General features: G+C 44.8%; 191 protein-coding genes and 2 tRNA genes (1 of these 193 cut by a window edge). 100 read left to right on the top strand and 93 right to left on the bottom strand.

What is annotated here, in order from left to right; translation table 11 throughout:
- Positions 1-133 precede the first annotated feature (133 nt).
- From rplM to KUA50_RS10975, 10 genes are all read left to right on the top strand, one after another.
- The gene (gene rplM / locus KUA50_RS11020) at positions 134-595 is read left to right on the top strand and encodes a 50S ribosomal protein L13 (protein ID WP_118117010.1); all 462 of its coding nucleotides are present in this window, start codon (positions 134-136) and stop codon (positions 593-595) included.
- Between the two features lie 10 nt (positions 596-605).
- Positions 606-992 (top strand): 30S ribosomal protein S9, encoded by a 387-nt coding sequence (gene rpsI, locus KUA50_RS11015; RefSeq protein WP_118117011.1) that lies wholly within the window; start codon positions 606-608, stop codon positions 990-992.
- Between the two features lie 155 nt (positions 993-1,147).
- The gene (gene rpsB, locus KUA50_RS11010; protein WP_218456114.1) at positions 1,148-1,924 is read left to right on the top strand and encodes a 30S ribosomal protein S2; all 777 of its coding nucleotides are present in this window, start codon (positions 1,148-1,150) and stop codon (positions 1,922-1,924) included.
- Between the two features lie 107 nt (positions 1,925-2,031).
- Positions 2,032-3,027, top strand: a complete 996-nt coding sequence (gene tsf / locus KUA50_RS11005; RefSeq protein WP_218456115.1) for a translation elongation factor Ts — start codon at positions 2,032-2,034, stop codon at positions 3,025-3,027.
- A 276-nt stretch (positions 3,028-3,303) separates the two neighbouring features.
- The gene (locus KUA50_RS11000) at positions 3,304-3,921 is read left to right on the top strand and encodes a fumarylacetoacetate hydrolase family protein (protein WP_022109932.1); all 618 of its coding nucleotides are present in this window, start codon (positions 3,304-3,306) and stop codon (positions 3,919-3,921) included.
- Between the two features lie 25 nt (positions 3,922-3,946).
- Positions 3,947-7,525: a type IX secretion system sortase PorU gene (gene porU, locus KUA50_RS10995; protein WP_218456116.1), complete on the top strand. Its 3,579-nt coding sequence runs from the start codon at positions 3,947-3,949 to the stop codon at positions 7,523-7,525.
- A gap of 40 nt (positions 7,526-7,565) precedes the next feature.
- Positions 7,566-8,747 (top strand): type IX secretion system outer membrane channel protein PorV, encoded by a 1,182-nt coding sequence (gene porV, locus KUA50_RS10990; protein ID WP_218456117.1) that lies wholly within the window; start codon positions 7,566-7,568, stop codon positions 8,745-8,747.
- Positions 8,748-8,767: 20 nt separating this feature from the next.
- On the top strand, positions 8,768-9,247 hold the full coding sequence (gene ispF, locus KUA50_RS10985) for a 2-C-methyl-D-erythritol 2,4-cyclodiphosphate synthase (protein ID WP_022109929.1): 480 nt from the start codon (positions 8,768-8,770) through the stop codon (positions 9,245-9,247).
- 642 nt (positions 9,248-9,889) lie between these two features.
- The gene (locus tag KUA50_RS10980) at positions 9,890-11,164 is read left to right on the top strand and encodes a glycosyltransferase family 4 protein (protein WP_218456118.1); all 1,275 of its coding nucleotides are present in this window, start codon (positions 9,890-9,892) and stop codon (positions 11,162-11,164) included.
- 30 nt (positions 11,165-11,194) lie between these two features.
- Entirely contained in the window at positions 11,195-11,971 is a 777-nt protein-coding gene (locus KUA50_RS10975; RefSeq protein ID WP_118117018.1) for a glycosyltransferase family 2 protein, read from the top strand.
- Here the strand turns inward: KUA50_RS10975 and KUA50_RS10970 are convergent.
- From KUA50_RS10970 to KUA50_RS10920, 11 genes are all read right to left on the bottom strand, one after another.
- A complete protein-coding gene (locus KUA50_RS10970; RefSeq protein WP_218456119.1) occupies positions 11,961-14,408 on the bottom strand; it encodes a hybrid sensor histidine kinase/response regulator in 2,448 nt (815 codons plus the stop codon). The genes KUA50_RS10975 and KUA50_RS10970 overlap by 11 nt on opposite strands.
- 208 nt (positions 14,409-14,616) lie before the next feature.
- A complete protein-coding gene (locus KUA50_RS10965; RefSeq protein WP_218456120.1) occupies positions 14,617-14,853 on the bottom strand; it encodes a hypothetical protein in 237 nt (78 codons plus the stop codon).
- A gap of 589 nt (positions 14,854-15,442) precedes the next feature.
- Positions 15,443-17,872 (bottom strand): energy-coupling factor transporter transmembrane protein EcfT, encoded by a 2,430-nt coding sequence (locus tag KUA50_RS10960; RefSeq protein WP_218456121.1) that lies wholly within the window; start codon positions 17,870-17,872, stop codon positions 15,443-15,445.
- A gap of 33 nt (positions 17,873-17,905) precedes the next feature.
- Positions 17,906-19,111 carry a hypothetical protein gene (locus tag KUA50_RS10955; RefSeq protein ID WP_218456122.1) on the bottom strand — a complete coding sequence of 402 codons (1,206 nt, stop codon included), beginning with the start codon at positions 19,109-19,111 and terminating at the stop codon, positions 17,906-17,908.
- Position 19,112: 1 nt separating this feature from the next.
- Positions 19,113-20,300, bottom strand: a complete 1,188-nt coding sequence (locus KUA50_RS10950; RefSeq protein WP_218456123.1) for a TRAFAC clade GTPase domain-containing protein — start codon at positions 20,298-20,300, stop codon at positions 19,113-19,115.
- Positions 20,301-20,352: 52 nt separating this feature from the next.
- Entirely contained in the window at positions 20,353-22,377 is a 2,025-nt protein-coding gene (locus KUA50_RS10945) for a hypothetical protein (RefSeq protein ID WP_218456124.1), read from the bottom strand.
- Between the two features lie 54 nt (positions 22,378-22,431).
- Entirely contained in the window at positions 22,432-26,304 is a 3,873-nt protein-coding gene (locus KUA50_RS10940; protein ID WP_218456125.1) for a hypothetical protein, read from the bottom strand.
- A 6-nt stretch (positions 26,305-26,310) separates the two neighbouring features.
- Entirely contained in the window at positions 26,311-27,966 is a 1,656-nt protein-coding gene (locus KUA50_RS10935) for a hypothetical protein (RefSeq protein WP_218456126.1), read from the bottom strand.
- 58 nt (positions 27,967-28,024) lie between these two features.
- Positions 28,025-28,372 carry a hypothetical protein gene (locus KUA50_RS10930; RefSeq protein WP_022109918.1) on the bottom strand — a complete coding sequence of 116 codons (348 nt, stop codon included), beginning with the start codon at positions 28,370-28,372 and terminating at the stop codon, positions 28,025-28,027.
- A 131-nt stretch (positions 28,373-28,503) separates the two neighbouring features.
- A complete protein-coding gene (locus tag KUA50_RS10925; protein ID WP_218456127.1) occupies positions 28,504-29,946 on the bottom strand; it encodes a hypothetical protein in 1,443 nt (480 codons plus the stop codon).
- A 120-nt stretch (positions 29,947-30,066) separates the two neighbouring features.
- Positions 30,067-31,509 carry a sigma-54-dependent transcriptional regulator gene (locus KUA50_RS10920; RefSeq protein WP_218456128.1) on the bottom strand — a complete coding sequence of 481 codons (1,443 nt, stop codon included), beginning with the start codon at positions 31,507-31,509 and terminating at the stop codon, positions 30,067-30,069.
- Between the two features lie 213 nt (positions 31,510-31,722).
- Here KUA50_RS10920 and KUA50_RS10915 point away from each other — a divergent pair, with 213 nt between their 5' ends.
- Positions 31,723-32,439 (top strand): NigD-like protein, encoded by a 717-nt coding sequence (locus tag KUA50_RS10915; RefSeq protein ID WP_218456129.1) that lies wholly within the window; start codon positions 31,723-31,725, stop codon positions 32,437-32,439.
- A 90-nt stretch (positions 32,440-32,529) separates the two neighbouring features.
- Here KUA50_RS10915 and KUA50_RS10910 read toward each other — a convergent pair whose 3' ends face one another.
- A complete protein-coding gene (locus tag KUA50_RS10910; RefSeq protein WP_218456130.1) occupies positions 32,530-33,471 on the bottom strand; it encodes an RsiV family protein in 942 nt (313 codons plus the stop codon).
- A gap of 226 nt (positions 33,472-33,697) precedes the next feature.
- Here KUA50_RS10910 and KUA50_RS10905 point away from each other — a divergent pair, with 226 nt between their 5' ends.
- The 3 genes from KUA50_RS10905 (at position 33,698) to KUA50_RS10895 (ending at position 36,196) form a co-directional block, all read left to right on the top strand.
- Entirely contained in the window at positions 33,698-34,246 is a 549-nt protein-coding gene (locus tag KUA50_RS10905) for a serine O-acetyltransferase (protein WP_218456131.1), read from the top strand.
- An 18-nt stretch (positions 34,247-34,264) separates the two neighbouring features.
- Entirely contained in the window at positions 34,265-34,981 is a 717-nt protein-coding gene (locus KUA50_RS10900; protein WP_218456132.1) for an IspD/TarI family cytidylyltransferase, read from the top strand.
- Positions 34,982-35,068: 87 nt separating this feature from the next.
- A complete protein-coding gene (locus KUA50_RS10895; protein ID WP_218456133.1) occupies positions 35,069-36,196 on the top strand; it encodes an NAD-dependent epimerase/dehydratase family protein in 1,128 nt (375 codons plus the stop codon).
- 29 nt (positions 36,197-36,225) lie between these two features.
- Here the strand turns inward: KUA50_RS10895 and KUA50_RS10890 are convergent, their stop codons facing one another.
- Positions 36,226-37,107: a LicD family protein gene (locus tag KUA50_RS10890; protein ID WP_218456134.1), complete on the bottom strand. Its 882-nt coding sequence runs from the start codon at positions 37,105-37,107 to the stop codon at positions 36,226-36,228.
- 85 nt (positions 37,108-37,192) lie between these two features.
- Between KUA50_RS10890 and KUA50_RS10885 the strand changes: the two genes are divergently transcribed.
- On the top strand, positions 37,193-38,641 hold the full coding sequence (locus KUA50_RS10885) for a lipopolysaccharide biosynthesis protein (RefSeq protein ID WP_218456135.1): 1,449 nt from the start codon (positions 37,193-37,195) through the stop codon (positions 38,639-38,641).
- 52 nt (positions 38,642-38,693) lie between these two features.
- On the opposite strand, the gene KUA50_RS10880 is transcribed toward KUA50_RS10885, so the two are convergent.
- On the bottom strand, positions 38,694-39,758 hold the full coding sequence (locus KUA50_RS10880; RefSeq protein ID WP_218456136.1) for a glycosyltransferase family 2 protein: 1,065 nt from the start codon (positions 39,756-39,758) through the stop codon (positions 38,694-38,696).
- Between the two features lie 62 nt (positions 39,759-39,820).
- Complete coding sequence (locus tag KUA50_RS10875) at positions 39,821-41,161, bottom strand: DUF6080 domain-containing protein (RefSeq protein ID WP_218456137.1); 1,341 nt, start codon at positions 41,159-41,161, stop codon at positions 39,821-39,823.
- 359 nt (positions 41,162-41,520) lie between these two features.
- On the opposite strand from KUA50_RS10875, the gene KUA50_RS10870 reads away from it, so the two are divergent.
- On the top strand, positions 41,521-42,369 hold the full coding sequence (locus tag KUA50_RS10870) for a beta-1,6-N-acetylglucosaminyltransferase (protein ID WP_218456138.1): 849 nt from the start codon (positions 41,521-41,523) through the stop codon (positions 42,367-42,369).
- 138 nt (positions 42,370-42,507) lie between these two features.
- Here KUA50_RS10870 and KUA50_RS10865 read toward each other — a convergent pair whose 3' ends face one another.
- From KUA50_RS10865 to KUA50_RS10855, 3 genes are read right to left on the bottom strand one after another with little or no spacing between them, the layout of a single operon-like run.
- Positions 42,508-44,004, bottom strand: coding sequence for a DUF6080 domain-containing protein (locus KUA50_RS10865; protein WP_218456139.1), 1,497 nt, complete (start codon positions 44,002-44,004; stop codon positions 42,508-42,510).
- A 9-nt stretch (positions 44,005-44,013) separates the two neighbouring features.
- The gene (locus tag KUA50_RS10860; protein WP_022110344.1) at positions 44,014-44,457 is read right to left on the bottom strand and encodes a GtrA family protein; all 444 of its coding nucleotides are present in this window, start codon (positions 44,455-44,457) and stop codon (positions 44,014-44,016) included.
- 49 nt (positions 44,458-44,506) lie between these two features.
- Positions 44,507-45,364, bottom strand: a complete 858-nt coding sequence (locus KUA50_RS10855; RefSeq protein WP_118117032.1) for an enoyl-ACP reductase — start codon at positions 45,362-45,364, stop codon at positions 44,507-44,509.
- Positions 45,365-45,647: 283 nt separating this feature from the next.
- Between KUA50_RS10855 and KUA50_RS10850 the strand changes: the two genes are divergently transcribed.
- The 3 genes from KUA50_RS10850 to KUA50_RS10840 all read left to right on the top strand — a co-directional run bounded on the left by KUA50_RS10850 (position 45,648) and on the right by KUA50_RS10840 (position 51,904).
- Positions 45,648-47,069 carry an AAA family ATPase gene (locus KUA50_RS10850; RefSeq protein WP_218456140.1) on the top strand — a complete coding sequence of 474 codons (1,422 nt, stop codon included), beginning with the start codon at positions 45,648-45,650 and terminating at the stop codon, positions 47,067-47,069.
- A 209-nt stretch (positions 47,070-47,278) separates the two neighbouring features.
- Positions 47,279-50,347 (top strand): SusC/RagA family TonB-linked outer membrane protein, encoded by a 3,069-nt coding sequence (locus tag KUA50_RS10845; protein WP_218456141.1) that lies wholly within the window; start codon positions 47,279-47,281, stop codon positions 50,345-50,347.
- 21 nt (positions 50,348-50,368) lie between these two features.
- Positions 50,369-51,904: a RagB/SusD family nutrient uptake outer membrane protein gene (locus KUA50_RS10840; RefSeq protein ID WP_218456142.1), complete on the top strand. Its 1,536-nt coding sequence runs from the start codon at positions 50,369-50,371 to the stop codon at positions 51,902-51,904.
- Positions 51,905-52,027: 123 nt separating this feature from the next.
- Here the strand turns inward: KUA50_RS10840 and KUA50_RS10835 are convergent, their stop codons facing one another.
- Entirely contained in the window at positions 52,028-53,281 is a 1,254-nt protein-coding gene (locus KUA50_RS10835) for an ATP-binding protein (RefSeq protein WP_218456143.1), read from the bottom strand.
- 364 nt (positions 53,282-53,645) lie between these two features.
- Between KUA50_RS10835 and KUA50_RS10830 the strand changes: the two genes are divergently transcribed.
- Complete coding sequence (locus tag KUA50_RS10830; RefSeq protein WP_218456144.1) at positions 53,646-54,425, top strand: hypothetical protein; 780 nt, start codon at positions 53,646-53,648, stop codon at positions 54,423-54,425.
- Positions 54,426-54,529: 104 nt separating this feature from the next.
- Here KUA50_RS10830 and metG read toward each other — a convergent pair whose 3' ends face one another.
- Complete coding sequence (metG, locus tag KUA50_RS10825; RefSeq protein ID WP_218456145.1) at positions 54,530-56,596, bottom strand: methionine--tRNA ligase; 2,067 nt, start codon at positions 56,594-56,596, stop codon at positions 54,530-54,532.
- 382 nt (positions 56,597-56,978) lie between these two features.
- Positions 56,979-59,081, bottom strand: a complete 2,103-nt coding sequence (locus KUA50_RS10820) for a DUF6377 domain-containing protein (RefSeq protein ID WP_218456146.1) — start codon at positions 59,079-59,081, stop codon at positions 56,979-56,981.
- Between the two features lie 304 nt (positions 59,082-59,385).
- On the opposite strand from KUA50_RS10820, the gene KUA50_RS10815 reads away from it, so the two are divergent.
- Positions 59,386-62,724, top strand: a complete 3,339-nt coding sequence (locus KUA50_RS10815; protein ID WP_218456147.1) for a hypothetical protein — start codon at positions 59,386-59,388, stop codon at positions 62,722-62,724.
- 5 nt (positions 62,725-62,729) lie between these two features.
- Positions 62,730-62,936 (top strand): hypothetical protein, encoded by a 207-nt coding sequence (locus tag KUA50_RS10810; RefSeq protein WP_218456148.1) that lies wholly within the window; start codon positions 62,730-62,732, stop codon positions 62,934-62,936.
- A gap of 456 nt (positions 62,937-63,392) precedes the next feature.
- Here KUA50_RS10810 and KUA50_RS10805 read toward each other — a convergent pair whose 3' ends face one another.
- The 11 genes from KUA50_RS10805 to prmC form a co-directional block, all read right to left on the bottom strand.
- Entirely contained in the window at positions 63,393-64,943 is a 1,551-nt protein-coding gene (locus tag KUA50_RS10805) for a YifB family Mg chelatase-like AAA ATPase (protein WP_218456149.1), read from the bottom strand.
- Between the two features lie 65 nt (positions 64,944-65,008).
- The gene (locus tag KUA50_RS10800; RefSeq protein WP_218456150.1) at positions 65,009-65,914 is read right to left on the bottom strand and encodes a DUF4369 domain-containing protein; all 906 of its coding nucleotides are present in this window, start codon (positions 65,912-65,914) and stop codon (positions 65,009-65,011) included.
- Positions 65,915-66,040: 126 nt separating this feature from the next.
- A tRNA-Leu gene (locus KUA50_RS10795) sits at positions 66,041-66,126 on the bottom strand.
- Positions 66,127-66,145: 19 nt separating this feature from the next.
- Positions 66,146-66,218, bottom strand: a tRNA-Gly gene (locus KUA50_RS10790).
- Positions 66,219-66,339: 121 nt separating this feature from the next.
- Complete coding sequence (locus KUA50_RS10785) at positions 66,340-66,984, bottom strand: hypothetical protein (protein WP_218456151.1); 645 nt, start codon at positions 66,982-66,984, stop codon at positions 66,340-66,342.
- Between the two features lie 99 nt (positions 66,985-67,083).
- On the bottom strand, positions 67,084-68,421 hold the full coding sequence (gene argH / locus KUA50_RS10780; RefSeq protein WP_218456152.1) for an argininosuccinate lyase: 1,338 nt from the start codon (positions 68,419-68,421) through the stop codon (positions 67,084-67,086).
- Positions 68,422-68,461: 40 nt separating this feature from the next.
- Positions 68,462-68,923 carry a hypothetical protein gene (locus tag KUA50_RS10775; RefSeq protein WP_022110689.1) on the bottom strand — a complete coding sequence of 154 codons (462 nt, stop codon included), beginning with the start codon at positions 68,921-68,923 and terminating at the stop codon, positions 68,462-68,464.
- 32 nt (positions 68,924-68,955) lie between these two features.
- A complete protein-coding gene (gene pyrE / locus KUA50_RS10770) occupies positions 68,956-69,588 on the bottom strand; it encodes an orotate phosphoribosyltransferase (protein WP_022110688.1) in 633 nt (210 codons plus the stop codon).
- Positions 69,589-69,764: 176 nt separating this feature from the next.
- On the bottom strand, positions 69,765-70,340 hold the full coding sequence (locus KUA50_RS10765) for a ComF family protein (RefSeq protein ID WP_318346032.1): 576 nt from the start codon (positions 70,338-70,340) through the stop codon (positions 69,765-69,767).
- 172 nt (positions 70,341-70,512) lie between these two features.
- Positions 70,513-71,025: a regulatory protein RecX gene (locus KUA50_RS10760; protein WP_218456154.1), complete on the bottom strand. Its 513-nt coding sequence runs from the start codon at positions 71,023-71,025 to the stop codon at positions 70,513-70,515.
- Between the two features lie 8 nt (positions 71,026-71,033).
- Complete coding sequence (gene prmC / locus KUA50_RS10755) at positions 71,034-71,888, bottom strand: peptide chain release factor N(5)-glutamine methyltransferase (protein ID WP_218456155.1); 855 nt, start codon at positions 71,886-71,888, stop codon at positions 71,034-71,036.
- Positions 71,889-72,088: 200 nt separating this feature from the next.
- Here prmC and ribD point away from each other — a divergent pair, with 200 nt between their 5' ends.
- From ribD to mobV, 28 genes are all read left to right on the top strand, one after another.
- On the top strand, positions 72,089-73,048 hold the full coding sequence (ribD, locus tag KUA50_RS10750; RefSeq protein WP_256624149.1) for a bifunctional diaminohydroxyphosphoribosylaminopyrimidine deaminase/5-amino-6-(5-phosphoribosylamino)uracil reductase RibD: 960 nt from the start codon (positions 72,089-72,091) through the stop codon (positions 73,046-73,048).
- 27 nt (positions 73,049-73,075) lie between these two features.
- On the top strand, positions 73,076-73,234 hold the full coding sequence (locus KUA50_RS10745; RefSeq protein ID WP_022110683.1) for a hypothetical protein: 159 nt from the start codon (positions 73,076-73,078) through the stop codon (positions 73,232-73,234).
- A gap of 344 nt (positions 73,235-73,578) precedes the next feature.
- Positions 73,579-74,634 carry a tetratricopeptide repeat protein gene (locus KUA50_RS10740; RefSeq protein ID WP_218456157.1) on the top strand — a complete coding sequence of 352 codons (1,056 nt, stop codon included), beginning with the start codon at positions 73,579-73,581 and terminating at the stop codon, positions 74,632-74,634.
- Positions 74,635-74,641: 7 nt separating this feature from the next.
- A complete protein-coding gene (locus KUA50_RS10735) occupies positions 74,642-75,922 on the top strand; it encodes a tetratricopeptide repeat protein (protein ID WP_218456158.1) in 1,281 nt (426 codons plus the stop codon).
- 9 nt (positions 75,923-75,931) lie between these two features.
- Positions 75,932-76,336 carry a LytTR family transcriptional regulator DNA-binding domain-containing protein gene (locus KUA50_RS10730; RefSeq protein ID WP_218456159.1) on the top strand — a complete coding sequence of 135 codons (405 nt, stop codon included), beginning with the start codon at positions 75,932-75,934 and terminating at the stop codon, positions 76,334-76,336.
- A complete protein-coding gene (locus KUA50_RS10725) occupies positions 76,293-76,913 on the top strand; it encodes an FHA domain-containing protein (RefSeq protein ID WP_218456160.1) in 621 nt (206 codons plus the stop codon). The genes KUA50_RS10730 and KUA50_RS10725 overlap by 44 nt, the downstream gene beginning before the upstream one ends.
- Before the next feature lie 40 nt (positions 76,914-76,953).
- Complete coding sequence (locus KUA50_RS10720; protein WP_218456161.1) at positions 76,954-77,688, top strand: caspase family protein; 735 nt, start codon at positions 76,954-76,956, stop codon at positions 77,686-77,688.
- A 165-nt stretch (positions 77,689-77,853) separates the two neighbouring features.
- Positions 77,854-78,948 carry a hypothetical protein gene (locus KUA50_RS10715; RefSeq protein WP_218456162.1) on the top strand — a complete coding sequence of 365 codons (1,095 nt, stop codon included), beginning with the start codon at positions 77,854-77,856 and terminating at the stop codon, positions 78,946-78,948.
- 16 nt (positions 78,949-78,964) lie between these two features.
- Positions 78,965-79,708 carry an FHA domain-containing protein gene (locus KUA50_RS10710; protein WP_218456163.1) on the top strand — a complete coding sequence of 248 codons (744 nt, stop codon included), beginning with the start codon at positions 78,965-78,967 and terminating at the stop codon, positions 79,706-79,708.
- The gene (locus KUA50_RS10705) at positions 79,705-80,607 is read left to right on the top strand and encodes a PP2C family protein-serine/threonine phosphatase (RefSeq protein ID WP_218456164.1); all 903 of its coding nucleotides are present in this window, start codon (positions 79,705-79,707) and stop codon (positions 80,605-80,607) included. The genes KUA50_RS10710 and KUA50_RS10705 overlap by 4 nt, the downstream gene beginning before the upstream one ends.
- Positions 80,608-80,625: 18 nt before the next feature.
- Positions 80,626-82,188, top strand: a complete 1,563-nt coding sequence (locus KUA50_RS10700) for a tetratricopeptide repeat protein (RefSeq protein WP_218456165.1) — start codon at positions 80,626-80,628, stop codon at positions 82,186-82,188.
- Between the two features lie 43 nt (positions 82,189-82,231).
- Positions 82,232-83,821: a serine/threonine protein kinase gene (locus KUA50_RS10695; RefSeq protein ID WP_218456166.1), complete on the top strand. Its 1,590-nt coding sequence runs from the start codon at positions 82,232-82,234 to the stop codon at positions 83,819-83,821.
- A 1-nt stretch (position 83,822) separates the two neighbouring features.
- Entirely contained in the window at positions 83,823-84,992 is a 1,170-nt protein-coding gene (locus KUA50_RS10690) for a hypothetical protein (RefSeq protein ID WP_218456167.1), read from the top strand.
- A 38-nt stretch (positions 84,993-85,030) separates the two neighbouring features.
- Positions 85,031-86,005 (top strand): nuclear transport factor 2 family protein, encoded by a 975-nt coding sequence (locus KUA50_RS10685; protein ID WP_218456168.1) that lies wholly within the window; start codon positions 85,031-85,033, stop codon positions 86,003-86,005.
- Between the two features lie 150 nt (positions 86,006-86,155).
- Positions 86,156-87,847, top strand: coding sequence for an SUMF1/EgtB/PvdO family nonheme iron enzyme (locus KUA50_RS10680; RefSeq protein WP_318346031.1), 1,692 nt, complete (start codon positions 86,156-86,158; stop codon positions 87,845-87,847).
- 81 nt (positions 87,848-87,928) lie between these two features.
- The gene (locus KUA50_RS10675; protein WP_256624139.1) at positions 87,929-89,362 is read left to right on the top strand and encodes an SUMF1/EgtB/PvdO family nonheme iron enzyme; all 1,434 of its coding nucleotides are present in this window, start codon (positions 87,929-87,931) and stop codon (positions 89,360-89,362) included.
- A 400-nt stretch (positions 89,363-89,762) separates the two neighbouring features.
- Entirely contained in the window at positions 89,763-90,401 is a 639-nt protein-coding gene (locus KUA50_RS10670) for a hypothetical protein (protein WP_218456170.1), read from the top strand.
- Positions 90,394-91,080 carry a tetratricopeptide repeat protein gene (locus KUA50_RS10665; protein ID WP_218456171.1) on the top strand — a complete coding sequence of 229 codons (687 nt, stop codon included), beginning with the start codon at positions 90,394-90,396 and terminating at the stop codon, positions 91,078-91,080. The genes KUA50_RS10670 and KUA50_RS10665 overlap by 8 nt, the downstream gene beginning before the upstream one ends.
- Positions 91,081-91,211: 131 nt before the next feature.
- A complete protein-coding gene (locus KUA50_RS10660) occupies positions 91,212-92,285 on the top strand; it encodes a formylglycine-generating enzyme family protein (RefSeq protein WP_318346030.1) in 1,074 nt (357 codons plus the stop codon).
- Positions 92,286-92,335: 50 nt separating this feature from the next.
- Positions 92,336-92,908, top strand: coding sequence for a hypothetical protein (locus tag KUA50_RS10655; protein WP_218456172.1), 573 nt, complete (start codon positions 92,336-92,338; stop codon positions 92,906-92,908).
- Between the two features lie 21 nt (positions 92,909-92,929).
- Positions 92,930-94,468 (top strand): SUMF1/EgtB/PvdO family nonheme iron enzyme, encoded by a 1,539-nt coding sequence (locus tag KUA50_RS10650; protein ID WP_256624140.1) that lies wholly within the window; start codon positions 92,930-92,932, stop codon positions 94,466-94,468.
- Positions 94,469-94,573: 105 nt separating this feature from the next.
- Positions 94,574-96,070 (top strand): RNA-binding domain-containing protein, encoded by a 1,497-nt coding sequence (locus tag KUA50_RS10645; RefSeq protein ID WP_218456173.1) that lies wholly within the window; start codon positions 94,574-94,576, stop codon positions 96,068-96,070.
- Positions 96,071-96,112: 42 nt separating this feature from the next.
- Entirely contained in the window at positions 96,113-97,546 is a 1,434-nt protein-coding gene (locus KUA50_RS10640; protein WP_256624142.1) for an SUMF1/EgtB/PvdO family nonheme iron enzyme, read from the top strand.
- 422 nt (positions 97,547-97,968) lie between these two features.
- On the top strand, positions 97,969-99,195 hold the full coding sequence (locus KUA50_RS10635; RefSeq protein WP_186292253.1) for a site-specific integrase: 1,227 nt from the start codon (positions 97,969-97,971) through the stop codon (positions 99,193-99,195).
- Positions 99,192-99,563 (top strand): hypothetical protein, encoded by a 372-nt coding sequence (locus KUA50_RS10630; RefSeq protein WP_117922883.1) that lies wholly within the window; start codon positions 99,192-99,194, stop codon positions 99,561-99,563. Before KUA50_RS10635 ends, KUA50_RS10630 begins: the two co-directional genes overlap by 4 nt.
- 415 nt (positions 99,564-99,978) lie before the next feature.
- Positions 99,979-101,190 (top strand): primase-helicase family protein, encoded by a 1,212-nt coding sequence (locus tag KUA50_RS10625; protein WP_144152861.1) that lies wholly within the window; start codon positions 99,979-99,981, stop codon positions 101,188-101,190.
- A gap of 274 nt (positions 101,191-101,464) precedes the next feature.
- Complete coding sequence (locus KUA50_RS10620; protein ID WP_217318497.1) at positions 101,465-102,415, top strand: toprim domain-containing protein; 951 nt, start codon at positions 101,465-101,467, stop codon at positions 102,413-102,415.
- Positions 102,416-102,605: 190 nt separating this feature from the next.
- Positions 102,606-103,952 (top strand): MobV family relaxase, encoded by a 1,347-nt coding sequence (gene mobV / locus KUA50_RS10615; protein ID WP_217318498.1) that lies wholly within the window; start codon positions 102,606-102,608, stop codon positions 103,950-103,952.
- A gap of 51 nt (positions 103,953-104,003) precedes the next feature.
- On the opposite strand, the gene KUA50_RS10610 is transcribed toward mobV, so the two are convergent.
- The 3 genes from KUA50_RS10610 to KUA50_RS10600 all read right to left on the bottom strand — a co-directional run bounded on the left by KUA50_RS10610 (position 104,004) and on the right by KUA50_RS10600 (position 108,492).
- A complete protein-coding gene (locus KUA50_RS10610) occupies positions 104,004-106,073 on the bottom strand; it encodes a restriction endonuclease subunit S (protein ID WP_218456174.1) in 2,070 nt (689 codons plus the stop codon).
- 77 nt (positions 106,074-106,150) lie between these two features.
- A complete protein-coding gene (locus tag KUA50_RS10605; RefSeq protein ID WP_217318501.1) occupies positions 106,151-108,292 on the bottom strand; it encodes an N-6 DNA methylase in 2,142 nt (713 codons plus the stop codon).
- Entirely contained in the window at positions 108,289-108,492 is a 204-nt protein-coding gene (locus tag KUA50_RS10600; protein WP_118141762.1) for a helix-turn-helix domain-containing protein, read from the bottom strand. The genes KUA50_RS10605 and KUA50_RS10600 overlap by 4 nt, the downstream gene beginning before the upstream one ends.
- Positions 108,493-108,737: 245 nt before the next feature.
- Between KUA50_RS10600 and KUA50_RS10595 the strand changes: the two genes are divergently transcribed.
- From KUA50_RS10595 to KUA50_RS10570, 6 genes are all read left to right on the top strand, one after another.
- Complete coding sequence (locus KUA50_RS10595; RefSeq protein WP_218456175.1) at positions 108,738-109,202, top strand: HRDC domain-containing protein; 465 nt, start codon at positions 108,738-108,740, stop codon at positions 109,200-109,202.
- A 61-nt stretch (positions 109,203-109,263) separates the two neighbouring features.
- Entirely contained in the window at positions 109,264-109,605 is a 342-nt protein-coding gene (locus KUA50_RS10590) for a hypothetical protein (RefSeq protein ID WP_318346029.1), read from the top strand.
- Entirely contained in the window at positions 109,602-109,757 is a 156-nt protein-coding gene (locus KUA50_RS10585) for an SUMF1/EgtB/PvdO family nonheme iron enzyme (RefSeq protein ID WP_318346028.1), read from the top strand. Before KUA50_RS10590 ends, KUA50_RS10585 begins: the two co-directional genes overlap by 4 nt.
- Before the next feature lie 195 nt (positions 109,758-109,952).
- Positions 109,953-111,761 (top strand): formylglycine-generating enzyme family protein, encoded by a 1,809-nt coding sequence (locus tag KUA50_RS10580; RefSeq protein WP_318346027.1) that lies wholly within the window; start codon positions 109,953-109,955, stop codon positions 111,759-111,761.
- A gap of 104 nt (positions 111,762-111,865) precedes the next feature.
- Complete coding sequence (locus KUA50_RS10575; RefSeq protein ID WP_218456178.1) at positions 111,866-112,201, top strand: helix-turn-helix domain-containing protein; 336 nt, start codon at positions 111,866-111,868, stop codon at positions 112,199-112,201.
- A 169-nt stretch (positions 112,202-112,370) separates the two neighbouring features.
- Positions 112,371-112,505, top strand: a complete 135-nt coding sequence (locus KUA50_RS10570; protein ID WP_318346026.1) for a Fic family protein — start codon at positions 112,371-112,373, stop codon at positions 112,503-112,505.
- A 125-nt stretch (positions 112,506-112,630) separates the two neighbouring features.
- Here KUA50_RS10570 and KUA50_RS10565 read toward each other — a convergent pair whose 3' ends face one another.
- Complete coding sequence (locus tag KUA50_RS10565; RefSeq protein WP_218456179.1) at positions 112,631-113,152, bottom strand: outer membrane beta-barrel protein; 522 nt, start codon at positions 113,150-113,152, stop codon at positions 112,631-112,633.
- Positions 113,153-113,529: 377 nt separating this feature from the next.
- Between KUA50_RS10565 and KUA50_RS10560 the strand changes: the two genes are divergently transcribed.
- From KUA50_RS10560 to KUA50_RS10545, 4 genes are all read left to right on the top strand, one after another.
- Positions 113,530-114,087 carry a sigma-70 family RNA polymerase sigma factor gene (locus tag KUA50_RS10560; RefSeq protein WP_118119672.1) on the top strand — a complete coding sequence of 186 codons (558 nt, stop codon included), beginning with the start codon at positions 113,530-113,532 and terminating at the stop codon, positions 114,085-114,087.
- A gap of 42 nt (positions 114,088-114,129) precedes the next feature.
- The gene (locus tag KUA50_RS10555; protein WP_218456180.1) at positions 114,130-115,128 is read left to right on the top strand and encodes a FecR family protein; all 999 of its coding nucleotides are present in this window, start codon (positions 114,130-114,132) and stop codon (positions 115,126-115,128) included.
- A gap of 80 nt (positions 115,129-115,208) precedes the next feature.
- Positions 115,209-115,814 (top strand): HAD family hydrolase, encoded by a 606-nt coding sequence (locus tag KUA50_RS10550; protein ID WP_218456181.1) that lies wholly within the window; start codon positions 115,209-115,211, stop codon positions 115,812-115,814.
- 45 nt (positions 115,815-115,859) lie between these two features.
- Entirely contained in the window at positions 115,860-116,033 is a 174-nt protein-coding gene (locus KUA50_RS10545) for a hypothetical protein (protein WP_218456182.1), read from the top strand.
- Between the two features lie 181 nt (positions 116,034-116,214).
- Here the strand turns inward: KUA50_RS10545 and KUA50_RS10540 are convergent, their stop codons facing one another.
- A complete protein-coding gene (locus KUA50_RS10540; RefSeq protein WP_218456183.1) occupies positions 116,215-117,981 on the bottom strand; it encodes an ATP-binding protein in 1,767 nt (588 codons plus the stop codon).
- 177 nt (positions 117,982-118,158) lie between these two features.
- Here KUA50_RS10540 and KUA50_RS16915 point away from each other — a divergent pair, with 177 nt between their 5' ends.
- From KUA50_RS16915 to tnpC (KUA50_RS10520), 5 genes are all read left to right on the top strand, one after another.
- On the top strand, positions 118,159-118,386 hold the full coding sequence (locus KUA50_RS16915) for an HAD-IA family hydrolase (RefSeq protein WP_218456184.1): 228 nt from the start codon (positions 118,159-118,161) through the stop codon (positions 118,384-118,386).
- A 46-nt stretch (positions 118,387-118,432) separates the two neighbouring features.
- A complete protein-coding gene (locus tag KUA50_RS10535) occupies positions 118,433-118,609 on the top strand; it encodes a hypothetical protein (RefSeq protein WP_218456185.1) in 177 nt (58 codons plus the stop codon).
- Between the two features lie 348 nt (positions 118,610-118,957).
- Positions 118,958-119,368: a hypothetical protein gene (locus KUA50_RS10530; protein ID WP_134842472.1), complete on the top strand. Its 411-nt coding sequence runs from the start codon at positions 118,958-118,960 to the stop codon at positions 119,366-119,368.
- Positions 119,356-119,703 (top strand): IS66 family insertion sequence element accessory protein TnpB, encoded by a 348-nt coding sequence (tnpB, locus tag KUA50_RS10525; protein WP_022110333.1) that lies wholly within the window; start codon positions 119,356-119,358, stop codon positions 119,701-119,703. Before KUA50_RS10530 ends, tnpB (KUA50_RS10525) begins: the two co-directional genes overlap by 13 nt.
- Positions 119,704-119,804: 101 nt before the next feature.
- Positions 119,805-121,364, top strand: coding sequence for an IS66 family transposase (gene tnpC, locus KUA50_RS10520; RefSeq protein ID WP_318346025.1), 1,560 nt, complete (start codon positions 119,805-119,807; stop codon positions 121,362-121,364).
- Between the two features lie 1,008 nt (positions 121,365-122,372).
- Here the strand turns inward: tnpC (KUA50_RS10520) and KUA50_RS10515 are convergent.
- Positions 122,373-123,596: a transposase gene (locus tag KUA50_RS10515; protein ID WP_217752555.1), complete on the bottom strand. Its 1,224-nt coding sequence runs from the start codon at positions 123,594-123,596 to the stop codon at positions 122,373-122,375.
- Positions 123,597-123,974: 378 nt separating this feature from the next.
- Between KUA50_RS10515 and KUA50_RS10510 the strand changes: the two genes are divergently transcribed.
- The 6 genes from KUA50_RS10510 (at position 123,975) to KUA50_RS10485 (ending at position 133,164) form a co-directional block, all read left to right on the top strand.
- Positions 123,975-127,310: a TonB-dependent receptor gene (locus KUA50_RS10510; RefSeq protein ID WP_218457258.1), complete on the top strand. Its 3,336-nt coding sequence runs from the start codon at positions 123,975-123,977 to the stop codon at positions 127,308-127,310.
- Between the two features lie 13 nt (positions 127,311-127,323).
- Positions 127,324-128,718 carry a RagB/SusD family nutrient uptake outer membrane protein gene (locus KUA50_RS10505; protein WP_218457257.1) on the top strand — a complete coding sequence of 465 codons (1,395 nt, stop codon included), beginning with the start codon at positions 127,324-127,326 and terminating at the stop codon, positions 128,716-128,718.
- A gap of 56 nt (positions 128,719-128,774) precedes the next feature.
- Positions 128,775-129,818, top strand: a complete 1,044-nt coding sequence (locus KUA50_RS10500; RefSeq protein ID WP_218457256.1) for an MBL fold metallo-hydrolase — start codon at positions 128,775-128,777, stop codon at positions 129,816-129,818.
- Positions 129,819-129,834: 16 nt separating this feature from the next.
- Positions 129,835-130,734, top strand: a complete 900-nt coding sequence (locus KUA50_RS10495; RefSeq protein WP_218457255.1) for a glycerophosphodiester phosphodiesterase family protein — start codon at positions 129,835-129,837, stop codon at positions 130,732-130,734.
- A 22-nt stretch (positions 130,735-130,756) separates the two neighbouring features.
- Positions 130,757-131,656 (top strand): glycerophosphodiester phosphodiesterase family protein, encoded by a 900-nt coding sequence (locus KUA50_RS10490; RefSeq protein ID WP_218457254.1) that lies wholly within the window; start codon positions 130,757-130,759, stop codon positions 131,654-131,656.
- A gap of 158 nt (positions 131,657-131,814) precedes the next feature.
- On the top strand, positions 131,815-133,164 hold the full coding sequence (locus KUA50_RS10485; RefSeq protein WP_218457253.1) for an MFS transporter: 1,350 nt from the start codon (positions 131,815-131,817) through the stop codon (positions 133,162-133,164).
- A gap of 94 nt (positions 133,165-133,258) precedes the next feature.
- On the opposite strand, the gene KUA50_RS10480 is transcribed toward KUA50_RS10485, so the two are convergent.
- The 25 genes from KUA50_RS10480 to fabG form a co-directional block, all read right to left on the bottom strand.
- Positions 133,259-133,720 carry an RNase H family protein gene (locus KUA50_RS10480; protein WP_287845481.1) on the bottom strand — a complete coding sequence of 154 codons (462 nt, stop codon included), beginning with the start codon at positions 133,718-133,720 and terminating at the stop codon, positions 133,259-133,261.
- A 190-nt stretch (positions 133,721-133,910) separates the two neighbouring features.
- Complete coding sequence (argS, locus tag KUA50_RS10475) at positions 133,911-135,731, bottom strand: arginine--tRNA ligase (protein ID WP_218457252.1); 1,821 nt, start codon at positions 135,729-135,731, stop codon at positions 133,911-133,913.
- A 314-nt stretch (positions 135,732-136,045) separates the two neighbouring features.
- Positions 136,046-136,237, bottom strand: coding sequence for a hypothetical protein (locus tag KUA50_RS10470; protein ID WP_218457251.1), 192 nt, complete (start codon positions 136,235-136,237; stop codon positions 136,046-136,048).
- Between the two features lie 128 nt (positions 136,238-136,365).
- The gene (locus tag KUA50_RS10465; protein ID WP_256624295.1) at positions 136,366-137,697 is read right to left on the bottom strand and encodes a class I adenylate-forming enzyme family protein; all 1,332 of its coding nucleotides are present in this window, start codon (positions 137,695-137,697) and stop codon (positions 136,366-136,368) included.
- Positions 137,694-137,921 (bottom strand): acyl carrier protein, encoded by a 228-nt coding sequence (locus tag KUA50_RS10460; RefSeq protein WP_022110674.1) that lies wholly within the window; start codon positions 137,919-137,921, stop codon positions 137,694-137,696. Before KUA50_RS10460 ends, KUA50_RS10465 begins: the two co-directional genes overlap by 4 nt.
- A 99-nt stretch (positions 137,922-138,020) precedes the next feature.
- Positions 138,021-140,831: an MMPL family transporter gene (locus KUA50_RS10455; RefSeq protein WP_218457250.1), complete on the bottom strand. Its 2,811-nt coding sequence runs from the start codon at positions 140,829-140,831 to the stop codon at positions 138,021-138,023.
- Positions 140,832-140,883: 52 nt separating this feature from the next.
- A complete protein-coding gene (locus KUA50_RS10450; RefSeq protein ID WP_218457249.1) occupies positions 140,884-142,008 on the bottom strand; it encodes a 1-acyl-sn-glycerol-3-phosphate acyltransferase in 1,125 nt (374 codons plus the stop codon).
- A gap of 89 nt (positions 142,009-142,097) precedes the next feature.
- A complete protein-coding gene (locus tag KUA50_RS10445; RefSeq protein ID WP_218457248.1) occupies positions 142,098-142,949 on the bottom strand; it encodes an alpha/beta hydrolase in 852 nt (283 codons plus the stop codon).
- Between the two features lie 4 nt (positions 142,950-142,953).
- Entirely contained in the window at positions 142,954-144,462 is a 1,509-nt protein-coding gene (locus KUA50_RS10440; protein WP_218457247.1) for a phytoene desaturase family protein, read from the bottom strand.
- Complete coding sequence (locus KUA50_RS10435; RefSeq protein WP_218457246.1) at positions 144,459-145,970, bottom strand: phytoene desaturase family protein; 1,512 nt, start codon at positions 145,968-145,970, stop codon at positions 144,459-144,461. The genes KUA50_RS10440 and KUA50_RS10435 overlap by 4 nt, the downstream gene beginning before the upstream one ends.
- A 1-nt stretch (position 145,971) precedes the next feature.
- The gene (locus KUA50_RS10430; protein ID WP_218457245.1) at positions 145,972-147,501 is read right to left on the bottom strand and encodes a glycosyltransferase; all 1,530 of its coding nucleotides are present in this window, start codon (positions 147,499-147,501) and stop codon (positions 145,972-145,974) included.
- Positions 147,502-147,539: 38 nt separating this feature from the next.
- Positions 147,540-148,004 carry a hydroxymyristoyl-ACP dehydratase gene (locus tag KUA50_RS10425; RefSeq protein ID WP_218457244.1) on the bottom strand — a complete coding sequence of 155 codons (465 nt, stop codon included), beginning with the start codon at positions 148,002-148,004 and terminating at the stop codon, positions 147,540-147,542.
- Positions 148,005-148,012: 8 nt separating this feature from the next.
- Complete coding sequence (locus KUA50_RS10420; RefSeq protein WP_256624293.1) at positions 148,013-148,447, bottom strand: hypothetical protein; 435 nt, start codon at positions 148,445-148,447, stop codon at positions 148,013-148,015.
- A 118-nt stretch (positions 148,448-148,565) separates the two neighbouring features.
- Positions 148,566-149,192, bottom strand: coding sequence for a LolA family protein (locus KUA50_RS10415; RefSeq protein ID WP_134843906.1), 627 nt, complete (start codon positions 149,190-149,192; stop codon positions 148,566-148,568).
- Positions 149,193-149,249: 57 nt separating this feature from the next.
- Positions 149,250-149,603 (bottom strand): EamA family transporter, encoded by a 354-nt coding sequence (locus KUA50_RS10410; RefSeq protein ID WP_218457243.1) that lies wholly within the window; start codon positions 149,601-149,603, stop codon positions 149,250-149,252.
- Entirely contained in the window at positions 149,591-151,423 is a 1,833-nt protein-coding gene (locus KUA50_RS10405) for a beta-ketoacyl-[acyl-carrier-protein] synthase family protein (protein WP_218457242.1), read from the bottom strand. The genes KUA50_RS10410 and KUA50_RS10405 overlap by 13 nt, the downstream gene beginning before the upstream one ends.
- The gene (locus tag KUA50_RS10400; RefSeq protein WP_022110663.1) at positions 151,420-151,677 is read right to left on the bottom strand and encodes a phosphopantetheine-binding protein; all 258 of its coding nucleotides are present in this window, start codon (positions 151,675-151,677) and stop codon (positions 151,420-151,422) included. Before KUA50_RS10400 ends, KUA50_RS10405 begins: the two co-directional genes overlap by 4 nt.
- Positions 151,678-151,712: 35 nt before the next feature.
- Positions 151,713-153,431 carry a beta-ketoacyl synthase N-terminal-like domain-containing protein gene (locus KUA50_RS10395; RefSeq protein WP_218457241.1) on the bottom strand — a complete coding sequence of 573 codons (1,719 nt, stop codon included), beginning with the start codon at positions 153,429-153,431 and terminating at the stop codon, positions 151,713-151,715.
- 30 nt (positions 153,432-153,461) lie between these two features.
- Positions 153,462-153,887, bottom strand: a complete 426-nt coding sequence (locus KUA50_RS10390; protein WP_218457240.1) for an acyl-CoA thioesterase — start codon at positions 153,885-153,887, stop codon at positions 153,462-153,464.
- Between the two features lie 12 nt (positions 153,888-153,899).
- A complete protein-coding gene (locus tag KUA50_RS10385; RefSeq protein WP_218457239.1) occupies positions 153,900-154,349 on the bottom strand; it encodes a pseudouridylate synthase in 450 nt (149 codons plus the stop codon).
- 18 nt (positions 154,350-154,367) lie between these two features.
- A complete protein-coding gene (locus KUA50_RS10380; RefSeq protein ID WP_318346024.1) occupies positions 154,368-155,267 on the bottom strand; it encodes a lysophospholipid acyltransferase family protein in 900 nt (299 codons plus the stop codon).
- A gap of 8 nt (positions 155,268-155,275) precedes the next feature.
- On the bottom strand, positions 155,276-155,518 hold the full coding sequence (locus tag KUA50_RS10375; RefSeq protein ID WP_218457238.1) for an acyl carrier protein: 243 nt from the start codon (positions 155,516-155,518) through the stop codon (positions 155,276-155,278).
- 27 nt (positions 155,519-155,545) lie between these two features.
- Positions 155,546-156,673, bottom strand: a complete 1,128-nt coding sequence (locus KUA50_RS10370; RefSeq protein ID WP_218457237.1) for a methyltransferase — start codon at positions 156,671-156,673, stop codon at positions 155,546-155,548.
- Between the two features lie 31 nt (positions 156,674-156,704).
- Entirely contained in the window at positions 156,705-157,934 is a 1,230-nt protein-coding gene (locus tag KUA50_RS10365) for a beta-ketoacyl-[acyl-carrier-protein] synthase family protein (RefSeq protein WP_022110656.1), read from the bottom strand.
- Between the two features lie 20 nt (positions 157,935-157,954).
- The gene (gene fabG / locus KUA50_RS10360; RefSeq protein ID WP_218457236.1) at positions 157,955-158,686 is read right to left on the bottom strand and encodes a 3-oxoacyl-ACP reductase FabG; all 732 of its coding nucleotides are present in this window, start codon (positions 158,684-158,686) and stop codon (positions 157,955-157,957) included.
- Positions 158,687-159,067: 381 nt separating this feature from the next.
- Here fabG and KUA50_RS10355 point away from each other — a divergent pair, with 381 nt between their 5' ends.
- The 3 genes from KUA50_RS10355 (at position 159,068) to KUA50_RS10345 (ending at position 162,352) form a co-directional block, all read left to right on the top strand.
- Complete coding sequence (locus KUA50_RS10355) at positions 159,068-159,322, top strand: hypothetical protein (protein ID WP_022110654.1); 255 nt, start codon at positions 159,068-159,070, stop codon at positions 159,320-159,322.
- The gene (locus KUA50_RS10350; protein WP_218457235.1) at positions 159,312-159,662 is read left to right on the top strand and encodes an addiction module toxin RelE; all 351 of its coding nucleotides are present in this window, start codon (positions 159,312-159,314) and stop codon (positions 159,660-159,662) included. The genes KUA50_RS10355 and KUA50_RS10350 overlap by 11 nt, the downstream gene beginning before the upstream one ends.
- A 1,316-nt stretch (positions 159,663-160,978) precedes the next feature.
- Complete coding sequence (locus KUA50_RS10345; RefSeq protein ID WP_218457234.1) at positions 160,979-162,352, top strand: ATP-binding protein; 1,374 nt, start codon at positions 160,979-160,981, stop codon at positions 162,350-162,352.
- Positions 162,353-162,462: 110 nt separating this feature from the next.
- On the opposite strand, the gene KUA50_RS10340 is transcribed toward KUA50_RS10345, so the two are convergent.
- The 6 genes from KUA50_RS10340 to KUA50_RS10315 all read right to left on the bottom strand — a co-directional run bounded on the left by KUA50_RS10340 (position 162,463) and on the right by KUA50_RS10315 (position 171,819).
- The gene (locus KUA50_RS10340; RefSeq protein WP_218457233.1) at positions 162,463-164,406 is read right to left on the bottom strand and encodes an alpha-L-arabinofuranosidase C-terminal domain-containing protein; all 1,944 of its coding nucleotides are present in this window, start codon (positions 164,404-164,406) and stop codon (positions 162,463-162,465) included.
- 198 nt (positions 164,407-164,604) lie between these two features.
- Entirely contained in the window at positions 164,605-167,874 is a 3,270-nt protein-coding gene (locus tag KUA50_RS10335; RefSeq protein WP_218457232.1) for a glycoside hydrolase family 2 TIM barrel-domain containing protein, read from the bottom strand.
- Between the two features lie 34 nt (positions 167,875-167,908).
- Entirely contained in the window at positions 167,909-169,114 is a 1,206-nt protein-coding gene (locus KUA50_RS10330; RefSeq protein ID WP_256624292.1) for a glycoside hydrolase family 88 protein, read from the bottom strand.
- Positions 169,115-169,233: 119 nt separating this feature from the next.
- The gene (locus tag KUA50_RS10325) at positions 169,234-170,481 is read right to left on the bottom strand and encodes a DUF2264 domain-containing protein (protein WP_413777462.1); all 1,248 of its coding nucleotides are present in this window, start codon (positions 170,479-170,481) and stop codon (positions 169,234-169,236) included.
- 148 nt (positions 170,482-170,629) lie between these two features.
- Positions 170,630-170,788: a hypothetical protein gene (locus KUA50_RS10320; protein WP_218457230.1), complete on the bottom strand. Its 159-nt coding sequence runs from the start codon at positions 170,786-170,788 to the stop codon at positions 170,630-170,632.
- 155 nt (positions 170,789-170,943) lie between these two features.
- Positions 170,944-171,819 carry an ABC transporter ATP-binding protein gene (locus KUA50_RS10315; protein WP_218457229.1) on the bottom strand — a complete coding sequence of 292 codons (876 nt, stop codon included), beginning with the start codon at positions 171,817-171,819 and terminating at the stop codon, positions 170,944-170,946.
- Between the two features lie 307 nt (positions 171,820-172,126).
- Here KUA50_RS10315 and KUA50_RS10310 point away from each other — a divergent pair, with 307 nt between their 5' ends.
- The 6 genes from KUA50_RS10310 (at position 172,127) to KUA50_RS10285 (ending at position 179,991) form a co-directional block, all read left to right on the top strand.
- Entirely contained in the window at positions 172,127-174,226 is a 2,100-nt protein-coding gene (locus KUA50_RS10310; protein ID WP_218457228.1) for an AAA domain-containing protein, read from the top strand.
- A gap of 53 nt (positions 174,227-174,279) precedes the next feature.
- On the top strand, positions 174,280-174,681 hold the full coding sequence (locus KUA50_RS10305) for a hypothetical protein (protein ID WP_218457227.1): 402 nt from the start codon (positions 174,280-174,282) through the stop codon (positions 174,679-174,681).
- Entirely contained in the window at positions 174,668-176,014 is a 1,347-nt protein-coding gene (locus KUA50_RS10300; RefSeq protein ID WP_217764257.1) for an MATE family efflux transporter, read from the top strand. Before KUA50_RS10305 ends, KUA50_RS10300 begins: the two co-directional genes overlap by 14 nt.
- 103 nt (positions 176,015-176,117) lie before the next feature.
- The gene (locus tag KUA50_RS10295) at positions 176,118-176,669 is read left to right on the top strand and encodes a sigma-70 family RNA polymerase sigma factor (protein WP_218457226.1); all 552 of its coding nucleotides are present in this window, start codon (positions 176,118-176,120) and stop codon (positions 176,667-176,669) included.
- A gap of 10 nt (positions 176,670-176,679) precedes the next feature.
- A complete protein-coding gene (locus KUA50_RS10290) occupies positions 176,680-177,399 on the top strand; it encodes a DUF4974 domain-containing protein (RefSeq protein WP_218457225.1) in 720 nt (239 codons plus the stop codon).
- Positions 177,400-177,420: 21 nt separating this feature from the next.
- The gene (locus KUA50_RS10285; RefSeq protein ID WP_218457224.1) at positions 177,421-179,991 is read left to right on the top strand and encodes a TonB-dependent receptor; all 2,571 of its coding nucleotides are present in this window, start codon (positions 177,421-177,423) and stop codon (positions 179,989-179,991) included.
- A gap of 82 nt (positions 179,992-180,073) precedes the next feature.
- Here the strand turns inward: KUA50_RS10285 and KUA50_RS10280 are convergent, their stop codons facing one another.
- Entirely contained in the window at positions 180,074-180,946 is an 873-nt protein-coding gene (locus tag KUA50_RS10280; RefSeq protein WP_218457223.1) for a tetratricopeptide repeat protein, read from the bottom strand.
- Positions 180,947-181,863: 917 nt separating this feature from the next.
- Between KUA50_RS10280 and KUA50_RS10275 the strand changes: the two genes are divergently transcribed.
- Entirely contained in the window at positions 181,864-183,147 is a 1,284-nt protein-coding gene (locus tag KUA50_RS10275; RefSeq protein ID WP_218457222.1) for an ATP-binding protein, read from the top strand.
- 153 nt (positions 183,148-183,300) lie between these two features.
- Here the strand turns inward: KUA50_RS10275 and KUA50_RS10270 are convergent, their stop codons facing one another.
- From KUA50_RS10270 to KUA50_RS10260, 3 genes are read right to left on the bottom strand one after another with little or no spacing between them, the layout of a single operon-like run.
- Positions 183,301-184,383 (bottom strand): FecR family protein, encoded by a 1,083-nt coding sequence (locus KUA50_RS10270; RefSeq protein ID WP_218416163.1) that lies wholly within the window; start codon positions 184,381-184,383, stop codon positions 183,301-183,303.
- Positions 184,384-184,394: 11 nt separating this feature from the next.
- Entirely contained in the window at positions 184,395-184,859 is a 465-nt protein-coding gene (locus tag KUA50_RS10265) for a sigma-70 family RNA polymerase sigma factor (protein WP_413777461.1), read from the bottom strand.
- 16 nt (positions 184,860-184,875) lie between these two features.
- Positions 184,876-187,431, bottom strand: a complete 2,556-nt coding sequence (locus tag KUA50_RS10260; protein ID WP_218457221.1) for an outer membrane beta-barrel family protein — start codon at positions 187,429-187,431, stop codon at positions 184,876-184,878.
- Between the two features lie 317 nt (positions 187,432-187,748).
- On the opposite strand from KUA50_RS10260, the gene KUA50_RS10255 reads away from it, so the two are divergent.
- From KUA50_RS10255 to KUA50_RS10225, 7 genes are all read left to right on the top strand, one after another.
- A complete protein-coding gene (locus tag KUA50_RS10255) occupies positions 187,749-189,074 on the top strand; it encodes an ATP-binding protein (RefSeq protein WP_218457220.1) in 1,326 nt (441 codons plus the stop codon).
- Positions 189,075-189,156: 82 nt separating this feature from the next.
- Positions 189,157-189,522, top strand: coding sequence for a hypothetical protein (locus KUA50_RS10250; RefSeq protein ID WP_218457219.1), 366 nt, complete (start codon positions 189,157-189,159; stop codon positions 189,520-189,522).
- Positions 189,523-189,741: 219 nt separating this feature from the next.
- The gene (locus KUA50_RS10245) at positions 189,742-191,961 is read left to right on the top strand and encodes a TonB-dependent receptor (protein ID WP_218457218.1); all 2,220 of its coding nucleotides are present in this window, start codon (positions 189,742-189,744) and stop codon (positions 191,959-191,961) included.
- A gap of 196 nt (positions 191,962-192,157) precedes the next feature.
- Entirely contained in the window at positions 192,158-193,522 is a 1,365-nt protein-coding gene (locus KUA50_RS10240) for a sigma-54-dependent transcriptional regulator (protein ID WP_218457217.1), read from the top strand.
- Positions 193,512-194,738 (top strand): sensor histidine kinase, encoded by a 1,227-nt coding sequence (locus KUA50_RS10235; RefSeq protein WP_218457216.1) that lies wholly within the window; start codon positions 193,512-193,514, stop codon positions 194,736-194,738. Before KUA50_RS10240 ends, KUA50_RS10235 begins: the two co-directional genes overlap by 11 nt.
- A 78-nt stretch (positions 194,739-194,816) precedes the next feature.
- A complete protein-coding gene (locus tag KUA50_RS10230) occupies positions 194,817-195,563 on the top strand; it encodes a DUF4468 domain-containing protein (protein WP_256624291.1) in 747 nt (248 codons plus the stop codon).
- Between the two features lie 6 nt (positions 195,564-195,569).
- On the top strand, positions 195,570-196,361 hold the full coding sequence (locus tag KUA50_RS10225) for a Fic family protein (protein ID WP_218457215.1): 792 nt from the start codon (positions 195,570-195,572) through the stop codon (positions 196,359-196,361).
- Between the two features lie 38 nt (positions 196,362-196,399).
- Here KUA50_RS10225 and KUA50_RS10220 read toward each other — a convergent pair whose 3' ends face one another.
- The 6 genes from KUA50_RS10220 to KUA50_RS10195 form a co-directional block, all read right to left on the bottom strand.
- Positions 196,400-197,080, bottom strand: coding sequence for an ABC transporter ATP-binding protein (locus KUA50_RS10220; RefSeq protein WP_218457214.1), 681 nt, complete (start codon positions 197,078-197,080; stop codon positions 196,400-196,402).
- A gap of 78 nt (positions 197,081-197,158) precedes the next feature.
- Positions 197,159-199,543: an ABC transporter permease gene (locus tag KUA50_RS10215; protein WP_218457213.1), complete on the bottom strand. Its 2,385-nt coding sequence runs from the start codon at positions 199,541-199,543 to the stop codon at positions 197,159-197,161.
- A 78-nt stretch (positions 199,544-199,621) separates the two neighbouring features.
- The gene (locus tag KUA50_RS10210; RefSeq protein WP_218416176.1) at positions 199,622-200,875 is read right to left on the bottom strand and encodes an efflux RND transporter periplasmic adaptor subunit; all 1,254 of its coding nucleotides are present in this window, start codon (positions 200,873-200,875) and stop codon (positions 199,622-199,624) included.
- Positions 200,876-200,931: 56 nt separating this feature from the next.
- A complete protein-coding gene (locus KUA50_RS10205) occupies positions 200,932-202,275 on the bottom strand; it encodes a TolC family protein (RefSeq protein ID WP_256620917.1) in 1,344 nt (447 codons plus the stop codon).
- A 147-nt stretch (positions 202,276-202,422) separates the two neighbouring features.
- Positions 202,423-203,103, bottom strand: coding sequence for an ABC transporter ATP-binding protein (locus KUA50_RS10200; RefSeq protein ID WP_218416183.1), 681 nt, complete (start codon positions 203,101-203,103; stop codon positions 202,423-202,425).
- 50 nt (positions 203,104-203,153) lie between these two features.
- On the bottom strand, positions 203,154-205,496 hold the full coding sequence (locus KUA50_RS10195) for an ABC transporter permease (protein ID WP_218416184.1): 2,343 nt from the start codon (positions 205,494-205,496) through the stop codon (positions 203,154-203,156).
- A 241-nt stretch (positions 205,497-205,737) separates the two neighbouring features.
- On the opposite strand from KUA50_RS10195, the gene KUA50_RS10190 reads away from it, so the two are divergent.
- Both KUA50_RS10190 and KUA50_RS10185 read left to right on the top strand, forming a co-directional pair.
- Positions 205,738-206,256 carry a response regulator gene (locus KUA50_RS10190; RefSeq protein ID WP_119248442.1) on the top strand — a complete coding sequence of 173 codons (519 nt, stop codon included), beginning with the start codon at positions 205,738-205,740 and terminating at the stop codon, positions 206,254-206,256.
- Positions 206,257-206,294: 38 nt separating this feature from the next.
- Complete coding sequence (locus KUA50_RS10185; protein ID WP_218457212.1) at positions 206,295-207,182, top strand: sensor histidine kinase; 888 nt, start codon at positions 206,295-206,297, stop codon at positions 207,180-207,182.
- 231 nt (positions 207,183-207,413) lie between these two features.
- Here the strand turns inward: KUA50_RS10185 and KUA50_RS10180 are convergent, their stop codons facing one another.
- The 10 genes from KUA50_RS10180 to KUA50_RS10135 all read right to left on the bottom strand — a co-directional run bounded on the left by KUA50_RS10180 (position 207,414) and on the right by KUA50_RS10135 (position 216,645).
- Complete coding sequence (locus KUA50_RS10180) at positions 207,414-208,067, bottom strand: HAD family hydrolase (protein ID WP_218457260.1); 654 nt, start codon at positions 208,065-208,067, stop codon at positions 207,414-207,416.
- 30 nt (positions 208,068-208,097) lie between these two features.
- Positions 208,098-209,231, bottom strand: a complete 1,134-nt coding sequence (locus tag KUA50_RS10175; protein ID WP_218457211.1) for an acyltransferase family protein — start codon at positions 209,229-209,231, stop codon at positions 208,098-208,100.
- A 3-nt stretch (positions 209,232-209,234) separates the two neighbouring features.
- Positions 209,235-210,152, bottom strand: coding sequence for a decaprenyl-phosphate phosphoribosyltransferase (locus tag KUA50_RS10170; protein WP_218457210.1), 918 nt, complete (start codon positions 210,150-210,152; stop codon positions 209,235-209,237).
- A complete protein-coding gene (locus KUA50_RS10165) occupies positions 210,130-210,264 on the bottom strand; it encodes a hypothetical protein (RefSeq protein ID WP_255415326.1) in 135 nt (44 codons plus the stop codon). The genes KUA50_RS10170 and KUA50_RS10165 overlap by 23 nt, the downstream gene beginning before the upstream one ends.
- Positions 210,261-211,283, bottom strand: coding sequence for an acyltransferase family protein (locus KUA50_RS10160; RefSeq protein WP_218457209.1), 1,023 nt, complete (start codon positions 211,281-211,283; stop codon positions 210,261-210,263). Before KUA50_RS10160 ends, KUA50_RS10165 begins: the two co-directional genes overlap by 4 nt.
- Positions 211,284-211,381: 98 nt before the next feature.
- Complete coding sequence (locus KUA50_RS10155) at positions 211,382-212,512, bottom strand: acyltransferase family protein (RefSeq protein WP_218457208.1); 1,131 nt, start codon at positions 212,510-212,512, stop codon at positions 211,382-211,384.
- A 92-nt stretch (positions 212,513-212,604) separates the two neighbouring features.
- Complete coding sequence (locus KUA50_RS10150; protein WP_218457259.1) at positions 212,605-214,527, bottom strand: phosphoethanolamine transferase; 1,923 nt, start codon at positions 214,525-214,527, stop codon at positions 212,605-212,607.
- Positions 214,528-214,537: 10 nt separating this feature from the next.
- Positions 214,538-215,125 (bottom strand): nicotinate (nicotinamide) nucleotide adenylyltransferase, encoded by a 588-nt coding sequence (nadD, locus tag KUA50_RS10145; RefSeq protein ID WP_218457207.1) that lies wholly within the window; start codon positions 215,123-215,125, stop codon positions 214,538-214,540.
- 37 nt (positions 215,126-215,162) lie between these two features.
- Entirely contained in the window at positions 215,163-215,738 is a 576-nt protein-coding gene (gene gmk / locus KUA50_RS10140) for a guanylate kinase (protein WP_022110530.1), read from the bottom strand.
- A gap of 28 nt (positions 215,739-215,766) precedes the next feature.
- Positions 215,767-216,645 carry a YicC/YloC family endoribonuclease gene (locus KUA50_RS10135; RefSeq protein WP_218457206.1) on the bottom strand — a complete coding sequence of 293 codons (879 nt, stop codon included), beginning with the start codon at positions 216,643-216,645 and terminating at the stop codon, positions 215,767-215,769.
- 91 nt (positions 216,646-216,736) lie between these two features.
- Here KUA50_RS10135 and tsaB point away from each other — a divergent pair, with 91 nt between their 5' ends.
- From tsaB to rseP, 6 genes are all read left to right on the top strand, one after another.
- A complete protein-coding gene (tsaB, locus tag KUA50_RS10130; RefSeq protein WP_022110532.1) occupies positions 216,737-217,429 on the top strand; it encodes a tRNA (adenosine(37)-N6)-threonylcarbamoyltransferase complex dimerization subunit type 1 TsaB in 693 nt (230 codons plus the stop codon).
- Between the two features lie 96 nt (positions 217,430-217,525).
- Positions 217,526-218,200, top strand: a complete 675-nt coding sequence (locus KUA50_RS10125; RefSeq protein WP_218457205.1) for a DUF4290 domain-containing protein — start codon at positions 217,526-217,528, stop codon at positions 218,198-218,200.
- A gap of 3 nt (positions 218,201-218,203) precedes the next feature.
- The gene (gene murA / locus KUA50_RS10120) at positions 218,204-219,514 is read left to right on the top strand and encodes a UDP-N-acetylglucosamine 1-carboxyvinyltransferase (RefSeq protein WP_218457204.1); all 1,311 of its coding nucleotides are present in this window, start codon (positions 218,204-218,206) and stop codon (positions 219,512-219,514) included.
- 78 nt (positions 219,515-219,592) lie between these two features.
- Positions 219,593-220,114 (top strand): ribosome maturation factor RimM, encoded by a 522-nt coding sequence (gene rimM, locus KUA50_RS10115; protein ID WP_118117644.1) that lies wholly within the window; start codon positions 219,593-219,595, stop codon positions 220,112-220,114.
- 15 nt (positions 220,115-220,129) lie between these two features.
- Entirely contained in the window at positions 220,130-221,293 is a 1,164-nt protein-coding gene (locus tag KUA50_RS10110) for a 1-deoxy-D-xylulose-5-phosphate reductoisomerase (protein WP_218457203.1), read from the top strand.
- Positions 221,294-221,329: 36 nt separating this feature from the next.
- Positions 221,330-222,733: an RIP metalloprotease RseP gene (rseP, locus tag KUA50_RS10105; RefSeq protein WP_218457202.1), complete on the top strand. Its 1,404-nt coding sequence runs from the start codon at positions 221,330-221,332 to the stop codon at positions 222,731-222,733.
- A 146-nt stretch (positions 222,734-222,879) separates the two neighbouring features.
- Here rseP and KUA50_RS10100 read toward each other — a convergent pair whose 3' ends face one another.
- Together KUA50_RS10100 and KUA50_RS10095 are read right to left on the bottom strand one after the other, a co-directional pair.
- The gene (locus KUA50_RS10100) at positions 222,880-224,340 is read right to left on the bottom strand and encodes an AAA family ATPase (protein WP_218457201.1); all 1,461 of its coding nucleotides are present in this window, start codon (positions 224,338-224,340) and stop codon (positions 222,880-222,882) included.
- A 182-nt stretch (positions 224,341-224,522) separates the two neighbouring features.
- Positions 224,523-224,708 carry a helix-turn-helix domain-containing protein gene (locus KUA50_RS10095; protein ID WP_256624290.1) on the bottom strand — a complete coding sequence of 62 codons (186 nt, stop codon included), beginning with the start codon at positions 224,706-224,708 and terminating at the stop codon, positions 224,523-224,525.
- A gap of 781 nt (positions 224,709-225,489) precedes the next feature.
- On the opposite strand from KUA50_RS10095, the gene KUA50_RS10090 reads away from it, so the two are divergent.
- From KUA50_RS10090 to KUA50_RS10075, 4 genes are all read left to right on the top strand, one after another.
- Complete coding sequence (locus KUA50_RS10090; RefSeq protein ID WP_134842472.1) at positions 225,490-225,900, top strand: hypothetical protein; 411 nt, start codon at positions 225,490-225,492, stop codon at positions 225,898-225,900.
- On the top strand, positions 225,888-226,235 hold the full coding sequence (gene tnpB / locus KUA50_RS10085; protein WP_022110333.1) for an IS66 family insertion sequence element accessory protein TnpB: 348 nt from the start codon (positions 225,888-225,890) through the stop codon (positions 226,233-226,235). Before KUA50_RS10090 ends, tnpB (KUA50_RS10085) begins: the two co-directional genes overlap by 13 nt.
- A gap of 101 nt (positions 226,236-226,336) precedes the next feature.
- On the top strand, positions 226,337-227,896 hold the full coding sequence (tnpC, locus tag KUA50_RS10080) for an IS66 family transposase (RefSeq protein WP_218458237.1): 1,560 nt from the start codon (positions 226,337-226,339) through the stop codon (positions 227,894-227,896).
- Positions 227,897-228,489: 593 nt separating this feature from the next.
- Positions 228,490-229,830, top strand: coding sequence for an ATP-binding protein (locus KUA50_RS10075; protein ID WP_218458174.1), 1,341 nt, complete (start codon positions 228,490-228,492; stop codon positions 229,828-229,830).
- Positions 229,831-229,946: 116 nt separating this feature from the next.
- Here the strand turns inward: KUA50_RS10075 and KUA50_RS10070 are convergent, their stop codons facing one another.
- Together KUA50_RS10070 and KUA50_RS10065 are read right to left on the bottom strand one after the other, a co-directional pair.
- A complete protein-coding gene (locus KUA50_RS10070; RefSeq protein WP_218458175.1) occupies positions 229,947-230,159 on the bottom strand; it encodes a hypothetical protein in 213 nt (70 codons plus the stop codon).
- 54 nt (positions 230,160-230,213) lie between these two features.
- Positions 230,214-230,686, bottom strand: partial view of a hypothetical protein gene (locus KUA50_RS10065; protein WP_218458176.1) — the 3' portion only. Its footprint extends 2,926 nt past the window's final position; 473 of the gene's 3,399 nt are visible here — the last part of the coding sequence; its start codon lies beyond the right edge, outside the window — the gene reads right to left on this strand; the stop codon is at positions 230,214-230,216.

Genomic DNA, 230,686 nt, shown 5'->3' with positions numbered 1-230,686 from the left:
ACACTTAGAGTCCCCTGGATTGGTGTGTTAATAGCAATGTCCTGTGGCCGGGATTTGCGGTTAGAGAATCACCTGTCCGAAATAGTGAGTAAAAAGATTAAAAACGTTTTTTAGTAGTAATTTAAATTTTAAAATGGACACATTAAGTTTCAAGACTATCTCCGTAAACAAGGAGACAGCTAAGAAAGAGTGGGTTGTAATCGACGCAACAGACCAGGTAGTTGGTCGTCTTTGCTCAAAGGTAGCAAAGTTGCTCCGCGGTAAGTACAAGCCAACTTTCACTCCACACGTAGATTGTGGTGACAACGTAATCATTATCAATGCAGCAAAGGCTGTATTCTCTGGTAAGAAAGAGACTGATAAGATTTACACACGTTACACTGGTTATCCTGGTGGTCAGCGCTTCAACACTCCAGCTGAGTTGCGCAAGCGTCCAGACGGTATGGATAAGATCCTTCGTCACGCTATCAAGGGTATGTTGCCAAAGGGTCCTCTCGGCCGTTCTTTGATGGACAACCTCTTCATTTACGATGGCACAGAGCACAAGCATGAGGCTCAGCAGCCAAAGGCAATTGATATTAACCAGTATAAATAATTAAGGTAGAATGGAAGTAATTAATGCAATTGGTCGCCGCAAGAGCGCTGTAGCTCGTGTTTACCTCACAGAGGGTACCGGTAAGATCACAATCAACAAGAAAGATATTGAGACATATTTCCCATCAGCAATCCTTCGCTATGTAGTAAAGCAGCCATTGCAGTTGCTCGAGGCTGAGGGTAAGTATGATATTAAGGCAAACCTCGACGGTGGTGGTTTCACCGGTCAGAGTCAGGCACTCCGCCTCGCTATCGCTCGCGCTCTCGTTAAGATCGACGCAGAGGATAAGAAGGCTTTGAAGGATGCAGGCTTCATGACACGTGATTCACGTGCTGTAGAGCGTAAGAAGCCAGGTCAGCCAAAGGCTCGTCGTCGCTTCCAGTTCAGCAAGCGTTAATCAATACTATACATTATTATATATATTGGTTATATATAGCTGAACTAAGTTTAGTATCTAAATCGGTGAGATTCCATTAATCGGGGACTACTCATCGACTGATTCTAGATTAGAATTCAAAAAGAAAGTAAACAACAATTAAACAAGAAAAGACAATGTCAAGAACAAATTTTGACCAGTTACTTCAGGCAGGTTGCCACTTCGGACACCTCCGTCGCAAGTGGAATCCAGCAATGGCTCCTTACATCTTCATGGAGCGTAACGGTATTCATATTATCGACCTCAACAAGACTGTAGCTAAGATCGACGATGCTGCAGAGGCTCTCAAGGCTATTGCCAAGTCAGGCAAGAAGATTTTGTTTGTCGCTACTAAAAAACAAGCTAAGGATGTAGTAGCCGAGAAGGCTGCTTCAGTTAACATGCCTTACGTTATTGAGCGTTGGCCAGGTGGTATGCTCACTAACTTCCCTACAATTCGTAAGGCTGTGAAGAAAATGGCAAACATCGACAAGTTGATGAACGATGGTACATTCTCTAACCTCTCAAAGCGTGAGTTGCTTCAGGTAAGCCGCCAGCGTGCTAAGTTGGAGAAGAACCTCGGTTCTATCGCTGACTTGACTCGCCTTCCAAGCGCACTCTTCGTTATCGACGTAATGAAGGAGCACATCGCAGTGAAGGAGGCTAACCGTCTCGGTATTCCTGTATTCGGTATCGTAGATACAAACTCTGATCCTAAGAATATCGATTACATTATCCCAGCTAACGACGATGCTAAGGATTCTGTAGAGGTAATCCTCTCTGCAGTTTGCGGTGCTATCGCTGAGGGTCTTGAGGAGCGTAAGGCTGAGAAGGCTGACGATAAGGCTGCTGCTGAGCAGAAAGATCAGCCTAAGAAGAAGGCTGCACGCAAGGAAGAGGCTGCTGCTGAGTAATTAGGTAGAAGAATATATACTGGAGCCATTGATTCTGTTTATGATTCGATGGCTTTAGTAGCTTTTAAAGCAAGATTTTTATTAACTTTTTAATATAAAAAAATATTATGGCTGTTTCAATTGAAGATATCAAGAAACTTCGCGCTATGACTGGTGCTGGTCTTGCAGACGTTAAGAAGGCACTTACAGAGGCTGAAGGTGATTTCGATAAGGCAAAGGAGTTGCTCCGTGAGCGTGGTCTCGCTATCGCTGCTAAGCGTTCTGACCGTGAGACTTCTAATGGTTGTGTTCTCGTTAAGAAGGTTAACGATTTCGCTGCTATCATCGCTCTCAAGTGTGAGACTGACTTCGTTGCTAATGGTGCTGACTTCATCAAGTTGACATCTGATATCCTCGACGCTGCTATCGCTGCTAAGTGCCACACTCTCGATGAGGTAAAGGCTTTGGCTCTCGGCGAGTCTGATGTTCAGGCTGCTGTTACTCATCGCTCTGGTATCACTGGCGAGAAGATGGAGCTCGATGGCTACAATGTACTCGAAGGTGATAACATCGAGGTTTACGACCACATGAACAAGCACACTTTGTGTACTATGGTTCAGCTCAACGAGAACAACGAGGAGGCTGGTCACAAGGTAGCTATGCAGGTAGCTGCTATGCGCCCTGTAGCTCTCGACGAGTCTTCTGTTTCTGAGGAGACTAAGAAGACTGAGCTTGAGGTAGCTGTAGCTAAGACTAAGGAAGAGCTCGTAGAGAAGGCTGTTAACGCAGCTTTGAAGAAGGCTGGCATCAACCCAGCTCACGTTGACTCTGAGGATCACATCGAGAGCAACACTAAGAAGGGTTGGTTGACACCTGAGCAGGCTGAAGAGGCTCGCAACATCAAGAAGACTGTAGGTGAGGAGAAGGCTGCTTCTTTGAACCCAACTATGATCCAGAACATCGCTAATGGTCGTTTGGCTAAGTTCTTCAAGGAGAACTGCCTCGTTGACCAGGAGTTCCAGTTCGGTGATGGCGACAAGCAGACTGTTGCTCAGTACCTCGCTTCTCAGAGCAAGGATCTCAAGATCACTGCTTACAAGCGTTTCACACTCGTTGCTGAGTAATCCACGCTTTTAGCTGGATGGGATCATCACAAGATGACTCAACAACAACAACTATAATTTGACTTATAGTTAAATTAGAATATCCGGGAGTTATGGAGATAAAGCTCAGCTTTACTTCTAACTCCCTTTCTTTTTATCGGAATTTTTGAGAGAATCTCATAGCTGAATTTCTCGGAATCTTATAGCAGGTTTTCTCAGAATTTCATTCAAGGAATTTCTCGGAATTTCCTCAAAATTTTACTTTTTGGGGTTATTCTTTCTTAAAATATTGATATTATGAAGATATTTGCCATAGGCATGAACTATGCCGAACACAATAAATCGCTCCATGGTACGTTATCTAAACCAGAGCGTCCTGTCATTTTCACGAAGGCTGACTCTGCCTTACTCAATAATGGCAAGCCTTTCTTCATCCCAGACCATCTGGGACGCATCGAGTATGAAACTGAATTGGTGGTGCGCATCTGCAAGTTGGGAAAGACGATTCCGCAGCGTTTCGCTCACCGCTATTATGATGCTGTGACTGTGGGTATTGACTTCACAGCCAGAGAAATGCAGAAGAAACTGAGAGAGGCAGGACAGCCTTGGGAGTTAGCGAAAGGATTTGATGGTTCTGCCGTTATCGGTGAATGGGTAGATGTACAGAAATTTAGAGATATACAGGCTATTCATTTCCATCTCGACTTGAACGGAAAAAATGTGCAGGAAGGTTGTTCCAGTGACATGCTCTACAAGGTGGACGAAATTATCTCGTATATCAGTCAGTATTTCACGCTGAAGACTGGTGACTTGCTCTATACGGGTTGCCCTACGGGTTGTGGACCTGTACAGATAGACGACCATCTGGAGGGATATTTAGAGGACAGGAAGGTGCTCGACTTTATGTGTAAGTAATTGTGTAAGAAGTGATTTGAAAAATATGGTTACAAAGGTTTGGAGATATTTGATAGCAATTCTATTGCTGATGCTTGTCTTGCCTATGCAGGCGCAGCAGTTCTTTAACCTGACCGCAGATGAGGTCAGGGTAGATTCCGTGTTGCCGAGATTTGTGTATTCCAAACCTTTATCCAATCATTATCAGGATTCTATTTATACAGCAACGATCAAATATGCAGAATATGTGGATATGACCGTTGCTGATATTGCCAACTACAATCGTCTCTCGGGGGCGGCACTTCCATCGCAGGTTTCTGTAGAGACTCAGGTTTCGCTTTGTCGCAACGAGGCAACGCTCCTCGTCAATTTTTGTCCGTTGGTATTCCGCAACAACAAATATCAGATATTGGTTAGTTTCATGCTCGACATCAAGGCCAAGCCTATCAGTCGTTCAATGGCGAAGGCAAGAACTTTGACCCGTGCTTCTGAAACAGAAAAGGATTATGCGGCTCATTCTCTTTTGGCTACGGGCAGATGGGCGAAAATCAGAGTAGGCGAGAGTGGTGTTTATCGGCTTACTGACCAAGTTATCCGACAAGCTGGTTTTTCTAATATTGATAAGGTAAAAGTGTTTGGTTATGGAGGGAATCTTCAGAACGAGGCACTCTATGCGTCAGAAATCTTAGCCAATGACGATCTGAAGGAAGTGCCACAGTATGTGAGAGATGGCAAGCATTACTTCTATGCCAAAGGTCCGGTGAGCTGGAGTAGCAATACTGCCACCCGTCGTACTCGTAATCCTTATTCTGACTACGGATATTATTTTATCACACAGAGCGACGAGGCTCCGCAGACCGTGGATTCAGCTACTTTTGTGAACTCATTTTATCCTTCCAGCGATTTCTATCATTCTCTCTATGAGGTAGATGGTTATGCTTGGTTTTCTGGTGGAAGAAATCTCTATGATTCCAAAGCGCTCAATCAGGGAGCCAGCGAGCAGATTGTCTTTACCAATACTACTGGAAATGCAGGCGGAAAATTGGCCGTCAACATCTCTACGGGTACTTCTGCTACGGCTGATGTGGCTTTGAACGGCAGGACCTTAGGCAAGGTTTATGCCCAAGTTTCCAGTTCGGAATACGATTTTGGAGCGGAAGGTTCGACTATTTTCACCCTCAAGAATCTGACCATCGGCGGCAATGATACGATTACGATTACGAATGTTTCGGGCGGAACCATGCGCCTCGACTATGTGGCTATGGTGTGGAATGCGCCGAAGGCATTGCCGGAATTCTCTGGAAAGATTCCAGCAGCGCAGTTTGTTTATAATATTACCAATCAGGATCATCATGCTGATGCACAGGCCGACATGGTGATCATCATCCCTACTTCCCAGAAACTGCTCAAGCAGGCAAAGAGGCTCAAGACTTATCATGAAACCCATAATGGCTTGAGAGTCAACTTGGTGCCTGCTGACGAACTGTATAATGAATTTTCCAGTGGAACACCTGATGCAGGAGCTTACCGACGTTATCTGCGCATGCTCCAAGACAGAGCCGAAGGAAATGAGGCAGATATGCCGAAATATCTCCTGCTTTTCGGAGATTGTGTATGGGACAACCGTATGCTGACTTCCGACTGTAAGCGACTAAATCCAGATGATTATCTTCTCTGTTTTGAGAGCGAGAACTCTCTCAATAAAATTTATTGTTATGTGAGTGACAGCTGGATGGGCATTCTCTCTGAGGGAGCCGGCGGTTCTCCTACCACCCAACAGCAGGACGTAGCGGTAGGAAGATTTCCGGTTTCAACACCAGAAGAAGCCAAGATTATGGTGGATAAAACCATCAACTATATGGAAAATGCCAATGCGGGATCATGGCAGAACACATTGGTGTTTATGGCTGATGACGGTAATGACAACCTCCACATGAAGGATGCCGACGAAGTGGCCAACTATATTGCCGACAAATATCCTGATTTTCAAATCAAGAAGGTGATGTGGGATGCTTACCAGCGCACCACTTCTTCTGTGGGCAATTCCTATCCTGAAGTTACACGTATCATCAAGGAGCAGCAGGCCAATGGTGCCCTGATTATGGACTATGCCGGTCACGCCAGTGCTGGTCAGTTGTCGCACGAGCAGGTGGTGAAACTGATGGATTTCAACAATTTCAAGAATACCAACCTCCCTCTCTGGGTGACTGCAGCCTGTGATGTCATGCCTTATGATGGAGTGGAAGACAATATCGGTGAAGCAGCTGTGCTCAATCCGAATGGAGGAGCTGTTGCTTTCTATGGAACAACCCGAACGGTTTATGCCAATCGTAATAAATATATGAACCGTGCCTTTCTCTACCGCGTGCTGAGTACGAAGGACGGAAAACCGCTGACTATCGGTGAGGCGCATCGCCAGGCACAGAACGACCTGGTTAAGGGAAATGTAATCGGTTATGATGTGGAAGGTAAGCCAATCAAGGAGAGCGACCTGACTTCTAACCGCTTGCAGTATGCGCTCTTAGGCGACCCGGCTATGCCGTTGAATGTGCCAACACTGAAAGTAGTGGTAGATTCTGTGAATGGCATTTCTACTTCGGATGCTTCTGCCAAGGCTATGCTGAAAGCAGGAATGGTGGCAAGAATCGACGGACATATTGAGGGAAATGAAGCTTTCAACGGTGTGGTGACGGCTACGGTAAGAGATTCCAAGGAGCTGATTACCTGCCGACAGAACGATGGCACAAGTGATGCTTTCACTTTCTACGACCGTACCAAGACTCTCTATAATGGTTCTGACAGCGTAGTGGGAGGCAAGTTCTCTTTCCAGTTTGCCGTACCTAAGGACATCAACTATACGGATGAGTCTGGACTGGTCAATCTCTATGCCATCAACAATGACAGGACCATCCGTGCTCATGGTTCGAGCGACGCATTCAATGTGGGTGGAAGTGCACTGGCAAAGAATGACTCCATCGGTCCGTCTATCTACTGTTATCTCAATTCGCCTTCCTTCGTGGATGGTGGAAACGTGAACCCTACGCCTTTCTTTGTGGCTGAGGTGAAAGATAAGGACGGAATCAATGCTGCAGGAAGTGGTATCGGGCATGATTTGCAGCTCATCATCGACGGTGATGCGAACAAGACGTATAATCTGAATAACAATTTCACCTACGATTTCGGAACTTATACGAGCGGCTCTACCTATTACAGTATTCCTGAGTTGGCAGCCGGTCCGCATAAACTCCAATTCCGTGCCTGGGACATACTGAACAATAGTTCTACCGCTACGTTGACTTTCAATGTGGTGAGGAGTCTGAAACCATCGTTTGATACAGGTGTAACCGAGAATCCAGCCCGGAATTCTACCACATTCATCATCACGCATGATAGGATAGCGAGCAGTTTGGATATCGTCATCGAAGTGTTTGATACTTCCGGAAGAAAACTCTGGCAGCATACAGAGACGGGCGTTTCCAATTCGGGTCCTTATACTGTGAAGTGGGATTTATCCACAGGTAGTGGAACCTTGCGTACAGGCATCTATCTCTATCGTATCAAAGTGGCTTCAGATGGCAGTGGGTATGAGTCAAAAACCAAGAAACTGATTGTACTCAACCATTGATCAAAATAGAAATAACATATTAACATATATATAATAAGGTATGAATATCAAGAACAGAACAGTTAAGATATGGGCAACTTGCCTCTTGGCAGTCTTTTCTGTGCAGGCGAATGCACAGGAGAACGAGAAAGATCTCTTCAATCCAGTCAACTTCGCTGTGATCTCGCAGACCATCGCTCCGGATGCACGAGGTGGCGGTTTGGGTGATGTGGGTGCAGCTACAGACCCAGATGTCAATTCCCAGTACTGGAACCCTGCCAAGTATCCTTTCAATATTTCAAGAGCAGGCGTGGCACTCAACTTCACACCATGGTTGCGCTCCTTAGTCAACGATATGAACTTAGCCTATCTGGCAGGTTATTACCGTATAGGTGACTACAGTGCCGTTTCTGGTTCCTTGCGCTATTTTAATTTGGGTGAGGTTTATACGAGTTTAGATGAAAATGCCACTACTATCAACCCTTATGAAATGTCGCTCGATGTGGCTTACTCCCTGATGCTCAGTGAGAAGTTCTCTCTGGCAGCGGCAGTGAGATGGATTTATTCAGATATGCGCTTCACTGAGACTGAGGAGAATTCCCCAGCTTCCGCTTTTGCCGCAGATATTGCTGCCTATTATCAGAATTACGTCAATATCGGTCAACGCGAATGTCAGTTGGGTATTGGTTTGAATATTTCCAACATCGGTAGTAAAATCACATTCAGCGGAGAGGAATACAGTCAGTTCCTGCCAGCCAACCTGCGTTTGGGTGCTTCCCTGATGATTCCGCTTGACGAGTACAACCGACTGACGATTGCTGCAGATGCCAATAAATATCTTGTGCCAACCATTCCGCAGCAGGAAGAAGGTGAGGACAATGCCGACTATGAGGACCGCGTACATAGAGAGTACAGCGACGTATCTTCCATCAGCGGTATTTTCAAGAGTTTCAGCGACGCTCCAGGCGGATTCAAGGAGGAGTTGAAGGAAATCAACTATGGTGTAGGTGCGGAATATGTATATAATGACAAGTTCTCTATCCGTGCCGGTTATCATCATGAGAGTGCCAGCAAGGGTAACCGTAAGTATTTCACTGTAGGTGGCGGTTTCAAGATGAATGTTTTCTCTCTGGATGCCGCCTACGTAGTGGCAACGGCAAAGAGCAATCCGCTCGACCAGACCTTGCGCTTCACCTTGGGATTTGATATGGACGGAATCAAGGATTTGTTCAGAAGAAGATAAATTAGCAATATAAATAGACTATGAATATACGTGTAGGATTCGGATATGATGTGCACAAGTTGGTAGAAAATCGTGACTTGTGGTTGGGTGGCATTAAGATAGATTACGAACTCGGATTATTGGGCCACAGTGATGCAGATGTGTTGATTCATGCTATTTGTGATGCCTTGTTGGGAGCAGCCAATATGCGTGACATCGGCTATCATTTCCCTGATACGGCAGCAGAGACGCTGAATGTGGATTCCAAGATTCTGCTGAAGAAGACCATCGACCTGATAGCCACCAAGGGGTATGTGTTGGGCAATATCGATGCAACCATCTGTGCTGAGCGTCCTAAGCTCAATCCGCATGTGCCTGCGATGAAGGCCTGCCTTGCCCAGGTGATGAATACGGATGAGGAAAATATTTCCATCAAGGCAACGACCACAGAGAAATTGGGCTTTACCGGAAGAATGGAAGGCATTTCCGCCTATGCTACGGTTTTGATCGAGAAAGTTTAGTCCTTTCTCCTAATAGATACATTCCGTTTCTTCTCTTGATAGAAAGCAGTCTTTCTGTTTTTCTCTCCTTGAAATCAGACCATCAAAATAGAAAAAAGAAAGCAAAACGCTCATTAGGCTTTACAAGTTGAAAGTTTAATGAGCGTTAATGGTTTCTTAAAATCTGTTGTGTTCGGTCACATTTTGTTGATGTAAATCAAAAAAACGCAAAGGTACTGCATTTTCTTTCAAAAATATTTGGAGGAATCAGAAAATCGTCGTACCTTTGCACTCGTCAAAAGGTTAATAGATTGTTTAGGTTAGTAGTAATAGATTTAGGTTTTTAGTTATTAGGTTTTAAGGTAGATTGTTTAACAGATAGCTAAGGAGATCGTGAGATTACCTTTGGTTAAGAATTTTTTTTAAGTTAAACATATTGTATGCCGCAGCTCGAGGTGAGTTGCGGCATATTTTATTTTCCCATTCTCATTCTTTCCCTCTCACCCTTTTCATCTCTTTCTTTCCCGACAATCTTTCTTTTATTTTTGAAAAAGTAGCTTTTTCTTTTTGTCCTTCAAGTAATTTGCATTATCTTTGCATTATCTTAATCTGCATTTGCAGCAAAACCCTTTGCAATAGGCGTAATAATAAAAGATAATAGGCATGAGAGTACTCATAGTAAATACAAGCGAGAAAACGGGAGGTGCTGCAGTTGCAGCCAACCGTTTGATGGAAGCCCTTAACAATAATGGTGTTAAGGCTAAGATGTTGGTGCGTGATAAGGCAACAGAGAATATCACGATAGCCAGTTTGCCGCATTCTCCTTTGCTGCAATGGCATTTTCTGTGGGAACGCTGGCGTGCTTTCTGGCATCTTCACTTCTCTTCCGTCCATCTTTGGGAAATAGATTTGGCTTGTGCCGGCTCTGATATTACCAAGTTGCGTGAGTTTAAGGAGGCTGATGTCATTCATCTGTCCTGGATCAATCAGGGAATGCTTTCACTGAAAAGTATTCGCAAAATTATTAAAAGCGGCAAACCTATTGTCTGGACTATGCACGATATCTGGCCTGCTACGGGCATCTGTCATTATGCAAGAGGCTGCAATCGCTATGCTTCTGCGTGTGGCAACTGTCCACTCCTGCCTCATAAGGGCAGCAAGCATGACATTTCCAACAAGGTGTTCAGGCGCAAGAAGGAACTTTATCAGCATAGTAATATCTACTTCGTCACTTGCAGCAAGTGGCTGGAGCGGCAGGCTAAGAAGAGTGCCCTCTTTACAGGACTTCATCTCACCAATATTCCCAATCCGATAGATACGCGGGTCTTTTATCCTCATGACAAGGCTGAGGCTCGTCTGCGTGCCGGACTCCCGGATGATAAGAAGATCATCCTCTTCGTTTCACAGAAAGTAACTGACGAGCGTAAAGGCATGAGTTTCTTCGTAGAAGCCATAGACAAGTTGGTAGCCCAGCATCCTGAAATGAAGGAAAATACGGTAGTGGCTATCTTGGGCGGTCATTCGGAAGATGTGGCAGAGAAACTGTCCTTGCCAGCATTCCCTTTAGGCTATGTGAGTGACGAGAAGGCCATCGTTCAGATTTACAGTTCGGCTGATGCATTTGTGCTCCCTTCCTTGGAGGATAATCTTCCGAATACGATTATGGAGGCGATGGCTTGTGGAGTGCCAAGTGTTGGATTCAAGGTGGGCGGCATTCCTGAGATGATTGACCATCAGAAAAATGGTTATGTGGCCAACTATCGGGATGCAGACGACCTGGCACAGGGCATGTTCTGGGTGCTGGAAGAGGCTGATGCGGAGGTGCTCAAGAGTAACTGTCTGCAGAAAGTGGCCCACAACTATTCGCAGCATGCCGTGGCAATGAATTATATTGAGGTGTATAATCAGGCAATGGCTTACAAGAATTACAGTTTGTAGGCAATGGCCGTTGATAAAAGTAGAAACGTTATGATCAAATTTTCGATAATTACCTGTACTTACAATGCAGAGTCTGTCTTGCAGCGCACGTTGGATTCGGTGATGAAGCAGACCTGCTGCAATGTAGAACACCTGATCATAGATGGTAAGTCGAAGGATAAAACCTTGGCAATGGTCAAGGCTTACAAACATAAGAATGATGTGGGTGAAAGTGCCCATGAAATCCGGGTTTTCTCAGAACCGGACAAGGGACTTTACGATGCCATGAACAAGGGCATTGACCGTGCTACTGGCGACTATCTCGTGTTTCTGAATGCAGGAGATGTTTTCCCTTCCGCCGATACGTTGGAATACGTGGAAGGTTGTGTAGGCGAGGGGGAAGTCCTGCCGGGCGTCCTTTATGGAGATACGGACATCGTGAATATGGATGGTCGCTTTCTGCGCCATCGCCGTCTTTCTCCACCCAAGAAGTTGACTTGGCGTTCTTTCATTTGGGGAATGTTAGTCTGCCATCAGTCTTTTTATGCCCGCACGGATATTGCCAAGAGTGAGCACTATGATTTGGATTACCGCTTTTCTGCCGATGTTGATTGGTGCATCCGCATGATGAAAGCATCCAAAGCCCATAAGTTGCCTTTGCGCAATGTAGGGGCAGTCATCACCAATTATCTGGATGGTGGAATGTCGGTGCAGAACCATAAGGATTCCCTGAAAGAACGCTTTCAGGTGATGAAACACCATTATGGTCTGCTGCCCACCTTGTTGGCTCATGCCTGGTTTCTCATCAGAGGCGTATTCAAGAAATAGCCCCTGATGATAGTTCTCCGAGGATATTTCGCAGTTCATCGACGATGGTAGCGAGATATTCTCGGATTTTTTCTGTCTCTACCTCGTTGATATGTTCAGGAGCCAAAGCTTGCACCAGTTCCAGGCTCTCCATCTGTATCATGGAAGCGATAGGCAGCAACTTATGAGCCGCCTTTCCGATGTCTTCGCAAGGTAGAGTTTCTTGAGAAAGTGCATCCTGCATTTTTCTAAAATGTCCTTCCAGTTCCTGCTTTACGCTGCTGATGATTTCAGCAGCAGCGTCTTCGTCATCTTCAGCGAAAGCCAACAGTGGCTTGAAACGGTCAGGGAAAGTCGATTTTTCTTTTTCTACTATTTGCTCCTTTTGAGAATCAATTCTTTCTACTCCCAAGATTTCTTCCAGTTTCTCCATAGAGAAAGGCTTGAAGAGACAATCGTCAAAACCTGCTTCATGCAATTTCGATTTGATACTTGTATCATGCGCAGTCATGGCAATCACCAGCATCTGACTGTGATTGATGTGCTTAATCATCTCCATACCATTCATTTCAGGCATTTCGATGTCCATCATCATCACCGCCGGTTGCTCGTTGTGAAGTGCCGTAAGGGCTTCCGTCACATGATGGCAAGTGATTACCTTCCACGTATCACCTATCAGACGGCGCAACATCTCTTGCAGCAGTTGTAGCTGCAGAGCATCGTCGTCCAGAATGAGAATCTTGTGGTTGGCGAAATTCCGCTTCGTTTTCTGCTTGTCTTTTCCTTTAGATAATCTTGTTTCTCCTTCAATTTCTCCTATTTCTTCTGTTCCACCTATTCCATTATTTTCTGTTCCTCTTTCAGTTTCTTCTTCTTCTTCTGCGTCAGTCTGTTGCTGCAATAGAATAGGGAAGGAAACGGTGAAGGTAGAACCTTTGCCCACTGCAGATTCGAGCTGAATCTTTCCGCCGAGTAAGGCTACCAGTTCGCGGGTGATAGACAGACCCAGTCCTGTGCCCTCAATGCCCTGTGCACCTTTGAGTCTGGTGAATGCCTGGAAAACCTTCTGTTTTTCCTCTGAGGTCATTCCCTTTCCCGTATCTTTCACCTGTAGAGTGAGTTCATAAGTATGCTCGTCGATGATGATGTTGTATTCATTTCTCGCCTGTCGGATAGAAGCCATGATATGTACGCTTCCCTGGTCTGTATATTTGATGGCATTGCTCACCAGGTTGTCCAGCACCTGTCGGATACGGAAGTCATCAGCCCTGAATATTTTTCCCCAGATATTGTCCTTATCTGCATTCTGGAACTCGCAGGAGATTGCTAACCCCTTCTTTTCTGCCTGTAGTCTGAGCCCTTCCACACTTAGTTTCACCAACTGTTCTGGTGAGAAATTGACAGGGTTCAGTTGCATGAGCCCGTTTTCCAACTGATGATAATCGAGAAGGGAAGCCACCAGTTGGGAAAGATGACTGGCTGAGTTTTTGATATTGCTAAGACATGAAGTTCCCTTAGGATCGCTCACATACTCCTTCATCAGATCGATAAACCCGGAGATGGAGGCAGCAGGTGCCTTGATGTCGTGGGTGATGGTAAGGAGGAGTCTTTCCCTCTGTCGCATGATGCGCTGGATTTCCTCGTTGGCATTCTCCAGGTTTTCCCTATAGACACGCTCCTTCTTGGTGTCCTGGTAGATGTACCAGAGCAGGATGATGGCAGCAATGATGGCGATGATGGCAAGGAAGGCAATCTGCCATATCAACTGCTGGCGTGCTTCCATCGCCTTGTTGATGGCATGTTGCATGGAAGTGCGCTCTCTCTGGTGCGCCTCATTCAACTTCTTGGCAGAACGCAGGGCAAGTTGCGCATTGACAAGCTGCAGATCCTCCATCTCCTTGTTCACGGCTTCGCTATGATGAGTAGAGACTTTCTTCTCTTTTTTCTCAATATCTTCCAGAATGTTGGCCACATTCTCTGCCACATTGATAGGCGTGGCGACAGAATCCACCACCGCCAGATTCGTATCTCTCTTTACGCTGATGGTTTCAGCATGTTCTTTTTTGAAAGCGTCGGCAAGGCGTCGGAAGAATCCTCTTCGGGTTTTCAGCACTTCTACCGTAGTGTGTTTAGCCTCGTGAGTCTGCGGGGCTTTCTTCTCTACCACAATGGAGTCTTTTCCCTTGCTGAGACTGTCCACCTTGGCGCGCAGATAGCCTTTGCTTGACTTACCTGCCAAAGCCTCCGAGAGTTGCTTGAGATTATTCTGTTCTTCCTTGAGCAGTCGAGTCATCGTACTATCTGACACATCCTGCTTCTGGATATATTCGCGGGAAGCCTGGTTGATGTCGTAGATAGACTTGGTATTGCTATATACGAGCACCATTGCCATGATGAGGACAATGGCAGTAGCTGTATAGCCGATAGCAACTTTTAAAGGGACATTATTTTTTTGCATGATAAAAAATCTTTTCTTAGATGCAAAGTTAGCTTAAAAAATCTGATTTACCATCTAAAAGTGAAGGAAAAACAAGGAAATACGAGAAAAAGGAGCCACATAGATACCCCCAAATACAAAAAAACAGGAGAACAAAGCCATGATAGCCTTTTATCTCCTGCCCAATTGAAAGCGACGTGTAATTATTTACTGTTTTTTGAAGGTGATGTTATTCTGCAGTAGCTGCTGAGTCTGTAGATTCAGCTGGTGTAGCTGCTGTAGAATCCTGAGCAGTATTCTCTGCTGGAGTAACTTCATTCTCAGCTGGAGTTGCAGTTGTGTCGGCTGGAGCGACTGTGTCAACTGGAGCTGCGCATGATACACTTGCCATCTTGTTAGAGGCGAACACGTTGCTAACTGATACCATTACCAATGCTGCGATAGCTGCAAATACTAATTTCTTCATAATTGTTATGTTTTTAATTTGTGAATATATTATTTTATTTATTTCTCTTTTGTGAAGCGCCTTATGTACTTTTCGTCCCCTTTTTTGTGGAATTTTCCTTTCTCTTTGTGGAATTTCCTGTCTTTTTGAGGAACATTCAGTTCGTTTGCGTCTTCGCTTAAATATATCACAATAGACGTGCCAAAAATATGAAGAAAATTGTAAGTGGTTGATAGATAACGTGTTATCTGTTCTTGCGCCAAAAATAAGATGTGTGGAAGTGTGTGGAAAGTGTGGAAAAAGTGTGGAATATTTCCCCAAAAAGGTGTGGAATAGCTAAAACCCGAAATGATTTTGACCCAAAATGACCATGACCAAATGACCGGGGACCCTTATTTGGGTCGTTATTGATGACCGGCGCCTATCGTCTATTAAGACTAAGATGAGTCGTCTATTAAGACCAACTTTTTTCCTTTAGGGGAACAAGCTTTTTTCGAAGAGATGAAAAAGCGGTCATTTGGTCATGGTCATTTTAGGTCAAAAACATTTCCAGAAGTCACTATCCACGTTTACAACAGATTTTCTGCCAAAGACTGTCCTGATTCTTCCTCTATAATTGTATGCCTCCCCTCTGCTTCAGCACTTTCAGGAAGAGATGCTCCAATGAAGTCTTGTCTGCATTCTGGGTGCTGACGGCTGCGTATCCTACGGATTTAAACCCATTGTTGATGGCATTGTCGAGATTATAGAGTCCTAATTCTTCCTTGATGAATCTCCTGAGCTTCTGTTCGTCACATTCATAAGGATAGTGGCAAGCTTCAAGATAACCTAAATCCTTCTTGGTGCATGTCACGATGAGATCTATGTCCTGGGTCTTACGACCTACTTGCAGGATAATGTCCTTCAGCGTGGAGAGCGTCGCCTCCATATCGTAGTTCTCTGATGGGTTGCTGTGCTTCTTATGCCAATCTTCGAATGCAGGAGAAGGGGAGCACTTCTGAATGTCTATCATGCTTGGGTCGATGACAAACAGGATGGTGCCCACATTGGTGTAGAATTCCAATGCAGAGGTTGTCTTGGCCATGTTCACATTAAATTTCTCACCAGCCACATCATAGAAGAACAACTGGTAAGGCATAGGACGGAACTTGAGTTTCAGACGAATCTGTATCGCTTTGTAACGGTTTTTCACTGCCGTCTGGATGCCTTCACCCTGATGGATGCGTTGCGCCATCATCTCCCATTTCTGGTTGCCATCCACATCAACCTGCTGGAAGGCTTTGCCGAATCTCTGGCTCAACAGTTCCAAACCGCGATAGAGCAGGTAGGACTTGCCTGATGAGCGTTCGCCCACAATGCCGATGTGGAGATCGGTGCCGCAGGACTTGTCGTGAGAGAGATTGGTGAACTGCTGACAATGCTGGCATTTTCTTGTCAGTTTTGCCTTTCCGTTTACCAGCATGGTGGGTACTCTCACATGAGTATGGTGGTTTGTCTGATGGAATATGCCATAGACGCCCGGTTTCAATTCTATCGGATAAACCTTTCCTTCTACGATATACGAGAAGTCTTTCTTATTGCCGCAGACCGGACATGGGCGGTGGACATTATAGGCCTTGATGGCTGCAAACTCGATGAGGCGCAGGACATAACTGAACAGGATGAGTGCGAGTGCGAGAAGCAGAAAGCAGGCTATCGGGGCAGCAATGACGAGCAGGATAAGGCGTCCGTATGTATGGAAGATGGATAGAGTCCAGTCCAGTGCATTCACATTATCCATGAAGTCGCTGCCAGTCTGGATGAACTGTTCGCCCCAGTCTTTCAACGTGTCGCTGAACAGGACGAGAATGCCGCCGACGAGGATGCCGGCTATTCCATAGAATCTGCGGAACAGCAGGAGGATGACACCTATCACCAAGACTATCCAGCCGATGATGATCAAGCCCCAAAGCATGAGGTTGAGTATCCAAAAGACAAACCAGGTAATGCCGCCAAAGAGCAGGAGAACGAGGATAGAGGACAGGAAGGCGCCGATGATGGAGGTGAAGATGGTAGCCATCTTCACGTAAGGCTCGCTATTATACATCCACATCTTTCTCATGCCATTGTATTCTACTTTTCCTCCGAAATTCCGGAACAGTCCCCAGTGCTTCTGGGCATAGGATATATAGAGCGTCAGGAAGAAGGCGGTGCAGAGGATGATGGCTGCCATCAGACCTGTGCTGGGCGGCGTAGGCTCTGAGGAATAGGCATGGCGGATGATGCTGCTATTGGTAATGGCAGATTCTGCCTGCAGCTTGGACTGCTGGAGTTCTTCCTCGCTATAGTATTTGTAGCGTATCCTTGCTTCCTCCGTGATTTTCCCATCTCGGCGGGAGACATACTGGATGCAGTTGTCGTAGGAGTCATACTTTGTGGAGATATGAACCTGATAGTCTGGTTTTCCCTTGGGTGTGAAATATTCGATGAGGACAGGATGATTCTTTTCATCATAACTATACAGGCAGTAAGAACCGTCATTTACCATGGTTTCCACTGCCTTGACCAGTCCCCGGCTATTATAAGAATAGGTGTAGGTGGTGCCGGCACCCGTCCGGATGTCATTCACCTTCTTGATCAGGGTTTCTCCCTTGATCTTGTATCGGTTGGTAATGCCGTTTTTCTTCTTTTTGTCACTATATAGCCATTCCTTGACCAAGGTACCCTTCTTGTATTCTGCCCGATAGTCGGTAATCCCGGTGCCATTCATATCCTGGATGTTGTTGTAAGGATCATAGGTATAATGAATGACGATGGAATCTCCCCTCACAAGGGTCTTGCTCTTCAGGAGAACTCCTTCCGTGGAATAGTCGTTCTGGATGGAGGAGTCTAACTTTCCGTTTTTATAATAGGAATATACAGCAGATTTTACAGGACCGTTGAGTCTTGCAAATTCTTTGGCATAAGGATTTCCCTTGATGAAGGAGGGTGCTTTCTCCGACTCGCATGCGGCAAGGAGGAGTGCCATGAGGGTGATCAGATATATTTTGATATATTTCAAGTTCTCTATCTTTAGGGGTTGAACAGTTTCCTGTTATTGTTTGAACAGTTTCTTTTTGAGCGCTTTCCAAAAACCACCATGCTTTCTGAGGTCTTTCTTGCTCTCGGAATTCTCGTTCTCAGATTCCTTGTTTTCGGATTCTTCGTTCTCGTCTTCCTCGTCTCTGATATCTATGATTACTGGCAATCCAGTTTCTGGGTCAATCGTCAATTCCCAATCTTTATCCTCAAAATTCTGAGGGTTTGCGATGAGGCTGCAGATGATTTCGAGATGTTTTTGGAATTGTTGATAATCATCGTTTTCTGCTGCTTTCCTGATTTGCAGGAAGCATTTGTTCTCTGTATCTACATTTCTGAAGCTCTCATCGTCCAGATTGGCATAGACGTAGTTGTCAATATAAACTTCTTCCTGATTATGCTCGTTGAGGAAAATCATCTGGTAACCATGGGGCATTCCATATCCCTGCAGATAATTGGTCTGGAAATATTTTCCATGTGTCAACTCGTCTGGAAGTATGGAGAAATCTCTGAGGATGGACGGAATCTTGGCTTCTCTTGCCTGGAAGACGATTTTCTGCAGACTGGCATCTTGCAGTGTCCTTTCGTTGAGTTTAGCCTGGAGAAGGGCGATAGCAACCAGTGCAGTTTGTTCGTTGATATGGATGTTTTCTTTTGCATGAAAGCCTTCCTCATCCCCATGCTGCTTTTCTCCAACGGTGATTTCCCTCGGTTTCAGATAAGCGGGTTCACCAGTGAGCAATGCCTGGAGTTCCGGATTGTCGGGTGTGCAGGTGTTGTCAACGGGTAAGAATTTTTCCTGTTCGAGGAGTTGGGAAATAAGCTGCATATCTGGTTCCTCATCAAAAACGAGAATGTCTGCGATGTAATTGGTTCCAGCTCTTTGGGCTGAGTTGTGCTGGCAGAAATAACCATAGTCTATACCAATATAAGTGGTACAGGCAACGATGTATTTGGTTTCTCCGTTGTCTGTTGGGTAAACAAGATATTTCAGAGTGCGTGGATATTGACGGGTGATGGAGGCGTCTTGGGTGATGTCTTCCAGGGTCAACTGGTTGGCAACTCCCACTTCGTAGGCGAAATTCTCCTGTTCGCAAATGCTGCGGGCAAGTTCGTAATTCATCCCCTCTGTCAGGGTTCTGATGCCAAAGCCTGCCTGCCCAGTCAGCAGAGACTGCTGGCTGGAGCATTCTATGATTTCTTGAAACTGGATTGTCTTCATCTTATTTCTTCTTTAGAAGCGGATATTTAAATTGGTCTAAAATCCATACCAGCGGATCCAGCACCCGGTAAGGCTGGATGTCTGAGATGTGATTGTCTGTCTCTGGGGATTTGCCCAAGGCAGAGAAACCGAAGAATTTCAGGTTCTTATAATGGTTCTCGGCATTATTGACGAATCCGTCCTCGTGCCAGGAACAGAGCGCACTCTTCAGTCCGTCGCTTACGGTTTCGATGTCGCTCATCTGAATACCTCCGCCTTCCAGATAAGGACTGTTCTGGTCTATCGACATGCCTGGAATGGAAGTGTCTGCCAATTCTTCACTATGTTGCAGAATGGTGTCTATCTTGCTGAATGCGAAAGCCATCGGTTTCTTGAAATGAGCTTCTTTCTTCTTCTTGTCTCCATTGGCGAAATGGTCTATGATGTTGTTGAGAATGACATCATATTTCAGTTCGATTTCTCCCTTCATGTTCAGCTTCTCGTGAATATAAGGAATGGAGAAGGTATCGAGGAGGAAGATGACAGCATCACTCTCGTCGAGGAACTTCACATTCTTGCTGATGTTCTTCGGGTCGTTGAAATTCTCGCCTGCCGTATCGTAGAACACGAGGTAGAGGGGATTCTTGACACCTTTTTGGGTGATGGTGTAGATGAGCGGAATCTTGGACTTCTGGTCGGCTATCTTGGTTTGTGCCGGGAGAATGCCTCTCTTGAAGAGGATGTCGTAGAAATCAGTCTGGTATCTTACCTGTGTGCAGTCTTTGCGCTCATCAGCTACGGTGGAGGCCAATACTCCCAAGTTGCCGAGCTTGCTGCCATACTTACGCAGTTGGTCGATGAGCACGGTGATATAGTTGGTCTTGCCGCTGCTTCGTGCTCCGATGATGGAAATAATATAACCTTTATTCTTTACCATTTCCTTGGGAATCACATTGTGGCAATGCGGACAGATTACCGTATAAGTGGTATGGCCGCAGCGAGGACAGTCGGCAGAGTCGGGCATGGAATCCAACTTCTTGGCAATCCAACCGAGCTGATTTTCTACGAATGGCAGCATCTTGCGGTCTTGTCCCCAGAAATGGGAAAGCTTGAGGTCCATCAGTTTCTCGCAGTCATCGTTGGTGCAACGGAACATGACTTCGCTTCTGTTGAATTCTTCAAAGCAATATGGACAAACTATTTTTGGCATAATGATTTTATTTGTTCTGATGATTCAGATGATTCTATGAATTCAAATGATTTTATTTGAGTTTTTGAGTTTCTGGTACTACCTTGAGTGGAATACTCCGGTCGGCAGCGATGATTCTGAAAAAGAGCGGCTGGCCTTTCTGCAAGCGTCGGTAAGTGAGCGGAAACTTCTTTTCTGCTCCTGCCTCCAAGTCCTCATGATGGATGGTGAGATGTGACTTGAAATTGGTGAGGTCGAGCGGAATGGTTCCTTCTCCTATCAGCACATACAGGTCGCAAGGCGGTTCGCTTTCAGCCTGGAGCGTCAGGGTGTATTCGTCCTTGTGCATGAAAAATCTTGCCTCGCTCTTGGCACTGATGAAGTTTACCTTGATGGCAGAGAGATTAGCCTTGAGTTGGGTTTCTTCACTTTCCACCCATGTGCCGTCGCGCTTCTGATACAAAGCTGTGACGCAGGCAGAGAGACTGCGTGATTTTCCAGGTACGGGAATTTCGAATTCCGGTTCCTGTCCGTCATTCACGATATCCTTCCACTTTTCGTTTCCGTCTTCCACTTTCCATTTGATTCTGACAGTATGAACATCATTCCAAATCCAAACGACTTTGATATGGTTGACGTCTGTAGAGTCTATTCTGATGCCTTTGGGTGCCTCCATGGAAAGGATGCTTTTCTGTTCGCCAGCTACGCCGATATTGTCAACAATCGTTACTGGGATGAAAAAGCGCTCACCACAGTAGTCTTTCTTTACCTGATACTTGTTGCCTAATGCCGTCAACATGGTGTAATCAAGCGAACTGATGTCTTGGATGATGTCGTTCTTCTGCAGTGGGAAAGGACGGTTGGACTGATAAATCTTTACTACCCCTTCTGCTGGATTGTCCCAGGTGATGATGGCATTTTCCTCTGTCTCCTGAATGCAGAGATGAGTGGGTACAGGCATTTGCTTGCAGAGTGTGGCAATCTCCATCCTGCTTTCCTCTGCCCTCTGCTCGTATCCATTCTCGTCCTTGAAGACCAAGGTGAAACTATACTGGTAGTTGTGGCTTGGAACCAATTCTGTATCGCGGAACTGGGAGTCGGTGATGCTGCTTATCAGCTTTCCGTTTCTTCTGATTTCTATCGCACTGACTCCTTTAGGGAAGGTAATGTCGAAGAAGATGGAAGTGTCGCGGGGTGTTACTTTGATGTTCTGGAGTGGCAGCCCGTCTATGCCCACACTGTCTGCATGAGAGAAGTTGATGCCTTGCAAATCATTCATCACGGAGGAAAGAATGGTTGTGAGCCACTCTTCGTTAATATCCTTGATGTCTGAGGTGAATCCATTGAGGATGTCGTGGAAGTAGCTGTTATTGACCAACTTACCTGTCATCAGCATGATGGTGTTTGCCCTGTCGAGATGGATCTGCTGGGCAAAAAGACTGAGTTGTGACAATAGAGTATTGCTTCCGTAGTCCAGCAAATTGTCTATATTTGCATCCCGTCTTCTTACGAAGAAATCATGTCTTTCTCCCTCTAAGGTGATGCAATCTTCCAACTCTGATTTCCCGGAATCTAAAAAACGTTTTGCTGTGTCTCTGATGATTTCTGCGGCATCTTCTTTGTTCAGATAGCTGGATTCAGAGACGAGTTTTTTCCAGATGACTTCTGACAAGACATCTATTCTCGGGTCTTTTCCTGCACCGGCAATCGTAGTGGAAGCGAGTATTTTCCCATGGACTGTTTCTACATATTCTAGGACTAAATCGTCTGTATCTGCAGAGAGAATCAGTGCGTATGAATGTCCCTTGATGTGGTGGCAGATATAGGTTTCCAAAGAATAATCCTGCAGTTGGGTAAATCCCCGTTGTCTGATTTCTTCTTTGGTTTTTTCTTTGTCTTCCGAAGGGAACGAAGGGGTGAAAATGAGACCGAGATGAATGTCTGTTCTGTTTTCTTTGAGTTCATCTACGGCAAAAAGTTCCTCCACCGTATTCAAAGTTCCTACTTTCAATACGGTGTAAGAGCCATTGTCTTCTAATCTTCCCCCATAAAGTCTGATGCTTTCCTGGGAAATGGATATGATATATGATTTATTCATTTCTACTCATTCTTCATTGTTCTGTTTTTCGAGCTCTGTCATGAACAGTGTCTGTTAGTCTTGCCCCATATTTCCCAACAGGAAGTCCTCATAGAATTTGAGTCCTTCTAATATTAATATAGGTGACACGAAGTCGAACTCCTCAGCCCGTTTGGCATGCAGAAACTCTGGACGCTCCTTGATGAAACTGAGCAGTCCCATGTTCTGGAGTGCATCCTGTACTTGGTTCGGGTTCATGCGCAGACCGAAATATTGCTGGGTAATCTGCAAGAACAGTCCGAGGAAATCCTGGAATCGAGGACCGGCGGATGAACTGCCATAGAACTTGTCTCCTAAGCACGACATCATGTCTGCCGTAATACTGTTGTCGGCATCCAATGAAAGCACTTGCCCGAGTTTGTTCTCGATGGTGAATCCTTCTTCTCCGATGACTTCTATTGGTTGGCAATCCTTAGGGCGCATGAGCGTGGTTGACTCCATCGCCAATCCCTTGGAAACTTCAAACTTAACATCGTTGGAAATGCTCTTAGGGAAGGCAATCTCCAGGGCAGAGATGAACGAGGCTGCATCTTGCTGACCCAAGCCTTTGACAAACATGGCCTGATAGAATTGCGTAGCCAGGTCGTTATTGGTGGCAACGCCCAACCATTCCATGATTCTTGCGCCTTTTCCGGCAAAAGTGATGAGTACCTTCGGTTTCTTATCGCCTGTCCATCTGCACTCGGTAGAGTTTCTCACCTGCTTGATGAGCTTGCGGGTCAGGAGTCCAGCATAGTAGGTAATCAGGCCCGTGACATAAATATCTGCGCAGAGCAGTTCGCTACAGTCTGAGCTGATCTTCTTGTAGAAGAACGGGAGCTGAGCGGCATTCAGTCTGTCCACCATCTGTTCGAAATAGTAGCTTGCCGTATCAGGACTGTACCTGTTGGCTCCCAAGTTGAGACCTTGTATTCTCAATCCGAATTCCTCGCAGGTGCTGAGCAGAACCCGCTTGAAGTTTGGGCAATAGCGAGTTGCTTCACCCACCAGCTGAGCAGCGAAGTGGATGGAGTTCTGCTTGATCATGGTCAGGCGCGAGCCTTCTGGTGTATTCAGTTGGCACAGGGCAGAAATGTCACTTGTACTTCCGCCAATGTCGAAACAGACGGTGAGCGCATCTCTGTCATCTGCCTTTACATTGAGATAATTGGCAACGGCACAGGCCTCTGTCATACTCTGAAAATCATTCTCATCTACCATCTTGATCGGGTTGAAGGAGAATGTTTTTGTATCATCGTCTTTTTCCAGAACGATTTCGTGCTTCTTGCTGGTTTCTGACAGAATGTTCTGATTGTTTTCCAGGAAAGCATTGTTGGAGAAGTCTTGCTGTGGAACTGAAGCTTCTCCCAGGAAGCTGTTTCCTCCGAGTCCTTCGATATTTCCCAAACCGTTTCCTGCAATTCCTCCAATATTTCCCAAACCGTTCAAGCCTCCTAATGGGTTTCCGACATTTCCCAAGGTCTGGTTTGTGCCATCTGTCGCCTGATAGGCAGAATTGTTTGTCTGCAGATTATATCCGAAGGTGGAAACCTTCAGCTGGTATTGCGGATCCGTGATGACTGGCTTATGCTGGCATACATCATTCAGAGGATTGACGGTTGGCAATGAGCTCCAGATGGTGTTGTAGTTGCGCAACAGGCTTTCGCTCATGGATGATGGGTACGACCATTTCAGTTTCTTCGGGAACAGGTCTTTTACGAACAGTTCGGCATAGACCTGAAGCAGCAGGGAGCGCAGGAATGCTTTCTTGTAAGCAATGTTGCGTTCGTCATCATCCCATTTCATATTATAGCTCTGCTCTATCAATCCGCATTCTGCCGTCTGTAATTTGATGATTCGAGGCGTAGGGGCTATTGGAGCCAATGGCAGGTTGAGACTGAAACAAGGGAATCCGCCCTTCACTTCTTTCTCAAACTTGGAAATATCCTGGCTCTCATTCGTATCTTTTGCTACGCGTCTGGAATCGTGGAGCGTTAATGTACTCTTGATGGCATTGGACAACAATGGGTTAGACTGGAAGAAGAACAGATGGTTCTCATTGGCAGCCTTGTCGTCATTGTCTTCGCCAGCCCGCAACAGAGAGATTCTTCTGTTGGTGAACTGGATTCCCTTGGCCTGTTGGTCAAGCGGGTCGAGATAGGCGATGGATGTATTGGTGCTTCCAAAGTCAATGCCCAATGTAGTGCCGCGGAGGGAATTGTCCTGAATGCCCATTTTGTCTTGTGCAATATACGGAATTTCCGTAGTGGTCGTATATCTGATGAGCAGATAGCCCGATTCTTCGCCACCTGGCACTTGCAGTCTGATGCCCTTGAAAGGACGGTTGAATTCATAGATTTCGTATTTGTAGGGATTGTCGGCAGTGGCACTGTCGGCTACAATATGCAGGGATGATTCCGTCTGTTCCCATTCTTCGCCCACAAAAGGTGTAGCCTGGAAAGGATAATCTTTCAGGTTGATGTTGTGTGGCAATTCTGAATAGAGGAAGTATCGGTGCCATTTCGGGGAGATGAAATTTGGCCAGATGATGAGGTCTTTGCCGTCGATTTCTCCTCCGCATGTGTAGGTGGCTTTCATTTCCTTGGTCTTACCGTCGTTGAGTTCCAGGTGCAGGGTTACTTCCAGATTGTTCTTCTCTGCATCCGGATCAAAGACTGCAGTCAACCTGGATGGTATATTGGCTCTGGAGGTGGTGGATTCTACCAGTGCTCCGATGTTTTTTCCGAATGCCTTGATGCCTAATTCGCTGAGTGGAAGTGCAAAATATGCTTTTTCTTTCGGCTCATTCTTCTTGTTGGCTACCAATACGTGAATAGGGAATTTACTTGGCTCGTGCTTGAAAGGACCTTTGAAAATCAGTCTGGCTACTTTGGCTGTATCCGACAACAGTAATTCCTTCGGATTACAAAGTACGCTATTCTCCTGGGATGATGCATATAATACACCATCCAAGGCATAGAGTTCGTCCTTGTAGTTGAAGGCACGATCGAATGGGCGGTGGAAGATATTGATAGGTGGAACACTGGCGGTTTCCAACTTGAAGTTTTTCTTCTCGGCGTAGTCCTGTATTTCCTTTCTCCATGCGATGAGATTGCTGAGCAGGTTGTCATATTTGGGTGCTAAACTGCTATCAAGATGAGCATAGTATGCTGCCAAACCATTAATGCCTGTCTTCCCATCGTTGTTGATTCCTTCTATCAGATAATCTACATAGGCATAGAGTTGTAATGTCTGGGTGTTTTCCAAATCACAAGTTTCCAGCGGGTCCTTGAACTTTCCGGTCTTGAAATCCACCCATGGGCGGTTTTCTGTTTCCTTGATTTTATATGAACAGGCCGTGAAGAGCAGGCTTTCTGGTGAAGTAGCGCCAACCACCTGTCCATCATACTTGATGATTTCGATGAAAGGAATGCCTCGATGCAGTTCGTCAGTATCCTCCTCTCTCAAGCACCATAGCGGTTTGCGATGGAAGAGCATGTTGCCGAAGGTTCCTTTAGGCTCATAGAGATTGGCCGTGGAAAGAATGTCCTTGCCGTCGGAATAGGATAATTCCACAACCTCGGTCTTGATTCTGCTATAGTCGAGGGCTATGCAGGCAAGAAAACCGCGCCATTCAGAGGAAAGCATCTTGTAGAAAGCATTCATGTTGAGGTCAATGTTTTCTTTCGTTCTTCCGTATGATTGTAATGCCGACTTGAAGAGGTTGGCGCGTGCGTATGCGGTAGGAATGCCTGATACTTGGGCACTGATATCTGAGTCCTGATCTATGGCAGGGGTGATGATGTCGGCAGTGAACTGTTCGATCATTCCCGAGAGATCTTGCCAGCAGCCTACGGTACTGGTAGGTATGGAGGCTGTCTTAACCTTGATGACTAATGGTGTACTCATAAACGATTATTTTATCTCGTTGAAGTTCTGGTTGATGGTGATGGCATTGTGGATGTGGGCAAGGAATTTCTCCTTGGTGGTCTGTACGTTCTGCTCAGTCGTAGGCTTCGTCTTTTCTTCGCCTATGTTCTTGATGAGCACATCCACACTGTTGTCTTTCTTGCTGAAGATGCCTGACAGTTTGCTCCAGTTGTGCTTCTCGTCCTCAAACAGATGTCCACAACTGATATTCTTCATCTCTTTCTGCTGTTCTCTGAAGGCTTCATCTACGAAAATGAATCTGCCCGGAACGGACTCCTTAATCTGATAAATCCAACCCTTCTGCATATTGCCTTCTATGCCAAAATGATAGCCGAAGTAGTCTCTGAAATACTCGTCCAGATTCTTGGCCTGGTTGTTGGTGATGCTGTCGTAGTCGTGAATGTTCTGCTGGGCAAATCGGTTGAGAAGCCCCTTCGTTCCTGAGCCTTCTGCATCTGTCCAGGCTGCATCATATTGGGAGAGAATGATATGGGCAAGTGAGAAGAGCGAACCGAGTTTGCTCTCGAAGAGATTTCCATTGTTGATGAAATCTGTACCATGCAGATAGACTTGTCCATCTTTCTCCTCAAAAGAGCGGTAGAGGTATTTGGCCGACTCATTGTTGAGTTCTTCTGCTGGCAAGTGGAAGAAATCGTATGCGGCACAGGCGCACATCAGTTCTACTACATGACATGCGTTCTTTTGTGCTCTTCCTCCCGTAATGGTCTTGCCTTGATTGCCCACGTAGAGCGGTGGAAAAGGCCAACCGATATGATAGAAGCGCTTGTAGGTGCTTCTGACGGTAGGGTCTGCCTGATAGAACTGCAGGGCAGCCTGACAGTTGAGGGCAAAATTATTGGAGTCGGCGATTACCTTGTCTTCATCCTTCTGCAGACTGTCTGGAGCCGTGAAGGTGAAGTAGTCGGTCAGGAGGGTAGAACCGAATTTTACCATGTTAGCGTCCAAAGTCTTGGTGCCATCAGAAAGTATATTGATAGCATCTCTCAGCGCTACGGGAATGACAGGTATAGATGAGGCTCCTGTGCCTCCGAAGATAGAACCGAAAACGAAAACACGGGCTGAACTTTGTTCTGACAGGAGTGAATCGAGAAAATTCCTGAGATCTTTTTCTGCATTGGATGCACTCTCGCCATTTCTGGAAATGTTGCGTGCGGCTTCGATGATGCCATGATACATGAGCAGAGAACCGAGGTGGGTCTGGGCACGATAACCGTGAGACAACTCGAAACTCTGTACGGAATCATCATCAAAGAAGAGGTCTGTCAAATCGGTGTTTTCTTCTTTGTGAAGTCCGCTGTTTACACCAGAAAGAATCTTATAGGTCTTTCTGTTGCCTTCTCCATATACGGTATAAAAGCGATATAGATTTATCTTTGCCGAGAAGAAGGTTTTGGCATTCGGATTACCTCCGTTGACTTGGTTGGCATCATCCGACTTGATCTTGTTGTACAGATCGATGAGTGCTTCTACCCGGTCTTTATTTCCATTGCTCTGGTCTGTATCCAAGGTGAGGATATCTATGGTCTTGTTGTCAAACATACCCATGGCACAGAGATGTACGAAAGATTCCAAGCATCTCATGCCAGTTCCGCCAATGGCTATTATAAATATTTTATTCATAGGGCTTCATTGTTTTGTTGATAGGGGCTTCATTTCTTTGTTTCCTTCAGCGTTTCTCTTAGAACCAACTGGATAGTTTTCCGTGTGGAAAACTTTTGCTGAGGATAAAGCCGCATACGATGTAAGCTATGCAAAAGAGTCCTGAAGATATGGCCATGGCAGCAAGATAAGCATCTCTTCTGGAAGGAATTCTAATGTCTGTATAGGCTCCGAAATAACAGATAGTCATGATGGCTATCGGACAGAGAATGGCTAAAATCCAGAACCAGATTCTTCTCTTTCTTTTATCTTGGGGATTAATTCCGGCCTCATATCGGATTCCGTTGGCAATGGCGATGGCCAATATGATGCTGACCACGAAGGTAATTGCGCCTATCATGTAGGCAGAAGCAACTGTTGCGTTCATTATTCTTGAGTTTTTTAATTTTCTAATCTTTATTTTTTATGATGATTTTAAATCTAAAATATGATGAAGACACTAAATCTTTTATTATAGTCAATCATGTCTTTGATAAAATCTATCATATCTTGGTAAAACTATAATGCTTTGGCAAAATAGGTGTAGATAACCGTTCCCACAGGGTTCAACTCTTGCAGGGTATTCCGGATGGCATCTCGGAGATTATTATTGGCTCCCCATGAGAAAAGCTGATCCAAACGGGCAGAAAGGTTGGGCTGACTTTCTGCTATGGTTACGTCAATGCGGAGAAGGTCTCCTTGCTCGCCCCCAATGATGTTTCCTTTAAATTGAGGTGAGAAGATGATGCCTATCTCTGCCTTCTTGCCATTACTTTGAGCCATGCTTTGGGCAAATAAGTCTTGATCCAGTATCAGCAAGTCTTTGATTTCCGTAGGTTTTGACTGATTCTCTTTGTAGTCAAATTCTGCGAGAATCTTTCCATTCTCATCATAATAGGAGGCTGATTTCTCTTTGTCGGCAAGAACCTTCTGATATAAGGCGTATTGTTGGAAATCTTCTTCTACATCGGTCACTTTTACTGCAAGTTTCTTGATGATGTAAGAATCCTGATTGCTGAAGTCGAAGAAAAGGTTTCGGAATAATGCCGTATATCTTGGATTAAATCCAGCCTGCTTGGCTTCTTCTGAGTTCTTCAGCGCATCTTCCCAACTTACGCCTAACGGATAATATTCCAAGCGGGCTCCCTGACCGTAATTGGTGTAGGCTGTCTCACTTCCGTCCTCCATGACGCCTGTTACGAGGTCTTCGCCTGTTTCTGCATCATGATAGTTGCCGCCCTGTGAAGCGGAAGGGTAGGATGTGGAGACGGAATAAGCATCTGTGGAGAGATGAAATTCCTGATAACCGGTAATGCCCACTGCGGATTCCTTGATCTTGTTGAGGAACTGGTGGCTCTTGTTGTCAAACACGATGAAATACAAGTGATAAGGAATATTTCTTTCGCCGATGAAATCGAAGACAAAGAAGGTGATGTCGTTACCTTGTTTCAGCCAATTGGTGAAATAACGGGTAGCGAAACTCTGATGCTGGACTTGTCTGTCTGGGGTAAATTCCTCGAAATCTGTAACTAATAGACTGCTTTTTCCGTCTCTTACTATCTTGTCGAGTGTCTTTTCGATAGGAGCCATTTGCTGGACATACGAACCGGTGTCCATGATTTTGTTGTATAGCTTGGTCTGTTTCAGCTTCAAGGGAGTAATCTTGTCGTCTGCAAGCGAGAATACCTGGCAAGAATCATTACTGGTAAGTTTCTGAACAGTAGCATTCAGAAAACTGGCAGCGTCTTTGTTCTTATATGCGAGTACTACACCATCAGAGAGGTCAAAGTAAGCAGAAGTATGATTGCCGGCATTCTTTAAAGTGATGTCCTTGTCAAAATACTGCTTTATCTGTTGTGGCATGCTGGTTTCATCGGAGCTTCCACAAGATGTGAAACTTGAACTTGTCAAGAGCATCATGGCTGCAAATAACAAGTTTTTTATGTTGAATATATTCATCATAATAAGGTATGTTTATGTCTTTTGTGCAAAAATAACCAAAAAAAATAGACATGCCAAATTATTCCTCGCAAACTTGGTTTGCGAGGCTTTGTTTTTTATTTCTTTAACGCATAAGATAGGTTACAACCCGTATTTCTTGAGTTTGTTATAGAGAGTTTTCCTGTCTATAGCAAGCAGTTGCGCAGCTTTGCTTTTGTTGCCGCCTGCTGTTTTTATGGCTGCTTCTATGCGTTGCAGTTCTGTCTGTTCATCATGCAAGGTGATAGGGGCTTGTGGCTGAATCTGACTCATGCATTGTTCGAGTTCATTCACGCTGATATAGTCACCCTTGGCAAGCAGGGTGGCACGTTTCATCACGTTGTTGAGTTCTCGCAGGTTACCAGGCCAGTTGTAGGATGCAATTCTTTCCTTGGCTTTCCCGTCCAGTCCCAATATCTGGCGTCCCAACTCTTTGTTGGCCTTTTTTATAAAGAGGTCTGCAAAGAGGAAGAGGTCTGTTCCGCGGTCTTTCAACTCAGGCATATAGATCGTAAACTCATTGACGCGATGGTAAAGGTCTTCACGGAAATTGCCTTCAGCCACTCGTTGGGCAAGATTTTCATTGGTTGCACATACGAGTCGGATGTCGATGTCTATTTCCTTGGTGCTTCCCAAAGGACGGATCTTCCGTTCCTGAAGAGCACGGAGCAACTGTACCTGCACCTCGTAGTTCAGGTTTCCCATTTCATCCAGGAAGAGTGTGCCGCCATTAGCCATTTCAAAAGCGCCCTTCTTGTCTTGATCAGCACCGGTAAAGGCTCCCTTTGTGTATCCGAAAAATTCTGATGCAGCTACGTCTTTCGGAATGGCTCCACAGTCGAGCGCAAAGAATGGTTTTCCTGCCCGTTGGCTCAGATCGTGGATGCGGTGAGCCACATATTCCTTACCAGTTCCGCTGGCTCCGAGGATGAGGACAGACATAGGAGTAGGGGCAACAAGCGAAACAAAATCGTACAGTTTTCTGGAAGCCTCGCTTTCTCCCTCCAGATATTTCGGAACATCCTGATTATTAGAGGTCTCTGAGGAAACCCCAGCCGAAGAACGGTTAGTCTGGCTCTTTGTTCTTTGTGAAACAGAAGAAGCGCTTTCATCTTCAGCAGATGAAGAATCTTGGCGTCTGACTCCTCGTTCTTCGCTCTTACCATCATTTTGTGCTTGTTTACCTGCTTTCAATGCCTCCTGAATCTTCTCTAATAAGATGTCTGGATGGAAAGGTTTGGCAACATAATCAGTAGCGCCCGATTTCATGGCGAGAACAGCATTCTGAACTTCTGCATAGCTGGTCATGACGATGAAAGGAATGGAGTAATCGTTTTTTTTGAGCCATTGCAGAAGAGTGAGCCCATCATGATCCGGGAGTCTGAGGTCGGACAAGACCAAGTCCCAGTGACTGTTGTCTTCAAAAAAATGCAATGCCGCTTTCACCGAAGTCGCTCTTTCAACCTCGAATCCCTTTTTTCTGAGCCATGTCTGTATCATGGTTCCGAAAGCTAAATCGTCTTCTACTATCAATATTTTAGCCATGCTGTTACAATCTTTTTCTCTTCCGGAGTGCAGCTCCTTATGATGTTGGAGTGCTATTCCTTATTATATTGGTACTGTTTTGAATTGCAAATATACAGAAATAAAATGTATCTGACTACCCTTTTAACTTTCTTTTGCGTATTATGACGCAAGATTTACCAAACATTTGGTTTATAAGACAGATACGAGAAAAATTAATGAAATAAAAGTAATATGAAAAAGTTTAAGAAATGGGCTCTTGTAGCAATAGGAATGATGACGCTTGCCGTCTCTTTGGGTTCCTGCTCGGACGATGATAATGATTACTATTTGAGAACCGTTCCGAATGCTCTTGTTACGGTGAAGGTGACTGGAGATAGATGTTATTTTCAATTGGATGATCAGACAACATTGGCTCCTGGCAATATCAGTAAGAAACCTTTTGGGGATAAAGAGGTTCGTGCACTGGTCAACTATACGATGACCGACCGTAAAGATGATAAGTATGGAGCGGTGGTCAACGTCAACTGGATAGACAGTATTCTGACGAAGAAACCCGTGCCTTGTCTTGCTACTCCTGAGGAGAATGATGCCAAGTATGGGCATGATGCAGTAGATATTGTGCGTGATTGGGTGACGGTTGTAGAGGATGGTTATCTTACGCTGCGTTTCCGCGCCCTTTGGGGGAATGTAAAACCGCACTCTATCAATCTGATAGCTCATGTAAATCCTCAGAATCCATACGAGGTAGAGCTTCGTCATCATACGAATGGTGACCCTCAGTTGCGCTGGGGAGATGCTTTGGTGGCTTTCGATTTAAATGATGTTTTGCCGGATACTCAAGGTAAAAAGGTGAAACTTACTGTTAAGTGGAAATCTACTGTGGGCGATAAGACTGTAGATTTTGATTATTGTTCCCGCAAGTCGATGACGGCGGAAAACAATAACTGATGATATTTTATATATTGTGTATGAGGAAAGGAAGAGGGGCACGACCGTCATCATGATGGTTGCGCCCCTCGATTTTTTCTTTGCCTAATTTTATTTGAGTAATTTCAGGGCTTCTGCTGTCAGATACGGCTTGATTTTATCTAAAGGAACTGTAAAGGAGACTAATCCCATAGCATAAGGTCCTATTTCATATTGCTGATAGATAAAGTGTACTCCGTCTTTTGCCAGATATGGGGAGGAAGAAGGCAAAGGAATGATTCCGTTTTCTATAAACAGATAGTCGTTGAGCTGAGCATCTGTTATTTGTTCTTCATTTTCATTCTGTCCTTCGTTTCCTGTCTTTTCTTCATTTGCTGTTTGACTTTCATCCCCACTCTGTTGGTTCAAGTAACTTAATACTCCCTTGCGCAAAATCGGCTGTAAGTCCTTTACCCTGGCCGTATCTACCACCTGACTCAGTTTCTTACCCGTAGCCTTTACGATATTGAATGAGCGTTCGAAGGTAGAGCCATGAGCACCGGCAAGATAGGCATACGAAAGGCAATGATAAGTAACATAACTGTCCGTTTCTGCTTCCTTATTCAGCCTGATGTCGTAGCTCATATTTGCATTGGCACGTGGGTCGGCTTCCTTGAGGTCTTTCATCTGACTTTTCAGATAGGCAAAATTATCCTTGCAGTATTTTTCAATCACCAAATTCCCGTTGGCAAGATCGCCCTTGTAGCTTTCCTGCTTTTCTATCTCATCTCCATTCATGCTGCCAAGATACAGATTGGCTAATTCTTCGTTGAGGATAGCTCTGATACTCTTTGAAAGCTCATTGGGCTCAGTTGGGTAATCAACGCTGATGGCGCATTGTACTATTTTGCCTTCTTGCAGGATGCAACTGTCTGTATTGACCACGAGCGTATCAGCAGCCCGTGCTTCCTTGATATCGTTAGCAGCCTGTGCCTTTGTCGAACTGGCTTTGCATCCCATCATGATGCTGGCTACTAAGGCAAGTGTTATGAGTGATAAATGTTGCTTTTTCATCTGAATTCTGTTTTTAGTTGAAATATCGAGGGTAAAGGTAAGCTATTTCTTTGATAATTGTATCTTCTGTTCACATTTTTTAGAAAATAAAGTCTGAACTTGCCCATGTTTTTGTATTTCTACCAAGAACTTGCTCCATTTTGTGCTTGTAAATGCATATTTTGCAGTTAATAATTTTGCATTTTACAAGAATTATGTTACCTTTGCGCTTAAGTTTAGATTAGAAATGAATCCAATAACGCAAACCATCATCCTGTCGGCATCTGCGGTGAGAATGCTTCCGCACATTGCCTTGTATCTGCTTCATAAGAAGGAGATAGATGCCGATTTGTGCCAAGTGCAGGACAAGAAGCCTTCTGTCTTGAATTTTATCAAGGCGTGTACACGTGAACGCTCTTTTCGCAATCTTTTTTACTACCGCTTGGGCGAATACCGCTCGGTATTTATCTCTTGGCTCTTGCCTCCAGAGCGAACATTGAATATCTGGTGTCCTCGCATCGGAGAGGGTGCTCATCTGGAACATGCTTATGCTACGTATCTCAATGCAGAGGCTATCGGCAAAAATTTCTATTGTCTGCAGATGGTGACGTTGGGCAATGGGAAGGGCGGAAGACCTATCATTGGAGATGATGTGAAAATCTATACGGGAGCTACGGTTTTTGGAGGTATTCATATTGGTAATCAGGTGACTATTGGAGCTGGAGCCGTAGTTTTCCAGGATGTGCCTGATGGTTGTACGGTTGTGGGAAATCCAGCAAGAATAGTTGAAAAATAATATAAAAATATAGAAGTTATGAATTATGCACTTATCATAGCAGGAGGTTCTGGTAACAGAATGGGTCAGGACATTCCTAAGCAGTTTATGCATGTGGATAATTGTCCGATTATTATCCATACGCTGATGGCTTTCCAAAAACATCCTGATATTCAGGGTATTGCCGTGGTATGTCTGGCTGGTTGGGAAACGGTTTTGCAGTCTTATGCCAACCAGTTTAATATTACCAAGCTGAAATGGATTTTCCCTGGTGGTAATAATGGTCAGGAATCCATTCATAATGGTATTTATGGCCTGAAAGAGGCTGGATGCTGTGATGATGACCTGGTATTGGTACATGATGCGGTTCGTCCGCTACTTTCGCAGGATATTATCTCTTCCAATATCGCTATCTGTCAGAAATATGGATATGCAATAACCGGCATCAAGTGTCGTGAGGCTATCTTAGAGAGTGAGGATGGATTTACATCGACTACAAGTATTCCACGTGACAAGTTGATCCGTACTCAGACTCCTCAAACCTTCCGCTTGGGCAATCTGATTGCTGCACATGAGGAGGCAATGGCGAAAGGCATTACCAATTCTGTGGCTTCCTGTACCTTGATGGCAGAACTTGGTGGCAGACAAATGCATGTTGTTCCTGGTTCTGAGAAGAATATCAAGATTACAACCATAGAAGACCTCGAAATCTTGAAGGCTTTGATGAAGGTTCAGCCTGAATCTTGGTTGAAGTAGATTTTATGGGATGTTGTAGATTCAATGGGTTGATACGGATTTAATGTCAGTAGATTTAATAGATTAAAAAATGTAAACAAATAGTTTATGGTAGAACATTCATCTTTTTCTGGCCATTCTCCTAATTCAGATTATTCTCCTTATAATCATGATATAAGGAGACTCTTTTCTGACGGATTGAATCTGGAGCGCCTTCGTGGTTCCCGTATTTTGGTTATTGGAGCTACGGGGTTGATAGGAAGTTGCATTGTGGATGTTCTGATGCAAAATCCGGATAAATGCTATCAGGTTATTGCTTCAGGACGTAATCGCAATCGGGCAAAACAGAAGTTTGCTGCCTATTGGGAGGATGATTGTTTCTCCTTCATTGAGATGGATGTGACGCAGACGGTGCAGGAAAACCTGGAAGGAAAGACCAATGAAAAAGCTTGCAGTTACTTATTGGAAAGGGTGGATTATATCATTGATGCTGCCAGTAATGCCAGCCCTAATTTCTTCAAACTGAAACCTGTGGAGGTTATGAAGGCCAATATCAATGGAGTCTCTCATCTGATGGAATATGGACTGGAACATGGTATGCGTAGGATGGTGTATGTTTCTTCTGGCGAAATTTACGGTGAGGGTGATGGCTCTGAATTTACTGAGATGAGCAGCGGATATGTGGATTGTGCCTCTGTTCGTGCCTGTTATCCTTCATCTAAACGTGCTGCTGAAACTCTGTGCATGTCTTATGTCGAAGAATATCATGCAGATGTGGTTATTGCCCGTTTGAGCCATACTTACGGTCCTGGATTTACCGAAAGTGACAACCGTGTATTTGCTCAATTCATCAGAAATGTATTGAGAGGAGAGGATATTGTTCTGAAAAGTAAGGGTGAGGCATTTCGCTCCTGGCTCTATGTTGTGGATGCTGCTCATGCTATTTTGCGTCTTCTGATGGATGGAGAGAAAGGAAATGCCTACAATGTGGCACACTCGGAGTCCAATATCTCCATTCGTCAATTGGCAGAGTTGATTGCAGGAAAGGCGCATCGTAAGGTCGTATTTGATATTCCCGAGGATGCTTTGCAGGGCAATACGACTCCTATTACCAAGGCTACGTTTAATACAGATAAACTGAAAGCTTTGGGCTGGAAACCCTTGTTTGATGTAGAACAGGGTTTTGAGCATACTTTGGCGGAGTGTTCTGCTGGCAGTCATCCTTCTTCTAATTAGTGAGATGGTGTCATAAGTCCAAGTCCCCCTTACTCTTTTGCTGAAAGTTTCTTTTTGATTTCGTCCCAGCTTTCTCTCTTTTCCATATTGAGATAATAGCGCAGGTGTTTTTCCACCCGTTGTTCTACAGGAGGGAACTGCATGTAGTCTCCAAAGAAATGGCGCAGGTATCTATCGGCTTCCTCTGGTAACAGTACTGTGGTGTCCTCGAAAGGAAACTCCTTACCCTTGCCAAGCCAGGCTTTCGGGAAGATTTCCTTATAATGATACGAACCGGTGTTGACCAGTACATTTTTTGCCGTATCGAAATCATAGCGATGACTCATCTCGTCCATTTGGCTGATTAGACGGTGGCGCAATCGGCTTCTGAAGAAAAACGCTAAGGTCTTGATGGCAAAACGTCCCCAGGTTTCCTTGTGAAGGAGCAGGGAAAGGTATTCTCCGAAAGTGTTGTGGGTAGTGACTGCGTTCAGGCGGTTGATGGTTTTGGAGTACTTGCGATACAAGGCTTTTGCTGTCTCCAGATCATCATCCGTAGCATCCAATGGGAAAATATCCACATAGAGTCCGATGATGCAAGGACGTTCTTTCTCCTCGATGAGAGTGGTTTCCCGATTGACAAGTTTGGAGAAGTAGAGCGGGTAGGATTCATTATTATAAGGAGTCACAACCTCATATTTGCCAAAATCTTCTTTCTTGGCAATCTCTAATAATCGGTCGTAATCCGGGCGCGGCATCAGTACATCAATGTCATCGTCCCACGGAATCATTCCATGATGGCGTGCAGCTCCGATGGCAGTACCAGCGCAGCAATAATATCTGAGGTTGTGAGTCTTGCAGATTTCCATGAATGCCTTCAATATGTCGAGAATCGTGGCATTCCATTCCTTTTTGATGCTTTTTATCTCCATGTTTTTTGTATTTATGGTTGCAAAAGTAAGCAAAAAGTTTTGAACTTCAAACTATTTGTGCTACTTTTGCAATAAAAAAGAAAAAATGGCAGAAACATTGAAGGAAAAGACAGCCAAGGGATTGTTTTGGGGAGCTATGAACAGTGGTTCCACGCAGATACTGAATATTCTTTTCGGAATATTCCTGGCCCGATTGCTTACTCCAGCCGATTATGGAATCATCGGCATTCTTACCATCTTTACTCTCATTGCTGGTAATTTGCAGAGCAGTGGCTTTACGCAAGCCCTTGTCAACATCAAGCAACCTACCCACAATGACTACAATTCCGTATTCTGGTTTAATGTGCTCGTAAGTCTCACCATGTATGTGGTGTTGTTTTTCTGTGCGCCATTGATTGCTGATTTCTTTCATCAGCCTTGTCTTACCTCCCTATCCCGTTTTGTCTTTTTAAGTTTCTTCATCTCCTCCTTCGGTATTGCCCAGAATGGCTATATGATGAAAAACATGATGAACAAGGAAATTACCATTGTGAATTTCATGGCACTGATCTGTTCTAATATTGTAGGTCTGGTGCTGGCTTTCAATCAAATGGCTTATTGGAGTCTTGCCTGGCAACAGGTGATTTTTATCCTTGTGCTGAATATCGGAAGATATTATTATACGGGCTGGCGACCTAATTTCCAGATAGATTTCGGACCTGTCAGGAAGATGTTCGGATTCAGTGTCAAACTTCTGGTTACCAATATCATCAATACGGTGAGTACCAATGTGCTTACTTTTGTCTTCGGCCGTTTTTATCCTATCAATGATGTAGGCAACTATTCTCAGGCCTATAATTGGGATACGAAGGCCAACTCGTTTGTGGCCAATACGGTGGGACAGATTGCACAACCTGTACTTTCTTCTATTCGTGATGATCAGAACAGAGAAATGATGGTGTTTCGCAAGATGCTACGTTTTACTGCATTCCTTTCTTTCCCGTTGATGTTTGGTCTTACTTTGGTTTCTCGGGAATTCATCCTCATCACGATTCATGAGAAATGGATAGCTAGTGTGCCTCTGCTGCAGATTCTCTGCATAAGCGGAGCTTTTATGCCAGTTTATACGCTTTACCAGAATCTTGCCATCAGCCGTGGCAGGTCGGATGTCTATATGTGGTGCAATCTGGGGCAGGTCATCGGTTTGTTAGCTTTGGTGCTTTTCTGCCATCAGTATGGCATTCAGATGATGGTTGTTGCCTATACCTTATTTATTATAGGTTGGCTGGTAGTGTGGCAGGCAATGATTAAGCGCATTACGGGTTTGAGATTTCTGGATGTTGCCAAGGATATTTTGCCTTTTATGCTTTGTGCGGCATTCACTATGGGAGTAACCTACCTGCTTACCCGTTGGCTGGAGAACATCTATCTCCTGCTCCTGGTTCGTCTGGTAATTTCTGCTGCCATCTATTTCTGCATCATGAAGTTGCTGAAAGTGCAGATTTTAGAAGAATGTCTGGCATTTGCGAAAGGTAAATTCCGCAAGAAATCATAATTTGAATTTCCTGCGGAATCTATTTCCTGATTGTCTGGTATTTCTGTAAATCCTATTTCGTTCCCAACAATCTTCTGTATGAGAGATAGAGGAGATTGACGCAGTTTGCCGGAATACCCCATTTGATGAGTTGGATGACGAGCCGGATAATGTGACTGTGGGGGATATAGTTCAAGCTTTTATCTACTTGAGCCAGACTGACCTTGGCATTTCTTGCCCAGCGGTAAGCATTTACTACACCGATGTCAATGGCTCTCCGGTAAGTGTTTGCCGTGTCATATTTCTCAAAGAAATCTATCAGATGTCTGGTGGATTTGAAATACGAAAGAAGATTCTTCTCGGATATGTTGTGATTGTAGGAATTGATATTATCTGTACGATAATAATAGACTACATCATTGATGCAGACCTTATGGTTTCCATTTTTTTTGCTTCCAACTTTATTCTTTCCAACTTCTCTTGTCTGTGGGCTTGCGTAGTTTGCAGTCCTCTTGTCCTGAATGGAATGATAGAGAAATTGGGCATTCCAGAAGAGATCTTCCGCATAGTTGATTCCTTCTTCAAAGAAGATTTCATGTTCCATGATCATCTGTCGTCTGTAGAGTCTTCCCCATAACCGGTTTGTGATGATGTTCTGGCAGATGAGCATTTTGAGGAACACCTCTCCATTTTCAGTAAAAGGTCTTTGAGGTTCTGAGGCCTTTCCGCTGTTCCATTCACAGTAGCTTCCGTCTATCAGGTCAGCCTGTCCTTGCGTATTTTCCGTCAGACCTGTCTGTCCCTTTGTTTTTTCTATCAGTTTTTCCACTGCATTTTCAGGCAGGAAGTCGTCACTATCTACAAACATGATGTAGTCGCCGTGTGCAGCCATGAGTGCGTTTTGTCTTGCCGCTCCCACGCCCCTATTTTTCTCATGATGGATGATGCGTATCTGCGAAGCCCTTTCTGGATATTCTTGGATGAGAGATTCCAGAATGGAGATACTGCGGTCGGGCGTACAGTCGTCCACAAATATGTATTCGATTTGTGCATACGACTGCCCGAACAATGAGCGGGCACATTGTTCGATATATTTTTCTACTCCATAGACAGGAGTCAGGATACTGACCGTTAGCATACGCTTTTCTTCTTTTTGAATATTGATATTATCTTCTTTTTTTCCTGATTCACTTCTACTTTCTATCTTGTAAGATAGTCGAAAATCAGTGTACTGTTGTAGAAGAATAGGAAGATGGCTAAGATTGCCAATGCCGGGCGCAAGAACTTGGTATATTTTTCCTTGCCTTGCTTGAGAATATATCCGATGGCAATAGGGATGATGAAAGCCCAGTGGGCTGCCATGATGTAAACTTCATTCAGTCCGAATCCCATTACCAGATGGATGAAAGCATCGCAGAGCACCCAAGAACCAGTGAGCCACAGGAATGGGGAACGTCTGCCCAACCATAGACCCGTAATCAGTAGGGCTACGATTGCCAGTTCTATTATATAAGGTATAGGAGTCTGGTATTTAACGAATATCGGTCTATGACTATGAATATCCTCCAGCAGATGTTCCTTGTGCAGCATCAGCGATTCGCCGAATACATTTTCTATCAGTGATTCAGAGCGGGAAACCGACATGTCTGCCCATTTCAGCATGCCTTTCTGCTGAATGTTCTTGCCGGCAATTTCCTTATCATGAGCCTCTTTCTGTGCCATTTTTGCTCTGAAAGTACTGTCCTTGGCAGCCTTTTTCTGTACCAGGCGCAAACCTTCCTGACGGTTGGGAATAATGAAGGCGCGGTTCTGATAAATTCCTGCAGCTCCTATCAGCAGTGTAGGCAGGATAATTCCTAACGCCAGATATTTCGGACGGAAGAGTTTCTTGCCGTTGGTGAAAAGGGCGGCAAGGAAGGTTTTGGCTCCATTGCTGAGTGTGATTCCTGCCGTAAAGAAGAAAAGAAGGGCGCATTGCCACCAGGGCATTCCTTGGTGCTGCTGTTGCTGGCGACCTGCCAGATAAAGCGTCATCGACAGGAAAAAGAGTGACATTCCGAAGTGATCATCTACGAAAGTAACCAGCAGAACGTAGGCGAAGGAAAAGAGCAGGAATGTGAGCAGATTACTGTCGGCAGCCTTCAGTTGCATGATCTCCCTGAAAATCCTTCGTATGAAAATCGTGGAATAGGTGCCCAGGAAAGTCATCATCACAGCCACGATGGTAGTGGCGCAATTCCTGGAAGTCAGTTCCATCAGCCATTCATTAAGCATCGTCAAAGGATAGAGAAAGAAGGGAAGCATCGGATGCCTGTATTCCGTATAATACACTTTCCATTTGGAGAGTGTGAGATAAGTATATGGGTCGAACCCCGATACCTGGAAATTTTTGGTAAAGATGGTCCAGTAACCTACATTTCCATTCTTGCTGAAATCTGCATAGTGGTAGGTTACCATCAGCACGTTGAAGGCAACAATGAGCAGGAAGGCTACGAGCGCAAAGAGCCTTTCTTCTTTCTTAATCTTGAATATATTGTTCATCCTTGAATATTATTGTTTATTCTTGAATATGTTTTTTGTTGAAACGATTTCTTTATCTTGCAAAAGTAATTGTTTTTTTTGAATATTCAAAATGATAGGTTTTATTTTGTGTGATTTTATGTAAAAAACATGTTTTTGTTTTGTGTTCTCTCTGATTTAATGTATCTTTGCGATTGTATTGGTATCAGGCGCACTGTCAAGACTGGTTGTTATGTCATCGCGGATAGTAGTACTTACTTTGCTGATGCAGTAGCATATGGGAACATTTTTCAACCGTACAGTTAGAATTTATTTCTGGTTGATACCGTGTGTTTTTCTGAATAATAATATAGAATATGATGAAACATGCTTTTTTGATAATGGCTCACAATAACCTGGAAATTCTGCAGACGTTAGTTTCCATGTTGGATGATGAGCGCAACGATATTTTCCTGCATATTGATCTCAAGTCTAATATGCTCGCAAACCATCCTATGTCCACCTCCAAGGCTCGCCTTTTTGTTTTGGAACATCGGGTGGATGTGCGTTGGGGTAATCTCAGTCAAATTCGAACTGAATATGCTTTGCTTGAAGAGGCTTTGAAGCATGGATCATACGAGTATTATCATATTCTTAGCGGACAGGATTTGCCTATCAAAACGCAGGATGAAATCCACCAGTTCTTCCATGAGCACAGAGGCAAGGAGTTTGTGGGCATCAATCGTGGTGAAGAATTTGAATGGGATTGCCGCCGCAAGATGATGAGATGCTGGCTTCTTACTCGCTATACACGCACCAGATGGGGCTGGTTCAATGGAATTACCAGGCGCATCAATAAGTATCTTTCGCTCTGCCTGATGCCTTTTGTTCACCGCTCGAAAATGGATTTTGCCAAGGGAGCCAACTGGGTAAGTATCACACAGAAGTGTGCTGAGTATGTGGTCAGCCAGAAGGCGTTTGTACTCAGCCGATTCAATTTCACTTTCTGTCCCGATGAGTTCTTCCTGCAGACCTTAGTATGGAATCATCCGGAATTCAGACAGGCATTGTATTCTGAAACAGATGAATATGAGGGGTGTATGCGACTGATAGACTGGAAACGGGGCAATCCTTATGTCTGGACATCGGCAGATAAAGAAGAACTTCTGCATTCCAATCGTCTTTTCGCCCGCAAGTTTGACTTGAAAGATCGGGAAATCATAAAATGGGTAAAGGAAACTTTCAGTTGAGAGTTTCCTTTACCCATCTTTATTTTCTTTTTGGGGGATTCCTCGTCCCTTTTTCCTTTTTCTTCTTATTCTTTCCTTTTTTCTTAGGGCATTCTTGGAGCGATTCTTATTTGCCCCTTCATTTTTCGTTTCCCAGCCTTAACCTATCATATAATTAACCAGCAGATAGCCGTTGCTTATCCATAGATAGAGTGTGAGGGCGAGGAGCAATCCTCGGAGTCCCCATGTTTGCCAATTCCCGGAACGCCTTTTTCCAGACAGGTATCCATCTTTTTCCACATCTGCCTGATATCGGGTTCCTGCTTTTTCCACCAGAAAGCCGATAGCGATAGGGAGAGCATACATATAATGGGCTGTCATGATGTAAACCTCATTGATGCCGAATCCCAAACCGATGTGTAGAGCAAAATCGAAGAGGAAGAACATCATTGTGAGCCACAGAAAACGTGACTTCCTGCCAGCAATGAGTCCGAGGATAAACAGAATAACGATGATTCCTTCCACGACGTAGTTGACTGGCGATTTGTATTTTACGATGACTGGTCGGTCACGGAGAACATCGCCCAGCAGATGATCCTGATGCAGCATGATGGCTTCTCCGAAGAAGTTTTCCACCATGGTCTCACTCCTTGAAGTCGAGATGTCTGTCCAACTGCTGAATTCTCCCTTGGCAATCGGTTTTCCCTTGTTCTTGTTCCATATCTGCTTATGGTCTCTTACATATTTGTCGCGTGCTTTCTGTTTCACGATTTTCTTCACGGCAATAGCCACGTCAGCTGAATCTTTTACCTGGGCAGTATCCTTGTATTGCTGCATGAGCTTTTCTCGGGCTTCCTTGTCTTTCTTCATCTTGATTTCCTTGCGTGCCATTTCCTTAGGCCATACGAAGGTGCGGTATTCCCAACGTGCAAATCCCCAGATGACAGCCGAAGGCAGAATGACTCCTAAGAGGAAGTATTTGATGCGGAAGAAGTGCTTGCCATTGGTAAAGAGAGCGGCGAGGTATGTCTTCAGTCCGTTGTTGAGCGAAACTCCTGCCGTAAAGAGGAAGAGGAGAATCGTTTGCCAAATGGTGAGCTTTCTTCCCTTTTGGATGCAGACACCCGTGATGTAGAGCGTGGTGAGCAATATCATCATCGACATGATGAAATGGTCGGGCACTATCGCCGACACCATGACGTATGCAAACGAGAAGTAGAATGCTGAAAGCAGATTGGCATCCCAGCGCTCTGTACCAATCACTTCCCTGAATATTCTGTAGAGGAAGATGAAGGAGTAGAAAGCGCAGAATACGAGAATAGCTCCCACGATGTATTGCACGCAGTTATAGCCCGTCAGCATCATCAGTCCCTGGTTGATCTGGTTGGGAATGTACATGAAAAATGCCAGCAGTGGATGGCGATAGACATTATATTCCGTGTTCCACTGCGAAACTGCCGCATAGGTAAGTGGGTCAAAACCAGCTACATGGAAGGCCTTGACAAAGAGCTTGTGGTAGTTTTCCGAGAGTTGGGAAAACTGGTTGTTGTACCTGATGATGGTCAGCGCATTGAGGACGATGGAAACGAACAGCGCTATAATGGCCGACCATTTTTCCTCTCCCTTGATGCGGAAAATATCGAATACTTTTTTCATGAATAGCTATTATTTCTTGAGAAAGAATCTTACCAGTAGGAAGTTTACTGGTATGCAGATGCAGAGCGTAGGAATCATGGCCATCTGTTTAGCTAATCCCAAACCAACAAAGAGGTTGAGGAAGAGTGTCTGCATACTGTAGTTCACGATATGTGAGAAAGTGAAACCAGCCCCTCGCTTGGCATTGGCTTTCACTTTGAAGGTGTAGCGGGTGCTTGCAATGAAGTTGAAGATGAAACTGAGAATATAAGCCAGTGTGTTGGCAACAGTAGCCAGTGTGTGGTCGCTGTTTCCCAATGCTGGGATAAGGTTTGCCAGCAGCGGCATGGCTGCAAGATAAATGACGTATTGCAGGACGGTAGCAATACCACCCACGATTGCAAAACGGACGACCTCGCCAAGTTTTTGACGCTTGGCGAGGTCTATCTGGTTATATTTTTCCTTGATATTCATATACTAATGTCTATCGTACAGGATGAGTCTTGGGTCTGAAAGGTCTGGATTATCCGTAGATAACCTTACCGTTCTCGTCCTCATAAGGAGCCAGATCCTTGGCATACTGGTTCATGGCACGGAGGCTCATACCCATTGATGAGAAACCACCATCGTGGAAGAGGTTCTGCATGGTTACCTTGCGGGTGAAGTCAGAGAACATCATCACGCAGTAGTTAGCGCAATCCTCAGCTACGGCGTTTCCGAGAGGAGACATCTTATCAGCGAAGTCCATCATGTTCTCGATGTCCTTGATTCCCTTACCAGCTGTAGTAGCAGTAGGGCTCTGAGAGATGGTATTGATACGTACGTGCTTCTCGCGACCATAGATGTAACCGAAACTGCGGGCGATGCTTTCGAGCATGCTCTTAGCGTCAGCCATATCGTTGTAACCGAAGAAGGTACGCTGAGAAGCCACGTAGGTAAGGGCTACTACAGAACCCCACTCGTTGATGGCGTCGAGCTTCTTGGCTACCTGCAACATCTTGTGGAAAGAGATAGCAGAAATATCCAGAGTCTTATTCAGGAAATTGTAATCGAGATCATCGTAAGTACGGTGCTTGCGTACGTTAGGGCTCATAGCAACAGAGTGGAGCACGAAGTCGATTTTGCCACCGAGTTTCTCCTGAGCCTCAATGAATACTTTTTCCAAATCTTCAACGCTGGTCGCATCAGCTGCGATGATAGGGGCGTTGATTTGTTCAGCGAGCTTGTCGAGAGTACCCATGCGAAGGGCCATAGCTGTGTTACTGAGTGCGATAGTTGCACCTTCCTCAGCAGCCTTTTCGGCTACTTTCCAAGCGATAGATTCCTCATTGAGTGCACCGAAGATGATGCCACGCTTGCCTTTTAACAAATTGTGAGTCATTGTTATCTTAATACTTTTGTTTAATAATAACGGCTTTCCTTCTTATATATAATAAGGTATAAGACCGTCTGTCTTACCTTGCCGTTGAAATCGTGCGCAAAATTACGAAAAATGTGCAATATAAGCAAGCTTTTTCGATAAAAAGTGATGTAAACGTTTTCTTTTTCTTCGATAACTTGCCAAAACCTTTAAAAAAACTCAATTTTGGCAAGTTATTAGATTGGATAACTTGCCAAAATCGATTATTTTTTGTAATTTTGGCAAGTTATTAGATTTTTAGCTTATGGATAAACTGATAGGAAGAAAGCTTGAACAGGCTAAACTTCAGGCTTGTATGGAGTCTGAACGCTCTGAATTTGTAGTCGTCTATGGTCGTAGGCGTATAGGAAAAACGTTTTTGGTAAGACGTTTTTTCAAGGACAACTATGCTTTCTCATTTGTAGGAAAACATGAAATGAGACGTGAACAACAATTGGCCGAGTTTGCTAAAGAACTGATGTGCTATTCTCATTCAACTTTTGTTCCACAGCTGAAAAACTGGACAGAAGCGTTTGATGCTTTGCAAAGATTATTAGAAACTTACAACATTCCAGGAAAAAAAGTTGTTTTTTTTGACGAAATGCCTTGGATGGATACACCTAAATCAGATTTCGTATCGGCATTGGAAAACTTCTGGAATGGATGGGCCAACATGCGTGATGATATTGTATTGGTGGCTTGCGGATCTGCCACATCATGGATGGTGGACAAACTCCTGCATAATCAGGGTGGACTTTTCAACCGCATTACCCAAAAAATTTATCTTCGTCCTTTTAAACTGAGTGAGATGGAGCAATATCTGGATGAAAAGCATTTTGGATGGAACCGTTATCAGATAGCCCAATGCTACATGATATTGGGCGGTATTCCCTTTTATCTGACATTGCTCAATCCCGAACTCTCCCTATTGGGCAATATTGACGAACTTTTCTTTGCAGATGCTCATGCCATGCTGCGGACCGAATATAATGAATTGTATTCCACCTTGTTCAAACGTCCAGACAACTATCTTGCAGTCATCAGGATGCTGACTGAACGGAAAGAGGGATTTACCAGAAAGGAAATCAACGAGAAAACTAAATTGGGTGGAGCTGCACTTTCTAAGATTCTGTCTGATTTGGAACAGTGTGATTTCATCTTTTCTTATGCCCGTTACGGCAATGCCAAGAACAATGCAATCTATCGCATCAAGGATTTTTATACCTTATTTTATTATAAATATGTGAATGGAATAGATACGAAAGACAGTCTTCGTTGGACTCATCTTTCATCTACGCCTCAGGTGTCAAGTTGGCAAGGCTTCAGTTTTGAACTTCTCTGCCTACTGCATTTGGATGAAATCAAGAAGGCTTTAGGGATAGATAGAATTCTCAATGATGCAAGTGCTTGGCGTAGCAGGCAACCCGAACAGAATACGCAAATCGACTTGGTGATAGAGCGTGCCGACCATAATATCAACCTTTGTGAAATGAAGTTTTCTTCAGGCATGTATGCTATTGATAAAGGTTATGAGCAGAAATTGAGAGAACGCATGTCTATTTTCCAGGCAGAAACCATGACCCGATGCAGCACCCGCATCACCCTGGTTACTACCTACGGAGTATTGCAGAACAAACATTCAGGCATTGTGAATGATGAAGTTTTGCTGGATGATTTGTTTGAATGAGATTCATTTTCGCCTTATACAACTTTGGTGTGTATAAGGCGAAAATCGTAACAAATAGTAAGCAGAAATGTGCTATTCCTTACTAAAACCATATATTTTTGCCAAGTAATTGCATTTTTATAACAAAATATTTGCAAATATCCGAAATAAATTATAATTTTGCAGCCGATTATAGTTAATTTATAAATTTTATCAAAACGAGAGAGATTATGATGAAAAGAATCGCAATGTTGATGGGGGGGGCAATTCTCAGTTGTGGAGTAGCCTTTGCTCAAACATCCGTTACTGGTAAAGTTACCTCTTCAGATGATGGTGAGCCTGTAGTTGGCGCATCAGTCAGGATAATAGGTTCTAAGACTGGTACAGTAACCGACATCGATGGAAACTTCTCTTTGAATGTTCCTGCTGATGCTAAGTTGGAGATTTCATACATCGGTATGAATCCACAAACTGTCAAAGCAAGTTCTAATATGAAGATTGTTTTGACTTCTGATAACAAATCCTTGGATGAGGTGATTGTTACAGGTTATGGTAACTTCAAAAAATCCTCATTTACAGGTGCTGCTGCTTCCATGTCAACAGCTAAGTTGAGTGATGTTCCTTCACTTTCTGTTGAAGATAAGCTTTCTGGTAATATCCCAGGAGTTTCTATTTCTTCTTTCTCTGGCCAGCCAGGTGCAATGAACTATATCCGTATTCGTGGTATGGGTTCTATCAATGCAGGTAACGATCCATTGATTGTGATTGATGGTACTCCTGTGAACTCTGGTAACTTGAGTGGTTTCAATGATGGAAGTACTGGAAGTGGTTATAATGGTTCTGGTACCAATGCACTTTCTACATTGAACAGCAACGATATCGAATCTATCACTGTTATCAAGGATGCTGCCGCAGCCTCTTTGTATGGTTCTCGTGCAGCCAATGGTGTGCTTGTCATTACAACTAAGAGTGGTAGTGCAGGTAAGACCCAGGTTGATTTCCGTAGCGACTGGGGATTCTCTAACATGGCTATCAACTATCGTCCAACGTTGGATGGTGATTCTCGTCGTGCCTTGATTTATCAAGGTTTGAAAAACTATGCTTTTGATAATGTTGATGGTACAACCGATGCTTCGGCTGCAGCATTTGCTGATGCTAATATTGATGATTATGCAGCAAAACCAGAGAATGGCTGGGCTAATTGGCGTGACGCTCTCTTCAAAAATGGTTCTAGCCAGAACTATCAGGCAAGTGTAACTGGTGGTAATGATAAGACCAAGTTCTATGCATCTTTGTCATATGCAAATCAGAATGGTATTGTTGACCGTTCAGGCTTGGAACGTATGACAGGTAATGTAAACGTTTCCCATCGTTTTGGTAAGTTCAAGTTGGATGCTAGCACAATGATTTCATCTATGCATCAGAACTCTGCCATGGATGGTGGCGCTTCTTTTGCTGGTGCCGTCTCAAGTGCAGTATGGTTCCTCGGCCCTTCTAATGCTATCTATGACAAGAATGGTAATTTGCTGACAAAGACAGATGGTGCTTATAACAATAGTTATAACCCTATTTATGAGAACCAGCACATGTCTGATAGAACCAACACGACACGTTCTTACAGCACCTTGGCTCTCGAATGGAACATTTGGGACAACTTGAAGTTGCGTGAGAAGGTAGCTTACGACTACATCAACTCTACCGAGGATGTGCTTTGGGACAAATTCTGTGGTAATGGTTCTGGCTCAAATGGTGTGATGCAGCGTACTTACAATGAGTGGACAACCATGAACACTCAGACACAGTTGACATACAATAAGTCTTTTGGAGCCCACAATGTGGATGCTTTGCTTGGTTTCGAGACAGAGGCATGGCATAACAACAACTCATACGCTTCCGGTACAGACTTCCCTGGCAACTTGTATGAGTTCGCTAACTCTGGCGATACCTCTATGCAGAGTTACAAGTATGACTCAAAGATGACTTCTTTCTTGGGTCGTGTCAACTACAACTATAACGATTTGTATTATGCTGGTGTAAGCTATCGTCGTGATGGTAGTTCTCGTATGGCACGTGAGAATCGTTGGGGTTCGTTCTGGTCTGTATCTGGTGCTTGGCGCTTTGGTGCAGAAAAGTTCATGGATTCTATCAAGGATATATTGAGCGATGGTAAGATTCGTGTATCTTATGGTGTGAACGGAACTCTTCCATCTGGCTTGTATAGTTACATGAACCTTTATAAGTATGGTGAGTACTACAATGGTAGCAATGGTATGGGTATCATTGGTGTAGCTAACAAGGACTTGAAGTGGGAGCAGAACAAGGCTTGGAACTTTGGTCTTGACTTGACATTCCTCAACCGTATTTCTGTAACATTGGATTACTACGTACGTAATACATCCAATTTGATTATGAACCGTCCTATCTCTATGATTCCAGGTTACTATGATGAATCTTCTCTGTTGGCTACCATGGCTCAGAATGTAGGTTCTATGCGTAACCAAGGTATTGAGGTGACCATTTCTTCTACCAACATTCAGAAGAAGGACTTCCTTTGGACTACTTCTCTGAACTTTGGTCATAACTCCAACAAGGTAACAGAGTTGACAGGTGATGATGACAAGATTATCAGCGGTGCCATGATTCATCAGGTAGGTAAGCCTTACTATTCTTACTATATGTATGAGTATGCAGGTGTTGACCCTGAGACAGGTTTGGAGAGCTATTACATCAATGATGGAACTGAGAATGCTCGCAAGACCACTACTAATGTAGCTGAGGCAAACAAGACTATTGTTGGTCATCATGAGCCAGCACTTGAGGGCGGTTTGTCTAACTTCATCAAGTGGAAGTTTATCGACTTCAACTTTACTTTGACCTATAAGTTGGGCGGTGACTCTTACGATGCTGCTACTTGGTTGCACGATAATGGTGGTACATACGCCCTCTATGGAGCAATCCCTTCTTACTATAAGTTGGAGGATATGTGGCAGAAGCCAGGCGATAATGCTAAGTTGCCTAAGTTCCAGGCTGGTTATGGTAAGGGTGTGTTGTCTTCTCGTTGGTTGATGCCTAACGATTATCTTCGCTTGAAGAACCTTACCTTAGGTTTCTCAGCACCAAAGGAGTGGATCAGCAACCTTGGCTTGAGCAAGGCTCGTGTATATTTCTCTGCCAACAACTTGTTGACCTGGAAGTCTAAGGATCTTTATGTTGATCCAGAGACACCAGCGGATGGCTTGTGTACATTCGAAATGCCAGCTTTGAGAACTTATACATTTGGTATCGAACTTAGTTTCTAATTTATAAAAGAACGAAATACAATGAAAGTATTAAAATCAATATATAAGGTAATGGGCTGCGCTATTTTGGCAGCCAGCCTGTCATCTTGCGTCAATGATTGGTTGGACGTAGCTCCTTCTGATGGTACAGATGCCGATGCAGCCTTGACCAGCAGTTCAGACTTGGCTGCTGCGAGAACGGGTATGTACGCGGCTTTGAAGGGAAACAGCAACTTGGTAGATTACTATGGTCAGCAATTCTTCGTTTATGGTGATGTTCATGCAGGTGATGATTATCAGTATAATAATCTTGGTGGTTCTAACCGTGCAAGTTTCTACTATGACATGAATTATCAGACTGCATCTGAGTTTTCATCAAGTATTTCTTCCAGTAACGTAGCTTGGAAATCACCATATATTGTTATTGGCCGTGCTAATCGTATCATCGCTGCTGCAGAAGGTGGTGCTTTGAGCGATGCAGCAGAGGCTAAGGCTACTATTGACCAGTATGCGGCAGAGGCAAAGGTACTCCGTGCCCTTGCTCATTTTGACCTTGTTCGTATCTATGGTAAGCCATATACAGAGGATCAGGGTGCATCTCTTGGTGTACCATTGGTAACAGGAGTGCTGGAGTCTAATGCAAAACCTGCTCGTAGCACTGTTGCTGAGGTTTACACCCAAGTAGTGAAGGATTTGACTGAGGCTATCAGCTCTAATGCTCTTGCTACAGAGACAGAACCAGGTTATGTAAGCGTTTGGGGAGCAAAGGCAATCCTTTCTCGTGTTTATTTGAATATGGGTGATTATGCTAACGCCTTGTCTGTTGCTGAGGATATTATCAAGAATTCTGGCGCAGCGTTGTGGACTCGTGACCAATACTTCAAAGCATGGGATGCTTCAACTCCTAATGAGAGTGAGTTCTTGTTCCGTCTCAATGTGGCAGGTTCTACAGACAACAATGACTTGAATGGTATCGGTAACCTTCAGCAGCGTGATGGCTACAAGGAAATGGTTGCTACTAAGAAGTTTGTTGACATGCTTACTTCAGACCCAGAAGATGTTCGTAACGATATGTTCTTGCCTGCAACTGCAGCCAAAGAGGTGGCAACTTATGGTACCAACAAGGTATTTCTGAACAAGTTGCGTGGTCAAGGTGGTAATCTTCGTAATGTTACTATCGTTCCAATTATCCGTCTTTCTGAGGTTTACTTGACAGCTGCAGAGTGTGCATTTAGAAATAATGACAAGACTAAGGCTGTAGAGTATCTGAATGATTTGGTAAAGAACCGTACCACAACAGTGGCTTCTTTGGCTACAGTGGATAACATCACACTTGAGCGTATCTTGATTGAGCGTCGTAAGGAGTTGATTGGCGAGGGACAGCGTTACTTTGATGCTTTGCGTAATAACGAGACTATCACCCGTTATACAAGTGAAGCTGATAAGGGTTGGCACAAGACATTGAGCAAGGAAGCTCAGTCTTTCAACCGTGATTACTTCAAGGCTATTGCTGCCATTCCGCAGGCAGAGATCAACGCCAACCCTAACATCAAGCAGAATACGGGTTACGGTGAGTAATCGCTGTAATGGAATTTTAATAAGATAATATTTTTAATCAACGATATAGGAATGCCATGAGTGGCATTTTCTATAAATCTCTCGGGAGAGGCTGGCTGTGAAGCTCGCCTCTCTTTTTCGATTTTAGATGTTCAAACTTTCTGGATTCATCAAGAAATCATAAATGTTTATGGTAAGGATACCTTCCTCGTTCTGGTAAGTCGGAGTGGGCGTTCCTACGATGACTATTTTCTTGAAACTGTCTTTTATGCGCAAAAGAGAGTTGAACTCTTGTTTCATTTTGTCTTCTGTTGGCAAGGCATAGGCAGACTGTATGTAGCATCTCTTATAGCCCAGATTGCAAACGAAATCGACTTCTAATGTACTGCGTTGCCGCTTACCATCCTCTCTAATCGTAAAAATTGGTATTTGTCCCACATCAACAGAATAGCCTCTAAGACGCAATTCATTGTATATTGCGTTTTCCAAGAGATGTGTAAATTCTGTCTGGCGAAAATTAAGTCTGGCGTTACGTAACCCTAAGTCTGTGAAGTAATATTTTGATGGTGTGTCAATGTATTTCTTGCCTTTGATGTCAAATCTGATGGATTTCTCGATGATAAAAGCATCTTGCATCAAGTCTATATAGTTCTTGATGGTATCTTTTGAAAGACAGCTTTGTTTGACAGATTTGAAGCAATTTTCCAACTTTGTTGGATTGGTTAGGCTGCCAATATTTGAGGCGACCAAGTTGATTAGCTCTTCCAAATCGTCATCTTTCTTTATTTCATATCGTTCCTTGATGTCACGGATATAGGTATGAGTAAAAAGGTTCTTGAGGTACTCTACTTTTCGCTCAATTTCATCCATTGTGACCACTTGTGGAAGTCCACCATAGGTGAGATATTCATTCAATAAATCTTCACGATTACCTTCTTTCGCAGACATAAACTCTTGAAAGCTTAAAGGCGTGATACGTATTTCGTCGCCTCGTCCTCTGAACTCTGTAATTACATCTTTAGAAAGGAATTTTGCATTGCTACCTGTTACATAAACGTCTGCATTTGTGATTTTGAGATAGCTATTGAGTACATCCTCAAACTCTGCTACCAACTGTACTTCATCAAGGAGGATGTAATATTGTTGAGAGTCTGTCATCCTTGAATCTATATAGTTCAACAAAGCATCAGGATTTCTTAGAGCGGCATTACGGCGGTCTTCCATATCAACCTTGATAATATGCTGTTCATCTACTCCTTGTTCTAAGAGATAGTTATGAAATAAGGTGAAGAGAAGGTATGATTTGCCACATCGACGCATTCCTGTTATTACCTTTATCATGCCATTACCCTTGCGGGCAATGATTCTGTTTAAGTGAATATTACGTTTTATCTCCATGTTATTCGATTTTTTTGTGATAAATCACACTTTTGACGAATACAGGGGCAAGAATGCTGGCTGTGAAGCTCGCCTCTCCTTTTCATATATAGTTAAAGGTAAACACTATTAGTCTTTTAAGCAAGCCAATGGAATAACTTTGACTCCATCAGGGCGTGTGTATGCCACACTGCCCCCAGTAAGTAAATCTTCTTCGGGCATGAAAGCTTAGTTTAGTGTCGCTGAATGTATGTTCAACGTCGTTGAACATAGACTTCATGCGGGTTTAGTGACTTTTTTAATGGGGCTTTATATACTTTTTCTTGCGAATTATTAGACTTATTCAAGCAATTCTTTGTAATTTTGCATGTAAAAACATAAAGAGATGGAAATAGTAGAAAGAAATATGGTAGGCAAGAAGAGCCAAGAGGCTTGTGAGGATGGTATCATCGTGACTGATGATTTTATCGCAGTGATTGATGGAAGTACGAGCAAGACTCCTACGCATCTTTCGCCCGATATGAAGAACGGACGCTTTGCAATGGTGCTAATCTCGGAATTTATCAAAAAGGAATTAAAGGCTGAGGCTTCGGTTGATGACTTCTGCCAGGGTGTTTCTTCCTATATATATAATAAGGTGTATAAGACTTTAGGAATGGAAGAGCGGATGAAACTGCATCCTGAAGAACGTCTCACTGCTTCTGCCATCGTCTATTCCTGTGCCAGGAGAGAAGTGTGGATGGTGGGTGACTGCCAGGCACTCATCAGTGGCAAACTTTACGAAAACAACAAGCCTTTTGAGGAAGAGATTGCCGCCAGACGTGCAAGCCTCATTCGTCAGGGAATGCCTCCGGCAGATGCACGCAAGGCTATTGAACCGCTGCTTATTCAGGCGATGCTCAACGGACAGAACATTCATTATGCGGTAATCGATGGATTTCCTATCTACCATGAGGGTGTAAAGGTCATTTCTCCAGCCATAGGAGAAATCGTTCTGGCAAGCGATGGATATCCGTTTCTGAAACCAACTCTTGCTGAAAGCGAGGCTGCCCTACAGGCTCAACTCGCAGCCGATTCTCAAAACATTTCCTCTTTCCTTGCCACTAAGGGACTGCTGGAGGGCAATCACAGTTTTGACGACCGGTCCTATATCCGGTTCAAATAAACATAAAAAAGTCCTATACCAGTAATATCCCGGTATAGGGCTTTTATTATAATCTCAGATCTTATCGATGATCTTATTTTATCCTATTTGATGATCTTGTCTTTTTATCCTACCTGGCTTCCTGGCTTTACTTTGCCAAGGAGAGAGGTAACGTTCAATGAGCCGTCGAAGTTGACAGCACTCAGAATCATACCCTGGCTCTCGATACCCATCATCTTGCGAGGAGCAAAGTTTGCTATGAAGAGCACGTCCTTACCGATCAACTGCTCTGGCTCATAGTAGGCGGCGATACCTGAACAGATAGTACGCTCAGTACCAGTACCATCATCGATGGTGAACTTCAGGAGTTTCTTAGACTTCTTTACCTTCTCGCAGTTCAGAATATGGCCCACGCGAATGTCGAGCTTCTCGAAATCATCAAAGCTAACCTCTGGCTTGATAGGTGCAGCCTTGTATTCAGCCTCCTCGTTAGCCTTCTTGGTGTCAGCGAGTTTCTGCAACTGTTTCTCGATGACCTCATCCTCAATCTTCTCGAAGAGCAACTCTGGCTCACCGAGCTGAGTACCCGCCTTGAGCAAGTCTGTGCTGCCCAACTGGGTCCATTCGAAAGTTGGCATGTTGATCATCTTGCGCAGTTTCTCAGAAGAGAAAGGCAAGAATGGTTCGAAAGCGATGGCGAGGTTGGCAACCAACTGGAGGGAGATATTCAGGATAGTCTCCACACGCTTAGGATCGGTCTTCCAAACCTTCCAAGGCTCACATTCTGTGATGTATTTATTACCGATGCGGGCGAGGTTCATAGCCTCTTTCTGAGCCTCACGGAATTTGAATACGTTGAGATACTGCTCTACCTTCTCCTTCACGTCTTTGAACTCAGCGATAGCCTTCTCATCTACCTCCTGCAGTTCGCCGCAAGCAGGAACTACACCGCCCCAATATTTCTTAGTGAGTTGGAGAGCACGGTTTACGAAGTTACCATAAACAGCAACCAATTCAGAGTTGTTGCGCTCCTGGAAATCCTTCCATGTGAAGTTGTTGTCCTTGGTCTCAGGAGCATTGGCTGTCAATACATAGCGCAAAACATCCTGCTTGCCAGGGAGATCTACGAGATACTCGTGCAACCAGACTGCCCAGTTACGAGAGGTAGAAATCTTATCATCCTCAAGATTCAGGAACTCGTTGGCAGGCACGTTGTCTGGCAGGATATAGTCGCCGTGTGCCTTCAGCATAGTAGGGAAGATGATGCAGTGGAACACGATGTTGTCCTTACCGATGAAGTGAACGAGACGAGTCTCAGGATCCTGCCACCATTTCTGCCATGTGCCCCATTTCTCAGGCTGTGCATCGCAGAGTTCCTTGGTATTTGAGATGTAACCGATAGGTGCATCAAACCATACGTAGAGCACCTTGCCCTCAGCACCCTCCACAGGAACAGGAATACCCCAATCCAGGTCGCGGGTCATCGCACGAGGCTGCAAATCCATGTCAAGCCAGCTTTTGCACTGACCATAAACATTAGTTCTCCACTCCTTGTGACCTTCCAGAATCCATTGCTTCAGCCAGTCCTGATACTTTCCTAAAGGCAGATACCAGTTCTTGGTAGGCTTCTTCACGAGACCATGTCCAGGATTGTTCTTGTTGGTTGGGTTAATCAACTCCTCAGGCGAAAGTGTAGCACCACATTTCTCGCACTGGTCACCATAGGCACCTTCAGCACCACAGCGAGGACAAGTACCCACGATGTTACGGTCTGTGAGGAATTCTCCTGTTACCTCATCGCAGAACTGCTCCTCTACCTTCTCTTCGAGCACGCCCTTATCATAGAGAGTGCGGAAGAAATCAGAAGCAAACTTATTGTGAACTTTTGAGGTCGTACGGCTATAGATATCAAAGGAAATGCCGAAGTCCTCAAAACTTTTCTTGATCAGATTGTGATAGCGGTCCACCACCTCCTGCACGGTGATGCCCTCTTTCTTGGCACGGATGGTTACAGGCACACCGTGCTCATCACTACCACCGATGAAAACAACGTCTTGTTTTTTGAGTCGGAGATAGCGCACGTAGATATCGGCTGGCACATATACACCTGCCAGGTGTCCGATATGTACACCACCATTGGCGTATGGCAAAGCTGCCGTCACAGTGGTACGTTTGAAATTTTTCTGTTCCATATTAGCTAATATACATTTTTTTGTTATTTTGGGTGCAAAATTACAAAAAATAGTTGGAAACTGGGAAGTTTTTCGATGCTTTTCTTAATATAGTAAGGTGTGACTACGGAAAATAATGCGGAAAACCCTTCAGATGACTATTTTAGAAACAATAAGAAGAGAGTTTTGTATGCAAAAGAAGTGAAAAATAGAGGAAAATGATTGAAAATAGAGGAAATTAGGGGAAATTAGAGGAAAATTTCCCCTAATTTCCTATTCTGATTTGAAGTTGGTCTTTATATCCCCCCTTTCTGCCCAGTCGCCTCGGTGACTGCCCCAGAGGCTTACGAGAGCGAGGCTCTCAGTTGTAATGTTAGCACTGCAAATTACACCACACAACACCTTAATAGGTAGAACACAGCTTTTGCAGATTCTCCTCGAAGTGTTCTTTGTCGATAGCACTGTTCTTTAGTGTAGAGCGATAGTTGTATATCGTTTGTGGCGAGTAGGAGAGAATGCCGGCAATCTTGGCGCTCTCCGTTACGCCTAGCCTAATCAAGGCAGCTACACGCAGGGTTGGGGTCAGCTCGTTGTCTTCCTTAAGCTGTATTTGCGCCTCGGGCAACAGCAGTGTGTTCAGCTCCTTTACAAACGATGGATAGAGCGAGAGGAAGATTTTGTCGAACTGCGAGAAGAAGTTCTGACTCTCCTCGGCGCTTTGCCTTGAAGATGAGAGGGTGCTCAGCAATTCGTTCTGCTGATTGGTCTTAATCTTACGTATCACCAGTTTGCGCTGATTTTTCAACCGCTCGATATACTGATAGCAGAGCATGATAAAGGCATTAGCCATCGACTCTCGCTTCGCATTGGTATATTCAAACTCGTCGTTGGAGTCCTGAAGTGCTTTGTTGGAGTCCTTTAGTGCGTTGTTGGAGCCCTTAAGCTCGTCGTTGGAGTCCTGAAGTGCTTTGTTAGAGTCCTTTAGCGCTTTATTGGAGTCCTTTAGCGCGTCGTTGGAGTCCTTTAGTGCTTTGTTGGAGTTCTTAAGCTCGTCGTTGGAGCCCTTAAGCTCGTCGTTGGAGTCCTTTAGTGCTTTGTTAGAGTCCTTAAGCGCATCGTTAGAGCCCTTAAGCTCGTCGTTAGAGTTCTGAAGTGCTTTGTTGGAGTCCTTTAGTGCGTTGTTGGAGCCCTTAAGCTCATCGTTAGAATCCTGAAGTGCTTTGTTGGAGTCCTTTAGTACTTTGTTGGAGCCCTTAAGCTCGTTGTTGAAGCCCTTAAGCTCATCGTTAGAATCCTGAAGTGCTTTGTTGGAGTCCTTTAGTGCTTCGTTGGAGCCTTTAAGCTCATCGTTGGAATCCTGAAGTGCTTTGTTGTCTTTTTTATGTTGTTTGTTGTCAGCGCTAAGTTGTTCTGTCAGCGTTTTCAGATCATTCTCCTTTAGTTTCAACAAGTGGTTTTTCCGGACGACAAACACAATAGCAGCGACAATGACCGCCATTAGCCCGAGTATGCTTATTATAGCCACATCTTGCCAAGTGCTATGTTTCTGTAGCTTCTCGTAGTAAGCCGACAGTATGACATGCAGGTTGGTGTACAACTCCATACGTCGCTGTCGATTACTGTACGCATCGGCATCCATCAATGATATGTTGATGTATTCATTGGCTTTGCGCAGATTGTCCTGATTCTTATATAACAACAAAGCCACTTCCTGCAAAGCCAGACTCTCATTGGTCGATGCCATTACATCGCTTATGGCTGCAAGTAGAAGATAGCGTTCTTGCTGTTCACTCTGGTGGTTCTGGTCGTAAGTTTTAGACAGAGCGTAAGCAGACATGGCATACAGTTTGCTGTCGGGCTTCGATAGCGACATTGCCTTATTGAAGCAAGTGCTGATGTCATGTATGGTGCCTTTCGAATAGAGTTGTACACCTTTCATATAATAGTACTGCGCATCCTTCTTCGGACAATACTCTATAGCCTTGTCGATATAATCTTGGAAGAGTGTGGAATATCGTTGGCAGTACTCCGTATTCTTAGTGGACATATTCAGATTGAAATACAGCGCACTTAAACTACAGTTGTAAAGGTAGTTTATATGGCGGTTGGTTGGCGGAATCTCGAGTTTTTCGAGAATTTCCTTAGCCTCAATATAGAAGCCACGGTAAACCAGCAGTCTTGCCTTTAAGATCTGATATTGTGTGTAATATTCCGAACTGTTAGTCTGTTTGGCTAAGTTTATCGCTTTTTGAACATACACCATTGCCGAATCATATTTGTATGGTGTATACTCGTTGATCAATCGCTCATATATGCGCAACTTGTCTGTTGCATTGTTCACGTAATTAATGGCATTCTTTATGTCATGAAGCCTTTTTTCTTTTTTGGCTTCATACTCAGCTCTATTGGCTATGACAGAGTCTAAGCGTTCGTAAAGTTTGGTGTTGTCTGCGCGAGCACTAATTGTCGACAGACATATAGTAATGGTCAATATCAATATTTGCATAGTTTAAAAAAACATTGTTAATCGGTACAAAGTTATATATTTTTTCTCTAATTTCGTTCAAATTTCCTGCTTTTTTTGAAACAGATTTTAATCGGTTCTACTTTCCCCCCCTTGGATTTTATAAGTATCTGATTTTGTGATAGATATGACTTGGTATATATACTATAGCCATACTCTAAGCCTACTCATTTTTATTTATCATTCCAAATTATAATACCTTTGCACAGCAAAATCCGGTAGGCTCTAATGCTATACTTAGACGTGCTCGATTTTAATTAAGTGAAACGATAATAATAAATTAGTGATGTTAAAGAAACTTAACAAGAAAATTTGTTTAATTGCGACTCTATTGCTTTTAGCTCTTCCATCTATGGTTGCTGCAACCATAGATAGCGGAGGCAAAATAGAGAAGAAGGTTTGGCAGGATTCAGACGCTAACAAGGAGAATTATTTTAATAACCGTCGTGCTCTCGTAGGACCGGGATGTACAATCAATAGCATTGGTGATGGTGTTCAGGTGGTTTCAGGAACAGCTAATCTTCAGAACCTTTGCAATGATGATTTGGATGATTATGCTACGATTCCGGCGCTTGTTGATGCTACCGTTGGAGCAAGTCCTATTATCAGCATTAAGGACAATCAGCATTATTATGCTGGTGACACAGAGGCTGGTTTTGTTATTTGTGCAAAATCAAATGCAAGCATCCTTACTCTCGATTTAGCAAAGTTCTACAAAATACAGTTTCTTAAGGACGGTGAAAAGGTTGGCGACCTCCAGTCGATCTCTACCGGTAAGTCTGTTACCGGACTTGGCTTGTCGTTGCTGACATTCCCTGGTTCAGATCAGGTAAACAAATTGTACATGGCTACAGCTCCCGGTAATTTCGATGAAATCAAGCTCGTTCAGTGTGGAGTTGATGCCAATGTGCTCTCTGCTATAAATATCAAGTATGCATTTGTAGGCAAGGCTCGTGAGTATACTATTACCAATAATAAGGAGAATGGTATTTCTAAATACGCTGAAGAGCAGGGTAGAAAGACGTTTACTCTGGATGCGCAAGGCAAAAAGCCAACTCACACATTAGGTGAGGTGTCACGTGGTGATGTGATTGATGAGAAACTTGACAATGGCTATGCTGCTGTTGTAGGAGCAGTAGTTCCAGTATCAACTCCTGTTACTGTTGTTGCCAAACCCAGTGATGGCAAGGAAGCATTCCCTAAGGGAACAGAAGTGGGATTCAAGTTTAATGGATTTAATCTCGCCAATCTTTCGGTAGGCTCTGGCGTTGAACTCACACTTTTCAACAAAGAGAATAAAGAAATAGGCAACTATGACATCTCTAATAAACTCCTGGGTCTTGGACTGATTGAGGATACCAAGGACGGTGAAGTCGTTATGAGAGCTCCTGCAGCTTTCTCAGCAGCAAAGATTTTCTTCAAAGGCATAGGAATACGAGTTGGTGGTACCTCTGTCAACTACGCCTTTGTGCGCATGGCTCCCGATGCAGCTTCTCATCATTGTCCAATCAATGCCACATCGAGCCGCGATGTGTCTGGAAGTGTCAATCAATTCCAGTTGCAGCACAATAAGGATGTTGATGTGACATGGACCGTCCAGAGCTATCCGGAGGGTGCCGCTGATGTTGAAGTGGTTGCCACAACAGGCTTGGTAAGCAATTTGTCTCTTCCAGGCAAGTATGTTTTCCGTGCAACAGCTGCGGATGGTTGCTATGAAGAGACAACCCTCAACTATGCTCCCAAATATGTTGCGGAGGAACACGGAGTGGATATCCTTGTCAATAAGGAGGGTGAGAAGCCTAAATACGTGTTGAGCGATAAGTTTGGCGGTAGTTTGATACAGATATTCGATAGAATGATGAATCGCTCAGCCATACTTACTACTTCTCTCAACGATTTCGCCTATCGTGAGCCAGGCGTTGAAGTGGCAGCCAACAAGGGTCTCGTTGGCATCAAGACTGCTGATGGATCTAACTTTGCTGATGGTTTGAATGGCAATGCAAGAGCTTTCAATGGCAAGATGAAGGTAGGTTTTGTGGTATCTGCTAAGGCTACCGGACTCGATGCTAATGTGCTTAAGCTCTACAACATCAAGCTCTACAATAAAGGCAAGGAAGTGACTGGAGATGTAACGACCCATTGGGATGCCATCTCAGCTGGACTTATCGGTAAAGAGGAAACACATAAAATGTGTCTGAACGTTGAAGTGCCTGCGGGCTGTGTGTTTGATGAGATTGTACTTTATAGCACAGGCGTTCTTTCTGCCGACCTCTCACAGCTCAATATCTACTATGCGTATGTAGCCGATGCTGAGGCAGACAACGCTACTACCAATCCAATATATGGTGCTCAAGTGGTATCTACAAATAATACCAATGCATCCATCGACTTTGCTAACACTCAGATGGTCCAAGTTGCCAACATTGGCAATGGCTACAACGAGTTGAGCAATTTGATTGACGACTCAATGGATACGTACTTGACTCTCCCGTTGGGAGCAAACTTAGGTGGTGCGACTATCTCTGTCAATATGGGTAAAGTAGTTGATAAGGGACAGCAGCTCGTTATGGTTACCCGAAAACTGGCTTTAGGATTGGGTGTAAGTCTTGGCGAAGGTCTTAAATTGACTACCTATCTCGATGGTAAAGAGCAGGAAGAACTGACAAACTGGAAGATTCTTGGCGCTGATGTAATAGGCAGTGAAGGCGACGGCTATGCCGTGCTCAATCCAACCAAGTCGTTCGATCAGGTTCGTATCACACCTGTTAAGGTGCTCTCGGCTCTTGGGAATCTTCAGATTAAGGGCTTCGCTCTGCGTACTGACATGAATGACGACGGAACACTCAACGGAAACGACGACCTTCTGGTTCTTGACGAGGACTCTACTCTCAACGTAACCAAGACATACAAAAATGCCAGGATGCTGTTGCATCGTACATTCACCAAGAGTGCTGACAACAACAAGAAGGGATGGAACTCTATCATTCTTCCCGTCGATATGACAGCAGCTCAGGTGAAGGAAGCCTTTGGTGATAGTGTACAGATGGCAAAGTTCGACCGTTTGGAAGACAACTGGATCAAGTTCTCTACCGTGAACGTAGCTGGTGACAACGTAGTGCTTGAGAAGAACACTCCTTATATAATATATCCTACAAAGGAGCCGCTCGGCAACTATTCATACACTATCAATGGTGTTACGAAGATTCTCGACGGTCATGTATATGTAGCCAATGGCATCAACTACGATGACCAGACATCCGAACTGGAACACACAGTAACTGGAATAGGCATGACCTACACTGGCTCGTACAGCAAACCGACTGCAGTGTCAAAGGATTCTTATATGTTCAGCAAGGGTGACTTGGTTCACACAAGTAAAGACCATACTGTAAAGGCTTATCGCTGCTGGCTTAAAGAAGATGCACATTCTGGCAAAATGTTGATGTTCTCGCTGAATGGCAATGGTATGGGCGGTACAGCTGGCATCCAGGTAATTGAGGAGAACAAGCAGAATGCAAACACTGGCATCTACAACCTTGGTGGTGTGCGTATGAACAACAACGACGTCAACAAGTTGCCGAAGGGTGTGTATATCGTTAACAACAAAGTAGTAGTAAATAAATAAAAAATATGAATAAGAAATATGTAGCACCGGAGATTACCGTTATAGAGATGGAGTCCTCAAATATAATGGCAGGCAGTGGCAATCTAAGCAGTCCAAGCGGTCCAAGTAGCCCTAGCCTTCCTGACACTGGTTGGACTCCCGACGGTGACATAAACCATGGATTCGGAATAGTAGAAGAAGGGAATAATGATTACAGTGATGACGATTTCTAAACTATAGACAACTAAAGAACTCACTATTTTATTAAAGTCGAGCGCCTTGCAATAGTGAAAGCATTAACCAATTTAGTGCTTTGAAATCCATCCTTCCCTGATTAAAGTACAAGAACTTGCTTTGTCAAATTTCAAACAAAGTAAGTTCTTATACTCATTATCTAAATTTATAGCGATAAGTCTCTTGTCTTTTTTTCTTTGAACGCCCCCAATCCAGCTATCTGTGTTCCGTCCCAATTTGTAAGTTGGTCAGCGCACCCATTAGAACCGCCAAGTGAAACGTATGTGTCTGCACTGCATATTTCTCCACTTCGTCAAGAGCGACTTTCGCCTAACGTTCCGCTTCAAGAACCACCTTGTTCTTATGTTTGCGTCCTCGTTTCTCTTCCTCTGAAAGTTCATCATAGGAGAAGCCTCTTGCCAAGCCATACTTATGCCCTACCTTGTTGTAATCCCTTATATATGTCCTCTTTCCGCCCAATCTCCACGGTCGAGTGCACGATAGCCGATGGCTTCTGCCAGATGATGCAGTTCCACATGCTCGCAACCTTCCAGGTCGGCGATGGTGCGGGCTACTTTCAGAATGCGACTGTAGGCTCTTGCTGATAGAGAGAGTTTCTCCATTGCCATGCGGAGCATATCTATGCCTGCTTCATCGGGTTCTGCGAACTGGTGAATCATCCTTTCTGTCATCTGGGCATTGCAGTGGATACCTTTGTAGTCCTTGTATCTTGCTGCTTGTATCTCCCTTGCCTTGATGACTCGTTCCCGGATGTTGGCACTTGGCTCTCCCGGAGCTGCTTTTGAAATATCCTTGAAAGGTACGGGAGTGATTTCACACTGGATGTCGATGCGGTCGAGAAGCGGACCAGATATTTTGTTCATGTATCGTTGGATCTGACCGGGGGTGCAGACGCAATGATGGGTGGGATCTCCGTAATAACCGCACGGACACGGATTCATGCTTGCTATAAACATGAATGAGCAGGGATAATCTGTAGAATATTTGGAGCGGCTGATAGTGATATGTCGGTCTTCCAATGGTTGGCGGAGTACCTCCAGCGTGGTTTTGTTAAATTCCGGTAATTCGTCACAGAAAAGCACACCGTTATGAGCCAGAGAGATTTCTCCTGGTTGCGGATTGGTTCCTCCTCCTACCAGCGCTACCTGTGAGATCGTATGGTGGGGAGCACGGAAAGGACGTTGGGAGATCAGAGATACGTTCTTACCTAATTTTCCTGCGATGGAATGTATCTGAGTGGTTTCCAGACTTTCAGATAGGGTGAGGGGTGGAAGGATGGAAGGCAAACGTTTGGCCATCATAGATTTTCCGGATCCCGGAGGACCTACCATGATGAGATTATGTCCACCTGCTGCTGCAATCTCCAGCGCACGCTTCACATTTTCCTGTCCTCTAACGTCTGCATAGTCGAGGTCGCAATGGGTTTGGTTTTCATAAAATTCCTTGCGTGTATCTACGATGGTAGGAGCGAAATTCTGCTTGTCGCTGATAAAACTGACCACTTCTGCCAGCGTACTCATGCCATAGACTTCGAGCTTATTGACCACAGCCGCCTCCCTCGCATTCTGTTTCGGTACAATCAATCCCTTGAAATGTTCAGCTCTGGCTCTGATGGCTATAGGGAGCGCACCCTTGATGGGCTGAAGAGACCCGTCAAGGCTCAATTCGCCTACAAACATAAATTCCTTGAAATGCGTTTCGGGTACATCGCCGTTTGCCCCCAAGATGCCTACAGCAAGGGGCAGGTCGAAACTGCTGCCTTCTTTTCTGAGATCGGCAGGAGCCAGATTGATGGTGATGTCGGCTACAGGAAACTTGAAACCGCTATACTGCAAGGCTGCTGATATGCGGCTTCTACTCTCTCTTACGGCCTCGTCTCCAAGTCCCGTAAGATGATATTGGACTCCTCGTGTGAGGCTGACCTCCACGGTTACCGTAGTCACGTCCAATCCATTGACTGCGGCGCAATAAGTTTTGACTAACATATATTTGAATCCATTATTTTGTTTTCTTGCAGTTATCTGCTTTATGTAGAAATTCTGCAAGCTGATTATTTCAGCAGCTGGTCTAACTTTCGTTTCAGTTCTTCACGCTTCAGTCCCCGGGCTACAATCTTGCCGTTCTGCAAGACGATGACGTCTGGAACTGCGGTCATGCCCAACTTCTGCAGCGTTTTGTCCTCCAGCATATCGCCAGTACAGATGTTTGGCCAGGAGATAGAGTCTCTTGTAAGATTTCGCTTGCAGTCTGTGGCTGATGGGTCGATGCAGATACTCATCAATTTCAGACGACCCTTGGAATCCTGCATGCGCTTCTTCAATTCTCTGAGCAGGTCCTGACTGTCGTAATTGTAGGATGCCCAGGTGCTGATAACTGCTACTGGAGCACTGAGGAGGGTAGTACTGGAAACCATTTTGCCCTGGATGTCGTATGCCGTGAACTGAGGCAGGCGGCTGCCAGTATCTATTGTCTTCAACTGCTTCAACTGTTGCAGCATCTTCTGTAAACTACCATTCTGTGGCTGTGCCTCTGTCACCTTTGTCGTCAATGTATAGGCCTTGGCATAATCAGGCTGGGAGGTATTGACGAAATACTTTCTGATGAGATAAGTGCTGACGATAGACTCTGGATGGTCTTTGATAAACTGTTCCGCCTTCGCCTTTTCTTCAGGAGGAGAGAGTTTGAGGATGTTCTCGCGGAACTGGTTCATCAGCTCATTTGCCTTGGTGCCCTTTACGGACAGTTCCTTCAGATGGGATGCGTCTGCCTTGATATCGACAGAAGCGCCAGACTCTGCGAAGATAGGCTGCTCGGAAAAGTTAGGGAATACGACCATCAGCGTGAAAGGGTTCTTGCAGTCACACTCATAGGTGAAACGGCCACCGACAACTCTGATTGTATCAAGACCATTGATACCACCATCCGGACTGTAAACATAAAATTCGCCTTGATTCATATTTAAAAATTTGCCTTCAAACCTAAAATGACCACTACCTACACCGCAAGAGGTGATAAAAAGCGTAGCGAATAAAAATATGATGTAAGCAAATTTTTTCATAGATGAAAAATTTAAAGGGGAGAGTGCCGCGAGCGGGACTCGAACCCGCACAGCCATTACTGGCCAAGGGATTTTAAGTCCCTCGTGTCTACCAATTCCACCATTGCGGCATGGTAAACGTTTGAGTTGAGCGGAAAACGGGACTCGGACCCGCGACCCCAACCTTGGCAAGGTTGTGCTCTACCAACTGAGCTATTTCCGCGTTATCGAATTGCGAGTGCAAAGGTAGTATTATTTCCTGAAACAGCCAAATAGATTTACATATTTTAAGAAAAAAGTAGCTTTTTATTTGCTATTTGCTGCTTTAAGGGGGATGTTAGAGGTCAGTTATAAACACTTATAACTTTGCCCGTTCCGTTCGTTGCAGTTCCATACGAGAGGCTGTATTCCATCAGGCGGCTACCATCGGCTCCGTCAATAATGTTGCCATACTCTAAGTCGTAGATGCGGTGGCACTTGGCGCAGATTACCTGTTGGCGGTTGGCGGAATTCCAGTTTAGGGGAAAGTTGGTACCGCCATACTGGTCGATGCAGTTTGGGCACTGGCGATCGTAGGCTCTGTATTTATTGAAATTACTGTTGCCGATGATAATGCCGTTGTTAGCACCTAAATTGTAAACCTTGGCATATTGCAGTTCGGTAGCTGCGGTGATGCGGATGTCTTCTGTCTTGTTCCTGCCATCGTTGGGGGTAGAGTAGATATGCCAGATGTTGTTTTTGTAGGAAGCACTGACGAAGGTGTAGGTACCAAAGCCGTTGAGAGCTATTTCCAACGTATTGCCGGGATGGTTCTGCGTATGAAACGTAAAGCGGCAGAGAAAACGACGGCTGATGCTGTCTTCCGCTCCACAGGAAGTAAGAGTGGAAATGCCCATCGATAGGGGCAGTAAAGGAAATAAGGTGGAGAACATGGCTTTTGCGACCATGCTCTTCACCTTATTATATATATAGGAATATTTTTGATTCATCCTTTTTTGCTCGTTTTGAATTTTAGAGCCAAAGAATTGGCTTTCCCTTCGAGATACCGAACTTCGATTCTTCGTTCTTCACTCTTCACTCTTCGTTCTTCACTTCAAAAGTTCCTTTTCTGCATTCTCCATACGCTCGAAATGGAATTCGGAGAGGGTGTGGTTCATCAGCTCCTCTATCTTGTCATTGCAGAGGTTGCCGATACTGCCCTCGTGGGTATGATGGATGTCCTTGCAAGGTGTGAAGTGACCAGCCTCAATCTCCAGACCTACTGTCTTGTAGGCATCACGGAATGGCATTCCGTTGGCTGCCAGACGGTTCACTTCCTCTACGGAGAACATGAGGTCGTAGCGAGGGTCGTCGAGAATATGCTCGTTCACTTCCATCTTGTTGATGATATAGGCTGCCATCTGCAGGCAGTCCTTCAGCTCACCGAAGGCAGGAAGGAATACTTCCTTGATGATCTGAAGATCACGGAAATAGCCTACTGGCAGGTTGTTCATGATGAGCATCACCTGCTGTGGAAGGCTCTGGAGCTTGTTGCTCTTGGCACGAATCAGTTCGAATACATCTGGATTCTTCTTGTGAGGCATGATGCTGGAACCCGTGGTGCACTCCTTAGGCAACTTGACGAAGCCGAAGTTCTGACAGTTGAACATGCAGGCGTCGAAAGCCATCTTGGCCAGTGTTCCTGCCACGGTAGCCATGGCAAAAGCCACATTGCGCTCCATCTTGCCACGACCCATCTGTGCATAGACCACATTATAGTCCATACTGTCGAAACCGAGCAACTGGGTAGTCATGGTGCGGTTGAGCGGGAAACTGCTGCCATAGCCGGCTGCACTTCCGAGCGGATTGCGGTTGGTCATGCGGTAGGCTGCCTGCAGGAAAAGCATGTCGTCGGCAAGTCCTTCTGCATAAGCACCAAACCAGAGGCCGAAAGAGGAAGGCATGGCTACTTGGAGATGGGTGTAACCCGGCATCAGTACATCCTTGTACTGGTTGCTCTTCTGGATAAGTTCATCGAAGAGAATCTTGACGGAATCTACTATCTCCTTGAGTTCGTGGCGAGTAAAGAGCTTCAAATCCACGAGTACCTGGTCGTTGCGTGAACGGCCGGAATGAATTTTCTTGCCCATCTCGCCCAACTTCTGGGTGAGCATCAGTTCAACCTGGGAATGTACGTCTTCCACACCGTCTTCTATTACAAATTCGCCCTTGTCGGCGATGGCATAAATCTGTTTGAGCTCAGCTAAGAGCTGGTCCAGTTCAGATTTCTCCAGCAGTCCGATACTCTCCAGCATGGTGATATGAGCCATACTGCCCAGTACGTCATACTTGGCGAGGTAGAGGTCCAACTCGCGGTCGCGGCCTACGGTGAAACGTTCGATTTCCTTGTTTACTTCAAAGTTCTTTTCCCAAAGTTTATGTGCCATTTTCTTTTGAATTTTTTGAATGAAAGGGGGAGGCTTCGGATTAATCCTCGTATGGAATCATCGCCAAAGCATCAGCTATCTTCTCGATGCCTTCAGTCAGCGGTTTCTTCACCATTCCCTTGATAAACATATTGAGTTCAGCCTTGATGGTCAGCTTCATCTTGCAGGAATACTCCCCCGTAGGGAGCAACTGAATCCAGAAGTTGAACGGTACAGGACTGTTTTCGGTCTCAAACTTGATGGTCTTAGGGAACTCACGGTCGATGATGCGCATCTTGATTTCACCTACCATAGGGGCGGTGATAGAGATACTGTCAGTATCAAACTTGAGATCCTTGATCTTGTCCATCTGCTCACGCTTGTCGGCTGGAATCTGGTCTTTCACCTGTTCAAACTTATCCTTCAGGCGCTGCAGGTTGTTGAGGTCGCTCAATGTATTGAAAACAGATTCCTGCTTATGAGGAATCTGTTTGATATTACTTTCGAATGTACTTGTACTCATATTTCTTGTAAATGCCTATGTAGAGACAGGTATTACTTCTTCCAGTTGGCTGGATCCTTGCGCCACTCGTGGAGCAACTCTACGTCTTCCTGCTTGATGTAACCAGTCTCGAGAGCCTCTGCCACTACGTGCTCATAGTCGGTGAGTGTAACGAGCTTGACATTGGCATCAGCAAATGCCTTCTCTGCTACAGGGAAACCATAGGTGTAGCTGGCTACCATGCCCACAATCTCATTACCGTTCTTGCGGAGAGCCTCTACTGCCTTGAGAGAGCTGCCACCAGTAGAAATCAGGTCTTCTACTACAACAACCTTAGCTGAAGGATCCAACTCACCCTCGATGAGGTTCTGCATACCATGATCCTTTGGTTTAGAACGTACATATACGAAAGGCAGGTTCAGCTCATCAGCTACCAATGCACCCTGTGCGATGGCTCCTGTGGCAACACCGGCTACGGCGTCAGCCTCTGGGAACTGCTCAAGGATGGCGTGTACCAATTCGAGCTTCACATAGTTGCGCAACTCTGGGAAAGACAGAGTCTTACGGTTGTCACAATAGAAAGGAGATTTCCAGCCAGAAGCCCATGTAAATGGATCGTTAGGCTGCAACTTGATAGCCTTTACTTTCAATAACTTTGATGCAAATTCTTTCTTCAGTTTGTCCATAATCTTAAAGGATTTAATATTATTATGCTGCAAAGGTACATTTCTTTTTGCTAAAGTGAGACCTTGGTAAGGTTAAAAGTCTTTAATTTGTTGCATATATCGTAGAAATGGCGTAAAATTGCCAAGTATTAAATCAAGCGAAACTGGTGCAGATAGTACTGTAAAAGTAAGGAAAGTTATTCCCCAGCTAATCCGATAGATAAAACGCTGAATTTCATGTTGCCGGCTTTCAAAAGCGTCTGGCAACATGCACAGATAGTGGCTCCCGTAGTACAGACATCATCTACTATCAGGAAATGTCTGCCTGCGATGGAGCCGCTTTTGTTTTTCCCTTTCTCTTGGTCGGGGCGGTAGGAAGGGTAGAGCTCAAAGGCTTCTTTCACGTTCTCGTTTCTTCTCCAGCGGTCTTTTTGGGTCTGACTTTCCTTGAAAACGTTTCTTCTCACGATATTTGTGTAGATGGGGAGGTGGGTCACCTGTGCGATTCCCTTAGCGATTTCCTCGCTCTGGTTGTAGCCTCTCTGCCGTTGGCGGTGGGGTGCAAGCGGAATGGGAATGATGCCGTCGATGTCGTCGAAGAAGTGCACTTTCATTCCTTCCTGAGCCAGGAGCATTCCCAAGTCTGTGGCAACTTCCGGGCGGTGACTGTATTTCAGTTGATAGAGAATGTTGCTGGTGAAGGCATGGCCCTTGTAATAGAAGAGGGCGCAGGCTTTCTCGATGGGAATACGGTGCCAGAACATCTTTGCCATCTCATTATTATAAGGGTCTTTCCATGTATCGGTTCTGGGTAGGAACAGATTGCATGAAACACAAATGCTTTCCTCCTCGCCATTGAGCCGATTTCCGCAAACCGGACAGTAGCGGGGGGAAAGCATATCTATGATTTTTGCTAAGATACTGAGTCGCATATATGTAATTGTATTAAAATTCTACGTCTTCTACTCCCATTTTGTCAATGCATTTGCGGATAATATCCATGCTGAAACCTCTGCCTAAGGCAAAGCGGATGAGCTTCATGGAGCGCTCGTAGTCGTTTTTCGCCTTGATGGTCTTATACTTGTTTCTCATCAGGGGCAGAAGTGTCTCCATATAGAGTTCTTCCTCAATTTCTGCAAAGATAGGGTCGGAGATTTCTCTGGAGATATGTTTCAGCCAGAGAGCCTGTTCCACTTTGCGCCGTCCCCATTTGTTATATTTGATTTTATCGTTGATGAAGAAGCGGGTAAAGCGCTCATCATCCACGAATTTCTTCTGGATGAGGAACTCCATGTTGCGGGCGATAGCATCCTCGGGCAGTTCCCATTTCTTCATTTTGTCGAGCATTTCCTGCGAACAGTGCTCCGACTGGGTGCAGAGAGTCGTAAGTTTCAGGAGTGCCTGTTGCTCAGTCATCGGCTTCTTCGCACGACGCGGTTTATAATTGTCATATTCCATATTGTTTCTTATTTTTTAGCAGCTCGCATCATTCTCTTTTTCCCGAAAGAATCCTCCTTTGTCTCAATATCCTTGAAACCGAAGCCTTCGAGCATTTCCCTGGTTTCCTTTTCGTAGATAGGGTTGATTTCGAAATAGAGGAATCCCCCACAGCGCAGTCTGATGGAAGCAATCTCGGCGATGGCCCGATAGAACTTCAGAGGATCTTCGTCGGGAACGAATAGGGCGATACCTGGTTCATAATCCAAGACATTCTTAGCCATATCTATCTTTTCTTTCTCGCAGATATAAGGAGGATTGCTCACGATCATATCCACTTCGGGAGAATCCTTTGTATCTTTCCTATACCTTTCAAGCAGTTTAAAGACATCCATTTTCTCAAAGCATGCTTTAGAAGACAACAACTTGGCATTCTCTGTGGCAATTCTGCAGGCGCAGTCGGAAATGTCTATTCCTAATACTTTCGAATTTGGAATCTCAAGACTCAGGGTAATGGCAATGCAGCCAGAGCCTGTACAGAGGTCCATGATTCTTGGTTGAGGAGAGGCAGATTTCGCCATCCATTCACAGAGTTCCGCCGTTTCGGGTCTCGGAATCAGCACACCCGGCTCTACATGGAAGGTTCTTCCGGCAAAGTCGGCTTTGCCCAGCACATACTGTACCGGTTCGCCATTTTGCAGTCTTTCTACAATTTCTTCCAGATTTCTTTCTTCATCTGCAGATAATTCATTAACTTTGCCGCAGATTATGTCGGTCAAAGTCATACCGTATTTCACGTCGAGCACGGTGCGGACGATAGCTTGCGCTTCGCCAGTCTCATAGAGTGGAGTGAGGGATTGCCAAAGTTGTTGATAAGTTTTCATTTTAATGAGCCTTGTTTGACTTTCATTGAATTCACTGGCAAAAGTACATAATTTTATTGAAAATAAGATCAAAAGGGAAGAAAAAAATAGATATGGAGCAAAAAAGAAATATAGAGCAGAATGCAGATAAGGGGCAGAAAGCAGTCTCTTTTCAGAATCCTTGGACGGGAGAGCCACTCTCTCAGCAGGAGATAGATGAAATGTTTATGCGCCGCTGCCTGCAGTTGGCGAAGAATGGAAGGCAGAATGCAAAACCCAATCCGATGGTGGGAGCCGTCATTGTGAGTGCCGATGGAAGAATTATCGGCGAGGGCTATCATGTGCGCTGCGGCGAGGGACATGCTGAGGTGAATGCCTTTGCCTCTGTCAGACCGGAGGATGAGCCGCTGCTGCATGAAGCCACTATTTACGTGAGTCTCGAACCCTGTTCGCATTACGGCAAGACGCCTCCTTGTGCCGACCTCGTAGTAAAGAAAGGAGTGAAAAGATGTGTCTGCGGTTGTGTAGATCCGTTTGCCAAGGTGCAGGGGCGCGGCATTCAGAAAATCCGCGAGGCTGGCATCGAAGTGACGGTGGGCGTACTGGAGAAGGAATGTCTCGAACTCAACAAGCGCTTCATCACTTATAATACCCATAAGCGCCCTTACGTGATTTTGAAATGGGCGCAGACTGTCAACGGTTTTCTCGATGACGGAGGTAAGGGAATGGCTATTTCCTCTCCTTTCACCAAGATGCTTTCCCACAAACTGCGTGCCGAGAACGATGCCATCCTGGTAGGTAGAATCACCGATGAGCGCGACCATAGTCAGTTGAATGTGCGTGACTGGAGCGGTAAGGATCCTCTGCGACTGGTCATCGACAGAAATCACCCTTGCTTCGAGGGCTTGGATTTCTCTCAGGGAAAGACCGGTGTGCTGGATCAGATGATGGACCACCTATATATTAATAAGGTGCAATCTCTGATAGTGGAGGGAGGTGCCATCACCCATCAGGCTTTCCTTGATGCAGGACTTTGGGATGAAATCAGGGTGGAAACAGCAGTCGGGAAGTCTGTGGAAAAAGGCACCGAGGCTCCTCGCCTTCCTCACGATGTCCGTCTGCTCACCCATGAGGAATATGATGGCAATGTCATCGATACCTATGAACGAAGTAAATATTAAACATTACACATTAAACATTAAAAATCGATGAGCAATAGATTTACATCGCGCCTGAGCGATAACGACGATTTCAAGAGAGATGAACTGATTCGCAAGATAGAACATGCCGTAGAGCACATGACGCTTGCCGAACTGGAAGCTCTGTCCTACGATATGTTTACGAAAGGATATATCACGGATTATTAAGATTACATCACGGATAATCACGGATTTCCGGAAGAGCAAATAATTTCTCCATAATCGAAAAAAAACTCCAAAAAGAATGAGTTTTTCAGATTTTATATGTATTTTTGCCATGTCATTCAGAGTTTTATTTGTTTTTTGCAGCACTAAGATAAGTGAATTTTCTGACATGTCAAAATCCTGAGCAACTTTTTGTTGCTCAGGCACTTATAAAAAAATATTAAATTATAGTGTTGCGGAATTAGGTTTAGTTCATTAAGCGTATGATTGGAGTGAAAAAGATAATTGCTATTTCTGCCTTCTTTTATTCAAGTCTATGTCCAGTGTTAGCTGATAATTGGGTTTGCATGAAGGTAGAAAAGGTGCAGGAGGATTTGACTGCAAGTATTCTTGAACGTAAGGATGCCAAAGGAAAGTCGTGTGCTCTGCTTCGTGTCCAGATATTGGATAATAATGTGAAGTTTGCAGGGGACATTGTAGGAGAGGTGAAACGAGATGGGAATGAATATTTGGTATATGTTCCTGCTGTTACGCAGGAGTTTACCGTGCATCCTTCTAAAGGTGCAAGTGTGACGGTTTCCTTACCCAGAATGGAATCCAAAGCAACGTATGTGGTAGAGATGGGGGAAGGAGAAACTTCGCTGGACGACATACAACTCAACTACAATGCCATGTCGGTAAAAGAGTTGACTAACTTGGCTAATAAAAATAATCGTTTGGCGCAAAGAAAATTAGGAGATATTTATTCAGTGGGTTCTGATGAAGTACCTATAGATTATGCCAAGTGCTATCAATGGTTCAAAAAGGCAGCTTCGCAAGGCGATGCTTACTCTATGTGTCAAGTGGGGAAGTGCTACTTCAACGGATTTGGTGTCGCCAAAGACTTAAAACAGGCCATGAACTGGTTCCGAAAAGGTGCAGATGGAAATGATGCTAATGCTCAGTTCATGTTGGGGTCGATGTATTACAATGCAGTAGGGGTAGGGCAAAACTTTACGGAAGCACTGAAATGGTTTCGTAAGTCTGCAGACAACGGATATATTTTAGCATCGACAAACATTGGAATTTGCTATTATTTAGGTCAAGGTGTCGAGCAAGATGTGGAAAAAGCTTTGGACTATAGTAAGAAGGCTGCTATGCAGGGAAATAGCCATTCGCAATGCTTGTTGGGGATGATATATGGTGCGGAAGATGATTTGGAACATTACAATCCGCAGCAGTGTTACTTTTGGACCAAGATGTCTGCTGATCAGGGCTTTTCTTATGCCATATATTGTCTTGGGGTGTGTTACCAGAACGGAATAGGTACTATTAAAGATCTCAGAAAAGCGAGAGAATGTTATCAGAGAGCTGCTGAGCAAGGCGTGGACAATGCTAAGAATGCTTTGGATGAATTAAAATAGAAGGACTATGAAAAGATGGATTTGTGATGCGTTGCTGACATTGGGTGCGTACGGCTCTGCGTTTTCGCAAGTGGCCGATATGCAAAAGTTGGAATCTGACTTCCCAAAACTCGAACAGCGTCAAGACTTGAATGGGGAACCATGTGCCGTTATCAAAGTTGTGACTGATGATAATAGTATGACTTTCGATGGAAATGTAATTGGGGCACCCTTGCGCAAAGCTAATGCCTTGTTTGTTTATATGACTGGTGGTTCCAAGCAGTTGAGGATAAAATCTTCGGAGACAACTCCATTCATGTTGAATTTTGATAAATTTGGTATCAATGGGTTGGTTGCTGGTTCTACCTATCAAGTTACTTTTTCAGTTGAACCGAAAGCAGATGAGGATATTTTCCAATTGGACAAGACTTTCAAGCCATATCAATTGATTGGATTGCGAGATTCCATTCCTTTTGAAAAGTTGAAGTCTATGGCAGACCGTGGTGATGTGGATGCGCAGGCAGAAGTTGCAGCGTGTTATTATCTTGGTGTAGTTATAGGAAAGAATGGGCAGAAAATGTTGGAATATGCTCGGAAGGCGGCAAGTAAAGATAATCCTGAGGCATTGAGTTTGTTGGGTGTTGCTTACGAGGAAGGGTTAGGCACCAAGAAAAATTTGGCGAAAAGTGCCGAATGGTATCAAAAGGCTGTGAAATTGAAATATCCTGTTGCCATGTGTAACTTGGGGTATATATACGAGAAGGGAACTGGGGTTTCTGTTAATCCAACCAAGGCTTTGCAACTTTACCAGGAGGCTTTGCAACTTGGATGGTCTGACGCTTGTTTTGATTTATATACTTATTATACGGAACAAGGAACGGAACCGAATGCCGAGAAGGCTTTGGAATATTTGACCAAGGGGGCAAGATGCGGTTCGTCAATTTGTCAAGCTCAGCTTGGATTGTGCTATCTTACGGGAGGCAATGGTGACAACGTTGTCGTGCCAAAAGATTATGGTAAGGCTTTTCGGCTTTTTACCCTTTCAGCATTGAAAAATGATGTTGATGGGATGGCTTTGTTGGGGCAGTGCTATTATGATGGGCATGGAACAACTAGAGATTTTTCTAAGGCTTTCTATTGGCTGAGGATGGCTGCCGAGAAGAATGATGGCTATTCTCAATATTTAGTGGGATGCTGTTTTTTGGATGGACTTGGAGTAACAAAATCGCTCATAGAAGCTAAGGCTTGGCTCCAACGTGCCGCAGACAATGGCATTGAGGATGCGGCGGAATTACTGAAAAAAATATAATCAAACGCTATGGAAAAGTTATTTTTCAACACACGTGACGAGCTTACCGTCGTTGATTCCGAGGAGATAGCGGTGGTACAGGCCAACGGCAATTATTCTAAGGTACTGACCATCTATCGCCGGGAAATCATGCTGACTTCTGGCATCTCCAAGGTGGAACAAGTGCTCAAGAATCTCAAGGAGAAGAAGTCGAAATTCGTCAGAGTCGGCAGAAGCCTGATAGTCAACCATTCCTTCTTGCAGAAAATCGACTTGATGAAGCAAGTGATGGTACTCTCGGGACAAGGGAATGAGATTAAGGTCAACGTGTCCAAGAAGACCCTCAAAATCTACAAGGACGCAATTGCTAAAAGTATAAAAATTAGAAACAATGAAACAGTTCATATTGGGAACAGAGGGGAATCAACCCTTTGAAATCAAGCAGACGGGTGTGAGTCATCAGCATGCTCGTGTTACGATAGATGACAATGGTGTATGGACGTTGGAGGACTTGAATTCCACCAACGGTACCTTCGTTCGTGATGAAAATGGTGATATGCGCCGAGTGGGTACTTTGGTGATTACGCCCATGACCTTCATTTGTCTGGGACCTAGTAACGCCAATGGTTGCTCTTTCTATGCCATTCATCTGCAAAACAAGAACTTTGTGGAGGAGTTCGAGTATCTTAACCAGTTGGAGGATGAGTTTGATGCCAAGGCGGAGAGTTCCGAGGCGATGGCGAAGCGTATGCGGTTGCTGATAGCCTCTGCCTCGTTGATAGCGCTTGTGGGCTCGTTTGTTGTGCAGCATGGACCTTTGCAGTTGATGCTCCTTCGCCTGGGCTCTGCCGTGTCCTTGCTGAGTACCATCTTCTTCAATCCTGGGGAGAAGAAGAAGAAACTGCAAGGGGAAAGGGAGAAATTCCATGCTTGTCCTAATCCGAAGTGTGCCAACATCTTGAAGAGCCGTGACATCAGGATGATGCAATGCTCCAAGTGCAAGTGTGGATAGTAAAATAAGTATAAACCATAATAATGAAAATTGATATACAATGAAAAAGATTTCAATGCTTTTGCTGACCCTGTTGTTTATTGTTCTTCAGGTCAACGCACAACGCACCTATGCTTTGCTGGCTGGTGTGAGTAACTATAATGACACGGAAGTGAACTTGGCGAATACGACCAAGGACGTGAAAGAGATGCAGTCTGTATGGAAGCAGCAAGGAGCGGTCGTGGCAACCATTACCAGTAAGTACGCCACGCCAGAGAACATCATGAAGAAGTTGGATGCCATCGTTAAGCTTGCCAAGGCTGAGGACAAGATTATCTTCTTTTTCTCAGGACACGGCACGGCTGGCAGCATCGTGGGATATGGTCCGATGCTCCTGCCTTACAAGGAAATCGTGAAGAAACTCTCCACGGCACGAACCCCAAACATCTTTTGTTTTGTTGATGCCTGTAAGTCGGGCAGCGTGACCGATGATGCTGGCTCCAACTACACTTGGGGACAGGCGACAGGCAATAAGATTACCTTTATGATGGCAAGCCGTTCCAACGAACTTTCCTGGGAGAACCAATGGCTGGGCAATGGCTTTTTCTCGCAAGCCGTACTCAAGGGACTTCGTGGCAAGGCAGATGCCAATGGTGACCGAAAGATTACCGTCGCCGAACTATATAAATATGTATATGCCGATGTGACCGAAAGAACCAAGAGCAGCGAGGCACCGCAACACCCACAGCTCATCGGCCCAAAGAGTCATTTCAATGTGGTTCTCACCAAATGGTAAACTCGATGGAGGTATAAGAACCGGGTAAAAAGGCAAGTCGTCAGCGAAACGATACTATTCGTCAATAAATCCCTGTCTGTTCGTGAAAGATACACCTTTGAGGCATCACATGTAGCCGAAAAATGTCTATCTTTGCATCAGTTAAAACTTTAAAACAACAAGATTATGAATACAAAGAAATTTAACGCCAATGGTCAAGGCAAAGCCAAGGCTGGTAGTAACAATACGAGAGTGACACTAACTGCTGCTGGTTTGGCAGCTGCTGCAGCTGCTGGAGCAGGAGTAGCCCATATCTTCTCTGGGAATGGCAATGAGGTGGATCCGGAGAAACCTACCGAGGAGGTGACTGATGAAAAGATGAAGCCTACAGAGGAAAACAAGGAGAATGAAACTGTACAGGAAAATTCCGGGACAACTGCAACTTCTTCTGCGGCGCAAGACGACATCTCTCAGCCTCAGCCTACCACTGGCAATGGCGCAAACTCTGGAACCTCTACTCAGCCAGGCTCTCCAACCCAATCACAAAATCCAAGTCATCCGCAAGAGCCTGATCATCCTACGGGAGGTGATACTCCTCAGGAAGTGGCAGAGCAGATTGCCCATGCCGAGGAAATCGACAAGGATGACATCGATGCTCCTTCCGTCGTGGAGATAGACGGCTTTACCACGGCTTATGACCAGGCCGGCAACGAGATGCAGGCTGTGATGGCGCATACGCCTGATGGCGTACCACTCATGTTGGTGGATGTGGATGGCGATGGTGTCTTCGAGGGAGTCTTTGATACGAATGGCAATTTCGTGGCTCAGGCTGACGCAAATCTTACTCATAGCGATATGGAGGCAATGATGGACCAGACGGGAGGCTTCTTGGCTCTCAACGAACACGACAAGACATCGGCTACGGAAGACCCTACCAATGACATCATCGACACGGAGACGGGTACGCATCCTGAAATGGCAATGAACGAGCGTCCTACTGAAGAACAAAGTCCTGAGGGTTATACTGGTGAACAGCCTGGACAACCTGATGTCGTCCAACAAGAAGAGCCAAGTGCCGATGAAATCGACAACCTCTTGGCTGAGCTCCTCGGGCCTGACACTGATGGTGAAAGCAAGGGTGTGAGCGAGGAAGTGTTGGTAGATGAATCTGATAATAGTGATAGTGTTGACGGATCAGATGATGACGCTGATGATGTCTCCGAGGACGATTCTGATGATGACGACAATGATGACGTTTCTGATTCGGACGATGATATGTAGTAATGCCTAAAAGGAGATGGCTATGAATGCAGAAAATCCTAATCAAAAGAAGACGGTGAGCCTCTTGGGACAACCCGAGAAGGCTCCCGGCGACAATCGAGTTTATGTCTTCAAGCAGCGGGCCAAGGTCGGTCAGCTTTACAAGATGGTATGTCCTGAGTGCGGTTTCAGCATGGTCAAGAAAGTCGTCAAGGAAGGTCGCCAGCGTTGGGATTGTCCACAGTGCAAGGCGATTGTCGGTTTTGCAGCTGTCGCTAACGCTCCCAAATCTGCAGCCAATTCACAGGATATTCCTCAGGCTGGGAAACCACAGGCGGAAAAGGCTCAGGTGGAGAAGGATAATCAGGAGAAGGCAAAGCAGAACCGAGAAAAGCAGGAAAAAGAGGAGGCTCCGAGGAAGCCCACTACTAAACTGGACAAGAGTGCGCAGCAGGGGTTGGGTGAACTCGTTTGGGGAAGTTTCTTCTCTCGCAAGCATTTTGCCCTTCGTCCCGGTTCTATCTGGATTGGAAGAAAGGACCAACAGGAACCTTCCGAACTCCAGCTCAACGACGGTTATGCGAGTAGCCGCTCCGTGCTTCTTGATGTGATACCGAGCGATAAAGGCTGTCTGTTCAAGCTGACGGTCAAGCACGCAACCAATCCCGTGTATGTCAACAGTTCGGAAATCGCCGTCAACAATAGCGTCTATCTGAATTTTGATGATATCATCATCATGGGAAAGACCAAACTTACATTTAAGAAACAAAAAAAGTCATGAATATCAAGTTGTCGCAGACCTATTCGTTCTGTCAGATAGGAGAGCGAAAAAATCAAGAGGATGCTCGCTATCCCGACAAGGATGTCATCAGCAGGCAACAACGCTTTTTTGTCGTCTGTGATGGCGTGGGTGGTAGCGAGAAGGGCGAGGTGGCAAGCTCTACGGTTTGCCGGTCGTTTGCAGACTCCTTGGAACATCTGGACTTGGAGGCCATGGATTTTGGTCAACAGGAATTTACGGAAGTCCTTGGCGATGCTTACGAGGCTCTCGATGCCCAGGCAAGTAGAGGCTCGCAAGACATGGGTACGACGATGACCTTCGTCTGTTTCCATCAGGGTGGGTGCATGATGGCGCACATCGGGGATAGCCGCATCTATCAAGTTCGCCCGGGGCAGGGCATCGTTTACCGCTCGGAAGACCATTCGTTGGTCAACTCCATGGTGCGTGCCGGTGTCATTTCTCCAGAACAGAGCATCGACCATCCGCAGAGCAATGTCATCACCCGATGTATGGAACCTAAAGATCCTGATAGAGACCGTTGCATGGCGACGGTAGTCAGCACGACGGATGTCCGACGGGGAGACTACTTCCTCTTGTGTACCGACGGCGTGTTGCATCAGGTAAAAGACGACCAGTTGGAAACGATCTTGCTGAGCGGAAAGAGCGACCAAGAGAAATGCGACCTGCTGGCTACGTTGTGCGAGACTTCCTCGGACAACAACACGGCGATATTGGTTCATGTGGCAAGTGTGGCTGGTAATGAACAGTCGGAAGACAGTTTTTGTGAGAGCAGCAGAACCCGTATTCTTGCTCGCAACAATTTCTCGACCGCCGAGGTCTCTCCGGTAGAACATTCTCCAGAAGGATTTTGGGGATGGCTCAAAAGAAAATTATTTTAGATCAAATAAATAGAGATTATGAAAATGAATTTAAGCGCAATATTGTTTTTGTCCTTGGCATTGTCTCCACTTTCTTCTGTGGAGGCTGCGAGTATCACGAACCTCTCCCTTGCTCCGAAGGTAAAGGCGAAGAAGGATAGTGTGGAAGTCGTGAAGGAGAAGGCCAACAAGGGTGACGCTGTTGCCCAGAATCAGTTGGGTGTATGGTATTACACGGGCAAGAATGTGAAACAAGATTACAAGGTGGCTCTCGACTGGTGGGCGAAGAGTGCCAAGCAAAACAATCCCGATGGCATCGGCAATATGGCGATGTGCTACCAACTTGGCAACGGCATCAAGAAGGATTCCGTGATGGCGATGACGCTCTATAAGTCTGCCATCAAGAAGGGCAATGCCAGCATCATTCCTCAACATGAGAAAATCGTCAAGAACTCGGGCAGCGTGTTTAGTGCCCGTCTCTTGATGGACTGCTATCAGAATGGCATCGGCGTGAAGAGAGACTTGAAGAAGGTGGAGACCTATCAGGAGGTACTGGCAAAGTCTGGCGATGTTGATGCGCAGTTCGCTCTGGCATTGAGTTGCCTGAACAGCAAGCGTTCTGAAAAAGCTGCCAAGTACTTTGCGCTCGCAGCCAAGAAAGGCAAGAAGGAGGCAATCTATTATCAAGGCTTCCTCTTATTCAATGGCATGGGGGTGGAACAGGACAAGGAAAAAGGTCTTGCCTTGATGACACAGGCGGCTGAGAAGAACCTGCCTGCCGCACAATACCAGGTGGGGCGTGCCTATTATGAGGGCGACGGCGTGGCAAAGGATATCGCCAAGGCTCAGAAGTACTTGGGTGCGGCGGCTGGCAAGAACAAGAACGCCGCTTGGATGCTGGGCTTGTGTTATCTGAATGGTCAGACTCCTAATCTCTATCTTGCTACCCAATGGATTTCGGAGGCTGCCAAGGGACATGAGAAGGATATCAACGCCTTGTTGGCTGACTCCAAGCAAAAGATGTTCTACGATTATCTGGCAGGACTGAAGAAGTTCTACCTGGACAAGGACTTCGAGGCTGCCATCAAACTCTTCAAGAGCGTGGAGAAGTTGGGTGGCGCAGAAGGCATCACCATGCAAGCTACTTCCATGGCGCACAAGGACAACAAGAAGCGTAACACCAAGAAGGCCGTGAGCCTCTATCAGAAGGCGATGGAGAAAGGGAGCGTTGCTGCTGCCTATTATCTGTCTTCGATGTATGAGACGGGCGAGGGCATGAAGACTGCCGACAAGGAACAGGCTCTCAAACTCCTGAAGAAAGCAGCCAATGGAGGCATTGCTTATGCGCAGGATAAACTGGGCGACAAATATTTCGCTGGCGAGGACGTGGCAAGGGATTACACCGAGGCTGCCAAGCTCTATCTCCAGGCTGAGGCTCAGAATCGTCTGACTTCTTCTGCAGCCAAGAACCTCATCTACTGCTACGAGCGTGGTTTCAAGGTACTTCCCGACTTGGCTAATGCCAAGCAGAGAATCGAAGTTCTCAAGAAATACAAGCCAAGCAACAGTTTGATAGATCTCTTGAAATCATTGGAAGAGTAAAAGGAGAAATCAGCAGAGATAAAAGTTCCTAAAATATGATTCTATGGATAAGAGTAAGACTTTACTTTCTAATAGTTCCACCTACAGCCTGAACACAGGCAAGGTGGAATATCTCTTGAAGTCCGTCTTGGGAGGTGGTGGCTTCGGCATCACCTACTTGGCGGAACGCACGGTTTATGAGGGCGACATCCCACAGATCCACCGCTATACCATCAAGGAGTTTTTTATGGCAGACATCTGCAAGCGTAATGCGGACGGATATGTGCTGGTGGAGGATGCCGACTTGGCGAATTACCAAGAAAGCCGTGCTGACTTCCTCACCGAGGCGAATCGCTTGCATAACCTCCATCATGAGGGTATTGTGCCTGTCAACGAGGTGTTTGAAGCCAACAATACCGTCTATTATGTGATGCAATTCCTGGGAGAGGATACCTTGGATAAATATGTCAAGAAACAAGGAGGGCTTTCCGAATCAGAGGCGATGGACATCACCCGGGAGGTAGCTGAGGCTCTCGACTATCTCCATGATCAGAACATGAACCACCTCGACGTGAAGCCCGAGAACATCATGATGGTGAGGAAGGCAGACGGTACCCTGCATCCTGTGCTGATAGACTTCGGTTTGTCGCTCCACTTCAAGAAGAACGGTTCCGTGACCAACAAGAAAGCAGGTTTGGGTACATCGGACGGCTATTCTCCCTTGGAGCAATATGCGGGCATCAGCAAGTTCTCGCCTTCGGCAGATGTCTATGCGCTCGGTGCCACCTTATTATATATGTTGACGGGAAGGACTCCTGCAAAGGCGAGCGAGATGAGTCAGAAATACATCATCAACGCCTTGCCAGACAGTACATCGGAACGTTGCAGTAGTCTCATCATTGATGCGATGAAGAAGAATGCGGACGAGAGAATGGCAAGCATGGGTGGATTCATCAATACTTCATCGTATGGCAATTCCTATCAAGGCAATTCCCATCAGGGACAATCCTATCAAGCCAATAAGACCAAGAAGGTGACGAAGAAAATGTATGGTGATTCTCCAGACATCATGGACTGGGTGAAGAAGATTGGCATCGGCTTGGCTCTTGTAGTCGTCTTGTATCTCTCTTATCGAGTGATTCGATTTATCATCGTACATCCAAACACGAATCAGACAGAGCAAACCGACACGGATTCCACGCAAACCCAAAAGGACTCGACGGCGATCAAGCAACAAGAGGCGCAAGACAAGAAGAACGTGGAGGATGTGGAAAAGGAAAAATCCAATGGCGCAAATACGAAGGATGACAAGACGGATGAATCTGGTAAAGCGGACAAAAATTCTGAAAACACAAGCATCACGAAACCTGTGAAGCCAACTCCTGTCACGCCTGCCGTAGAACATTCCTCCTCTTACTCGGGAACCTTGGACTTGGGATATGCCGTGTGGACAGGTAATATAAAGAATGGAAAGCCGGATGGATATGGAACCTTGCGATTCAAGCGTTCTCATCGTATTGAGGCGTTTGACCCGGACGGCAACGTGGCTGAGGCTGGTGACGTAGTAAATGGCTCATTTTCCAATGGACACATGGTACATGGAACTTGGATTAAAAGCAGTGGCGAGAAAGTGAAACTTCTAATTGGTCAATAAGATGAAAAGATTTATATCATGTTATATAGTGGGGTTGCTCCTCTTCGTGGGAGTGGGGCAAGCCTTTGCCTTGCAATACCAGACGGTGTTCTTGAAGAAGGCGGCACTGAAGTTGGCGGTGGATTCTATCTTGGAGGCGAAGGCTGGCAAGGCGGTCTCGAAGTATTTCAACCATGATGGGCATCGCATCGTGGCACATTATGATGGCAACGGCATCGTGGACCATCTGGGTATCGCCCTCTTCTCCAAGGAGATGAAGAAGCAGCAACCCTCGCCTATCTATGGTTTCTTGGAGCGTGCTTATCTCGACCATCTCTACAAGGTGTCGGAGAATGGGTTGTACTTGAACAACATCCAGTTTACCGTAGGCTCGTGGAACACCTTTGCCAAGGTAAATGAAAACACGCCTTGCTCCGTGAGCAACGGTATGGACAAGTTTTATACTGTGAAATGGGAGGAGAAGGGCAAGACCATCCTCGCCGTCGCTTTCCCTGCCAACTATGAGTATTTCGCCAATGACACACGCAGAAACTTGGAACAGCAGTTTGTCGAACTCCTCCAGGGGTTCAAGAATGGCAAGGAGGTGCAGTCAGAAAAGGTGGATATCAATACCCTGGGCAAGTTCAAGGGCAAGAACTTGTATGTCAAGAAAGGCAAGTCGTATGTGATTCCTTCCATTAGCTCGGATACCTATTATCAGATGGGTGAGACTCCGCAGGTGGAGGATGGAGACACCATCTATCGTCTGGCTTGCAATCCTGTGTTTGATAAGGAATTTCCGAAGGAGAGCTTTGCCAACCTCCTTATGGGTAAGGTGAAGGATATGCCTCTGAGTCTCGTCTTTGCCATGAGCAGCCAGAAGGAGAAGAAATGCCAAGTGCAACTTACTGATTTTTTGTCTTATTGCCAGGGACAAGGCTGCAAAACCTTCTTTGGTTACGAGGGCGAGGAGAAGGGCGACCTTCTGGGAACGCTGGTGATGCACAACAAGGCATCAGGTTACGACCATGTCATCTATTTCTCTGCCACGAAGAAAATCTTGGAAGGGGAGAAGGCAAGTTTGGAAGGAAAGGTTTATCTCTACACACCATCTACCAATGTCAAGGACCTGTTCGCTGATGGCAAGTCGCAAAAGACGAACAGGCGAAAAATCGCAGTTAGCGTGAAGTAATCAGTGAAGTGATATAGAAACATGAAATTATCAGCGATATGAAAAAACTTTCTATTTTGTTTATATTTCTGTCCATGGCTTTGGGCTTGTCCGCCCAGAGCGTGGAATTTTCGTTTAAGAGCGGCATCTATCTAACCTCTGTCAAGCAGAGCATAGAGCGCAACATATCTTCTCTCTTGACGGCAATTAATCGTGCCAGCAATAGCAATGGCTCCCTGGACTTGTCTTCGGTCAACATGACGAGCAACGCCAAGTCGTCGCTCAATAATCTGTGGGAAAGTTTCCACTTCAAGTGCGACTACACCTCGTATTCCGAGAACTGCCTTACGGCGGTCAATGGCTATGAGGTGCGTGGTATCTCGGTGACCTTGACGAATACCGATGCAAGCTACAAGGGCGAGTTGAACAAGGAGTTGACCATTAGCGTATCGAAAGACGGTCTGTTGACTGGTGCCCACATGGCATTGAGCAACAATGTATATAACTACATCGTGAACAATGGCAAGGATGTCACCGATACACGCCGCCGCATGGAAATCTTGAAGTTTGTGGAGGATTTCAGAAGTTATTACGACGAGAAGGACTTGAATGCGTTGCGAAACGTGTATAGCGACGATGCCTTGATTATCACGGGCAAGGTCATCATGCGCAAGAACATGGGCAACGACCAGGCTTCGCTCAGACCAGAAATCGTGTATAGCCGACAGAACAAGGAGCAGTATCTCAACAACTTGGCTAAAACGTTTCATAATAACAAATATATCAAGGTTACCTTCGATGCAATCAAAGTTACGAGGCATCCTGCCAAAGAAGGTTACTATGGTGTTACCTTGCATCAGAACTGGCAGTCGAGCAACTACAGCGACGATGGTTATGTGTTCCTTCTTTGGCAATTTCCGAAGGATGGCGGCAATCCTGTGATTCATGTGAGGACCTGGCAGCCAGACATGATAGGCAATACTCAATTGAACCCAAAAGAAGTGTTTAACGAGAATGATTTCTTTATTCCTTAACGGATATTTTCTTTTAGAAGTTTGTTTATGAGGCGTTTTTATTTTCTTATAATAAGTTTGATTATTTGTCTGTGTACCTTTTCGCAGGAGCTGAAGGTGAAGTCCTTTAAGCTAGCAAGCAATGACTTGTCTGCCTCCTTGGTCGAAAATTTGCGCACGGATGAAGTCGGTAATGTTTGTGCCTTGGTGAAGATACTCCTGCTAGATGACATATCCAAGGTGCAAGGCAATGTCATCGGTGACATCCGAAATTTCTCTTCCGAGAAGTGGGTGTATCTGTCCAAGGGAACGAAGGAGATAAGGGTCATACCGATGCATTACAAGCCGCTCCGAGTCTATTTTCCAGATTTTGGCATTGATGGCGTGGAAAGCAAGCGTACTTATGTGTTGGATTTAGTAATACAGAATATGGGTGCAGAGCCTGTCGATGCCGGTGGCAACTTTTATGCGCTCAGCGTGCAACCGAAGAATGCAGTTGTTACTATTGATGGAATACAGCAAAATGTCTCCACTGACGGCGAGTATTCCGCCATGCTGCCTTACGGCACGCATACTTATAAGGTGGAGGCTGGTGGTTATATCAGTAAGAGCGGCTCTTTTACGGTGAGCAGTGGCGATATGACTCCCATCAGCGTCAGCTTGCTTTCAGCAATGGCAAGCGTCTCGATTACTTGTCCTACCCCTGCCGTGTCTCTTTATGTAGATAAGAAGGCTGTGGGTAATTCGCCTTGGAGTGGTAGCTTGAAGGAAGGCATGCACCTGTTGGAGGCAAGAAAGAGTGGGTATCGCAGCCAACAGAAGACCATCCTGTTGGCGCAACAGCAGAAGTTGGATGTGACCTTTGACGAGTTGGTGGCTATCCAAGGCAATCTCTCCGTGAATTACAAGCCCTTTGGTGCCGATGTCTATGTGGATGGGAAAAAGTTGGGGCAAAGTCCTCGTGTGTTCAACGGCTTGCTCGTGGGTAACCATCAGGTGGAGGTAAGAAAGGATGGCTATGCCACAGACAGGAAGTCCGTCTCTATTTCTGAAGGTCAGACAGCGAGCATAACAGGAACACTGGTATCCAATGCCGTAGCCTCATCCTCATCGAATACCTTGGGATATTCGTCTGGCTCATCATCTATGGCTTCGGGTAGCAATGCGATTTCCATCCCTGTGAAAGATGGTATCAGTATTGAGATGGTGAAAGTGGAGGCTGGAACGTTCATGATGGGAGCAACCTCTGAGATGAAAGACCCTTATGATGACGAGAAGCCTGTGCATCAAGTGACCTTGACCAATGATTATTATATGGGTAAGTACGAGGTTCCCCAGGCTTTATGGGAAGCGGTGATGGGCAGTAATCCTTCTAAATACAAGGGTGATAACCTTCCAGTAGAGAAAGTGAGTTGGAACGATTGCCAGAAGTTCATTTCCAAGTTGAATAGCTTGACAGGCAGAAAGTTCCGCTTGCCTACTGAGGCAGAATGGGAGTATGCTGCTCGTGGTGGCAAGAGGAGTAGGGGGTATCAGTACAGTGGAAACTCAAACATCTCTGATGTTGCTTGGTATGATGGAAATCGTGGCAGCAAGCCTCATCCTGTAGGTACGAAGCAAGCTAATGAGTTGGGTATCTATGATATGAGTGGAAATGTATATGAATGGTGTTCGGATTGGTATGGTTCTTATTCGAGTTCTTCTCAGACGAATCCTACGGGTGCCGATAGTGGGTCGGGCCGTGTGTGTCGTGGTGGTGGCTGGTGCAACTATGCGGGTTGCTGCCGTTTGTCGTTCCGTCTCGGCAACTCTCCAGGTAGCCTTCTCATCAACCTCGGGCTTCGCCTGGCTCTCTCCGAGTAACGATATCTTTACAAAAAAAGACCATCTCGAAAGACATCGAATCAATCATCATTGGCGAAGCCGATTTTATCTTGTGAAAAAATGAAACGAAGTTTATTCTTTATATTTGGCATATTGCTATGTTTAGGCATATATTCTCAAGAACTGAAAGTGAAGTCTTTCACTCTTGCCGCAACAGACATCAGTGCTCAGACGCAGCCACGCAAAGACTTGAACGATGAGCCTTGCGCCTTGGTCAAGGTGCAGTTCGTGGGTGACATCCTTGATGTGGAAGGGAATGTCATCAAGCCTTTGGTAAAGAAAGGCAACGAGACTTGGGCTTACATGACCCATGGCTCACAGCAGATGAAGGTGTTGACCAAGGATTACCTTCCTATTATGGTGGATTTCTCCAACTATGGAATCAGTCAGGTGGAGAAAAACAAGACATATGTATTGGTGTTGACCAAGCCTGTTGGTGGTGCTGAGTCTGTTATGCAGCAAAGCCAATCTCTCATCATCAGATATACCCCTTCTACCGCCACGGTTCTTGTGGATAACAAAATGGTGAGAGGGAACAATGGAGTGGCTAAGACGACTTTGCCTGTCGGTCAGCACTCCTATATAGTTGCTTGTGATGGTTATGAGTCGGAAGAGGGAACGGTGAAATTGAAGGCTTCCGTTCCGAGTAATCTGCAGATTACCTTGACAAGGGAATCTGTTGGTGCAGGAATTGTGAATCAACAGCAATCTGAAAATCAACAATCGTCAAATACGTATGTAGCTTCTTCGTCAAATAATCCGTCTGGTTCCCCTTCTGTTGCTTCGGGTAGCAATACGATTTCCATCCCTGTGAAAGATGGTATCAGTATCGAGATGGTGAAAGTGGAGGCTGGAACGTTCATGATGGGAGCGACCTCGGAGATGAAAGACCCTTATGATTGGGAAAAGCCTGTGCATCAAGTGACTTTGACCAATGATTATTATATGGGTAAGTACGAGGTTACCCAGGCTTTATGGGAAGCGGTGATGGGCAGTAATCCATCTCACTTCAAGGGTGATAACCTTCCAGTAGAGCAAGTGAGTTGGAACGATTGCCAGGAGTTCATTTCCAAGTTGAATAGCTTGACAGGCAGAAAGTTTCGCTTGCCAACCGAGGCAGAATGGGAGTATGCCGCTCGTGGTGGCAAGAAGAGTCGCAGCTATCAGTATAGTGGCAGTTCAAACATCTCTGATGTTGTTTGGTATAAAGACAATAGTGCCAATAAGACACATCCTGTAGGTACGAAGCAAGCTAATGAGTTGGGGATTTATAATATGTCAGGTAACGTATGGGAATGGTGTCAGGATAGGTATGGTTCTTATTCGAGTTTCTATCTGACGAATCCTACTGGTTCCTATAGTGGGTCGCTCCGTGTGTACCGTGGTGGTAGTTGGGACTGCAGTGCGAGGCTCTGCCGTTCGTCGTGCCGTTTCATCATCTCTCCCGACTTCCACATCAACGGCCTCGGGCTCCGTCTGGTTCTCTCCGAGTAACGACATCTTTACAAAAAAAGCCCTAAGCAAAAAAGGCAAATTGAGATGGCAGTCGTGATGGTCAAAAGGAGAGGCGAAGGATGAGCCTCGGGAAAGACCATCTCGAAAGACATCGAATCAATCATCATCGACAAAGCAGTTATAGAGTTACAAGTATCTTTTGGATTTATATATAGATGAAAAATGAGTGATTTATGAGGAATAAAATTTTGTTTTTTTATTGTTGTTATGGTTTTGGGTTTCCGCTTCTCATGTACAGGCGATGGAAGTTATAACATTGAAGGCAACACCGGAAGACCTGTCTGCAAGCATATCTCCTGTATATGACTTGAATGGCAAGGCATGCGCTTTAATGAAAATTGTATAGCCAATAGACAATGCAATATTTGAAGGAAATGTCATGGGAAATGTTGGCTATGTCAACAATGAGTATTGGGTTTACCTAACGGAAGGCACAAGATTTTTAAAGATAAAAACTCCAAGAAGTGGTTCTTTAACTGTAGATTTTTCATCTTATGGCATTCACGCACTTGTTTCAAAACAAACCTATGAACTAAGTATTTCTGTAAAAGATGAAATACAGGAGTTTCAGTCTCTAACCATCCGTTATCAACCTGCTAATGCACAACTTTATTTAAACGGAACTTTAATGAAAGGAGTTAATGGGATGTGGAGCCAAATGTTACCTGTTGGAACTTACGAATATTTGCTAAAGACTGGTTTGGTGAAAAATAAAGGCATTTTGCATTTATCGGCTTCAGCTCCTACAGAAATTTCATTGGACTTAAGTTCTAAGAAAGATGAAAAAGTACAGGAATCGCTTGATGGTCAGTATGCTCAAGCGATGAAACTAATAAAAGAATATCATGATTCGGAAGCAGAAAAATTAGCTATATCTGGGATAGGTAAAGGCGAAAAATCATGTTACGATGTGTTGGAAATATTGTTGTTGAAAGGATATTATGATTCAGAACCTCAAAAGAAGAGAGAGATTGCTTATAAAATATCTGAAAATAATAAATTAAACGTAAATGAATAAAGTAAATATGATAGTAAGGAAAATGGTTGCTGTTTTATTTTTGTCATTTGCTTTTTCTACGTATGCTAATGCTGGGTTTTTATTGGGAGCGTTTGGCAACTTGAAAGCAAAGAAACAGTTAAGATTAGATAGCATTGATGCAGAGCAAGATAATGTGTCTAAACAATTGTCTTGCGCTGTTTCTTATTGTAAGTTGAGAAAGTATTCAACTGCGAGATATTTTTTGGAAAAAGCGATTAAAGAAAACTCAGATACAGCGTATTGTTATTTAGCTGAAATGGATTATTTCAAATTGGGAGTTAATACTCCTGATGATGGCATTCATGCTCTTTGGTATATACGCGTTGCTGCTTCTAAAGGATGTCAATTGAGTAATTGGTTGCAAGGAGTTATTGCTTATGATTCTGAAAAGTATTCAGAGGCAATTGATTTCTTTAGAAAAGTGCCCGATTATTGTATTTATACTCGCCTTACAAAATATTATTTGGCTAAATGTTATTATTATGGTCGAGGAGTGCCTATAGATGTTGAAATGGCTGATACTTTGTTGAAAGAATCTGTTTGTGATGGTGTTTTTTGGTGGGGGCCTAACTATCCGCGGCATGATGAAGAGGGAAAGTCTTTTCGATTGTTATTCTTATTAGAAATGAATCAAGCACCAACTTTTGGCTTGGGATAATAATTTTGCCACTAAAGTGTATGAAATTTAATTGTTGTGTAATTAGAGTAAATTAGAAAACAATGAAGCGTATATGTTTTTTGATACTTATTGTTTTATTTAGCGTTAATGTTATAGCACAAGAGCTAAAAGTGAAATCATTCACTCTTTCCGCAACTGACATCAGTGCCCAGACTCAGCCGCGCAAGGACTTGAACGACGAGCCTTGCGCCTTGGTCAAGGTGCAGTTTGTTGGTGACATCTTGAATGTAAAGGGAAATGTGATATTGCCTTTGCTGAAAGAAGATTATGAGACATGGGTGTATCTGACTCATGGCTCTCGTCAGATGCAAGTGACAGCCAAGAATAATCTTCCATTGATGATAAAGTTTGCTGATTATGGCGTGGAGAGTGTTGAGAAAAATAGAACTTATGTGTTGGTGCTGAGTCAAATGGGAGGGTATTCTGCGGAAGCTACATCATCGGCTTCAACAATGAATGCCCCTTCAAAAACTTCTTCTGCCGATGTTATCACAATACCAATTAAGGATGGTGTCAATATCGAGATGGTGAAGGTGGAGGCTGGAACCTTCATGATGGGTGCGACATCTGAAGATAAAAATGCGTCGGCAGATGAGAAAACTATTCATCAGGTGACTTTGACCCATGACTATTACATGGGCAAATATGAGGTTACTCAGGCACAATGGCAAGTTGTAATGGGAAGTAATCCTTCATATTTCAAAGGTAATAATCTTCCTGTAGAACAAGTGAGTTGGGATGATAGTCAAGAGTTTATCGCAAAATTAAATAGTATGACTGGCAAGAAGTTTCGTTTACCGTCTGAAGCAGAATGGGAATATGCTGCTCGTGGTGGTATGAAGAGCAGAGGCTATCGTTATAGTGGTAGCAGTAAAATCTCGGATGTGGCGTGGTATGGTGGAAATAGTGGTAGTACAACACATCCTGTTGGAACCAAACAACCAAACGAGTTAGGACTTTATGATATGAGCGGAAATGTTTGCGAGTGGTGCCAAGATTGGTATGGAGATTATTCAAGTTCGTCCCAGATCAATCCTACAGGTGTTGTTAGTGGAGAGTTTCGAGTATATCGTGGTACTTGTTGGGTTGATGATGAAGAAAGTTGTTGCTTACCATGTCGCCTCCCAGATACCCAAGACTCAGGTCATTATGATCTCGGACTCCGCTTGGTTCTCTCCGAGTAACGGCATCTTTTCACATAAAAAATATAAATTATAATTTAAAATTGTTGATTATGAATAAATTTTTTAAGTATCTTTTGTATGCAGAAGTTGCTTTCTTCTGTTATATGTTATATGTATCTGAACCATCTTCTAAGTTACATCCATTCGGGGATTTGTGGGATAAATGTGAGAAATGTCCTTATTGCGACCATACAGGATATTCTTCCTGGCATTTGTTTGGCTTGATTAGCAAGAAGTGTGACAAATGCTTTGGATTAGGATGGCTAACTGCGGAGCGATATAAGAAGTTAATGAATGGCACAAGCTTTGGAAATACAGAAGAGGAAAATGGTGATGAGACAGAAGATGATGACGATATTCATCCTACAGGTGGACAAATCAATCCTATTTCTGTGCCTTCTTCTCCATCTGGTACTTACGAAGACCCAACGCCAACTTCCACTCGTCGTACTTGTCCTTACTGCAATGGTACAGGACAGGGTAATAATGAAATTATTTATGCGCCAAATTATACTGGAGAGGACAATTCTACGTATTGCGCGAAATGTGGTTCAACAGGACCTGCGCACTCTCACGTTCATCATACATGTCAAACCTGCTTTGGAAAGGGTTACGTAGAATAATAAATTAGTTATTAAATAGGAATGAAGAAACGAATACTGCATTTTATATTTGGCATAATATTGTGCTTAGGAACTTCAGCCCAAGAACTGAAAGTGAAGTCTTTTTCTCTTTCAGCTACGGACATCAGTGCCCAGACGCAGCCACGCAAGGACTTGAACGATGAGCCTTGTGCCTTGATAAAGGTGCAGCTCGTGGGTGACATCCTTGATGTGGAAGGGAATGTCATCAAGCCATTGGTGAAGAAAGGGAACGAGACTTGGGTTTACATGACCCATGGCTCACAGCAGATGAAGGTGTTGACTAAGGATTATCTTCCTATCATGGTGAATTTCTCCAACTTCGGTATCAATCAAGTGGAGAAGAACAAGACGTATGTATTGATTTTGTCTAAGCCTGGCGGTGGTGTAGAGGCTGTTATGCAACAATGCCAATCGCTCATTATCAAATATTCCCCTTCTACCGCCACTGTTCTTGTAGATAACAAGATGGTGAGAGGGAGCAAAGGAGTGGCTAGGACGACTTTGCCAGTCGGTCAGCATTCCTATATTGTAGCTTGCGATGGTTATGAGTCGGAAGAGGGAACGGTGAAGTTGAAGGCTTCCGCCCCAAGTAATTTACAGATTACATTGACGAAAGAAACGTCAGGAGTCGGTGGTGTAAATTCTACAGCAGAAAGTCAGCAGACTTCGGTTAACCAATCCTCCATACATAATCAGATATCTTCAGTATCCACATCTAACGCTGCCTCGTCGAATAACTCGGGATATTCTTCAAGCTCATCTTCTACGGCTTCGGGTAGCAACACGATTTCAATCCCAGTGAAAGATGGTATCAATATTGAGCTGGTGAAGGTGGAGGCTGGCACTTTCATGATGGGAGCGACTTCGGAGATGAAAGACCCTTATGATAATGAGAAACCTGTACATCAAGTGACTTTGACAAATGACTATTATATAGGTAAGTATGAAGTGACCCAGGCTTTATGGCAAGCCGTGATGGGTAATAATCCATCACATTTTAAGGGTGATAGTCTTTCTGTGAAAACTGGTAGTTTGTGGCAAGCGTTGATGGATAAATGCTATGTTGAGAGCCTTCCTGTAGAAATGGTAAGTTGGAACGATTGCCAAGAGTTTATTTCTAAGTTAAATAGTTTGACAGGAAGAAAATTTCGCTTGCCAACAGAGGCAGAATGGGAATATGCCGCTCGTGGTGGCAAGAAGAGTAGGGGCTATCAGTACAGTGGCAGTTCCAAAGTCTATGATGTCGCTTGGTATAATACCTACAAGATTCATCCTGTAGGCACGAAACAAGCCAATGAATTAGGAATTTGTGACATGAGTGGTAACGTTTCAGAATGGTGTCAGGATTGGTATGGTTCTTATGATAGTTCTTCTCAGACTAATCCAACCGGTGCTAGCAATGGGAAGCAGCGAGTCTATCGTGGTGGTAGCCGGTACGACATTGCGAGAAATTGTCGCTTGTCGTGCCGTTTCGGCAGTACTCAAAACAACTGCTACCGCAGTGACATCCTCGGGCTCCGTTTAGTGCTCTCCGAGTAACGACATCTTTACAAAAGAAAAAGGTTCACGATTTTTCGTATTTTTCCAGTCATTAGTTTGGAGAATACGAATAATATCACTATCTTTGTCCCAAAATCGAAAAATATGAAGGCTGACGAATTATTACATATCATACGAATGGGTGAAACATCTACTGTACAGTTTAAGGAACGTATAGATGATGCTTATAAGTTGGGGTGTGAACTAACCGCCTTTAGCAATAGCCTGGGAGGACAGTTGTTGATTGGGGTTAATGATAAAACAGGTGAACTTAATGGGCTTTCTTTTGAAGAGTTGCAGAAATTGACAACGTTGGTGAGTAATACGGCTTCAGAAAATGTGAAACCTTCTATTTTAGTTCAAACAGAAACTATTGACGTTGATGGTCAAGTGATTCTGATTGTGACAGTACCTGAAGGAAAAAATAAGCCATATAGAGATAATAAGGGCATTATTTGGGTGAAGAATGGTTCTGACAAACGAAAGGTTTTTGATAATTCTGAATTGGCAGATATGATGACGAGCCACATCGTATATCGCCCAGATGCACAGGAGATTGAAAATACTTCAGTTGATGATTTAGATGCTGCTACATTAAAGGCTTTTTTGCTCCGTCGTTTTGAAACGGCATGTAAAACCCAAGGAATAAGTGCGGATAAAGCAAACTTGATGTCCATTAACGAATTAGTTGGTTATGTCGGCTCGGGGCTTGATGTGGAGTGCTTGTTGAAAAATATAGGTCTCGTTTTGCCTAACGGAAACTTAACATTGGCAGCTTTGTTGCTTTTTGGGAAGTCTCCGCAACGTTATTTCCCTGCCTTGACCATCAAATGTGTAAACTTTTGGGGAAATGAGATTTCTGGTACAGAATTTCGAGATAAAGTTAATCATGTTGATATGGAAGGCAACATGAAGCATCAGTATGATATGGTTATGACTTTCTTGAATCGTAATTTAAAACGAATTCAAGTGTCTTCTGAATTTAATAGTTTAGGGGAGCTGGAAATTCCCATAGAATCTCTGTCTGAAATTGTTGTTAACTCCCTGGTGCATCGCTCGCTGACATGGCAAGCACCTATTCGTGTTTTGATATTTGATAATAGGGTTGAAATTCATAGTCCTGGGGAATTGACTCATGGGTTGACCGTGGATGATATTAAACGTGGTATTTCGTTTCCAAGAAATAGCTTACTGTTTGATAATGCTATTTATTTGTTACCTTATACGGGTATCGGAAGTGGCATACTACGAGCTATTCGTTATGATGGTGATGTTGAGTTTTATAATGAGCCTAAGATCCATGAATTTGTTGTCATTTTTGGGAGAAGTAACCATCACGATGATGAAGTAACCATCAAAAGTAACCATCACGATGATGAAGTAACCATCAAGAGTAGTGTACTATTATCTCAGCGTCAGAAAAAAGTCGTGGATTTTTGTTCTATCCCTCGCACTGCTCAAGAAATCATGGATTTAATAGGAATATCAAATCAGTCTAAGAATCGTAAGAAATATATAGCTAATTTGGTGGATGCGGGAATCTTGGAGATGACTATACCTAGTTTTCCTAAAGATAAAAAGCAAAAATATAGAAAAGTATAGAAGATATAGTGAGTTGTATTACGTGTATATATTTAGTCAATTATGAAACGAGTATTGGGCTTTATATTTTGTCTATTGATAAGTTTGGGTACCTTTGCCCAAAAGTTATCGGTTGAGTCTTTCTCTCTTGCCGCAACAGACATCAGTGCTCAGACGCAGCAACGCAAGGACTTGAACGACGAGCCTTGCGCCTTGGTAAAGGTGCAGTTTGTGGGTGACATCCTTGATGTGGAAGGAAATGTCATCAAGCCTTTGGTGAAGAATGGCAACGAAACTTGGGCTTACATGACCCATGGTTCGCAGCAGATGAAGGTGTTGACCAAGGATTACCTTCCTATCATGGTGGATTTCTCCAACTATGGCATCAGTCAGGTGGAGAAAAACAAGACGTATGTATTGGTATTGACTAAGCCTGCTAATGGTTCAGAGTCTGTTATTCAACAAAAACAATCGCTCATCATCAGATATACCCCTTCTACCGCCACGGTCCTTGTGGATAACAAGATGGTGAGAGGGAGCAATGGAGTGGCAAAGACGACCTTGCCCGTCGGTCAGCATTCCTATATAGTTGCTTGTGATGGTTATGAGTCGGAAGAGGGAACGGTGAAGTTGAAGGCTTCCGCTCCGAGTAATCTGCAGATTACCTTGACTAGAGAATCTGTTGGTGCAGGAATTGTGAATCAACAGCAATCTGAAAATCAACAATTGTCAAATACGTATGTAGCTTCTTCATCGAATAATTCGTCTGGTTCCCCTTCTGTAGCTTCTGGTAGCAATGCGATTTCCATCCCTGTGAAGGATGGCATCAGTATTGAGATGGTGAAAGTGGAGGCTGGAACGTTCATGATGGGAGCAACCTCTGAGATGAAAGACCCTTATGATGACGAGAAGCCTGTGCATCAAGTGACCTTGACCAATGATTATTATATGGGTAAGTACGAGGTTCCCCAGGCTTTATGGGAAGCGGTGATGGGCAGTAATCCTTCTGAATACAAGGGTGATAATCTTCCTGTAGAAATGGTGAGTTGGAACGATTGCCAGGAGTTCATTTCCAAGTTGAATAGCTTGACAGGCAGAAAGTTCCGCTTGCCTACTGAGGCAGAATGGGAGTATGCTGCTCGTGGTGGCAAGAAGAGTAGGGGGTATCAGTACAGTGGAAACTCAAACATTTCTGATGTTGCTTGGTATGATGGAAATAGTGGCAGCAAGCCTCATCCTGTAGGTACGAAGCAAGCTAATGAGTTGGGTATCTATGATATGAGTGGAAATGTATATGAATGGTGTTCGGATTGGTATGGTTCTTATTCGAGTTCTTCTCAGACGAATCCTACGGGTGCCGATAGTGGGTCGAGCCGTGTGTACCGTGGTGGTAGCTGGCGCAACGGTGCGTGGCTCTGCCGTTTGTCGTGCCGTTACTTCAACACTCAGTTTTACCGTGGCAATGCCCTCGGGCTTCGCCTGGCTCTCTCCGAGTAACGATATCTTTACCCAAAAAGCTCTAAGCTAAAAAGGCAAATTGAGATGGCAGTCGTGATGGTCAAAAGGAGAGGCGAAGGATGAGCCTCGGGACAAACCATCTCGGCAGACATCGAATCAATCATTATCGGCGAAGCCGATTTTTTTAAGAAAAGAACGCCTAAAAAGGCAAAAAATAGCAAAATAGAGCATTTGTTTTGAGTTTCAAGTGGTTGTGGCAGTCTTTGGCTTTAATTGTCAGTGACAAGGAAATGAGGAAAAAGCAGATTAGAGAAGTAGAAACGCTTTCAAATCATTACCCAATGGAAACGCCCTAATAAGCATTTTTAACGGTGGCGGTTCATATTTCCCCATTCTGCGTAGGTTTTGGCTTTGCCATGCAACTCTCATAGTTTAATTTTGCACCGAACAAAAAAGTAAGAATTATGAGATGCACTTTCAAGACAGTCTTCTATGTAAATGGAAGCAAGGAGAGAAACGGAATTGTCCCTATCATGGGACGTGTGACAATCAACGGAACTATCGCACAGTTCAGTTGCAAGCAGAGCGTTACCAAGGCTATCTGGGATGCCAAGGGCAACAGAGCCATAGGTAAGAGTAAGGAAGCCAAGGAGGTGAACTTCGTGCTTGACAACATCAAGGCGCAAATCGCCAAGCATTACCAACGTCTTTCCGACCGTGAGGCGTTCGTTACCGCTGAAATGGTGAGAAATGCCTACCAAGGCATTGGCACGGAGTACGAGACTTTGCTCAGAGCTTTTGACAAGGAGAACGCCGCCTTTGCCAAGCGTGTCGGCAAGGACAGGGCAAAGACTACTTACAACAAGTACCTAACGGTGAGAAAGTATGTTGCCGAGTTCATCAAGTATCAGTACAAGCGCAGCGACATGTCCATGAATGAGCTTACCGAGGAGTTCATCCGTGACTATTGTCTGTACTTGAAGAATGTGGTAGGACTTGCGCAGTCCTCCATTTGGATTTACTCCATTCCGCTGAAACATATCGTTACGACCGCACACTACAATGGCAAGATACCGAGAAATCCATTTGCCATGTACCATGTTGACCCAGACCACAAGGAACGTGAGTTCTTGACATTGGACGAGCTAACCGCCATGACTGAGATAAAGTTGGAAGGCCCAAACATGGCTTTTGCGAGAGACCTTTTCATTTTTGGTTGTTGGACAGGTATCTCTTTCATAGACATCAAGAACTTGACGGAGGACAACATCTGTATAGTTAATGGTGCTCCTTGGATTGTGTCGAAGCGTCAGAAGACAGGTGTACCATTCCAAATCAAGCTGATGGATATACCTATACAGATTATTGAGAGATACAAATCATTCAGAAAAGACTGTCACTTATTCCATATTGGTGACCATGGAACTATCAATAAGCATATCAAGCGAGTTGCTGCAATGTGTGGTATCAAAAAGCAAGTTTCGTTCCACGTATCTCGTCATAGTTGGGCAGTTTTGGCTTTAGAATATGGTATGCCGATAGAGAGCGTGAGCAAGATTCTCGGTCACACGAACATCACCACAACACAGATATACGCCAAGGTGACAAGTAACAAACTTGACCATGACATATCTGTTTTTGAAAGTCGAATCAAGGGGCATTTGCCTGTAATAGGAGGAATGGTATGAAAAGGACAATTATCACTATGGACGGAAATGGGACACTTTCCATTCCGTCCAACTTAGAGAACTTGTGGATGGGTGAAGGCGAGTTGGTGAATATATTTCATGCCACAGCTCCCAAACTCAACTCTGTGATACGAGCCATATATAAGGAAGGTATGCTGTCTATGTCAGAAGTTCAACGCAAGGACAAAACTTCCGTTGGCGTTTGGCAAACGCTGTATAGTTTTCCGATGATAGTTACCATTAGCTTTCGTCTCCACTCTTTTGGCGCAGCACAACTTCGTGATGCAATCCTCAAGAGATTGTACGGAGCAAAAGAGAAAAGTACCATAATCCTACAACTCTATGGAGGTACAAACACCTTTAGCTAAATATGATTGAATACTTGGCAGTTTAGTGAGGTGCTGTCGTACTGATTCATTGTCGTATCGAGAAGTGTTGTCGTGAGAAAAAGCAGAACTTTTGATGTCATACGTTTTATATGTTTATCGTATGACATGTAAAACGTATGACATACAGGAATGCATTTTTGTTCATCCCGAGGAACGGTTTCTTTGTAAGCCTTTCTTCGGGATTTTTCGTTTTGCCTTATCCCCCAAAGCTACATCAAACACCTTGATTTTCTATCTTTTAACACTGTCGGTTCAAACTTCTCCATTCTGCGTAGGTTTGAGTTTTGTATTTTGATTTTCCGCCATTACCTTTGCAACTTTAATTTTTATAAGTTACAAAGGAGAATTTATGAACATGACAAATGACAACAAACTGCCAGTCGAAGTTGCTACCATGCAGCCACAGGCACCACCTCCACCAAACGAGGTGTTCATCCGTGTTGGCACAACCTTATACAAGGTGGTTGACCAACCTACTATCAATGGAGGGAAGGTAAGAAAGCGCATCCCTTGGAACATGGAAACCTTGCGTCAGGACTACGGCAAGGAGTTCATCAAGTATGTCCACAAGTATGACGGATTCTGTACCGTTCCCGAACATGTGAACCACCGAACTGTAATAGACGGTTTTCTCAATCTCTACGAGCCGATAAGCCACAAGCCAATGAAAGGGGATTTTCCGAACATCAAGAAATTGCTTTTTCACATCTTCGGTGAGCAATACGAGCTTGGCATGGACTATCTGCAACTGCTCTATCTCAGACCTGTGCAGAAACTTCCAATTCTTTTGCTTGTGTCTGAGGAGAGGAACACAGGCAAGACCACGTTCTTGAACTTTCTGAAAGCGTTGTTCCAAGACAACGTTACGTTCAATACCAACGAGGACTTCCGCAGTCAGTTCAATGCAGATTGGGCTGGCAAGCTGCTCATAGTCGTGGATGAGGTGCTACTCAGTCGCAGGGAGGATTCTGAGCGTTTAAAGAATCTCAGCACCACACTCTCCTACAAGGTGGAAGCCAAGGGCAAGGACAGAAACGAGATTTCTTTCTTTGCCAAGTTTGTGCTGTGCTCCAACAACGAATCCCTGCCTGTCATCATTGACGAGGGCGAGACCCGATATTGGGTGAGGAAGATTTCATCGTTGCAATCGGACGATACCGACTTCTTGCGTAAACTGATTGCTGAGATACCTGCTTTCCTGTTCCATCTGCAAGGCAGAACGCTGTCAACACAGCAGAAGAGCCGAATGTGGTTCGCCCCCGAGCAGATTGCGACTGATGCCTTGCGGAGAATCATCCGCTGCAACCGCAACAGACTTGAGGTGGAACTATCGGAGTTGTTTCTTGAAATTATGGAAAACACCCAGACAGATAGCTTACAGTTCTGCCTCAATGATGCCCTTTCCTTATTGCAGTGCAACCACGTGAAAGCGGAGAAGCACCTTGTGCGAAAGACAGTGCAAGACTGTTGGAAACTGCAACCTGCACCAAATGGTCTCACATACACTACATACGAGTATAATTACAACAATGGTTGCCAATATTCACCCATCAAACGTGTGGGCAGATTCTACACCATAACGAGAGACAAATTAAACGGCAAATAATTTGATGAATTGTTGAACATTATGAAATAAGTATTGAATATCAGATATTTATGGTTCTACATATTCTCAACATAATACTCAACAAAAGAATGGGACTGATGAAAAGAGAAAACATGATGGTTCATACCTATCTTTCTCTTTTGCTCCGTAAATTGTTGTGACGAGGAATTTGTTGAGAGTTTGTTGTAATGCTAATTCGTTGGTTCTCATAATATTATTCATTATTTTCAACAGCTCATCAAAAATACATTCACCACTTAATCCACAGTAAGACATGAACATTCAAGAAGCAAAGCAAATCAAGATTGCAGACTATCTGCAAAGTTTGGGACACCGTCCTGTCAAGCAGCAGGGCGCAAACCTTTGGTACAAGTCACCATTGAGAAACGAGAGTGAGGCATCTTTCAAAGTGAACACTACGATGAACAGTTGGTTCGATTTCGGAGTGGGCAAGGGCGGCAACATCATCACCCTTGCGTCATACCTCTACGCATCAGATAGCTTGCCATATCTCTTGGACAAGCTGGAGAAGCAAGCACTCCATGTCCGCCCGACCGACTTTTCTTTCATTCAGCAAGCCTCTGAGCCGAGTTTTGAGAGATTAGAGGTTAGGGAACTTAACCATCCTGCACTCCTGCGCTATCTGAGCGAGCGTAAGATTAACCTGCATATTGCCAGAAAGGAATGTGTGGAACTCCACTTCTCGCATGGTGGCAAAAGCTACTTCGCCATCGGTTTCAAGAACAAGTCGGGCGGTTACGAGGTGCGCAACCTATTCTTCAAGGGCTGCATGTCACCCAAGGACATCACACATATCCGACAGCAAGGCGAGCCAAGATACTCTTGCTATGTTTTCGAGGGCATGATGGACTATCTTTCCTTTCTCTCGTTACGCATGGAGAAGTTTCCGTCTTGTCCGTCATTGGAAGCGCAGGACTACGTGATACTCAACTCCACAAGCAATGTGGACAAGGCTGTTGACGCACTCCACGGCTACGAGCGCATCAGTTGTCTGCTCGACAACGACGAGGCAGGGCGGAAGGCAACGCTTGCCATCGAGAACGCCCTCAGCTACCGTGTGAGGGATGCATCCCACTTGTACAGCGAGTACAACGACTTGAACGACTATCTGTGCGGAGTGAAATCCAAACAGTCGGTACACCAAGTACAGCCTGTTAAGCGGACTGCTCCACCTCGGAAGAAAGGCGCAGCCTTAGGTATGTAGGCGGTTCCTGCTCCAATGGCTATTCTGAACGGAAAAGCCATAGCTCAATAGGGCGTTTTCTTGACGCAGTGGCACGCCACCGCTAAAAACACCCATTTGAGCAAAGGGGCATCCCCTTTTGAAACCCCGTGAGCCATGCGCAGGGCGCAATGCGGCAAGCGGATTTGTACAACTCAAAAACAAGTTTATTATGGGACATTTCAGTTTGGATTTCAAGAAGGCAAAGGGCAGCTCTGACGCAAGGGAGTCAGACCACATAGAGCGCAAGGTGATACCCGACAACGCTGACCCTACGAGAACTCACCTCAACCGTGAGCTTGTCAAGATGCCGAGCGGTGTGTATGGTCGTGACGAAGCCATCGCCCACCGCATCAAGACGGCAGGCATCAAGCGCAAGATAACCAATGACCAGGTGAGGGTGATTAGAACCGTGCTGTCTGGAACGCACGAGGACATGATGAACATCGCAGCCAATGATCAGCTTGACGATTGGTGCAACGACAGCTTGAAGTGGTTGCAGGACACGTTCGGCAAGGAGAATGTCGTGTCGGTGGTTCTCCACATGGACGAGCACACGCCACATCTCCACGCCTCCATCGTTCCGATAGTGACTGGCGAACGGAGAAAGGCGAAGAACAAGACAACGGAAGAGGGCAAGCGGACATACCGCAAGAAAGCCAATGTCGTGAGGTTGTGTGCCGATGATGTGCTCAACCGTGACAAGATGGTTGGCTATCACGACAGCTATGCTGAAGCCATGGGCAAGTATGGCTTGAAGCGAGGTGTCCGTGGATCGGATGCGAGGCATACCACCACGGCACAGTATTACCGCAACATCAAGCGAGAGACGGAGAGACTTCAAAACTGCATGAAACTGTTGCAATCTGATGTGGAGGAAGCGGAGCGACTGCTCAAACAGACCAAGAGTGAAATCAACACGGAGAAACTACAGGCAGCCAAGACGGAAGCCAAGACCGCCCTTGTGTCGAAGATTGGTTCTCTTTTGGGCAGTGGAAAATTGAAAGAGGTGGAGCAACACAACCGAAAGTTGTGTGAGCTTGTGACAGACCGAGAGCAATACATTGACGAACTCCATGAGAAAATACAGCGAATGGAGGACAGCCACAGCCAACAACTCGGCGAGATGCAACAGATACACCAAGCAGAGGTCGTAGATTTGAAGAGCAAGCACGCAACAGAAGTTTCTTTGCTCAATGACATCGTCCGCAAAGCCAAGCATTGGTTCCCGATGTTGGAGGCACGTTTGCAAATGGAAGACCTGTGCAGGAAGATTGGCTTCACCGTTGAGCAAATCGGAGTGCTTCTTACAGGAAAGGCAGTCAACATTAGCGGTTCACTCTATTCCGAGGAGTACAGAAGGAAGTTCAATGTGGTGAATGCAGAAATCAAGATATTCTCTGATTCTACCAAGCCGAACCAACTGTTTTTGTATATCAATAGACAGCCTATTGTAGAATGGTTCAAGGAGCAATGTAATATTTTTAAAAAGACCGTGAATAGGCGTTTCAAATTGTAAAAAGATGCCAAGATAAATACCCTAAAAAAGTGATTATCTTGGCATCTTTCTTTATTTTTCAATGGCAGTTTCTATAATGCATTTTGCTTGTAGCAATAAGTCTTGTGCATCTTCTCGCATTTTGAAACTTTGCTTAATCTTATTAGCTATCATTTGCTGTTCATTCATTGGGAGAATAGGAATAATAACATGCTCTATTTCCGATGGCTTCCAATGCTGTATTATCGAGCCTCCTGCATCACGTTCTGCTTGCAACTTCACTACTATAGAATTGAGCACCAAAGTCAGATAATCTGGCAAAACATTCGGTGTTGTTAACTGCAAGTGGAGAATAGCACTTGAAGTTATGACATCTTGTGTTTCTTCCATTTTGTATGCGATACCCACACTTCCATCCTTGGATAACAATATAGTATCCTTTTGTGGGCGGATTGTGTCTGCAAATTGTGTCGTGTCTAATTTGACATCAGAATTAGACAAACCGAATTTGGACAGGTTCGCTACTCTTATAAAAGGAATGCCTTCCTCTTGATACGCATCACTACCTGGTTCTATGGATTTTTGTATGGTCGCAATCTCTTTGATTGTGGCAGTCGGGAAACCTTTTAACTTCTCAAAAAGTAAGTCGTATTTCGGCTGATAGTATTCTGCATCAAGTCTGCCACTTGCAAGAAAGCTATCTGACAGTTTCTTGCAAGAGCAAACTACGTTACTAACCTTGACTTTTGCATCATTTGAAATAATGCCTACCTCATGCAACAAAACATATATAGCAATATGTAGTTCCATTGCAGATTTTTCTTGCAGGACATAATATTCTGATGCTATTTTACCCCCCCCATTTTGGATTGCGCCCTCTACAGTGAGCTTAGCATGTTCAAGTAGTTGTTGGGATTCTTTGCGAAGAGATATACTACTTTGGACATGTTGGGCAATTTCTTCTTGGATTTCTTGTCGGATTAATGGAATTGGGATACGTTCCAATTCTTGTCGCCCAATGGCTGTAAGGATTGTACCCGAACATCCCTTCCTCATCAGTTCCTTTACCAATGGAGATTTGAACAAAACAAGCAATGTCTCGGAATTAAGCACGCTGGATTTCAATACATAGAAGCCAGTGGAGCATAATGCTCCATCGTAATCTTCTTCCACCAAAGCACAGCTATCCAAAGAACCTTCCAAGGATGAAATGACAACATCATTCTTGCTTACGATTCTTCTTGCCCTCGATGGCAAGTCTTCACCCTTTTGTTGGCTACAGCCTATTATGTTTCCATACTTTCCAATGTTTGCTAACTCTACATACTTGTATGTCGTATCATCTTTTGGAGTAAAGTTTTCTTCTTTTATATCACATATTTCTGCCAAATTCTTACTTCCATATTTGTATGCTTGGATATGGTGGAGTATGTCATCATACTTTGGTTGATAGTACTCTGCGTCCAAACGTCCTGTTTCTATAAAAGACTCTTTCAAAGTCTTAACATTACAAGAATTTGAACTTGTCGTAAAATCATTCAAATCTAAGCACTCCAACATATTATTTGCAGCTTCTGAGTATAAACTTTCAGACATTTCTAATTTTTGAAAGGCTCTATATGTTATGTCCTCTATTTTGTCATTCAAATCCTTTGAAAATACAGGTATGGATATTTCCCTGAATTTTGCAGGACTAAAATTGGCCTGATTACCAACCATAGAGTACTTCTCTATTTCCAATCTTCCATATTTTGAATTCAAAAATGCTACTAATGTGGCAGAATTGATATACTTTCGATTAGGTCGGATGCGAAACAGATAGGACGCAAAGGCATAATCATAATCCTTTGGGACTATAGCACTTCTTCCAACAAATTTAGGATTACCATTTGTTCGACAAATGAGTACATCATCCTTTTTAAGTTGTAACCCATGATAAGCATCAATATCCAACAGGCTACAATATTTGTCGGGATGAGAAATGAATGAATAATTAAATTCATTCAATCTCAAGACAGGGTATCCTTCACCCATTTCATTCAACTCTTTCGATGTGCCATATTGAGAGAAATCGATAATTTGTGAGGCTTTTACTGTATTTTTGTAACTAACAGTGTTTGAATTATAAAATTCAGATTCCATCCTCACTATATCGTTTCCAATTACTCGACTAAAAGGCACTTCGCAAATCTCCAGCCCCTCTAACAAAGTCTTGTATCTTACTTCGTCAAAGGGGCACTTGCGAAAAAAGAGAGTTTTTCTTTCTTTGCAAACTCTGCGAAAGCTTCAGCGATGCCATCTTGTGTAAGACCTTCATGATTGAATAGATCATGCTTTACAACAAGATGCCCATGTGTGTCAAGAAGTGGAACAGTATTTCCATTCTCGTCTGTTGTGCTTCGGTAAATCTTATCACCACTATTATCCTTACTTGGCTCTTGCATTGTGGCAAAGAAAATATTGTAGTCCTTTACTCTTGGGCATAACACATCATCCCATTTTTGGACGAACAAGACACTTGTCTTTGTTCCTGTATGGGGTTTAAACACATTACCATGTAATCCGACAACAGCCAATATCCGACAACGGTCAGCTATGTATTCACGCAATGCCTTATCGCTGCTATTATTGAAACGACCTTGTGGCAGAACAATTGCCATTCTTCCACCTGGTTTCAGAAAGTCAATGTTTCGCTCCACGAATAGAATATCACGGCTTATCTTAACCTGTGTCTTCAATTTTGTTTTGCGGAATGTGCCATCACTCATTTGATATACAGTTTCCCCATCGTTAGTAAGTGCATCTATGAAAGTTGGCTCTTTTTGTACTACAGAAATACCTTTAGGACAAGCCTTTAATTTTTCCACAGCCATGTTTCTTCCAAGATCATACTTTGATATAACACGACTTTCCTTGATGTCGCCTGCAAAAGGAGGATTTGCCATTACTATGTCAAATGTAAAATCACGATAACTCTTCTTGTCCGCTCTCAACTTTTGCAATTTAAACCAACCTGTACTATACGTTTCAAGCCACCCCGGTCTTTGCACATAGTCGCTTTCCCAACGCTCATAATCCAATGTGTTGAGATGCAACACATTAGTTTGCCCATCGCCAGCTATGAGATTCAAGGTACGAGCCACACGTACGGTCTTTTCATCAAAATCAATGGCAAAAACATTGTTTTGAACATAGTCTGTACATTCGGCAGGTTTCTGTTCAAGAGTAAAAAGATGGCTACGTTTCAATCCTTTTCTATCCAAGATATTTTGCCAAACATGGAAAATTGTATGAACTGGAAAACCACAACTTCCCGCTGCGGTATCTATCATCTTTTCATCCTCCTTTGGGTTCAGCATCTTCACGCACATATCTATCACATAGCGAGGCGTGAAATATTGTCCTTTCTCACCTTTTGAATTCTTTGAGATAAGATATTCAAAGGCTTCATCAACGACTTCGAGGTTAGAATTGAACAGTTTTACATCTTGTAATGAGGCAACACATACAGACAGATGGGAAGGTGCCAATTGCAGTTTGGCATCTTCAGAGAATACACCTGCCCATTTTTCTTTGGCTTGGTCGAACAAATCCTGTAGTTTGTCTCTTAGTTCCTCCTCTGTGTCACCATAGTTACGGAATACAAGATTACGGTCTTTCTTGCGTCCGCTCTCCATTTCATCGTAAAGTTTGGTGAAAATCAATTTGAACACCTCCTCAAAGACATCAACGCCAGCATTGGCAAGCACCTCGTCTTCCATTTCGAGAATCAAGTCTTTCAGTGACTTGCGCTCATTGACAAGCTTGTCTTTCTTGATAAGGTCATCAATAGTCCAACGTTCAGAAATGATGTCTGATAGTTTTTGGTCGGCACGAGGTATGCTGCTTAAATCCTCAAAATAGTTAGGGTCTTTTCGATGATAGTATGAAATGCTCTTTCCATTGCTCCATACACCAATAGGTGCACCTGTAGCATTGCAATAGCTCTTGAGCTGTTCCTTGCCGTCTTTGAGTTTTGGCTTCTTGACTTCTACTATAATAAAAGGTGCTGTTGTGTCTTGTTTATCAAAAATAACAATATCAGCACGCTTCTTTTCTCGTCCAAAAGTCACTTCGTATTCCAATTCCATTTTTGATGTGGAATACCCATAATCCTCTATAAGCACCAATAAATATAGTTGGCGCACCACTTCCTCAGGAGTCAGTTTTATTTCTTTCTTGCGAACTAAACAAGTGAGATAATATTTACCCCCCCCATTTGTTTTTCGCTCAACTATACGGTTCTCTAACTCTGCAATATGCTTGTCGGAGAACAAACTTAGGTCATATTCTGTTCCTTTAATTATGTCTGTTAATTTCATTGCGTATCTATTTTATTTGAAACAAGAAGCTCTCTAATGTCCACGTCCAAAATTTCAGCAATTTTGTACAGTATAGGTATCGGTGGCTGAACTTTATTTGTAGCGTATAGATTTACCATATTAAATGTTTTGCCAAGCCGATGTGCCAAATCTGTTTGACTGACACCTTTGCGTTCAAGAATCTCCTTAATTCTGTTCATTTTATCTTGATTTTGAATTTGCCACTGCAAAGGTACACAATTTTATTTGGTATTTTAGCTTATATCTCGAAAATTTATATTAAATTTGCACCTGAAAAGAGTTGTTTGACAGCAAACATTACGCATATTGCAGAAATTAGGACTATTGCCAAATCATTACCTCTATCGAGGTAACACACTCATAAATAGCTCATTTTAAGCTATTCAGCAGATTTTAGCGTAATTTTTAAAGAAAAGAACAAAATATGCAATTAAAAATATTTACAATATCCTTAGCGCCTGATGAGCAGCAAACGGAGGAGATAAACCATTTCTTGCGGTCTCACAAGATAATAGATGTTCGCAAAGAAATTGCTGTACAGAATGGCAATAGTGTATGGACTTTTTGTGTCTCTTACCTTTTGGACTCAAAGCCAAGTCAATCGTTGCAAAATAAGAATGTAAAGATTGACTATAAGGACGTCTTGGATGAGGTAGCCTTCAATACATTCTCACGGCTTCGCAAAGTGAGGAAAGCAATAGCAGATGAGGAGGCGGTGCCTGCTTATGCGATTTTCACTGACGCAGAATTGGCAGAACTTGCCAAGCAGAAGGAACTAAGTTTGACAGTCATACAAGCTGTTCCTGGCATAGGAAAAAAGAAAGTGGAGAAATATGGAAGCAGAATGATTGACGAAATGAATAAAAAGACCGATGAAACGAGTGGGTAATCTGATAGAACGAATAGCTGATATGTGAAGGAGGTGTTGAAAGTACCTATATATAAGGTATATGGATGATATGTTGCTCATTGCCGATGACAAAGACAAACTGAAGTTCATATATGAAAGATTGAAGGAATATGCTGAAAAACAATTAGAACTTAGGCTAAAGCCTCCGATATTTAGGGCAACAAAAGATGGACAGAACTTTTTGGGTTACAAGGTCAAACCGTATAGATGTGAGTTGTCGGGAAGAAGCAAACGGTGCTATCGTAAGAAGTTGCAGCTATATGGAAAATTGTTTGACGCGCAATTATGGGATGAGCAAACGTTTCATGAGCATTTGCTTCCTTTGGTCGCTTTTGTGAAACACGCTGAATCTTGGATTTTCAGGAAGGCTTGTCTTATTTGAGACAATGGGTGAAAGCCGATAGTGGGTCGAGCCGTGTGAACCGTGGTGATAGCTGGAACAACAATGCGAGGAACTGCCGTTTGTCGTACCGTAACAACAACACTCCAGATAACCGTAACAATAACCTCGGGCTTCGCCTGGCTCTCTCCTAGCTTAGGGCAACTGTAAAAATATAGAGTGGACTCTCTGTTGTAAAGATGTCGTAAACAGGCTCTCATTCAGAATGTACATGGCATTCGAAACCGCTGTCTGGTGGCAGATATATGATGTTTAGTAGTGTAAGAAGTTTATCGAAGAACCGTCTCTTTAAGATAATTAAATGATATAACCCAGTGTTTATAGAAAAGATGAAACATATATTATTTCTCATATTTGGCATGATGTTATGCCTAAGCACCTTTGCACAAAAGTTATCGGTTGAGTCTTTCTCTCTTTCCGCAACGGATATCAGTGCCCAGACGCAGCAACGCAAGGACTTGAACAACGAGCCTTGCGCCTTGGTCAAGGTGCAGTTCGTGGGTGACATCCTTGATGTGGAAGGGAATGTCATCAAGCCTTTGGTGAAGAAAGGCAACGAGACTTGGGCTTACATGACCCATGGCTCACTGCAGATGAAGGTGTTGACCAAGGATTACCTTCCTATTATGGTGGATTTCTCCAACTATGGCATCAGTCAGGTGGAGAAAAACAAGACATATGTATTGGTGTTGACCAAGCCTGTTGGTGGTGCAGAGCCTGTCGATGCTGGTGGCAACTTCTATGCGCTCAGCGTGCAACCGAAGAATGCAATGTTGACTATTGATGGTGTCCTCCAACCGAGCTCTTCAGACGGTGAGTATTCCGCCATGCTGCCTTACGGCACGCATACTTATAAGGTGGAGGCTGGTGGTTATATCAGCAAGAGCGGTTCTTTTACGGTGAGCAGTGGCGATATGACTCCCATCAGCGTCAGCTTGCTTTCAGCGATGGCAAGTGTCTCGATAACTTGTCCTACCCCTGCCGTGTCTCTTTATGTCGATAAGAAGGCTGTAGGTAATTCGCCATGGAGTGGTAGCTTGAAGGAAGGCATGCACCTGTTGGAGGCAAGGAAGAGTGGGTATCGCAGCCAACAGAAGACCATCCAGTTGGCGCAACAACAGAAGTTGGATGTGACCTTTGGCGAGTTGGTGGCTATCCAAGGCAATCTCTCCGTGAATTACAAGCCCTTTGGTGCCGATGTCTATGTGGATGGGAAAAAGTTGGGGCAAAGTCCTCGTGTGTTCAACGGCTTGCTCGTGGGTAACCATCAGGTGGAGGTAAGAAAGGATGGCTATGCCACAGACAGGAAGTCCGTCTCTATTTCTGAAGGTCAGACTGCGAGCATAACAGGAACACTGGCATCCAATGCCGTAGCCTCATCCTCATCGAATACCTTGGGATATTCGTCAGCCTCATCATCTATGTCTTCTGGTAGCAATACGATTTCCATCCCAGTGAAGAATGGTATCAGTATCGATATGGTGAAGGTTGAGGCTGGAACGTTCATGATGGGAGCAACCTCTGAGATGAAAGACCCTTATGATAACGAGAAGCCTGTGCATCAAGTGACTTTGACCAATGATTATTATATGGGTATGTACGAGGTTCCCCAGGCTTTATGGGAAGCGGTGATGGGCAGTAATCCTTCTGAATACAAGGGTGATAATCTTCCTGTAGAAATGGTGAGTTGGAACGATTGCCAGGAGTTCATTTCCAAGTTGAATAGCTTGACAGGCAGAAAGTTCCGCTTGCCTACTGAGGCAGAATGGGAGTATGCTGCTCATGGTGGCAAGAAGAGTAGGGGGTATCAGTACAGTGGAAACTCAAACATCTCTGATGTTGCTTGGTATGATGGAAATAGTGGTAGCAAGCCTCATCCTGTAGGTACGAAGCAAGCTAATGAGTTGGGTATCTATGATATGAGTGGAAATGTATATGAATGGTGTTCGGATTGGTATGGTTCTTATTCGAGTTCTTCTCAGACGAATCCTACGGGTGCCGATAGTGGGTCGGGCCGTGTGGTCCGTGGTGGTAGCTGGTACGACTTTGCGTGGGGCTGCCGTTTGTCGTACCGTGGCAGCATCACTCCGTTTTACCGTGGCAATGACCTCGGGCTTCGCCTGGCTCTCTCCGAGTAACGACATCTTTACAAAAGAAAGAGGTTCACGTTTTTTGTATTTTTCCAGTCATTAGTTTTGAGAATACGAATAATATCACTATCTTTGTCCCAAAATCGAAAAATATGAAGGCTGACGAATTATTACATATCATACGAATGGGTGAAACATCTACTGTACAGTTTAAGGAACGTATAGATGATGCTTATAAGTTGGGGTGTGAACTAACCGCCTTTAGCAATAGCCTGGGAGGACAGTTGTTGATTGGGGTTAATGATAAAACAGGTGAACTCAATGGACTTTCTTTTGAAGAGTTGCAGAAATTGACAACGCTGGTGAGCAATACGGCTTCAGAAAATGTGAAACCTTCTATTTTAGTTCAAACAGAAACTATTGACGTTGATGGTCAAGTGATTCTGATTGTGACAGTACCTGAAGGGAAAAGTAACCATCAAAAGTAACCATTACGATGATGAAGTAACTATCAAAAGTAACCATCATGATGATGAAGTAACCATCAAAAGTAACCATCACGATGATGAAGTAACCATCAAGAGTAGTGTACTATTATCTCAGCGTCAGAAAAAAGTCGTGGATTTTTGTTCTATCCCTCGTACTGCTCAAGAAATCATGGATTTTATAGGAATATCAAATCAGTCTAAGAATCGTAAGAAATATATAGCTAATTTGGTGGATGCGGGAATCTTGGAGATGACTATACCTAGTTTTCCTAAAGATAAAAAGCAAAAATATAGAAAAGTATAGAAGATATCGATTAAGCTTACATCACGGATAATCACGGATTTCCGGAAAAGCAAATCCCAAGTCAGCAGAAAAGCCGGCTTGGGATTTATGAGTATAAAAGTTTATGTATAAGAGTATTCTATATCTTACAGCTTGAATTTATAACCGATGGTCAGCTGGAGCACGTTGGTGTAGCCGTCGCCATACTTTGGAACCTTCGTAACACCGATGTTGTAGCGAGCATCCAGTACGAAATTGTTGAATTCGTAAGACATTCCCACAGGAATTGCAAAGTCGAAGGTATTGACCTGCTTAGCCTCGTCCTTGGCAACCATGAATGCAGGCTGAATACCTGCCTTGAGTGCGAAGTCGCGGGCAACATAATAGTTGAGTGTGATAGGAATGTTCAAATATCCTGGATTCCAAGCCCAATCATCATATTTCGTTCCCTGGAAGGAATAGAGAAGTCCACCAGCGATGGCAGCCTTTGCATTAAACTGGTGCTGCAATTCTGCACCGAATACGCAACCTGCTTTCCAGTCTCCATCACCTACGGAAGATACGTTCAAACCGATCTTAGGCTGGATAGTTGTAGTACCCACTCTGCTCTGAGCAAAAATACTTACTGAAGACAGCATGATAACTGCCATTAAAAATAATTTCTTCATCATCTCTAATTTTAAGTTGTTATTACTGAATTATCAATTCACTCTAATTTAGGTTAGTTTCCGAAAAAACTATTTGCAAATATAGTAAAAATCCCGATACGTGATTCCATTTTCCTTGATTTTAAGGCAATTTATATGTTTTTTATGAGATAATAACAAAATTCCAGTTGCTGTATCCAGTCAAAGTCATTTTTGGATTTAAAATTATCCTCTGTCAAATCTCTTGCTATCATGCCATTTTTCAATTGTAACGCAATTTTCTTATCAAAAACGATGGAGAATTCGTTTATTTGTATTATCTTTGCAATTGCTTAATTCATGTAATGCCCTCCAATATCATGCCGTGCATTACAAAAAAACGAAGAAAACCTGTTTAAATGGAAATCGAAAAAGAAGTAATATTACTCATGTCTCAGGGCGATGAAAAAGCTTACGGCATCATGTTCCGCAAGTTTTATCCTAAAGTGCATCGCTTCGTCTCCATGTTGCTGAAAAACATGGATGATGCCGATGACGTTTGCCAGATTATCTTTGAGAAAATCTGGAGGAAGCGCCAGAAATTCGCGGAAATCAAAGACTTCGATTCCTACCTTTTTATATTGGCGAAATATACCGTTATCAATTATATTTCCACCAAGCGAGTGATTCCGATAGACATCGATTCCTTGCCTGACCAATGTGCCAACATCGCCTCGCCGCATGAGGAAATCGTGGCCAAGGACACCCAACTACTTATCGACATGATTGTGGAGAATATGCCCCCGCAGCGACAGACCATCTACCGCATGAGTCGGGAGCAACATCTCAAGAACGAAGAGATAGCCCAACAGTTGGGGTTGCAGAAGAAAACCGTAGAGAATCATCTTAACCTGGCTCTTAAAGAAATCAAAAAAGCCTTATATTTGATGATTTTATTGCAATTGCATTGGGTGTAACATCTTTGAAAAATGTCTTAAAAAGAAATTACAGGTAAAAATATGGCAACGAAGATTAAGGATATCATAGATTATTATTCAGAACATGTCGTATCAGACGAAATAAAGGAAAGGGTCTTACAGAGATTATCGGATTCGAAAGATGAGAAGGAGGAAGATGAGGCCTTGCGTTCTTTGTGGGATAAGGCAGACTCTGCTTATATGGACGAAGAGGAAATATCAACTGCTTATAAACGGCTTTTCAGGAAAGACATTGATAGTAGTAAGGGTAAAACATTCCAAATCTTCACTTGGCAGAGAGTGGCTGCTCTTGTCATTCCGCTGGTTATGCTTGTCGTCTTCGGCAAGATCTATGTTCAGATGCGTAATGATCTGAAAGCATCACAGGCTATAGCGATGATGCAGGAACATACTATAAAAGGTGAATCTAAAACATTGGCTTTGGCTGATGGAACGAAGGTGAAACTCAGTCAGGGTTCTGTGCTCCTTTATCCTACTTCTTTTGAGGGCAAGGAGCGTAAGGTGTTCTTGGCAGGTGAGGCTTTCTTCGATATCAAGCATGATGACAAGCATCCGTTCCATGTCAGCACTCCTCACTTTGAGATTACTGATTTGGGTACTTCTTTCTCGGTTTCTTCTTATACTACCGACGAGGAAGTTACTACTACGCTCAAAACGGGTAAGATAGAACTCAGAATTGTAGGTGAGGACAAGGTATATAGTATGAATCCAGACGACCAGCTGGTTTATAATGTAAAGACCAAGTCGGTAAATCTCCGCCAGGTTTCCAAGGGGGATAATGGTCTGGGCTGGAGAAACAAGCAGATAGATCTCAATGACGTAACTCTCGCAGAAGCTGCTCAGATTATGGGCGATGCATACGGAGTAAAATTCTCCTTCCGTTCGCAGCGTTATAAGAACACGAAGGTTACAGTTCATTTCAACCGTGGTGAAACCCTTTCGGGTGCCATGAATGTCTTGAAAAACTTGGTTCCTGGTTTGGAATATGAAGTGAGAAAAGATGAAGTTATACTGAAATAAGAAGGCGGTTCTTTACCCAAATCTCTTTCGAAAACAGGGATTTGGGTAAGAAATCGCCCTTTTTTTATTCAAGATTGATTATGATAAAGAATTTGATTTTTGATTTCGGCAAAGTGCTCGTAGATTACGAATACTTTGAAACTCTTGACCAAATATTCAAGACCCACGAACAGGCAGAAGAATTCTATCATCTTCTGATAGACGGTAAGTGGAATGAGAATATGGATCGGGGAGACTCTTTTGAGGACACCTTCTGCAAAATGCAGCAGATCATGCCGCAATATAAGAACGAGATTGCGGTGGTATCCCAGCGCTTCAATGAATTTGTGCGTGGCGAAAAGGAGGGGATGCGAGACCTGCTGGCTCAATTGAAGTCAGAAGGTTACCACCTTTATGGTCTTTCCAACTGGTGTACCAAGTGTCACGAGACAATGGCGCAATATCCGATTTTCCAACTATTGGAAGGGCAGGTCATTTCGTCTGAGGAAAAGATCATCAAGCCAGACCAGGCGATTTACGAGCGCCTTTGCCAGAAGTATTCTCTACTGCCAGAAGAATGCCTTTTTGCAGACGACAGAATAGAAAATGTAGAAGCAGCCCGAAAATTCGGAATGCAGGCCATCTGCTTTGAGGATGCAGTACAGTATGAGCAGGAATTGAGAAAAATCTTAGCCTCAGTTGTATAATTAGTAAATAGTTAATTAGTAATAAAGTTCTTACTAAAAAGACTATTGGCTTGGCTTATCTGGTACAAGGCAAGTCCTGACGTTTCGGATCAGATGATAGAGCAAGCGATTGATGAACTTTTGGATCAGAATCGTCAGTTCTATCAGCGTGATATGGAAACCATGACGGTTTACCAGAAAATTTTCCTCATTGCTGTCTTGAAATGGAATGTAATTTGATGATTTTCAGGGATATAGCTTGTGGAAAATCAGCATGACCTAACGAAGCGCTTTATTAGCATCTAACGAAGCGCTTTATTAGCACCTAACGAAGCGCATCATTAGACCTTAATAAAGCGCTTTCTTATATTTTGTACTTGCGCTTCTATTGAAAACTTGCCCCATGTGATGATTAATGCCATCATTCGATTTCCTCGCAAACCACCATCTCTGCCCCTCGATACATCACTACGAGCTTGTGTAGATGGGTGGTCTTTACGGCATCTCTCACTATGTCGCTATCGGCATAACGGGTGATTTGCGCAGAGGCTTCCTTGAGGAGTTCTTTCACTTGCTGGTCCGTGGTGCTCGTCTTGCAATATTTCAGTTCGATGATGTAGCTGTCCACCATGTCCTTGTAGATGTCGCAAAGAGGGGAGAGGAAGATGTCGGCATAGCCGCCATCATTGTCCAACTCGGAGATAGGGCGATAGAAGCGGCACTGGCTTGCCATCGCCAAGGTGAAACCATGCACGAAAGCCTCGCCTTTCTGCTTGTCACGCTGCGAAGAATAGCGTTTCAGGCTATCAGCGATGAACTCGAAATAAGCCTTGTAGTTGCCATCGTAAGCCAGTTTGCTCTCCAACTGGGTCTTGTTATAAGTATCGTATACCAAGTCGTTCTCTTTATAGGTGTCGAGAAGATAGGTGTACATCTGGTCACGCACCACCTCGTTAGGGATGACAAACTTTGTTTCGCCTTTATATTCTCCATCTATCGTCAGCATGCCGAAATAGAAGAGCAGGCTCACGAAGTTGTCAGGGTCGTTGATATGGTCGGCTGGGAAATTTTCTACGAGCTTGCCTGTAACGTATCCCTTGGTGACCAACTGCTGGATGACACTGGCGTCATGGGCGAACTCCTTGTCGTGACGGATAAGCATGCGCAGCTTACTGTAATCCGTGCGAACATTACTCTCCACCATCGAGTCTGGAATATCGTATTCGTTACGGATGTAATTATCCAAGAAGTAGAGTACCATTACGGAATTATACATGGTGGTCTTTCCATATTTCTTGACAGCGAAACAATAGTTGTCGTACCATGGCTTCATCACGGTGATGAGCTCATCTACGGTGTGATTGAACGGCAAGACGCTTGAGTAATAGCCCAACATCTCCCGCACTTCCTCCTCGGTGAATCCCGTCATCTCATTGAATTGTGGAGTGAGCGAGTAATTTGTGCCGATGTTGAAGCCACTGGTGAGGTCGTCCATAGTGACAGGGCTTACACCCGTGACGAAGACACGTCCTAAAGCCGAGCCGGCTGCACCCTTGATGGTGTTGAAGAAGCGACGTAGATAACCCTCTCCATGAGTCTGGTTGCGGTATCGCTCCAGATGCTCCTCGTTGGCAAGGATTGTGTTTGTAAAGTTGTCGTACTCGTCGATAAAGAGATAGATTTTCTGGTTAGCTTCCTTGCAAACCTGGCATAAATACCTAAGTTGTCCTATGGCACCAATTTCTCTGTTCAACCCCTCCTTTGCATCAGGAGGAAGCAAATGGGCATATTGGTTACAGAATGAATTGAACATAATGTTACAGTGCACATCCAATCCACTTTGATAATTGTCTATACCTGCGTCCACTTCAGCGAAATTGAGGTGAATGATGAGATATGTATTATGCTCTGGCGTAGGATTCTCGCCAATGTACAATCCACCGAAGAGGGACTCAAACTTGTCCTTCTTGTTGATGTCGTAGTAATGTTCAAGCATGGAGAGGGTGAGGCTCTTGCCAAAACGGCGAGGGCGGATATAGAAGAAGTACATATTGGAGTCTTCTATATCTTCGATGAATGAGGTCTTGTCCACATAGTAACAATCCCTCTCCCTAATATCCTCAAAGTTCTGCATGCCGTAAGGTATGCGCTTGCGATAGATTCGCTTTCTTCTTTCTCTTATAGCCATGGCTTAAATGTATTTTAGCTTTACCATTTGCAAAATTAAGCAATAAATTTGTAACCTCCAAATTTCCCGGTCTATATTTTAGAAAGTGCCATTTTTGAATGGTCGTTCGCAGGTGAACTTTTAACCCAAGATGTTTTAGTAGACATCATACCTGGCAAGACGCAGATTTTCCAACTATTGGAAGGACAGGTCATTTCGTCTGAAGAAAAGATCGTCAGGCCAGACCAGGCAATTTACGAGCGCCTTTGCCGGAAGTATTCTCTACTGCCAGAAGAATGCCTTTTTGCAGACGACAGAATAGAAAATGTAGAAGCAGCCCGAAAATTCGGAATGCAGGCCATCTGCTTTGAGGATGCAGTACAGTATGAGCAGGAATTGAGAAAAATCTTAGCTTCAGTTGTATAATTTAGTAAATAGTTAATTAGTAATAAAGTTCTTACTAAAAAGACTATTGGCTTGGCTCATCTGGTACAAAGCAAGTCCTGACGTTTCGGATCAGATGATAGAGCAAGCGATTGATGAACTTTTGGATCAGAATCGTCAGTTCTATCAGCGTGATATGGAAACCATGACGGTTTACCAGAAAATTTTCCTCATTGCTGTCTTGAAATGGAATGTAATTCGTTGATTTTCAGGGATATAACTTGTTGAAAATCAGCATGACCTAACGAAGCGCTTTATTAGCATCTAACGAAGCGCATCATTAGCACCTAACGAAGCGCATCATTAGACCTTAATAAAGCGCTTTCTTATATTTTGTACTTGCGCTTCTATTGAGAACTTGCCCTTTACCCTTCATCTATCCCTCGGAATCCCCTGTGTTTATCGGGGCTTCAGAGGGTGAAGGGTGCAATTTTACCCTTCATCACTCTTCATCACCCTTCATCTTAAGGGGGTAAGCGGCTCCGCGTTTATACCATTGTAGCTTTCTCGTTTGTTCGTACCTTTGCACCATAATTTTTTAATTGCATGAATTATGACAACAAACGAACGTTTTGAGAAGGCTTGGAATTCCTTCTTAATCTATTTGAATCGAAATCCAAAGGCTCACCTGACTCCTTTCTTGAAGGAAAGGCATGTAAATCACCGTACCATGCAAAATTGGATGTCCGAGAAGGGATATTCTGTCCTGCGTGCCAAGCATGAAATCCGCGAAGTTCAGGAGGCAGCCCGTAAGGAAAGAGCAGAAGCCTCTACTGCAAATACCGGCGTGATGTTCGTGCCTATGGAGTCTCCAACTATAGATCTACCTATGGAGGATCTTCTTCAAGGCATAAACATAACCTTTCCCAATGGAACCGTTGTGTCGATCAAAAAAGGATGCGCCAAGTCTGTTATGGCGTTAATGAAACTTTATGAGAAGGAGGATGCGGTATGTTTGGATTAAATGAGAACACCCAATACTATGTCTGCCAGCGATACGTTCGAATGAACACGGGTATTAATGGCTTGTATCAGATAGTAAGGACGGAGATGGAGCTGCCACCACTTGGCGGTGCTGTCTTCATCTTCTTCTCCAAGAATCGCCAGCAGGTTAAACTGCTAAAATGGGACGGCGATGGTTTCTTGCTATATCACAAGCGACTGGAACGAGGAACCTTTGAATTGCCATTCTTTGACCCTAAGAACAAGCAATGCAAAATGCCGCACAAGACTCTGTCTGCCATCATGAGCGGAATTTGCCTTAAAAGTATGAGATTTAGAAAGAGGCTTAACTTATAGCTGTATTATAATGCCAATAACGTGCTGTATATCAATAAAATAGATAAAATTAATATCCAATAATACTTGCATGTCTCAATATTTTTTCGTACCTTTGCACTATGACAAAGGACGAAATCATAGTACTTTTGAAGGAGCAACTTCAGCATGCTAACGATACTGTGAGTTCGCTGACCATACAGGTCGGTGAACTCATTGAACGTATAAAGTCATTAGAAGAGCAACTCGTCCAGAAAGGAATCGCCATAGACAAAGCGAATCGCCAGAACAGGGCGCTCGGCAAGCTCGTTTCCGGCAAAAAGTCCGAACGTCAGGAGAAGTGTCTGCAAGACTCAATGACTCAGGAAGAATTTGACAGGAAGAAAAAAGAGCAGGCGGAAAAGAGAAAGGAACGCAAAAACAATGGGGCCAAGCGTGACATGCATTATGAGATGGAGGAGAAACATGTTACGGTTAATCCAGACATGGATGCGGAACTTTTGAAGACGCTGCGCATCTATGGCACCCGCACCTGTGTGCGTTACAGCATGGAGCCCATCAAGTTCATCAAGACCGTATATCACATCAACACTTATACGGATGGAAATGTCCTGTATCCAGGAAAGACCCCACCAGCATTGCTGCTAAACTCATCCTATACATCTTCTTTTGCAGCAGGTCTACTGCAGTTGCGGTATATCTATTCCATGCCGGTGGAGCGAATCGTCAAATACTTTGCCGACAGTGGGTTCACACTAAGGAAAGCCACGGCAAACAAGCTGATTGCCAGAAGCGCAGACGTACTGGAAAATATCTATAGAGCCATCTGCCAAAAGGTGTTACAGCAGGATTATGTTACGGCAGATGAAACTTATCATAAAGTACTGCTGACGAGGGTAAAGCCTACAGACAATGGCTCGAAGAAAGGTTACCTGTGGGCGGTAAGCGCACCTAAACTGGGACTTGTGTTCTTCGTATATGAGGATGGATCATGTTCTGAGCAGATCATACTTGATGTGTTCTCGGATTATAAAGGTACAGTACAGAGTGATGCATATGCTCCTTACCGGAAGCTGGAGTCGGATGCTTATCCAGACATTATGAGAATTGCCTGTCTGCAGCATGTCAAGAGAAACTTCATCGACTGTGGCAAGAACGACAAGGATGCACAGGAAGTTGCAGGCATCATCAACAGATTTTATCAAGAAGACAAAAAGCATAAGGTTGGCGTAAATGGATGGACAATAGAGAAACATCTGGCTTATCGGCAATCATACGCACCGGACATTTTGCAGGATTTATTAGAGAAACTGGAGGAATTATCTTCCAGGAAGGATTTGCTGCCCAAATCGCCCTTGGCGCAAGCCGTCGGCTATGCCCTTAACGAGTATAATGCCATTTGTGACATTTTTAAAAGAGGTGATACTGCTCTCGACAACAATTATATTGAGAGAATCCAGAGGTACATATCGCTGTCGAGAAGAAACTCATTATTCTTTGGTTCGCACGAAGGGGCAAGACGAGGAGCTATCCTATATTCTATCGCCATCTCATGCAAAATGAATGGCATTAATCTGTTCGAATACATTAGCGACGTCATAGAAAAGACCGTAGAATGGCAACCAAATACTCCATTGGAAAAATACAGAGACTTGCTTCCTGACAGATGGAAAAAGCAGTAACAGCATTATTCAATCAGCTATTACTGCTTTTTTCAATTATGCAAGGTATAAACGCGGAGCCGCTTACTTAAGGGGATTTGAACTTAAAATAAGCATAATAGGAGGCGATGATTAACCTTAATAGGAGCTAATGGTTAGTCTTAATAGAAGCTTGAATTAGCCCCAGCAGTTAACCCTGGATGGGAATAAGAGAGAAACGAATGTCTTTCTTCATTGTAAATATTTCCTTCTAGATTTTGCCAACTCGTTTTTAGTCGATGTAGCTCTCAAGAAATGGATTTCAGCATAAAAACGATTCTCTTTTTACAACTTTTCGCATCAAAGAATAATAGTAATGCTTTATTATGATCTCATGTTGTACGACTATATAATCCCATGTCGTACGACAATAGTGATGCAATCGTACGTTTATAGGGACCCATGTCGTACGACATGAGAGCCTTATAAACATTATTCTTCAATCACAAAAATCCTAACTGTCTGATTTTCAGCGTCTTCTTTTCCTTGTTCATATTTTCAATATTCACACACAAATAAGATTCAGTTGAAAACACAGAAATCTCAGCAAGGAAAATGTAAAGAGAAATTCACGAATGCCTCTGATTAATAATATGATGAAGGGTGATGAAGGGTTGAAATGCACCCTTCACCCTCTGAAACCCCGATAAACACAGGGGATTCAGGCGGAAAGATGAAGGGTGACGAGATTTTATGAGTGCCGTTTCTAAAAAAAATCCTGATATTCGATAAATACCCCTATATTTCCAAAATGCTTGCTTACGGCACTAATGTGCCCTGGCTGAAGCACCAAAGTGCCCTGACTGGAGCACTTTTAGGGCACAGAGAACTATAGTGCTAACTCTCGGAGATAGTGGTGCTATCTTTCAGAGATAATACTGCATTATAGTCTTTTTAGAGTTTATCCTCTCATATATAAATAGAACTACGAAAACATGTAAAAATGTACGGCTTTTTATGACAATAGTTCGTTAATAATTCAATAATGTGCTAAGCAGCTATACGCTGTAAGCACGAGAGATCTTTGAAAATCTTGCTAATTAAAGTTCGGTTCGGGGTGTACCCGCTTGCTTTAAAAATTCGTTTCACCAGATAAATGTTGGTCATCAGTGACTTGAATGAAGACATAGAATATTCCATTCCCATCTCCTTCATAGTTACCTTGGCAACATTTAGTGATGTGAACGAAGCATTGAAAGCAAAATCGAGTTTCCACTTATCGCGAGCCTGGCAGTCCATAAGACCAGTATAGCCTTTGGCGTCACGAAAGCAAAATTCGATCTGGAACCTGGTTCTATAATAAAGAAGTACTTCTTCACCCGAAAGTGAGGTGTCTGTAGAGAAGAATAGTTTCTTCTTGCCATTCGGCATCTGCCAGATGACAAGTCTAACTTTACACCTGAGTGCCTTGGAATAGGCTATCAAAGTATAAGCTGTTCCTTCTATATCTTTCATCTCCATCTTCTCCATTCGAGTGAGGTCAAGATTCTTCATATCAATCTTGCCATCCTTGGTCTTGGGGCGACCACGTTTTCCAGTACGTGGACCAGCATAGACATAAAAGAGACAAGCATTGTCACGAAAGCGGCTTATCAAAGAGAACCCTTCTTTCTTTATCCCATTAACAAATGTACTTGTAGAGAAGTAAGCATCTGCAACTATGAGGGTTGAGAGTTTAAGAAGTTCCTTGCGGTAACGCTTAATGACGCTGATATAGAAATCTACCATAGTCTTGTTTCTAAGACTCAGTTCTTTATTACTTAGCGACTGGTGTGCTTTTAACATCATGCAGTCTTTGGCATCAATATCAATGAGGCCAATACCCATGATTTCGAGACCATGTTTAACAGACTGAGCACATCCTGACCAAAAACGACCGATATGTGGTGTTTTCTTGCCAGCTTTACTGATGTAGCTGGGATCAATGGCAATAGCCCATCTTCCCTGTTTACCCAAGAAGCGCTTGGCAAGTGAGACATTAAGTTTGAGCCAATCAATGCACTTCGACTTTTTCAAGCCGAATGCGTTGCGATAGGTTTGCTCAACATGCAAGCCATACCTCCCCATTTGGGTGAAATTTATCTTTCTTGGTATTACCATGAACAAAATTATCACCTCGATGAGTATTTTCTCGAAACTTTTTGTTATCTTTGCAGCTGAATCTTCAACTGCATCTTTAAAGATATCCATATATTGGTCAAGTCCTGTATTCATGTAATATTGTATTTGTCGTGATCTACAAAGTTACTGAAAATCAGCGACTTGACCAACTTTTTACAGTTAAGTTTTCATAAGCACTTCTTAATATAAGTTATTGATTTACAGACGATTAAATATTAATTTAACGCAGTATTGTTATGAAATTATCCGTAGAATATTACCGCATTTGTTTTACCAAACCACGGTTGTTTGCGAACACACAAAAAAAGTGAAATAAAAATTTCATTTTAACAGGATTGTAATTGGGTGCAACGAAAAATATAATTGTCTTCAATGCGTAATCGTCTTAGGACAAATTATTAACTAAATAAATATTATATGAACTTAAAACGAATTTCAGCGTCATGCTTTTGTTTGCTGTTGGCTGGACAAATGGCAGTTTTTGCTCAGACCGTCAGCTTCGGTTCAAACAAGGTAACGCTCAAGTCTGCTTTTGAGAAGATTGAGCAGTCTTCCAAGTACAAGGTTGCGTACAATTCTTCTCAGTTGGATGCTAACCGCACAGTCACGTTAACCAAAAAGAGTGATGATGTATTTGGTATGTTGAACCAATTGCTCAAGGGTACAAATTGTACTTATGAATTGGAAGGCAACTACATCGTCATTAAGTCTCAGCACAAAGGAAAAGCTCAAAGCCATGGTAAGAAAATCAAGGTAAAGGGTGTTGTAAAAGATGAAACTGGCGAGCCAGTTATCGGAGCAACAGTCATGGAAAAAGGCTCTGCCAATAATGGAGTAATTACCGATTTGGATGGTAATTATACGATTGAGATTGCCTCTGATGGTTTGTTGGCTGTATCATACATTGGCTGCAAAGATCAGGAAATCAAAGTGAATGGTCGCGAAGTAATCAATGTAAACCTGGCTGATGATAACAAAGTACTCGACGAAGTTGTGGTTGTAGGTTACGGTGTGCAGAAAAAGCGTGACGTATCTACTGCTGTGTCTTCTGTAAAGGCTGAGGCTCTTGCCAATAACCCATCTACAGACTTCCGTCAGGCTCTGGCTGGTAAGATGCCTGGTGTCCAGGTAACAGTACCAAGTGGTGACCCTGAGGGTAGCGTAAGTATTCGTGTACGTGGTGTAAGCACCGTAAATGCAGGTAGTGACCCTCTCTATGTTGTAGATGGTGTGCCAATGGAGCGTGGCTTTGCTAACTTGAACACCAATGATATTGAGTCTATTGAAGTTTTGAAAGATGCTTCTGCAGCAGCTATCTATGGTAGCCGTGGTTCTAATGGTGTTGTTCTCGTTACTACTAAGAAGGGTACCTCTGATAAATTGTCTGTTTCTTACGATGGTTATGTAGGTGTACAGAACGTATCTAAGAAATTGGATATGATGAACGCTTACGAATATGCAGAATTCGTAAAAGATGCACACGATAACGCATATTTGGATAAGAATCCTAATGGAAGTGCAAGTGATCCAAATAGTTCTCGTAAAGAAGGTTACATGAAGATTCCTGATATGTTAGTTCCATATTTGGAAGGACAGACTGGACTCACAGATACAGATTGGCAGGATGCAATTTTCCGTAGTGCAATGACAACAGGTCATAATATTTCTCTTTCTGGTAAATCAAATAGTATCAATTATTTCGTATCAGGTAACTATATGAAGAAAAATGGTATTATAATTGGTTCAGATTTTGAAAAGTATGGTGGTCGTTTGAATCTCTCTGGTCAGCACAAGCGTTTGAAGTTTGGAGTTAATTTTGCTCCTTCTTACTCTGTTTCTAACTCTGTAAATGCTTCTGGCGCAAACGGAATCGTTCAGTCTGCATTGATGATGCCTCCTATTTTCCCTGTTTATAATCCAGACGGCTCTTATAATTATCAGGGTAATGGTTTCTTGCGTATCGGTACTGACTATCAGATTAACGAGGTGTTGAACCCTGTTGCTATGGCTCGTTTGCAGTCAAATGTTACTGATCGTATGTCTATTACAGGTAAGGCATTTGCAGAATTGGAACTCATGAAGGGACTTTCTTATAAGTTCTCTATGGGTGGTGATTATTATGGTGCTCATAATGATAAGTATCGTCAGTCTTCTTTGCCTTTGAAGGGAAAGAATTACTATGATACTCCTTCTAATCCAACGGGTTACAGTTCTTCTTCTTTCTACTTCAATTGGTTGATAGAGAACCAGCTTACTTATACTACAACAATTAATAAGAAGCACAATATTTCTGCAGTCTTGGTACAGTCTGCTCAGAAAGAGACAATGAAGTCTGATAATGTTACGGCAACAGATTACCCTAACGACTACATCCATACAATAAATGGTGGTACTGTAACTGAGGGTGGTTCAGACAAGACTCAGTGGTCTATCGCTTCTTATTTGGCTCGTGTTCAGTACAACTACGAGGGACGCTATATGCTTTCTGCAGCAATCCGTACTGATGGTTCATCACGTTTCGGCAAGAACAACCGTTGGGGTTACTTCCCATCTGCTTCTGCTGCTTGGCGTATCAGCGATGAGCAGTTCTTCAAGAATGTGAAGGAATTGTCTTTCATCAATGACATGAAGATTCGTGCCAGCTATGGTGTGACAGGTAACTTCCAAATTGGCGATTACGACCATTTGGCAACCATGTCTATAGATAACTATATTCTTGGCAATGGTTTAGCTTATGGCTACAAGCCTGATAATATCAAGCGTGATGATTTGAGCTGGGAGAAGAACCAGATGATCAATGCTGGTATCGATATTCAGATGTTTGATGGTTATTTAGGTGTTTCAATTGATTACTATAATACCAATACATCTAATATGTTGCTTTATGTACCAGTACCTCTCTTGACTGGTTATAGCACCTCTCTTCAGAATCTGGGTAAGGTAAACAACCGTGGTTGGGAAATCGGCTTGACTTCACAGCATACATTTGCTAATGGTTTGGGATACTCATTCAATGTAAACTATGCAAAGAATACCAATGAAGTGAAAGAGTTAGGTCCAGGTAATGCACCTATTATTTCTTCTGGTAGTGTTGGTCATGCTTATTATATTACAGAGGTTGGCAAACCAATTGGTAGCTACTATCTTTTGAAGTATGATGGTGTATTCAAGAACCAGCAGGAACTTGATAGTTATCCACACCTTGCTAACGCAAAAGTGGGTGACTTCCGTTTCGTAGATGTTGATGGAAGTGGTGATATTGACTTGGATAAGGATCGTACAGTATGTGGTAATTACATGCCTAAGTTCACTTATGGCTTCGGTGGTAAGCTTTGGTACGGAGGTTTCGATATGGACTTCAACTTCCAGGGCGTTTATGGCAACAAGATTTTGAACTTGAATCGCCGTTACATTGACAATATGGAAGGTAACGTAAATGGTACTAAGGTCGCTCTTGACCGTTGGAAGAGTCCTGAAAATCCAGGTAGCGGTTGGGTAAACCGTGCTAACCGTAAGCAAACTGGTAGTAACGGACGTACTTCAACCTGGCATTTGGAAGGTGGCTCATACCTTCGTCTCCAGAACCTTTCATTAGGTTATACATTGCCAAGCAACTTCACTCAGAAGTTCAAGGTTGAAAAGCTGAGAGTTTATGTTTCTGGACAAAACCTCTTCACCATTACCAACTATAGTGGTTATAACCCAGAGGTAAATGCCCGTCCATCTCAAAACTTGACTCCAGGTGAGGACTATGGTACTTATCCTTTAGCAAGAACATATATGTTTGGTTTGAATCTCACATTATAAAGAATTACACAATATGAAAAAGATATTATTTTTAGCATCTTTAGCAACTTTGCTGATGACTTCATGTGGAGATAGCTTCTTTGATTTGGAGCCAGCAAGTAAAGTAACTATAGATAAGGTGTATAAGACTGCAGGTGATTACGATGTTGCTGTAGTCGGCTGTTACGCAAAGTTGCAGTCTCAGGTGAATTTCTATAAAGAATGCTGTGAGTATCGTAGCGATAACATGGAGGTAAAAGCTCCTACTGCTGGTACTCAGGACCGTTATGACATCAATCATTTTGAAGATAAGCCTTCAAATGGAATCTTGTCTGATTATTGGGCAAATTTCAATAATAACATTTACCGTTGTAACCTGATACTTGATCAGATAGACGGTGCCCAGTTTGACGAGACCTTAAAAAAGCAATATAAAGGTGAGGCTATGTTTATCAGAGCCTTGAACTACTTCAATATGTATCGTGTTTGGGGTGGTGTACCTGCAACAAAGCATGTAGTAAGTGCTGCAGAAGCTTTGAAGATTGCAAGATATTCTGATGAGCAGATGTTTGATCTGATTGCTGGTGATTTGAAGGAGATTGTAGATAATAATTATCTTCCTGAAACTTATTCTGCAACAGAAACAGGACGTGTTACTGCTAATGCTGCTAAGGCTTTGTTAGGTAAGGTTTATCTTACATTCCATAAGTGGAATGAGGCAAAGAACGTTCTTTCTCAATTGATCGGCAAATATTCTCTGTTGCCATCAATCGGTCAGGTGTTTGATGTGAATAACAAGAATAATGCTGAGATTATCTTTGCTGTTCACTTTAATAAGGACATCGTAAACGAGGGTCATACATATTGGTATGATATTACTAATTTGACCGATGAAAGTGGTCAGGCTGATGCTCTCGTAAACTGCTTCACACCAGGTGATACTCGCAAGGAAATGATTACTTATGTGAAGGCAGAAAGTAAGACCTATTTGATGACTAAGTTCTTGGATACAAAGAATGTATCATTCAATCAGGTAGGTAATGACCAAATCTTGCTTCGTTATGCAGACGTTGTTTTGATGTATGCAGAGGCATTGAACGAACTTGGTTATGACGCTTCTGAAAGTTCTATTGCATTGAAACAATTGAATGCAACCAGAACAAGAGCAGGTCTTACTAAGTTGACAGCAGCAGATGTTCCTACTCAGGAAAGTTTCCGTAAGGCTATTTTGGATGAGCGTCAAAAGGAGTTCCCATATGAGGGTCATCGTTGGTTTGATTTGGTTAGAATGGGATATGCAAAGAGCGTATTGGCAGCACAAGGCTTGAATATTCAAGACTATCAGCTTCTTTTCCCAATTCCTCAAACTGAAATAGAAAAGGTAGGCAATCCAGATATCTTGTGGCAAAATCCAGGCTACGATAAGTAAAATGTTAAATTTCAAGAGGACTCAGGTCCTCTTGAAATCTATATTTAGATAGTCGTATGAAAAAGATATTGTTGTTTCTCGTTTTTCTCATTCTGATTTTACCTTCTTGTGGAAATGAAGATACTGGTAGCTCCAATGCTCAAGTGTTGAGCGGAGAAACAACTCAAATGCAAGCAGCAAGAACTGTTGCAGAACATCTGTGGGAAACATCTCCTTTGGAAATTCCTATAGGAAATACGAGAAAATCTATCTTGAATACTATACAAGAAATGGCAGATGCTTGTTCTGCTGATTTCTATATAAGTTATTTGGGTTGTTCTGACGAAAAGGCAAACTTGCGTGAAAGATTTGAACCCATGTTGGCATTTTATCGCTTGAGTTTTGAACATGTATTGCAAGCTGTCAAGTTTACTAATGTAGAGAATGAGACTGCTTATATTTGGAATCTATATAATATGGGATATATAGTTAAAACACCATCTGTATGTTTTGGTATTGATATCAATCATCGTTGGGCAGAACAACTTGAACCTTATTTGGATTTCATTTGCGTAACTCATAATCATCAAGATCATTACAATAAAAAACTTATCAATGCAATGCTAAAGTCTGGTAAGCCTGTATATTCTAATTACATTAAAGGCGGTTGTACTTCCAAAGTTTCAACTGATTATCAATGTAAGAATGTGAAAATTCATGTCTCTATTACAGATCATAATAATGCAGGTTTATCAAATTTTATATCTGTATTTACTTTTGAATGTGGTGATGATAGTGGTAATCTTACAATGCTTCATACAGGTGATTCAAATTTCAAACCGACTCAATATACTAACATATTGCCTCATGTAAATGTTTTGATAACTCGTTATGCTCCAAATGCGTTGGCAGAGAACAATATCTTAGGTACAGGAGAAGGGCAAACGACACCAGATTATGTCTTGGTTTCACATATATTGGAGTTGACTCATATTGACGAAGAGGATTGCAGATGGAGTTTGAATTCTGGATTATACAGAGCTTCTCAACTTAATTGCAAAAAAGCAATAGTTCCTTTCTGGGGCGAACAATTAATTTGGAAAAATAATCAATTAAACTAATTAAAAGCAATATACAATGAAAAAAATATATATATTATCAATGTTGTGCATGCTCACTTCTGTGAGCTTTGCACAAAGCAATTTAAAAGAGATTCTTAAGAATTTCAATAAGCCTGCTAAGGAAAATGTTATGGTTGTTTCTCATCGTGGAGACTGGCGTAATGCTCCTGAAAATTCTGTTCAGGCTTTCCAAAACTGCATCGACATGGGTGTTGATATGGTTGAGTTGGACTTGAAGAAAACCAAGGATGGCGTTCTGGTCTTGATGCACGATAAGAAGATTGACCGTACCATGAACGGAAAAGGAATCGCTGAAGATTTTACGCTTGATTCTTTGAAATCTCTTCGCTTGAAGAATGGCGTAGGTTGCAAGACTCGTCATCATATTCCTACATTCCGTGAGGTGATGGAACTCTGCAAGGGTAAAATCATGGTGAATGTGGATAAGGGGTACGATTACTTCGATGATGCAATGAAGGTTTTGAAGGAGACTGGTACTGTTGACCAGTGCATAATCAAAGCTGAACTTCCTTATGAGGTAGTAAAGGCTGAGCATGGTGATGTCCTTGATAAAATGATTTTCATGCCTGTGGTAAACCTTGGTAAGCCTGGTGCGGAAGAGGTGATTGACGGTTACATCAAAAATATGAAGCCAAAGGCTTATGAATTGGTTTTCAAAACAGATGATGCTAATACTCGTCGTCTGATTAAGAAGGTGCGTGATAGTGGCGCAAGAGTTTTCATCAATACGCTCTGGCCTGAGCTTTGCGGTGGTCATGATGATGATCGTGCTGTTGAACTCAAGCAGCCGGAAGAAAGCTGGGGATGGATTGTTGGTCAAGGTGCTAAACTTATCCAGACAGACCGCCCTGCATTGCTTCTCGAATATTTGAGAGCTAAGAAACTTCACAAGTAAAACGTAAAAAGTTCACGCTTATATGTTCAGAAGGTTTATTGTTTTAGGTTGGTTGTGCATACTTACAGCGGTAAGTTATGCACAACGGATCAACGAAATCCTTTCAGATTTAGCGGCTCCTGCTCAGCAGTCTGTTTTGGTTGTATCTCATCGTGGTGACTGGCGTAATGCTCCAGAAAACTCACTCCAGGCATTCCAAAATTGTATTGACATGGGAGTTGATATGGTTGAACTGGATTTGAAAAAAACGAAAGACGGAGAACTTATCTTGATGCATGACGGAACTTTAGATCGGACAACCAATGGTACAGGAAAACCTGAAGATTATACGCTGGCAGAACTCAAAAAGCTTCGTTTGAAAAATGGAGCAGGCTGCCGTACCTGTCATCAGATTCCTACACTTAGGGAAACTATGCTGCTTTGCAAGGGAAAGATTCTTGTGAATGTGGATAAAGGGTACGAATATTTTGAAGATGTGCAAAAAATTCTTGAGGAAACGGGTACTGCTAACCAATGTGTGGTCAAGGAAAGGTTGCCTTACCAGACCGTAAAAGAGCAACATGGCAATATTCTGGATAAAGTAATATTCATGCCTAAGGCTGACTTGTGTCGAGCTGATGCAGAAAGTATTATAGACAGTTATCTGCAGAATATGAAGCCTTTGGCTTTCGAGGTCAGGTTCTCTCAGGTAGATGATCAGGTTTTACGTCTTGTGAAAAAGCTAAGAGACAATGGCATTCAGGTGTTTGTCAACGCCTTGTGGCCAGCGCAGAATGCGGGACATGATGATGATAGAGCCGTAGAGCTTCGCCAGCCGGATGAGAGCTGGGGATGGCTTGTTCAACAAGGTTTCAAACTTATCCAGACAGACCGCCCTGCATTGCTTCTCGAATATTTGAGAGTGAAGAATCTTCACAAGTAGTTTTAGGTTTCATTATATATTTCAAATAGTTGATTGTGTTAGGATAGTTGTGCATGCTTACGGTGGTAAGTCATGCACAACTTAAAAAAGCTCTGACTCATGTTGCTTTTTGGGATATGTATTGGAATTCAATCTCTCATTTATAATAAGTAAAAAATATGTTTAAGAAAATAATTGATTTTTATAAAGTTTCCGAACCTGTAGCATGTGAAAACATGAGCGAAGAGGAAAGTGCCAAGAAACTCAAGAGATTGCAATGGGCAACTTTCCTTTCTGCTACTATCGGTTATGGTACTTACTATGTTTGCCGATTGAGCTTGAATGTAATCAAAAAGCCAATTGTGGATAATGGTGTTTTCTCTGAGACAGAGTTGGGTATTATCGGTTCTGTTCTCTTCTTCACTTATGCTATCGGTAAGTTTACCAATGGTTTCCTTGCAGACAGAAGCAACATCAAGCGATTGATGTCAACAGGTCTGTTGGTTACAGCTTTGGTTAACTTGATTTTGGGCTTTACCCATTCCTTTATACTTTTCGCAGTATTATGGGGATTGAGCGGTTGGTTCCAGTCTATGGGTGCTGCTTCTTGCGTGGTAGGTCTTTCCAGATGGTTTACAGATAAGAACCGAGGCACGTTCTACGGCTTTTGGAGTGCCAGCCATAATATTGGTGAGGCTATGACGTTCATCTTTGTGGCTTCTATTGTAAGTGCATTTGGATGGCAATATGGTTTTATCGGTGCTGCCGTGGTGGGTATTGCCGGTGTGGTACTGTTGCTGACATTCTTCCACGATACTCCTGCCAGCAAGGGTGTTTCGCTCCCTGGTGCACAGGTGATAGAGAAAAAACAGCAGGATACGGCTTCTTATAATAAGGCGCAGAAAGCTGTGTTGAAGAATCCTTTGATCTGGGTCTTGGCTTTGAGTAGTGCCTTCATGTATATTAGCCGTTATGCGGTAAATAGCTGGGGTATTTTCTACCTGGAGAATGAGAAGGGTTACTCTACCATTGATGCAAGTTTTATCATTTCCATCAATTCTGTTCTCGGTATTGTAGGTACTGTGACATCAGGCTTGTTGTCTGATAAGGTATTTAAGGGCAACCGCTATTTGCCTGCAGTTATCTTTGGATTGTTGAATGCCTTAGCTCTCTGCCTGTTCCTTCTGGTTTCTGGTCATCAGCTTTGGGTAGATGTTACTGCCATGATTCTCTTCGGTTTGAGTATCGGTGTGTTGCTCTGTTTCCTTGGCGGTTTGATGGCTGTGGATATTGCTCCTAAGAATGCTTCTGGCGCTGCTCTTGGTGTTGTCGGTGTCGCAAGTTATGTTGGTGCTGGTATTCAAGATATCATGAGCGGTTTACTCATAGAGGGTAATAAGCAGATTGTGAATGGAGTGGATTGTTACGACTTCACCTATATCAATTATTTCTGGATAGGTGCAGCTTTAATGTCTGTTCTCATGACAAGTATAGTTTGGAAAGCCAAACCCAAAAAGACAAGTGTTTAAAGTTTTTTAGGGTCATGAAAGTTACCTATAGTGATAGGATAATTTTCATGACCATTTTTTTAGAGGAGGAAACTTATGAATGGGAAGTTTTCTTTTATTTCCTTCCGAAGTCGGCTGGGATTTCGCCCCAAGTCTTGGTATCCCATTTCAAAATAGGGATGGTAACCTGGTGGGTGCGGAGCCAGTTTTCTGCGCGGGCTATGATCTGATGGAGCTGCGCGGTCTGGGGAGTATGCTCCAACTTGGTCTTGCATTGTTTCTTTTTTACCCACAGCTGGGCATTCACGCTGTCGCTGTAGATTACCTTGTCAGTAATCCCCCTTTGTTCCATCAGGGCAAGGGCGTGGACTATGGCGAGGAACTCGCCGATATTATTGGTGCCGTGTAGCGGACCGTAGTGGAAAACCTGTGCTCCCGTCTGCAGGTCTATGCATTGGTATTCCATCGGACCGGGATTGCCGGAACAGGCTGCATCTACAGCCCAGGCATTTGCCATTACTTCATTGGGCAATGGTAAAACGGTATCGTTTCTCCATGATGGAGGATTCACAGGCATATTACTCATATTTCTATTATTTCTGTTGGGGTTAAAAAAAAGCAAATGAGCATGTCCCAATCTTTCTGTTGGGACGATGCTCATTATTTGTCAATAGTCAATATTCTTTATTAAATTGTAGGTTATTATATCTTGAATTTCCTTTCTTATAGAGGATTCTTATATATATAAGCCCCCTACATCAGGATCATTACATTCTTTCTGGAACCTCGATGCCGAGAAGTGCCATACCGTTCTTCAAGATCTTAGCGACATTGGCTGCAAGAACCAGACGGGTAATCTTCTCTGCCTCGCTCTCAGCATTCAGGATGCTGTAGTCGTGATAGAACTGGTTGAACTCCTTGGTCAACTCGTAGCAGTAGTTGGCAATACCTCCAGGGTTGTAGTTGTTGCCTGCATCGGCTACGGCAGAAGCGAAGTCGTTCATCTTCTGGATGAGGTCAATCTCTTTCTCGTTGATAGGTGCATCTGCGCCCAACTCTGCTGGAATCTCGATGCCCTCGGCTGCTGCCTTGCGCATGATGCTGCGGATACGAGCGTAGGTGTACTGGATGAAAGGACCTGTATTGCCGTTGAAGTCGATACTCTCTTCTGGATTGAAGAGCATATTCTTGCGGGCATCTACCTTGAGGATGAAATACTTCAACGCTCCGAGACCCACGATGCGTGAAATCTCCTGGCGCTCTTCTTCGCTCATGTCCTTGAACTTGCCCAACTCATCGCTGGTCTGGCGAGCATCCTTGATCATCTCTGCCATCAGGTCATCTGCATCTACTACAGTTCCCTCGCGGCTCTTCATCTTTCCGTTAGGCAATTCTACCATACCATAAGAGAAGTGAACCAAGTCCTTACCCCACTTGAAACCGAGACGGTCGAGCAGGATAGAGAGTACCTGGAAGTGGTAGTTCTGCTCATTACCTACTACGTAGATCATCTTGTCGATAGGGAAGTCCTTGAAACGGAGATCGGCAGTACCGATGTCCTGAGTCATATAGACAGAAGTGCCGTCTGAACGGAGCAGGAGCTTCTGGTCGAGGCCCTCATTGGTGAGGTCTGCCCAAACAGAGTTGTCGTCCTTGCGGAAGAAGAGTCCCTTCTCCAAGCCTTCTTCTACCTTCTTCTTACCTTCGAGGTAAGTATTTGACTCATAATATATCTTGTCGAAACTTACACCCATCATCTTGTAAGTCTCGTCGAAGCCTGCATATACCCAGCTGTTCATCTTCTGCCAGAGAGCGCGAACTTCAGGGTCGTTGTTCTCCCACTTGACGAGCATTTCGTGAGCCTCCTTGATCAGCGGAGCCTCTGTCTTTGCTTTCTCTGTGGCAGCTTCTTCGTTCATGCCTTCCTTCAAGTACTGAGCCTTGAGTTCTGTGATTTCCTCACGGTAGTGCTTGTCGAAAGCTACGTAGTAGTCGCCGATGAGGTGGTCGCCCTTCTTGCCGGAAGTTTCTGGAGTTTCGCCATTGCCCCACTTGAGCCAAGCGAGCATTGACTTACAGATGTGAATACCGCGGTCGTTGACGATGTTTGTCTTGATTACCTTGTTGCCGTTTGCCTCCATAATCTGAGCCAAAGACCAGCCGAGGAGGTTGTTGCGCACGTGACCGAGGTGGAGAGGCTTGTTGGTGTTAGGAGAAGAGTACTCGATCATGACGAGTGGGCTGTTCTCTGTAACTGGCTTCTCACCGAACTTAGGGTCAGCGTTGATGGTGTTGAGGAGTCCTACCCAAGCGGCAGGAGCGATAGAAAGGTTGAGGAAACCCTTTACCACATTGAAGTCTGCGATGACATTAGCGCAGTTTTTCTTCAAGTACTCACCGATTTCCTGTGCAGTATCCTCAGGTTTCTTCTTAGATATCTTGAGGAATGGGAATACGACGAGGGTAAGGTTACCTTCGAAATTACTCTTGGTCTTCTGCAGGGCTACCATTTTCTCTGGTACGTCCTGACCATAAAGCTCTTTCACCGCAGCGATTACTGAGCTGATGATTTCGTTTTCTATCTTCATTATCTTAAATGTATCTTTTTTACCGGTAATATTCTTCTATGCCTGGTCAAAAGCCCTCATCCGAGGGGCAAATCACTCCGAATGGAGCATAAGTTTGACTTAGCGGCTGCAAATTTACAAATAATTATTGAATTACGCAAAGAAATGTTGCGCATTATATATTTTTTTATTTCATTTTTAAAAGAAATGGAAAATAGGACGTTTCTTTCTACAATTCTATTGCGTTTGCAGCGATTAAAATAAAGCGTATAAAATGAAAGAAGCGTATCATGAATTCCATGATACGCTTCTTGACTGAATATTTTGAAGTATTCTTATCCTTCCAATATGATGTTAGCCACATCCTCCGGTGAATTCCATAGGATGCCATCTTGCAACTCATCGTCACTAAAGCCGTTGAGAGCTTCTCTGGCTTCCTTTTCGCTGAGAACCTGAGTTCCGTCCTCGTTCTTTGCATCGAGCAGCGCTTGAAAGATGGCTGCTCTGTATTCTTCGATTGTCATCATAGTCTAATAATTGGTTATGTTATTATTTTATGGTGGCAAAATTAATGTATTTTTTTGAGAACACCAAGCGAATTGTCTATTTTTTTACGACTTTAATTGCTTTTTTATGATTTGACGAGCAGTCATACCTACTTTTCTGAAAGATATGCCTTCCGGTTTATTTTCCCGTTGAAGGTGCGCTGAATGCTTTCTACTTGCTCGTATTGGGTAGGGATTTTATAGGGTTCAAGCTTGTCGCGAAGTGCTAAGGCTATCTCTCGTTTGTTGAACGGATGATCCTCGTCGAGCACAACTAATAGTTTCAGAATGGTGCCCAAAACCCGATGGTTGGCAGGAATACAGATGCAGTCCTTGATAAACGGAAGGCTGAGGGCGGCGTCTTCCACTTCATCAGGCGCCACTTTATAACCGCCTACATTGATGATGTCGCCATCCCGTCCCTTGAGCCGCAAACGTCCTTGTTCGTCAATTGTTCCCCGGTCGGAGGTGTAGAGGACTCCTTCTTTCATGATAGAGCGGGTCAGGGCTTCATCACCATAATAACCGCTCATGAGCGTTTTCCCTGTGCAGGCGATTTTTCCGTCTTCGCCGATGATGAAACCTGCATGCTTCATCGGTTTGCCTACACAGCCAACCAGGCATTCGCCGTGCTGGAAATCATAGGTGGAGATGATGCCCGTCTCGGTGGAAGCATACGTATTGTAAAGGCGGCTCTGGGGCAGGGCAAAGCAAAGTTTCTCCATGTCGTTTTGAGAGATAGGAGCTGCGCCTGTTTCGATGAATTCTATTCTGTCTGCATATTGGGTGAGGCGGTCGGAAGCAAATGTCAACAGCATCCGGATGCTTGCCGGAACCAGGAATGTGGCAAACTTTCCTTCAGTAGGGGAATCCATTGCCTGAAAGAAACGGTTGATGTCTTTCATTCCGTTGATGATGTGCAGGGTGCCGCCTACGAGGATGATGGGATAGACCTTGGAGAGACTTCCGATGTGGCTGAGAGGACCATTGATGATGAAGGTCAGGTCGTGATGAAAGCCTTGTGCTTCTATCAGATTTTCAGCATTGGCGATGATGGTGGAATGGGAAATCATCACTCCCTTCGACTTGCCGGTTGTGCCTGTCGTGAAAAGAATGTCGGCAACTCCTGCAGGAATGTCGGCTTCTTCTGTCTTGTTCATTTCTTCAGAAAATTGCGATTTCTGTTCCAGCGGAACTGCCACGTTTCCTGAGAGATGAATGGCAAAATATGTTACGAGGCATTCTATCGTAGGGGAAGCAACAAAAGAAATCGCCTGTCCCTTGCTATGAAACGAAGCGGCTGCATCGGTTACACGGTTCCACAGTTGCCGATAAGTGCATGATTCTTCTCCACAGATGATTGCCACCTTGTCGGGGAATAATGCTGCGTCTCTTTCCAGATAGTCCTCTAAAGTCAACAGATGGTTCTCTGATGTCTTCATACGCCTGCCTGTTTTTTCTTTTCTACCATTGCCACAAGGCTGTCTAAGTTGCGGAAATTCCGAGGTGTTACGTCTGATGATTCCAGTTTTATCTGGTATTCGTCTGAAAGGAGCATCAGGATGGTGGTAATGCCTAAGGAATCCAGTTCATTGAACAGGAAATCTGAATCTAAATCTACCAGTGGTAGGGCTTCTTCCAGGATTTTTCTAATATTCTCTTTCATATTGATTTTCATTTTTATACATATTGATTTTAGTTCATCTTAAATCTCATTCATGCTGATCTTGTATCTTATTCATGAGATCTTAATCCTTTCTTATAATCACATTTGACGGCTGGTTTCAGCTTGGTTGATGATTTCTACATTATCAACAATCCCTTCCATGCTGAATTTCATCAGTCTGCATTTGTCAGGATCTGCTTCTACGGCAATCACTTTTGTCTCTGGGTGGAGCAGGGCAAAGAGGAGCGCTTTTTCTCCATAGCCGGCAGACGGGATGATGACTGGCTGAGAAGTATCCTGCTGTTCCATCCACGTCTGATAATCACGGTTGCGCCTGAGATTCCGCTTCACGGTGCTGAAAACTTCCACACCCTTGTAGCGGTAGCGGTCGAGAACCAGGTCGTGATAATAGGCCACTCCCTCTTTCCTACGGCGGAAAAGCATCTGTAAGGAAAGGGGGCGAACCCGGTATTCTCCCTTGTGCTTCACCAGCCAGTTGAAGATAAGCGGCGGGAAAATATAGGCCATCAGAACCACGGAGAACATGCCTGCGATGGTGACTTCTGCCAAAGAGCGGAGTGCCGGATGGCGGGCTACTATCAGCGTGCCGATGCCGATAAACATGATGAGGGCTGAAATGATGATGGAATGCTTGTAGGAGGCAAGCATCTTGCGCCGGTAAGCATATTCGTACATGGCTCCCTCTGTCATGAAGATGGTGTAGTCGTCGCCCTGACCGAAGATGAAGGTGGCGAGGATGATGTTCACGATGTTGAACTGCATGTGGAAGATGGCCATCAGTCCCAATATCCACAACCAGCTGATAGCCATCGGGATGAATGAGAGGACAGCTAACTCGATACTTCCCATAGACAACCAGAGGAAGAAGAACACGATGAATCCGCAGGCAAATCCGATGTAGTTGAAATCGTCTGACAGATGGTTGGCGATGGCGCTGTTCATGCTCTTCACATCAAAACTGAAGCAATGTTGTGTTTGCAGACAATCCTCCACCTTCTTTACATCCTTTTCTTTGGCAGAGAGGATGTTGATGACGTGGTATTTGCCGTTGAGACTGTCGGTACTGATGTTGGAGGCGAATACGGATTGCAGCAGAGGTTTGAAATGCTGAATGTCCTGCGGCTGGTAATCCTGGTGGAGAATGCGCTCGAAATCTGCGAAACAACCATCGGCAAATCCTTCTTCTGTCATATAAGGTTTGATGCCGGAAGTGAGGAGATGCTGGTGTTTATCGAGGAATTTCTGCCAGAGTTGCAGGCGCCGTGCCTGTTCTTTCTTCGATGTGATAAACTGGTTGCAGGAGGAGTAGTCCTGTATAGTCTTCTGGTCGGAAAGTTCCTGCAGAGTTCCCTGCAAGGAGAGGCTTTTGTCGAGTGCTCCGTCCAAAGTGGAGTCGGAAGACAGGGCATAGACTTTCTGGATTCCGTCTTCCTGTTTCATCATTTTGGCGAAATATTCCATGTCTGCCTTCTGTTCCGGAGTCATATAATTAATGTGTGCCATGTTGGTGTCAAACTCCGTCTGCAGACTGAAATATCCGAAGATGATGGTCAGGATGATCACAATGGTAACGAAGATCGGTTTCTTTTCGAGCGAGATGTTGCTCCACTTGTCAAGGAATGTATGCTTTGCCTCTCCTGTTGTCTTAGAAAGATGGGGAAGATAGATGAGCACGAATACGATGGTGCCGACGAGCAGGAGAGAACTGAACAGTCCCAGGTCTCTTAAGGCCACGGATTTGAGTGGAACTAATGCCAGGAAAGCACCTACCGTAGTCACGTTGCCCACCAGGAGGGGCATGACGATTTCTTTCAGCGCCTTCCGCTTGTCGGGTGTATGAGCAAGGTGGGCGATGAAATGAAGAGGGTAGTTGACTGCAATACCCAAGATGATAGATGAAATGCCGATGACGATGACCGAAACCTGATTGTGGAAGAGAGCTAACCCGCCGATGGCAAAGAGCCAGCCCCATCCGATGGAAAGGGCTATGAGCAAAAGGTTTCTCCTGCTTCTGAAGGAGAAGAAGAGCAGGGCAAGGATCAGTACGACGGCAATACTTACAGAAAGAATGCTGTCGGTTTTGATCTGATGGGCATTGGTGACGGCAATAACGGGTCCGCCTATGATGTGGATTTCTATATTCGGATGCGACTGGCTGGCTTCCCGGGCACAGTCTTTTAGCATTTGGGTAAGGCGGGCATTATTCTCAGTCTCACTTGCCCCGTAGGGAGAATCCATCATCACAATGGCCTTCTTCATGTCGGGAGAGAAGATATAGCCATCGTACATTTCATATTTCAGACTGGATTCGGAATGCTGCAATTTCTGCAGGATGGGAGTGAAGAGGTTCAGCGGGTCGCGCTGAATGTTGTCAGACAGAATGCCGCCGGTAGGGAAGAGGAGCATTTGTTTGTCTGCTTTCAGCTGGTGGGGAATGTAATCAGGCTGACTGAGCAGACTGTCCATTCTCCGATAGTCTGCATCTGTCAGGAAATAAGGAATGTTCTGATAGACGAAATCTGTTATCTGGTTCATCTTTTCCAAATCCACTTGTGCCATCAGATTTCTGATGACGTGGGCAGAGTCTGCTTTCTCCACATTCTCTACGAAAGCGTCTATGGTATGGGTCAGTATTTCCGGATCATCAGATTGCGCAGCATTCCTGTATTGGAAGATGGCGAAAATCTTGCTGGCTCCCGAAATGTTCTGATAGACCTTCATGGCATTCTGGTGCTCGCTATCTATCGGAAGAAAGTCGGCAATATCTTCCTTGTAGTTCAGTCTGGTAACTGCAAGGAGAAGTATGAGTGTGATTGCTACGGATGAGCAGATGCCACTCAGCCGATGCGTCTTGAGATAATCGTATATTTTCAGAATCAGTTCTGTCATTTTCTTATTTCTTATTTTTCTGCTTCTTACTTATTGTTTCTTCTATTTCTTCTTACTTGTTGTTTACAGGGTTGGCGTAAATGCCTAAATAAATATCTTTCAGCATTTCGATGTCGCAAGTATCATAATGTTCCAATTCTCTGACGTGTGCTAAGAATTCTTCCTTCTGTTGCGGGGTATAGAAATCCTGGTATTTTCTGGTGCCGTACCGCAGGTCGTAAGCGATGTAATTGTTGGGATACAGGCGATAGGCCTTGTTGATGCGCTCGTCCAGCAGACGGGCTACTGCCTTGTGATATTCGTTGCTCGTAAGCTGTTCCAGTTTCATCAGTTCCATGCGGGAAATCGGTTCGCAGATTTCTATGTGTACCCTACCTTTGGGTTGGGAGATTCCCGTCAGAATACTGTTCAGATCTTCGCCCGGTTTTTTGGTGTATTTGGCAAACTGGCTTTCGTAGAGTTCGAGTGTTTTCAGAATATCGCATGATTCCCATTCGTAGGAAATCGCTACAGGTACGATGTGCAACTGGTCTATTGCCTTGATTTTATCATCCGGGCAAGACATGCAGAACATCTTGATGATGCCCTGGTCTGTCGTGTCGTTTCCATCCTTGGTCCTGCCGTTGCGCTGGGCTATCCAGATGGACTGTCCTTTCTCCTGAATCACGAAACGGATGTAATCGGACAGGTGTCTGGAACTGCGATAGAATTCTTTCAGACTTCCGCCCGGGCGTTCTACCTTAAACATCTTGTTGCATTTGCCAATATCGATTATCAACTGGTTGGACATCAGATTGGCACCAAAGGTAATCTCTGTGGTGTCGAAGCCGTGATTGAGCAGGAAATATTGGAGAAGACTGGAGTCTAACATGATGTCACGGTGGTTGGAAACATAGAGATAATGCCCTTCAGGACTCAGCTTGTCGAGTCCTGAGCAGGAAAATTCCGTGATGCTGTTTTCTATCACCTGCTGGTTGACTTTACTCATCGTGTCCTGTTGAAATTCCCTAACCGTCTGGTAGTTGGTTATGCGTTGACGGATTTCCTTGACCGATTCTTCCGGATAGACGTATGCAGAAAGAATCGGAAACGATGAACTGTGGGCGATGCGCTGCATGGCCTCAAGAAATTCATCGGGATTGTATGGGCGAATATCGTCAAAATCTGTTATGTTCATATTGGAATCTTTTTTGTTCTTTCATTCTTGGAATCCTTGATTTTTTTCATTCTTGGAATCCTTGAATCAGGAAAAGTCTAATGCTGTAATTATTGGGTCTGAAGTTTTCTGATCCAAACTAAAAACTCTTTCTTCCATTGCCGACATTCGGGCGAACCCTTTGTGTCGGAGGCTCCAAATCCATGTCCTCCCGTCTTGTATTGGATGTATTGATGGGGAATGTGATGGACAGTCAGGGCGGAATCGAGCAATTCTGAGTTCTGGTATTTTACGATAGGATCATCCTTGCAGTTTACCAGAAACACGGGTGGACAACTGGCTGAAATATGATGCTCAATAGACAGGGAGTCTCGAAGCCGTCTGTTGTTTTTGCGGTTGTCGCCCAACAAGGCTCTGCGCGACCGCTTGTGAACGTATTTTCCGTTCATGGTAACGACCGGATAGATGGGGGCAACAAACATCAGGGGAAGTTTACGCATGGTAACTCCCGACAGTACAAGATGACCGCCTGCAGAAAAGCCCATCGCTCCAATGCTGTCGGAGCAGACTCCGTATTCCCTTGCGTGTTCCTTAATATATAAGGTGGCTTGGGTCAGGTCGTCCAATGCATCAGGGTATCGGACTCCTCTGAACAGCTGGCGGTAATGCAGGAAGAAGGCCATGAATCCGGCAGTACGGTAATGGAGCACGAATGCAGAGATTCCGTTGTTCTGCAACCATTTGCCCACTTCGTGTCCTTCGCCATTCATATCGTGCCAGAGGTAACTTCCGCCAGGACATACGATGACAGCCATCTTGCTGCCACCTTTTGCCAGATATGCAGTCATTTCCACATTTTTTCTGCATGCTGTGCCTTGCCAGATGTTGACTTTCTCCTGTGCCTTCAGCATCTGGAGACATAGGAGGATGAACCCTATTATGATCATCAGTCTTTGCTTCATCGGTTTAATTTTCATTCTTACCGATTTCGTTTATTTTATGGAGTATGGAATTTCTTCCTAAAATAGCTTCTGCGGTATTGATTGCCGTCAGGGGAACGCCACAGAAACCATGAAGGTTGTTGTTCTGACCTGTCAGCAACAGGTTATCTACCTTGGTGACTACGGGAACCTGCGATAATGCGATGTTTTTATAGTCCTTGCTGAATCCGCTCAGCGCTCCGTCTTTCACTCCATAAAAGTCGCGAATGGTCAACGGAGAAGCCGTGATGATTCTGTCGATGCATGCTCCGAACCCCGGGTGAATTTCTTCGATATGAGAGAGGAGCTGTTGTGCTTTCTGAGCTTTCCAGGTTTCGTATTCCTCGCCCCGGTGCCCCACGGTGGTCTGTTCCCATTTCTTTACTTCATCATAGAGCATAGGTGCGGTGATGAGGACTTTTGAACTGTATTTGCCCTGGTTCTCGTCTGGCGGAGTCATCAAAAGGAAGCCTAAAGGCCAGGTGTCGTGCTGTTCGCCGAATTTCCATATTTCATCGTATCGGGTCATGTAATATTCCGAATGATTGATGTATGGGAAGCAGTCGGGCTTCAGTTTGATATAGACGGAAAACGCTGAATAGGAATTTGGAATCTGATTCAGGCGCTCTCTATAAGCCTTGGGGAAAGCTTTTTCGGGCATCCGTTTCAAGAGGGTGCAAGGGTGAATGGCTGAGATGAAGTAGTCGCCCTGAAAGATTTCTCCTTGCCGGGTTCTTACGTACTCCACATGGCGGTTGTTGACTTCCACCCATTCTACTTCTGTATGGGTGAGCACCTTTCCTCCTGCCTGTTCGATCACAGAAACAAGCAGTTGGGCAAAATGTTGACTTCCTCCCACAAACCGGCTGGTGCCTTGGATGTAGAGAGTGGAGATGATGGCGTGGACAAAGGCTGGGGTCTCGTTCTGTCGGCCTCCATAAAGCGGATTCATGTAGGAAACGATGCTCCGGAGTTTGGGATTCTGAATGTATTTTGCAACAAAAGCATCTGCTGCCATCAGAAACTCATCGGTATGAACCTGAAGGTAATCGGTCGTAGGACGGAGATGAAACAGGTCGATGGAGTCGCTAATGGCAAATATGGCATCTACATAGCGTTGCAGATTTTCCCGTTCTTCCGGGAAATAAGCGGATAAAGAGTTGATGAAACCTTCTTTTCCTTTCTGGAGCTGGTAGGTCTGCTGGTCTTCTGCAAAGTAAAGGCAGTCTGTACAGTCTGCATCTACATCTTTGATTTTCACCTGGTCCAGGATGCCCAAGTATTCGCAGATGCGGTAGATGTTTCCGCCAGGTTGCATTCCGCCTATGACGTGCATTCCTGTATCAAAGGATTCACCGAAGCGATGGAAACTCTGGAGTCCACCACCAGCCGTAGCGTTCTTTTCGAGCACAGTAACCCGTAAGCCTTCCTTGGCAAGGATGGCTCCAGTAAACAGTCCTCCCAAACCTCCTCCTATGATGATAGCCGTCTTCATTCGTTACATTTTTTTATCTGTTCGTAAATGGTCCTGGCAGTCAGAAACTCCGAGCAAGTTACGATGGTTCCTACCAGGACTCCCAACATTCCGTGGGAGTTGATGTTTTGTCCTGTCTGAAATACATTAGGCACTTTGGTGCGTTGGGGCACCCTGTATGCAGCTCCCTTCGTGATGTCTTTGGCAATACCATACATGGCTCCGTCCTCTGTTCCCGTATAGTCGAGATAGGTAAGTGGGGTGGCAGTATAGTATTCCGCAATATGATCTCTGAGTCCAGGGAAATGAGTCTCCACAACGTCCAACAGCTTTTCTGCTTTCTGGCGCTTGAAAGTTTCATATTCCTCTCCTCTCTTTCCTACGGAAGAACCTTTCCAGCGGGCCACTTCTTCCATCTTCATATAGGAGAGAATAACTCCTGATGAAGCGTAGGTTGTTGGGGTGGAGTCTGCACAGAAATGCATATACAGAAATCCTTTGGGCCAGGATGTTTCCGAGTAATTTTCACAATTCCATGGCGTATTGCCCTGATAACCATAGTAATTGTAGTTGAGGTAGGGCACTTCATGTTCCTTGAACCGCAGGAAAACAGAGAAGCAGCCTACTGTTTGGGGAATGCTGTTGATGCGGTTTCTGTAGGCAGGCCGTATCAGTTTGGTGTCGAGTATTTCTAAGGTGCGTTTGGGGTGCGCATCTGAGATCACGTAGTCGCAAGGGAAGAATACGGTTTTCTTTTCCTTTTTGTTCCAAACCTCTATTCCCGTTGCCTGTTTGTCGTCGCAGACGATGTGTCTTGCCTGATGGAGAGTAAGTATTTCTCCTCCGTATCTCTGGAGCGTATTGGCAAGTGCTTGGGCAACAGAATCGCTTCCTCCCTTTATGCGATAAGCACTCTGGTTGTAGAAATCCATGATGAAGGCATGGGTAGAGAAGGGAGTCTTGTCTTTCTCTGCTGCGTAGAGGGGGAGATTGCCCACCAGTACTTTCGCCAGAGTAGGGTCGGTAATCAGTTCGTCAATTACCTCGTTGATGGAGCGCAGCTGGTATTCTGTGTTGATGGCGGAATCTGATTCTGCATCTTTCAGAGCGTGCAGGGAAGAAGCCTGGGCGATTTTTTCCACCAGATTGTAATATCTGATGAGATTCTCATGCTGGTCGGGAAAGTATTCAGTCATCTGCTGGATGAAATGCTCTCTGCCATTGGCAAACTTGTATTTCTTGCCAGCCAAGGCTACCACATCATAACCGGAAGGATCCAGTTGGGAAAGTTCCACATCCTTGTCTATCTCCAGATAGCGCATCAGTTTGGACAGAGTCTGACCTTCTGCAGCACTTCCGATAAAGTGCATTCCGGTTTCAAACTTTGCACCATGGCGACAGAAGCATTGCAAGCAACCGCCTATTTGCTGCGACTGCTCCAACAGCGTAACGTGATAACCATTCTTGGCTAAAATCACGCCACATGACAGACCTCCCAGTCCACTTCCTATAATAATTAATCTTTTCAATTCAGACTCTTTTTTCTATTTCGTTTGCGATTTCTTCGTATTTCTCCTTATATTGTTTGCGCAATGTGGAGGCTTGTTTTCTCAATTCTCCCATGGCTTGCAATTCCTTCCTGCTTATCGGATTTCCCACTTCGATATAGAAGATACCCTTGCGCAGATGGTAGGTTTTCTTAGGGAGGATTTTGCCTGGTCCATAAAGGTACATAGGCAATATTTCCAATCCGAGTTCCTGCGACAGATAGAATGCTCCCTGATGGAATCTGCCTATACGACAGTCCTTGGAACGGGTTCCTTCGGGATAAACGGCAATACTGTAACCCCGATCTGTCAGCGAACGGAGTTGCGGCATTAGCGGTTCCAGACCCTCTATTACGGGAAGATATTCTGCATGACGAATCAGGAAGCCATAAGTAGGATTGTTCCAAACCCATTGGTTTGTCAGAAACACAATCTTGGGTGTAAAGACCAGTTGGCACATCAGATCCAAATGCGACTGGTGGTTGCAGATGATGATGCGGGGCTTATCAAAATCGAATCTTACCGGTTCTTTTCCCTTGATGATCATACCGCCGACTTTTCTGATGAATTTAGTGCCGGGGATGCCGTGATGAATCATCACAAATCTGGCTGCATGATAGATTAGTTCATGGAGCCGAACCTGTTTCTTTTCGGTCATCCTTCCGATTTTGATGTAGAGCCAGGCCAAGGGCGTGATGATAACCATCATAAAGAAGAGGAAGAACGACAGGGAATAAGCCGTTCTCAGAAATGTTGCCATCTTGCGGTAAAGACGGCAAGGCAGACCATAGATAATTGCCAACACACACAATAGGGTGTTGAGGAGGCTGATGCGAGCGAAATCCATGCCTGGTCGGAAATGGCTTACCCGTTCTTTGCGTGGCGGATAATATACCTGAATAGGGATGGAAACAATCTCCGTTCCGTGCCAGGAGGCGAAAACCAAGAGTTCCAATTCGGCTTCGTATCTGTTGGTGAGCAGGGATAAACCGTGGAGCTTGTGCAGAGGGTAGAGGCGATAACCGGTCTGGGTATCTTCCAATCGTTTTCCAGTTTGTACGAAGAACCAGAAGTTGGAGAATTGATTGGCAAAATCACTTCCCTTGGAACGTTCAACACCTTGGAGTGGTCTTGCTCCAATGATGAGAGCTCCCGGATGTTCCTGATTGGCTTTCAGAAAGAGCGGAATATCTTCAGGTTTATGCTGGCCATCCGCATCTAATGTAATGGCGTAGGCAAATCTCATGGACAAGGCTTTTCTGAAACCTTGCTGGAGAGCGTAGCCCTTACCTCGGTTTTGAGAATAAGCGACAACAGTAATGTTGTCAATCTCCCCAATGATTTGAGCAGTACTGTCTGTACAGCCATCATTGACGACAATGACATCATCACAAAAGCAGAGCGTCTCCTTCACTACTTCCCCAATGGTTTTCTCATTATTGAAAGTAGGGATGATCACGCAGATTCCTCTTGCTCTTAAAAGTCTTTTCTGTTGTTCCAACTTATCTTCCATTTATTCCTTTATTAATTTCCTCCTCCCTTTCTCATTTCTCATTTTTTTCTGCACGTGAAAGAGATTTTAGCTTTTGTCTCTTCATCGGAAGCAACGATGATTTGTGCTTTAACCTCTTGGGAATCTTCTGAAGTTTCAATTTTCTTGAAGGTATAAGAGATTTCCTTTTCTTTAAGAGGAGAAATAACAGAGAGGAATTTCACGTTTTTGACGTGGGTAATCTCCAAAGATTCCTGGAGAAGTTCTGCTAACAATTCCTTTCCGATTTGTAGAATACAGACTCCCGGCGTAACAGGTTCGCCAGGGAAATGAGCCTGATAGATGAAATGCTCAGGGTTGAGGCGAAGACGAAAGGAAGTATTGCTTCTGCTCGAAAGGACTTCTTGGCATTTCTGCTGTAAGCCTGCTGCTTCTTTCTGCTGCAAGCCTGCTGCTTCCTTCTGCTGTAAGTTTCCCTGTTTGTCTGTTTCGACAATTGTATAAAGATGATTTTTCAGTTGCATCGTCCTGTTTATTTTTGTTTTTTATCCACTTTTTCCTCCAATTCCTCTTTTTCCTTCAATTCCACTTTTTCCTTCAAATCCTCTTTTTCCTCCATTCTTTCTTTATCCTCCAATTCCTCTTTTTCTTCCATTGTTTCTTCCATTTCTGTGAATTGATAATGGATTTTGTATTTTTTATTATCGTATATGGAAATGCCATTTTGTAGGTTTTTGATAACCTGGGAGAGATCTTGCTTGAGCAGGCGCTTGATGTACCATTTGTCAAGCAACTGGATGACATTTTCCAGTTTCACTTTTCCTGTGACCGGCTGGTAGGTAAAGTCGAGAACAGAGATTCCAAATTCATTGAAAATGCTTCCCTTGTAGCCGTCCTTATCTCTTATCAGCATGCAAATTCCGCTCAGATAACCTTTCTTCATCTCAATTGTCGCATTATATTTCATCTTGCTCCCGATACTGTCGGGTAAAGGATGCTGGTCTGCGATGTCTTGAGCTGAAATGGGTAGGAGGGGAAATAGGGAAAAGAGTCCCAAAAGACTCATAGAAAAGAGTCCACAAAGACTAATTGACTTGAAAAACTTTCGTATTGATGGCAGCATTGGTCTTGATATTTTTCAGTTCAATAATCGTTCTGTCTCCCTTTTTCTCTATGAGTTCCACCTGGGTAACCACAGATCTTGTTTTATGAAAGTGGAGTATGATCTTCTGAAACAGCATTTTCATTTGTTTCTGTTGAGGATAGAGCGTGGCGATGTATTCAGAAGAAGAACCGGTAAGTGAGACTTTGAAATCCCTCTTGTCGTTGAGGCAATTTCCCACAACGCTATTCATCATGATGCGGGCTATTTCCTTGAACATCTTGCTTTGGTTCACGTTGATCACATCGCTCCGCTTATTTTTCCGGATGAGAACTTTGGATCCGTTGATTACAAATGTATAAGCATAAGGAGAGGTGTATTCCCATCTGAGTCTGTTGCCCTGCTGGTAATACATCTTGCCCCGCGAAACCATTTTCTCATTGAGCATTCTGAGATGCTTGGTCTGTACGAAATCGCATTGCATCGACTTCATGCGGGAAGCAACAGCGCCTATCTGCTGCCTGACTTGTGCCTCGTTCACCTTCTGCTGGGCAGAGATGGAAGAAAGGCATAAGCTGATAAACATGATTAAAAACAATAACTTTTTCATCTTGATTATCTATTATTCGTTTAATCTATTTTGCGATGAACCTATACTGATGAGGCATCATTTTGCGATGAGGCAACAACCTATCATGATGAACCCAATACCTAACCATTTCCAGACCGACACTTGTTCATGAAAGAACAGGATGGCTGCCAGCATTCCGAAGATGTATGTGATGCTCACCATCGGGTAAGCAACGCTGAGCGGGAAATGTTTTACAATATACATCCATAGGAGGGAGGCTGCGCCGAAGAAAAGTCCACAGCAGGCAAACTGCCAGTTGAACAGGAGACTTAGCCAGAAATCTCTTGTCCAACCGAAGGGATGCATTTTCTGTAGGGCAAACTTCAGACATACCTGTCCTGCCGCTAAAAGCATGCTCTGCGTGATAGCCAGAAATATTACTCGCCACATGATAATACCATCGCTATAGAATGGATGGAAGGCAAGGCTTTTTCTCCACTCTGTGTTCTTAACTGGTTTAATAGCGGGGTGCTTTCATCATGGCAGCCCACCAAAACCGTTTTTGCTTTTCCACTTGCTAATAGCATTTTCGCATCACGGATGGCCCAGTCAAGAGAATCTTCGCCCTGCGTATAGGTGATGTTGTAACCATGACAATGGGTCTTGATTGCAATATTGCTGCCTATGGTGTTGTGGGTACTCTGCATGAAATAAGTAGGTTTGAGCATATCTTCCCCTTCTTCTTTCAGTTGGACAAGCAATTTCTCACTATTTTCCAAACATCCATAAGTAGTGCCCGTGATGATGGCATCCGGGGTGGCTATTCCTGCTTTTTCCAAAGCCTCTAAAGAGGAGAGTAATGAACTTTTCATGATCTTGCCCATTCTCCTGGCTTCTAATGGCTTTACATATTTGCGGATGTCGGACAAATCCTCTTCTGAGTTAATCTCTACAGTTGAAAGAATACGGATGTTGCTGGCAGTCTGCTGAGGCTCCCTTTCAGTCTGTGTTGCTTCCTCTTCTGTCGGATGAGTAGAAAAAATGAGCGAACTGTCATTTCCGCCAAATCCAAAGGAATTGCAGAGAACGTTTTCCAGCCTTACGTTTTCGATGCCTGTGCAAGGAATAATACCGTTTTCCATCTGTTTTTCCCAACCGAGATTGGCTGGGATGAAATGATGCTGCATGGCAAGCAGACAGATGACCGCCTCTATGCTTCCCGATGCGCTGGTAGTATGTCCGGTAAATGATTTTGTACTTGAAATCCAAGGCATCTTCCTGCCAAATAACCGTTTGAGAGATTTGGATTCGCTCTGGTCATTATTGGGAGTACCAGTACCATGTGCATTTACATATTGGATGTCTTCCGGTTCTATGTGTGCCATATTCAAGGCTTCTTTCATCGCCAAGAAAGCTCCTTCTCCATTCTCAGACGAAGCGGTCTGGTGGTACGCATCGCAGGCATTGCCATAACCGGTAAGGTAAGCATGGGGCGTTTTCCCTTGTTGGCGGGCGGCAGATTCTGATTCCAAGACTACGAATGCAGCGCCTTCTCCCAAGTTCAATCCTGCGCGGGTTGCATCAAACGGGCGGCAGCGCTTCTTGTCGAGAATCATCAGGGAATTGAAACCGTTGAGATGGAAACGGGAAAGTGCTTCTGAACCTCCGGCAACAACGATGTCTGCTTCACCGGTTTCTAATAGTTTGGCTCCCAACATGATGGCGTTGGCGGCAGAAGAACAGGCAGTAGAGATGGTGGTCAATTCATCAAATCCACCTTGTCCTGTGCCCGATTCATTCCTGAAATAATCAGCAATCTTCTGTGTGCAGTTGCCTCCATCGTGGTGGTTGAGAAAAGCCAGTTCTTCCACCTTCGTTTCCTTCTGTGACTGAAATTGCTCGTAGAGTGGGTTGAAACTCTGTTCAGTAAGGTCCATTCCGCCAACCGTCGTTCCCGAAACGAGGACGATCTTCTTATTGGAAGCAGAGACAGAAGAAAGGTCGATTCCTGCATCCTCCAGAGCTTGCCGGATGGCAAGGATTCCCATGAGTTCTGTGCGACTCATCAGTTGTTTTTCTGGAATGCCGAGCCGTTTTTTCATTTGCTCATTAGACAAAGCGACCTCTCCTACAGGCAGTTCGTGATGAACCGACTGTAGAAATTGCATCTCTTTGATTCCCGACTTATGGGCGAGCAGAGACTGCAACACTTCCTCTTTATTAGTGCCGATGGCAGAAATAATGCCTTCGCCTGTGATAGCAATATTCATTTCTTTCTGTTCTTGCTCACATAGTCTGCAATCGTGGCAATACTTTTGAAAATAGCCTTACCTTCAGCAGGGTTAGCCAATTTGATTCCATATTTTTTATCCAGCAAGACGATGAGTTCCAGCGCATCAATCGAGTCCAGTCCCAGTCCGTCTCCAAAGAGTGCATCGTTCTCATCAATATCTTCAGGAGTCATTTCTTCGAGGTTTAATGCCTCTATGATTTCCTCCTTGAGTTCTTTAATCAATTCTTCCATACGATTTTATTTATATGATTTTAATATTTTATTTCTCATTTGTAATTTCTCATTTTCTTGATCTTCAGATCCGCTTCGAAATGCCTTTCGTCTTCATAATCAATCCAACCTGTCAGGAAACTCTTGCTTTGAGCGTCCCGACAGGAAGCCTGCAGGATTTCCTCCATCATCCTTTCGTCTTTATCGGGCAGGATGAAGAAGGAGGTTTCACCATGAAAATGATTCCTGATGGCAATCTCGCCCGTTACGATGTTGGGCAACGTATAGACGAAGATGGAAGGACTTGGAAAATAATTGTCTTTATCGTTTATAGATTCCTTATAGTTCCTGTCAGAGGCGATGGAAGAGGAATGGTTGAAAAAGATGATTGCCCTTTCCTTGTCCGTTTCTCCCTTTTCTGCATTCAACAGGATTTCTGAGGCCACAAACCCCAGGCGGCTGAGTCCATCCATTTTGTAGAATTTCGGATAGTCGCCTATCATCTGTTTGTAGAGAGATGTCAGGAGAGAATGATGTTCCAGTCCTTCCTGTTCTCCCAGTTCCTCCTTACCTTCCCAAATCTTCCGTTGGTCCAATATCACCTCTTCGGGCGTAATCCTTATCGTGTGAGTGGTCGTGAATTCACGATTCTGTTGTTCAATTTGCGATAAAGCAATATTCTCTCTTTCTGGTTTTTGGGCTGCCCATATTGTAGCATTACAACCTCCGAATCCAGACAACATCTTGATGAAGCCTTTCTTGTCAGTTGGTCGGTTTTCAGCACAGATATTCATTTTCCCGGAAACTCCCAGTTCAGAAAAACCTCTGGTTCCCAAAATCGTATCATCATCAATTGCTTTCATGCTGATGATGGTTTCGAGAATGCCGGCAGCTCCCATCGTATGCCCCCAGAAACTTTTGTAGGCATTGGCGGGCAGATCTGACAGTCCTGCTCTGCCGATGGCAACAGATTCCATCTGGTCATTAAAAAGTGTGGCTGTGCCATGAGCATTGATGAAAGCCAGATGCTCTTTCAAGTCTATCTGTTTGCAAGTGGATGAAATCTCTTTCGTGAAGGATTCCAAAGTTCTTTGGAGGGACAGATACAGACCATCTGCAGTTTTGGAGGGGGTGCTGATATGGAAAGCGTCATTTCTGATGAAACCATCCCCCATTCGCCAGGAATTTCCCTGGATAGGATTTTTGCTCAGAATAAGGGTAGCAGCAGCTTCGCCTAAATTGAGTCCCATCCGTTCCATGTCAAATGGGCGACAAGGCTCAGGGGAAAGCGCTTTCAAGGATTGAAAACCGGACAGGATGAATTGCCGGGGCGTGTCGCAACCACATACGATGGCAGCATCATACAGGTCAGAATCTATCAGTCTGTTGCCCAAAATCAAGGCAGATAGTCCGGAAATACAAGCATTACAAACGACAATAGGTTGGGAGTCTATTCCCAACTGGCTGGCTATTCTTTGCGCAGAATCAGCCAAGGAAATATTTTCTTCAATATTTCCTTTCGTAGAACTGAGAATAAAAGCTGTGCGCTTTCCTTTTAGTTCCAGTTGCGCATTAGCAATGGCTTTTTGTGCAGATTTTAGGGCCAAAGTCTCGAAGTCTTCGAATAGCAGAGAGGCGTAGAATCCTTCTGGAATATTGCATGTTCCAGGCTCATAAGCACGGATGCCCGACCTGCCAGCTTTTACTGACAGGTAATTTTCCTCGGATGTTTCCCCTAATGGAGAAATAATATTATCTGCTATGATGTAAGCCATGATTCAACCTCATTTGTCATTTGTCATTTCTCATTTCTCATTTGCCAATTGTTTCTCTTTCCATTCTTGATAGAAGGGCGGATTATCCCAAACGAGCTGGTAATTCAAATCCATGAAAACCTGTACGGAATGACCTGTTGCGATAAGAGAATTGTCTTCCTGATCGTGGATTTCGTAATCGAACACAATCTTTGCTGCTTCAGTAGGACGATAGATGATGTCGATGCGTGGACGCATTCCATATCTGATAGGCTTCTTATAGTGAAAACTGAGTTCTACGATAGGAGCAAAATAGCCATGATCGAAGAAAGTCATGTATTCCAGCCCGTATTTCTTGCCGAAAGCCTCGCGGGCATCCTCGAAATAGAGCGGGTAGGAACCATGCCAAACTACGTTCATCGAATCGACTTCGCTGAAACGTATTTCAAATTCTTTGGATTCTTTCAGTTCTTTCATCTTTCTTTCTTTTTACTCTTTAACGGCAATTTTCATTTCAGTCGTTACGTAAACCTGATTTCTCCAGGAAACGGTTGCCTCTGCTAAGGTCATTCCGAAGACTTCTTCTTTCACTTCTACACGGGTGGTGAGAATTTCCCCCACAGGTGGAAGCTGTTGGATGTCCATATTGCGTATGGCTCCGATAAAACCAATCTGGATTTCTTTCTTATGAATATAGTTGTAATATCCAATCCGTGCTGCGCAAGTCTGTGCAATATTCTCTATCAGGCCAGAGGCAGTAAGGTGCCCATGCTCAACAAAGATATGGTCGTTCCTGATTTCTGTCTCTGCAAGCGTGACAGTCTTATCGCAATAGACGAGCCGGTCTATCATGACAAACGGCTCTTGTTGAGGCAGAAGTTCGTGTATATCTATTTGGCTGAGTTCCAATCCTGCCGGATTATCTATATCTGAATTCATGTCTTTATCTTGATTACATCATGCGATGGATGGTTCAGCATTTTTATCTGCCCAGAAATCGTAAAAGTTGTACCATTGGTCTGGATATTGTCGCACAAGACGTTCCAGCTCTTCTGCATATTTCTTGGCAAGTTGCTCCATCTTTTGCTTCCGGGGCGCCTGCTTGTCATAGGCGAGGGGAACCACAAAGATTTTGTACTTTTTTCTGGAAATGCGAATCACGTTGATGGCTAAAACTTCCAGGTTGCGCATCGTAGCAACAGCGAATGGACCCGATGGAAAATGAGCCGTCTTGCCTAAAAACTCAGTTGGAATGGTTTTCGAGGAACCCATCACCCGGTCGGCAGGCATACTGACAATCTCATGGTTGACCAGAGCCTCGTTGATTTTGAACAGATGGCTCATGTCCTCTTTTACAGGAATCATCGTGATATTGTGTTCAGAAAACTGTTCCTGTCTTCCTTCCATAATCCTGTCTTTTTCGCCTCCATATACAAGTGCGTTGTAGCGTTTCCCGGGCGGAGTCAGAGAATAGCCAGCCACCTCATAACAGCCGATGTGGGAACTGAACATCAGAAACCCATCGTCCTGAAAAGCCAGCTCTCTCAGAAATTCGGCACCCTCCTGCTCAATATCAAACCTTTTGCCGGCAAACATGGCAAACCGGTCTATCACAACCGTGGCAAACAGGCAATGGTTGAGGTAAGTGTGCCATGCAGAGCTCCATCTGCCCAGACCGATGCGATTTCGGAAAAACCGATAGGCATGGCTGCGGCTGTGGTTGGTATTTAGCAGTAAACAGACGGGCATGATCATCGTCCATGCGAAAACATAGATGAAACGCTCGTCCACGAACCTGAGTATGTTGATGAGTTGGCGATGCATCCAGGCATTACCGAAAGTCGTATTCTTCTTCACTTCCCCTTTTATCCCACTTTACTCTCGATATAATCACAGAACTGGGTGAGGGTAGTAACCCCTTGCATTTCTTCCGGTTTGATTTTGAATCCGAAGTTCTTCTCCACGATGACCACAATATCTACGAAGTCGAGGCTGTCTATGCCCAGATCATCCTTCAATTTAGCTTCAGGAGCAATCTTATCTTCATCAATCTCCAAATCCTCAATGAGGAAGTTTCTTACTTTTTCTTCTATTTCTTTTCTTTCCATGTGATAGTTCAAATTTTATATGAATGTTTACTTTCTTGTTTTTACTTCCAGTATCGAATGGCCGTGACCTATTCCATCGTGGATGGCTACTACCTTGAGTCCGGCACGTTCTATCTGTCTGATCATGTCGTCGGAATGATACATCTTACTGTTTCCATTCGCCATGACCGTGAAATAGACACTTGTCATGGTCAGGCAGAGCGATGCAGTCTCGTATTTCTGCCGGTCCCAGAAAGTCTCCATGATGTATAAGGTAGTATTCTCCGACATCACTTGACTCACTCTTGCCAGAATGCTGTATATCTCCTCTTCCGAGAAGCAGTCTAAGAACTGGCTCATCCAGATAGCATCCCAGTTGTCGCCCTGTTCTGCAGGAGCCATCTCTTTCAGGGTAGGAAACTGGTTTTCAGTTTTCAGAATATCCGTAGGAAAGCCATGGATTCTGTCAGCTCCCTTTTTGCCCTCAATATTCCTCTTCATCATTCCTATCTGTCCAGGCAGGTCAACGATGGTGACATTTACCAGCGGGTTGTCATCCACACAACGAAGCGCAAATTCACCCGTATTTCCACCCACATCCATCAGATGTTTCGTATCTTTGGAGAAAACGATTCCCAGCGCCTTGTCGAAAGAATGGTCACTATAGAAATGATCAAAATTGAGCCAGCTCTCCAGTACCTGCGGAGAAAGCTGAGATAATCCCTCGTAGATGGTAGGCCAGTTGCCTAAAGTCTTCAGCCCGGCAGGTTTCCCGGTCTCCAAGGCTTCATCCAGATAAAACAATCCCTGGTAATTGACATCATGATTGAAGTCGATATTTACCCGGGTAGCAGCATCCGTGAGCAGAAACCACCCCGTCTTCGAAATCGTATAGCGGTCTGAATCCTTGTCTATCAGAATGATACCAGCACTAAGCGAAGCTTCCAGCAAAATCTTGAGCGCATACTGGGAGAGGCGGGTTTTCCCTTCCAGTTCCTCCAGGGTCAGTCCGTCATGACTGTTTCTGATTTCCTCCAGAATACCCCATTTCAGCATGAGTCTGGAAACCTGGAAGATGACGGGGCCCCATGCGATGAATTCTGCTTGTCGCTGAGCTTCCTGGGCAGACAACTGCTCCTGTGAATAGCGGTCGCTTTCTGACTTGAATAGATTCATAATGATTGCTTATTTTTCTTTTCAGAAATAGTTATTCCTTGAATTTTCTGATGACCAGAGCCGAGTTGGTTCCTCCGAAACCGAAACTGTTGCTCAGTACGGTATTGATTTCCGTATCTACCGTCTTAGTCGCAATATTGAGTTTTTCGGAATATTCGTCTGGATTTTCAAAGTTCACGTTAGGGGCCACGAAATTGTTCTGCATCATCAGCGTACTGTAAACAATCTCCGAAGCTCCCGCCATCCAGCATTCGTGCCCGGTCATTCCCTTGGTAGAAGAAATCAGCGCATGTCTGCCGTTGAACATTCTGTCGAGGGCGATTGCTTCATACATATCGCCCTGTCGTGTACTGGTGGCATGAGCGTTGATGTAGTCAATATCCTCTTCCGTCACGTTGGCTGATTTCAGCGCACGGCTCATGGCGATGACACTACCCTCGTCTGATGGCTGACTGATACCCCCACCATTGCTGGAGAAACCATATCCCACCACTTCCGCAAGAATATTGGCGCCTCGTGCTTTGGCATGCTCGTAATCCTCCAGTACCAGAGAGGCAGCTCCACCACTTGGAATGAGTCCATCGCGGTCTCGGTCGAAAGGACGGCTTGCCTTGGCAGGTTCGTCCATGCGGATAGAGAAGGCGCTGAGTGCATCAAAGGAAGCCATGGAGTAATAATTGGTTTCCTGCGCACCGCCACAGAGCACCATCTCCTGCAAGCCCTGTTTGATCATCATATATCCCAAACCGATGGAATGACTTCCGCTGGCACATGCCGAGCTGACCGTGAAGTTGATTCCCCGGAGATGGAAGATGGTACTGAGATTCATGTTGACGGTAGAGTTCATCGACTGGAAGATGATGCCATATCCGAGCATGGCAGAATCATGTTTCTCATCCATGATTTTAGCAGCTTCGATGACGGGTTTGGCAGAAGAATCGTTGCCGAAAATACATCCCACCTCATTTTCCCGGAGATACTCATCCGAAATCTCGGCTTGCTGAAAAGCCTGAACACTTGCCATATAGGCATATTTAGCCTCTTCAGACATTCCGGCACGCGTATGGCGGTCGAGCATTTGTTTGGTAATGACAGGTTCCTCCACTATACCGGTCAAAGCCGAACGGTAGCCGTATTCCAATCGTTCCGGTTGGATTCCGATACCCGATTTTCCTGCGTATAATGATTCCTTGACAGTATCCAGATCTGTGCCAAGGCACGACCAGATACCCATTCCTGTAATGACAACTCTTCTTTCCATTATTTTGTAGTATATATATATTATGTGTAGAGCCCCCCATTGATGTTGATGACTTCTCCTGTGATGTATGCCGCTTCGTCAGAGGCAAGGAAATCAACTAAGGCAGCCACTTCCTCTGCCTTGCCAAATCTTCCCGCAGGAATCATCTTTTTCAGTTCATCTTCAGGCAACTCCTTAGTCATGTCTGTAGCGATGAATCCAGGAGCTACAGCGTTCACCGTGATGTTGCGGGGCGCCACCTCCTGTGCCAGCGCCTTGGTAGCTCCGATGAGTGCAGCCTTTGCAGCACTATAGTTTACCTGTCCAGCCATTCCCTTGATACCTGAGAGTGAAGCCATATTGATGATACGTCCGCCATGTCTGCGGGGCATCATGTGTTTCAAGAGTCTGCGGGTGATGTAGAAGAACCCGTTGAGGTTGGTGTCGAGGACATCGTGCCAGTCATCGTTGGACATCATGAACATGACATTATCCCTTCTGATGCCAGCATTATTTACCAGTATGGAGATCCACTCATCAGGATGCGCAGATTCCCATTGGTCTATGGCAGCCTCTATCTGTTGAGGCTGAGACGCATCAAAGGGCAGGAGTTCAGCATAGCCGCCCTCTTGTTCAATTTCCCGTTTTACCTGTTCCGCCGCCTCATGGTTGTTCAAGTAATTGATAATCGTGCAGAAGCCCCGTTGGGCAAGTCGTAAAGCCACGGCTTTTCCAATACCTCTTGACGCTCCTGTAACTAAAGCATATTTCATCTTTTCCGTTATTCAGTTGATATTTAAATGTGCTATTTCCTGAGAAACGAGCGCATAGTTGTTTGCAAAGGTAAGAAAAAAATAATAAAAGTGCTCAGAAATTTATATATTTTGCTCATCTCTATATGATTTTTCACAAAATATGATGAAATCAGCAGTCATCAAGTCGGGATTTCAGTCCAACTTGTCATTTAAGATTGCGATAATGAAGATACCTATTATGACTCATATACTTGAACCATATCCATTACCCCTTGTAAAGCTTATTTGGTAACCAAATAATGTTAATTTGGTTACCATTTTGATTGCAGTTTCAATAAAAAACCGTATCTTTGCAGAAGAAAGGTAGCACTTTCTTTGCATCGTAAACAAATATATAGAATGATGGTTGTAATTAGCACAAGAGACTTTCGCACTAATCAGACAAAGTATCTGAATTTGGCAAAAGCAGGAGAGCACGTAGTCCTAAAATCGCGTGCAGGAAATTTCCGCATCTTCCCCGATGACGGAAGTCATAGTATTGATTCATCGCGCGACTTGATGAAAGAACTCAGAAACGCTTTGACAGAGGTAAAGGAAGCCATTGCCGGAAAGCGTAAACTTCAATCTGCAGATAGTTTGCTTGATGAGTTGTAATATTACAGTATCGGTTTCTGACGACTTTGCAAAAGAAGCAAAACGTCTTGCTAAGAAATATCCAAGTTTTAAACAAGACTACAAGGAATTTCTCGAAAGTATTAAGGACAACCCTCTGCAAGGTGATGAAATTACAAAAAACATACGTAAAATCCGTATGGCGATCAAAGCTAAAGGCAAAGGAAAATCAGGTGGAGCAAGAGTCATTACTTTCAATGTCCTTACTGATGTAGAAAATGGTCAAGTGGTTTTACTTCTTCTCTATGATAAAGAGGATGCTTCAACCGTCAAAGTCAATGTAGTCAAGCAACTTGTGCGAGACATGGGATTTGATATTTAATATATAGCCAATGCCATCATCGCATGCTCAGACAAAATAGTGTATGTTTTGTTGATATTTCAATTTCCTAAGAACCCCATTTCTTGCCCTTATTTTGGTCATCATTGACGACCGGCGTCTGTCGTTTATTAAGACCAAGGTTTGTCGTCTATGACGACCGAAATCTGGTACAAGAGAAGCTTGCTTTCGATTGCTGGTGCAAAGGTACAAAAAAGTGTTGTAGGATGCAATAGTTTCCGGTAACTTGAATTCAATTTTCCGGAATCTTGTGAAAATAGCCTTCCAAGGGTAAGTGAAAAGATACAAATGGTAAGCAAGCATCTGGTCATTAGTGACCGGTCATTATCGGTCATTAAGAAAAATCAATCCGGTCAATATTAAATTTAATATTATATTATAGCCATTTTTTTGCGCCCCGAAAATCTTAATGACCGAAAATGACCGGGCATTAATGACCGGATTTTATTTTCTTTATGACAAGCGATTTAATGTATAAGACTAAAATGAAAGTATTGATTATCAGTATGTTATATGGTCGTTTAGACTGTCTGTTTACCCTCCTAAAATTCTTCTTCTCTTATTCTCCTGTCTCTTCAATTCTTAGAAAATCCATGCTTATCATCCTTTTCTTGCTTGCCATTTTGTTGAATTCCTTTACTAAATCGCCCCCAAAACTGCATTTGGGGCACTTGATTTTTGCATTTCAGCTTCATTATTTCGCCATTTTCGAGGGTCTTAAATCGCAAAAAATCGCCTCAAAATAACTTTTTCCGTTAAAGAAAGCATTAAATGTGGTATTATATAATAGTTTGCCAATCTCTGCTATAATAACAAAAATACAGAACATTCCTAAAGATGATAAATCTTATTGAATAATCTATGGTAAGCAAAGATTGTAGTTATAAGTTTCAACATCAAGTACTTACTAATATCTTTACAAAAAAAACATCATCGATGTATCATGAAATAAGGAGAAGTATCATAAAATACGGCTTTGAGTTGATTTAAAAGGCTAAAAAGAAGTGTCTACTATTCCAGTTTTAAAAAATCTTTAGTGTCTAGATACGACTTTTTTCTGATACCACCCAAAAAATGCCCTGCAGAAATGTGTTAGTAACTTCTGTAACCGCAACCACTATAACCACCTCTGGGAGGTGTGCAAACTTTGTGCTAAAGATTGATTCATGCATATTATTTCTCGGATTTGAGTATTTTACCGCCGATTATTTCTCGGATTTGAGTATTTTAACGCGATTTATTTCTCGGATTTGAGTATTTTTACTATATTTGCACCTGTTATTCAAAGAGTTACGGTTATGACAGAATATATACATAGAAACATAGATTCAGAACTCATCGCCTGGAAGGAAGATTCCATGCGGAAACCCTTGCTGCTTCGTGGTGCCCGACAGGTTGGAAAGTCATCAGCAGTTAAAAACTTTGGAAAGCAATTCGAGTATTTCGCCGAGGTAAACTTCGAACGTAACAAGGCAATCAAAACCTTCTTCCAGGGGGATATTGACGTACGATTGATTGCTAAAAAAATCAGTAGTTATATCAATGTCCCTGTAGAAGCAGGTAAGACGCTTCTCTTTCTCGATGAAATCCAGGAATGCCCTGAAGCCATCATGGCACTACGCTTCTTCAAGGAAGATTATCCTGAGCTGCATGTCATAGCCGCAGGATCACTTCTGGAATTTACGCTTCAGGAACTCCCTACTTTTGGAGTAGGAAGGATTCACTCGCTCTTCATGTATCCGATGACTTTCGATGAATTTCTGTATGCCAATCACGAAGAAGGGCTCATCCTTCTCCGAAATGAAGCATACGGAAACCAGTCTTTAGATCAAGCCTTCCATGATAAACTCGTGGAATACTTCCGCACCTACCTGCTTGTAGGAGGCATGCCGGAATCTGTTCTGGCATGGACCAAGACACACGATTTCAACCGATGCAGAAACATCCAGGAAGACATCATACTGACATACGAAGATGATTTCAGCAAGTATAAAAAGAGAGTCAACCCAGATTTACTGCGCACAACGATGCGTGGCATCTGTCATCAGGCAGGAGAGAAGTTGACATACAAGCAAATATCAGCAGATTATCAGAGTTCACAAATCAGAGAAGCCCTCCGCCTGTTGACACTTGCAGGAATCGTTACTCCTGTGGTTGCTACCTCGGGCAATGGTATTCCGCTGGATGCGGAAGCTGACGAGAAAAGCATGAAGGTTCTCTTTCTGGACCCAGGATTACTGTTAGCTGTGCTTCAATTGGAAGGCGACCTGTCTCAGCAGCTCATAGAACTTATTTTAGCCGGCACACCTCAGGAACTTGTCAATAAGGGAGGTGTAACAGAAATGGTTGCCGGACTCGAGATGATGCGCTACAAACCATGCATCCAGCGCCAGAAGATGTTTTATTGGGAGCAGAAGGGGAAGAGTGTTGCCGAGATAGACTATCTGGAAATCCACAACATGAAGATTACCCCTATCGAAATCAAATCGGGCACTCAGGGCGGCATGAAGAGTCTCTGGCTATTCATGAGAGAGAAAAAGCTCACCGAAGCCTTCCGTTGTTCCTTAGAGAATTTTGGATCATTTGATTACATTGACAAGCAGGACGATGATGCCATAAGGCATGTCACCATACTGCCTCTCTATGCATTATCCCTATTGAGAAGCCGTTAATAAAAACAAGTCATCGTTTTAGTGAAGAAAAATCCCTTGCAACATCTCTGCTGCAAGGGATTCGCCATCTTTCTACCTTAACGGTAATACACTATATAACATAAACTTAACTAAAATCTATATACTACAAAGCTGTTCGCCTTCATCTTCACATTCAAGACGTTGCCGTTAGCCTGAGCATCTGATACAACAGGAACAACCACGTTCTTGTTGTCTATTTTGTTCTCTGCCTGAATATCGTCGGCATGGAGAACGGTTACCTTACCTGGGTTCAACTTCTTGATACCATTAAAGGTTACGTTGATTTCCTTCTCCTCGTTAGAGGTATTGGCAATCTTCACGATGTAGCTCTTGGTGCGCTTGTCGAAACAAGCGGTGGCATAGAGGCCATTCTCGCCAGCTACAGCCTTGCCGTTCTCGGTAAGCTTCAACACATGAGTTCCCTTGTTGAGTCCATAGAGCTGCTGAACATAATAGTTGGCTGAACGCACAGAACTGAGGTTATCGAACCAGATGAGGTCCGGACGCCATTGCCAGCCTTCTACATGAGCGAAGAGTGGGGCATAGGTTGCCTGGTAAACCACGTCTGCATTACGCTCCAAACCTGTCATGAAAGCTGCCTCAGAAAGGGCTGCCTCCCATGAGTTTGGATCATGCTTGGCATGGGCTGCATACTCGCCAGCGAATACCTTAGGACCCTTGCGGTCGTACTTGTCGTAACGGCTGGCATTGCTGCGGAACCACTCAGGGCTCTTGTAGTAATGCTCATCTACCATATCTACACCCAACTTGCGCATCTGCTCCCAACCGTAGTCGAAGTCCTTTCCGTCGGCAGATGGACCAGATGAACCGCAGATCTTGATCTTAGGATACTTGGCATGGATCTGCTCCATGAACTTCTGCAAACGCTCTGGATACATAGGACCCCACTGCTCGTTACCGATACCTATCTGCTTGAGGTTGAATGGTGCTGGATGACCCATATCGGCACGGAGCTTACCCCACTTGGAGGTAACAGGACCATTGGCGAACTCGATCAGGTCGAGGGCATCGTCGATATAGCTCTGGAGATCCTTGACTGCTACATGCGCATTAGGATCCTTATCATCGTTCTGATACTGGCAAGCCAGACCTACAGAGAGAATTGGCAATGGCTCTGCACCAATCTTCTCTGAAAGGAGGAAGTACTCGTAGAAGCCCAAGCCCAAAGACTGATAGTAGTTAGGGAAAAGGCGATGTGGGAAGGTATCTCTCCAGCGGTTCTCGTTCAGAGGACGGTTCTCTGGAGCACCCACAGAATTCTTCCACTCATAGCGGGTATCGAGGTCGGTACCCTCTACGATACATCCGCCAGGGAAACGGAAGATGCCTGGCTTCAGGTCGGCCAAATCCTGTACGAGATCGGCACGGAGGCCATTCCAGTTATCCTCTGGGAAGAGAGAGATGTGGTCGAGATCTACGCTCTCAGAACCTTTCTCCAGATATACTCGCATCAATCCCTTAGGATCGGTCTGAGGAGAAGTAAGGGTAGCAGTTAGCTTCTGCCATTTATTATTGGTGATGTTGATGACCTGCTTGGCAATCACATCATTCTTGGAATTGACGAGTTCTACACGAATCTTGCCCTGCTTGCCATCGATGAGATGCAGACGGCCATATACGGTGAAATCGTACTTCATATCCTTCTTCAAGCCCATGCCGAAGAAACCGCGGTTCTCAAGACCGGTCTGCTTCTCACGCGCACCGGCACTCTCGAGAGTTACATAATGAGGGTTGCGGTCGAAGGCTGGCTTCACGTCATTGAGGGTTACATTTCCGAAGGTATTCCATCCCATCAGGCGCTGTGGGAACTCGAAGGAACGGTTTTCTACCATCTCTGCATAAAGACCACCATCGGCACCGAAGTTGATGTCTTCGAAGAAAATGCCATACATGGTAGGTTGGATTTCTACTCCAGGCTTGTTTGCCTGAACTGCAAACTGATGCTGTGCTGAAGCACCGAGAGATGTCATGGCTGCCAGCATAAGGGCAGCGAAGATATTCGTTTTTCTCATGTTTACGTTGTTTATTTTTAGGTTTATTCTTATTTTGTGATATTCTTACTTGAATAATTAAGTTGTATTGCTTAATGCGTTTGCAAAGATACAGAAAATCCACCCCAAATGGGGTGGACTTTCTGATTAAATATGTTGGATTATTGCTCAAATGCTCTATTTTGGGGTCTCATGAGCCTTAATCTCATGGGTTCTTTCCTATTTATTCAATGGGATAATGGTGAAACTGAAAGTCTTGTCGCCATAATGAATGCGGTATTTCTCCAAAGGCCATGCGCCCCAAGAGTTCTCGCCGCCTACACCCATGTGCTCGCCATCGAGGAAGAGATTGGTGTATTTTGACTTCTTCAGGTTGAAACTGTGGCGCTGATCTTTCTCGTCGCCATCATCCAGTTCTTCTGTATCGAAGTGGAGGGCACTTGCATAGAATGGCTTGCAGTTCTTGACCATGAATCCGAAGCCTGCAGCATCTGTCTGCTTCCACCAACGGATGTCGCCCTTGGTTCCACTTTCCTGTGGACGGACGTAAGGGAAGTACTGGTTGTCTGCATCGTTGCTGTAGATGCCTATCTTCATGCAGTCCTCACGGTCGGAGTAGTTTTCGATAGGGCCACGGCCGTAGTACTGGCTCTTGTCCATTTCGTATGGCAACTGCATCTGCATACCGAAGCGGAAGAGATCGCTTACTTTCTCGCCTTCTGTAGCGATGAAGTTCTCAGTAACCTTTACGGCTCCTGTGTTTGGCATAATCTGATAGATCAGTTCCAGCTTGCCCATTACCTCTGGCATATTGTAGTTGGCGCAGATGGTATAGGTATTGGCCTTCTTGTTCTTCTCTATGGTAATTCCGCTCAATTCCAACTTAGGGTTCTTCCATGCCTTGAATTTCTTCTGGAATCCTGCACCCATGTCGTTATCTGTAGGAGCACGCCAGAAGTTTGGCTTCAAGGTTCCGCCTTCGCCGAGGAATGACTTGCCCTGATAGGTGTATTCAGAGATAAGACCGGTTGTGCGGTTTACCTTTACTGTCAGGTCGGCTGTTGAAACGGTAATGTCCTGTTCGCCCTTCTTGTCTGTAAACTTGGTCTTCACCTTCTTGCCGTCCTGAGCCTTAGCCAATTTGTCTGAACAATGACCGCAGCACTTCTTCTCCTTTACTGTCAACTGGTTGTAGGCAACAATCTGTCCTGCTTCCATCAGCGGCTCTGCTTTCTTCAGACGGAAATCGATGTTGAGGAAAATCTCCTTGCCCTTTGCCTGGGTGAGGTCGTAAGGAAGGGTGAAGGTCTTGGTCTGATGAGGGGCTACGTCGATGTCGGCGATGGTGCCGTTCTGAGTCTCCACACCATCTTCGATGAGACTCCATGCCAAAGCATAGTTGCTCAGATCACGGAAGAAGTTTTCGTTATATACGTTCACTTCGCCCTTGGCTGCATCCTTCAGGGTAGCCCAGATGTTCTGGTACTGGTAAGCCACCTCGTAGGCATGAGGATTGAGCTGGCGGTCTGGACCGATGATACCGTTGCAGTTGAAGTTGTTGTCGCTTGGGTCGTAATTGTTGTAGTCGCCACCATAGCAATATTCTATCTTGCGGAGCTCTTCATTGCTCATTTTCTCTGGATTCTTGATGGTCATCGGCTTCAATACCTTGCGGTGCAAGCCCTGGTCAACGAAATCCCAGTCGAAACCACCTTGGAAGATAGGATATTTGCGTACCAGATCCCAATATTCTTTCAGATTACCGCCCGAGTTACCCATCGTATGGTTGTACTCGCATTGTATGAGCGGCATCTTGCTATTTGGGTTCTTGCAGTAATTCTCGCAGTTCTTTACAGAATAATACATTGGGCAGAAGATGTCTGTGCCTTCTCCCTGGCGAGCCTGCTCATACTGTACTGGGCGGCTCTGGTCCTGTGATTTCACCCACTTGTAAGCCTGAAGGAAATTGTCGCCCATCACGGTCTCATTACCCAAACTCCATGTCACAACGGAAGGATGATTGAAGTAGATAGAGACATTATGCTGGTTGCGCTCCATAATCTGCTTGGCAAACATCGGCTTCTTGGCAGCTGCATCATCGCCATACTGGAAACCGTGGCTCTCCTGGTTGGCTTCTGCTACGAGGTAGATTCCGTATTCGTCGCAGAGATCATACCAGCGTGGGTCATCAGGATAGTGGCAGGTACGAACGGCGTTGATGTTCAGGCGCTTCATGATCTTGATGTCCTGAATCATGCGTTCCAAGCTTACTACATATCCTCCGTCTGGGTCGATTTCATGACGGTCGGCACCCTTGATGAGTACAGGCTGGCCATTCACGAGGAATTGCTTGTTCTTGATTTCCACCTTGCGGAAACCTACCTTGACAGGAGTGATGCTTGCTGATTTCATGTTGCCATTCTTCAGCGCACTTGAGAGGGAAACCTGAAGGGTATATAAATAAGGTGTCTCTGCATTCCACTTGTGTGGATTCTCTACGTTCATCGTAATGTTGGCTGTTCCGTTCTTTGCCAATCCTGTAGCTGTAGCCACCTGCTTGCCCTCTTTGTCGAAGAGGATGAAGTTCAGCTTGCCTATTCCCTTTACCTTGGCAGAGATGTTGAGTACGCCATCCTTGTAGTTGTTGACGAGGTCTGGAGTCACACGGATATCCTCCAAATGCAACTTGGCATCACGAGCGAAGAGATAGCATTCACGAGCCACACCACTCAGGCGCCAGAAGTCCTGGTCTTCATCCCATGAACCGTCACACCAGCGGAATGTCTGGAAGGCAATCAGATTCTTGCCCTTCTTCAGATAAGGAGTGATGTCAAACTCGGCAGCTACCTTGCTATCCTCTGCATAACCGACAAACTTGCCGTTTACATAGAGATAGATGTTGGAAGTAACGCTACCGAAGTGGGCTACTACCTGCTTGCCGTCCCAGTTTTCTGGAATATTGATGATGCGGCGGTAAGAACCTACGTGGTTGTCCTTGGTAGGAACTGCAGGAGGTTGCTGGTCGAAATGTCCGCGCCATCCGAAGCCCACATTTACGTATTCAGGAACTCCGAATCCGTTCATCTCCCAGATACCAGGCAGATTCATGGTCTTCCAGTTGGAGTCGTCGAGGTCAACCTTGTAGAAATCGGTAGGGCGCTGGTCGGCATTCTCTACCCAGTTGAATTTCCAGGTTCCGTCGAGCGAAAGGAAATACTTGCTTTCCGTCTTGTTCATGTGCAGGATATCCTTGCTCACAATCTTACCGTCTTTCTCATAAACCCAGTCATCTGCCGAATAGGTGAAGAAGTTGGTGTGTAATGGAAAACGATTGATGGCATTCACCTGCAGGTCGTGCCATTCGGTATAGCTTGGTTGTTGGACTGTCGCCGCGTTCAACGGCTTAATGGTAGCCTTCGGTTTCTTCATACCAAAGGTTGCCATTGCCAAACTTGCCATACCTAATGTAATGAAAAGTCTTTGTCTCATAATTATAGGTTGGTTTTATTATTAGAAATGTTGTTTATTTCGTAGTCAGATACTTGTCGTATTCGCAAGCAACGAGGAGCATAGCGCCCACTCCGAAGTTAGCCTGAGAATTGGCATCAACGGTTTGTCCTGGGATGGCACGCTCGCCGATAGGTTGTACGTAGCCCACCTTGCCATCTTGCTGAACGGCGGTCTCTGTGAGATAGGTCCAGGCGCGTTCGATGGTCTTCTTGTATTCTTTCTTGACTAAGAATCCGTTGTTTACACCCCAAAGCATACCATAGGTAAAGAAGGCAGTACCGCTGGTTTCAGGACCTGGAGCATGTTCTGGATCCATCATAGAACGGGTCCAGTAACCCTCTGGCTGCTGGATTTCAGCCACAGCCTTAGCTAATTTCTGGAACTTATCTACGAAGAACGGGTAGTGCTTGTAGTCCTTAGGCATATCCTGCAGCACCTTTGCCAGACCTGCAAGAACCCAGCCGTCGCCACGAGCCCAGAAGTCTTTCTTTCCGTTGGCACTCTTGTGCTTAGGATAGACATACTTGCCGTCACGGAAGTAGAGGTTGGTCTCCTTGTCGAGCATAATCTCATCGGTGGTGAGGAGATTGTCGTAGAGCTTGTCGAGATACTTGGTATCGCCCGTCAACTTGTACATTTTTGTCATTACCGGCATTACCATATAGAGGGCATCGCTCCACCACCAGTAGTCTGTTGGCTCAGAGTAAGCCTCGTAGTGCATCACCTCCTTGGCACGCTTCACCATATATTCTGAAGCTGCGGCATTTCCCTTGGCTGCCTCGATGTTATAGAGGTCGATGTAGGTCTGGAAGCAAATCTGCCAGTCACCGAAGAGAACGTGATCTTTTCCCTCGCCGTATGGCTTGTACTTCCACTTGGCTGGGTTTGCCTCTGTAGCACCGGTCCAGTCGTTGTGTTCAGCCCAACGGATAGAGTAGTCGAGCATCTTCTGATCCTTCAGCATCTTATATACCTCCATGTTTCCGGTATGATAAGCGGCATTATCCCAGAAGGCACGAACCTCAGGCTTGTTGTTAGCCTGCCAGTAGTTGTTCACCTTTGTGATGAGTTCCACCACCTGTTCATGATCCCACTTCCTGAAAGCCTTCACTTCCTTCTTGTTCTGTTTCTTGACCTTAGCGGTCTTCTTGGCTGGCTGTGCTGCATTCAAAGGCAAAGCCAAGGCTGCAGCAGCCATCATCATCATTATCTTGTTCATTTTTAAAATTACAAATTAGAAATGAGAAATGGTTATTATAATTAGAAATTAGAAATGAGAAATGATAGGCAGCTATACTGCATTTGAACATTTCTAATTTGTCATTTCTAATTATAAAATTACCACTTGTCCTTGGTAACAATCTCGTCCTTCCACTGGTGATCCTTAGGGAACTGCTGGTTGCTCCATGCCTTTACCTGAGTCCAAGGTTGAGCTGCATCTGTCCAGAATGGGTGATCGGCAGGCAAGCCGAGAGGCATGAAGGCGAGGGTTGTCATATAGAGCGAACCGTTGTTGGTATACCAGTCGGCAACGTTCTTCTGGCTGTTTCCACAGAAGCCGATAGAGAGATAACCCTTCTCATTGAAGTTGTTCTCCTGGTCGAACATGCGATGAAGCACCTTGGTAAGCGCTGCACGCACCTGACCGTTGCTCAAATCCTTAGGCAACTTCTGGTACCATGCCATCAAAGCCAGCGGCTGCATGGTAGCCATACGATAAGGAATACTTCTTCCGAATGCAGGGAAGGTTCCCTCAGGAGAGATGAATCTTTCGAGAATGATGCTGTACTTCTGACAGCGCTTCAGCTCTCTGTCATAATACTTCTGATAGTCGAGACGGGAATTCACCTTGGCATCCACCATCGCCTGGAGAGTCTCCAGATACATAGGATGGAACACATAGCTGCTGTAGTAATCGAAAGCGAATACAGGACCGTCAGCATACCAGCCATCACCTACATACCACTCCTCTACCTTGCGGCAGGCAGAATTGACGCGGTATTCATCGAAATCGCCACCAGCCTTTGCCATGAAACTCTCGATGGTTGAAGAGAAGAGTAGCCAGTTAGTATAAGGAGGGTCGATGTGGCGGAGCTTGGCAAACTCCTTCAGGTATCGCTGCTTGGTCACCTCATCGAGAGGCTTCCAGAGTGTATCGTAAGCACGGAGGAAACTCTCGGCGATATAGGCTGCATCTACCAGATTCTGACCGCCGATGCCCCAGCAGAGATAGTCAGGATTCTGAGGATCAACGGCATTCTTATAAGAAGCCAACGCCCATTCACGCAGCTGCTTGCGCTGCTTGCCCTCGGCTGTGGCATCATCCGGAAGGGTGAGCCAAGGAGCCACGCCAGCCATCAGTCTGCCGAAGCACTCCATATAGAGCACCTTCTTGTTGCGGTTGTCGAAGCTGGGACTGAACTCAGTCTGCATATTCTTCTGCAACTCGCCCTTAGCCATGTTCTCCAGAACAGGCTGAGCCATCTTGTAGGCAAGCGAGCACCAATATTGGCGGTCGCTCTGCTGAACTGCCTTCTTCTTGGCAGAGATTCCCATAAATGGAACCAGAGCCAGGACGAGCGTCATCATGATACTTTTAAATATATAATTCATAGATAGTTGTATATTGTTTGTTGTTATTAATAATTTTAAGTTGAAAGTTGCCGGTAGCCTCAGCTAAGCAACTGCAAAGATATGTATAATTAATTAGAAACAAGCAGAGCGACCGTATTTTTTATTGTTTTTTCAATACCGGAGCATCATTTTCCCAAGAAATAGGTACCCACAAGTGTCTGCTGTCACTCAAGTGTTTAGGATTCCACATGTCTGCCATGAACACATAGTCGGCACCATGGAACATCTTTTTCTGGGCAGCAGTTTCCACCATGCGCATTGATGTGCTTGCCGGTATTTTATTAAGTTAGTGTTTCGTCTGATTGTTAATATCTGGTTGCAAAGATATAAAAAATCCTATATAAAAATAGGTATAGAAATCATTAAAAAGGGTTCATTAATCGTTAAAAATATACTTATTTGTCAGTTTTTGCACTATTTTCGCCTAAAATGAATTCTCATGGTTCTCTTGTCGAAAGTGATTTCCGGGGTGTCTAAGAAGTGGGAGAGTGCACCCTTGTCTGCCAATTCCTGGGGAGTTCCTACGGATAAGACGGAATTGCCTGCTTCTATCTTGTCATGATGATCTTCTTCGTTGTGATTTTCTGTTTCCTCCAGATTGCAAGGAAGTTTCTCCATGAGCCAAATCTTGTCTGCCAGTTGCAGGGCGATTTCTACATCATGAGTAGAAATGAGGATAGACTTCTGGAGTTGATGGGCCAGTCGCTTGAGCATGAGGAGGGTTTCCACCTTGCTTGGAAAATCAAGAAAGGCGGTTGGTTCGTCCAGCAGGATAATGGGGGTCTGCTGGGCTAAGGCTTTGGCTATCATTACTTTCTGGCGTTCTCCATCGCTTAAAGTATTGAAGATACGAGTACTGAGGTGTTGGATTCCTACTTCATGAATGGCTTCGTTCACTATCTTCTGGTCTTCCTGAGAGAGTGATCCCCAGAAATTAGAATAAGGAGAGCGCCCCAAGCCGATGATTTCTTCTACCTTCAGATGGATGTCGTCCATTTGAGTGGTTAGAACTACGCTGATGGATTTTGCCAGTTGTTTTTGGGAAAACATGCTGACGGATAGGAGATAATCAGATTCTGAAGTTTCCGATAAGAGTATGTCTCCTTTCAAAGGCGGTTGGAAGGCTGAGAGTGTACGTAGCAAGGTTGATTTACCGGTACCATTCGCACCTATCAGACAGGTGAGTTCTCCACTTTGCAGAGAGGCGTTGATATTTTGGACTACAATTCGATTCTGACCGCTCGAATGATAGCCGATAGTTGTATTTTCAAGAATGATAGTTTTCTTCATCTCGCTTCTTTGACTTTATGAAATAACCTTCTCGTTTTTTGTGCTCTCAAGTGCAAAATTACGACTTTTGATTTGATAATAGCCACACTCGGGATAAAAATAACCAACTTTAACGCATTCGTTTCGATTGATGCTAAGCCATTTTATCTCATGGACATCCATTGCTTATTTTATAAAGTTTAAAAGTTTATTTCATAAAAATCCGAATCTTTCAAATAATAATTCCCACAAAAATGCGTTTTATCTCTATATATAACTTATATGAAAAGTAAAATATATAACTTATTTGAAAAGTAAAGAATCAAAAATGGAACAAACTTCTCCTATACAGGCTTTATTGCAGCAACGCACTCTTCTTCAGTTGGAGTATTATACAGAAAAGGAGGCTTTTCGCAAACTGACGGAACAAATCGGCATGCGACGCAAGGTGAAACGTGGTGACGCTTGGTTTCCACTACGTATAGGCAAAAGCTTCTATAATTCGCTCAATCAAAAATCCATAGAGGTGTTCCGTACCTCCGACGAGGAGATCGACCACAATTTTGAGTTCGGACGACCTGTCATGTTCTTTCAGGTCAAGAATCATCCAGGGGAAATTTCTTCCCATGCTTCATTCAAAAGTGCAGCTTCTTCCTCTCCAAGTGCAATGTCCTCATCTCAAAACGCAGCGTCTTCGTCTCAAGGTGCAGCGTCTTCCTCTTCTGCTTCCAATCCCAAGAGCATTAAATATTTCTCCTTTACCGGAACGGTCAACTATGTGGATGGTGACAGAATGGTGATAAATGTGCCTGATTCGGTTTCCTTGCTCGACTTGCAGACAGAAGAACCTATCGGCGTGCAGTTGTCCTTCGATGAAACGAGTTACAAACTGATGTTTGAAGCGCTCGACCGTACGATGAAGGCAAAGAATAACCGTCTGGCTTATCTGCGAGATCTTTTCTATTCTCATCAGAAAGCAGGCAGGTTTTCCTTTGAACCCATGAAGTTCCCTTGGCTTAATCCTACCCAGGAAAGAGCCGTGAACGAGGTGCTCTGGGCAAAGGATGTGGCCATCGTGCATGGACCTCCGGGAACGGGAAAGACGACGACTCTGGTAGAAGCCATTAATGAAACCCTGATGAGGGAGAGCCAGGTATTAGTGTGTGCACAGAGCAATATGGCGGTGGATTGGATTTCAGAGAAACTCGTGGATAGAGGCATCAACGTGCTTCGTATCGGCAATCCGACAAGGGTCAACGACAAGATGCTCGGTTTTACCTATGAGCGACGTTTTGAAAGCCATCCTGATTATCCGCAACTCTGGGCGATACGCAAGGCTATCCGCGAATTGCGCTCCAACCGCAAGAAAGGAAGCGAGAGTTTTCATCAGAAGATGGACAGACTGAGAAGCCGTGCTGCCGAGATAGAAATCCGTATTAATGCAGAACTCTTTGGCGAGGCTCGTGTCATCGCCTGCACGCTTGTGGGTTCCGCTCATCGTCTGCTGGAAGGCATGAAGTTCGGCACCCTCTTTATCGATGAGGCAGCACAGGCGCTGGAGGCTGCCTGCTGGATTCCGATGAGAAGAGCCAACAGGGTAATCTTAGCGGGCGACCATTGTCAGTTGCCGCCTACGGTGAAGAGTATCGCTGCGTTGAGAGCTGGACTGGGCAAAACCCTGATGGAGCGTATTGCGGAAAACAAGCCTGAGGTAGTGACCCTCTTGAAGATACAGTACCGCATGAACGAGGAAATCATGCGATTCTCCAGCGACTGGTTTTATGGAGGTCAGGTGGAGAGTGCGCCGCAAATCAAATATCGCAGCATTCTCGATTACGACCATCCGATAACGTGGATTGATACTTCTGATGAGGAGAATCAGATGACAATAGAAGGAGAAGCTGCTCCTGAGGATTCTGCTTCCACATCATCTTCTTCATCTGCAGCCAATCAAAATTCTGATTTGAACTTCAAGGAACAGTTTGTGGGCGAGAGCTTCGGGCGTATCAACAAGGCGGAAGCCGAGCTTACCCTCCTGACCTTAGCTGAATACTTCACCAAGATAGGCAAGCAACGTGTATTGGGCGATAGCATCGACGTAGGCATCATTTCGCCTTACCGTGCCCAGGTGCAGTATCTCAAGAAACTCATCAAGAAGTATGAATTCTTCAAGCCTTACCGTCGCCTGATCAGCGTAAATACGGTGGATGGTTTCCAGGGTCAGGAAAGAGACGTGATTCTCATCTCCCTGGTACGCTCGAATGATGAGGGACAGATCGGATTCCTGAAAGACCTCCGTCGCATGAACGTGGCGATGACGAGAGCCCGAATGAAGCTCATCATCCTGGGCAACAAGGACACGATGACGAAACATCCTTTCTACAAGAAACTGTGGGAGTATGTGGAAGGGCTCAATAATGATGAATAAGGGAAAAAGGTGACAACTTTTTCACGTATAAGACAAACAACAAAATAAAAAATATGTTACAACGAGATTATATCCAGCGGTTGATCCGCGAGTTTATGGCGGCACTCGAAAGAATGCTCGAAAAGAAAGAGGTAGAGGTGAGACGTGAGAAAATCAAGGAACTCTACGACCAATACGTGGGACCTTACGCCTTCTACAGTATCGCTACCATCGAGGATGTGATGAAGGCGATGGCAGGAATTGCCGATGAGGAGAAGCGACTCTCCAAGATGGACATGCTTGCCGAACTCTATTATCACGAGGCAGATATGGTGGGACAGCCCACAAGAGATGAACTCCTGAACAAGGCTTTCATGCTCTTCGATTACGTGGAAGCCCACGGAGATACCTTCTCCATCGAACGCCGGAATAAAATGGCAGAAATCAAACAGAAAGTGGGAAATGAACTCTACTAATGACATGACTGTAGGCTCGCCTTTGCGAGCCATCATCAAATTTGCTATTCCGCTGATTCTAGGCTACATCCTTCAGCAGATGTATCTCATCATCGATGCCGCCATCGTGGGAAGATGGATTGGCGTGGGAGCTCTTGCGGCAGTAGGCGCATCCAGCTCCATCATGTTCCTCATCATGGGCTTCTGCAACGGCTCCTGTGCCGGTTTCGCCATCCCTATCGCCCAGGCTTTCGGCGCCAGGGATTACGCCAAGATGCGGGCTTACGTAAGTAACAGCATCCGCATCGCCGTGGTGTTTGCCGTGGTCATCACCTTTCTTTCCTGCATCTTCTGCGGAAAGATTCTGCACCTGGTGAATACGCCGAAGGAGGTGTTCGATGATGCCTACATCTTCCTGATGCTGCAGTTTGCGGCGATTCCTTTCACCATAGGCTACAATTTGCTCTCAGGTCAGATCCGTGCCCTGGGCAACTCGAAGCAGCCTTTCTATTTCCTCATCACAGCCTCGGTCATCAACATCATTCTCGATGGCATTCTGATTCTCGGCATGGGACTGGGCGTAGAGGGTGCAGGCATCGCTACCTGGCTCTCGCAGGGAATTTCCGTGCTGCTCTGTATCTGGTTTATCAAAAAGAAGATGCAGATTCTGATTCCGAAGGGTGAGGAAAGGAAATTCGACAACAAGAAGGTAAGCATTCTGCTGAACAACGGCGTTCCGATGGGGCTGCAGTTCTCGATTACCGCCATTGGTCTCATCATGCTGCAGAGTGCCAACAACGCCCTGGGAACGGTTTATGTGGCTGCATTTACTGCCTCTATGCGCATCAAATATCTCTTTACCTGCGTTTTCGAGAACATCGGAGTGGCGATGGCTACCTATTGCGGTCAGAACCTGGGAGCCCGGAAGCTGGATAGAATCGGTCAGGGTGTAAGGGCTTCCATCAGGATGATGCTGGTTTATTTCGTCTTCACCTTCCTGCTCATCTATCCGTTTGCCGACGAGATGATGATGCTCTTCGTGGATAAGGGCGAGGCGGAGGTGGTGACTTATGCTGCCCAGTTTATGCGCATAGCCAACTATTTCTATCCTTGTCTGGGCTTGCTCACCATCCTGCGCTACAGCATCCAGGGCTTGGGTTACAGCAATCTCTCGATGCTGAGTGGCGTAATGGAAATGATAGCGAGATGCGGTGTGAGTCTCTGGCTGGTGCCTGCCCTGGCGTGGACGGGTGTCTGCTTCGGCGACCCAGTGGCATGGGTTATGGCAGATCTCTTCCTCATTCCCGCCTTCCTGTGGCTTTACAAGCATCTGAAGAAGGAGCAAGTCCGATAGGGTAATTTTGACGTTTTAAAAATTTGCATTAAAAAATATTCTGCTAAGGGTTAGGAAAATGAAAATTCGATTGTAATATAGGCAAAAGAAAAGAAATAAAGTAATGCAAATAAACAAAGAAACGATAGAACAGCTCTTCCGGCAGCATTATCTGAGGATGTACCAATTGGCCAGGGTACTTCTGAAGGATGATGCAGCCAGCAAGGATGTGGTAAGCGAAGTCTTTGCCGATGTGCTCGACGGAAAGACTCAACTGGGTCTTGATAACGAGACAATAGCCAGCGAACCGCCCCTGCCTTCCACTAACGCCGGGAGCTATCTTCTGGTGTGTGTGCGCCATAAATGCCTCAACCTGTTGAGCCGACAGAAGATGAAAGACCGGGTTCATCATCTTCTGAAAGCCGATACTTCGCCTTCGATTGCTCCCCTGGAAGCGACGATTGCCGAAATAGACAGGGAGACCGGAAAGTACGAAGCAATTCTGGCTTATATGAATGCTGAGCTCACGCCACAAACCCGCAAAGTACTCGATCTCCGCTTTCGGCAGAAACTGAAATATCGGGAGATTGCTACGGAATTGGGCATCAGCGAAGTGGCAGTTTATAAGCATCTGGCGCAAGGCATCAGAAAATTAAAGCAAAAGTTTAACCCTTAGCAGATTTATTATGGACAAGTTTGAAAAAATACTGGATATCATCGACCATCAGGAGAAGTATTCTGATGAGGAGATTCGTGAAATATTGCAGGATGAGGAATGCCGAAAACTCTATCAGACGATGATGGAAGTGGATTCTACCCTCCTTCAGCAGAATTTAAACACTCAGGCTTCTATTTCTCATTCGCCTGATGATGCTCTTTCTTCTAACTCTTCTCTGGGTAACTCTTCTCCTAATATAGATGAGGAATGGGAGAAATTCAGCCAGGAGCATCAACTTCAAGAAGAGGCATCCCATCCTATAACTTCCTGGCGTAAACTGGCAGCATCCATCGTCGGCTTTGTCTTAATTTCGGGTATTGCCTTTGCCGCAATCCATACTTACATCAAGCGCAGCCAGGAACCAACCCAGGTAATCGCAGATACTCATCCGGAAGTCATAAAATCAGATTCCGCAAAGCAGGTAGCAGCAAAGGATTCCCTGACTCATCCGAAACCAGAAAAGCCAGCCATTCACAAGACTTTCGAGAATGTGGCTTTCGAGCAGATGCTTTCTGAAATTGCTTCTTATTATGATTTACAAGTAAAGTTTGAGAATAACGAGGACAAGACCCTCCGCCTCTATTACGAATGGAACAGTCATTCGAGCATCGAGAACATCGTAAAAGAACTGAACCAATTCGAGAATGTAAACATCGAATTGCAACAAAACGAGCTGATTGTAAAATAACAAATAAAAAGCAACATCATTATGAGAAGATTTTCAGCCATCATATTCCTGCTGTGCACGTTCTCCCTGGCGATGAGCGCACAGCACATCCAGCGCAACTATCACGACCGCAGCATGTCGGACGTCCTCATCGACCTCGACAAGGCTTCCAAGCGCTACAAAATCAGCTTCATCTACAACGAACTGGAGGATTTCACAGTTACCCAGAACGTGAAGACTACCAATATTCCCGATGCCATCCGCAAGGTAATCGGTTTCTATCCGATGCAGATGACCGTGGGCGACAGCCTCATCACGGTAGAATGCATACGCAAGAGCGAGCGCAAGCTGATAGGCAGACTGATAGACAATCACAATCTTCCTGTAGAATTCGCCAACATCCAGCTGCTCAACCCGAAGGATTCCTCCTTTCTCTGTGGAGGCGTGAGCAACGCCAATGGCGATTTCGTCATCCCCTGCCAGCAGGAGCAGGCTCTCATGAAGGTTTCCTTCGTGGGCTATAAGACCATTTGCAAGCTGGTACCTATTGTCCGTATCGGAAATGTGAAGATGCAGGCGAAATCATTCCTGTTGAAAGGTGTGACCGTAGAAGCCGCAAGGGTTGTGGAAAAAGTAGATAGACAAATCATCTTCCCTACAAAAGAGCAGGTGAAAACGGCTTCCAATGGTTATGATCTGTTGGACAACTTGTCTTTGCCTACCATTGTCGTTAATCGAGCAGAACGCAAAGTACTGTCATTAAAGGGCGGAGAGGTGCAAATGCGCATCAACGATGTCAAGGCGAGCATGCAGGATGTATTGGCTTTGCAGCCGGATGAAGTTACAAAGGTGGAATTCATCAATGTTCCAGGACTCAAATATGGAGACAGCAATCTGGATGCAGTCATCAACTACCAGGTCCGCCGACGTTATGCCGGTTATGTGGGTGGAGTTTCTACGATGCAAGGCACCAAGGCAGGTTTCAATAATAGCGACGGTTATTTCAAATACAATGTGAAGAAATCGGAATTCAGCATCAACTACAGTTTCTCCTATCGCTCGGTAGAGGAACGAAGCTATGAGAGTCTCGGTACTTATCATCTGCCCACAGGAGAAACTCTACATCGCAATTATTTAGGTTATGATTCTCCGTTCCTATACACCACCAATAATGTACAGTTGGGTTATAATCTTAGTGAGCCAGACAAATATACATTGAATGTACGGTTGAATTTCTACAATTATAACAGTCCTGTGAGAGGCATGAACCAGCTTTATCAGGAAAGCGGCAAGGCGGACCAGTATCTGCTGAACAACAGAAAAATGCTGGAGCAGATTCCATCCCTGGATATTTATTATTCGCTCAACATGCCCCATGACCAGAACCTGGCTCTGAACCTGGTGGGTACTTACATCGGCACAGATTACCAGTATCGTATGAGGGAATATACGTTCAACAAATCACCGGATGAATCTGTAAAGAACGCTCCGCTGACCGATTACAGTTATGATGCAACTGGTAGAAAGCGCTCTCTTATTGGTGAAGGAACATACAGCAAGAACTGGAAACAGATGGCATTATCGGTAGGTGGACAATATAATATCAGCCACACAGATAACATCTATGTGGGAAGCAGTAATGCTGATACGGAATTGAAGTACAGCAATCTCTATCTTTTCACCCAGCTACAGGGACAGCAGAAGTGGTTCAGTTATCAGGTGGGAGTTGGTGCAACCAGGTCTTCCATCCATCAGGGGGAGAACGGATACAGCAAATGGCTGTTTCGACCACAGGTAACTTTACAGGCAAAGGCTAGCGACCGTCTGAGTTTTAAATGGAGCAGCAAAATCACGTCAGACATCCCAAGCCTTTCCGACTTGAGCGAGTTGCGCCAATATTCCAACAGCTTTGAGGCGCGTGACGGCAATAGCGGTCTGAAGCCATTTACCGGCTACAACAATACCTTGTCGGCTTCCTGGAACATTCCGCTGATGTCTGTGTACCTGGAGGGAAACTGGACGTATTACGACAAGCCTATAGCTACTTCTATCTTGCCCGAAAAGCGGGAGGATGGCTCTTATCTCTTTGTGAGCAAACCTAAGAATCAGAAGAGTCATAATTACAAGCACCTGCTGTTGACTCCTGAAGTTCACCTCATCAAGGATCATCTGGATTTGAACCTTATGTGCGAGTATCAGAATGTCAAGACAAAGGGTTTGGATTATTCCCACGAGTTCAATTACTTCAGTTATGGAGCAGAAATACGGTACATGACGGGCAATTGGAACATTGGCTATGGTGCCTATAAGGTGGAAAAGAGTTTTTGGGGAGAAAAGACAAATGGCGGAGAGCCAACCTCCAATCTTGCCGTAACCTACAGTTATAAGAACTGGCAGTTTGGCGTTCTCGGATTATTCGTATTCTATCCTCATGGCTGCGTGTATAAGGATGAACTTTTCAACAAGTATGTGCAGCAGAAGAACAAGGTACGCCTTGCTGACCAGGGCAACATGCTTGTCTTTACTGCCAGCTTCAACTTCAGCCATGGCCGCAGATACCATACAGGCAGCCGTAAGCTGAACAATAGCGATAGAGATAATGGTATCAGATAGAACGACGACTTGTAGTTATAAAAAATAATCTTTCTAACTGGGAAAATATTTTTTTCCAGTTAGAAAGATGAAATTCTATTATTCAGTATTCGTTATGGAAAACCTTATAGGGGTCCATCTGCTGCATTTTTTCCTTTATTTTCTGCTCTATTCCCTCTGATGATTCCGGAATTTCGGCACCCATTTCCTTGGCAGCAGCCTCATCCTCGGCAGCACCGGCACTATCACCCAGACTTCTGCGAACCTCGCTGCGCTCGCGATACGCATCAATAGAGAAAGGATTTACCTCCATCACCTTACCGTAGGTCTGTTCAGCCTCCTCCATCTTTCCCTGCGCCTTCTCTACACGAGCCTTCAGCAACAGCACATCCTCGTTGCCCGGAATATGCTCATAGAGGAAAGTTGCATCGAGTTCTGCCTCGGAAAGCTGAGCCTGATCCAACAGGATGCTGCCACGAAGCAATCGGGCGGCATAGAAATCCTCACGCTTGCCTATCGCCTCAGTCAGCATCGACACGGCACGGATGGGTTCGCCCAATCCCCGGCAAGCCTTGGCATAATAGAGATAGGTTTGCAGATTCGATGTGTCCAGGTGAAGAGCCTTATCGCATACCTCCGACATGGCAGTATAGTTCTCCATCATATACGCCACATCCGCCATACGCAGCCACACCGCCACGTTGTCGGTCTGGGCTTCCGAGAGAATCTGCAACTGCTCATAGGCTTTCTGCAGATCACCCATAGAGATGTAAGCCTGCGAGAGATAGTCGCGGCATTCCAAATCTTCGGCATTCAACTGCAGAGCGTGTTCCAAAGACTTGGCTGCAAGGTCAAATTGATGCATGCGGAGAGCACGAACACCATCATATTTCACCATGTCGAAGTATTTTTCCTTCTCCTGTTTCACTTCCTCAGTAGTCTTTTGGCCACCAAATAGCTTTTTAAATATGTTCATAATCCAACTATTTTTTTAGGTTTTGAATTGTTTTTGTTGAAATCGTATCAAACGACAGGGCAAAAATACGAATAAAATCCCGAAAAACGCCCCTTTTTTGGAAGAAATATTTTCATTTTTCTGATTACGAGAAGATGGTGACAAACTTAGACGCACGAATACCATCCACATAAACATCTGCTTGATAGGGAGTTAGGATTGTTTTTGATTTCAGCTAAAGGCATCAAAAATCTCAGTCTCAGTGTCTCAGTTGTTTTTCAAGTACCTCCTCTTTTTCTTTTATTCTTATATATATTATATATATTTATATATAATTAATTAATAATCAATAAGTTACAAAAACAGCAAAAAGGAAAGAAAGAGAAAAATGGGAAAATGATACCCCCTTATTTTTTAACTGAGAGACTGAGACTGAGATTTTTCAAATCAATTGGAACGCTATTTTTTGCATTAACTATCTGATAATAAGCCTTCTAGAAGAAGAGAAAGCGTTCCAGTTCCAGTTGTTCCAATTAATTTTTCAGCATATCTCTCATACCCCCATTTTTTATATATATTTATATATATTATATATATAATTAATTAATAATCAATAAGTTATATAATATAAAGGAGTAAAGAAGAAGGACAAGTGAAAGATTCAAACCCACTCAAAATTAATTGGAACAACTGGAACAACTGGAACAATTGGAACAACCGGAACGCAGCCAACTGGAGCAAGCTAATTGGAACGCAGCCCCAGGGAAATCCCCTCTTCTCTAGAAGGCAAGCCCAATCCATTTGCTTTTCACCTTAGGAACAGAAAATCATAGGAAAAACATTAATTTTCCTTAAGCAAGCCGTTTTCTAGGATTATTTCAAAGTATAGTTAGAAATATTTTCGTATTTTTGCAAAGTACACTTTAAAATATTTCTGTATGGACAAGCAAATTATCAAAAGTATCATCATCGAGAAGCAAATAGCCATCCCGAACTACAAACTGGTTCACCGAGATTTCCTTTTCGGCGACAAGTCGAATTATATTCTCGTAGGTATCAGACGAGCAGGAAAATCCTACTTACTGTATCAGGATATTCAGACCAGACTCAACAGAGGAGAACAGTCGGCCCAAGATATTCTCTACATCAACTTTGAGGATGAGCGCTTGTCATCCCTCAAGGCTGAAGAACTGGGCACTATCCTGGATTCCTACATGGAACTATATCCAGGCAAACAGCCCTTCGTCTATCTTGATGAGATTCAGAATATAGAAGGTTGGGAGAAATTTGCCCGCCGCCTGGCTGACTCCCAATATCGCGTGATGATTACAGGCAGCAACGCCAAGATGCTGGGCAAGGAAATGTTTTCTACACTTGAAGGAAGATATATTCCGAAGGAAATCTTTCCTTTTTCCTTTGCAGAATACCTAACCTATCATCAAGTGGAACCAGGTGAAAACTGGGAATACAACCAGCAGATAAAATCAATAATATCCAACTATTTTGATTCCTACTTTTACGAAGGGGGAATAGCAGAATCGTTTGAGCAGCCCGACAAGCGGGAATATCTCAATGCCCTGTATCAGAAAATTCTGATTGGAGACATCGTGGAGAAAAACAGCATTCGCAATTCAAGAATATTCCGCTTTCTGGCTAAAAAACTTGCCGATAGCGTGATGCAGCCTTCATCCCTGACCAGATTGCAACACATGGTGAAATCTACCGGAGACACCATCAGTTTGCCTGCCCTAAAGGATTATCTGGAATACATGCAAGATGCGTATCTCTTCTTCCCGATACCGAATCTGGTTTCACCTATGACAGAACAGGCAACACTTCAAAAAAGATACGTTGCCGATAATGGAATACTTAATCTCTTTTTGTTTCAGGGAGAAACGAAGCTGTTGGAGAATATGGTGGCGATAGAACTGAACAGAAGATTCAGAAACACGACAGAAGAAACCTTCCTCTATTATTTCAACAAGAACGTAGAGATAGATTTCTGCGTTCCTTCTGCCCAGTTGGCCATCCAGGTATCTTACAATCTGAATGATGAGGCAACCTACGAGCGAGAAGTAGGAGGACTGATTAAATTTCTGAAAGCCTTTCCAGGCTATCACGGCTACATCATCACCCGTGATTACCAGACCCAAATAATGGCAGATGGCTATACGATAGAGGTAGTACCTATCTGGAAATGGCTACTGCAAGACAACAACTAGAGCTTTAAAGAGATTTTAAATAAAAAACAGATAACTTTCCTTTTTAAAAGGAAATAATTGCCGTTTTCTTTCCTTTTTAGAAGGAAACTTTCTACATTTGCAGCTGATTGTAGGAATCGATTTTGATGGAATAGGAAAAGGCAAGACCATGGCTCAAAGCACCATGATCTTGCCCTTTTCCATTCTGACTTTTGCCACACCCATCTCGTTCAGCGCCGTGATGATTTCCTGCAAACTTGCCCTGCGGGAGAAGCGGAAGTGGATGAGCTTATCCATATTCGCCTGGGACTGAAAGACTACGGTCTTGTTGTACCAGGCTCCGATGTCGCTCATCGCCTCTGCCAGCGTAACCTGATCCATATCGAAATCGCCTTCCAGCCAATCGGAGGCTGAAGAGGAAGCCTTAGACACCACTATCTTATCCACCTGGAGCGTGGCGGTCTGCCCCGGGCGCATTTCCACCTCCGTATCGGCATTGCTCACCTTCACCTTGCCCTGCATCAGGGTTACCTTTGGGGCATCCTTGCGATAGGCTTTCACATCGAATATGGTGCCTAATACCTGCGTCTGCATCTCGCCCGCCTTTACCACAAAAGGACGATGAGGGTTCTTGGTTACCTCAAAATGAGCCTCGCCCTTCAAATGAACTTCTCGGACTTCTGTATCGCTGAAAGACACAGGATATTCGAGCGTAGAATTGGCGTTGAGCCTCACCTTGGTGCCATCGCTCAGCGTTACCAAGGTGGTGGTTGCTGCCGGGGTAGAAACCACGCAATAGCCATCGCTCAGGGTCTGCTCCACCTGCTTGGGAGAAGTGACCTCCGAGAAAAGTTCCATGGAGAACTCCGTAGGCTGAGAAATCTCTTGGGATGAACGGAAAATAAAAAGGAAGAGGCTTGCCGCTACTGCAACTGAGGCAGTAATCCAAGCCAGGATTCGGGCTTTAGAAAACTTTCTGGAAGAAGATTCACCTTCAATTTCCCTTCCGATTTCGTCTCCAATTTTCCTTCCGATTTCATCCTCTATCTTTTTCTCAGACAATTCATCTTCTGCCTTCTGTAGATGTTCCTTCTCAGAAGAAATATGCTTCTGCTCGAAGGCTTCCCAAGCCGCCAGCGTTTCCTCCTTCGAAGGCTCATCGCCCAAGGCTTCCCCGAATACCTGGATAAGTCGGGCATCAGAAGCATTTTCTGCTTCCATTCTATAATCCAGTTCTTGATCTTGATTCTTATTCATGATTTTTCCTCCTAATTCTCTATGTTTGTATGCTTCATTCGCTCGCGCAAGATGGCGAGTGCCTTGGAAATATGCTTCTTCACGGTGTTGGGACTGATGCCCAGCCTGTCGGCTGCCTGCTGATAGGTGAGATGCTCGAAATAGCAGAGGCGGAGAATCGTGCAGGTGGGTTCCTTCAGCTCCCTCGCTATCTGCTCCGCCTGTTGCAGCAGGCGCTCGTGCTCCTCATACCGGGTACTCATATCATACCGGGTGGCCTCTATCAGCGCCTCCACGTTGGTCTGTTCCACCTGCTGGTGCTTGAGCCAGTTGAGGCAGGCATTTCTCACCGATGCGTAGAGCCAGCTCCTCCTTGTTTCCATCTGCAAGGAGGAGAATTGGTTCCATGCCTTCTCGAAAACATCTCCCACAACGTCACGGGCCTCGTTGCCGTCTCCCAAAAGGGACACGGCATAACGCACCAATCGAGGATACATTTCCAGGAATAGCTGCTTAAAGTCGTTGTCTTTCGCTCTGTCCTGCGCCACTACCTTTATATTTATTTCTCGTTGCATTGAATGTGTATCTCACACAGATGCCAACTTTCTGATTATCTGCGTATCGGGTAAACGTGCGATGCGACTGCGTGCCGTTTGCCTCGAAATAATAATATCCTGTATGCAAGAGGTCTTGCAATACAAACACCACCTTAAGGGCATCATTCTTCATGAAATTCTTGGAACCCCGGAACTGCATGTTGCCCATACATTTCCTCCTTCCGATTCCCATCTCTGCATTCGTGCTGACATTACCCGAAAGATTCATGAACCACCGGTGGGGAAGCCTCAGATTGTTGTTCATGCTGAATGTAAACTGAGGCTGGTTTTTGCCAAACTCGGGGATATTGAGATGATCTACATTATCATGACTGTAGTAGACACTCGCCGTGAGGTTAGGATACCAGATTCCAAACGAAGGCGCCACACGGATATTGGCTCCACAATAGTAGGAATGAGGCACCGAAGCCATCGTCTCCAAAAGCACACTCGGATGGTTCACCTCGTCGTAAGGCTTGTACCAGGTCATGTACATATCAAGTACATAGTTGTAGTAAGCCATGAACGACAGCCACTTGTAATTGCCCGAGAGATTGAAGCTGTGCTGCTTCTGAGGTTTGAGATGAGGGTCACCGGACTTGTACTCGTACTTGCTTTCGTAGTCGATGCTGCTCTGAAGCATGACGTAGATAGGACTGTACTTGTTCAGACGATAGGAGAAGGCAAGATTCAGATTATCCTTGCTGTAGCCGACGGATAGGAAGGGAATCCAATTCCTGTAGCTGGGACTCTGTTCTGCCTGCAGCACATCCTTCTCGTAATAATCGGTCTTCTGATATTCGTATCGCAAACCGGCACCATAATTCATGCGTCCGATGCTTAGATAATACTCCAGGAATCCGGCATAGATAGACTGACGGATGTGATTGAAGGCATCGGCAGAAAAGCCGCTCTGGGTGAAGTCGTTGTGGCGGTTGGTAAACATCTCTTCCGTTCCGAAGGAAAGCTTACCCTTCCACAATGGTCCCGACACCACCAGCTTGGCAGCATAGAGATTACTCCTCACCTTGCTCTCTGATTCCGCATCCAGCTGTCCGTCGTTTATCGCCGTCTGGGACCTCTGGCTCACCTTATTATAGAAGTCGCCATTGAAATTGATGTTCCATTTGCCGAAATCGCCATTATAATAGGCGTTCACGCTATGCGACCAATGGGGCTTGCTCTTCGAAAACAGATCTACGCCCATGCTTTCCGTCAGTTTGCCATCCTCCCACACATCGGTAGCTCCCCAGCTGTGGGTGTAGTTGTTGCCTATCATGTTGGTTGTCTCATAGCGCATACCCAGCGATTGCTGCTCGGAAATCTCATAGTTGAATCCCGTGTTCAGGAGAATATCTCCACTATTGGCATTCGTGGTTCTGTGGCTGTTGAATTCCCAGTCGCTGGTAGTATGGAGCTGGGTTTCGGAATGGGCGGTGGTGTGCGAGCGATTCAATCCCACTCCCACTTCGCCGAAGATATCGAGTCCGCCCGTACGATAGTTCAACTGCACATCATCAAAAGTATGAGGCGAATAACGGCCCTGCATATATTCAGAATAAAGGCTTCCGCTCAAGCCCTGTCCGCGCTTGCGAACGGCACGCAGACGGATTACCGCATTGGTCTTGGAACTATACTGCGCTCCGGGAACGGTAACGATTTCTGCCTTCAGAATATCCTTGGCGCTCAATCGCTTGAGTTCGTTCAGATTCTCCAGTTTCCTGCCGTTGAGATAAATTTCGGGCGCTCCACGACCGATGATTTCCCAACTGCCTGCTTCACCCGAAACGAAGGGCAACTGGCTGATCATATCTTCGGCAGAGCCCAGTTCGCCCAGGATGGTACCTGATACCAGGGTGGTGAAGGCACCGTCCTTGTACACCACATTGGGGCGGGTACTCTTGATGGTTACCGCCTTCAGCTGCTGGGTGTCGGGATGCAGACCGATATGCATGGTAGGCTTGCAGGCCAGGGTCTGCGACTTATAGCCCACAAACGAAACCTTCAGCATCACATCCTTATCGGCATAAGGAAGCACGAAGCTTCCATCCTCTGCCGTTACGCAACCGGCCACATAAGCCTTGCTGACGGAGGAAATCAACACCACGTTGGCGAAAGGCAGAGGCTGCTGGTGCTCATCCACCACGCGGCCCTTGATCTGTTCCACCCGGGTCGTCTTGCCCGTGTATTGAACGGCAAAATAGGTATTGTGCTCTACGAAGGAGAAAGGTTTCCCTTGCAGCACCATCTCCAGGGCTTCCTTCTGTCGCTTAGCCTGGATATTGGCAGTAACGCGATATTGATTGGTAGCCTGATAGGCAAAGAGGATATTCTTCTCGCCCGCCTTTTCAATCTTCTTCAACACGGAAGTAAGCGTTTCGTTATGCACCTGAAAGGTCACACCTCTGCTTTGAGCAAATAGGGAAATGCTCAAGACAAGACATAGTATAAGGGAAGTCGTTCTTTTCATCATTTTTCTTGTTTTTATGATTCTACTTTGTTCATAATACAACATCCCCCTGGAATCGGGTACGCCTATTTTTAAAACAATGTTGCAAAAGTACAAAAATAATAGGAGAGAAAGGAAAAACTTTCCTTTTAAAAAAGAAATAATTGCCGTTTTCTTTCCCTTTTAAAAGGAAATTTTGTATCTTTGCAACCGAAAGTCCCTTGAAAAAGTGGCAGAAAAGAGCAAAAAGTCCCTTGAAAAACGTGCATGAATTCAAGAAAAGTCCCTTGGAAAACGTGCACAGCATTAAGAGTAATACATCATAAATCATTAGAAAACAGATGTTTAAACGAAAAATCGAGAAATATCTCAAAGAATGGAAAAGTGATGAGCACAAAATGCCTCTCATCATCAAAGGATGTCGCCAATGCGGAAAGACATTCTCTGTACTCGATTTTGCCCATAAGAATTATGAGCATGTTGTGTATATTGACTTTTTCCAGCACCCAGAATACAAGTCGGTATTTGATGGTGGCCTGGACATCGATCTTCTCTGCATGACACTTTCTACCTTAATACCTGATGCCAATTTCGTATCGGGCAAAACCTGTATCATCTTTGACGAGATACAGGAATGTCCACGTGCTCGCACAGCCTTGAAATTCTTCAAGACTGATGGCAGATACGATGTCATCGGTACGGGTTCCCTGCTGGGAGTCAGCGGTTACCATACCAATGCTTCGTCAGAGGCTCCAATTCCTGTTGGTTACGAGACTATCATAGACATGTATCCAATGGATTTTGAGGAATGGCTTTGGGCAAATGGCATTAAGAAAATAACCATCGACTACCTGCATCGCTGCCTGGAAGAAAAGACTCCAGTACAAGAAGCCATCCACGAAAGAATGCGCCAACTGCTGCTGCAATATTGCATTGTTGGCGGAATGCCAAGAGCCGTGAGCGTATTTATGGAAACTCATAATATGCAAAACGTGCTACGGATGCAGCAAGCCATCATCGAAGAATACAAAGTAGATATGCTGAAATATGCTCCACAAGCAGACAAGTCGAGAATCAGAGAATGCTTCGAGTCAATTCCACGTCAACTGAGTAAGGAAAACAAGAAATTCGCATACGCCACAGTACGATCCAACGGAAGAGGACGTGACTATCAGGGCAGTTTGCAATGGATAGAAGATGCTGGCATTATCCGCCGTTGCTACAACCTGTCAGCGCCCGAACTTCCACTTGATGGCAACTCCATTCCCGACCAGTTTAAAGTTTACATGGCAGATACAGGGCTTTTCATCAGTATGCTCGAACCAGGAACGGCAGCTGACATTCTGCAAGGCAATCTCTATGGATACAAGGGAGCCATCTTTGAAAATCTGGTGGCCGACATTTTTGGCAAGATGAATCGCAAGCTCTATTATTTCCGCAAGGACTCGGGTTTGGAAATCGACTTTGTTACAAGATACGAAGACGGATGCACGCTGGTAGAAGTAAAGGCAAGCAACGGAAATATTAAAAGTGCCAAGACCATCCTTTCGAACCCCGAAAAGTATCACGTATCTCAAGCCATCAAACTGGGAGATGTAAATGTGGGAACAGCCCCACAAACACTCATTCTTCCCCTCTACATGGCTTTCCTGCTGAAAAACAAATAATCTTCGTTAAAATATCGGAATCCTAAGAATAATCCCGACAGAAATGATTAAATTTGCAAATAAAAACAGATACTGTAGATAAATGCAGAGGATAACGCATAAGAGAATCAGAATTTCCTGGCTGTTGTTATTGGTTTATATACCGATGCTGTTGGTCGTTACGTTTCACCATCATGGGGAAGCGCAGGGAAGTCAGGCTGGTTTCTATTGTGCAGATTGCGCCCATCATATTCATCACGACGGGCATCTGATAGCTCTGCAGAATACCATGCACGACTGTGTGCTCTGCCAATTGCAAAGCACTCCTTATCTGGCTCCATCCCTCGTGGTTTGGGTTGCCATCGCCGTGCTCCATCTTTCCCCTCGCCATGCCTACTGCTCTCCTTGCTTGTGTAGGGCGAAGGGGGTAAAATCTACCCGTGCTCCACCTTATTATCTTTTTCACTAATTGTTTTTCTTCTAAAGGATTGATTGTATCTAAACGATGAATCCCGGAAGATTTATCTCTAAACGATGAATCTCAGCAGGATTGTTTCTATACGATTTATCCCAGCTGAATAGTCTCTATATGATTAGTTGCAGGTGAATAGGCTCTGCGCGATGAATCCCAGATGATTTATCTCTAATCGATAGGAAAAAGAATAAAATAAGGTAATAAAAATAAATAATGAGAACAATATTGAAAGCAATATTGCTGATGAGTCTGTGCTCATCGGCAACAGCCCCTGCTATGGCTATAAACAGAGCAAATCATGATAAGAAGGACGCAAACATTCATGAAGAAGAGGCAAACGATTCTACCAGACACCAGCCGCTGACGGAATCGAGCGTGAAACTGAACGAAGTGGTGGTAACAGGCTTGACGGGCAGCCAGAAACTGAAGCAATCGCCCGCACCCATCTCCTTCGTTTCTGCCAAACAACTCGAGATGCAACCTTCTACCAACATCATCGACGCCATCGCCCACCAGCCAGGCGTTTCGCAGATTACCACGGGAAGCGGCATTTCCAAGCCCGTGATCCGTGGCCTGGGCTATAACCGCGTGGTCGTGGTGAACGATGGAATCAGACAGGAAGGGCAGCAATGGGGCGATGAACACGGAATAGAAATTGACCCCGCTTCGGTGCATTCCGTAGAGATTCTGAAAGGTCCGGCAAGCCTCATGTATGGCTCGGATGCGATGGCTGGCGTCCTCATCTTCCATTCTGCTCCAACGCTTGCCAAAGGCGACATGAGAGCAAATTTCTCTACCGGTTATCAAACCAACAACGGACTTTTCGATTATTCGCTCAACTTTGCCGGCAACCAGGGCGGATTTGTATGGAACACCCGCTACAGCGGAAAGATGGCGCATGCCTACAAGAACAAATACGATGGTTATGTATTCGGTTCATCACTCAGAGAGCAGGCATTCTCGCAGCTTCTAGGCTGGAACTACCGCCAGGGTCATTCGCATCTCACACTCGATTATTATCATTTCACTCCGGGCATCGTAGAGGGAGAAAGAGATGAGAAAACGGGCGAACTGGAAATTCCGGAAGGCTACGATGCCAAGAGTTACGGCAAACCGATGCCTTATCAGCAGATTCATCATTACAAGGCTGTACTTGATAATTCCTGGTTCCTGGGCGACGGCAATCTGAAGTTCCTCCTGGGGTATCAGCAGAACCGCCGTCAGGAGTTTGAGGAGGAAGAGAATCCGAAGGAATGCGGACTCGACTTCATGCTCCATACCGTGAATTACGACCTGCATTATCTCTCGCCGGAAATGAATGGATGGAAGTTCTCAACAGGTGTCAACGGCATGTGGCAGCAGTCGATTAATAAAGGTTCTGAATTTCTGATTCCAGCCTATCATCTCTTCGATTATGGTGTATTTGCCACGGTGAGCAAGGAGATAGGCAAACTGAACCTGAGCGGCGGCATCAGATACGATCATCGCCATCTGCACAGCGAGGCTTTGAGAGAAGAGAATGATGCAGAATCGCATCGTTCTGAATCGAATGATTCATTCCGTTTTCAAGCCTTTAAGCGCAGCTTTGAGGGAGTAACCGGAAGCATCGGCTTGGCTTACGAAATCCTGCCCGATTTCAATCTGAAGCTGAACCTGGCAAGAGGATTCCGTGCTCCAAACATCAGCGAATTAGCATCTAACGGTGTGCACGAGGGAACCCAACGATTCGAATTGGGAAATACCGGTCTGAAGCCGGAAAACAGCTGGCAATTCGACCTTGGTCTGGATTATTCTTCGCCTATCATTTCGGCAGAACTCTCGCTGTTTGCCAATCGCATCAACCATTACATCTATAGCGAGAAGTTGGCGGATGAGAACAATCAGCCTATCCTCATCGACGACACGCCAGCCTATCAGTTTACTTCGGGCGACGCCCGCATTCTGGGTGGTGAGGCGAGCATCGACATCCACCTTGTGGAGCATCTGCATATTGGCAACACCTTCTCGTATGTCAACTCCGTACAGTTGCATCAGCCATCCGAATCAAAGTATCTGCCATTCACCCCAGCTCCTCGCTGGGTTTCGGATGTAAGGTATGAGTTTGTCTGCGACGGCAAGACTTTCGACCATCTCTTCGTAAAGCTACAGATGGATTGCAATCTCCGCCAGAACCATTATTTCGCAGCCAACGATACGGAGACCGCCACGCCATCCTACACATTATTAAATATGTATGCCGGTACCGACGTGAAGCTTCACGGCAAGCGCCTTCTCTCGCTCTATCTTTCGGGCGAGAACCTTACCAACCGTGCTTACCAGAACCACCTGAGCCGTCTGAAGTATCTTGACGTAAACCAGGTTACAGGCAGAAGAGGCGTTTACAACATGGGGCGCAACTTCAGCATAAAGATAGTGGTTCCGATAGAGCTGTAACTCCCCTTTTGGAATAAGTAATTCCCCTTTTAGGATAAGCAATTCCTCATCAGGAATCAGAATTTTGAATAAACAAATGCCGATAAGGTGCCAAAAGCTGCCGGAAAAGCAACTTTTGGCGCCATTATCGGCATTTTTTCGTCTAATTATTAGACAATCAGGACCGACTTTCTATGATATTTCGTAACTTTGCACCATGATTAAGAAACAAGGAACGATATTGATTGTTGATGACAACCGCAACATTCTTACTACGGTGAGGATGCTGCTGGAACCCATATTCGATGGCATCATCACCATCGCCAACCCTAACTCCATCCCAGCCAAACTGAGAGAGGAGCATCCCGACGTGGTGCTGCTCGACATGAACTTCTCCAGCGGAATCAATTCGGGAAACGAGGGACTGTACTGGCTCAGGGAAATCAAGAGCCTCAGCCCGAAAACCGAAGTGGTACTCTTTACCGCCTACGCCGACATCCAACTTGCCGTAACAGGCATCAAGGAAGGTGCCGCCGACTTCATCGTGAAGCCTTTTGAAAACGAGAAGATGATACGTACGCTAATAGAGGCTAGGGATAAGAACAAGGCTGTGGATAACGTTATCAACAGGAAAGGTGGAAAACCTGGTGGAAAAGATGCGCAAAGCGCTATGTATTGGGGAGATAGCGAAGTTATGAACAATTTGAGAAGCATTGTGGAAAAAGTTGCCGCAACTGATGCAAACATCCTCATTACGGGCGAAAACGGAACAGGTAAAGAGGTGTTAGCCAACGAGATACATCGTTTATCCACAAGATGTGGAAAGAAAATGCTGCCTGTGGATATGGGAGCCATTACGGAAACCCTTTTCGAGAGCGAACTCTTCGGTCATGTAAAGGGTGCTTTTACCGATGCCAAGGTGGATAAACCGGGCAAGTTTGAGCTTGCCGACGGCAGCACCATCTTCCTGGATGAGATAGGAAACCTATCCTACGGTCTTCAGGCAAAACTCCTTACCGCCCTGCAACGCAGAAGCATCGTAAGAGTGGGGGGAAGCACGCAGATTCCCATCAACGTACGACTGGTTTGCGCCACCAACCGCAACCTGCAGCAGATGGTAAACGATGGCGAATTCAGAGAGGATCTGCTCTATCGCATCAATACCATCCATCTGGAATTGCCAGCCCTGAGACAGAGAAAATCAGACATCGTTCCATTGGCAGAAAGATTTCTCCTTCAATATGGCGATTTATATAATAAGGTGAATCTCCGTCTTTCGGAAGAAGCTGAGAAAAAACTTACCAGTTTGCCTTGGTACGGAAACATCCGTGAACTTCAGCACGCCATCGAAAAAGCCGTGATTCTATCCGATGGCGGAATGATTTCTGCCGAAGATATTGACGGCGGAAACCAGCAGAGAAAAGAGAAGCCCCTGGAAGAGGTTCAGACGCTCGGCGAGATGGAGAGCCGAATGATAGAGAAAACCATCAGGGAATGTGAGGGAAACCTGTCGGTGGTAGCCGCAAGGTTAGGTATTTCTCGCCAAACGCTTTATAATAAGATTAAGCGATATGGATTATAAACTAATTATAATTATCGTGCTTTTGCTCGTGGCTGTAGTGGGTTACATTCGCCTCTACCGCCACTATCGCCGCAACATCAAGAAGGTAACCTTCCTTTTTGATGCGATAGATAATGGGGATTTCTCCTTCAACTTTCCTACGGAGAAGGGGTTTAAGGAAGATAAGATTCTGCACAAATCACTCAACCGCATCAAGCTCTTCCTGCAACATACGAGAGAGGAGCAGATGGAGCGGGAGAAATATTACGAGCAGATTCTGAATGCAGTAGATACGGGCATACTGGTGGTGGATAGCCACGACAACATCCTGCAGCACAACCAGGCAGCCCTCAGGTTGCTCGATACGGATGTGCTTACCCACATGAACCAGGTAAAAGGAAAACTGAAGGATGAACACCTGGCAAAACATGAGACGCAAGCCATGCTGAAAGACAAGCACGTGCGCATCATCGCCCTGAGCGACGTGAGCCACGAGCTGAGCAATCAGGAGGTGGATTCTTGGATCAAGCTGATTCGTGTGCTGACCCATGAAATCATGAATACCATCACGCCAGTTACTTCGTTGAGCGAAACTCTACTTACCCGAGTTACAGAGGATAAAGACTTGAAGCAAGGCTTGGAAACCATCCACAAAACAGGAACCGAACTGTTGGCTTTCGTCAACAACTATCGCCGTTTCACCCATGTTCCCCAGCCTCAGCCTGCACTCTTCTATGTGGAGCCATTCCTGGAAAGAATGGCGCTGCTCTGCAACCACGAAGTAGAGATTTCTGTTTCTCCCAAGGATTTGCTGGTTTACGCCGATGAGAGCCTCCTCTCTCACGTGGTAACGAATCTTCTGAAGAATGCCGTAGAAGCTTTCAAGGAAAAGTTGTCTGCAGAAAGAAACAAGCAAGATGGAAATGAGCAGGGGAGGAACAAGCAGGAATGCCGCTCCGCGGATTTGCAATCCGCGGCAAGCAAGAAGGCATTTATCCGTCTCCATGCCTACGCCAACGCCCAGGAATCCATCATCATCGACGTGAGCAACAACGCCGGTCTCATCCCCGAAGATGTAGCCTCTCATATTTTCATCCCGTTCTTCACCACGAAGCCGGAAGGAAGCGGAATCGGGCTCTCCCTTTCCCGTCAGATCATGCGAGTAAGCGGCGGCAGCCTTTCGCTCCATCAGGACAATGCCCAGGGAATCACCACTTTCCGCATCATCATCCCATAAAAAAGTATAATTTGGGGGAGGAAAGTTTGGCACTTTCGCTTTTTTACCATATCTTTGCCTTTATAAAAGATTAAGCTTATGTCAACAGACGATAAGACCGTATTAAAGATAAAACTATTAAAAATCAAGGATATGAAAAAGGTTATTTTTATATTTATGCTTTGCTTGTCAAGCTTAATTGTTCATTCTCAGGTTATTTCCAGAAGTGAACTTGAAGGCTATGTACAACGTGGCGATAAGTCATGGTCTGCTACAGCAAAAGATATTTCAAAAAAATATCAACTAAACAGCAATGGAGAATTAGAACTCTGCATTATAAAAGAATACCCAGGAAAAGATAAATCACAGCTGTACCACCAAGTACTAAATTGGATTATATCTATGAGTTCAAACGCTCAATCTGCTGTCCAATCATGTGACGAAAATAAAGGGATTATTCTTACAAGATGCTATTTACCAAACATCGCAAGACGAACTATGGGAGACAACTCTTATAGAGTTAGCATTAGACCATTGCTAAGATTTGATTTCAAAGATGGCAAGATCAGATTCACTTATACTTTGCAGAATTATGAAGTTTTAAAAACAAACGATGACAGCGGATATGTTATTCTGTTTGGTTCGTTTGGTGTAACTGGTGATGGAATAACCCAGGACTCCCAAATTTGGAATTTAAAAGATTGTTATCCATATAATGAAATGAATTGGATACATCCAAAAGTTACTTCTTCAAGAGCTTTAGTCAATAGCGAAGCTTGTTTCCGTATTCTTACAGATAAGTTAGACAACAAACTTAAAGAAAAAGCCACTGACGACAACTGGTAAATTATTATGGCATTCGAAAAGGAAATCAAGGAATACGAGGATTTGAGAGGAAAATATCAAACCCTTATCATCAATAAAATGGATAGAGAAGAGTACATCAAATATAATGAAGTACTCTTCTCTACCCATTCGTGCGCCATTGAAGGCAACTCATTCTCCGTAGATGATACCCGGGAACTGAAGGAGAAAGGCCTGGGGATGATTCCTGCCGGAAAGACTCTCTTCGAGGCTTTCGAAATGCTTGATCACTTCGAAGCCTTTGAGTACATGATGCAAAACACGCAGCATCCACTCGACGAGAAGCTTCTGAAAGAAATCAACAGGCGGGTTACCAGCCATACGCTTTCCTATCGTTCTCCAGAAGCTATTCCGGGCGAATACACCACCACAGACATGGCAGCAGGCGATACGGTATTTGGCGACCACGAAGAACTCATCGCCAGAGTTCCCAAGCTGTTGGAATCTACTGAAAAAGCCATCATTTCGGCAGCCGTTCATCCCATGATTCTTGCCGCCCGCTTCCATGGCTTCTACGAATATCTTCATCCGTTCCGTGATGGGAATGGAAGAACAGGACGACTCATCAGCAACTACATTCTCTTAAGATTGAATCATCCTCTCCTCATCATCCCATCCGAAGCCCGCCAGGAATACATTTCTGCCCTCCGCATGATTCGTACGGAAGCTACGGACGAGCACCTCATCCGCTTCTTCTTCAAGATGGCAATACAGAGAATGAAAGAAGAGCTGAAGCAGAAAGAGGCCAATACCAAGCGATTTATGACATTTCTCTTCTAATGAAGCATAGCGTCATACGCTCAAAAGTGACAGAAACACTAAAGCTGATTGCCCTCCGCCTCCACAATCTGTCCATCAAACAGGCGGATGGTGCGATGGGCTATCTTGGCATCGTGCTCATTATGCGTCACCATGACGATGGTGGTGCCCTCGTGGTTCAGCTCGGTAAGCAGATGCATCACCTCGGCTCCATTCTTGGAATCGAGGTTACCCGTAGGCTCATCGGCAAGGATGAGCTTGGGACCGAAGACCACGGCACGGGCGATGGCTACTCGCTGCTGCTGACCACCCGAAAGCTGGTGAGGGAAGTGCTTGGCACGATGGCTGATGGCCATTCGCTTCATAATCGCCTGCACCCTTGCCTTGCGCTCCGCCTTCGGAATATTGAGGTAGGTAAGAGGAAGCTCGATGTTCTCCTCTACATTCAATTCATCTATCAGGTTGAAACTCTGGAACACAAATCCGATTTCTCCCTTTCTCACATCCGTACGCTCCTTTTCCTTCAAGTTTGCCACCTCGTGATTACCCAGGAAATATTTTCCCGAAGTTGGGTTGTCGAGCAAACCGAGAATGTTGAGCAAGGTAGATTTTCCGCAACCGGATGGTCCCATTATGGCAACAAACTCGCCGTTTTCTACTGTGAAAGATACATTATTTAAAGCAATCGTCTCCACATCTTCTGTGCGGAATGACTTGCAAAGATTCTCTACTTTTATCATTTTATTCAATGTTAAGTGTTAAATGTTGAATGTTAAATTAGGGCATACGCCCTTAAATCTGTGAAATCTGTGGGAGACTTATTCATCCTTGAGATATTTCACAGGATTACTATTCGCCACCTTGTAGCAGTTGATGACGACGGAAAGCCCGATGATGACGAGCAAGATGATGGTAACGCCGATAAACAGCAGAGGCGTCATCGTAATCTTCTCGCTGAACGACATGAGCCATTGTCTGGCTATCAGCCAAGCCCCCAAATCGCCCACGATGATGCAAGGCAAGGCAATCTTCATAATGTCCTTCAGGAAGATGCGAAGAATATCCTTCACCTTGGCTCCGTTCACCTTTCTGATCGCAATCTCCTTGCGGCGGCGGTTCACCTCATCACTCGTATAGCCCACCAATCCGAAGAGGGCGATAATCATCGTTACGATGCCGGCAACCAAGATTCCGTTGCGGAAATTGAGCTGGGAAGCATACTGGTTAGCCAATTCTGAAGCATAACTCTTCACGATGACCTTATTGTTCGGATACATCGCCTGCACCTTCGATTGCAACTCTGACAACGATTCATCCTTCAGTTCTTTAAACTTAACCAACATATAGTAAGCCGTCTTGGCAGAATAGAAATACAAGTCAGGAAATCCATTCATTCCATCACCCCCGGTTTCCGCAGCCCCCCAGCGGATATTCTTGCTCACGCCACAAATGGTAAAGATATTATTATCATGTCCTGTACAGGTAATTTGCTTGCCAACTACGCCATCCTTCCAATGCCACGTTTTGATGAGTTTCTCAGCACCTCGTTCATCAATAATAACCTGTCGGCAACTGTCATTTCTTTCCGTAAAGAAAGAACCCTGAACGATAGGAATATTCAGCATCTTGAAGAAATTGTCGTCCACTCCCGACATCTCCATGATATTAAAGGTATTCTTCTCGTCGCCAGGTACTCCAACCATATTTCCACTACGATCATACCCATCGAGCGGAACATTAAAAGTCGAACTGCAATCCTTGACATTCGGCATCCGTCTGATTTCTGCCAGACATTGGTTGCGCTGGTCTCTATTGCTGGCATCTATCGAAACAATCGCTACATGATCGTAATCATACCCAGGATTGAGCCCCAACATCAGCTGGTATTGACCATTCACGATGTAAAGCAAACTGAACAGCAAACCAGAAATAACGAACTGGACACCCAACAAACCAAGTTTCCAACGGTTGCGATTCTCATTATAGCCACGGAAAGCGATGGCTACAGGAATCTTGTTGTAAAGCCAACCAGGCAACAAGCCGCCAACCAGCAGTACCAGAATACAAATAGCCACCAATATCCAACTGCCACGATTAAGCACCAACGTGCTTACCGGAGCAGAAAGGAAGTTTTCGATGGTTCCCTTGCAAAGGAACACAAGAACAGCCGCAAGAACAACCGCCAGCCCCACATGCACCAAAGCCTCAGAGAAAATGATGGCATGAATGTTCTTCGATTCGGCACCATAACACTTACGGACAGCCATTTCGCGAGAACGACCCACAAGATTTCCCACGATGATAAGCAGATAGTTCATCACAGAAGTAAAGAGGAGGACAAAAGCAATAATTCCCATAATCCATCCCATCTTCTTGACATAAGGGTCTTGGGTGTAAACATCGCTCAATACCGTGAAATCATAGTTCAGTTCTATTCCCATATTCTTCATCTCCTTCAAAGGGAAATGATCCTCTCGCATCTTATTCACGTAAGGCTTGAGTTCTTTTGCCTCATGCCCCTTTGCCAACCGGATGTAGGATCTATAGCTATCATTTCCCACCCATTGGCCTCTGCCATCATAGGAATATACGTATGGCACACTACACCTCGACAGAATCATCTGCGTACCATGAAAGGAAGAACCCCATGGAAACGCTTCGAAAACACCATAGATGGTAAAAGTGGTTCCCGGATAATTAGAAAGCGTGAAATGCTTACCTACAACATTACCGCCAATCTTTGCTGCCGTTTCTGAATCGATGAGACAGGATAAGGGTTGGGATAGAATCTGTTTAGCCTTGCCTATCAATATCTTCTGTGGAAAGACATCAAAGAAACAACTGTCTGCCATCCTGATATTGGCAGAAATGATGTTCTGGTCTTCCATCTTGCATTGGGCATCATCATAAAAATAGAGAGTACTGGTAGCAGCTTCCACCATAGGCGCATATTGCTTTACACCTTGGGCAGTGGCTCCTGAAGTATTGGTAAACTCCATGGTTTCGCCATGGTTAGTACCCACTTCCGAAATCAGATACGTCCTTTCCCAACTAGGGAAATACGTATCGTAGGTCTGCTCGAAATAAATCTCGGCAATAATTACCGAACTGATTGCCAATCCGAGCGCCAGACACAATATCTTCACGAAATTGTGCTGGCCTCTTCGAGGCAGATTTTTGAATGCGTTAATAATATGATTCATATCAAATATCCTGTTTCTAGGGCGTTAGCCCAATTTATCACTAATCACTACTAGTTAATCATTACTAACTAATCACTACTAATTAAAAACTAATACATCATTATCCTTATAGGCTTCATAGCCGCTAACGATAACCTGCTCGCCTGGCTCCAAGCCTTCAATCACCTCATAATACTGAGGATTCTGGCGACCGATGGTGATCTTTCGGCGATAAGCCTTCTTGCCACTCTTGTCTAAAACAAAGATCCATTGACCACCCGTTACACTATAAAACGTGCCTTTAGGGATGATTATTGCCTGCTTAGACTGACCGAGCTGCAAATCTACATAATAAGTCTGACCAGTTCGGATGTTGCCTGGGCGAACACCCTTGAAGACGAAGTCGATGCGGAACCTGCCATCTCTTACCTCGGGATAAACCTTGCGAACCTGCAGGAGATAATGCTTGCCGTTCTGGTCGAAAGTGGCAGTAAGTCCCGGTTTTACCCGGTCGATGTAATGCTCATCCACCTGCGCCTGCACCTTGAAATCGCTGAGGTCGTTGATGACGCCAATCTTCTGTCCTGCCTGAATGCTCTGTCCTAACTCCACATCGAGCAAACCGATTTCACCCGATATGGTGCTGCGGATGTTCAGTTTCTCCTTGCGCTGGCGAACCAGCTGCACATTCTTCTGCATGGCTTCCAAATTATCGCCCATCTGATCCATCTGAGAACGGCGGAGCTGGGCATCCTTCTTCAATCGCTTGCTGATGAGCGCATGCTTCTTGACGGCAAGGTCGTAATCTTCCTTAGCCTTCAGATACTCCTCGCGCGAATTGAGTTCTTCCTTGTGCAACGCCTCCTGATGCAGATAGGAGCGGCGCTTGGTAATGACATCCTGCGAAAGCGACAGTTCCTCGTTGCTGTTGTTCAGACGGTCTTGCTCCATCGAAATCTGAGTATTGCGAAGCATGTCCTGCTTTTCGGCAAGTTCGCTTTCGGCATTCAGAATCTCCAGGTCGAGATTCGAATTGCTCAGTTTCACGATCACATCGCCCTTGTTCACGTGGGCACCTTCATCCACCACTTTCTCCAGAACAATACCGCCTTCCTCGGAACTGATCTGCACCACGGAGATAGGAACCACCTGTCCATCCACCGAAACATAATCGTTGAACTGCGCCTTCTCTACGGTTCCGATGCTCAATCCCTTCCTATCCACCTTCAGAGTGGAAGAGAAATTGCTCAATCCCAACCAAATGAGGACTGCGATCAAAACCGCTCCTCCGCCAATCCATGCCCAATACTTGCGAGGCACGAGATATTTTTTCTTTTCTATCTTTATATCCATAATTTAAGTGAAGAGTGAAGAACGAAAAGTGAAGAATTCACTTGCATTCTCCAGGTTTATTTAATTAAATTTTCTCCCTGGTAATAAGCAACCAACCTTTGTTTGATAATGAGCAGCATCTGCATCTGGAGTTCCTTGATTCTGCTTTCCAGAAGCGTCTGGGCTGCGGTATGAAGATCGAAGGTGGAAAGCATTCCTTCCTCAAACTTCCGGCTCGACATGTGATAGGCGAGCGAATCGGAGGCCACCTTCTTCTGCATCTGATGCAACTCCTTGGCGTAACCTTCTGCATCCATTACCGCCTGGGCTATCTGGTCGTGAAGCTTGCGACGGGTTTCCTCCAGGTTCACCTGTGCCAGTTGCCAGTCGTTGCGTGCCTTCTTCACGCTGTGCCAGCGGTCGCTATTATAAATAGGTATGGAAAGGGTCAACGCGAGGTATTCGCCCTGGTTGTTGCGAAACTGCGAGGCAAACCCATCGTATTGCCCTTTCTGAGAGAGATTCTTATAATAGTTGGTAGAAATGCCGCCACCGAGAGAGAGTGATGGCAGCAATCTGCCTTTTGCAATCTTGTAATCATACCGTGCCCGCTCCACTTCGTATTCTGCCGACTTCAAATCGGGAGAGATGTTCAGGAAACTCTGGTAAACGGTTTCGTAGTTTACTCCAGATTCAGAAACCTTTTTATTATCAGACGTTAACTTCAAATTCTGCTCCTCATTAATCAGAATTTTCAGTTCTTCATCCACCGGAAAATTCATCGCGGATTTCAAGGCGAGCAGACTCTGTTTTGCCACATTCTCCTGATGCGTAAGATTGTATTCATCTTCTGCCACCTGCGATTCCATCTGCACCACATCCGGGCGCCCTTTTTCGCCCAGTTCATACAGTCGCTTCATCTTAGCCAGCATCCGCTTGCTTTCGTTCAGTTTCTCGCTTGCTATCCGAATGCTTGCCTCAGCATAGGCAGCATCCACATATTTCTGCATCACGTCGATGGCTCGGTCGTCCCGAATCTTCTGCATCGCCGTGGCAGAATAATCCCGGCTCAACTTAGCCTGCTTCAAGGCGTTGATGGTGGCGAAACCATCGAAGACATTCAGTTCGGCATAAAGCTGATAGTAGTTGTTGAATGTCGTTACATTATTATAAGTATTGGTTTCCGGGTCAATGTTTCGTCCCCAGGCATACTGTCCCTGCACGCCACCCGTAACGGTAGGCAGGAATCCTGCCACAGCATGCTGGTAATCCTGCTTGCGTTGGCGGGCGTTTACCACCTCCCGCTTCACCTCCGTGGCGTGCTCCACGGCGTATTTCATGCAGTCGTCAAGGCTCCAGCTCTGTGCTGAAGCGCCAGCCGCCCAGACCAACCATCCTATCAATATTCCTATTCTTTTCATAATCTTCTTCATTTTGGCATGATAAGGGCAAGAGCCGTGCCAAAACAGCGTTTCTCCTGATAATCAAGCCATTAAATAAAAACCCTCATTAAACAAACTGTCCAACAATTAGACACCACCGTCTAATTGTTGGACAGAAACCAAAGCTTAAAGCTGATCATTCATCGCATCCACCACTTGTCCATCAAACAGATTGATGATGCGACTGGCGTAGGTAGCATCGTGCTTGGAGTGCGTCACCATCACGATGGTGGTTCCCTCTTCGTTCAGTTCGCTGAGCAACTGCATCACCTCCATACCATTCTTGGAATCGAGGTTACCCGTAGGCTCATCGGCAAGGATGATGCTAGGCTTGCCCACCACGGCACGGGCGATGGCAACCCTCTGCTGCTGACCGCCCGAAAGCTGATGAGGATAGTGCTTGGCACGATGGCTCAGCTTCACCTTTCTCAGAATTTCGAGCACACGCTCCTTGCGCTCTGCCTTTCCTACTCCGAGGTATTTCAGCTGTAAATCCACATTTTCCTCAACGGTAAGTTCGTCGATAAGATTGAAGTTCTGAAACACGAAGCCGATGCGACCCTTGCGATAGGCGGTGCGATCACGCTCCTTCAGATGGCCCACTTCCTCGTTATTCAACCAATACTTGCCTTCCGTAGGACTATCCAGCAAGCCCAGGATGTTCAGCAAGGTTGACTTGCCGCATCCCGAAGGACCCATGATGGCGATAAACTCACCATCTTCTACCTCTATGTTTACGCCGTTCAGGGCGATGGTTTCCACCTCTTCCGTGCGGAATATTCTAGTTAAATTTTCTGTTCGTATCATCGTTAGAAATCTTTTTTATCGTTAGAAATCTTTTTAAAGTTTATGACTCATTATTCAGCCTTGATGCTGTCTATCGGATTCGACATCGCCGTACGCAGGGTGCAGCCGATAACCGAAACAAAGGCTATCAATAAAGTAAAGATGGCGCCAGCCAGCAACACCCACCAAGGGAAGGAGATGCGATGGACGAAATCCATGAGATAAGTCTGCATCAGCTTCACGCAGATAGGGATGGCGATGACCACAGCCACCAGCGAACTGACGAGGAATCTCCTAGCCAGTTGCCAAGCCGCATCCCCAATCGAAGCGCCCATCACCTTGCGCAGGGCAATCTGACGCTTCTGCTGGTTGCCGTAATAGACCGACATTCCGAAGAGACCCAGGGCAGAAATCAGGATAGAGATGCTCATGAAGGTGATGATGAGCACCATCATATTATGCTTGTCCTTGAGGTTGTTCTTCAGCGTATCATCCATATACTCCATCTCCATTTCCGTAGGAACGCCTACCAGTTCCTTAGCCACCTGCTTGCAGGTATTCCGGATAGCCTGCAGCGCCTGGGCATGATTGCCACGGGTTTTCACCAGAACAGACCATCCACCCTGCTGCGGGGTAATGACTCCAATGGCATTATGCTCCGTTTTCTCATTCTCGCTCAGCGCATCTCCACTATGGTAATCGGCAATCACGCCGCACACCTCATATTCATGTTTACCATCCTTCATTCTCATTCCGAACCAAGGCTTGTGGGCAGAAACGCCATAGGCACGCTTCGCCTCTTCCGTTACCCAAATCTTACCATAGGTTGGCTCGCAATACTGTTCAATCACCTTGAATCCCAACATCTTCATCGCCGTAGAATCAGCCATGAACATACGGAGCATTCCTATCACTTTTTCATTGTCATCATGCACGCCGTTTCCCCAGCTGCTGATAGGATTGGCGTTGCCGTAAGTTGCCTCTTCCACCTCAGGGAGCGCTTTCAATCGGTTCTTGAGAATAGACATCTTCTCCGGCGAACCATCCAAGGAAGAATAGATGGAAACAATATCCTTCGTCTGATAACCCAACGGCAAATCGGCAAGATGCTTCATCTGGAGCATCATCGTTATCGCCATGACTACCAGCGTGATACTGATGACGTTCTGGGCTACGATAAATATCTTACTGAACCACATCTTGCTGCGCATGCGGATGGTTCCCTTCACCACATCTATCGGATTGAAACGGGAAACCACGATGGCAGGAAGGATTCCCGCAAAGATGGAAATGATGACGTAAGCCAACGGCAGGAACCACAGAAGGTCGAAGGAATGGAACAGGTCGATTTTCGTATCCAACATAGAATTGAACAACGGGATAAATGCCCAGGAAATCAACAAGCCCAGCAGGAAGCAGACTGCCGTGAAGAGCGCCGACTCCTTGAGATAGCGAAGCATCACGCCCCCTACCGATTCGCCCAGCAGTCTTCGGGTAGCCATCTCCTTCGCACGGTTGCCAATCTGAGCCACCGTAAGATTGATGTAATTGAAGAGGGCTGAGAGCAGCAGAACCAGCGCCACAACCAGGAGGATATTCACGAGAGTACGATTGCCATGCTTGAAAATATCGACTTCATCATCCGTAAAATGAATCTGGTCCCATCTTACAAAATGGCAACCCCACATAAAGCTGACTCCATCCGATTCCTTCTTCCACTCCTTCCAGTAGTTCATGTATTTGCCGAGCAAGGTCTGTCTCACCTTTCCCGGGTCAGCATCCTTTGCCAGTCGTGCCACCGTGATGCAGGAGCCAAACTGATCCATCGGCTGAGCCTCAGCTTCTATCAGTTTCATCGACACGAAAATATCGTATGGGTCAAGAAGGTCCTCACGGTCGAAATCCTCCATGATTCCCACCACCTTGAGTTGCAGCTTACCGCATTGGATGGTACGGCCGATAGGATTGGCGTTGCCGAAGGCTTTCTTGGCAAAAGATTCCGAAACCATTGCCTGATGAGCATCCGAAAGGAGATGATCAGGCGCACAACCACGGCATTTGTAACCCATGAACTGGGAAAAGTTCGGATCGATAGCCAGATATTTTGCCTCATAATACTGTCCATCTATCATGGCTCCCTGCGGAGCATAATATTCACCAAATCTTGTCCATCCCTTGATTTCCGGGATGGAAGGAAAGAACTCCTTGGCTGTGCCCCAGGTCATTCCGAGATAATCGCCTGAACCTGCTACATAGAGTTCCTTAGCCTGTTTCAGATTCGTTCCCACACGGTACTCTGCAGTAGCGTAGGAAACGAGTATCAGCACAAAAGCCAGTGCCACCGAGAGGCCCAAGGCCTCTATGGTGGCATAAAGCTTGTTGCGTGATAAGAATTTCACATAACTTTTCATCATATACTCATTTATTTTTTGTTTCACTAAAATCAAACGATAAAGGAAGAATACCATCTCCCTGTTTTCGTTAGCTGCTGCAAAGTTACGGCTTCTCCCGTTTTCTGCCAAGATTTCCGGCAGCCCGGAAGGTGGATTGTATGAAATTCATACACTCTATTGTATGATTATCACACAACAGCCCCGTTTTTGTTTGTCGTTTCGGGAAAAAAGCGTACTTTTGCAAACAAAAAAAATAAAAGATATGAAATACGGAACCCTTCTTGTCATCGACGATAATCCGTCGATACTCACGGCGCTGAAAATCTGTCTGAGCAATACGTTCGAACGGATTCTCACCCTGTCTCGCCCCGATACCGCCCCCACGCTGCTGCAACAGGAGCAGGTAGATCTCATCCTGCTCGACATGAACTTCTCGCTCGGCGTAAACAGCGGACAGGACGGCTTGCTCTGGCTCCGCACCTTCCGCCGGCTCCACGCCCACATCCCCGTGGTACTCATCACCGCCTTTGCCGACGTGCAGCTAGCCATCAAGGGATTGAAAAGCGGAGCCGCCGACTTTGTAACCAAGCCTTGGGATAATGACGAACTCATCAGAACCCTAAAAGATGCCATCGACCGAAGCCAGGAAGTGGAGACTCTGGAGAGCATCGAGACCACTCATATCCACAAGGTGGTGGATCAATGCCACGGCAACATCTCTCGTGCCGCCGAACTGCTCGGCATCACTCGCCAAACGCTTTATGCCAAGCTCAAGCGATAATTCTTTATCACAATCATTCATGATTATAAACATCTGATATGAACACCATTTTCCACCTATATATAATAGGTATCATACTCCTCGTCATAGGAGGTATCATCTATCTCTTCTTGCGTCACCAGCGCAACCTGAAGAGCCGTGCCTTCTTGATGCAAGAGGCTATTCGCAATGGCGATTACTCCTTCCGCCTATCCACCAAGGGATTACTCTTTGGAGAACGAGCCTTGCAGCAAGCCCTCAACGACATGGAGAACGACATCGGCAGACTGGTGGCGCAGCATGAGGTGGAATCTTGGCAAAGGCTAACCCGTGTGCTCACCCATGAGATTATGAATGCCACCGCCCCCATCTCCAGTATCTGCCAAGCCTATCTTAGCAATCCCGACATCCAAGGTTCGTCTTATGAGGAAGGCATCCGAGCCATTCGAGATACCAGCAAATCGCTCACCAGTTTTGTGGACAGCTACCGCAAGCTCACCCAGCTACAAAATCCTGTCATCGAGAACATTCCACTCAAGGATTTCGTGGAAGGCATCAAGCCGCTCTATCCTCAGATAGAATGGCACATCCATATCCCCGAAGATGCCACCTGGTCTGCCGACAAGAACATGCTGCGCCAGGTATTTATCAATCTGACCAAGAATGCCATCGAGGCTCACGCCTCAGCCATCGACATTCGATGCTTCCACAAACATCCAGAGAGCATCGAGAGTTCACAATTCTCAGGCATCTATTTCAGCAACAATGGCGACCCCATCCCTGCCGATGTGGCAAAGGAGATGTTCATCCCCTTCTTCTCCACCAAGCCATCAGGTTCAGGCATCGGCCTCTCCATCTCCCGCCAGATGCTGATGATGCAATCCATCAATCTCTCCCTTGCCGAGCATAATGTGGCAGGCTATCATGTAACATTCCGGATGGAATGAAATATATGATAAAGAAGAGCAAGCCGCTCATATCGCCAGCGATTTCTTGGCTAAAGTTTTGAAGTAAAACATCCATCTCAGATGGGGAGCTTATCCTTTCTTTCAAAGTTTTATAGGATCTAATGGGAATTGATGATTAAAGAAGTTTAGTCAATCCTGGGAATTGATGAATAAAGAAGTTGGGTTAATCCAGGAAATTGATAAATTCCTAATATGAATAAAATAAGCCGTTTAGAGAGAATCTCTGAACGGCTTATAATGTCCTTGGTCGGCAAAGGCGAGCATTTCCTTATCGCCACGACTGTCTCCGAACGCTTCGATTTCATATCGTGTACGGTCGAAATCGAGTGTTGAGGCTCCCTTTCCATTATTGATGGTACGGGTCAGGGCTTCGCAGATGCGATGAACTTTCTCCTCGCCATAGCAGTTGTTGGTCTTGAAATAGCCGGTTACTTTACCGTTGGCTACTTCTATCTGGGTGCCGAGAACTTCCACATCAGTTAGATTTTGGAAGTCGAAGAAAGGCTTCACCCAGTTGTCGATACTGGCGCTTACGATCAATACCCGTTCTTTCTTGCGTTTGGCTTCTTGTATTTTTCCAATACCACTCAGGCGCAGCAGATAGAGATTCTTGGCAGCAAAATTGACGCAGTAATCATCAAAATCTTCGATGCTCATACCGCCGAAGAAGTGCTTGAAAATGATCTGCTTCGCTTTCCAGTTGGGGAAAAGATGCAGTTTCATCAGCACGAGGATGGGGCTGTAGAGCAGGAAACCCATGAGGAAGCGCGTCTTCCCCATGCAGAATTTGATAAACTCGATGAGTGTATCTTTCTTTGTGAGCGTTCCGTCAAAATCGAAACAATATATTTTTTCTTTTTTCATCATTTCATTTCTCATTTGTCATTTGTCATTTTATCTCAGTATATCCTTTTTCCCGAAGAAATAAGCTAATTTCGTTTTTTCCATGACCTTGGCAATAGCGATGCTTCCTGCGATGGCAAGGATAATGGTAAAAGCGGCCAGGAGAATTTCACTCTTGTCGAAGGCGAACAGAGGATGATAGAATTTCGCCGCCATTGTGAAGATGGGATGGAAGAGATAAATCGGCAACGTGTTCTTACCTATATATAATAAGGTGGACTTTCCTATCATTTGCGACTTGTAATATTGGTTCAACCACATAAGCGCAGAAATGCAGCACCAGCAGGAGAAAGCAACAGCTATGTTCCCCCAGTCATAGAGGTCTTCCCGATAGAGGATGAAAGGCCAGAGAATGAACGCCAAGGGAGTAGGGCGGAAAACCTTGTTGAAGTCGATGCGGCATTGGCGGATAACGACTCCGGCAAAATAATAAATGGCAGCCGTGATGTTCAGGGCAGGGGTCTTGCTCATCAGCAGCATCAGAATCGCCAAGAGAAAAAGGCGGGTTGTTAAAGACAGGTTTTCCTCCTCCGTCTTTCCCTTGTTTATATTGCTGCAAGAATCATTCCCCTTACTATTCTTACAAGAATTATTCTCCTTACTATTGCAGCAAGGCTCAATTTCCTTACTATTGCTACAAAAATCATTCTCCTTACTATTCTTGTAAGAATCATTCTCTTTATTATTCCTGCAAGAACAACGCCCCCTGTATTTGCTGATTGTATCACAAGCCTGGAAGCTCCCGTAATACAAGATTCCGCAGATAATCATGGTCTGGATAAACCAATACGGACCGATGGAAGTGACGAAAATTTTTTGGGCGATTTGCGACAGGGAGAGTTCGGTAATGCCATCTCTTACTGGCAGGAAATAGGAGAGCACGGAAAATCCCGTCACCATGATGATGTATGGCAGGGCCAGACAAAGCAGATATTTGCCAAACTGCCTGCCCGTTTTCCCGATGTTCACCAGATAACCCGTGATGATGAGAAAGGTAGGCATCATGAACGAGAGAATGCCTGCCTTCAGATGAGGATAAGCATTCCCGAAACTCACGATATGGATGAGGATCATCAGTATGATGAGAATGGATCGGATGAAATCTAAATCTGTATTCCGTTTCATGCCTTATGCGATATAGATGAGGAACAGGAAGGCGGCAAGCCAGGCTATTACAATAACCTGAGTGATGCGGTCGCGGAGCAGAATCTTGGTAGGGTCGCCACTCTGCTGGTCAACAACTGCTATCTGGATGTAGCGCAAGAGTCCTACCAGAACGAAAACCGTTGTGAGATAGAGTTTGTCGGTATGGAAATGTTCCAGAACCTCCGGACTTACTGTGTACATAATGTAGCAGACCAGAGTGACCGAGGCGGTAATGGTAATCGCCTGATTGATGAAAGTCAGATTGTAGCGGCTCGTATTCTTGCGTGGAGCCTCTCCGGTCTTCTCCATTCTTATCACATCATCGCGGCGCTTGGCAAAGCTCATGAAGAGGGTGATGAGGAAGGTCATCAGCACAATCCATTTGCTCAGTACCACGCCCGTTGCCACACCACCTGCCAGCAGACGGAGCACAAAACCGAAGGCTACGATGCAAACGTCTATGATGGCATACTGCTTGAACTTTGCGCAATAGCCTAAGTTCAGGCACCAGTAGAAAAGGATAATGCCCATCGTTTCCCAACCATCCAACAGACTGCTGAAACCGATGGAAAGCACCAGCATCAGAATCATCAGTCCATACGCCTGTTTTACCGATACGGCTCCGGAAGCTATCGGGCGATGGCATTTCACGGGATGACGTCGGTCTGCCTCCACATCGTAAATGTCGTTGAAACAGTAGATGCTGGAAGCAGCAAAACTATAGGCGAAGAAAGCGATGACTCCTGCCAGCAGGGCACCGGTATTGAAAAGTTCTCCGCCAAAGAAGAGCGGCATAAAGATAAAGCCGTTCTTGATCCATTGCTTCGGGCGAATGAGACGCATCAGGGCAGACAACCCCTTACTGTCCTTTTCTATATTATCTATTTCTTTTTCTTTCATAAAGTCCTATTTTGATTATTTTTTTCCTTTCGTTCCTCTTTTCCCTTTTCCAAAGTCCTTTTTCCTTTTCAAAAAAGTTCTCCTTTCTCCCTTCTAATTTCTCATTTCTCATTCTCCTTTCTCCTTCTCCATCAGGATTTTGCCTAATTCCTTAGAAATCCAGCCCACGATTTTAGCCAATATCCAGGAGGCAGGGAGCGTGATGGCGATGCAGGTGAAGAAGGTAGGCCAATAGCTCCAATGCCATTTCTCGATATAGTAGAGCACGAAGTGGATGTGGATGAGGTAGGCCTCCAGACTCAAAGCGCCCACAAACATGAATGCCTTGTTTACCCATTTCGGAGTGCGGCGGAAGATGCGGTTGAGCAGCAGAATGCTGGTTACTGTAAGCGGGATATAGAGCATTCTTTCCAGAAAGAGCGGGAATTGACCATGCTTCACCTGCTCCAGGAAGATGCTGGAGAGAAGCGTCATCAGAAACATGATCCAGATCATCCAGATGCTTGCCCCGTCGAGCGTATCCTTGCGGCGCACCATCTCGCCCATGTTGATTCCGATGAAGAATATCGGTACACGGCTCCAGAAAATTTCCAGATGACCAACTGCCTGATGGATAGGAGTAACGTATTGCACCAGAATGCACCACATCACCATGACCACGGGCAGCCAACGGTAGATAGGATGGCGCCTGATGAGTTCCATATAGCCTGGAGCAAAGAGATAGAGCATCATCGTGGCAGGAATGTACCAGAAGTTCAACTCATCGTGCAGCCAGAAACCCCAGTTGATGGAAATCTCTCCGAAGAGATAAATCCAGTCCCACGTACTTCCGCCATGAAAACGGGGAATGTAGAAGAGGCAGGCGATGATGAGCCAGGCAGGATAAATGCGGAGATAACGGCGGATGAAGAAACGCTTAACGTCAGGATTCTTGACCCATGAAAACCACAGACCGATTCCGCTGAGGAAGAGAAACATATCTACTCCCACATTTCCCATTCGGCGAAGTCCATAGAAAGCATCTTCACGTGGCAATCCCACATGAAAGAGGATGATGAAGAGCATGGCTGCTCCCATCAGTTCACCACGAAATCGGCTGATATTCGCCAGTTCTATATCTTTTATCTTCATAGGCGTAAGCTAAGTGGAGAGTGAAGAACGAAGAGTGAAGAATCCTCTTGTCTTCTTGTTTGTATTCTTATTATGGAGGTGGAAAACGAAAAAAGCTTCTAAAACTTCGGATTTGGGATTTTCTTCATCAGTTGCGTGAACAACCAAGCCAGGCAGATGCTCGATACGATGTAGAGGAGCAGACCTGCATACATATCTCCCTGTCGGCTGATAGGGATGAAAATCTTTCGTGTGATAGGGTGGCAGACGAAAAGTGCCGCCGAAATGCCGCCCATCCATTCCAATATCCTGTTGACTCCTGACAACCAGTTGACTCCTGAAAGAAATTTGGCGGTCAGTACGCTGAGCAGACAGATGAAGAGGGGCACGAAGGTCCATCCCATCATGCTGCCGCTGAGACTGTAGATGATGGAGCAGCAGAAGATGATGCCGAAGAAATTCGTCACGTTGTGATGGAAAGTCATCAATATCTTCTCGCCATATCGGGCATAGAGTACACCTAACCCGAATGGCAACATTCCTCCCATGAAATTATAGCGGTAGCGGTTCATCGCCTCGCTCTCTGGATTGTCCCATCCCAACGCTATCTGTATCACTATGCAGACTACCATCAGTCCTACGGTGAATCCCCAATGTTTGCGATAGATGAACAGACGATAGACAATATAGAGTTGGAGCATCAATCCGAAAAACCAGAATGGTCCTGGCCAGATGATGCGGTCTGGGTCGGGCAATATATTATTAAACATACCTAACATCGCCACAACATCAAGTGTAGCATACTTGTGCGGACCGTATGTGATGTAGTCGAGCATGGTGAATGCCACGAATCCCACAATCATCATCTTGAAGAGTTTCAGATAATGATAGCGGATGAAGCGAAGCGGCTCTTTCCAGTTCCACATCGTCTTTCCGTTGATGTTGACAAATTGTGTAGAGGCATCAAGATGTGGCTTTGCTTCATATTTCAATACCAGTCCGTATGCGCTCAGAAAGAGGAATACTGGTACGCCATAATGTCCGAAGAATGAGATGAGATGGAACGGCAGATTGAGGTCTGGATTGACCAAAACCTGGTTCAGCCAGTCCACGTTGTGTTGAAAATACTGATACTCGTTCTCCTTGACGATAGAACCTATCCAATGGCAGTAGTTGTGCAGGAAAATGCCGATAATGGCAAGTCCTCGCAGCACATTACATTCCGAACGACTTAAAGTGGGTGTATTCATATCTTATTTCTCCTATTCTTTATTTAATGATAGGGGCATATTCTTTTTTATGGGTGCAAAATTACGTATTTTGTTTTGAATATGCAATATTCCTATTTCTTTTTCTTTTTATGTCCCATGGCAGCTTCTGCATCCTTCAGCCTTTTCTGCTTCTCCATTTCCGCATCCCTCAACTTGTCATAGTCGGCGCTGTTTTTCAGGATGCGAGGGCGCATTTCGTCATACTCTGGGCTGAGGATGTTGTACTTCGGATTGTAGGTAGGAGTCTCGATGCCTGCCAAATATAATAATAGGTGAGGCAAGGCATCGGTCATGAAACGCTTGTCCTTCGCCTTGCGAATCTGGCGGTAGATGTCACGATGGCTGCTGATGTACTTCTGGGAACAGAAAATCCAGAAAGGAATCTCAAACTCGTAGTGAGCCAAAGGCCAGTCGATATTGGCAGAATGGTTGCGGCAGATGAAACCGCGGTTGCCCTCATAGCACTCCTCGCCATGGTCGGGCATGTAGATGACGATGGCGTTCTTCTTGGAATAGCGCTTCACAATCTGCGCCACGATAGAGTCGTTGTAAAGGGTGGCGTTGTCGTAATGGCTCAGCACCTTGCGCTGTTTGTCGGTCAGCTCTGGGCGCTTGTCCTCATAACTGCCCGCCCAGAAATGGGTCTGACTGTGCTTGTAGCGGGTCTTGTAATCCACGTGCTGACCCATCAGGTGGAAGATGGTGAGATTATACTTACTGTTGGTTTCAGCTTCCTTCAGTCCGTTGTCATAGTCCTCCAGCAGTCCGTCGTCCAGGGCGTGTAGCTCCGTGTTGCGGCTGTCAAACTGCAACTTGCTGAGTTTCGGATTATTGAGGAAGAAACCGCCGCTGAAGTCATATACGGCTTCCTTGGCCTGCGGCAGAAATTCATTGGTGATGAAGGTGACGTGGTAACCTGCCTTGCGGAAGATTTCCGGGAAGAGAGGATAGTCGCACCACTCGCCCTTCTCGCCGATGACATGAGTGGAGAATACGTTCTTGAAAACAAAGCTGGTGAGGTTCCAGCAGGTCACGACATCCGTAAATTTGGTCAGCTTCTTGGTCTTTTCCAATGCCACCTGATAAGGAGTCGTATCCATGAAATAACCGTATTGCTGGGAATGCTGCTTGCCGAAGCTCTCGCCGATGATGAGCACAATCTGTGGCGAACGGTAGGTGCAGGTATCTACCTCCACCTTGTCGGCAGCATGAATCAGCTGGGTAATCTGGTTGGCTGCCAACTTATTGGCGTAGATGCTGAAATAGAGACGGTAGATAGGCATGTAGAGATTGGCGCAGTCCTTCTCTGTGAGGGTATGTTCCACTTCGCCGATAGTCTTGCCCGTCATCAGCTTGTGGATGGCCATTTTGTTGTGCCAGGAAGTGCAGGCGCTCCAGATGAAGAGGGCGATGCAGCAGATGCCGGCTACCTGAGGCAGGAGTCGGGTGATGCGATCAATATGAAGGGTAAGCCAACCGTAGAGCGGTTTGCTGAAGGAGGCAAAGAGTACCGATACTTTCCAGATGAAATGGCGGAAACGGCGGAAGGCGGTGAGTATCTGCACGAGGATAAGCAGCAATACCCAGCCCACACTACTGAAGATAACCTCGGTAGAGAGGCAGGCTGCGATGAAGTTGCTTGCCTCGCTGCTGTTGGTTTCGCCCACCAGCATGAGCATGGAAGGGTTGAGCGTGGAGCCGAAATTGACGAAGCAATAGACATCAGCTATCGCCACGGCATACAAGATGAGATAGAGCACACCTCTGATGCAGAAGCGTACTTTCTTAGGAATCAAAGCCAAGACGGCACAAACGATGTAGAGGTCGAAAAACAGTTCCAGATACAGGTTGTCGTAGAGTTCACGCCATCTCGGGAGCGTTACTACGGCAGTCAGTATGCCCAAAATATACATGAACGTAAAGAAGTTAGCATTACGTCGTATCGGTTCAAATGCCAGGCACAAAGCCTTCTTGATGTATTTCTTCCAATTCATATCTTCCATATTATAATTTCTCATTTCTCATTCCCCCATAATATTTGCATGCCAAGTCCTCGATGGCTTCCGGCACCATTCCGTGGATACTTTTCCCCTGAAGAATCGCCTGGCGTATCTCGGTGCTGCTGATGTTGAGTAGGGGCGTCTCCACGATGGTTACTCCCTGTGGAACGGCTCCGATGCTTGCTCCCTGACGGGGATAGACCACGATAGGATAGTGGGCGAGAATGTCGTCGTGATGAAACCACTTGTCGAAAGCGGCCCAGTTGTCTCCACCTATTAATAAGGTGAAGTCGATGTCGGGATAATCCTTGCTCAGCGCCTGGAGCGTATGCCAGGTGTAGGAAGGTTTCGGAAGATGGAATTCATAGTTACAAGCCTTCAGCAGGCTTTCCCCTTTGAGCGCCTTTTCCACCAGTTCGAAGCGCAAAGAGTCGTCAAGCAGGTCGGTTGCAGCCTGCTTGAACGGATTCTGTGGTGAAACCATAAACCACACCTCGTCCAGTCCCGCCTTTTCGCAGAGGCTCTTGGCCAGAGCGATGTGACCGGTATGTATCGGGTTGAAACTTCCTCCGAATATTCCTACTTTCTTCATTCTTCGTTCTTCACTTAAAATTCTTCACTTGAATTCTTCACTCTTCACTTAAAAAATCCTTGACGAGCTGATAAACCTCCTGCTGTGCCTTCTCCAAGTTGTCGTTCACCACTACATGGTCAAACTGTGGAGCAAAGGTCAGCTCATAGCTTGCCTTGGCAAGTCGCTGTTCAATCACCTCTGGTGCATCCGTACCACGACCATTCAGACGTCGGCGCAATTCCTCTACCGAAGGAGGTTGCACGAAGATGCTCAAGGCACGCTCACCATAGAATTTCTTGATATTGACGCCACCCTTGACATCTACGTCGAAAATGACGGATTCGCCAGCATTCAGCTGGTTTTCCACCTGAGATTTCAGCGTGCCGTAGAAGCGGTCCTGATAAACCTCCTCGTATTCCAGGAACTCCTCATTAGCAATCTTAGCCTTGAATTCCTCAGGAGTGAGGAAGAAATATTCCACACCATTCTTTTCTGTACCACGAGGGGCGCGGGAGGTGCAACTGATAGAGAAGGCCAACTTCAATTCCGGGTGTTCCTTCATCAACCAGTTGACTATCGTGCTCTTTCCGCTGCCGGAAGGAGCGCTGAAAATTAACAATCCGTTCTTCATAATTATATCATTAATTTTATGATTCCAATTATAGTGCATTCAGCACCTGCTCCTTGATTTGCTCCAATTCGTCCTTCATCTTCACCACGATGTTCTGCATTTCAGCCTGATTGCTCTTAGAACCGGTAGTGTTGATTTCGCGACCCATCTCCTGTGCGATGAAACCGAGCTTCTTGCCCACGCCGTGACCTTCCTCGTTCATGGTCTCACGGAAATACTTCAGGTGGTTGGTAAGGCGCTGCTTCTCCTCGCTGATGTCGAGCTTCTCGATGTAGTAGATGAGCTCCTGCTCCAGGCGGTTCTTGTCGTAGTTGACTGAAGGAATCTGTTCCAGACCGCTCACGATGCTGGCACGGATTTTCTCCACGCGAGCTTTCTCGTATGGTTCGATACTGGCAAGGAGTGCCTGAATATTATCCACTTTCTCCGTAAATTTCTTCTGGAGAGCAGCACCTTCCTGCTTGCGGAAGTCCACCAGATGACCGATGGCCTGCAAAATTGCACTTTTTGCAGCTTCCCACTCCTCTTCAGTCAATTCTTCCACTTCAGTTCTTGTTGTTACGTCAGGAAGACGAAGAAGTGTGCCATACCAGTCTGTAGGCTCAGGAATACCGGTCTGAGCCGAAATCTGCTTGATTTGGTGGTAATAATTTTCTACAAGTGAAGCATTGATAGGAGTCGCATCATCAGCTGCATTCTTCTCTATCCAGATAGCAAAGTCAACCTTGCCTCTTTCCAGCATTTTAGCGATAATCTGACGCATCTCCATCTCCTTTTCACGATAGAGAGGTGCTATACGTGTAGAGAGGTCAAGAGCCTTGCTGTTTAATGACTTTATCTCTACATTAATTTTCTTTTCGTTGTAGGCAACGGTTGCTTTTCCGAAGCCTGTCATTGACTGTATCATATAATCTTTCACGTTAAATTTCTGCAAAAGTACAAAAAAAAGCGAGAAAATGATTAAATTTGCACCTTATTTAAGAATATATTTTTAAATTATGTCTTGTATATTGAATATTGAGACGAGTACCGATGTGTGCTCAGTGGCAATTAGTGATAATGGACAGGTGATTTTCAACAAGGAAGATCACAGCGGTCCTAACCATGCAGTTAAGTTAGGTGTTTACGTAGATGAGGCTCTTAGTTTCATAGATGCCCATGGTATTCCTTTGGAGGCTGTGGCGGTAAGTTGCGGCCCAGGTTCTTATACCGGTCTTCGCATCGGAGTCAGTATGGCGAAGGGAATCTGCTATGGCCGTGATGTGAAGCTCATCTCCATCCCTACGCTCGAACTGATGGCTGTTCCTGTATTGATCGGTGAGCATCCGGCTGAGGAAGATGCGCTTATTGTTCCTATGCTTGATGCCCGCAGAATGGAAGTCTATGCCAAGGTGATGGACCGTGCCCTGAAGGAGGTGCGCCCTATCCAGGCTGATATCGTGGATGCAGATACCTACAAGGAGTATCTTGATCGTGGAACTGTCTATTTCTTCGGAAATGGAGCCGAGAAATGTATGGAGGTCATCAATCATCCGAACGCCCGACTCGTGAAGGGCATCGAACCATTAGCGAAGAACATGGCTCCGCTGGCAGAGAAGCGCTTCGTGGAAGGCAAGTTTGAGGATGTGGCTTACTTCGTTCCTTTCTATCTGAAGGACTTTGTGGCCAAGATGCCTAAGAAACTGCTCTAAGAGAAGATCTGCTCTAACGGTGGTTTTCTCACATATAATATAAAGTGGGTTTCTTACATATAATATAAAAAAGAACATTCATCAATCATCATCAGAATGAATATAGAAGGATTAGATTACAATACCCAACGCGAAAAGTTGGTTTTGCCGGAATATGGCAGGGAGATTCAGAGTATGGTCGATCATGCCGTCGCCATCAAAGACCGTGCTGAGCGCCAGCATTGTGCGGAGTCTATTATCGCCATCATGGACCACATGTTTCCTGATGGTGCAGATGCCGAGGACCATCATCGCAAACTCTGGGACCATCTCGCTATCATGAGCGGTTTCAAGCTCGATATCGACTATCCCTATGCCGTGAAGCAGGCTGAGGATATTGCCAAAAGACCCGATCCGATGGATTATCCGATGACGAGAATCCCTGTGCGCCACTATGGAGCCATGATGTTTGAAATCTTCGACAAACTGAAGAACATGGAGCCGGGAGCGGAGCGTGAAGAACTGGTGAAGCTGACTGCCAATCAGATGAGACGCGACCTGGCGCAATGGAGCCACGGTTCCTGCGATGAGGAGAAGGTGGCTGCCGACCTGGCTCGTTTCACAGACGGCAAGATTCAACTTGACCTGAAGAACTTCAAGTTTGAGAAATTCGTGTTGCCTACAGGTAATGTTCCTCAGAAAAACAATCATGCTTCTCAAAAGAACAACAACGGTTCTCAGAAAAATAATAATGGTTCTCAGAAAAATAACAAGAAAAGGAATAATAAGTAGCTTATGGAGTCATTCATCATAGAGGGCGGCCATCCGCTCAAGGGAACGATTGTTCCACAAGGTGCCAAGAATGAGGCCCTGGAGGTCATCTGTACCACGATTTTAACTAAGGATCCTGTGCGCATCAAGAACGTGCCGGACATCCTCGACGTCAACAATCTCATCAAGTTGCTGAAAGAAATCGGAGTCAAGGTGACACAGAACAGCCACAACGACTATACTTTCCAGAGCGATGAACTCAATCTCGACTATCTGGACAGCATAGAGTTTGTGAAGAAATGTTCCTCCCTTCGTGGCAGCGTGCTCATGATCGGTCCGCTCTTGGGCCGTTGCGGAAAGGCTACGATTGCCAAGCCTGGTGGCGACAAGATTGGTCGCCGTCGTCTCGACACGCATTTCTTGGGTTTCAAATATTTGGGAGCCAAGTTTATGCATGATGACGAGCGCAATGTCTATCAGATAGAGGCAGACCACTTGAAGGGCTGCTATATGCTGCTCGATGAGGCTTCCGTTACGGGTACTGCCAATATCATCATGGCTTCCGTGCTCGCCAAGGGTACTACCACCATCTATAATGCAGCCTGCGAACCCTATATCCAGCAGCTCTGCCATCTGCTCAATGCGATGGGAGCACGCATCAGCGGCATAGCCAGCAACCTCCTCACCATCGTGGGTGTGGAAAGTCTGCATGGAGCCGAACATACCATTCTGCCGGATATGATCGAGGTGGGTTCCTTCATCGGAATGGCTGCCATGTGTGGCGCTGGTGTCCGCATCAAGGACGTATCGGTCAAGAATTTGGGAATCATTCCTGATGCCTTCCGCCGCTTAGGTGTGAAAATCAAGGTAGAGGGCGATGATCTCTTCATTCCTGAACAGAAGCATTATGTCATCGATTCCTTCATCGACGGCACCATCATGACTCTCTCGGATGCTCCTTGGCCAGGCTTGACTCCAGACCTTCTCTCCGTCCTGCTGGTAGTGGCTACCCAGGCTCGCGGTAGCGTCCTCTTCCATCAGAAGATGTTCGAGAGCCGTCTCTTCTTTGTGGATAAACTCATCGACATGGGTGCGCAGATCATCCTTTGCGACCCTCATCGTGCCGTGGTGGTAGGTCACGACCATAAGCTCACGCTCCGTGCAGGCAGAATGACGAGTCCGGATATCCGTGCCGGAATCGCCCTGCTGATAGCTGCCATGAGCGCCAACGGAACCAGCCGTATCGCCAATATCGCACAGATAGACCGTGGATATGAGGACATCGAAAACCGTCTCAACGCATTGGGTGCCAAGATTACCCGTGTCTGCGATTAGGTAAGTGAAGAGTGAAGAACGAAGAGTGAAGAATTCATTTGCTTTACTAATCATAAAGTTCAAAATTCAAAGTAAAGTATGATAAGACGTGACGACGTATATAAGATAGGTAAGCTCGGAAAGCCTCACGGCGTGAAGGGAGAAATCACCTTCGCCATCACAGATGATGTTTTCGACCGTGTGGATGCGGAGTATCTTGTGCTCGACATCAATGGCATCCTCGTTCCTTTCTATATGGAGGAATACCGCTTCAAAAATGATGAAAACGTACTGGTGAAGTTTGAGGATATTGACACGCAGGAACAGGCTCGCAACTATACGGGCTGCGAGGTTTATTTCCCGCGCCATCTTTCCGATAGCGATGGTGAGCACATGAGCTGGGCTGAAATCATCGGTTTCCAACTGGTGGATGTTCCTACTGGCAAGGTGGTGGGCACCATCGATCATGTGGATGATTCTACCATCAATCTCCTCTTCGAGGTGACTACCCCGGAGGGAGAGGAAGTGCTGATTCCTGCCAGCAACGACCTCATTGAGGAAGTGAATGCAGAGAAGAAAGAAATCAGAATGGCAATTCCGGAAGGATTGCTGGAACTGTAATTTAACTGAAGAGTAATGAAAAAACAACAGATATGTATTCTCGGTTCTACGGGAAGCATCGGCACACAGGCGCTGGATGTCATCGAACAGCATAGCGACCTTTACGAGGTCTATTGCCTCACCGCCAACCATCGTGTGAAGGAACTGGCTGCCCAGGCGCACAAGTTCCATCCTGCTGCCGTCGTCATCGCCGATGAGACACTTTATGAGGAACTGCAGGATCTGCTCCGCGACGAACCGGACATCAAGGTCTATGCAGGTGCACAGGCTCTCTGCGACATCGTGGAGGCTGATCCTATCGACATGGTGCTTGCCTCTATGGTGGGTTTCTCTGGACTGGAACCAACCATCCATGCCATCAAGGCCCACAAGAAAATCTGTCTGGCCAATAAGGAAACCCTCGTTGTGGCAGGTGAACTCATCTGCCAGTTGGCTCAGCAGTATCATGCGCCTATCCTCCCGGTGGATAGCGAACATAGCGCCATCTTCCAGAGTTTGGTGGGCGAGGATCAGAACGAAATCGACAAGATACTCCTTACCTGTTCGGGTGGACCTTTCCGCAATTTCACCCACGAGCAGTTGGAGAAGGTGACGGCAGCCGATGCCCTCCAGCATCCTACCTGGGATATGGGCGCCAAGATAACCATCGACTCCGCTTCTCTCATGAACAAGGGATTTGAGGTGACGGAAGCGAAGTGGCTTTTCGGCGTACCTGCCGACAAGATACAGGTGCTCATCCATCCGCAGAGCGTGGTGCATAGTGCCGTACAGTTTATGGATGGAGCCGTCAAGGCCCAGTTGGGTGTGCCGGATATGCGCCTGCCTATCCAGTATGCCTTCTCCTTCCCTCAGCGCCTGCCTTTGAAGGGCGAGCGTCTTGACCTTTTCAAGACCCAGGATTTGCAGTTTTTCGAACCAGACTACAAGAAGTTCAAGTGTCTGCAACTCTGCTTTGACGCCATCCGCAAGGGCGGCAATATGTCCTGCATCGTCAATGCAGCCAATGAAATCGTCAATGCAGGCTTCCGTCGTGGCGAATGTGGATTCCTGCAGATGGCAGACATCATCGAAGAGGTGATGGCGAAAGCCACCTTCGACAGTCAGCCCGACCTCGATGTCTATCTGCAGACCGATGCCGAGGCTCGCCGCATCGCCACCGAACTGATGCATCATATATAATAAGGTATAATCAATAATCAGAATAATCAATAATTAATGGAAGTATTTTTGATCAAAGCGTTGCAGCTGATGCTCTCGCTTTCCATCTTGGTGCTGCTCCATGAGGGCGGACACTTCTTCTTCTCCAAACTCTTCGGTGTAAGAGTTGAGAAGTTCTATCTTTTCTTCGACCCATGGTTCCACCTCTTTGAGTTCAAGCCAAAGAATTCAGATACTACTTACGGAATGGGCTGGTTGCCATTGGGTGGCTATTGTAAGATTTCGGGTATGATCGACGAGAGTTTCGATACCGAACAGATGAAGCAGCCGGAACAGCCTTATGAGTTCCGTAGCAAACCGGCCTGGCAGCGTCTTCTCATTATGATAGGTGGTGTGCTGGTCAATTTCGTCTTGGCTCTCTTCATCTATTCCATGGTGATGTTCCATTGGGGCGATACCTATGTGGCTACCAAGGACATGAAACAGGGTATGAAGTTCAATACCGAAGCCAAGAAATTAGGTTTCCAGGACCATGATATTCTCTTATCTACAGACTTGGGCGAGTTTAAGACCTATGATGGCGACCTGTTCCGTGACCTCTCCAAGGCGCAGCGTGTAGATGTATTACGCAACGGCAAGAAGGTAAGCATCCAGACCCCAGGCGACCTGAATATGCTCGACATGATCAAGGAAAGTCCTCGTTTTGTAGAGGTCTTCGTACCATTGCAGATTGATAGCGTGATGCAGGATTCTCCTGCAGCCAAGGTTGGTCTGAAGAAGGGCGATTGTATTCTGAGCGTCAACGGCAAGAAGGTGGATTCCTATAATGAGTTGACCGAGGAGTTGGGCAGAGTGGAGGATGTGCTTTCCGTAGCGCAGACACCTAAAGACAGTTTGAAGGCTCTTACTGGCACCCTGACTGTATTGCGTGCAGGCGTTGGTAATAAGAATTCTGCAGCAGATACCCTCAACTTGGCAGTACAGTTTGAGTCCACAGACGAGGGCGTGAAGTTAGGTTTCTACAATCATCCTGTGATGATGGACTACCAGCCAACCCACATCAGTTATGGATTCTTCGAGAGTTTCCCAGCCGGCATCAAGTATGGCTGGAATGTCTTGTCTGGTTATGTAGGCGATATGAAGTATGTCTTCTCCAAGGAGGGTGCCAAGAGCTTAGGCGGTTTCGGCGCATTGGGCAGTCTGTTCCCATCCATGTGGGACTGGCATGCGTTCTGGATGATGACAGCCTTCCTGAGCATCATCCTGGCGTTTATGAATATCCTTCCGATTCCTGCATTGGATGGCGGTCATGTCTTCTTCCTGTTGTATGAGATCATTACCGGTCGCAAGCCAGGCGATAAGTTCATGGAGCGTGCCGAGTTTGTCGGTTTCGGTATCTTGATTCTGCTGCTGGTAGTGGCGAATCTGAATGATGTCTTGCGACTGTTTGGAATCCTGTAACAGTGGATTGTTAAGTATTCTGTAAGGTGATTTCTGGATTAGAAAAATAAGAATTAAGAGCACATTAGCTCTATTTATAAAGCGAAAAAGGTGGATTTGTAGAGTGCAAATCCACCTTTTTCGCTTTAGTGCTAAAAAAAGACACTTTATGTGTTTGCTTTTTCAAAAAGATCATTCATCCTTACCTCACTATTCACCAATCCGCTATGCATATTCTGCTTCACTCCATAAGTAGTGATGAAGGTATGCAGCAATGCCTTCTTCGTCTTGGTCGCCACAGAGAAGGAAGACATCCTGTCACGCAGCCGCTGCTCATAGCCGGCATCTATCACAAACTCATCCTTGGCATATTTCATCTCACAGATATTGATAGCTCCATCAGCACGATCTATCAGCATATCAATCTGACCTCCTCTCCATTCTGCACCGGTAGCATCCACAAAAGGACGGCAAGACCAGGAATAAACATTCGCCAAAACACCAGAAATACCTAAAGCCTTCTTAATCTGTGGAATATGATGCAGGCATACCTGCTCAAAAGCATAACCACTCCAGGCGGTTCTACTTCCAGAATTACGCATATTACTCCAGAAGTTCTTATCCTGCCCACTGTTGTTTGCCACAAAACGGGTATAGAACAATGAGTATAAGTCTGTTAACTGATAAAGGGCATCCCTTTCACTTTTTCCTATGGTAGAATATTTCCTGATAAAATCGCATTTCTTCAGATTCTCCAGGATTTCAGACAACTGTCCACCACCTTTCAGTTTCAACTCATCCATCAATTCCTTGCGGGTCATACCCTTCATTTTTTCTGAAAGCACCTCTACTATCTTGCGATAATGCTTGGAGTCATTAAAGAGGGAACGGAAGAGGAAATCGAATTCTCCACGCAATGGTGAATCCTGCGAGAAAAACAGTCTGTCGATGCACACGTCTAACGGAACACCACGCTCCAGCATATCAAGATAATAAGGAATACCACCCAGTATCATATACACATCCAACACCTGCTGGCGGGTAAGAGCCAGTCCTTTCAATCCGTTTAAGAACTGCTCTGTCTCGCCCAGAGAGAAGGGAGCCAGATAGATCTGACGGGTTACTCGACCATACAATCCGCCCTTATCGCCTATAAACTTAGCCAACATCCACGTGGTAGAAGAACCACAGACGATAAGTTTCAGCTGAGGGACCATAGAGGCCCATGAATTCCAAAAATAGCTGAAGGCTGCGATGAAATTGCTTTTGGGCGTATCCATCCAAGGCAACTCATCAAAGAACAGAACTATCGGCTCCTGCTGAGATAACCCCGAAAGATATTCACGTAAAGCGGCAAATGCCTCAAACCAGGTTTTCAATCTCGGCACAGATTTTTTAGCATACTGCGTCAGTGCCATACGAAACTGCTCCAGCTGTACAGCACGGCTCACTTCATACATACCTATAAACGAAAAGGCAAACTGGTCGTTGAACATTTTCCGAACCAGGAAAGTCTTTCCTACACGCCTACGACCATAGACTGCTATCAGTTCTGCCTTGCAGCTATTACAACGTTCCAGAATGAGTTTCTGCTCATATTCACGTCCTATTATTCCGTTTGCATCCATAATTCCTGATTTTATTTCATTTATACTCAATCTTACCGGTGCAAAGATAAACAAAAAAAATGAATTCTGCAAGGATACCACCGCCCTAACTACCTTTTTTGATATAATTAGGGCGGACTTATAAGTGATATCACCGCCCTAACTACCTGTTTTTATATAGTTAGGGCGGTACTATCGCAATGTCACCATATAATTATATGCCCTTTGTCGGGTTGCTTATGATGTTTTTTTGCTCTCCAGACAGTTGGGGAGCAACCTTCTTTCTCTTTGAATATGCGATAGAGATAGGAGCGTGAAGAGAAGTCACATTCGGCAGAAATGATGTCGTTGTTGTAGTCGGGATAGTCGAGCATCATCTTCTTTGCCATACATTATTATAAAATAAGTAAATACGCTTGCAAAAGTACGAAAATGATTTCAGAAAAAGGTATAATATTCTCAAAATGTTTACGAGATATGCAAATAGTTGAGTATTTCACAATATTATTCCTTTCATTTTGGGGTTTCTTGATTTTGTTGTTCCTAATTTGTTTCTTTCATCATTTCACCTTCCTAATTGGTGTTGACTATCAGCATGTTACGGGTAATCAGTAAGATTTAAAGAAATCAATATCGCTTGTATCCTAGTACAAATGACTTGTTTGCGACTCGTATCTCCGAAAGATAGGAATCTGTGTTTCGGAGATACGGGTCGTGTCTTACTTGGACTCCCTTGTCGTTTATCGGAGGCACAAAAGTGCTCTTGCCCGAGCGCAAAAGTGCCCTTACCTTGGCACAAAAGTGCCCTTCCTTAGGCACTTTTCGACTTTGGTGAGTCAAGAATATCTGCTTGGCGTTCTGTTCTCTGATTTCCTTATTATAGAAAATGTTTGTATTGGTTTTTATGTAAAAATAGCGGTGGTAGATGTTTGGAAAAATCTTTATAGTAGAGAAAAATTAAAATCGAAATACGATTTTACCCTTCACCCTTCATCTTTTCGCCCGGAATGCTGATAAACACAGAGGATTTGAGGATGAAAGGTAAAATTCAACCCTTCACCACCCTTCACCGTCCTTCATCTTTTTTGCGTAAGCGGCTCCGCGTTTATACCATTGTAGCTTTCTCGTTTGTTCGTACCTTTGCACCATAATTTTTTAATTGCATGAATTATGACAACAAACGAACGTTTTGAGAAGGCTTGGAATTCCTTCTTAATCTATTTGAATCGAAATCCAAAGGCTCACCTGACTCCTTTCTTGAAGGAAAGGCATGTAAATCACCGTACCATGCAAAATTGGATGTCCGAGAAGGGATATTCTGTCCTGCGTGCCAAGCATGAAATCCGCGAAGTTCAGGAGGCAGCCCGTAAGGAAAGAGCAGAAGCCTCTACTGCAAATACCGGCGTGATGTTCGTGCCTATGGAGTCTCCAACTATAGATCTTCCTATGGAGGATCTTCTTCAAGGCATAAACATAACCTTTCCCAATGGAACCGTTGTGTCGATCAAAAAAGGATGCGCCAAGTCTGTTATGGCGTTAATGAAACTTTATGAGAAGGAGGATGCGGTATGTTTGGATTAAATGAGAACACCCAATACTATGTCTGCCAGCGATACGTTCGAATGAACACGGGTATTAATGGCTTGTATCAGATAGTAAGGACGGAGATGGAGCTGCCACCACTTGGCGGTGCTGTCTTCATCTTCTTCTCCAAGAATCGCCAGCAGGTTAAACTGCTAAAATGGGACGGCGATGGTTTCTTGCTATATCACAAGCGACTGGAACGAGGAACCTTTGAATTGCCATTCTTTGACCCTAAGAACAAGCAATGCAAAATGCCGCACAAGACTCTGTCTGCCATCATGAGCGGAATTTGCCTTAAAAGTATGAGATTTAGAAAGAGGCTTAACTTATAGCTGTATTATAATGCCAATAACGTGCTGTATATCAATAAAATAGATAAAATTAATATCCAATAATACTTGCATGTCTCAATATTTTTTCGTACCTTTGCACTATGACAAAGGACGAAATCATAGTACTTTTGAAGGAGCAACTTCAGCTTGCTAACGATACTGTGAGTTCGCTGACCATACAGGTCGGTGAACTCATTGAACGTATAAAGTCATTAGAAGAGCAACTCGTCCAGAAAGGAATCGCCATAGACAAAGCGAATCGTCAGAACAGGGCGCTCGGCAAGCTCGTTTCCGGCAAAAAGTCCGAACGTCAGGAGAAGTGTCTGCAAGACTCAATGACTCAGGAAGAATTTGACAGGAAGAAAAAAGAGCAGGCGGAAAAGAGAAAGGAGCGCAAAAACAATGGGGCCAAGCGTGACATGCATTATGAGATGGAGGAGAAACATGTTACGGTTAATCCAGACATGGATGCGGAACTTTTGAAGACGCTGCGCATCTATGGCACCCGCACCTGTGTGCGTTACAGCATGGAGCCCATCAAGTTCATCAAGACCGTATATCACATCAACACTTATACGGATGGAAATGTCCTGTATCCAGGAAAGACCCCACCAGCATTGCTGCTAAACTCATCCTATACATCTTCTTTTGCAGCAGGTCTACTGCAGTTGCGGTATATCTATTCCATGCCGGTGGAGCGAATCGTCAAATACTTTGCCGACAGTGGGTTCACACTAAGGAAAGCCACGGCAAACAAGCTGATTGCCAGAAGCGCAGACGTACTGGAAAATATCTATAGAGCCATCTGCCAAAAGGTGTTACAGCAGGATTATGTTACGGCAGATGAAACTTATCATAAAGTACTGCTGACGAGGGTAAAGCCTACAGACAATGGCTCGAAGAAAGGTTACCTGTGGGCGGTAAGCGCACCTAAACTGGGACTTGTGTTCTTCGTATATGAGGCTGGATCACGTTCTGAGCAGATCATACTTGATGTGTTCTCGGATTATAAAGGTACAGTACAGAGTGATGCATATGCTCCTTACCGGAAGCTGGAGTCGGATGCTTATCCGGACATTATGAGAATTGCCTGTCTGCAGCATGTCAAGAGAAACTTCATCGACTGTGGCAAGAACGACAAGGATGCACAGGAAGTAGCAGGCATCATCAACAGATTTTATCAAGAAGACAAAAAGCATAAGGTTGGCGTAAATGGATGGACAATAGAGAAACATCTGGCTTATCGGCAATCATACGCACCGGACATTTTGCAGGATTTATTAGAGAAACTGGAGGAATTATCTTCCAGGAAGGATTTGCTGCCCAAATCGCCCTTGGCGCAAGCCGTCGGCTATGCCCTTAACGAGTATAATGCCATTTGTGACATTTTTAAAAGAGGTGATACTGCTCTCGACAACAATTATATTGAGAGAATCCAGAGGTACATATCGCTGTCGAGAAGAAACTCATTATTCTTTGGTTCGCACGAAGGGGCAAGACGAGGAGCTATCCTATATTCTATCGCCATCTCATGCAAAATGAATGGCATTAATCTGTTCGAATACATTAGCGACGTCATAGAAAAGACCGTAGAATGGCAACCAAATACTCCATTGGAAAAATACAGAGACTTGCTTCCTGACAGATGGAAAAAGCAGTAACAGCATTATTCAATCAGCTATTACTGCTTTTTTCAATTATGCAAGGTATAAACGCGGAGCCGCTTACTTTTTTGCCGTTTTAAGCCCTTTATTAGCTACGATTGACTGGTTATTCGTTAGATTTGAAATTTAGTTGGCTATGAAAAATATATACATATTATTTCTGGTTTAGCTTCATCTTATGAGTCTATACAGTCGTCTATTAAGACCAGAGCTTACCTTAATAGACGACCAATTTCAGCCTTCATAGTAGTTTTTTAGGCTAAATGCGTCTTTTAGATTGAGATGAAGGGTGGTGAAGGGTGATTTTAAGTTATTGTGCTTGTAAGTACTTGTTTATCAGATGTTTATGCTGATAGGGTGAAGGGTGAAGGGCTTTTCTCGTTTCGCTTTTCAAATTTCCTGTATCTGTAGCAATTCCCGCTATGTCGATATAAACATTTGGGGATTCTTCTGGTATTTGACCAAAAAGATTTGGGGATTCTTCTGGTATTTGGCCAAAAAAATTTGGGGATTCTTCTGCTTTTTAACCAAAAAGATTTGGGGATTTAGGATAAATATCGTAAATTTGCACCCATCAAACAGAATAGATTATGGGAAAAGTTTTTAAGCGCAAACTATATGATAAAATGCTTAACTGGAAGCAGACCAGAGACGGTTCTACAGCACTTCTCGTCAAGGGAGCACGTCGTGTAGGAAAATCCACAATAGCCGAGGAATTTGCAAAAAACGAGTACAAAAGCTATATATTCGTCGACTTTGCTGATGCACCAACAGCCTTGTGGGAAGCTATTGACAACATCTCTGACCGCAATCATTTTTTCATGCAACTTCAATTTATATATGGTGTAAGATTATACGAGCGAAAGTCCGTAATCATTTTCGATGAGGTTCAAAAGTGTCCCAAGGTTCGTGAGGCCATTAAATATTTGGTTAAAGATCGCAGATATGACTATATTGAGACAGGGTCATTGCTTTCTATCCGGAAGAACACCAAGGACATCGTGATACCAAGTGAGGAAACAAGACTTACGATGTATCCTATGGACTATGAGGAGTTTCGTTGGGCCTTGAATGATAATGTTACAATTGATATGCTTAGAGAATGTTTCAACAGTAAACGTTCTTTAGGTGATGCGACTATGAGGAAGCTTCTTCGTGACTTTAGGCTGTATATGTTAGTTGGGGGCATGCCGCAAGCTGTCAATACTTATTTGGAAACAAATAACTTGACAGAGGTTGATAATAAGAAGAGAGAAATCCTGGATATATATATAGATGATTTTTTGAAGATAGACCCATCAGGTAAGATATCCAAGATGTTTAGCGCAATACCCGCCCAGCTTAGTAAAAATGCCAGCCGATACCAACAAACCAGCATTTTAGGGAAAAATGAATCCTCGGAAACAATCGCCGAGTTTTTGCGCGACATGGAAGATAGCCTTACCGTGAATTTCGCTCACCACTCAGACAATCCTAGTGTGGGACTTCCTGCACATACGGACTACGACCAGTACAAGATGTTTATGGGAGATACCGGGCTTTTTGTCACGCTGGCCTTTTGGGATAAAGATGTAACCGAGAATATCATCTATCAGAAGCTTCTTAGTGACAAGTTATCAGCAGACTTGGGGTACGTATATGAAAATGTTGTAGCCCAATTACTTGTGGCAACAGGCAACAGGCTTTTCTACCATACATGGCGTTCCAAGACGTCAAACCACAATTACGAGGTTGATTTTTTACTATCACGTGGAAGCAAGCTGTGGCCGCTTGAGGTGAAATCTTCTGGCTATCAGACACACAAGTCGTTGGATGAATTTTGCAAAAAATATTCAGAGCATATAAGTAACAGGTACTTGATATATACCAAGGATCTTAAAAAGGATAAAGAAACAATACTTCTACCTGTTTTCATGACCATGTTCTTGTAAAAAGTAAGCGGCTCCGCATTTATAAGAGGGTGTATCAAAACAAAATCGTTTGATACACCCTCTTTTTAGGTTGAGCCTGAAATCAGGCTTATGTTTTCATATAGCAGTATTCTGCTTTAATCCCAGCTGTCATTCCAGCTGCCGTTATATTCTTTTGAGCCAGTTATTTCATCTGGAAGTTCTCCATCTTTTCCTTCTTCCTTGATGTCCGGTGTAGGACCATTTTGCTCAGGCTGCCATTGCATATTACCAGAACCCGCGAGGAAACTATCCTGCAGATCGCAGACTGTAATCTTGATAGCTGGGGCTATATATTCTTTCTTATTCATAATGTCTATTTTTCTTTGGATTCTTTTACAACTCATAGTTTCTAAAATCACTTTTTATTTCACAACCACCTTCTTGCCATTCACGATGTAGATGCCTGGTTGAACGCCGAGCATATTATCTACTCGCTGACCATTCAGGTTATACACCTTGGTGCTTCCAGAGGTGTTGCCCATAGAAGGCATGTTGATACCTGTAGTCTCACCATTGCCGAAACCGAAGGTAAGGAGTTTGGCATTTCCTGTAGCAGAACCACTCCAAGTAGGAACGAGCCAGCAGCGGTAGCCCTTCATCCAATGGTTGTTCTTGGTGAGGTAGAGTTTACCATTGTTCCAGATATAATTACCAACCTCAAGATTCTGGTGATTATCATAACTACCGATAAACTTCAAGTCAGTCATTCCCCACTTTGTGGTGATTGCCTGATCTACAGGGAAATTCTGCTCAATAGGATTAGTAGCCTTGTCATTATCGTATGTGAATGTGACACCACCTGCAGCGAGCGAATTATCTACTTTGTAAATATCAC

Source organism: Segatella hominis, from assembly GCF_019249725.2.
GTDB lineage: Bacteria > Bacteroidota > Bacteroidia > Bacteroidales > Bacteroidaceae > Prevotella.
The sequence above is the reverse complement of the archived record's forward strand: the minus strand, read 5'-3'. Positions and strand labels throughout refer to the sequence as shown.

Bases quoted from the DNA above. Each gene is read 5' to 3' on its own strand.
- rplM (WP_118117010.1), top strand. From the start codon at position 134: ATGGACACATTAAGTTTCAAGACTATCTCCGTAAACAAGGAGACAGCT.
- rpsI (WP_118117011.1), top strand. From the start codon at position 606: ATGGAAGTAATTAATGCAATTGGTCGCCGCAAGAGCGCTGTAGCTCGT.
- rpsB (WP_218456114.1), top strand. From the start codon at position 1,148: ATGTCAAGAACAAATTTTGACCAGTTACTTCAGGCAGGTTGCCACTTC.
- tsf (WP_218456115.1), top strand. From the start codon at position 2,032: ATGGCTGTTTCAATTGAAGATATCAAGAAACTTCGCGCTATGACTGGT.
- KUA50_RS11000 (WP_022109932.1), top strand. From the start codon at position 3,304: ATGAAGATATTTGCCATAGGCATGAACTATGCCGAACACAATAAATCG.
- porU (WP_218456116.1), top strand. From the start codon at position 3,947: ATGGTTACAAAGGTTTGGAGATATTTGATAGCAATTCTATTGCTGATG.
- porV (WP_218456117.1), top strand. From the start codon at position 7,566: ATGAATATCAAGAACAGAACAGTTAAGATATGGGCAACTTGCCTCTTG.
- ispF (WP_022109929.1), top strand. From the start codon at position 8,768: ATGAATATACGTGTAGGATTCGGATATGATGTGCACAAGTTGGTAGAA.
- KUA50_RS10980 (WP_218456118.1), top strand. From the start codon at position 9,890: ATGAGAGTACTCATAGTAAATACAAGCGAGAAAACGGGAGGTGCTGCA.
- KUA50_RS10975 (WP_118117018.1), top strand. From the start codon at position 11,195: ATGATCAAATTTTCGATAATTACCTGTACTTACAATGCAGAGTCTGTC.
- KUA50_RS10970 (WP_218456119.1), bottom strand. From the start codon at position 14,408: ATGCAAAAAAATAATGTCCCTTTAAAAGTTGCTATCGGCTATACAGCT.
- KUA50_RS10965 (WP_218456120.1), bottom strand. From the start codon at position 14,853: ATGAAGAAATTAGTATTTGCAGCTATCGCAGCATTGGTAATGGTATCA.
- KUA50_RS10955 (WP_218456122.1), bottom strand. From the start codon at position 19,111: ATGAAGACAATCCAGTTTCAAGAAATCATAGAATGCTCCAGCCAGCAG.
- KUA50_RS10950 (WP_218456123.1), bottom strand. From the start codon at position 20,300: ATGCCAAAAATAGTTTGTCCATATTGCTTTGAAGAATTCAACAGAAGC.
- KUA50_RS10945 (WP_218456124.1), bottom strand. From the start codon at position 22,377: ATGAATAAATCATATATCATATCCATTTCCCAGGAAAGCATCAGACTT.
- KUA50_RS10940 (WP_218456125.1), bottom strand. From the start codon at position 26,304: ATGAGTACACCATTAGTCATCAAGGTTAAGACAGCCTCCATACCTACC.
- KUA50_RS10935 (WP_218456126.1), bottom strand. From the start codon at position 27,966: ATGAATAAAATATTTATAATAGCCATTGGCGGAACTGGCATGAGATGC.
- KUA50_RS10930 (WP_022109918.1), bottom strand. From the start codon at position 28,372: ATGAACGCAACAGTTGCTTCTGCCTACATGATAGGCGCAATTACCTTC.
- KUA50_RS10925 (WP_218456127.1), bottom strand. From the start codon at position 29,946: ATGATGAATATATTCAACATAAAAAACTTGTTATTTGCAGCCATGATG.
- KUA50_RS10920 (WP_218456128.1), bottom strand. From the start codon at position 31,509: ATGGCTAAAATATTGATAGTAGAAGACGATTTAGCTTTCGGAACCATG.
- KUA50_RS10915 (WP_218456129.1), top strand. From the start codon at position 31,723: ATGAAAAAGTTTAAGAAATGGGCTCTTGTAGCAATAGGAATGATGACG.
- KUA50_RS10910 (WP_218456130.1), bottom strand. From the start codon at position 33,471: ATGAAAAAGCAACATTTATCACTCATAACACTTGCCTTAGTAGCCAGC.
- KUA50_RS10905 (WP_218456131.1), top strand. From the start codon at position 33,698: ATGAATCCAATAACGCAAACCATCATCCTGTCGGCATCTGCGGTGAGA.
- KUA50_RS10900 (WP_218456132.1), top strand. From the start codon at position 34,265: ATGAATTATGCACTTATCATAGCAGGAGGTTCTGGTAACAGAATGGGT.
- KUA50_RS10895 (WP_218456133.1), top strand. From the start codon at position 35,069: ATGGTAGAACATTCATCTTTTTCTGGCCATTCTCCTAATTCAGATTAT.
- KUA50_RS10890 (WP_218456134.1), bottom strand. From the start codon at position 37,107: ATGGAGATAAAAAGCATCAAAAAGGAATGGAATGCCACGATTCTCGAC.
- KUA50_RS10885 (WP_218456135.1), top strand. From the start codon at position 37,193: ATGGCAGAAACATTGAAGGAAAAGACAGCCAAGGGATTGTTTTGGGGA.
- KUA50_RS10880 (WP_218456136.1), bottom strand. From the start codon at position 39,758: ATGCTAACGGTCAGTATCCTGACTCCTGTCTATGGAGTAGAAAAATAT.
- KUA50_RS10875 (WP_218456137.1), bottom strand. From the start codon at position 41,161: ATGAACAATATATTCAAGATTAAGAAAGAAGAAAGGCTCTTTGCGCTC.
- KUA50_RS10870 (WP_218456138.1), top strand. From the start codon at position 41,521: ATGGCTCACAATAACCTGGAAATTCTGCAGACGTTAGTTTCCATGTTG.
- KUA50_RS10865 (WP_218456139.1), bottom strand. From the start codon at position 44,004: ATGAAAAAAGTATTCGATATTTTCCGCATCAAGGGAGAGGAAAAATGG.
- KUA50_RS10860 (WP_022110344.1), bottom strand. From the start codon at position 44,457: ATGAATATCAAGGAAAAATATAACCAGATAGACCTCGCCAAGCGTCAA.
- KUA50_RS10855 (WP_118117032.1), bottom strand. From the start codon at position 45,364: ATGACTCACAATTTGTTAAAAGGCAAGCGTGGCATCATCTTCGGTGCA.
- KUA50_RS10850 (WP_218456140.1), top strand. From the start codon at position 45,648: ATGGATAAACTGATAGGAAGAAAGCTTGAACAGGCTAAACTTCAGGCT.
- KUA50_RS10845 (WP_218456141.1), top strand. From the start codon at position 47,279: ATGATGAAAAGAATCGCAATGTTGATGGGGGGGGCAATTCTCAGTTGT.
- KUA50_RS10840 (WP_218456142.1), top strand. From the start codon at position 50,369: ATGAAAGTATTAAAATCAATATATAAGGTAATGGGCTGCGCTATTTTG.
- KUA50_RS10835 (WP_218456143.1), bottom strand. From the start codon at position 53,281: ATGGAGATAAAACGTAATATTCACTTAAACAGAATCATTGCCCGCAAG.
- KUA50_RS10830 (WP_218456144.1), top strand. From the start codon at position 53,646: ATGGAAATAGTAGAAAGAAATATGGTAGGCAAGAAGAGCCAAGAGGCT.
- metG (WP_218456145.1), bottom strand. From the start codon at position 56,596: ATGGAACAGAAAAATTTCAAACGTACCACTGTGACGGCAGCTTTGCCA.
- KUA50_RS10820 (WP_218456146.1), bottom strand. From the start codon at position 59,081: ATGCAAATATTGATATTGACCATTACTATATGTCTGTCGACAATTAGT.
- KUA50_RS10815 (WP_218456147.1), top strand. From the start codon at position 59,386: ATGTTAAAGAAACTTAACAAGAAAATTTGTTTAATTGCGACTCTATTG.
- KUA50_RS10810 (WP_218456148.1), top strand. From the start codon at position 62,730: ATGAATAAGAAATATGTAGCACCGGAGATTACCGTTATAGAGATGGAG.
- KUA50_RS10805 (WP_218456149.1), bottom strand. From the start codon at position 64,943: ATGTTAGTCAAAACTTATTGCGCCGCAGTCAATGGATTGGACGTGACT.
- KUA50_RS10800 (WP_218456150.1), bottom strand. From the start codon at position 65,914: ATGAATCAAGGCGAATTTTATGTTTACAGTCCGGATGGTGGTATCAAT.
- KUA50_RS10785 (WP_218456151.1), bottom strand. From the start codon at position 66,984: ATGAATCAAAAATATTCCTATATATATAATAAGGTGAAGAGCATGGTC.
- argH (WP_218456152.1), bottom strand. From the start codon at position 68,421: ATGGCACATAAACTTTGGGAAAAGAACTTTGAAGTAAACAAGGAAATC.
- KUA50_RS10775 (WP_022110689.1), bottom strand. From the start codon at position 68,923: ATGAGTACAAGTACATTCGAAAGTAATATCAAACAGATTCCTCATAAG.
- pyrE (WP_022110688.1), bottom strand. From the start codon at position 69,588: ATGGACAAACTGAAGAAAGAATTTGCATCAAAGTTATTGAAAGTAAAG.
- KUA50_RS10765 (WP_318346032.1), bottom strand. From the start codon at position 70,340: ATGGCAAAGATGTTCTGGCACCGTATTCCCATCGAGAAAGCCTGCGCC.
- KUA50_RS10760 (WP_218456154.1), bottom strand. From the start codon at position 71,025: ATGGAATATGACAATTATAAACCGCGTCGTGCGAAGAAGCCGATGACT.
- prmC (WP_218456155.1), bottom strand. From the start codon at position 71,888: ATGAAAACTTATCAACAACTTTGGCAATCCCTCACTCCACTCTATGAG.
- ribD (WP_256624149.1), top strand. From the start codon at position 72,089: ATGTTTATGCGCCGCTGCCTGCAGTTGGCGAAGAATGGAAGGCAGAAT.
- KUA50_RS10745 (WP_022110683.1), top strand. From the start codon at position 73,076: ATGAGCAATAGATTTACATCGCGCCTGAGCGATAACGACGATTTCAAG.
- KUA50_RS10740 (WP_218456157.1), top strand. From the start codon at position 73,579: ATGAAGGTAGAAAAGGTGCAGGAGGATTTGACTGCAAGTATTCTTGAA.
- KUA50_RS10735 (WP_218456158.1), top strand. From the start codon at position 74,642: ATGAAAAGATGGATTTGTGATGCGTTGCTGACATTGGGTGCGTACGGC.
- KUA50_RS10730 (WP_218456159.1), top strand. From the start codon at position 75,932: ATGGAAAAGTTATTTTTCAACACACGTGACGAGCTTACCGTCGTTGAT.
- KUA50_RS10725 (WP_218456160.1), top strand. From the start codon at position 76,293: ATGAAACAGTTCATATTGGGAACAGAGGGGAATCAACCCTTTGAAATC.
- KUA50_RS10720 (WP_218456161.1), top strand. From the start codon at position 76,954: ATGAAAAAGATTTCAATGCTTTTGCTGACCCTGTTGTTTATTGTTCTT.
- KUA50_RS10715 (WP_218456162.1), top strand. From the start codon at position 77,854: ATGAATACAAAGAAATTTAACGCCAATGGTCAAGGCAAAGCCAAGGCT.
- KUA50_RS10710 (WP_218456163.1), top strand. From the start codon at position 78,965: ATGGCTATGAATGCAGAAAATCCTAATCAAAAGAAGACGGTGAGCCTC.
- KUA50_RS10705 (WP_218456164.1), top strand. From the start codon at position 79,705: ATGAATATCAAGTTGTCGCAGACCTATTCGTTCTGTCAGATAGGAGAG.
- KUA50_RS10700 (WP_218456165.1), top strand. From the start codon at position 80,626: ATGAAAATGAATTTAAGCGCAATATTGTTTTTGTCCTTGGCATTGTCT.
- KUA50_RS10695 (WP_218456166.1), top strand. From the start codon at position 82,232: ATGGATAAGAGTAAGACTTTACTTTCTAATAGTTCCACCTACAGCCTG.
- KUA50_RS10690 (WP_218456167.1), top strand. From the start codon at position 83,823: ATGAAAAGATTTATATCATGTTATATAGTGGGGTTGCTCCTCTTCGTG.
- KUA50_RS10685 (WP_218456168.1), top strand. From the start codon at position 85,031: ATGAAAAAACTTTCTATTTTGTTTATATTTCTGTCCATGGCTTTGGGC.
- KUA50_RS10675 (WP_256624139.1), top strand. From the start codon at position 87,929: ATGAAACGAAGTTTATTCTTTATATTTGGCATATTGCTATGTTTAGGC.
- KUA50_RS10670 (WP_218456170.1), top strand. From the start codon at position 89,763: ATGGGAAATGTTGGCTATGTCAACAATGAGTATTGGGTTTACCTAACG.
- KUA50_RS10665 (WP_218456171.1), top strand. From the start codon at position 90,394: ATGAATAAAGTAAATATGATAGTAAGGAAAATGGTTGCTGTTTTATTT.
- KUA50_RS10655 (WP_218456172.1), top strand. From the start codon at position 92,336: ATGAATAAATTTTTTAAGTATCTTTTGTATGCAGAAGTTGCTTTCTTC.
- KUA50_RS10650 (WP_256624140.1), top strand. From the start codon at position 92,930: ATGAAGAAACGAATACTGCATTTTATATTTGGCATAATATTGTGCTTA.
- KUA50_RS10645 (WP_218456173.1), top strand. From the start codon at position 94,574: ATGAAGGCTGACGAATTATTACATATCATACGAATGGGTGAAACATCT.
- KUA50_RS10640 (WP_256624142.1), top strand. From the start codon at position 96,113: ATGAAACGAGTATTGGGCTTTATATTTTGTCTATTGATAAGTTTGGGT.
- KUA50_RS10630 (WP_117922883.1), top strand. From the start codon at position 99,192: ATGAAAAGGACAATTATCACTATGGACGGAAATGGGACACTTTCCATT.
- KUA50_RS10625 (WP_144152861.1), top strand. From the start codon at position 99,979: ATGCAGCCACAGGCACCACCTCCACCAAACGAGGTGTTCATCCGTGTT.
- KUA50_RS10620 (WP_217318497.1), top strand. From the start codon at position 101,465: ATGAACATTCAAGAAGCAAAGCAAATCAAGATTGCAGACTATCTGCAA.
- mobV (WP_217318498.1), top strand. From the start codon at position 102,606: ATGGGACATTTCAGTTTGGATTTCAAGAAGGCAAAGGGCAGCTCTGAC.
- KUA50_RS10610 (WP_218456174.1), bottom strand. From the start codon at position 106,073: ATGGAATCTGAATTTTATAATTCAAACACTGTTAGTTACAAAAATACA.
- KUA50_RS10605 (WP_217318501.1), bottom strand. From the start codon at position 108,292: ATGAAATTAACAGACATAATTAAAGGAACAGAATATGACCTAAGTTTG.
- KUA50_RS10600 (WP_118141762.1), bottom strand. From the start codon at position 108,492: ATGAACAGAATTAAGGAGATTCTTGAACGCAAAGGTGTCAGTCAAACA.
- KUA50_RS10595 (WP_218456175.1), top strand. From the start codon at position 108,738: ATGCAATTAAAAATATTTACAATATCCTTAGCGCCTGATGAGCAGCAA.
- KUA50_RS10590 (WP_318346029.1), top strand. From the start codon at position 109,264: ATGGATGATATGTTGCTCATTGCCGATGACAAAGACAAACTGAAGTTC.
- KUA50_RS10580 (WP_318346027.1), top strand. From the start codon at position 109,953: ATGAAACATATATTATTTCTCATATTTGGCATGATGTTATGCCTAAGC.
- KUA50_RS10575 (WP_218456178.1), top strand. From the start codon at position 111,866: ATGAAGGCTGACGAATTATTACATATCATACGAATGGGTGAAACATCT.
- KUA50_RS10570 (WP_318346026.1), top strand. From the start codon at position 112,371: ATGGATTTTATAGGAATATCAAATCAGTCTAAGAATCGTAAGAAATAT.
- KUA50_RS10565 (WP_218456179.1), bottom strand. From the start codon at position 113,152: ATGAAGAAATTATTTTTAATGGCAGTTATCATGCTGTCTTCAGTAAGT.
- KUA50_RS10560 (WP_118119672.1), top strand. From the start codon at position 113,530: ATGGAAATCGAAAAAGAAGTAATATTACTCATGTCTCAGGGCGATGAA.
- KUA50_RS10555 (WP_218456180.1), top strand. From the start codon at position 114,130: ATGGCAACGAAGATTAAGGATATCATAGATTATTATTCAGAACATGTC.
- KUA50_RS10550 (WP_218456181.1), top strand. From the start codon at position 115,209: ATGATAAAGAATTTGATTTTTGATTTCGGCAAAGTGCTCGTAGATTAC.
- KUA50_RS10540 (WP_218456183.1), bottom strand. From the start codon at position 117,981: ATGGCTATAAGAGAAAGAAGAAAGCGAATCTATCGCAAGCGCATACCT.
- KUA50_RS10530 (WP_134842472.1), top strand. From the start codon at position 118,958: ATGACAACAAACGAACGTTTTGAGAAGGCTTGGAATTCCTTCTTAATC.
- tnpB (WP_022110333.1), top strand. From the start codon at position 119,356: ATGTTTGGATTAAATGAGAACACCCAATACTATGTCTGCCAGCGATAC.
- tnpC (WP_318346025.1), top strand. From the start codon at position 119,805: ATGACAAAGGACGAAATCATAGTACTTTTGAAGGAGCAACTTCAGCAT.
- KUA50_RS10515 (WP_217752555.1), bottom strand. From the start codon at position 123,596: ATGAATACAGGACTTGACCAATATATGGATATCTTTAAAGATGCAGTT.
- KUA50_RS10510 (WP_218457258.1), top strand. From the start codon at position 123,975: ATGGCAGTTTTTGCTCAGACCGTCAGCTTCGGTTCAAACAAGGTAACG.
- KUA50_RS10505 (WP_218457257.1), top strand. From the start codon at position 127,324: ATGAAAAAGATATTATTTTTAGCATCTTTAGCAACTTTGCTGATGACT.
- KUA50_RS10500 (WP_218457256.1), top strand. From the start codon at position 128,775: ATGAAAAAGATATTGTTGTTTCTCGTTTTTCTCATTCTGATTTTACCT.
- KUA50_RS10495 (WP_218457255.1), top strand. From the start codon at position 129,835: ATGAAAAAAATATATATATTATCAATGTTGTGCATGCTCACTTCTGTG.
- KUA50_RS10490 (WP_218457254.1), top strand. From the start codon at position 130,757: ATGTTCAGAAGGTTTATTGTTTTAGGTTGGTTGTGCATACTTACAGCG.
- KUA50_RS10485 (WP_218457253.1), top strand. From the start codon at position 131,815: ATGTTTAAGAAAATAATTGATTTTTATAAAGTTTCCGAACCTGTAGCA.
- KUA50_RS10480 (WP_287845481.1), bottom strand. From the start codon at position 133,720: ATGCCTGTGAATCCTCCATCATGGAGAAACGATACCGTTTTACCATTG.
- argS (WP_218457252.1), bottom strand. From the start codon at position 135,731: ATGAAGATAGAAAACGAAATCATCAGCTCAGTAATCGCTGCGGTGAAA.
- KUA50_RS10470 (WP_218457251.1), bottom strand. From the start codon at position 136,237: ATGATGACAATCGAAGAATACAGAGCAGCCATCTTTCAAGCGCTGCTC.
- KUA50_RS10465 (WP_256624295.1), bottom strand. From the start codon at position 137,697: ATGAAGACATCAGAGAACCATCTGTTGACTTTAGAGGACTATCTGGAA.
- KUA50_RS10460 (WP_022110674.1), bottom strand. From the start codon at position 137,921: ATGAAAGAGAATATTAGAAAAATCCTGGAAGAAGCCCTACCACTGGTA.
- KUA50_RS10455 (WP_218457250.1), bottom strand. From the start codon at position 140,831: ATGACAGAACTGATTCTGAAAATATACGATTATCTCAAGACGCATCGG.
- KUA50_RS10450 (WP_218457249.1), bottom strand. From the start codon at position 142,008: ATGAACATAACAGATTTTGACGATATTCGCCCATACAATCCCGATGAA.
- KUA50_RS10445 (WP_218457248.1), bottom strand. From the start codon at position 142,949: ATGAAGCAAAGACTGATGATCATAATAGGGTTCATCCTCCTATGTCTC.
- KUA50_RS10440 (WP_218457247.1), bottom strand. From the start codon at position 144,462: ATGAAGACGGCTATCATCATAGGAGGAGGTTTGGGAGGACTGTTTACT.
- KUA50_RS10430 (WP_218457245.1), bottom strand. From the start codon at position 147,501: ATGGAAGATAAGTTGGAACAACAGAAAAGACTTTTAAGAGCAAGAGGA.
- KUA50_RS10425 (WP_218457244.1), bottom strand. From the start codon at position 148,004: ATGCAACTGAAAAATCATCTTTATACAATTGTCGAAACAGACAAACAG.
- KUA50_RS10420 (WP_256624293.1), bottom strand. From the start codon at position 148,447: ATGAAATATAATGCGACAATTGAGATGAAGAAAGGTTATCTGAGCGGA.
- KUA50_RS10415 (WP_134843906.1), bottom strand. From the start codon at position 149,192: ATGAAAAAGTTATTGTTTTTAATCATGTTTATCAGCTTATGCCTTTCT.
- KUA50_RS10410 (WP_218457243.1), bottom strand. From the start codon at position 149,603: ATGTGGCGAGTAATATTTCTGGCTATCACGCAGAGCATGCTTTTAGCG.
- KUA50_RS10405 (WP_218457242.1), bottom strand. From the start codon at position 151,423: ATGAATATTGCTATCACAGGCGAAGGCATTATTTCTGCCATCGGCACT.
- KUA50_RS10400 (WP_022110663.1), bottom strand. From the start codon at position 151,677: ATGGAAGAATTGATTAAAGAACTCAAGGAGGAAATCATAGAGGCATTA.
- KUA50_RS10395 (WP_218457241.1), bottom strand. From the start codon at position 153,431: ATGGCTTACATCATAGCAGATAATATTATTTCTCCATTAGGGGAAACA.
- KUA50_RS10390 (WP_218457240.1), bottom strand. From the start codon at position 153,887: ATGAAAGAACTGAAAGAATCCAAAGAATTTGAAATACGTTTCAGCGAA.
- KUA50_RS10385 (WP_218457239.1), bottom strand. From the start codon at position 154,349: ATGAATTCAGATATAGATAATCCGGCAGGATTGGAACTCAGCCAAATA.
- KUA50_RS10375 (WP_218457238.1), bottom strand. From the start codon at position 155,518: ATGGAAAGAAAAGAAATAGAAGAAAAAGTAAGAAACTTCCTCATTGAG.
- KUA50_RS10370 (WP_218457237.1), bottom strand. From the start codon at position 156,673: ATGAATCTATTCAAGTCAGAAAGCGACCGCTATTCACAGGAGCAGTTG.
- KUA50_RS10365 (WP_022110656.1), bottom strand. From the start codon at position 157,934: ATGGAAAGAAGAGTTGTCATTACAGGAATGGGTATCTGGTCGTGCCTT.
- fabG (WP_218457236.1), bottom strand. From the start codon at position 158,686: ATGAAATATGCTTTAGTTACAGGAGCGTCAAGAGGTATTGGAAAAGCC.
- KUA50_RS10355 (WP_022110654.1), top strand. From the start codon at position 159,068: ATGATGGTTGTAATTAGCACAAGAGACTTTCGCACTAATCAGACAAAG.
- KUA50_RS10350 (WP_218457235.1), top strand. From the start codon at position 159,312: ATGAGTTGTAATATTACAGTATCGGTTTCTGACGACTTTGCAAAAGAA.
- KUA50_RS10345 (WP_218457234.1), top strand. From the start codon at position 160,979: ATGACAGAATATATACATAGAAACATAGATTCAGAACTCATCGCCTGG.
- KUA50_RS10340 (WP_218457233.1), bottom strand. From the start codon at position 164,406: ATGAGAAAAACGAATATCTTCGCTGCCCTTATGCTGGCAGCCATGACA.
- KUA50_RS10335 (WP_218457232.1), bottom strand. From the start codon at position 167,874: ATGAGACAAAGACTTTTCATTACATTAGGTATGGCAAGTTTGGCAATG.
- KUA50_RS10330 (WP_256624292.1), bottom strand. From the start codon at position 169,114: ATGAACAAGATAATGATGATGATGGCTGCTGCAGCCTTGGCTTTGCCT.
- KUA50_RS10325 (WP_413777462.1), bottom strand. From the start codon at position 170,481: ATGACGCTCGTCCTGGCTCTGGTTCCATTTATGGGAATCTCTGCCAAG.
- KUA50_RS10320 (WP_218457230.1), bottom strand. From the start codon at position 170,788: ATGCGCATGGTGGAAACTGCTGCCCAGAAAAAGATGTTCCATGGTGCC.
- KUA50_RS10315 (WP_218457229.1), bottom strand. From the start codon at position 171,819: ATGAAGAAAACTATCATTCTTGAAAATACAACTATCGGCTATCATTCG.
- KUA50_RS10310 (WP_218457228.1), top strand. From the start codon at position 172,127: ATGGAACAAACTTCTCCTATACAGGCTTTATTGCAGCAACGCACTCTT.
- KUA50_RS10305 (WP_218457227.1), top strand. From the start codon at position 174,280: ATGTTACAACGAGATTATATCCAGCGGTTGATCCGCGAGTTTATGGCG.
- KUA50_RS10300 (WP_217764257.1), top strand. From the start codon at position 174,668: ATGAACTCTACTAATGACATGACTGTAGGCTCGCCTTTGCGAGCCATC.
- KUA50_RS10295 (WP_218457226.1), top strand. From the start codon at position 176,118: ATGCAAATAAACAAAGAAACGATAGAACAGCTCTTCCGGCAGCATTAT.
- KUA50_RS10290 (WP_218457225.1), top strand. From the start codon at position 176,680: ATGGACAAGTTTGAAAAAATACTGGATATCATCGACCATCAGGAGAAG.
- KUA50_RS10285 (WP_218457224.1), top strand. From the start codon at position 177,421: ATGAGAAGATTTTCAGCCATCATATTCCTGCTGTGCACGTTCTCCCTG.
- KUA50_RS10280 (WP_218457223.1), bottom strand. From the start codon at position 180,946: ATGAACATATTTAAAAAGCTATTTGGTGGCCAAAAGACTACTGAGGAA.
- KUA50_RS10275 (WP_218457222.1), top strand. From the start codon at position 181,864: ATGGACAAGCAAATTATCAAAAGTATCATCATCGAGAAGCAAATAGCC.
- KUA50_RS10270 (WP_218416163.1), bottom strand. From the start codon at position 184,383: ATGAATAAGAATCAAGATCAAGAACTGGATTATAGAATGGAAGCAGAA.
- KUA50_RS10265 (WP_413777461.1), bottom strand. From the start codon at position 184,859: ATGTATCCTCGATTGGTGCGTTATGCCGTGTCCCTTTTGGGAGACGGC.
- KUA50_RS10260 (WP_218457221.1), bottom strand. From the start codon at position 187,431: ATGATGAAAAGAACGACTTCCCTTATACTATGTCTTGTCTTGAGCATT.
- KUA50_RS10255 (WP_218457220.1), top strand. From the start codon at position 187,749: ATGTTTAAACGAAAAATCGAGAAATATCTCAAAGAATGGAAAAGTGAT.
- KUA50_RS10250 (WP_218457219.1), top strand. From the start codon at position 189,157: ATGCAGAGGATAACGCATAAGAGAATCAGAATTTCCTGGCTGTTGTTA.
- KUA50_RS10245 (WP_218457218.1), top strand. From the start codon at position 189,742: ATGAGAACAATATTGAAAGCAATATTGCTGATGAGTCTGTGCTCATCG.
- KUA50_RS10240 (WP_218457217.1), top strand. From the start codon at position 192,158: ATGATTAAGAAACAAGGAACGATATTGATTGTTGATGACAACCGCAAC.
- KUA50_RS10235 (WP_218457216.1), top strand. From the start codon at position 193,512: ATGGATTATAAACTAATTATAATTATCGTGCTTTTGCTCGTGGCTGTA.
- KUA50_RS10230 (WP_256624291.1), top strand. From the start codon at position 194,817: ATGTCAACAGACGATAAGACCGTATTAAAGATAAAACTATTAAAAATC.
- KUA50_RS10225 (WP_218457215.1), top strand. From the start codon at position 195,570: ATGGCATTCGAAAAGGAAATCAAGGAATACGAGGATTTGAGAGGAAAA.
- KUA50_RS10220 (WP_218457214.1), bottom strand. From the start codon at position 197,080: ATGATAAAAGTAGAGAATCTTTGCAAGTCATTCCGCACAGAAGATGTG.
- KUA50_RS10215 (WP_218457213.1), bottom strand. From the start codon at position 199,543: ATGAATCATATTATTAACGCATTCAAAAATCTGCCTCGAAGAGGCCAG.
- KUA50_RS10210 (WP_218416176.1), bottom strand. From the start codon at position 200,875: ATGGATATAAAGATAGAAAAGAAAAAATATCTCGTGCCTCGCAAGTAT.
- KUA50_RS10205 (WP_256620917.1), bottom strand. From the start codon at position 202,275: ATGAAAAGAATAGGAATATTGATAGGATGGTTGGTCTGGGCGGCTGGC.
- KUA50_RS10200 (WP_218416183.1), bottom strand. From the start codon at position 203,103: ATGATACGAACAGAAAATTTAACTAGAATATTCCGCACGGAAGAGGTG.
- KUA50_RS10195 (WP_218416184.1), bottom strand. From the start codon at position 205,496: ATGATGAAAAGTTATGTGAAATTCTTATCACGCAACAAGCTTTATGCC.
- KUA50_RS10190 (WP_119248442.1), top strand. From the start codon at position 205,738: ATGAAATACGGAACCCTTCTTGTCATCGACGATAATCCGTCGATACTC.
- KUA50_RS10185 (WP_218457212.1), top strand. From the start codon at position 206,295: ATGAACACCATTTTCCACCTATATATAATAGGTATCATACTCCTCGTC.
- KUA50_RS10180 (WP_218457260.1), bottom strand. From the start codon at position 208,067: ATGAAAAAAGAAAAAATATATTGTTTCGATTTTGACGGAACGCTCACA.
- KUA50_RS10175 (WP_218457211.1), bottom strand. From the start codon at position 209,231: ATGAAACGGAATACAGATTTAGATTTCATCCGATCCATTCTCATCATA.
- KUA50_RS10170 (WP_218457210.1), bottom strand. From the start codon at position 210,152: ATGAAAGAAAAAGAAATAGATAATATAGAAAAGGACAGTAAGGGGTTG.
- KUA50_RS10165 (WP_255415326.1), bottom strand. From the start codon at position 210,264: ATGAGAAATGAGAAATTAGAAGGGAGAAAGGAGAACTTTTTTGAAAAG.
- KUA50_RS10160 (WP_218457209.1), bottom strand. From the start codon at position 211,283: ATGAAGATAAAAGATATAGAACTGGCGAATATCAGCCGATTTCGTGGT.
- KUA50_RS10155 (WP_218457208.1), bottom strand. From the start codon at position 212,512: ATGAATACACCCACTTTAAGTCGTTCGGAATGTAATGTGCTGCGAGGA.
- KUA50_RS10150 (WP_218457259.1), bottom strand. From the start codon at position 214,527: ATGAATTGGAAGAAATACATCAAGAAGGCTTTGTGCCTGGCATTTGAA.
- nadD (WP_218457207.1), bottom strand. From the start codon at position 215,125: ATGAAGAAAGTAGGAATATTCGGAGGAAGTTTCAACCCGATACATACC.
- gmk (WP_022110530.1), bottom strand. From the start codon at position 215,738: ATGAAGAACGGATTGTTAATTTTCAGCGCTCCTTCCGGCAGCGGAAAG.
- KUA50_RS10135 (WP_218457206.1), bottom strand. From the start codon at position 216,645: ATGATACAGTCAATGACAGGCTTCGGAAAAGCAACCGTTGCCTACAAC.
- tsaB (WP_022110532.1), top strand. From the start codon at position 216,737: ATGTCTTGTATATTGAATATTGAGACGAGTACCGATGTGTGCTCAGTG.
- KUA50_RS10125 (WP_218457205.1), top strand. From the start codon at position 217,526: ATGAATATAGAAGGATTAGATTACAATACCCAACGCGAAAAGTTGGTT.
- murA (WP_218457204.1), top strand. From the start codon at position 218,204: ATGGAGTCATTCATCATAGAGGGCGGCCATCCGCTCAAGGGAACGATT.
- rimM (WP_118117644.1), top strand. From the start codon at position 219,593: ATGATAAGACGTGACGACGTATATAAGATAGGTAAGCTCGGAAAGCCT.
- KUA50_RS10110 (WP_218457203.1), top strand. From the start codon at position 220,130: ATGAAAAAACAACAGATATGTATTCTCGGTTCTACGGGAAGCATCGGC.
- rseP (WP_218457202.1), top strand. From the start codon at position 221,330: ATGGAAGTATTTTTGATCAAAGCGTTGCAGCTGATGCTCTCGCTTTCC.
- KUA50_RS10100 (WP_218457201.1), bottom strand. From the start codon at position 224,340: ATGGATGCAAACGGAATAATAGGACGTGAATATGAGCAGAAACTCATT.
- KUA50_RS10095 (WP_256624290.1), bottom strand. From the start codon at position 224,708: ATGGCAAAGAAGATGATGCTCGACTATCCCGACTACAACAACGACATC.
- KUA50_RS10090 (WP_134842472.1), top strand. From the start codon at position 225,490: ATGACAACAAACGAACGTTTTGAGAAGGCTTGGAATTCCTTCTTAATC.
- tnpB (WP_022110333.1), top strand. From the start codon at position 225,888: ATGTTTGGATTAAATGAGAACACCCAATACTATGTCTGCCAGCGATAC.
- tnpC (WP_218458237.1), top strand. From the start codon at position 226,337: ATGACAAAGGACGAAATCATAGTACTTTTGAAGGAGCAACTTCAGCTT.
- KUA50_RS10075 (WP_218458174.1), top strand. From the start codon at position 228,490: ATGGGAAAAGTTTTTAAGCGCAAACTATATGATAAAATGCTTAACTGG.
- KUA50_RS10070 (WP_218458175.1), bottom strand. From the start codon at position 230,159: ATGAATAAGAAAGAATATATAGCCCCAGCTATCAAGATTACAGTCTGC.